The 230,686-nt window shown below is 41.8% G+C and carries 175 protein-coding genes, 2 tRNA genes and 1 other annotated feature (1 of these 178 cut by a window edge); of the genes, 67 read left to right on the plus strand and 110 right to left on the minus strand.

All coding sequences use genetic code 11. From position 1 onward, the window contains the following. Positions 1-403: 403 nt before the first annotated feature. Positions 404-1,072, minus strand: a complete 669-nt coding sequence (locus IYN84_RS16865; protein ID WP_196140439.1) for a hypothetical protein — start codon at positions 1,070-1,072, stop codon at positions 404-406. Between the two features lie 196 nt (positions 1,073-1,268). Between IYN84_RS16865 and IYN84_RS16870 the strand changes: the two genes are divergently transcribed. Beyond that, positions 1,269-2,057, plus strand: a complete 789-nt coding sequence (locus IYN84_RS16870; protein ID WP_196140440.1) for a TIGR00266 family protein — start codon at positions 1,269-1,271, stop codon at positions 2,055-2,057. A 59-nt stretch (positions 2,058-2,116) separates the two neighbouring features. On the opposite strand, the gene IYN84_RS16875 is transcribed toward IYN84_RS16870, so the two are convergent. Together IYN84_RS16875 and msrP are read right to left on the minus strand one after the other, a co-directional pair. Next, a complete protein-coding gene (locus tag IYN84_RS16875; protein WP_196140441.1) occupies positions 2,117-2,731 on the minus strand; it encodes a sulfite oxidase heme-binding subunit YedZ in 615 nt (204 codons plus the stop codon). Next, positions 2,731-3,708, minus strand: a complete 978-nt coding sequence (gene msrP / locus IYN84_RS16880; RefSeq protein ID WP_196140442.1) for a protein-methionine-sulfoxide reductase catalytic subunit MsrP — start codon at positions 3,706-3,708, stop codon at positions 2,731-2,733. Before msrP ends, IYN84_RS16875 begins: the two co-directional genes overlap by 1 nt. A 264-nt stretch (positions 3,709-3,972) precedes the next feature. Here msrP and IYN84_RS16885 point away from each other — a divergent pair, with 264 nt between their 5' ends. Beyond that, on the plus strand, positions 3,973-4,248 hold the full coding sequence (locus IYN84_RS16885; RefSeq protein ID WP_196140443.1) for a DUF3579 domain-containing protein: 276 nt from the start codon (positions 3,973-3,975) through the stop codon (positions 4,246-4,248). Positions 4,249-4,344: 96 nt separating this feature from the next. Continuing rightward, the gene (locus tag IYN84_RS16890) at positions 4,345-4,788 is read left to right on the plus strand and encodes a DUF4124 domain-containing protein (RefSeq protein ID WP_196140444.1); all 444 of its coding nucleotides are present in this window, start codon (positions 4,345-4,347) and stop codon (positions 4,786-4,788) included. 55 nt (positions 4,789-4,843) lie between these two features. On the opposite strand, the gene IYN84_RS16895 is transcribed toward IYN84_RS16890, so the two are convergent. Then, positions 4,844-5,095, minus strand: a complete 252-nt coding sequence (locus IYN84_RS16895; RefSeq protein WP_196140445.1) for a glutaredoxin family protein — start codon at positions 5,093-5,095, stop codon at positions 4,844-4,846. Positions 5,096-5,212: 117 nt separating this feature from the next. Next, positions 5,213-7,402: a bifunctional 23S rRNA (guanine(2069)-N(7))-methyltransferase RlmK/23S rRNA (guanine(2445)-N(2))-methyltransferase RlmL gene (gene rlmKL, locus IYN84_RS16900; RefSeq protein ID WP_196140446.1), complete on the minus strand. Its 2,190-nt coding sequence runs from the start codon at positions 7,400-7,402 to the stop codon at positions 5,213-5,215. Positions 7,403-7,676: 274 nt separating this feature from the next. Here rlmKL and IYN84_RS16905 point away from each other — a divergent pair, with 274 nt between their 5' ends. Further along, the gene (locus tag IYN84_RS16905) at positions 7,677-10,898 is read left to right on the plus strand and encodes a YfiR/HmsC family protein (RefSeq protein ID WP_196140447.1); all 3,222 of its coding nucleotides are present in this window, start codon (positions 7,677-7,679) and stop codon (positions 10,896-10,898) included. Between the two features lie 43 nt (positions 10,899-10,941). Here IYN84_RS16905 and IYN84_RS16910 read toward each other — a convergent pair whose 3' ends face one another. The 4 genes from IYN84_RS16910 to IYN84_RS16925 form a co-directional block, all read right to left on the minus strand. After that, positions 10,942-11,976: a quinone-dependent dihydroorotate dehydrogenase gene (locus tag IYN84_RS16910; protein WP_210330651.1), complete on the minus strand. Its 1,035-nt coding sequence runs from the start codon at positions 11,974-11,976 to the stop codon at positions 10,942-10,944. A 149-nt stretch (positions 11,977-12,125) separates the two neighbouring features. Beyond that, positions 12,126-14,780, minus strand: a complete 2,655-nt coding sequence (topA, locus tag IYN84_RS16915) for a type I DNA topoisomerase (protein ID WP_196140448.1) — start codon at positions 14,778-14,780, stop codon at positions 12,126-12,128. A 218-nt stretch (positions 14,781-14,998) separates the two neighbouring features. Next, on the minus strand, positions 14,999-17,500 hold the full coding sequence (locus IYN84_RS16920) for an ABC transporter permease (protein ID WP_196140449.1): 2,502 nt from the start codon (positions 17,498-17,500) through the stop codon (positions 14,999-15,001). After that, positions 17,501-18,190 carry an ABC transporter ATP-binding protein gene (locus IYN84_RS16925; RefSeq protein ID WP_196140450.1) on the minus strand — a complete coding sequence of 230 codons (690 nt, stop codon included), beginning with the start codon at positions 18,188-18,190 and terminating at the stop codon, positions 17,501-17,503. A gap of 125 nt (positions 18,191-18,315) precedes the next feature. On the opposite strand from IYN84_RS16925, the gene IYN84_RS16930 reads away from it, so the two are divergent. Both IYN84_RS16930 and megL read left to right on the plus strand, forming a co-directional pair. Beyond that, the gene (locus IYN84_RS16930) at positions 18,316-18,969 is read left to right on the plus strand and encodes an arylesterase (protein WP_196140451.1); all 654 of its coding nucleotides are present in this window, start codon (positions 18,316-18,318) and stop codon (positions 18,967-18,969) included. Positions 18,970-19,218: 249 nt separating this feature from the next. After that, positions 19,219-20,424 (plus strand): methionine gamma-lyase, encoded by a 1,206-nt coding sequence (gene megL / locus IYN84_RS16935; RefSeq protein ID WP_196140452.1) that lies wholly within the window; start codon positions 19,219-19,221, stop codon positions 20,422-20,424. 105 nt (positions 20,425-20,529) lie between these two features. Here the strand turns inward: megL and IYN84_RS16940 are convergent, their stop codons facing one another. The 8 genes from IYN84_RS16940 to IYN84_RS16975 form a co-directional block, all read right to left on the minus strand. Continuing rightward, a complete protein-coding gene (locus IYN84_RS16940) occupies positions 20,530-22,269 on the minus strand; it encodes a thiamine pyrophosphate-binding protein (protein WP_196140453.1) in 1,740 nt (579 codons plus the stop codon). Between the two features lie 374 nt (positions 22,270-22,643). Beyond that, positions 22,644-23,300 carry a DUF4386 family protein gene (locus IYN84_RS16945; RefSeq protein WP_196140454.1) on the minus strand — a complete coding sequence of 219 codons (657 nt, stop codon included), beginning with the start codon at positions 23,298-23,300 and terminating at the stop codon, positions 22,644-22,646. Between the two features lie 101 nt (positions 23,301-23,401). After that, positions 23,402-23,827 (minus strand): hypothetical protein, encoded by a 426-nt coding sequence (locus IYN84_RS16950; RefSeq protein ID WP_196140455.1) that lies wholly within the window; start codon positions 23,825-23,827, stop codon positions 23,402-23,404. 350 nt (positions 23,828-24,177) lie between these two features. Continuing rightward, complete coding sequence (locus IYN84_RS16955) at positions 24,178-24,594, minus strand: hypothetical protein (protein ID WP_196140456.1); 417 nt, start codon at positions 24,592-24,594, stop codon at positions 24,178-24,180. A gap of 29 nt (positions 24,595-24,623) precedes the next feature. Further along, positions 24,624-25,907 (minus strand): ankyrin repeat domain-containing protein, encoded by a 1,284-nt coding sequence (locus IYN84_RS16960; protein WP_196140457.1) that lies wholly within the window; start codon positions 25,905-25,907, stop codon positions 24,624-24,626. A gap of 83 nt (positions 25,908-25,990) precedes the next feature. Then, positions 25,991-26,566: a hypothetical protein gene (locus IYN84_RS16965; protein WP_196140458.1), complete on the minus strand. Its 576-nt coding sequence runs from the start codon at positions 26,564-26,566 to the stop codon at positions 25,991-25,993. A gap of 317 nt (positions 26,567-26,883) precedes the next feature. Further along, positions 26,884-28,557 carry an FAD-binding protein gene (locus tag IYN84_RS16970; protein ID WP_196140459.1) on the minus strand — a complete coding sequence of 558 codons (1,674 nt, stop codon included), beginning with the start codon at positions 28,555-28,557 and terminating at the stop codon, positions 26,884-26,886. 191 nt (positions 28,558-28,748) lie between these two features. Beyond that, positions 28,749-29,957, minus strand: a complete 1,209-nt coding sequence (locus tag IYN84_RS16975) for an aspartate aminotransferase family protein (protein ID WP_196140460.1) — start codon at positions 29,955-29,957, stop codon at positions 28,749-28,751. Between the two features lie 397 nt (positions 29,958-30,354). On the opposite strand from IYN84_RS16975, the gene astA reads away from it, so the two are divergent. After that, on the plus strand, positions 30,355-31,374 hold the full coding sequence (gene astA, locus IYN84_RS16980) for an arginine N-succinyltransferase (RefSeq protein ID WP_196140461.1): 1,020 nt from the start codon (positions 30,355-30,357) through the stop codon (positions 31,372-31,374). 88 nt (positions 31,375-31,462) lie between these two features. Here the strand turns inward: astA and IYN84_RS16985 are convergent, their stop codons facing one another. After that, positions 31,463-32,557 carry an arginase family protein gene (locus IYN84_RS16985; RefSeq protein ID WP_196140462.1) on the minus strand — a complete coding sequence of 365 codons (1,095 nt, stop codon included), beginning with the start codon at positions 32,555-32,557 and terminating at the stop codon, positions 31,463-31,465. A 313-nt stretch (positions 32,558-32,870) separates the two neighbouring features. On the opposite strand from IYN84_RS16985, the gene IYN84_RS16990 reads away from it, so the two are divergent. Next, positions 32,871-34,229: a dicarboxylate/amino acid:cation symporter gene (locus IYN84_RS16990; RefSeq protein WP_196140463.1), complete on the plus strand. Its 1,359-nt coding sequence runs from the start codon at positions 32,871-32,873 to the stop codon at positions 34,227-34,229. A 112-nt stretch (positions 34,230-34,341) separates the two neighbouring features. Here the strand turns inward: IYN84_RS16990 and IYN84_RS16995 are convergent, their stop codons facing one another. The 4 genes from IYN84_RS16995 to IYN84_RS17010 all read right to left on the minus strand — a co-directional run bounded on the left by IYN84_RS16995 (position 34,342) and on the right by IYN84_RS17010 (position 40,683). Continuing rightward, positions 34,342-36,270 (minus strand): S9 family peptidase, encoded by a 1,929-nt coding sequence (locus IYN84_RS16995; protein WP_246723024.1) that lies wholly within the window; start codon positions 36,268-36,270, stop codon positions 34,342-34,344. Between the two features lie 137 nt (positions 36,271-36,407). Then, on the minus strand, positions 36,408-37,073 hold the full coding sequence (tmpT, locus tag IYN84_RS17000; RefSeq protein WP_196140465.1) for a thiopurine S-methyltransferase: 666 nt from the start codon (positions 37,071-37,073) through the stop codon (positions 36,408-36,410). Between the two features lie 25 nt (positions 37,074-37,098). After that, on the minus strand, positions 37,099-38,289 hold the full coding sequence (sohB, locus tag IYN84_RS17005; RefSeq protein ID WP_196140466.1) for a protease SohB: 1,191 nt from the start codon (positions 38,287-38,289) through the stop codon (positions 37,099-37,101). Positions 38,290-38,535: 246 nt separating this feature from the next. Then, positions 38,536-40,683, minus strand: coding sequence for a hypothetical protein (locus tag IYN84_RS17010; protein WP_196140467.1), 2,148 nt, complete (start codon positions 40,681-40,683; stop codon positions 38,536-38,538). A gap of 820 nt (positions 40,684-41,503) precedes the next feature. On the opposite strand from IYN84_RS17010, the gene IYN84_RS17015 reads away from it, so the two are divergent. The 3 genes from IYN84_RS17015 to IYN84_RS17025 are packed head-to-tail and all read left to right on the plus strand — an operon-like array spanning position 41,504 to position 46,242. Beyond that, complete coding sequence (locus IYN84_RS17015; protein ID WP_196140468.1) at positions 41,504-43,426, plus strand: PrkA family serine protein kinase; 1,923 nt, start codon at positions 41,504-41,506, stop codon at positions 43,424-43,426. Between the two features lie 26 nt (positions 43,427-43,452). Continuing rightward, the gene (locus IYN84_RS17020) at positions 43,453-44,703 is read left to right on the plus strand and encodes a YeaH/YhbH family protein (RefSeq protein ID WP_196140469.1); all 1,251 of its coding nucleotides are present in this window, start codon (positions 43,453-43,455) and stop codon (positions 44,701-44,703) included. Positions 44,704-44,712: 9 nt separating this feature from the next. After that, complete coding sequence (locus tag IYN84_RS17025) at positions 44,713-46,242, plus strand: SpoVR family protein (protein WP_196140470.1); 1,530 nt, start codon at positions 44,713-44,715, stop codon at positions 46,240-46,242. 53 nt (positions 46,243-46,295) lie between these two features. On the opposite strand, the gene fadR is transcribed toward IYN84_RS17025, so the two are convergent. Beyond that, on the minus strand, positions 46,296-47,018 hold the full coding sequence (gene fadR, locus IYN84_RS17030; RefSeq protein WP_196140471.1) for a fatty acid metabolism transcriptional regulator FadR: 723 nt from the start codon (positions 47,016-47,018) through the stop codon (positions 46,296-46,298). Between the two features lie 645 nt (positions 47,019-47,663). On the opposite strand from fadR, the gene nhaB reads away from it, so the two are divergent. Beyond that, positions 47,664-49,295 carry a sodium/proton antiporter NhaB gene (gene nhaB / locus IYN84_RS17035; RefSeq protein ID WP_196140472.1) on the plus strand — a complete coding sequence of 544 codons (1,632 nt, stop codon included), beginning with the start codon at positions 47,664-47,666 and terminating at the stop codon, positions 49,293-49,295. A 74-nt stretch (positions 49,296-49,369) separates the two neighbouring features. On the opposite strand, the gene IYN84_RS17040 is transcribed toward nhaB, so the two are convergent. The 5 genes from IYN84_RS17040 to IYN84_RS17060 form a co-directional block, all read right to left on the minus strand. Further along, complete coding sequence (locus IYN84_RS17040; RefSeq protein ID WP_196140473.1) at positions 49,370-49,861, minus strand: GNAT family N-acetyltransferase; 492 nt, start codon at positions 49,859-49,861, stop codon at positions 49,370-49,372. Between the two features lie 21 nt (positions 49,862-49,882). Further along, positions 49,883-51,412, minus strand: a complete 1,530-nt coding sequence (gene putP, locus IYN84_RS17045; protein WP_196140474.1) for a sodium/proline symporter PutP — start codon at positions 51,410-51,412, stop codon at positions 49,883-49,885. A gap of 127 nt (positions 51,413-51,539) precedes the next feature. After that, complete coding sequence (gene gshA / locus IYN84_RS17050; protein ID WP_196140475.1) at positions 51,540-53,096, minus strand: glutamate--cysteine ligase; 1,557 nt, start codon at positions 53,094-53,096, stop codon at positions 51,540-51,542. A 195-nt stretch (positions 53,097-53,291) separates the two neighbouring features. Further along, positions 53,292-53,753, minus strand: coding sequence for a DUF2802 domain-containing protein (locus IYN84_RS17055; protein ID WP_196140476.1), 462 nt, complete (start codon positions 53,751-53,753; stop codon positions 53,292-53,294). Between the two features lie 56 nt (positions 53,754-53,809). After that, positions 53,810-54,289: a chemotaxis protein CheW gene (locus IYN84_RS17060; RefSeq protein ID WP_196140678.1), complete on the minus strand. Its 480-nt coding sequence runs from the start codon at positions 54,287-54,289 to the stop codon at positions 53,810-53,812. 580 nt (positions 54,290-54,869) lie between these two features. Next, positions 54,870-54,965 (plus strand) — a sequence feature (Trp leader region). A 57-nt stretch (positions 54,966-55,022) separates the two neighbouring features. Here IYN84_RS17060 and aroF point away from each other — a divergent pair. The 10 genes from aroF to IYN84_RS17110 all read left to right on the plus strand — a co-directional run bounded on the left by aroF (position 55,023) and on the right by IYN84_RS17110 (position 69,666). After that, positions 55,023-56,039, plus strand: coding sequence for a 3-deoxy-7-phosphoheptulonate synthase (gene aroF, locus IYN84_RS17065; RefSeq protein ID WP_196140477.1), 1,017 nt, complete (start codon positions 55,023-55,025; stop codon positions 56,037-56,039). Positions 56,040-56,073: 34 nt separating this feature from the next. Beyond that, positions 56,074-57,714, plus strand: a complete 1,641-nt coding sequence (locus IYN84_RS17070) for an anthranilate synthase component 1 (RefSeq protein WP_196140478.1) — start codon at positions 56,074-56,076, stop codon at positions 57,712-57,714. Further along, positions 57,714-58,343, plus strand: coding sequence for an aminodeoxychorismate/anthranilate synthase component II (locus IYN84_RS17075; protein WP_196140479.1), 630 nt, complete (start codon positions 57,714-57,716; stop codon positions 58,341-58,343). Before IYN84_RS17070 ends, IYN84_RS17075 begins: the two co-directional genes overlap by 1 nt. 61 nt (positions 58,344-58,404) lie before the next feature. After that, the gene (gene trpD / locus IYN84_RS17080; RefSeq protein WP_196140480.1) at positions 58,405-59,427 is read left to right on the plus strand and encodes an anthranilate phosphoribosyltransferase; all 1,023 of its coding nucleotides are present in this window, start codon (positions 58,405-58,407) and stop codon (positions 59,425-59,427) included. Next, complete coding sequence (gene trpCF, locus IYN84_RS17085) at positions 59,424-60,950, plus strand: bifunctional indole-3-glycerol-phosphate synthase TrpC/phosphoribosylanthranilate isomerase TrpF (RefSeq protein WP_210330662.1); 1,527 nt, start codon at positions 59,424-59,426, stop codon at positions 60,948-60,950. Before trpD ends, trpCF begins: the two co-directional genes overlap by 4 nt. Before the next feature lie 24 nt (positions 60,951-60,974). Further along, complete coding sequence (gene trpB, locus IYN84_RS17090; RefSeq protein WP_196140481.1) at positions 60,975-62,150, plus strand: tryptophan synthase subunit beta; 1,176 nt, start codon at positions 60,975-60,977, stop codon at positions 62,148-62,150. A 9-nt stretch (positions 62,151-62,159) separates the two neighbouring features. Beyond that, a complete protein-coding gene (gene trpA, locus IYN84_RS17095) occupies positions 62,160-62,981 on the plus strand; it encodes a tryptophan synthase subunit alpha (RefSeq protein ID WP_196140482.1) in 822 nt (273 codons plus the stop codon). 350 nt (positions 62,982-63,331) lie between these two features. Then, positions 63,332-67,342 carry a response regulator gene (locus IYN84_RS17100; RefSeq protein ID WP_196140483.1) on the plus strand — a complete coding sequence of 1,337 codons (4,011 nt, stop codon included), beginning with the start codon at positions 63,332-63,334 and terminating at the stop codon, positions 67,340-67,342. Positions 67,343-67,358: 16 nt separating this feature from the next. Next, entirely contained in the window at positions 67,359-68,273 is a 915-nt protein-coding gene (locus IYN84_RS17105; protein ID WP_196140484.1) for a diguanylate cyclase, read from the plus strand. A 64-nt stretch (positions 68,274-68,337) separates the two neighbouring features. Next, complete coding sequence (locus IYN84_RS17110; RefSeq protein WP_210330664.1) at positions 68,338-69,666, plus strand: ABC transporter substrate-binding protein; 1,329 nt, start codon at positions 68,338-68,340, stop codon at positions 69,664-69,666. 9 nt (positions 69,667-69,675) lie between these two features. Here IYN84_RS17110 and IYN84_RS17115 read toward each other — a convergent pair whose 3' ends face one another. Next, positions 69,676-70,146, minus strand: a complete 471-nt coding sequence (locus IYN84_RS17115) for a nuclear transport factor 2 family protein (protein ID WP_210330666.1) — start codon at positions 70,144-70,146, stop codon at positions 69,676-69,678. Between the two features lie 292 nt (positions 70,147-70,438). On the opposite strand from IYN84_RS17115, the gene IYN84_RS17120 reads away from it, so the two are divergent. After that, a complete protein-coding gene (locus tag IYN84_RS17120; RefSeq protein ID WP_196140486.1) occupies positions 70,439-71,113 on the plus strand; it encodes a nitroreductase family protein in 675 nt (224 codons plus the stop codon). A gap of 31 nt (positions 71,114-71,144) precedes the next feature. Here IYN84_RS17120 and IYN84_RS17125 read toward each other — a convergent pair whose 3' ends face one another. From IYN84_RS17125 to purL, 4 genes are all read right to left on the minus strand, one after another. Continuing rightward, entirely contained in the window at positions 71,145-71,738 is a 594-nt protein-coding gene (locus IYN84_RS17125; RefSeq protein WP_196140487.1) for a MarR family winged helix-turn-helix transcriptional regulator, read from the minus strand. 211 nt (positions 71,739-71,949) lie between these two features. Further along, positions 71,950-73,581 carry a YdiU family protein gene (locus IYN84_RS17130; RefSeq protein WP_196140488.1) on the minus strand — a complete coding sequence of 544 codons (1,632 nt, stop codon included), beginning with the start codon at positions 73,579-73,581 and terminating at the stop codon, positions 71,950-71,952. Between the two features lie 34 nt (positions 73,582-73,615). Beyond that, a complete protein-coding gene (locus IYN84_RS17135) occupies positions 73,616-74,494 on the minus strand; it encodes a RimK family alpha-L-glutamate ligase (protein WP_196140489.1) in 879 nt (292 codons plus the stop codon). 142 nt (positions 74,495-74,636) lie between these two features. After that, positions 74,637-78,530 carry a phosphoribosylformylglycinamidine synthase gene (purL, locus tag IYN84_RS17140; protein ID WP_196140490.1) on the minus strand — a complete coding sequence of 1,298 codons (3,894 nt, stop codon included), beginning with the start codon at positions 78,528-78,530 and terminating at the stop codon, positions 74,637-74,639. A gap of 622 nt (positions 78,531-79,152) precedes the next feature. Here purL and mltF point away from each other — a divergent pair. The 4 genes from mltF (at position 79,153) to IYN84_RS17160 (ending at position 86,353) form a co-directional block, all read left to right on the plus strand. Continuing rightward, positions 79,153-80,607 carry a membrane-bound lytic murein transglycosylase MltF gene (gene mltF, locus IYN84_RS17145; RefSeq protein ID WP_196140491.1) on the plus strand — a complete coding sequence of 485 codons (1,455 nt, stop codon included), beginning with the start codon at positions 79,153-79,155 and terminating at the stop codon, positions 80,605-80,607. Between the two features lie 263 nt (positions 80,608-80,870). Beyond that, positions 80,871-82,898 (plus strand): methyl-accepting chemotaxis protein, encoded by a 2,028-nt coding sequence (locus tag IYN84_RS17150; RefSeq protein WP_196140492.1) that lies wholly within the window; start codon positions 80,871-80,873, stop codon positions 82,896-82,898. Between the two features lie 114 nt (positions 82,899-83,012). Further along, positions 83,013-83,687: a hemolysin III family protein gene (locus tag IYN84_RS17155; protein WP_210330668.1), complete on the plus strand. Its 675-nt coding sequence runs from the start codon at positions 83,013-83,015 to the stop codon at positions 83,685-83,687. Positions 83,688-83,959: 272 nt separating this feature from the next. Beyond that, entirely contained in the window at positions 83,960-86,353 is a 2,394-nt protein-coding gene (locus tag IYN84_RS17160; RefSeq protein WP_196140493.1) for an aminotransferase class III-fold pyridoxal phosphate-dependent enzyme, read from the plus strand. An 839-nt stretch (positions 86,354-87,192) separates the two neighbouring features. Here IYN84_RS17160 and IYN84_RS17165 read toward each other — a convergent pair. From IYN84_RS17165 to guaB, 4 genes are all read right to left on the minus strand, one after another. After that, positions 87,193-87,495 carry a hypothetical protein gene (locus tag IYN84_RS17165; RefSeq protein ID WP_196140494.1) on the minus strand — a complete coding sequence of 101 codons (303 nt, stop codon included), beginning with the start codon at positions 87,493-87,495 and terminating at the stop codon, positions 87,193-87,195. Between the two features lie 17 nt (positions 87,496-87,512). Then, positions 87,513-88,028 carry a tRNA adenosine(34) deaminase TadA gene (tadA, locus tag IYN84_RS17170; RefSeq protein WP_196140495.1) on the minus strand — a complete coding sequence of 172 codons (516 nt, stop codon included), beginning with the start codon at positions 88,026-88,028 and terminating at the stop codon, positions 87,513-87,515. A gap of 89 nt (positions 88,029-88,117) precedes the next feature. After that, entirely contained in the window at positions 88,118-89,698 is a 1,581-nt protein-coding gene (gene guaA, locus IYN84_RS17175) for a glutamine-hydrolyzing GMP synthase (protein ID WP_196140496.1), read from the minus strand. 117 nt (positions 89,699-89,815) lie between these two features. Beyond that, positions 89,816-91,282, minus strand: coding sequence for an IMP dehydrogenase (guaB, locus tag IYN84_RS17180; RefSeq protein ID WP_196140497.1), 1,467 nt, complete (start codon positions 91,280-91,282; stop codon positions 89,816-89,818). Between the two features lie 218 nt (positions 91,283-91,500). On the opposite strand from guaB, the gene xseA reads away from it, so the two are divergent. Next, positions 91,501-92,865 carry an exodeoxyribonuclease VII large subunit gene (gene xseA / locus IYN84_RS17185; protein WP_196140498.1) on the plus strand — a complete coding sequence of 455 codons (1,365 nt, stop codon included), beginning with the start codon at positions 91,501-91,503 and terminating at the stop codon, positions 92,863-92,865. A gap of 35 nt (positions 92,866-92,900) precedes the next feature. Here xseA and IYN84_RS17190 read toward each other — a convergent pair whose 3' ends face one another. The 7 genes from IYN84_RS17190 to pdhA form a co-directional block, all read right to left on the minus strand. Next, positions 92,901-93,311: a globin family protein gene (locus tag IYN84_RS17190; RefSeq protein WP_196140499.1), complete on the minus strand. Its 411-nt coding sequence runs from the start codon at positions 93,309-93,311 to the stop codon at positions 92,901-92,903. 103 nt (positions 93,312-93,414) lie between these two features. Further along, positions 93,415-95,784, minus strand: a complete 2,370-nt coding sequence (pbpC, locus tag IYN84_RS17195; protein WP_196140500.1) for a penicillin-binding protein 1C — start codon at positions 95,782-95,784, stop codon at positions 93,415-93,417. Between the two features lie 100 nt (positions 95,785-95,884). After that, complete coding sequence (locus IYN84_RS17200; protein WP_196140501.1) at positions 95,885-100,894, minus strand: alpha-2-macroglobulin; 5,010 nt, start codon at positions 100,892-100,894, stop codon at positions 95,885-95,887. A 202-nt stretch (positions 100,895-101,096) separates the two neighbouring features. Further along, positions 101,097-102,023: a hypothetical protein gene (locus IYN84_RS17205; RefSeq protein ID WP_196140502.1), complete on the minus strand. Its 927-nt coding sequence runs from the start codon at positions 102,021-102,023 to the stop codon at positions 101,097-101,099. Between the two features lie 192 nt (positions 102,024-102,215). Further along, the gene (locus tag IYN84_RS17210; protein WP_196140503.1) at positions 102,216-103,922 is read right to left on the minus strand and encodes a 2-oxo acid dehydrogenase subunit E2; all 1,707 of its coding nucleotides are present in this window, start codon (positions 103,920-103,922) and stop codon (positions 102,216-102,218) included. Next, positions 103,919-104,899, minus strand: a complete 981-nt coding sequence (locus IYN84_RS17215) for an alpha-ketoacid dehydrogenase subunit beta (protein ID WP_196140504.1) — start codon at positions 104,897-104,899, stop codon at positions 103,919-103,921. Before IYN84_RS17215 ends, IYN84_RS17210 begins: the two co-directional genes overlap by 4 nt. Then, positions 104,899-105,978, minus strand: coding sequence for a pyruvate dehydrogenase (acetyl-transferring) E1 component subunit alpha (gene pdhA, locus IYN84_RS17220; protein WP_196140505.1), 1,080 nt, complete (start codon positions 105,976-105,978; stop codon positions 104,899-104,901). The genes IYN84_RS17215 and pdhA overlap by 1 nt, the downstream gene beginning before the upstream one ends. Positions 105,979-106,583: 605 nt before the next feature. Between pdhA and pepN the strand changes: the two genes are divergently transcribed. From pepN to IYN84_RS17240, 4 genes are all read left to right on the plus strand, one after another. Beyond that, the gene (pepN, locus tag IYN84_RS17225; protein WP_196140506.1) at positions 106,584-109,199 is read left to right on the plus strand and encodes an aminopeptidase N; all 2,616 of its coding nucleotides are present in this window, start codon (positions 106,584-106,586) and stop codon (positions 109,197-109,199) included. 958 nt (positions 109,200-110,157) lie between these two features. Then, entirely contained in the window at positions 110,158-110,985 is an 828-nt protein-coding gene (locus IYN84_RS17230) for a hypothetical protein (RefSeq protein WP_196140507.1), read from the plus strand. Positions 110,986-110,987: 2 nt separating this feature from the next. Then, entirely contained in the window at positions 110,988-111,878 is an 891-nt protein-coding gene (locus IYN84_RS17235; protein ID WP_196140508.1) for an RNA polymerase sigma factor, read from the plus strand. Positions 111,879-111,893: 15 nt separating this feature from the next. Then, complete coding sequence (locus IYN84_RS17240) at positions 111,894-112,589, plus strand: CPBP family intramembrane glutamic endopeptidase (RefSeq protein WP_196140509.1); 696 nt, start codon at positions 111,894-111,896, stop codon at positions 112,587-112,589. Between the two features lie 310 nt (positions 112,590-112,899). On the opposite strand, the gene IYN84_RS17245 is transcribed toward IYN84_RS17240, so the two are convergent. The 7 genes from IYN84_RS17245 to IYN84_RS17275 form a co-directional block, all read right to left on the minus strand. After that, complete coding sequence (locus tag IYN84_RS17245) at positions 112,900-113,697, minus strand: hypothetical protein (RefSeq protein WP_196140510.1); 798 nt, start codon at positions 113,695-113,697, stop codon at positions 112,900-112,902. A gap of 323 nt (positions 113,698-114,020) precedes the next feature. After that, complete coding sequence (locus tag IYN84_RS17250; RefSeq protein WP_196140511.1) at positions 114,021-116,534, minus strand: exo 1,3/1,4-beta-D-glucan glucohydrolase; 2,514 nt, start codon at positions 116,532-116,534, stop codon at positions 114,021-114,023. A 20-nt stretch (positions 116,535-116,554) separates the two neighbouring features. Beyond that, positions 116,555-117,808, minus strand: a complete 1,254-nt coding sequence (locus tag IYN84_RS17255; RefSeq protein ID WP_196140512.1) for a sugar MFS transporter — start codon at positions 117,806-117,808, stop codon at positions 116,555-116,557. A 90-nt stretch (positions 117,809-117,898) separates the two neighbouring features. Beyond that, the gene (locus IYN84_RS17260) at positions 117,899-120,574 is read right to left on the minus strand and encodes a TonB-dependent receptor (RefSeq protein ID WP_196140513.1); all 2,676 of its coding nucleotides are present in this window, start codon (positions 120,572-120,574) and stop codon (positions 117,899-117,901) included. A 309-nt stretch (positions 120,575-120,883) separates the two neighbouring features. After that, entirely contained in the window at positions 120,884-121,726 is an 843-nt protein-coding gene (locus IYN84_RS17265) for a LytTR family DNA-binding domain-containing protein (RefSeq protein ID WP_210330670.1), read from the minus strand. Further along, positions 121,716-122,855, minus strand: coding sequence for a sensor histidine kinase (locus tag IYN84_RS17270; RefSeq protein WP_196140514.1), 1,140 nt, complete (start codon positions 122,853-122,855; stop codon positions 121,716-121,718). Before IYN84_RS17270 ends, IYN84_RS17265 begins: the two co-directional genes overlap by 11 nt. A gap of 89 nt (positions 122,856-122,944) precedes the next feature. Next, positions 122,945-123,982, minus strand: coding sequence for a GGDEF domain-containing protein (locus IYN84_RS17275; RefSeq protein ID WP_196140515.1), 1,038 nt, complete (start codon positions 123,980-123,982; stop codon positions 122,945-122,947). A gap of 325 nt (positions 123,983-124,307) precedes the next feature. Between IYN84_RS17275 and IYN84_RS17280 the strand changes: the two genes are divergently transcribed. After that, positions 124,308-125,480 carry an ATP-grasp domain-containing protein gene (locus IYN84_RS17280; RefSeq protein ID WP_196140516.1) on the plus strand — a complete coding sequence of 391 codons (1,173 nt, stop codon included), beginning with the start codon at positions 124,308-124,310 and terminating at the stop codon, positions 125,478-125,480. A 159-nt stretch (positions 125,481-125,639) separates the two neighbouring features. On the opposite strand, the gene IYN84_RS21595 is transcribed toward IYN84_RS17280, so the two are convergent. After that, positions 125,640-127,910, minus strand: a complete 2,271-nt coding sequence (locus tag IYN84_RS21595) for a pre-peptidase C-terminal domain-containing protein (RefSeq protein ID WP_305852102.1) — start codon at positions 127,908-127,910, stop codon at positions 125,640-125,642. Between the two features lie 504 nt (positions 127,911-128,414). Between IYN84_RS21595 and IYN84_RS17290 the strand changes: the two genes are divergently transcribed. Continuing rightward, positions 128,415-128,765 carry a hypothetical protein gene (locus tag IYN84_RS17290; protein WP_196140517.1) on the plus strand — a complete coding sequence of 117 codons (351 nt, stop codon included), beginning with the start codon at positions 128,415-128,417 and terminating at the stop codon, positions 128,763-128,765. A 23-nt stretch (positions 128,766-128,788) separates the two neighbouring features. Here IYN84_RS17290 and IYN84_RS17295 read toward each other — a convergent pair whose 3' ends face one another. After that, the gene (locus IYN84_RS17295; RefSeq protein WP_196140518.1) at positions 128,789-128,956 is read right to left on the minus strand and encodes a hypothetical protein; all 168 of its coding nucleotides are present in this window, start codon (positions 128,954-128,956) and stop codon (positions 128,789-128,791) included. 272 nt (positions 128,957-129,228) lie between these two features. On the opposite strand from IYN84_RS17295, the gene IYN84_RS17300 reads away from it, so the two are divergent. After that, on the plus strand, positions 129,229-129,705 hold the full coding sequence (locus IYN84_RS17300) for a DUF4124 domain-containing protein (RefSeq protein WP_196140519.1): 477 nt from the start codon (positions 129,229-129,231) through the stop codon (positions 129,703-129,705). A 368-nt stretch (positions 129,706-130,073) separates the two neighbouring features. Here the strand turns inward: IYN84_RS17300 and IYN84_RS17305 are convergent, their stop codons facing one another. The 20 genes from IYN84_RS17305 to IYN84_RS17400 all read right to left on the minus strand — a co-directional run bounded on the left by IYN84_RS17305 (position 130,074) and on the right by IYN84_RS17400 (position 154,905). Next, positions 130,074-130,532 carry a DUF2314 domain-containing protein gene (locus IYN84_RS17305; RefSeq protein ID WP_196140520.1) on the minus strand — a complete coding sequence of 153 codons (459 nt, stop codon included), beginning with the start codon at positions 130,530-130,532 and terminating at the stop codon, positions 130,074-130,076. A gap of 58 nt (positions 130,533-130,590) precedes the next feature. Then, positions 130,591-131,307, minus strand: a complete 717-nt coding sequence (locus tag IYN84_RS17310; RefSeq protein WP_371734990.1) for a murein L,D-transpeptidase family protein — start codon at positions 131,305-131,307, stop codon at positions 130,591-130,593. 72 nt (positions 131,308-131,379) lie between these two features. Further along, the gene (locus IYN84_RS17315) at positions 131,380-131,886 is read right to left on the minus strand and encodes a DUF3806 domain-containing protein (protein WP_196140522.1); all 507 of its coding nucleotides are present in this window, start codon (positions 131,884-131,886) and stop codon (positions 131,380-131,382) included. Between the two features lie 117 nt (positions 131,887-132,003). Further along, complete coding sequence (locus IYN84_RS17320; RefSeq protein ID WP_196140523.1) at positions 132,004-132,330, minus strand: hypothetical protein; 327 nt, start codon at positions 132,328-132,330, stop codon at positions 132,004-132,006. A gap of 127 nt (positions 132,331-132,457) precedes the next feature. Beyond that, on the minus strand, positions 132,458-133,075 hold the full coding sequence (locus IYN84_RS17325) for a hypothetical protein (RefSeq protein WP_196140524.1): 618 nt from the start codon (positions 133,073-133,075) through the stop codon (positions 132,458-132,460). A 573-nt stretch (positions 133,076-133,648) separates the two neighbouring features. Further along, positions 133,649-138,517: an NAD-glutamate dehydrogenase gene (locus tag IYN84_RS17330; protein ID WP_196140525.1), complete on the minus strand. Its 4,869-nt coding sequence runs from the start codon at positions 138,515-138,517 to the stop codon at positions 133,649-133,651. Positions 138,518-139,042: 525 nt separating this feature from the next. Continuing rightward, positions 139,043-141,358 (minus strand): RND family transporter, encoded by a 2,316-nt coding sequence (locus IYN84_RS17335; protein WP_196140526.1) that lies wholly within the window; start codon positions 141,356-141,358, stop codon positions 139,043-139,045. Positions 141,359-141,384: 26 nt separating this feature from the next. Continuing rightward, entirely contained in the window at positions 141,385-142,392 is a 1,008-nt protein-coding gene (locus IYN84_RS17340) for a YCF48-related protein (RefSeq protein ID WP_196140527.1), read from the minus strand. A 132-nt stretch (positions 142,393-142,524) separates the two neighbouring features. Next, the gene (locus IYN84_RS17345) at positions 142,525-143,898 is read right to left on the minus strand and encodes a DUF1329 domain-containing protein (RefSeq protein WP_196140528.1); all 1,374 of its coding nucleotides are present in this window, start codon (positions 143,896-143,898) and stop codon (positions 142,525-142,527) included. 15 nt (positions 143,899-143,913) lie between these two features. Next, positions 143,914-145,644, minus strand: a complete 1,731-nt coding sequence (locus IYN84_RS17350) for a DUF1302 domain-containing protein (RefSeq protein ID WP_246723025.1) — start codon at positions 145,642-145,644, stop codon at positions 143,914-143,916. A 281-nt stretch (positions 145,645-145,925) separates the two neighbouring features. Beyond that, the gene (locus IYN84_RS17355; protein ID WP_196140530.1) at positions 145,926-146,174 is read right to left on the minus strand and encodes a DUF2835 domain-containing protein; all 249 of its coding nucleotides are present in this window, start codon (positions 146,172-146,174) and stop codon (positions 145,926-145,928) included. Continuing rightward, positions 146,155-146,775 carry a DUF2799 domain-containing protein gene (locus tag IYN84_RS17360; RefSeq protein WP_196140531.1) on the minus strand — a complete coding sequence of 207 codons (621 nt, stop codon included), beginning with the start codon at positions 146,773-146,775 and terminating at the stop codon, positions 146,155-146,157. The genes IYN84_RS17355 and IYN84_RS17360 overlap by 20 nt, the downstream gene beginning before the upstream one ends. A 223-nt stretch (positions 146,776-146,998) precedes the next feature. Further along, positions 146,999-147,075 (minus strand) — tRNA-Arg (locus IYN84_RS17365). Between the two features lie 143 nt (positions 147,076-147,218). Then, positions 147,219-147,310 (minus strand) — tRNA-Ser (locus IYN84_RS17370). Between the two features lie 119 nt (positions 147,311-147,429). Beyond that, on the minus strand, positions 147,430-147,615 hold the full coding sequence (gene csrA / locus IYN84_RS17375) for a carbon storage regulator CsrA (protein WP_196140532.1): 186 nt from the start codon (positions 147,613-147,615) through the stop codon (positions 147,430-147,432). 165 nt (positions 147,616-147,780) lie between these two features. Beyond that, positions 147,781-150,372, minus strand: a complete 2,592-nt coding sequence (gene alaS, locus IYN84_RS17380; protein WP_196140533.1) for an alanine--tRNA ligase — start codon at positions 150,370-150,372, stop codon at positions 147,781-147,783. Beyond that, positions 150,359-150,871: a regulatory protein RecX gene (locus IYN84_RS17385; protein ID WP_196140534.1), complete on the minus strand. Its 513-nt coding sequence runs from the start codon at positions 150,869-150,871 to the stop codon at positions 150,359-150,361. The genes alaS and IYN84_RS17385 overlap by 14 nt, the downstream gene beginning before the upstream one ends. Positions 150,872-150,999: 128 nt before the next feature. Further along, complete coding sequence (locus IYN84_RS17390; protein WP_196140535.1) at positions 151,000-151,581, minus strand: DUF4136 domain-containing protein; 582 nt, start codon at positions 151,579-151,581, stop codon at positions 151,000-151,002. A gap of 460 nt (positions 151,582-152,041) precedes the next feature. Then, the gene (recA, locus tag IYN84_RS17395; RefSeq protein WP_196140536.1) at positions 152,042-153,076 is read right to left on the minus strand and encodes a recombinase RecA; all 1,035 of its coding nucleotides are present in this window, start codon (positions 153,074-153,076) and stop codon (positions 152,042-152,044) included. Between the two features lie 542 nt (positions 153,077-153,618). After that, entirely contained in the window at positions 153,619-154,905 is a 1,287-nt protein-coding gene (locus IYN84_RS17400; RefSeq protein WP_196140537.1) for an FAD-binding oxidoreductase, read from the minus strand. Positions 154,906-155,083: 178 nt separating this feature from the next. Between IYN84_RS17400 and map the strand changes: the two genes are divergently transcribed. From map to IYN84_RS17435, 7 genes are all read left to right on the plus strand, one after another. Further along, entirely contained in the window at positions 155,084-155,860 is a 777-nt protein-coding gene (gene map / locus IYN84_RS17405; protein WP_196140538.1) for a type I methionyl aminopeptidase, read from the plus strand. A 137-nt stretch (positions 155,861-155,997) separates the two neighbouring features. Next, positions 155,998-158,664 (plus strand): [protein-PII] uridylyltransferase, encoded by a 2,667-nt coding sequence (glnD, locus tag IYN84_RS17410; protein ID WP_196140539.1) that lies wholly within the window; start codon positions 155,998-156,000, stop codon positions 158,662-158,664. 63 nt (positions 158,665-158,727) lie between these two features. Then, complete coding sequence (dapD, locus tag IYN84_RS17415; RefSeq protein WP_196140540.1) at positions 158,728-159,552, plus strand: 2,3,4,5-tetrahydropyridine-2,6-dicarboxylate N-succinyltransferase; 825 nt, start codon at positions 158,728-158,730, stop codon at positions 159,550-159,552. Positions 159,553-159,583: 31 nt separating this feature from the next. After that, a complete protein-coding gene (locus IYN84_RS17420; protein ID WP_196140541.1) occupies positions 159,584-159,937 on the plus strand; it encodes a Spx/MgsR family RNA polymerase-binding regulatory protein in 354 nt (117 codons plus the stop codon). A gap of 40 nt (positions 159,938-159,977) precedes the next feature. Continuing rightward, complete coding sequence (gene dapE / locus IYN84_RS17425) at positions 159,978-161,123, plus strand: succinyl-diaminopimelate desuccinylase (protein ID WP_196140542.1); 1,146 nt, start codon at positions 159,978-159,980, stop codon at positions 161,121-161,123. Further along, positions 161,123-161,815, plus strand: a complete 693-nt coding sequence (locus tag IYN84_RS17430) for a M15 family metallopeptidase (RefSeq protein ID WP_196140543.1) — start codon at positions 161,123-161,125, stop codon at positions 161,813-161,815. The genes dapE and IYN84_RS17430 overlap by 1 nt, the downstream gene beginning before the upstream one ends. A gap of 98 nt (positions 161,816-161,913) precedes the next feature. Next, positions 161,914-162,126, plus strand: coding sequence for a hypothetical protein (locus IYN84_RS17435; protein ID WP_196140544.1), 213 nt, complete (start codon positions 161,914-161,916; stop codon positions 162,124-162,126). 21 nt (positions 162,127-162,147) lie between these two features. Here the strand turns inward: IYN84_RS17435 and IYN84_RS17440 are convergent, their stop codons facing one another. After that, positions 162,148-162,519 (minus strand): response regulator, encoded by a 372-nt coding sequence (locus IYN84_RS17440; protein WP_196140545.1) that lies wholly within the window; start codon positions 162,517-162,519, stop codon positions 162,148-162,150. Positions 162,520-162,713: 194 nt separating this feature from the next. Between IYN84_RS17440 and IYN84_RS17445 the strand changes: the two genes are divergently transcribed. The 5 genes from IYN84_RS17445 to IYN84_RS17465 all read left to right on the plus strand — a co-directional run bounded on the left by IYN84_RS17445 (position 162,714) and on the right by IYN84_RS17465 (position 167,470). Further along, positions 162,714-163,883 carry a methyltransferase gene (locus IYN84_RS17445; protein WP_196140546.1) on the plus strand — a complete coding sequence of 390 codons (1,170 nt, stop codon included), beginning with the start codon at positions 162,714-162,716 and terminating at the stop codon, positions 163,881-163,883. Between the two features lie 144 nt (positions 163,884-164,027). Further along, positions 164,028-164,636 (plus strand): YajG family lipoprotein, encoded by a 609-nt coding sequence (locus IYN84_RS17450; protein ID WP_196140547.1) that lies wholly within the window; start codon positions 164,028-164,030, stop codon positions 164,634-164,636. 78 nt (positions 164,637-164,714) lie between these two features. Next, positions 164,715-165,470: a TIGR04219 family outer membrane beta-barrel protein gene (locus tag IYN84_RS17455; protein ID WP_196140548.1), complete on the plus strand. Its 756-nt coding sequence runs from the start codon at positions 164,715-164,717 to the stop codon at positions 165,468-165,470. Between the two features lie 65 nt (positions 165,471-165,535). Beyond that, positions 165,536-166,417 carry an ABC transporter ATP-binding protein gene (locus tag IYN84_RS17460; protein WP_196140549.1) on the plus strand — a complete coding sequence of 294 codons (882 nt, stop codon included), beginning with the start codon at positions 165,536-165,538 and terminating at the stop codon, positions 166,415-166,417. A gap of 21 nt (positions 166,418-166,438) precedes the next feature. Then, entirely contained in the window at positions 166,439-167,470 is a 1,032-nt protein-coding gene (locus IYN84_RS17465; RefSeq protein WP_196140550.1) for an ABC transporter permease, read from the plus strand. Between the two features lies 1 nt (position 167,471). Here IYN84_RS17465 and IYN84_RS17470 read toward each other — a convergent pair whose 3' ends face one another. Then, positions 167,472-169,031 carry an MFS transporter gene (locus IYN84_RS17470; protein ID WP_196140551.1) on the minus strand — a complete coding sequence of 520 codons (1,560 nt, stop codon included), beginning with the start codon at positions 169,029-169,031 and terminating at the stop codon, positions 167,472-167,474. A 120-nt stretch (positions 169,032-169,151) separates the two neighbouring features. Between IYN84_RS17470 and IYN84_RS17475 the strand changes: the two genes are divergently transcribed. Together IYN84_RS17475 and IYN84_RS17480 are read left to right on the plus strand one after the other, a co-directional pair. Then, entirely contained in the window at positions 169,152-170,060 is a 909-nt protein-coding gene (locus IYN84_RS17475; protein WP_196140552.1) for a ketopantoate reductase family protein, read from the plus strand. Positions 170,061-170,301: 241 nt separating this feature from the next. Continuing rightward, positions 170,302-172,047: a HAMP domain-containing sensor histidine kinase gene (locus IYN84_RS17480; protein WP_196140553.1), complete on the plus strand. Its 1,746-nt coding sequence runs from the start codon at positions 170,302-170,304 to the stop codon at positions 172,045-172,047. A 122-nt stretch (positions 172,048-172,169) separates the two neighbouring features. Here the strand turns inward: IYN84_RS17480 and IYN84_RS17485 are convergent, their stop codons facing one another. Further along, positions 172,170-172,547: a response regulator gene (locus IYN84_RS17485; RefSeq protein ID WP_196140554.1), complete on the minus strand. Its 378-nt coding sequence runs from the start codon at positions 172,545-172,547 to the stop codon at positions 172,170-172,172. A 314-nt stretch (positions 172,548-172,861) separates the two neighbouring features. Here IYN84_RS17485 and msrB point away from each other — a divergent pair, with 314 nt between their 5' ends. Both msrB and IYN84_RS17495 read left to right on the plus strand, forming a co-directional pair. Continuing rightward, a complete protein-coding gene (gene msrB / locus IYN84_RS17490; RefSeq protein ID WP_196140555.1) occupies positions 172,862-173,281 on the plus strand; it encodes a peptide-methionine (R)-S-oxide reductase MsrB in 420 nt (139 codons plus the stop codon). A 20-nt stretch (positions 173,282-173,301) separates the two neighbouring features. Further along, on the plus strand, positions 173,302-173,976 hold the full coding sequence (locus IYN84_RS17495) for a TIGR01621 family pseudouridine synthase (RefSeq protein WP_196140556.1): 675 nt from the start codon (positions 173,302-173,304) through the stop codon (positions 173,974-173,976). Positions 173,977-173,983: 7 nt separating this feature from the next. Here the strand turns inward: IYN84_RS17495 and IYN84_RS17500 are convergent, their stop codons facing one another. Genes IYN84_RS17500 through mpl form a run of 4 tightly spaced genes read right to left on the minus strand, consistent with a single transcriptional unit; the run spans position 173,984 to position 177,761 of the window. Then, positions 173,984-174,757, minus strand: coding sequence for an ABC transporter permease (locus tag IYN84_RS17500; protein ID WP_196140557.1), 774 nt, complete (start codon positions 174,755-174,757; stop codon positions 173,984-173,986). A 42-nt stretch (positions 174,758-174,799) separates the two neighbouring features. Beyond that, entirely contained in the window at positions 174,800-175,717 is a 918-nt protein-coding gene (locus IYN84_RS17505) for an ABC transporter ATP-binding protein (protein ID WP_196140558.1), read from the minus strand. Between the two features lie 47 nt (positions 175,718-175,764). Beyond that, a complete protein-coding gene (locus IYN84_RS17510; protein WP_196140559.1) occupies positions 175,765-176,379 on the minus strand; it encodes a flavin prenyltransferase UbiX in 615 nt (204 codons plus the stop codon). Next, complete coding sequence (gene mpl, locus IYN84_RS17515) at positions 176,376-177,761, minus strand: UDP-N-acetylmuramate:L-alanyl-gamma-D-glutamyl-meso-diaminopimelate ligase (RefSeq protein WP_196140560.1); 1,386 nt, start codon at positions 177,759-177,761, stop codon at positions 176,376-176,378. The genes IYN84_RS17510 and mpl overlap by 4 nt, the downstream gene beginning before the upstream one ends. A 255-nt stretch (positions 177,762-178,016) precedes the next feature. Between mpl and IYN84_RS17520 the strand changes: the two genes are divergently transcribed. The 4 genes from IYN84_RS17520 (at position 178,017) to IYN84_RS17535 (ending at position 185,923) form a co-directional block, all read left to right on the plus strand. Beyond that, positions 178,017-179,285, plus strand: a complete 1,269-nt coding sequence (locus tag IYN84_RS17520; protein ID WP_196140561.1) for a 6-phosphofructokinase — start codon at positions 178,017-178,019, stop codon at positions 179,283-179,285. A 436-nt stretch (positions 179,286-179,721) separates the two neighbouring features. After that, positions 179,722-183,321, plus strand: coding sequence for a Dyp-type peroxidase (locus IYN84_RS17525; protein WP_196140562.1), 3,600 nt, complete (start codon positions 179,722-179,724; stop codon positions 183,319-183,321). Positions 183,322-183,468: 147 nt separating this feature from the next. Continuing rightward, the gene (locus IYN84_RS17530; RefSeq protein ID WP_196140563.1) at positions 183,469-184,416 is read left to right on the plus strand and encodes a DUF2608 domain-containing protein; all 948 of its coding nucleotides are present in this window, start codon (positions 183,469-183,471) and stop codon (positions 184,414-184,416) included. 64 nt (positions 184,417-184,480) lie between these two features. After that, positions 184,481-185,923: an alkaline phosphatase family protein gene (locus IYN84_RS17535; protein WP_196140564.1), complete on the plus strand. Its 1,443-nt coding sequence runs from the start codon at positions 184,481-184,483 to the stop codon at positions 185,921-185,923. A 76-nt stretch (positions 185,924-185,999) separates the two neighbouring features. On the opposite strand, the gene IYN84_RS17540 is transcribed toward IYN84_RS17535, so the two are convergent. The 3 genes from IYN84_RS17540 to IYN84_RS21015 form a co-directional block, all read right to left on the minus strand. After that, complete coding sequence (locus IYN84_RS17540; RefSeq protein ID WP_196140565.1) at positions 186,000-187,091, minus strand: Hpt domain-containing protein; 1,092 nt, start codon at positions 187,089-187,091, stop codon at positions 186,000-186,002. Positions 187,092-187,267: 176 nt separating this feature from the next. Then, complete coding sequence (locus IYN84_RS17545) at positions 187,268-189,295, minus strand: sodium-translocating pyrophosphatase (RefSeq protein ID WP_196140566.1); 2,028 nt, start codon at positions 189,293-189,295, stop codon at positions 187,268-187,270. Positions 189,296-189,373: 78 nt separating this feature from the next. Further along, the gene (locus tag IYN84_RS21015) at positions 189,374-189,532 is read right to left on the minus strand and encodes a hypothetical protein (protein WP_210330673.1); all 159 of its coding nucleotides are present in this window, start codon (positions 189,530-189,532) and stop codon (positions 189,374-189,376) included. Positions 189,533-189,708: 176 nt separating this feature from the next. On the opposite strand from IYN84_RS21015, the gene ppa reads away from it, so the two are divergent. Further along, entirely contained in the window at positions 189,709-190,257 is a 549-nt protein-coding gene (gene ppa, locus IYN84_RS17550; RefSeq protein WP_196140567.1) for an inorganic diphosphatase, read from the plus strand. 189 nt (positions 190,258-190,446) lie between these two features. On the opposite strand, the gene IYN84_RS17555 is transcribed toward ppa, so the two are convergent. The 9 genes from IYN84_RS17555 to dusA all read right to left on the minus strand — a co-directional run bounded on the left by IYN84_RS17555 (position 190,447) and on the right by dusA (position 199,221). Further along, complete coding sequence (locus IYN84_RS17555; RefSeq protein ID WP_196140568.1) at positions 190,447-192,678, minus strand: tetratricopeptide repeat protein; 2,232 nt, start codon at positions 192,676-192,678, stop codon at positions 190,447-190,449. A 240-nt stretch (positions 192,679-192,918) separates the two neighbouring features. After that, positions 192,919-193,800, minus strand: a complete 882-nt coding sequence (locus IYN84_RS17560; protein ID WP_196140569.1) for a DUF4097 family beta strand repeat-containing protein — start codon at positions 193,798-193,800, stop codon at positions 192,919-192,921. Beyond that, positions 193,797-194,423 (minus strand): hypothetical protein, encoded by a 627-nt coding sequence (locus IYN84_RS17565; RefSeq protein WP_196140570.1) that lies wholly within the window; start codon positions 194,421-194,423, stop codon positions 193,797-193,799. Before IYN84_RS17565 ends, IYN84_RS17560 begins: the two co-directional genes overlap by 4 nt. A 73-nt stretch (positions 194,424-194,496) precedes the next feature. Beyond that, a complete protein-coding gene (locus IYN84_RS17570) occupies positions 194,497-195,072 on the minus strand; it encodes an RNA polymerase sigma factor (RefSeq protein ID WP_196140571.1) in 576 nt (191 codons plus the stop codon). 189 nt (positions 195,073-195,261) lie between these two features. After that, complete coding sequence (locus IYN84_RS17575; protein WP_196140572.1) at positions 195,262-196,320, minus strand: DUF2333 family protein; 1,059 nt, start codon at positions 196,318-196,320, stop codon at positions 195,262-195,264. Between the two features lie 55 nt (positions 196,321-196,375). Continuing rightward, entirely contained in the window at positions 196,376-196,807 is a 432-nt protein-coding gene (locus IYN84_RS17580; RefSeq protein ID WP_196140573.1) for a copper chaperone PCu(A)C, read from the minus strand. Between the two features lie 189 nt (positions 196,808-196,996). Then, complete coding sequence (locus IYN84_RS17585; protein ID WP_196140574.1) at positions 196,997-197,221, minus strand: PspC domain-containing protein; 225 nt, start codon at positions 197,219-197,221, stop codon at positions 196,997-196,999. 62 nt (positions 197,222-197,283) lie between these two features. Then, the gene (gene pspA, locus IYN84_RS17590) at positions 197,284-197,952 is read right to left on the minus strand and encodes a phage shock protein PspA (RefSeq protein ID WP_196140575.1); all 669 of its coding nucleotides are present in this window, start codon (positions 197,950-197,952) and stop codon (positions 197,284-197,286) included. 288 nt (positions 197,953-198,240) lie between these two features. Further along, the gene (gene dusA, locus IYN84_RS17595) at positions 198,241-199,221 is read right to left on the minus strand and encodes a tRNA dihydrouridine(20/20a) synthase DusA (RefSeq protein WP_256435645.1); all 981 of its coding nucleotides are present in this window, start codon (positions 199,219-199,221) and stop codon (positions 198,241-198,243) included. Positions 199,222-199,607: 386 nt separating this feature from the next. On the opposite strand from dusA, the gene IYN84_RS17600 reads away from it, so the two are divergent. Continuing rightward, positions 199,608-200,036, plus strand: a complete 429-nt coding sequence (locus IYN84_RS17600; RefSeq protein WP_196140576.1) for a DUF3718 domain-containing protein — start codon at positions 199,608-199,610, stop codon at positions 200,034-200,036. Positions 200,037-200,338: 302 nt separating this feature from the next. After that, positions 200,339-200,749, plus strand: coding sequence for a DUF3718 domain-containing protein (locus tag IYN84_RS17605; protein WP_196140577.1), 411 nt, complete (start codon positions 200,339-200,341; stop codon positions 200,747-200,749). Between the two features lie 107 nt (positions 200,750-200,856). On the opposite strand, the gene IYN84_RS17610 is transcribed toward IYN84_RS17605, so the two are convergent. The 8 genes from IYN84_RS17610 to bioA form a co-directional block, all read right to left on the minus strand. Then, positions 200,857-202,860 carry a methyl-accepting chemotaxis protein gene (locus IYN84_RS17610; RefSeq protein ID WP_196140578.1) on the minus strand — a complete coding sequence of 668 codons (2,004 nt, stop codon included), beginning with the start codon at positions 202,858-202,860 and terminating at the stop codon, positions 200,857-200,859. Between the two features lie 312 nt (positions 202,861-203,172). Then, positions 203,173-203,565 carry a secondary thiamine-phosphate synthase enzyme YjbQ gene (locus tag IYN84_RS17615; RefSeq protein WP_246723026.1) on the minus strand — a complete coding sequence of 131 codons (393 nt, stop codon included), beginning with the start codon at positions 203,563-203,565 and terminating at the stop codon, positions 203,173-203,175. Between the two features lie 4 nt (positions 203,566-203,569). Beyond that, positions 203,570-204,655 (minus strand): alanine racemase, encoded by a 1,086-nt coding sequence (gene alr / locus IYN84_RS17620; protein ID WP_196140580.1) that lies wholly within the window; start codon positions 204,653-204,655, stop codon positions 203,570-203,572. Between the two features lie 108 nt (positions 204,656-204,763). Next, positions 204,764-206,131, minus strand: coding sequence for a replicative DNA helicase (gene dnaB, locus IYN84_RS17625; RefSeq protein ID WP_196140581.1), 1,368 nt, complete (start codon positions 206,129-206,131; stop codon positions 204,764-204,766). 145 nt (positions 206,132-206,276) lie between these two features. Next, on the minus strand, positions 206,277-206,732 hold the full coding sequence (gene rplI, locus IYN84_RS17630) for a 50S ribosomal protein L9 (protein WP_196140582.1): 456 nt from the start codon (positions 206,730-206,732) through the stop codon (positions 206,277-206,279). A 29-nt stretch (positions 206,733-206,761) separates the two neighbouring features. Next, positions 206,762-206,989, minus strand: a complete 228-nt coding sequence (gene rpsR, locus IYN84_RS17635; RefSeq protein WP_196140583.1) for a 30S ribosomal protein S18 — start codon at positions 206,987-206,989, stop codon at positions 206,762-206,764. 12 nt (positions 206,990-207,001) lie between these two features. Beyond that, a complete protein-coding gene (gene rpsF, locus IYN84_RS17640; RefSeq protein ID WP_196140584.1) occupies positions 207,002-207,409 on the minus strand; it encodes a 30S ribosomal protein S6 in 408 nt (135 codons plus the stop codon). Positions 207,410-207,691: 282 nt separating this feature from the next. Beyond that, complete coding sequence (bioA, locus tag IYN84_RS17645; protein WP_196140585.1) at positions 207,692-208,975, minus strand: adenosylmethionine--8-amino-7-oxononanoate transaminase; 1,284 nt, start codon at positions 208,973-208,975, stop codon at positions 207,692-207,694. 130 nt (positions 208,976-209,105) lie between these two features. On the opposite strand from bioA, the gene IYN84_RS17650 reads away from it, so the two are divergent. After that, positions 209,106-209,891, plus strand: coding sequence for a glycosyltransferase family 25 protein (locus IYN84_RS17650; RefSeq protein WP_196140586.1), 786 nt, complete (start codon positions 209,106-209,108; stop codon positions 209,889-209,891). Between the two features lie 39 nt (positions 209,892-209,930). Then, complete coding sequence (locus tag IYN84_RS17655; RefSeq protein ID WP_196140587.1) at positions 209,931-211,406, plus strand: capsule assembly Wzi family protein; 1,476 nt, start codon at positions 209,931-209,933, stop codon at positions 211,404-211,406. Between the two features lie 69 nt (positions 211,407-211,475). Here IYN84_RS17655 and IYN84_RS17660 read toward each other — a convergent pair whose 3' ends face one another. Next, positions 211,476-211,970 carry an HPP family protein gene (locus IYN84_RS17660; protein WP_196140588.1) on the minus strand — a complete coding sequence of 165 codons (495 nt, stop codon included), beginning with the start codon at positions 211,968-211,970 and terminating at the stop codon, positions 211,476-211,478. Between the two features lie 227 nt (positions 211,971-212,197). On the opposite strand from IYN84_RS17660, the gene IYN84_RS17665 reads away from it, so the two are divergent. Next, positions 212,198-213,877 (plus strand): amidohydrolase, encoded by a 1,680-nt coding sequence (locus IYN84_RS17665; protein WP_196140589.1) that lies wholly within the window; start codon positions 212,198-212,200, stop codon positions 213,875-213,877. Between the two features lie 155 nt (positions 213,878-214,032). Here IYN84_RS17665 and IYN84_RS17670 read toward each other — a convergent pair whose 3' ends face one another. The 5 genes from IYN84_RS17670 to IYN84_RS17690 all read right to left on the minus strand — a co-directional run bounded on the left by IYN84_RS17670 (position 214,033) and on the right by IYN84_RS17690 (position 217,768). Continuing rightward, on the minus strand, positions 214,033-214,998 hold the full coding sequence (locus IYN84_RS17670; protein ID WP_196140590.1) for a threo-3-hydroxy-L-aspartate ammonia-lyase: 966 nt from the start codon (positions 214,996-214,998) through the stop codon (positions 214,033-214,035). A 77-nt stretch (positions 214,999-215,075) separates the two neighbouring features. After that, positions 215,076-215,471, minus strand: coding sequence for an NUDIX domain-containing protein (locus tag IYN84_RS17675; protein WP_196140591.1), 396 nt, complete (start codon positions 215,469-215,471; stop codon positions 215,076-215,078). A 1-nt stretch (position 215,472) separates the two neighbouring features. After that, a complete protein-coding gene (locus IYN84_RS17680; RefSeq protein WP_196140592.1) occupies positions 215,473-216,156 on the minus strand; it encodes a hypothetical protein in 684 nt (227 codons plus the stop codon). Positions 216,157-216,277: 121 nt separating this feature from the next. Then, positions 216,278-216,604 carry a DUF2956 family protein gene (locus tag IYN84_RS17685; RefSeq protein ID WP_196140593.1) on the minus strand — a complete coding sequence of 109 codons (327 nt, stop codon included), beginning with the start codon at positions 216,602-216,604 and terminating at the stop codon, positions 216,278-216,280. Positions 216,605-216,667: 63 nt separating this feature from the next. After that, entirely contained in the window at positions 216,668-217,768 is a 1,101-nt protein-coding gene (locus IYN84_RS17690) for a glycosyltransferase family 9 protein (RefSeq protein ID WP_196140594.1), read from the minus strand. A 127-nt stretch (positions 217,769-217,895) separates the two neighbouring features. Here IYN84_RS17690 and IYN84_RS17695 point away from each other — a divergent pair, with 127 nt between their 5' ends. Continuing rightward, a complete protein-coding gene (locus IYN84_RS17695; RefSeq protein ID WP_210330675.1) occupies positions 217,896-218,627 on the plus strand; it encodes a 3-deoxy-D-manno-octulosonic acid kinase in 732 nt (243 codons plus the stop codon). Positions 218,628-218,658: 31 nt separating this feature from the next. On the opposite strand, the gene waaA is transcribed toward IYN84_RS17695, so the two are convergent. Then, positions 218,659-219,930, minus strand: coding sequence for a lipid IV(A) 3-deoxy-D-manno-octulosonic acid transferase (gene waaA, locus IYN84_RS17700; RefSeq protein WP_256435646.1), 1,272 nt, complete (start codon positions 219,928-219,930; stop codon positions 218,659-218,661). Positions 219,931-220,218: 288 nt separating this feature from the next. Further along, entirely contained in the window at positions 220,219-220,437 is a 219-nt protein-coding gene (locus IYN84_RS17705; RefSeq protein ID WP_196140596.1) for an FmdB family zinc ribbon protein, read from the minus strand. Between the two features lie 248 nt (positions 220,438-220,685). Here IYN84_RS17705 and IYN84_RS17710 point away from each other — a divergent pair, with 248 nt between their 5' ends. From IYN84_RS17710 to IYN84_RS17725, 4 genes are all read left to right on the plus strand, one after another. Beyond that, entirely contained in the window at positions 220,686-222,398 is a 1,713-nt protein-coding gene (locus IYN84_RS17710; RefSeq protein WP_196140597.1) for a proline--tRNA ligase, read from the plus strand. A 53-nt stretch (positions 222,399-222,451) separates the two neighbouring features. Continuing rightward, the gene (locus IYN84_RS17715; protein WP_196140598.1) at positions 222,452-223,042 is read left to right on the plus strand and encodes a transglycosylase SLT domain-containing protein; all 591 of its coding nucleotides are present in this window, start codon (positions 222,452-222,454) and stop codon (positions 223,040-223,042) included. A gap of 199 nt (positions 223,043-223,241) precedes the next feature. Further along, complete coding sequence (locus tag IYN84_RS17720; protein ID WP_196140599.1) at positions 223,242-224,399, plus strand: patatin-like phospholipase family protein; 1,158 nt, start codon at positions 223,242-223,244, stop codon at positions 224,397-224,399. Positions 224,400-224,647: 248 nt separating this feature from the next. Next, the gene (locus tag IYN84_RS17725; RefSeq protein WP_196140600.1) at positions 224,648-225,946 is read left to right on the plus strand and encodes a PstS family phosphate ABC transporter substrate-binding protein; all 1,299 of its coding nucleotides are present in this window, start codon (positions 224,648-224,650) and stop codon (positions 225,944-225,946) included. A 69-nt stretch (positions 225,947-226,015) separates the two neighbouring features. On the opposite strand, the gene tilS is transcribed toward IYN84_RS17725, so the two are convergent. Beyond that, a complete protein-coding gene (gene tilS / locus IYN84_RS17730; RefSeq protein WP_210330676.1) occupies positions 226,016-227,443 on the minus strand; it encodes a tRNA lysidine(34) synthetase TilS in 1,428 nt (475 codons plus the stop codon). Between the two features lie 50 nt (positions 227,444-227,493). Further along, positions 227,494-228,459: an acetyl-CoA carboxylase carboxyl transferase subunit alpha gene (gene accA / locus IYN84_RS17735; protein WP_196140602.1), complete on the minus strand. Its 966-nt coding sequence runs from the start codon at positions 228,457-228,459 to the stop codon at positions 227,494-227,496. 415 nt (positions 228,460-228,874) lie between these two features. On the opposite strand from accA, the gene IYN84_RS17740 reads away from it, so the two are divergent. Continuing rightward, positions 228,875-230,686, plus strand: partial view of a DUF1631 family protein gene (locus IYN84_RS17740; RefSeq protein ID WP_196140603.1) — the 5' portion only. Its footprint extends 48 nt past the window's final position; the window shows 1,812 of its 1,860 coding nt (coding positions 1-1,812); its start codon is at positions 228,875-228,877; its stop codon lies beyond the right edge, outside the window.

Below are 230,686 nucleotides of genomic sequence, written 5' to 3' on the forward strand. Positions count from 1 at the left end.
GTTTATTTTCAAAAGCTTAAATAACTTTTTAAACCGTTAACGTTCGCTTCAATTTCCAATCAACTTTTCCTTCGAAGCGGGCGCGCATTATACAGTGCGCAAAACCTGTGTCAACACTTTATTTTAAGTTTATCTTAACTTCATAAAGCACTGAACCACTTGAAGTTTTCGGCAGATGCCTCCGTTCCAAGTGAGGCGCGAATTATAGAGTCAAAATATTTATCCGCAAGCCTTTTTTTAAAAAATATTCGAAATAATACAAAACTGGTTATTTAACAATCAAAACAGGCAGTTTCGGAGGTCTACCGCCAAGCAAATAGGACAATTATTGTACAAGGCGGATAGAAAGTATAGACGATTATTCTAGCGTGACCAGGTAAAAATAAACACAGGACAGGAAAAGCTATTTCCTCGCATAATGATACATAATTTCGCCTACCTTGGCCGTTTCCGCAATTTCCAACTTAACGGGCTTATATAAATGAATCTTGCCAGTAACTGACGATGATTCATCGATCTTTATTATCAGTTCGTCTTCGTTCCAACCTGAGAACCAGCCTTCAGATCTTTCTACAATAATGTCTCCATTGACTACACTCCCCTCCAAAAGACGAATATCGCCATTAATGGTCTTGACGTTCTGCAAGACAACTACCCGATTTAGATTAATATCACCATTAACTGTAATGACGTTCTTACCCACTTTACTGCCTTCTCGGAGGTCAATTCCACCGTTTACAGTTTCTATCGAGTACTCGACCTGTAGGCCTTTACCAGCACTGATCCCGCCGTTAACCGTTTCAAGATTACGCAAAGAAACATCATCAGCTATATCGACTCCACCATTAACAACATCAACATTGCGAGCAATGGCTTTACTTCCCAGAGAAACCCCTCCGTTTACACTAGAAATGTCTCTAACTTTTGCATTGTGCTCAACAGTCACGCCACCTAATACAGTATCCAGGTCTTGGTAACCATTTTGGCTATTCGCACTAACATGAACGGCACAACTTGTAACCAGTAAAGTTGAAGATAGTACCGCGGAATAAAGAACAGACTTGCTTTTCATTTTTTTATTACTCCAGAAACAATTAAACAAAATAAGTCGAGACTTATTAAGCAATAAATTTGCCAGTTATACGTTCCTTATAAATCAGTAGATTAGGCTTGCTAAAGAAATCTAACAAATAGTTGTTGGTCACTTTTGCCAGTTTTTGGTTAAATCGGCAAACAGTTATGAATTAACAATGGAAAAGGAACTTAATATGAGATGCCATGAAGTAGATTATGAAATTATCGGCCATGATATTCAATTGGTTGAAGTTGAGCTCGACCCAGGTGAAACAGTTATTGCAGAGGCCGGCGCTATGAATTATATGGAACAAGGTATCAACTTTGAAACAAAAATGGGTGATGGTTCAGATCCTGATGAAGGAATGATGTCCAAAATTTTTTCAGCTGCCAAGCGAACTCTTACAGGTGAATCCATTTTTACAACTCACTTTTCCAATCAAGCACATCAAAAACAAAAAGTAGCTTTCTCTGCGCCTTATCCAGGAACAATAATTCCACTCAACATGGCTGAATTAGGAGAAAAAGTCATTTGTCAAAAAGACGCATTTGTCGCTGCAGCCCTTGGAACAAAAGTATCAATTACCTTTAATAAGAGGATCGGTGCCGGCTTTTTTGGTGGAGAAGGATTTATCCTGCAAAAACTTGAAGGTGATGGTATGGCGTTTATTCATGCAGGAGGAACACTAATTAAAAAAGAGCTCAAAGGTGAAACATTGCGGGTGGATACAGGCTGCCTGGTCGGGTTCACTCAGGGAATTGACTATGATATACAGCGAGCGGGTAACCTGAAATCAATGGTATTCGGAGGCGAAGGTTTGTTTTTAGCAACTTTGTCAGGCCATGGTACTGTTTGGCTACAGAGTCTGCCTTTTTCTCGACTAGCAGATCGGGTTATCAGAAGTGCGCCAAGCATGGGTGGGTCAGATAAAGGAGAAGGCTCAGTACTTGGAGGCTTAGGCCGACTCATCGACGGAGACTAACCAATAGTAAGAAGCACTATATTCCTGATAACCGGCAGTATAAGCGCCTTAATATAAGACTAGGCGCTTTGTTTACTTCGACTGCTTTCCATTTTTACCAGGCCGACAACTTTTTCAACCCGTAGCAACATAAGTACAACCCACCAACAGATATAGATCATTGGCTCATTGATATCAGACTTACTTTGCCAAATCTGGTGAACTAATCCCGCGAAGGCTATGAAATAAACCATTTTGTGCAATTTTTTCCAGCTTTTGCCCAACCTTTTCTGCGCATATCTAGTTGAAGTTATTGCCAGGGGCGTCATCAAAAGAATACCCACTGCTCCTATCATAATATAAGGGCGTTTCACTATTTCATCTGCTAGGTCATGTACACTAAAATCCAGATAAAGCCAAAAATAAGTTAAAACATGAAGTATTAAATAAAAGTAGCTATATAAACCCAGTAATCGCCGATACCTTATCCATCCAGAATAACCCGATACGTTTTTTAGTGGCGTCATGGAGAGGCTAGCTAACAAAAAGATAAGCCCCCACAACCCCAACTCATGCATGAGTTTGGTCTGGGGATCTCCACCGAGCAATTGATTTAAAGCAGCATATACTAGCCAGACTAAAGGAAGCCAACTTGTACAATGAACAAAAATCTTTAGGCCTAATTGTTTATTCATTAGAAAAATTTTCTCAAATCCAGCCCTTTGTATAGATGAGCCACCTCACCAGCATAACCATTGAATGGCTTCGTAGGAATTCGTTTTACACCGAAAAATGACTCATCAGTAATACGACGCTCTGTCGCCTGGCTCCAACGAGGGTGATCAACTTTTGGATTAACATTAGCGTAGAAACCATATTCGTTGGGTAACCTTTCATTCCAGGTAGAAACGGGCTGCTCCTGAGTGAAGCGAATTGATACTATCGACTTGATACTCTTAAAACCATATTTCCAAGGAACGACCAGTCTCAGGGGTGCTCCATTTTGACCTGGCAGCGGCTTTCCATAGACCCCCGTAGCCAATATTGTCAGAGGATGATTCGCTTCCTGAATAGTAAGCCCCTCAGAATATGGCCAGGGTAAAGTATAAGAACCAAAGGCTCCTCTTTTTTGTCCGGGAAACACCTCTGGGTCATGCAATGTCTTGAACTCAACAAATTTTGCCTTCGAGGTTGGCTTAACTAGAGATATCAACTGATTAAGTTCAAAACCTGTCCATGGTACAACCATTGACCAAGCTTCGACACAGCGCAAACGATATATTCGTTCTTCTTCATTAACCCTGGACAATATTCGTTCCAGAGTATAGTCACCAGGTTTATCGACTTCGCCAGAAATATTGATTTTCCAGTTACTGTCAGGCTTAAAGTTTCTTGCTTTTCTCGAAGGCTCTTGCTTATCGGTAGAAAACTCATAAAAATTATTATGGTGAGTAACGACAAACTCACTACTTAACTCGCCTCTAAGTTCCTCTCCAATCATCTTAGATGACTTCTGAGCAACAGTATTATCAGACAACACGATACCTGGAGCCAGCGCGGATACACTCAGCGCCCCGGTAAAGCTTTTAATAAACTCTCTTCTCTTCCAGAAAATAGCTTCTGGAGTCACCGAGGTTTCACCTAAACTATCAGACTTTCTAACAATGGCCATTTTTTAAAATCCAGTAATAATGTCAATGGGCTATTCCCTGTTGACTATATAACCTCCAATTTGTTACACAAACCGACATCAAATGGCGATGTTGCTAGATTTTGCTACACTTACATTCGTCATCAGACATAAAACAACGTTAAGTAGACCAATTGGTGTTTGTATTATTGGTGATGCTTCCAGACTTGATCCAAGTCTATTGACAATAAAATAGATTCTGGCATTATGCCGCGCAATTTAGCAAAAACGAGATGTTTATCCAGTATGAGCCAAGTCGATTTTAGCCGCCTTATTCTTAAAGGTATTACACCCGAAGGTAGTAAATTTCGTCCAAGCGACTGGGCAGAGCGACTTTGCGGAAATTTGTGTACATTTCGCAACCGAAGAATGTACTACTCACCTCTACTGCGTCCAGCGGTTATCGACGGAATAAAATGTGTGATCGTTGATGCAAAACTGCAGGAAGAACACGCCAATTTATTAGATGACGTAATTCATTTTGCCAGGAAAAACAATCTTCAAACCGAAAAAGAGCAATAAACACCTCAAAATTAACAATTTTTTATACAAAGCACTTAACTTTTACCCCGATTTAAGACTATATTAGCCATATTAATTAGTCGTTTAGGATAAATCATGAAACTAAGTGCTCTTATTTCGTTTATCGGCCTTTTTTTCCTTGCCAGTGTTTCTCAAGATCTGGCTGCAGCCAAGTATATGTATAAGTGGAAAGGCGCAGATGGCCAAATACACTACAGCGAACGCCCCCCTCAGGGTGTGGAATATACCCGAATCAAAGTAGCTGATGATGGTGGAAAAACAACCAGTAAAGTGCCGCAAGCACCAGCGCCAAAAGAAGAAAAGAAAGAAGAAAAGAAAAGTAACTATGCCGAATGGCGAGATGAGAACTGCCGAATTGCAAAAGAGAATCTGGATATACTCCATAATTCAGGAAGAATATCACAGGATGACGGTCAAGGCGGAACTCGTCTTATGACTGATGAGGAAAGAAAAGAAAACATTAAAAGCTTTACTGAAAAACGTGATAAATACTGCTCTTCAGAGGCAGAAAAGAAGTAAAACCAGCCCTCAAACAGAATATACCGTTTTAAAAAAAGAGGCTAATGCCTCTTTTTTATTTAAGTAGCCAATCTTTAAGTTCTTCCAATTCGAATGGCCAGCCTAATTCTTGATCAGACTTGGCCAATACAGGAATTCTTACTCCATACCGTTCAACAAGAGCTTCGTCACCGGCAATTTCCACCGGCAACATGGTTAAACGAGAACTCACATCTTTATCATTCTTTACCAGATATTCAAACATTGCTTCTGCCTGTTCGCAAAGATGACAACCTGCAGTGGTGAAAAGTTGAATAGTTTCTGTCATAGAACAAAGCCTTTTGTTAACTTGGATCCAGTTCGGATATTAAACTCATCCTTCAATTAAATTGTAGAATTGGTTTCCAAAGAATACCAAACTTATTTTACGCTTTAACTATTTTTCCTACTTAAACTTGATCAGCCAACAACGATGCAAATTATTGCGGGTAAAATCAGGTGATTGAGTTGATCGAGTTATTTCCTTAACTTCAATTCTTTCATTTGATTCGACCATCATTTCAAATTTTTGAAAATTGTTGGAAAAAATCAACTCTCCTTTTGGCTGAAGTACCTGTAAACACTGCTCGATTAATTTTGGATGATCACTCTGCACATCGAAGTGGCCTTCCATTTTTTTGGAGTTCGAAAAAGTAGGAGGATCAAGAAATATGGTATCAAACTTCTCTCCTTCCTGAGGAGCTTGTTCTAACCAATGCATACAGTCTTCTCTGATGAATTCGTGCTCGGCGAGTTGAATTCTGTTTAATTTAAAGTTCCGTTTTGCCCACTCCAGATAAGTGTTAGACATATCAACATTGACGGTTTTTGCCCCCAGTGTTGCGGCATAAACAGAAACCGTTCCGGTATAGCAAAACAAGTTAAGTAACTTCTTACCACTAACTTTATTCGCCACAAGCTCTCGTGTTTTTCGATGATCCAGAAATATTCCCGTATCAAGATAATCTTTTAAATTAACCCAGAACTTTCTTCCGCCTTCCTCAATTGTGAAAAAATTATCCTGCGTTTCTTCAACTTTTCCTTGCCTGGAATATTGCCAGCTTCCTTTTTGTTGTTGCCGTTGCTTTACAAAAACTTGACTAGGGGGTAACTCAAAAACTCCCGCAGCGACTCTCTGGATCTCTTTTAGCCTTCTCGTTGCGACTTTATCATCAATGGACTTAGGCGCTCGATATTCTTGAATATGAATCTTATCTCCGTAAATATCAATTGCAGCATTGAACTCAGGAATATCTGCATCATAAACCCTAAAGCAGCTTATTTTTTCACTCGCAAGATATTTTTTCAACTTCTGTCGATTTTTTTCAACTCTGTTACAAAGTTGAACACCTTGTGGCGAAAGCTTTTCCTTAAATGCCTTATCAACTTCATCGTCATTAAGTCTGTCAATAAAATGCTTTTCCTGTAAATCAAGATTCAAAAGCTCACAAGGGATACTACCATTATTAAATTTGTATATTTTTTGAGCTCGAATTCCGAGCGAGTGTCCAAAATCTTTATCTGGAGACAATACCGAGGCTTTCCACCCTTTCATATCCGTCTTGAGCCACTTCCCAAGCTCATTATACAGCTGCTTGACAGACTCTCTTTCACCTAATCGCTCACTATATGGCGGGTTGACGATTACCAGCCCCTCGCTTCCAAAACTGAACTGACTCAATTGATCAACTCCAGCTATTCTAGTTTCAATAACATTCTCCAATCCTGCCAAAGCAATATTGGCCTGAGCATTTCTTACAGCCTTAGGATTAATATCACTTCCGCAAAACTTGAGCTTATTGTCTGCGAGTCCTTTTATCTTTCTTTCTTCAGCATGTTTTACGATCGACTCCCATAAGCTCGCATCAAATTGATTCCAGCCAAATAATCCAAGAGATTCTCTGAGGAGCCCTGGAGCAATATCCATTGCCATCATCGCCCCTTCGATTAAGAAAGTCCCTGAACCACACATAGGATCAACGAGCGTTTTGAATTCACCTGGCCATTTTGCGCGTTTCAGCAGTGCTGCAGCTAAATTCTCCTTGATGGGAGCTCCTCCGCCTTTAACTCGATATCCTCTCTGGTGTAATCCTCTTCCCGCCAGATCAATAGATAATATGACCTGATTTTTACGTATCTGACAGTGGAGTGTGACTTCAGGATCATCAAAATCGACTTGCGGCAACACTTCGTCATTGTCTCGATAATAATCAACCACAGCATCCTTCACCCGTTGAGAAATAAACTGAGTATGACTCAGTTTTGACTTGTAGGACTGTGAATTAACGACAAAAGTCGCCCCAGGAGCAATATGCTGCTGCCACTCGATAATCGAGATTTGATTGTAAAGAGTTGACTCATCATTTGCTTCAAAACTTGCAATTGGAAATAAAATTCGGCTTGCCAGCCTGCTCCACATAAGCACTTCATAAACGCCCTTCCAATCGGTTTCAAAAGAAGCTCTGGATAATCCCTCGGATATATTTTCCGCGCCTAGAGAAACCAGCTCATCAACGAGCAGATACTCTAAACCTTTGGCACAAGTAGCAATAAAATTTGGCATATTCGAAATAATAGCAGTTTGCAAATGTGGCAATTATACTGACTTGCTCCGGCATTGGACATCAATAACTCCGATATTTCCTGAGTGTCTGTGAAGACCTGTACAAAACAAGCAATCTGCGCAAATTCTTAAATTATATCTGGAGTTATTAACTCTATGATTTATTGGCAAAATTTAACAAAAGAGACTAGTATCAACGTTAGACTGAGTAGTTATCTATGGGCTTTAAGACAGCTCCTGCTCGTAAAAATGATTAGCCCGAATTAGCAAGGACTTAGACGCGACCCTACAAGGTTGATAAAGTAGCATGACTGGACCAAATATCAGCACAATTCAAGCGCGCCAACAGCCTCTTCTAAAATTCTGTAGCAGAAGTCTGATAAGTGTAATTGTTACTCTACTAGCCTTCCTCTATTCCTCGAGCAGTTTCTCTCAACAAAATATTTCTGCAGAGCAATTTAAGACGGCTTTCATCTTCCAACTCCTGGATAAAGTTGAGTGGCCAAATGAATCTCAGATTAAGTCATTTAAAATTGGACTGGTTGGAAAGCAGGAATTGCTTTTGCAACAAATTAAACAGGCAATTCCGAATCGGCAAATAAAAGGAAAGTTCATTCATGTAGAGCTTGTTAGTCAATTAGACAAGTTTCCTGAATATCACCTCCTCTTTATTCCTGAAACACCACCTATCAGCCTGGCACAAATAGCTCAGAAAACTTCAAGAACCAATACACTAATCGTGACCGTTAATACTCTGGATAAGAAAAATACAATGGTCAACTTGCTTCAACAAGCCGATGGAAGATTCACATTTGAGATAAATAAACCGAATATTACCTTTGAGTATTTAAAAATTGATAAAGATATTTTACTTCTCGGCGGAACTGAGCTGGATGTTGCTGAATTATATAAAGAGTCATTTCAGGAACTAACAACACTAAAACAAGAGCTAAAAGATCAACAAGATGCGCTCAAACGCTCAAAAAATCAGCTTGCTCAATCACAGAAGCAATACAAAGAGGCTCTGGAAGAATCAAAAAAAATTAAGACTGAAATGAAAATACTCGCAGATGAGCTTGACAAAAAAACCAAACTCATTGAAGCGAAAAACATTTCGATTCGAGAAAAAGAAGGTGAGCTCCTGGCGATTCAAAATGAACTACAGGAAATCAGTAATCGATTAAGAGCAAATACAGCCCTGTTAGGAGAAAGGCTCAGTACGATAAAATCTAAAGAAGAAGCCATATCTCAACTAACGGATGATATTAATCAGAACCTGCAAATTCTAAAAAGCCAGAAAGCAGAGATTGAAAACCAGCAAAAATTATTAACTAAACAAAAAGAAAATCTTGCAAAGCAGGGCTCACAAATTGAAAAACAACAGTGGTGGCTCGTTATTAGTGCTGCGGTCCTGTCGGCCTTCATACTACTGTTAACAATGATAGTTTACTTCAACAAGGAACGTCGTAAAGCCAATCTGCAACTCATTGAAAAGAATGCAGCACTAAGTGAAATTCAGAAAGAACTATTGGTCGCTCGCGATCAGGCTCAAGCCGCCAATGAAGCAAAATCTTCCTTCCTGGCTAATATGAGTCATGAAATCAGAACTCCCATGAATGCAATTATTGGTATGTTACATCTGACACAACAAACCAAACTTTCAGAAAAGCAGCTCAACTATGTTAATAAAATCGACAATGCCGCGAATGCATTACTAGAAATCATTAATGATATTTTAGATTTTTCCAAGGTTGAAGCGGGTGAATTGAAAATTGAAAAAATTGATTTCAGTCTATCCAAAGTACTCAATGATATATCAAATCTAACAGGCTTAAAAATTCAGCAAAAGGGACTAGAGTTTGTCTATGATATTTCCCCCGAAATACCTGAAACCATTATCGGAGATCCACTAAGACTTACCCAGGTGCTAATCAATCTTACCAACAATGCTATGAAATTTACTGAAAAGGGCGAAGTAAAAGTGAAGATTGATTTAGTTTCTGTTTCAAAAACAGATATTCACCTAAGCTTTCAAGTCACCGATACAGGAATAGGAATGACAGAAGAGGTATCCAAAAGACTTTTCAAGCCGTTTAGTCAAGCAGACTCATCTACTACTCGAAAGTTTGGTGGTACAGGTTTAGGACTGGCGATATGCAAAAAGCTTATTGAAGAGATGGGCGGCAGTATCTCGGTAAAAAGCCAACCGAGTCAAGGCAGCAGCTTTATTTTTGATGCTCACTTTGGCAGGAAAGAAAGTAAGAATGTACTCGATCGCGTCGATGATTTGCTTCAGTTTAAAGATAAGCAAATACTCTTAATAGTCCAAAATTATTCTACTCAAAAAGCGCTAGAGTCTATTTTGGAAAACTTCAAATGTCATTTTGCTACTGCGAATTCATTTGAAAGTGCTTTAGGCATTATTCACTCAGCGGGCAAAATTCAAAAATCATTTGACTGCATTATTACGGACCTGCATTTCGTTACATTACATAAGAGCGAATTATTGAAAGCATGCGATTCACAATCAGCTAAACTCGCAGTACTTACTCCAAGCACATCCCCAGATGAAGAAGAAATAATAAACTCTCTGGGTCAGGTTATAACGATAGACAAGCCTGCAACACCTTCTTCAATATTGGATGCGTTAATTCAAATTTTTGATTCAAATTATAATGAGGCGATTGGCAATAGAATTTCTCGCATGGATGAAAATGCACGAATTAAGAAGCTGGGGACACAATTGCAATCACTGAAAATTCTCGTCGCTGAAGACAACGAAATAAACCAGGAAGTTGCCAAAGAAATTCTTACCCAGGCTTCAATCTCAGCCCATGTAGCATCCAATGGGGCTGAGGCAGTAGAAATGGTAATGAATAACGAATATGATTGTGTTCTTATGGACATCCAGATGCCAATTATGGATGGCTATGAAGCAGCCAGCAAAATCAGAAAAAGCAAATCCAAAGAAGAACTTCCGATAATTGCTATGACTGCAAATGCAATGGGCGGAGATAAAGAAAAATGTCTTGCTGCAGGGATGAATGACTATATATCAAAGCCTATTCGTATAAAAGAATTCTTTGAAACATTAAATCTATGGCTATCGGGCAAGATTTCCGCGGCACAGGTTAAAAAGTCAAATAGTCTTCAAGCGAATTCAAACTTATCAGAGGTCAGTTCAAAACTAATTGATATCAATGGTGGGATCGAACTCATGGGAGACGAATCTCTATTTATTGATCTGCTTAACCAATTTAAAGAGCAACAGGAAAACTTTCTAGTAGAAGCAGCTTCCCTTTTAAAGAGTAAGAATTATGCCGAGCTTGCCAAATTTTCGCATGACTTAAAAGGCGTTTCTGCAAACCTGTTTATTCAGCCACTTTCAGATAAAGCAGCAGCTTTGGATCATGCATGTCGCGAAGAAAATGATATTGAAGCGAAAAAGCTGTTAGATAGTTTGTCAGAAATTTTCGACGCAACATTTTCAGAAATAAGTTCTCTTTCCAAACAAACTTCAACATCATAAGCTTTTTAGCCAGTAATACTTTGTTCGATGTTAGGTCAGAAAATTAATCTGCTTCTGTCACCAAAGCTTTAGCTACTTCACTTACCAATGCAGGTCCTTTATAAATAAAACCTGAGTATAGCTGAACAAGTGAAGCACCCGCATCCAGCTTATCGCGAGCCGTCTCAGCAGAATCAACTCCACCAACTCCGATAACCGGAAAGGCGCCATCAACTTGCTGACAAAACTTTCTCAGAACCTCTGTACTCTTTTTATGAAGAGGAGCTCCACTTAATCCGCCCTGCTCATCGGCATGCATCAATCCTTCAACCTCTTCTCTATCGAATGTAGTATTAGTCGCGATAACACCATCTATCCGGTGGTGCTTAAAAGTCTCGGCGAGTTGCTTTACTTCTTCATCATCAAGGTCTGGAGCAATTTTAACTAAAACAGGAACTTGCTTATTATGTAGCTTAAGCAGCTCTGCCTGCTTTTTCTTAATCGCTGACAACAACTCATCCAGCGCCTCTCCAAATTGAAGTTGCCTTAGGTTAGCGGTATTGGGAGAAGAAATATTGACGGTAATATAGCTTGCATAAGGATAGACCTTTTCCATGCATATCATGTAGTCTTCCACAGCTCTTTCTACGGGCGTATCAAAGTTCTTACCAATGTTAATTCCGAGTATTCCTCGATAGTTTGACTGCTTAACATTTTCAATCAAGTGATCAACACCATGGTTATTAAAGCCGAATCGGTTAATGATGGCCCCTTTCTCGGGAATCCTGAAAAGGCGAGGTTGAGGATTTCCAGGTTGAGGTCTTGGTGTTACTGTGCCAATTTCAATATGGCCAAAACCGAGCGCAGCAAAAGCATCGATGCAACTGCCATTTTTGTCTAACCCGGCAGCCAGCCCTACTTTGTTAGGAAAGCGGATTCCGAATACTTCCACGCCATCCTCAACTCTTTGCTGAGAGATTAAAAACCGAAAAGGAGAGTTTTCTATCTTTTTCAACCACTTAAGAGTTAGGTCATGAGATTTTTCCGCATCCATTCTAAACATGAACGAGCGAATCAGAGGATAAAAAATCTTCAACATAGTGCCACCTAAATACAATATTGGCGCGATTATACGGATTGCCCTGTATAGTTACAACTTAGCTGGCGCAAGGAGTTTACTTTGGAGAAGCTCAAGAAAGAAAAAAGCCCCCAGTCGGAGGCTTTACAATGGATTTATTAGAGGCTCGATTATTTCTTGGCAGCCTTCTTTTTGGTAGCTTTTTCTTCCCAAACACCATCCTTATAGTGTGCACTCCAGCCGGTCGCCTTACCGTCTTTTTCACTGGTTACATATTGCTCTTTCGACTTTCGACTAAATCGAAACATCGCTTTATTACCATCAGGGTCTTCTACGGGCGCTCTGGTTAAATACTCAAATTTGGGATCAAGTTGATCTTTAACGGTAAGCAATTCTTCAACCAACGGAGCTCTGGTCTCTCGATTTTTTGGAAACTGACTGGCGGCAAGGAAAATGCCAGAGGCGCCATCTCTTAGAATATAATGGTCGTCAACCTTCTGACATTTCAAATGCGGCATTGGAATTGGATCGGCCTTTGGTGGAGCGGGCTCTCCATTTCTCAACAGCTTGCGCGTGTTCTTACATTCTTCATTTGTACAACCGAAATATTTACCGAATCGGCCAACTTTCAATTGCATATCATTGCCACACTTATCACATTCAATAAGAGGACCATCGTACCCTTTGATTTTAAAGCTACCTTCCTCAATCAGGTAGCCTTTACACGTGGGGTTGTTACCACATACATGCAGCTTTTGATTTTCATCAATGAGGTAGCTATCCATTGCCGACTCACATTTAGGGCAACGTTTCTTCAAAAGAAGATTTCGACTTTCAGCTTCTTCATCTTTGTCCACGGCCTCTATTTCATCGCCAGGGATCAAATTCATTGTATGCTTACACCTTTCTTTTGGTGGTAGCGAAAACCCACTACATCCTAGAAAAGTGCCAGAAGATGAATTTCGAATCATCATTTTGTTAGTGTTACAATTGGGGCATATCATATCCATTTCGACGGATTTGATATTGTCCATTCCCCCATCTTCAACCGGAAGCTCTGCTTTTTCGAGACGCTTTTTGAGATCTTTATAAAAATCGGTGAGGGTCTCTTTCCAAACTTGGTCCCCCGATGCAATCGTATCGAGCGTTTCTTCCATTTTTGCAGTAAAAGAGTAATCCATTAAGTTGTTGAAACTCTCACCCAGACGATCTGAAACTATTTCCCCAATTTTGGTTGCGTAGAACCGGCGATTTTTAATCACCACATAACCGCGATCCTGAATTGTTGAAATAATGGAAGCATAGGTTGATGGGCGTCCTATTCCTCGCTTTTCAAGCTCTTTTACCAATGCAGCTTCGCTGTATCGCGGAGAAGGCTTGGTAAAGTGTTGCTTCGGTTCCAATGACTCCAGAGCAAGAGTCTCTCCAACACTCACTGCTGGCAGAATGACATCTTCATCATTCTTGGATTTAGGTGGCTGAACCTTAGTCCAACCATCAAACTTCACTACTCGTCCCTTGGCAGCCAACGCAAAATCTCCTGCCTTAACACTGAGCTGAGTCACGTCGTAGACCGCATCAGTCATCTGACAAGCGACAAACTGGCGCCAAATCAAGTTGTAGAGTTTGATGGCATCGTCATCTACATTCTTCAGATGCTTTTCAACCGTTCTTACGTTAGTCGGACGAATAGCCTCATGAGCTTCCTGTGCTCCTTCCTTATTGGAATAAAGTCTGGCACTTTCAGTAAGGTATTTATCGCCGTAATTTTCACTAATATAAGTACGACACATATCCAGCGCATCGGCACTCAACATAGTAGAGTCAGTACGCATATAGGTGATATATCCTGCTTCATACAGTCGTTGAGCTAACATCATTGTTTTCTTTACGTTATAGCCCAGGCGAGTACTCGCAGCTTGTTGCAAGGTTGAAGTAATATAGGGTGCACTTGGACGACTTTTTGAAGGTTTAGAATCGCAGCTTTCAACAATCAACGGGCTCTGGCGCAACTTGGACTGCATCTCATCGCTTTGTGCTTTGTTGACAGGTCTGTACTTTTCGCCCAGATAACGCCTGACTTCAAGCTTAAGATCATCTTTACCCCGAGTTTTGGTGTCAGCCCATAAGGTCCAGTATTCATCCGGAATAAACGCGCGAATTTCTCTTTCTCGCTCAACAATCAGTCGAACAGCAACCGACTGGACCCTTCCAGCCGAAAGTCCTCGAGCGACTTTCTTCCAAAGTATAGGAGAAACCATAAAGCCAACTACGCGATCCAGAAAACGCCTTGTTTGCTGCGCATTGACATAGTTCATATCTAGATGGGATGGTTTTGAAAAAGCTTCCTGAATCGCCTTCTTGGTAATCTCATTGAATACAACTCGTTGGTACTTATCATCATCACCGCCAATAACTTCTTTTAAATGCCAAGCTATGGCCTCTCCTTCGCGGTCCAAATCCGTTGCAAGGAAAACCTGGTCAGCATCTTTGGCAAGCTTTTTAAGCTCTTTGATAACTTTTTCTTTTCCCGGCAAAATTTCGTAAGACGCTTTCCAGTCTGCTTCCGGGTTGATACCCATTCGCTTGAACAAAGCTTCTTTGGCCTGTTTTGCTTTATGCTTGGCTTTTGCTTCAGGTGATAGTTTTCTCGTTTCAGCCGCTTTTCTGGCCCTCTCTTTAGGGTCGACAGGGGTAGTGGCAACTTTGGTAGGAAGATCTCTAACATGCCCTACACTGGACTTAACGACAAAATCTTTGCCGAGGTATTTGTTAATCGTCTTCGCTTTGGCTGGCGATTCGACAATGACTAATGATTTACCCATGGATATTTTTTAATATTCCTAACTTTATAAAAGTGTAATCTTTAGCGCTACACAGGGATCTTATTATTTTTCGCTCTATTTTTTCAAAAAGGGCTCACCGCCCCTTTTTTATTTTATGGTCAATTACCCTTTAAGAGTCAACCTAAAACTTGGAATTTTTATTGATAATAGCAATTGTCTCTCAGTTTTCCAGTGAATTTTACTATCAGTTCAATAACTTAACCTTGACGAATTAAGTTTAGCGGAGGGGGCTCGGTAACCCGTTTGACGCCCTGCCATGATGCCAACAGCATTAAAAATAAGGTAGCGGCGGGTAAAATTCCCCAGAGTTGCCAGTGAAACTGAAACTCAATTTCAAAGGCGTAACGGTAAATAAGGTAAGTCACAAGCTCTACCGCAGCAATAGCCATCGTAGAAGAAAGTAGAGCCAACCAGATATATTCGAATCGAAAACTGGCTGCAATAAATGACTTGCTCGCACCAAGCGTTCTTAAAATTGCAGATTGTTTGTATTTGTTGTCGAATGTTTGTTCCATGGCAGCCCAAAGCAAGGCAAGTCCTGCAATCACAACAAAGATCATTATGATTTCTACCGCTGTCGAAACCTTTTCAATAATTGACTGAACTTCTTCGAAAATTCTATCCAGTTCAATTATTGTAATGCTTGGATATTGTTTAACCAATTTAGCTAGTAGCCCTTTATTTTCTTGTTCCATCCTGAAGCTACTGATATAGGTTGCATTAAATCCGTCCATACTTCCCGGATTGGCAATAACATAAAAATTGGGAGTAAAAGTCTGCCAGTCAATCGAGCGTACATTGATAATTTTTGCCGTCCATTTTTCCGCTCCTATAGAAAAATTTATTCTATCTCCGACCTTCAACCCTATTGCCTGAGCGGTGCGCTCCTCAATAGATATTAATGGTTCATCACTTGATTCCGGCCATCCCCATTTTCCAGTTACTAACTGATTTCCTACCGGTAGTTGTTGTGACCAGGTAATATTCAACTCACGTCGTAGCGAATTATGCTTTTGTCCCTCCTCAGACACAGCTTCTTTTATATCCTGATCATTGATTCCGGTAATTCTTCCGCGAACCATTGGATATAGTTCCGCAATTTGAAGATGATTTTGTTCAAAAAACATCCGTATCTGTTCCACTTCTCCTGGTTTAACATTGACCATAAAGTGGTTCGGAATATTTTCCCCTAAACTTTGCTGCCACTTGCCCAATAATTCAGTTCTCACCAATACCATTAAAGCAATAACAAAAATTGTGATACTGAATGCCAGCAAGTGAAGTAAAGTTATTCCCTTATTGGCATCCAGCTGTCGTAAGCTGAAATTGACCGCAGCACTACGACTATTGGAAAACTGCTTCATAACCAACAATAGTAAACTGGCGAGCGATGCAAATAAAACTGCGACACCCACCAGGCCTAGTAAAACAGACATCAACAACTTCACGTCCTGCATCTGGATCCACATGATAATAACTAAAGTGATAGCCGACAGTAGATAAACAGACAAACTGCCCACACTCATAGGTTCGAGCTGTTTTCGTAGCACTCTCATAGGAGGCACATTTTTTACCTGAATGAGTGAAGGTACAGAAAAGCCGAGCAATAAAATAACTGTTGCCATTAGAGGAATAAACAAAACAGAATAATCTGCCTGAGGTAGGTCTACCGTAATCCACTGTTTTAAAATGGAAACCAGGAACTCCTGAAATACAATACCAAATGCGCTCCCTAAAGCGACACCGCATGCGCATACAATAGTCAAAATACCCAGAAATACTTTTAATACGTCATTATTTGTTAAACCAAAACAACGCATTAGCGCACTCATATCAAATTGTCTGCGGGCGTATCGACTGGCAGACATAGCGATAGCAACTCCAAGTAAAATCAATGTCAGCAGGCTCGAGAGTGCAATATATTTTTTGCTCCGTGTGATTGCCGAACCGGCAACAGGAGATTCATCAAAAACGGTCAATAACCTTTGGCTAGTCTCCAATTCAGGCTTGATCTGTTCAGTAAAAGCTTTTAGCGCTTCATCATCGCCTGAAAAAAAGTAGCGATAACTCACTCGGCTACCTGGCTGAATAATTTTAGTTGCAGCCAAATCATCGATATTGATAATCGCGGTCGGTGCTATATTGAACAAAGTGCTTCCCTGGCCAGGCTGTAACATGATGGCACCATCAACCTCTAACTCGGTATAACCGACCTCAACCTGATCTGCTTTTTGGACCGAAAGAATTGAAAAAAGTCGCGGTTCCAACCAAAGTTTTCCACGTGCAGGACTTGTATTCAAAATTCTGCTTTCGGCATAGGGCTTTTCAGCAATTTCTATTCGCCCCTTTAACGGATAGCCATCAGACACAGCTTTTATGGAAGCCAACTGTAATTTTTCTTTGGCAAATAAAACACTCGAAAATTCGACACTCTGTGCACTTTTTAAGCCTAAATTATCGGCTCGTTCCAACCACTTAACCGGGACTTCTCGCGGAGACGCAATAACGACGTCCGCACCCAACACATCAGCGACTTCTCTTTCAGTTGCACTCTCGATTCGATCAATTACCAGGTATATAACGCTGATTGAAGCCATGGCTACAGCCATAGATAAAAGTAATACGAGAAGATCTTTTCTCTTCCAGTCTCGCTTAAAAATTCGCCAGGCAATAGAGATTAGCAATCCATTAGAATTCATCTATGCGACCTCGCTTTCCTCAGCTGAAGATTTACTCATCATTTTACCGGCGCTCAAAGTCAGGGACTCATCGCAGCGTCCTGCCAGATGTATGTCATGGGTGACCAATACAAGAGTCGTGCCCAACTCAGAGTTCAATGAAAACATTAGCTCAATAATCTTTTCACCGGTAGCAGTATCCAGGTTTCCGGTCGGTTCATCAGCCAACAGCAACGCAGGTTGTGTAACAAATGCTCGAGCAATCGCCACTCTCTGTTGCTCGCCACCCGATAACTGATTGGCGGTATGTTGAAATCTTTTTCCCAGACCAACTTTTTCCAACATTTCTTTTGCTTTTTGTTTGGCGTCTTTATCGCCTTTGAGCTCTAGCGGCATCATTACATTTTCAAGTGCCGTCAGGCCTTCAATTAGCTGAAAGCTCTGGAATACAAAACCGAGATTATTCTTTCTTAATTCTGCGCGCTCTTCTTCCGACAGCTTAAAAATGGACTTTCCATCAATTAACACTTCTCCACTAGTCGGAGTATCAAGTCCAGCCAAGAGTCCGAGCATCGTTGTCTTTCCAGAGCCAGACTCTCCCAGGATGGCCAGACTACACCCCTTTTTTAATTCAAAAGAAACATTATCCAGAATAGTTAGACTGGAGTCTCCGGTTTTAACTTTTTTGCCAAGATTAATAGCTGTTAACATTTAATTGCTCTTTAGGGATAGTAAAACAAATCGAGTATGGTAAATTCAAATATACGTAAAATCAGTAAATTTGGATTCCAGGTCTTCTTTACCTCAATCAAAATTCTAAAATTTTAAGATCGATGATGCGAAACTACATATACGGACTATTAATTCTAATTTCAACCTATATTACTTTTAACCTGAGCGCTGCATCAGAAAATTCAACGATTACTGCAGGAAAAGCAAATAGTGACAAAACAATTCTGGTATTTGGTGATTCTCTTAGTGCAGCATACAATATTCCGATCGAGCAAGGCTGGGTTAGTTTGTTACAAAACTTTCTAAAGACTAATGATCTCAATGTTAAACTAGTCAATGCCAGTATTAGTGGTGAGACGACCAGTGGAGGACTCGAACGACTCGAAAAGCAACTAAAGCTTTACAATCCTGATATTGTTATTCTTGAACTTGGAGGCAACGATGGGCTAAGAGGCTTATCACTAACCGCAACTAAAGAAAATCTATCAGAGATGATAAAACTGAGTACAAAATATAACTCAGAGGTTCTTCTGGTGGGCATAAAGATTCCACCTAACTATGGTAGAACCTACACGAGTCGATTTGAAAAAATCTATACTGATTTAGCACAAAGTGATGATGTGACGCTGCTCCCGTTTTTATTGGAACCTATCACCAACAAATTACACCTGCTACAAGCTGATGGCATTCATCCCAAAGCGGAAGCCCAACCTCTATTAATGAAACACGTATTTAAAACACTCGAAAGCATGCTATAAGGCAGCTAAGAGGCTTCCAATCAAAATAGCATTGTCTGACTCCGTAAGCACGGAGTTAGAACCCTCTCAAAAAAAACATACTTATATTAGTAAATTCCATCATATATCGTAATATTATTCCGCATTGTTGAGATTTTACAAAATCAACTTGATCTAAATGCTCTTTTAGAATAAATTTAGTTATATTAGTCATATATAAGCAAAAACCTAATATTATTCTAATTCCTGATAATAAGGCGGTAGGAAATTATGTTTAAATCCAAACACATTGAAACAAACACCATTCATGCAGGTAAAGTAAAAGACAAACAATTTGGCGCTTTGAGCACCCCGATTTACCAAACTTCTACTTTTATCTTTGACAATGTACAGCAAGGATCTGCACGCTTCATGGGTGAAGAAGAAGGGTTTATATATGGACGCCTGGGTAATCCTACGGTAAGAGAATTAGAACAGCGTATGGCGGCTCTGGAATCGACTGAAGAAGCGGCGGCGTTTGGTTCAGGAATGGGCGCAGTTTCAGCAACCTTGCTTGCCAACCTGAAAAAAGGAGACCATGTAGTCGCCTCTTCTGCATTATATGGTTGTACTTTTGCTCTGATGAATCATAAGTTTCCAGAAATGGGCATAGAAGTAAGTTTTGTTGACATGACGAACGAAGCCGAAATTCGTTCTCAGATCAGAGAGAATACTAAGGTTATATACCTGGAAACACCTATCAATCCAAATCTTGTTGTTATCGATCTCGAAATGGTTGCTAAAATTGCCAAAGAACATGATTTGGTCAGCATCGTCGATAATACTTTTATGTCTCCAGTACTGCAAAATCCTGCCCGTCTCGGAATTGATCTGATCATCCATAGCGCAACTAAATATCTTAATGGTCATGGTGATGTCATTGCAGGAATCACCTGTGGAAGCAAAGAACAGATAGAAAATATCAAGCTGACTACCTTAAAAGATATGGGGGCGATTATTAGTCCAAATGACGCCTGGTTAATTATTCGCGGTCTCAAAACATTATCGGTTCGAGTGGAAAGACATTGCGAAAATGCTCAGCGTGTAGCGGAATTTCTTGAAGCTCATCCGAGCGTCAAACTGGTCAACTACCCCGGACTACCTTCACACCAGGGCTACAGTCTGATAGGAAAGCAAATGAAAGCTGCTGGCGGTACTTTAGCTTTTGAGATCGATGGAACCTTTGATGATGCTGTAACCTTTATGAACAGCCTTCAGCTTTGCTCTATCGCAGTAAGTCTGGGCGATGCAGAAAGCTTAATCCAGCACCCTGCGTCAATGACCCACTCCCCTTATGAGGAAGAAGAAAGGGCTGCTGCCGGAATCAGCGAAACGCTAATCCGTCTGTCAGTCGGATTGGAAAACGTACACGATATTATTAGCGACCTTACTCAGGCGCTGGATCATATGAATAATCGTCTACGTCAGGTAGGCTAACTTTCAGACAAACCGTCAGAAAATATCAAAGGGCGCTTTGGCGCCCTTTTAGTTTGATTTTGTCTGTTAGTTGACTGTATTCGATTGTTTAAAGACTTTTAGACACTATTCCGACTTCAAAGTGATCTTCCGATAAAGTGCCCTTCCAATCATTCTCACTTTCGTATCAAACGGCAAACGCTTAATATTGGTTTTAACCGCCCCCAAGGTAAAACAGGTGGGTTTGGAATAATCGATATTGACATCAGCAATGACCGAACGACCAGTTTCTGCTTTTTCCAGCGCGCTCGCGATACTTGCCGCGATTTCTTCGTTGTTTCCAATTCTCACATAATCACAGCCCGTAGCCATCGCCACCCCTTCCAACTTAACCGAAGCGACTTTGGCACAAGTTGTTCTGTTGTAGGGTCTGGTTTGCGCTTGTGCAATCTGTGACAGTTCTCCATCGTTAAATACAAACTGCACAGTTCCTACCCGGTTATCACTGGCAGTTGCCAGCTCCATCGCGGTCATTAAAAAAGCGCCGTCACCGACGATACTGACCACCGGCAGCTTTGGATTTGACAACTTGGCACCTATAGACGCAGGAACAGCATAACCCATGCAGTTAAAATCAGTAGGAGAGATCATTCCGCCCACTCGATGGACAGGCATCAGTTCAGCGGTCAAAAAAGTATGATTTCCGTCATCAACAACGACTATGGCTTCATCATCCAGTTGCATTCTTAGCTCATCAAAAAACCGGACGGGGTTAACCACTGCGCTTTTGTCTGCTTTGCGCCACTCTTCGCGAAAGGCCTGTTTATCGCCAAGAATTTTCTTCTGTAATTCACTCGAATCTCTTTTGGCTACGGAAAACTGAAGCTTTTTAAACAGCTTTGTGCAAATTTCTGCCGAATCTCCATGCAGCTTCACTTTGGCCGGAAAATTACGGTCGAAAACTTGAGGATTAATATCAATATGTATCAGATTTTCAGGTACATTCACCCCATAGCTTCCGGTAGCAATTTCACCGAAACGAGTTCCGACCGCAAGCAGGCAGTCACATTGAGAAAAAGCATTTTGCGCAGAAGGAACGGCTGAATTTCCAAAGCCAAATCCGGCGTGAAGCGGATGGTTTGCAGGAAAGGCACTCACGCCTTGCAGGGTTGTTGCTACTGGACAACCAAGATGCTCTGCGATGGCTTTGATCGAATCAAATGCACCCAATGCTCCCCAGCCGACAAAAATGCCCGGATTTTTCGCCCCATCGAGTAAAGTCACCGCCTGTTCCAGAGAGACTTCATCCAGCTTATATGGATGCCTTGCAGCCAGAAATTCTGGCAAGTTAGGGACGTCTCCTCGGTCTAGTTGGATATTCACCGGAATTTCGACAAATACCGGACCAGGTTCACCATCCACCGCTAATGCATAAGCTTCAAATATAGTCGGGACGACAAGATCGTGGGATTCTACTTTAAAGGTCTTTTTGGTAATCGGCTCCAACAATTTATGTTGGTCCATCTCATGCAGTTGATAGCCAAATTTTGAGTCAGAACGAATACCACCAGAAATAATCAGCATGGGTATACCATCCAGAAAAGCCTCGCCGATGCCGCTAGCCGCGTGAGTTACCCCGGCAGCAGGAACAATCAGCATACAACCAATACCGTCACTGACTCGACTGACTGCATCGGCCATAAAAGCACCGCAGCCTTCATGGGTGACTAATACCGGCTGTATTTTCTCTGAAGAGTTGAGTTCATCATAAAGTTCAGTATTGTGAACCCCCGGAATGCCAAAGGTAAATTGAATAGGTAATTGCTCAAGCGCGTATCGGGCAAGCCAGGCACCTGTCTTTTTCATGGGTCACTCCGCTTTATTCTTATTCAAGTGGTCTGAGTAGTTGCTTTAATGTACCTTTTGTCTTGTATAGAGACAAGAATAGTCGAATTTAAATATGGCAGAATAATATTAGTCTGAGATGAAGTTTGCCGGTCGGCTGCGTAGGTAACGGATAGCAACGCAGGATCGAGGATAACCCAGAGAAATAATTGGAATTAAATGTGACCTACTGAGTAGGATCGAGAGTAAATGGTTGAGAGCCTGCCTGACAAAATCAGGAATATGCCTCGATTCGTTAATTAGGGCTAATCCTCTAAAGAGGACGCTTATTGTATTCTTGAGCTTAGTAGCGATCCGGTCATATCGTCTCAATTAGCGGATGGCATAGCATTAAGCTAGATTGACTTGTTAGCATTACTTTGGCCTAACATGGATATACCTAGCCAGACAAACCAGATAATTTGAGTGACACCAAAAATTTCAGTGAGGACTTCATCGGGATATATTGTTGCAATACCAGAAGCGCCAACAATTAGACCCAGGTAATTCATTCCTCGCGAGAACTCTTTCGCTTTAAGGGCCGCTAGACTAATCAACAGAACCCAAAGCCCGCCAACAAGTTCGTTTCCTCCCCCAAAACTTTCAATTAGCACTGAAATCACTCTCCACATATCAAAAGCTTTCTCGGCAGATAAATCCATTAGGTTAATTGAATGTGAAAGCCCAATATTTGCCAGCATGCCACTTGCAATGACCAGAACAACCCAAACAACGCCAAAGACAGATCCCACTTTAACAATTGGATTATTTGTTGATTTTAATTTTTCATATAAACCAACAACTATAACCGCTAGAAAAACCCCAAACATTACATACATCAGAAAATAAATCATTGAAAATGCAAGCTGATTTTCTGCTAAATATGCCATTTTGTCTGATGCCGTACCTGCGGAGGGATATGCCCAAAAAGCGCCAAAAAACACAAAGGCAGCTATATAAATCAAGGCTTCAAAAATAGCTGAAACGCCTACAACTTTTTGTAGATTTTTCATTGGAATTATCCTGTGTTTGTCGTAAAGCGAAAGTCTTTAAGCACTAAAAAACATATGCCATAAGCGGTTATTAATTATGCTGATTTTGTTTATTACAAATACTATTGATATGGTCGGTAATATACACCTGTATCACCGTCTTGCCATAGTGCAGTAATGGTTATTTCACCTGAGAAGTCATAACTAACCCAAAGTTGACTTCTGTAATTGCCAAGGCCGTTCAAAAACCAAATATCTGCCAGCGAACGTTCGGCATGCGGCTTACCCATAATACTCCTAACTTCTTCACGGGTCATACTCTTCACTAGTGAACTGAATTTTTCTGTTAAGTCAGATTTGTATTTTTTCGGTATATCTGAGTAAGAGTTATACTCTGTCTTATTATATTCAACAGTAATTAATTGTTTTTTACCTTTCGGATTAGTAAATGTCCAAGTTGATTTGTGCTGGAATTTACTTTCCTCTTTTGTGGAAGAGGAGCACCCAAAAAGGATGATAATAAATAGCAATACAATAAATTTATTCACGATGTGTACGCCTTATTGACGCGCCCCACCAAGGGGCGTATTGATTAATTTTTTAAGCTTTTGTGGCATAAATTATCTCTAGAAACACTAAAGAAGTCCGCATATTTTCAGACATATATGGTCAAACTCGATCGAATGATAAGAAATATCGAGACTTCTTCATTCCCAATCAAAAAGAACTCTATACTCAAGTCAAATTGACCCCGCTATCAATAAAACTCAACAAAAAGCAGCATTTCTTCAATAACAGAGTGTCTGATTTAGTTCTGATTTAGTTTTTTCTTGGTTTGTCCCATGTCGCTACTCCAGTGGTTTTCAGTAAATATACTGTCCACTAAAGTGGTGCTAGTTCACGCGCTGTCCTTCGCGTTGCTCTTCAATGAATGGCTATGTTTGCATTTCACGATTTTTCGAACTTTAACATAATGCTCTAACAGTTCTTTCATTGCTTTTTTAGGTTCTTCGATTCTAAATATTTCGCAATGCGAATCGTCAGAGTCTTCACGTGGGTACTGACCATGACCTACCATATGATGGCAACCGCCCCCTATATTCTTACCTTTTCCTTCTTTGACACATGCGGCGACAGCCTTCCAGTAAACAGCTTCAAGGACAGAACTCTCACATTTAAGGAACGGACTCTCAGAACCTTGTATCCACATAAACGCTTCGGTTCTCGCTGCCTTGTACTCTTCAGTGAGCTCGCAATTTTCTGAAGCTATTAGAATGCTCGAAAAAAGTAATATAGGTACAGCTAAAAGCTTCAAGTGCTAATCTCCACAAACATAACGCCTTACTAACTTGCGCCGCCAGGCGTCAAGTTGAGTAATTTGTTAGGTTCATTCATGTCACAAGACTTCCAAGCTCCTTTTGAAACCAGGAATTCAAACAGTTCACTGTCTTCCTCACCCTCCAGCAAATCTAAAGGTGTATTGAACCATTTATGTTCAGACCCAATAAAGTACTCCAACGCATTTACATTTGCACCATGTTCAATTAAGACTCTTGCGGAACCCAATTGGTGTGCCTTTACCGCATAGTGAAGTGGAAAATCGCCTTGTGATCTAGGATTTTCATTAATAAATCCTTTGTGTTGATTTACTTCTAGGCCAGATGTAATTAGATAATCTAGTAATTTGTGATTACCGGATTCAGCGGCCTTATGAAGAAGGGTCTCACCGTTTAGGTCCTGTTCTTTAATGTCCGCACCATAATCTACTAAAAGTTTTATCAACTCAGGCGTTCCCTTACGTGAAGCAGACAAAATTCCAACGCAAACGTGCCTTTCTTCTACAAGATCGCCATTCTCATTGTATCTTGGGTAACTCTCAAAAAGGCTAGCACCGCTATCAAGCAATACCTTGGTTGCCGCAATATTCCCGTGAGCACATGCTAAAGGGAGAGCTTTATAACCATATCTAGATCGAGCGTTAACATCAGCACCTTTTTCGATAAGCATACTAATTATTTCAGATACACCTGCTTTTGCTGCTAAATTTAATGGCAAATCATAATCCGTAACAGATTCCTGTAGATTTGGGTCCTCAACTTTTGAAAGTTTCTCTATGATTTTCTTCTCAATCTTTGAGTCTTTACTCTTGATATATAGATCAATTAATTTACCTATAGATCTGGGAAGACGTTGTTTTTTCGCAACCCTTTGGGGAGCATCTTCTTCCAGAACATTTTCAATGGTTTCTCTGAGAGTGTCTGTAACTTTGATCCAGCTCGTTAGCGCTCCAGATTCATCCCATAAATCCTTTAGTTCTGAATCTGTTAAAACTTTATTAAGAGACGTAACAGCAAGTATTTTTATCTCTTGGTCAGGTGAAAAGGCAGTTCTTTCAATCCATTGCTTGGCACCTTGATATATACCCATTACTTTTTCTTTTGAAGCAGCAGCAACAATTGCGACAGCTGCCACAACTTCTTCGGCCATTGGTGCATCAATATCACTCGCATCCACAGCAGCTTTAAGAGTGTTAATGATATGCTCTACGCCAGCATTGCTATCTTCTAATTCTGCAAGCCAATCTAGCGCAGTATCATTTCCAAAGGGCTTATTGCTCCAAGCTCCCATATTTACTCCCTAATCCGAAAACCTAACGCCAACGACAGTGGCAAATTGGAGCGTAGCGGAAAATTGTCCTCTGCTCGTTCTTGTTAAGCATTTTGCCTAAACCTTTTGCTATTTAGCAACTGTTTAGCAACATTCCTAAGTTTTTTGTTGCTGCCCCTTTCAGCCAGCCACTTCACGTGTTCAACCTTCAGATCACTACGTTGAGCAATATACTCTTGGATATGGCTATCACCACATGACTTTATTTCTTCAAAACAATCGCTAACAGAGCTACGTTCGATTTTTCTAGCTAGCTTTTCCCTTAAGTACCTTTTATGAATCGGCATCTCCGAAACCTCCGGATACCTAACTATCCAATTGAGCTGGCTATCAGATAGGATATTAGAATGAATCAACTCGATAATGCGATTTTCATGGAGGTCGCATTTATCTGGACCATTATCTGTTAATTCAAAAATAGCAGCTACCTCATTGTCACTTAGCGAATCTTTAGATCTTAAGAAATCGCAAAAGCCTCCGTTTCGATAGTGCTCGGCATTTTTATCATCAGATGTTTGTATTTCTTCATATTGGGCAAGAAGATACTCTTCCGTGATAATCCCGTGAGATAACCACTCTTTCGTATATCCAAGTCTGCTTAGTGCCTTTTCATTGCTCATAGCTTATGTGCTTAACAGATTATTATCTTCACTAAATCACGATAATACGAAAATCTCTAAGATACCTAAAGTGCTTTTTGTATTATAAACAGCCAGTTAAACGACAAAGATAAAGTAAAGTCTTGCTATTATCGTGATTTACTGACGATAAATACACATCTCAAGAATAGAATAACTAATAAAATCAAATAGATAATTGAGTTTTGAAGCGTGGTAAGAACATTATCACCAGAAAAATCCTCACGTCTTCCAAAGAGATAACCTTTAATTTTTGTTTTAGTTGAATTCCCCGTTAAAAAGAATCTCAAAAATACCAATTAACTCGTCAAATACCTGACCGCCTGCCTCGCAGTCAAAATACATCCCGCAATAAAAGTTCCTTCCAGTGATCGCTTACCACTGGCTCCACCGCCGCCAAAACCGGCTGCCTCACCGACAGCAAATAGTCCTTCAATTGGATTGCCATCAACTCCCATTACCTGACTATTGAGGTTAGTCTGGATACCGCCCAAACTTTTACGAGTAATCAATTTGAGTTTTATCGCGATAAGCTCAGACCCGTCAATAATCGGTTTGGGGTAACAGGTTCTTATCTTCTCACTGGACCACCGGCGCAACTGTGTAATTCGCCTTAACTGTTCATCGTTCCAGAATTTCTTTCCCGACAAAACCATTTGATCATAAGTTTCAATTGAATTTCTTACTTTATCAAACTCAACTCTGACCCCCTCATTAATCTGGTTCATTCGTTCGACCAGCGTTTTAAGATTGTTGGCGCTGACAAAACATTCGTTTTCCGCAAGCATTTGATTAACCAGCCGTGAATTACCCAAAAGAGTTTCTTTCAGTAAACCGAACAGCTTTCGATCACGGATCATCGGATTATGCTCGGCACCTGAAATGGCCAGTTCCTTTTCTGCGATGCGACGATTTAATACCTGCCATGAGTGCTCGAAAGGCAGCTGTGACAGTCGCTGACAAAGTTCATAAGTATCAAACCCGGTCACCAGTGGCTCGGGTCCAATTCGCGCTCCGCTAGCATCAAGCCAGAGGGCCGACTTGCAAGGGATCAGGCTAAGTCCTTCTCCTTCAAATTCGGGATTAGCTTTTGCAACACCCGCGGCGTAGTTCCACATTTTATTCAGATGAGTAACCTGCCCGCCGTGCCCAATAACCTGATCGTGTAACCTGCCATCATTGGTTGGATGTGATCCGTTAAGCAACTGTTGCGGCGGATGCCCCCAACTTTCAGGCCAGTTCTTTTTAACCCGCTCCAGGTCACCGGAAAAGCCACCAGCGGCAATGATGACATTATCGGCACTGACCTCTATCTCTTTTTTTTCGATTGAATTTCGAACAATTAAATTTCGAACAATTAAATTTTGAACATCCGGCTCAGAAACTGAGTCAAATGATTCAAGTAAACAGCCGTTTACTCTGCCGTTACTTTTCAAAAGTTTGGTGGCTTTGGTATTAAAGAGAAACCGGATTTTTTCTTTTGGAAATGAGTAAAGCTGCTGCTTTATTTTTTCTACCAGAAAAGCGCTTCCTCCCCACAAAATATGATATCGCGGCAAACTATTACCCAGTACATGCCAGCCTCTTTCGATCCAGTTGACCGCCGGTAAAAATCGAACGCCCAACTTTCGTATATAGTCGTAAATATCAAGCCTTGAACGTTCGCAATAAAGTTCGGCCCACTGCTTTGGCCAAATATCCAGTTCGCCGAGCTCGGCAAATGACATCCAGTCTCTAAGCGCTCTTTCCGGGGAATCGGGAATGGAGAGTCTTTTTTGTTCAGGTGTTCCAATTAGAGCCATACCGCCAAATGCAATTCTGGCCAGTCCGCCGAGTCTATCTTCTCCCTGAGCATCGACAATGAGCACCTGCTCTCCACGTTTAAGCAGTTCCAGCGCCGTTACCAGTCCGGCAATTCCTGCGCCGATAACAAGGTGGTTTGTTTTTATTTGATGCCAGCCTGACTTTTCCATCGGGTTTCTCCGAAAAACTATATTCCGTTTAAATTTCCCCCATGCTTACTTATACCCTTTTACACCGTCACCGTATTGATATTAATCAAATGAACATTTTTGTAATGACCTGAAAGCTTTCTCCACAAACAAAAAAAGGTAGCCATTTGGCTACCTTTATCATTCGTTGTTGTTTGTTAATATTGGATGAATTATCCGGCAACAACCTTGGCAACTGCCTTTTCAAATGCACGCATACCCTGTTCAATTTCTGCCTCAGAAACAAGTAAAGATGGCGCCAGACGAATAACATTTGGACCAGCCATAAGAATCATCAGATTTTGCTCCAATGCCGCCACCATAAATTCTCTTGCTCTACCCAGATATTCCTCTTTAAGCGCTGCACCAATAAGCAGTCCTTCACCACGGACTTCTTCGAATACGTTGTACTGCTCATTGATCATTTGCAACTTGGTATTAAACAAGTTGTGTTTTTCTTTAACGCCTTCAAGAGTGGCAGGATCATTAATGATATCAAATGCCGCACTTGCCACTGCACAACCGAGTGCATTACCACCATAGGTGCTGCCGTGAGTACCAACTTTAAGTGCTGCTGCAAATTTCTCTTTGGCTAACATTGCGCCAATCGGAAATCCTCCTCCCAAAGCTTTTGCACTGGTCAAAACGTCAGGCTCGATGCCATGAAGCATATAGGCAAAAAGCTCACCGGTGCGTCCCATACCAGTTTGAATCTCGTCAAAAATCATGACTGCGTTGTATTTGTCACAAAGCTCTCTGACTTTTTCAACAAACGCTTTGCTCGCAGGGATAATACCGCCTTCTCCTTGAACCGGCTCAAGTACGATGGCACAGGTCTTATCAGAAACTGAGGCTTCAAGCATTTCGATGTTGTTATATTCAAGGTGAGTAATCCCTCCAGGAAGCGGCTCGAAACCTTGAGTATACTTGGGTTGACCACCCACACTTACCGTGAAAAGAGTTCGACCATGGAAAGACTGTTTAAAAGAGATAATTTCATGTTTCTCAGGACCAAAGTTTTCAGAAGCGTATTTACGCGCTAGCTTAAAAGCTGCTTCATTCGCTTCGCCACCGGAATTTGCAAAGAAAACTTTGTCAGCAAAAGTGTTATCTACCAGCTTTTTAGCCAGTTCAAGCGCAGGCTCATTAGTAAAGACATTACTCAAGTGCCATAGTTTCTCACCCTGCTCCTTCAAAGCACCAACAAGCGCTGGATGACAATGGCCCAATGCATTTACCGCGATTCCACCGGCAAAATCAATGTACTCATTACCTTCTTTATCCCAAAGCTTACAACCTTCACCTTTAATCGGTATTACCGACAAAGGCGAATAATTGGGTACCATTACATCGTCAAAGGTTTCTCTCGTAACTGAGGTCATTCGTTTTTTCCTATTCGTACTAAATTGTGCTTCTGTCTTTCGGAGATCCTGTTCAGTGCAAATATTACACATTTTCAACAAGGACTTAATAAACAGCATCTATTCGTTTTTATTTGTGGAACGTATCATCGCTAATTTTACATCGGGATACCAGCTTTGAAAGCTAAAAAATTTATTCAATATTACCGGTCACAATCGCTTATTCTTATCCTTCGGTGCTAGAAATTACTGATTTTAGTCGCAGGCTTTTGAATTATAATGCATTTGCACTATAATGCTTTCAAATATCTCACCCTCATAACGGCTTGATATTAAGGGGCTTTTACCTTGATACGAAAACCTGAGTATAATACAGCCCCTTAAATCTTTAACCCTCTATGTAAGGAGTGCTCTAAGTATGATGGTTATTCGCCCGGTCAAAATGGCTGATCTTGATGATATAGTCGATTTGGCTAGCAAAACTGGCTCGGGATTAACAACACTTCCCCATAGCCGTGAGCACTTGCAGAGAAAAATTGAAAACTCCCTGGCCGCTTTCGACAAAACCGAAAATAACCCGTGTGACGAGTGTTACCTATTTGTTCTGGAAGACACCAAAACAGGCCAGGTTGTCGGCACAAGTGGCGTGGTAGCGGCAGTCGGCACCAGCAAACCTTTTTATACTTATAAGCTCAACACCGAAGTTCATTACTCCATTTCCATGGATATCTATCGCAAGCTGAATTTCCTGACTTTGACCAACGACTTCACCGGTGCTTCAGAGATATGCACACTATTCCTGTCTCCTGACTTCCGCGGAGGAGGAAACGGCATTCTTCTATCGAGAAGCCGCTTCTTATTTATGGCTGAACACCCCGAGCGTTTTGGTGATCGCGTTTGTGCAGAAATGCGTGGTGTCTCAGATGACACTGGCCGCTCTCCATTCTGGGAAAGTGTTGGCAGGCACTTTTTTGGGGTAGATTTCGAAACCGCTGACAAAGAAAATGGCGAAGGTAACAACCAGTTTATTGCCGAACTAATGCCGCATCACCCAGTTTATGTTCCCATGCTTTCCGAGGAAGCTCAGGCTGTTCTGGGTGAAGTTCATGAACAAACTCGTCCCGCGGTTCAAATGTTGAAAGCTGAGGGATTCAGATATACTGGTTACGTCGATATTTTTGATGGTGGCCCTACCATTGAAGCGCCAGTCAAAGAAGTCTTGACCGTTCGTGACAGTATTTTGCTTGAAGTTGAAATTGGCAGTTCAGATCCTCACTCAGCATCCAATGCAATGCTAAGTAATACCGGCCTCAAGGACTTTCGGGCGTGTTTGGCGAAACTGGCACCGCCAAAAGACAATCATGTGGTCATCACCCAGGAATGTGCAGACGCTTTAGGAGTAAAAGCAGGCGATACAGTAAGAGTAAGATATTATTAATCTGCTCTTCGCTTATTGTTAAGCTCTTAAGAATTATCATAAAAAGCCGCTTAGTTGTTTAATTTAGCGGCTTTTTTGTTGAAGTACCTTATAGGTTTTTATTCATTAATTTAATCAGTTGAGCTGAAATCGCAGCACCAGCCTCCAAAGTAGCTCTAGGCTCATCATCCGCGTTTTCGGTAACTACAAATGGAGCAATTTCAACCATATCGGCACCAGTAATCGGAAAGTGCTGACCAATGGTATCGATAATTGTATGTGCATCAGTTGGCGACAGGCCGTCAACTTCAGGTGTACCGGTAGCAGATGCATACCTGGCATCGAGACCATCAATATCAAAACTGACGTAGATCTCATCAACCCCTTTTTGCTTGAGAATTTCAACCGTTTCATCTGCGACCACTTGTGCACCACGGCTCAATACATCCTGAGCCCAGTACTGCTTAACACCAAAAGTTTCTTCCCAATGAGCCTTAGGTTTACCGCTGGAACGGATACCGTATTGCATTAATAACGATGGCTCATCCAGTCCTTCCAGAATATGGGTACACCAGCTACCAAAACAAAGATCAATGCCCAGACGCTCAATCAAAAGATCGGTATGCGCATCAAAATGAATAATTGCCGCTTTTTTACCTTGCTTCTTCTTGGCCGCGAGATATGACTTTACCAGCGGATAGCTCACCGAGTGATCTCCCCCCATGGCAAAAATTCCTTTGTTCGGATGACTTTCATAGAAAGCATCGCAAATCTTTTCCGTAATAGATAAGGGGCTTACAGCTAAATCCTCACCCTCTCCCTGGTACAGCGCTTTACGGCAATTATCGATGGTCGGCTCATTGAGATATTTATCATGGAGAAGATGAGGAATAACCCTGACATCGCCCATATCCAAAGGATAGGAATCACCATGCTGGGCAAGGATCGCATTTCTTAAAAATAGAGGTCCCCAGTTTGCTCCACGTAAAATACCACCGCCCGTATCAGAACAGACTCCCAGCATAACAGTAAAGTCATCCGACTCACTGACCGTACTAAGACTTTTCTGCCACGCAGTTTCAACTTCATCGACATTTCCATATAAAGCAGAGTGCAGAGACTCTTTGCGCTCCTTGGCTGTATTGACCGTAAAAACACCGTTACCGGGTGGACATAAGTACTGATTTGCTAATTTTTCGAACATTAATCACCTAGTTTTAAGCTGAACACAATTTTAAGCTGAACACAATTGTACGCTGAACATCGTTTAAAGCTGAACATCTCTACCGCTTATCTTACACCTTTCGCGGCCTCGAATCATGGGCACAAAATAGCAAAGTTCCTCCAATAAAAAAAGCGAGAAAAAGCAAGGGGTCAGTATCTTTACCTGAAGTTTTTGCTACTTATGTAACCATGACCACAGAGTTCGGCCTTCGGTCAACTTCAGTTTGGCGATAGAAACTGTTAACCTTGTTCGCCATAACAGCCCTTCAATAAAGGAAGAATAATAAAAAGCTATGAATCTGACTAATAAAGTACTTATAGGAATGGGAGCCGGGCTATTGGTCGGCCTGGGATTAAACTTTAGCCACACTTACCTTTTTGACAATGCCTTACTGGTACCCGGTACCTTTGTAAATGACCAGGTTATTAACGGCTTTTTCCACGTTGCAGGAAAACTTTTTGTCAATGCCTTAAAAATGTTAGTTGTCCCACTGGTACTATTTTCATTAATCTGTGGAGTTTGTGGAATTGGCGATGTCAGATTACTTGGTAGAATAGGTGGAAAATCTTTCGTTTTGTACCTGTTAACAACAGCGATAGCTATCGCAACTGCAATCGCTTTGGCTGCAGGTTTTGGAATAGGTAGCGGTATCGAAAAAAGCGCGGAATCGACTTTTACCGGAAAAGAAGCCCCCCCACTTTCTGAAGTCCTAATCAAAATTATCCCTTCTAATCCTATCGATGCCATGGCCAATGGCGATATGTTACCGGTTATATTTTTTGCCATTTTATTCGGAGTCAGTATCCTGCTAGTTGGTAAAAAAGCCAAACCAATAGTAACCAACTTTGAATTGCTTAATGAAGTTATGATGAAGATGGTTGGCCTTATTATGTCAACAGCCCCCTATGCAGTATTTTGTTTACTCGCAAAATCGATGGCTCAACTAGGGGTTCCTTTGCTTCTAGAGCTTATAAGCTATGTTGCAGTATTGGTATTCGCTTTGCTTTTGCACCTGTTTGTAACGCTACAAGGAGTCCTGTTTTTATTTTCAGGCCTTAGCCCGTTAAAGCTCTTGTCAAAAATTCGCAATGTACAGGTCTTTGCTTTCAGTACTTCCAGCTCCAATGCAACAATACCGGTTACTTTACGAACAACGACAGAAAGGATTGGCGTTAACAATTCTGTCGCTTCTTTTACTGTACCCTTTGGCGCAACAATCAATATGGATGGCACCGCCATCATGCAAGGTGTCGCTACTGTATTTATCGCCAATATCTATGGAGTGGAATTAGGCTTAGTAGGCTATCTGACTGTTATTTTAATGTCAGTCCTGGCCTCAATTGGTACAGCGGGCGTTCCTGGCGTTGGCTTGATAATGTTATCCATGGTTTTTGCTCAGGTAGGACTTCCTGTTGAAGGCATTGGTCTGATTCTTGGCGTCGACAGGCTTCTCGATATGATTCGTACAGCGGTAAATGTCTCTGGAGATATTGTCGTTTCAACAGTGGTTGCCAAAAGTGAAGGAAAGCTGGATCTCAAAGTTTTCAATGATCCAAATGCAGGAATATTTGATGAAGGCCAGACTCACTTTGATGAATCCATGGAGCAGGAACTTGCTCAGGCAGTAACACAAACTCACGACACTAATTAATCAATCATTCATTCAATCAATCAATCAATCAATCAGGCCGACAGCCTGCCTGCGGAAAACGGTGGAGAGCAAACCTTTCCACCGTTTCTAACCAAAGCTTGAGAAAACGATATTAGTTCAAATGCTTAATTTCAATAGCGTCTATATTCTCATCCGATTCAACCCCAAGGATTTTTCGATAAAAATATAGTTCCGCATTAAGTGCTTTTACTACGGTTTCAGCATTTCGAAAACCATGGCCTTCACCTTCGAACAACAGGTAAGCGTAAGGTATTTTCTTCTCTTCCAGAGCACAAACCATTTTCTCAGCCTGGTTTGGTGGTACAACCTTGTCATCTGCTCCCTGAAGGATAAGAATTGGGCAGGCCAGCTGCTCTGTATGATAAATAGGCGAACGTGCTTTATAAATATCAATGGCATCAGGAAGCGGACCAACCAGCTTATCACTATAGCTGCCTTCAAATTTGTGGCACTCATTAGCCAGGGCTTCAAGATCAGAGACACCATAGCGGCTCATTCCAGCTGTAAATACATCAAAGAAAGTCAATGCGCACAGCGTGGTGTAGCCTCCAGCGCTTCCTCCGCGAATAAAAAGTCCATCAGGGTTTGCCCGCTTTTCTGCTACCAGAAAATTGGCTGCAGCAATACAGTCTTCTACGTCGATAACTCCCCACTGACCATTCAATTGATCTCGATACGCCTTTCCGAACCCTGTACTTCCCCCATAGTTAACATCTACTACAGCAAAGCCCCTGTTGGTCCAAAACTGGATACCAGGATCGAGCGCGCAATTAGTGGCCGCTGTAGGTCCACCATGACTCATCACTATTAATGGAGGCAAATCATTTTCACTGGCTTCAAACTCACTACTTTTAGGTGGGTAGTAAAAAGCATAGGCAGTACGCTCATTGGCCGATGGAAAAGAGATTGGTTGAGCGATACTGACGTCACCAGCAGGTAATACAAAGGGGGATATTTCTGAAAGTGCATGGTACCGGCCGCTAGCCAAGTCCAGTCGGTACATCGCTAGCTCAATCGCTGGTCCAGATGCACAAAAATACAGATTGTCCTCATCAGAAAGTAACCGGCCTTCAAAATGTTTAAATGGCAAAGCAACCGGCTCGACATGCCCGCTGTCTTCCTCAATCAAACACAATTGCTGTTGCCCCTCGACAAAATAGAGTGCATAAATTTTATCGTCATGCGTTATTGTGTAGGTGCCTTGGCCAAACACCCATTGAGGCACGCCAAAATCATTATTCGTTGGAGCCAGGGCATTCAGCATACCGCCCTGATGACTGTAGATATTCGACCAGCCACTCGCATCACTAATGTAATGTAAAACCCCTCCATGACTCCACTCTGGTTGGAATACAGATACATTATCCCCCCCGGTTACCTTGTGAACAGCGTCAATCTGACCACTATCATGAATATCTGCCAGCCAAAGCTCTGCAGAATCCCAAGGCATATCTGGTTGGTTCCAGCAGGTCCAGCAAAGGCGATGACCCAGAGGACTGATTCTCGGATAGCTGTAGAAATCAAAACCTTCATGCAGTACTTCGACCCTCTTCAACTTAAGATCAATCCTCACCAGCTGATTCAACACCGTCTCACCCTGATGTCTTTCTCGAACACATATAAGCGATTGAGAAGCTTCATGCAGGTCAAAATCGGCGTAACGGTCTTCAACGTTGGTCTCAACCGGAGTAAGCGCAGTTAGCTCTCCATTTTCAAAGACATAAACCCGGTTATCGTCGGCATTAGAAAAGTAAACACTCCCCTGCTTTACGAGAAAATCTCCTCCACCATATTCATGTACTTTTGTCCTGACACTTACTGAGTCGGGTAAAACTTCTTCACATAGTGACTTGTTACTACTTCGAACAATAACGCCGCGCCCCTGCTCTGAGGCCCTTGATTCCAACCAATACAACCAGCCATCATCCAGATGCATTTGACCAAAGCGTTTTCCTTTCTGCGCCAGGAGATTTGAGGTCAATTTTGATTGCCAACTGCCATAAGGTTTTATTGATTTCATTGTCTTATTCATTTGTTTTATCTAGTTTTTTAATGAGAATAACCAAACAGTTCGTCAGAGAGCGTGGCCACCAGATAGAGTCGCACTTTCGGATCAGTTTGGCATGGAGAGCTTCATGTGGTGACTAAAGCTTTGTACTACCAGTCGATCTGATAAACACACTCTGTTAGTTCGGTTAGCCCCCGTTGCATAAACTTTGGCTCACCTTTTAGAATATCCATCTTTGCTAATACTTTAATTTGAGCAAAATTGAAAAGCTTTTCTACTTCAGATCGTTCAACTGAAAAAGGAGGCCCTTTCATTTCCTGCTGAGGATACTCGAGGGTAATTAACATAAGCTTAGCCGATGGGAAAAGCCGATGCATATGATTAACGTAGTTTTTTCTCATGTTCTCGGGTAAGGCAATTAGAGCGGCTCTGTCATATATTGCCTGAACCTGATCGAAATCGTGTTCTCGCAAAGAAAAGTAGTCTCCCTGCCAGATTTTGATATCACCGCCGTCGTAAAGAGCTAGTGGTGACTCCGCGCTTCGGGAAATCACAGGCTTTTGAACTCCCTCATACCCTGCACTAACATCGAAAAATCTTGATACCGCTTTTTCGCTGAGCTCACATCCTACGACCCGAATACCCAAAGATAACAGATATACCATATCAACAGACATGCCGCACAAGGGAACAAATATCTGTTCGCTTTGCTGAAAAACTTTACCTGCATACTGACTAAGAAACGGGTGCGGATCGGGGTTATGAAAACCAACTTCCTGTCTATTCCACTTTTCCAGCCAGAACTCTCTCTCCATCAAGCATTCCTTATTCAGAATTTAACTAGCTTCGAAAAAGTCTCGACTGAATATGCTTTTGCCACAAAGACATTAGAACCCGTTCCATTGCTGACTGTACTGAAAAAGAAAATCTTTCGGCCAGTGGACGTTTAACTCGGTAGGTAATTTCAAACACGTCCATGTCGTCAGATGTGCTGATAATGTAATCGTCACTCGTTTTAACTTCGTCAATAAGTCCAAGTTCTAGCGCTTGAGTTCCATACCAATGCTCACCAGTCGCCACCTTCTCAATATTCAGATCCGGTCTGTTAGCAGTAATAAACTGCTTGAAAAGAACATGGGTTTCTTCCAGCTCTTGTTTAAATTTTTCTCGTGCAGCATCAGTATTTTCAGCAAACATCGTCAATGTGCGCTTATATTCTCCTGCAGTATGCTGCTCATAATCTACTTTGTTATGCTTTAATAATCGATGAAAATTAGGAATTTCTGCAACGACACCAATTGAACCAACCACAGCAAAAGGGGCCGCAATGATTTTATCTGCTACACAGGCCATCATATATCCACCCGAGGCAGCAACCTGATCGACAGCAACGATAAGCTCTAGACCAGCCTCTTTAATCCTGCTCAATTGTGAAGCCGCTAGCCCATAGGCATGAACCAAACCTCCAGGACTTTCCAGACGTACCAAAACTTTGTCCTGCTTATTCGCTGAGGTGATTATCGCTGTAATTTCTTCTCTCAGGTTTTCAACATCGGAGGCTTCGACATCTCCTTCAAAGTTAAGAACAAACATTTTTGCGCCATCTTTATCTGGAGTATCAATATCGGTTTCCTGATCATCTGGGCTTTCAGCAACGTCAGACTCACTTTCCGGTTTTTCTTTTGTTTCTTGAGCTTGCTCATCAGCTAACTCTTCTACCGAAGACTTGGATTTCTTGGCGGATTTTGCCAGAGCCTTAGCCTTTTCCTTATTCTTTTTTTGTTCAGCTTTTTCTTCTTTTCTTTTCTGTTTGGCAAGCTCTTTAAACTCTTCGTCACTCAAAAGCTCTTTTAACATACCCTCTTTAACTTCCTGAATTTCTTCAGATAAGTTATTCACCTCAATATGTCCTTCAAAATGCTTCTTGTTCTTTTGGCCAGCACTGGCAATTGCCGCGACGATCACAATTAGCGCGATAACAATAGTAACGACTTTGGCGAGAAACATGCCGTATTCAGATAAAAATTCCAAAGAGAGTCTCCATTTAAAGTATGAGTAATTATTTTTCCAAATAACCTGGACTCAGGATGCTAAAACAGGATGAGTATCATGATACTTCAAGATGCGCAGATATATAAATAAAGATAATTAATGCTAGCAATATAAAAAAATACCCCCGCCTTGAAGCGGGGGCATTTTACACCTTTTGACCAAGTTTTACACTGCTTGAATGCTTAAGCCGAGAAATTGGTCGGAACCTTGCGACTCGCGTCAAGATTATTCAAGTAGTGAAGGATCCGTGACAGTTACACCCAAGCCACCGCTTCCAATGAAAGTGGCGATTTGAGTTTGCATTTCAACGGTATAATCCAGATACTGTGTTGCGCTGTCAGGACCAGCCGGCGTTAATACCGTTCCGTGAATACCACTGTTCATACGCGAAAACAGACGGCTTCCAGCGACAAAATCACCGGCATTTTCAGCTGAAACAACTGTAGTTCCTAACATAGCCGCCATTGGTACAGTGCCGGCAGTAGGAGAAGTTGCAACAGCATTAGGAACAGCTGTATCGCCCGCCACCTGGAACATCAACAGTGGAATACCATTTGCCAGGTTGACAGCGTTAGAGTTGATTGAATCGCCATCATCAATCACCGTTTGTGTTGCAAACAGAAATGACTGGTAATCAGCACTTCCGGTTTCAATTCCTTGAGCTGCGAGAGCCGCTTTGACCGGATCTCCAAATTGTGGCGAACCATCAATCATTCCCGCAAGGTTTCCTCCAGAATTGGCCAATACCGCAAGTTTTACAAAATCCGAGTGAGCCAGGAAGATATTACCAACAATACCGCCCCATGAGTGTCCCATGAAACTAACATTGCTATAGTCCAGATCTGGCGCTAAAGGATTCCCGTCAAAATCCATCGCCGGGATCGCTTTTTCCAGAGTCAGTAAGTCCAGAACCGCTTGGCGATTGTTGTCTCTGGCCACCAGTAGATTACGCAGATTAATTGTGTATGAACCCGAAGTTTCAGGAATTCCGTCCGGGCCGGCAGCACCTGTCGTATTGTTCATCAAATCCAAACCGAAAGTACGCTCTCTTAATCCGCCAGCAGTATAACCTTCGAATAACATCGCAGCTAAATCATGATTTGCATCGATACCATGCAACGGCATATCCATAGCAACAACCGCAGTACAAAGTGGTGGCGCAGCCATTGTATCTGCAATACCAAGCATATTGGTTCTATTTGAAGTGATACCATGTTGGAAAATCATTACAGGATAGCCTGCAGCCGGCTTGGTACAGCCCAGTCCTGCTTTTGGCATAGACACAAGAAGAGGCACCGACTCCTGACCATTGATTTTAACCAGAGGATTGGCATAGGTTGTAGTGCCGCCAGCAAAAGGGTTCGGAATTAAAGTCATTGGATCCGCAGGATTAGGGATCTGGTCCGCGCCAACAAAGAATGTTGAAATAGCGCTGACATCATATTGATCCGCAGCAGGCTGCAGATAATAGTTCAGGGTCAACTGTCCTTTATACAAATCAGCTGCGCCGATACCCGTAATAGGCGCAGTATCGATAGGAAGCTGAGTAAAGCTGGTAGCAGGATAGGAGCCCATCGAGAATGGCAAATCGATGTTGAGTAACTTATTGGCTGCTACAACTTCGCCCATAGACTGGACTGTAAACTGGAAGCTAAGCACGATATCTTCTTTTGCCTGACCATCTGCATCTACCGCATTCTCGATCGCGTTGACTAACTGCCTTACAGGCTCCAGTCCCGCTGTAGGAGAGTTTGGATCTAATGCATCCTCGCCTTTAACGATTTCATATTGACCGTCAGCGACTATTGCATTGCCGTTACTGTCGGTTACACCATTTGTAACCACAACAGCATAACTGGCTTGTGGGGTTAAAGGTAAAAGAGGAATGACCGCAACAGTTAAGTCAGTTGCATAAGTTGCGACAAAATCAACACCTGGAGTCAACTCTCTGACTACACTGGTAACAGGGCCGCTCGGTACAGGAATACCTGTGCCGGGTAAAGCTTCAGGTCTTAGCACATTCACTTCATACATCTTGATAGTGCTTCCAGGTACGATAGATGCTGGAGCTAAATCAACACCTGCCTCAGGGCCAGCGAAAGAAATGAAAAATGGAGCAACTGCACTCCAGCCATCCAGACCACTAACCGCTACGATGGGATCACTATAGTCGCTAGCATCATCTACCGGTGGATTTAAAGTCAGATCTTCCGTGCCATTAAAAATCAGGTCATTCGGCAATGGAACGAGGCCATTACTAGGCTGATAAATTGCCTTTGTCTTTCCCGGAATCACTGGTTCCTTCGGTGAATCAGAACACCCCGCCAGGCCCAATGCACTTGTAACGGCTAGTCCCAAAATGAGCTTTTTCATGTATATCTCCCAATAAGGCAAATGTAAGGAAAGCAGTCGTATATCAATAGACTATTCATCAGTTATCAGCAATCAAAAATACTGGTTCCTGATCAGGTCCTCTTGAGCAGCATTCCCGCTTATCATTATGTTTTTTACCCAAATTTTCTTTATTCAAAGGCGCCCAACACATCGGAGCACCAATTATCCCGACCAATCCTACTCACATTCTATAGTCCATGGCAAGTGTTCAGACCAGTTTAATCAAATAATTATTCAGAATTCCTGAAAAATGCCTGATTCTGCGTAGGCCCTATCTCGCCTTTGCTGCTGCGCACAAAATTATATCTAAAAAGAAAGGCAAGCACCTTTTATATGACACTATATTGGGAAAAATTCAGCTCAACTCTAGCTTAATCTGTCGACCTTGAATACTTGCCTGTCACAGTAATATTTTTATAACACGCTCTTGTATAAAAGCTTATTGCTCAATCGAAGAAATTAGTCATAAAAATTCTAATGAAATATTGCTAAACAAACAGCGAATAACAGTAGAAAGCTCAAAGTAGCATTCGCCCATTTTTTCCTTGGGGTAGCTTGATTCTGAAAAAGCCTTTCTTTAAGTGTAAATATTTTTAAAAAATATCGATCTAATTAAGCAAATTTTTAATAACAAGACTAAGCTTAATTTAGGTGAAACAAAAAACAAGTTCGGCGACTGAAATTCGACTCGAAAAGCAGGAATCTCTCGGGCACTTTTCGGTTAAAAAACGGACTAAACTAGTGATATTAGTCACAGGCTTATTTGACTTGGTAACGTAAATTTATTTCGGAGAACACGATGAGTATATTTAATAAGTACCAAGAACGCTACGAAAGCCAACAAGAAGAAGAATATTCTCTTTCGGAGTATCTGGAACTTTGTAAAAGTGATCGAGCGGCTTATGCCAATGCCGCAGAACGCATGCTGATGGCTATTGGCGACCCAGAGAAGGTCGACACTTCGAAAGACCCTCGTTTGAGTCGCATATTTTCTAACAAGATTATTTCTCGCTATCCAGCTTTTGAAGACTTTTATGGCATGGAAGACTCAATTGAGCAGATCGTCTCCTACTTTAAACATGCAGCGCAGGGTCTGGAAGAAACCAAGCAAATTTTATACCTACTAGGGCCAGTTGGCGGTGGTAAGTCATCACTTGCTGAAAAACTGAAAAGCCTGATGCAAAGGGTTCCAATTTATGCAATCAAAGGCTCTCCTGTTTTTGAATCTCCACTAGGGCTTTTTAACCCGGATGAAGATGCACAAATATTAGAAGAAGAATATGGAATCCCCAAGCGTTATCTTAACTGCATAATGTCACCCTGGGCAGTTAAACGATTACACGAATACGGCGGGGATATTTCTCAATTCAGAGTTGTCAAAATCCTGCCATCAGTTCTTGACCGAATAGCAATTTGTAAAACGGAACCTGGAGACGAGAATAACCAGGATATTTCATCTTTAGTCGGCAAGGTAGATATTCGTAAGCTGGAAAACTTTGCCCAGAATGATCCTGATGCTTATAGCTACGACGGAGCGCTTTGTCGAGCCAATCAAGGCATTATGGAATTTGTTGAGATGTTTAAAGCACCAATAAAAGTGCTTCACCCTCTATTAACAGCAACCCAGGAAGGCAACTTTAACGGTACCGAAGGAATGTCTGCGATGCCTTTCCAGGGAATTGTTCTTGCCCACTCGAATGAATCCGAGTGGCAAAGTTTTAGAAACAATAAAAATAATGAAGCGTTTTTAGACCGAGTCTATATTGTCAAAGTACCATACTGCCTCAGAGTTAGTGAGGAAGTCAGGATATATCAAAAGCTGCTCGACAACTCATCGTTAAGCCAGGCGCCTTGTGCACCGAACACCCTGAAAATGTTAGGTCAGTTCAGCGTTTTATCACGAATAGTTAAACCAGAAAATTCCAGTATCTATTCAAAAATGAAAGTTTATGATGGTGATAGTCTTAAAGATACGGATCCTAAAGCAAAATCTTATCAAGAGTATCGCGATTATGCTGGCGTAGATGAGGGTATGAACGGTCTATCAACCCGATTTGCTTTTAAAATCTTGTCTCGCGTATTTAACTATGATCAGACTGAAATTGCGGCGAATCCTGTTCATCTTCTTTATGTGCTTGAGCAACAAATTGAACGAGAACAATTTCCTCAGGAAGTTTATGAGCGTTATCTGGCCTTTATAAAGGAGTTTCTTGTTCCAAATTATGTTGAGTTCATCGGCAAAGAAATTCAAACCGCTTATCTGGAGTCCTATTCTGAGTACGGTCAAAATATATTTGATCGCTACGTAACCTATGCAGATTTCTGGATACAGGATCAGGAATACCGAGATCCTGAAACGGGAGAAAACTTTGACCGCGCCTCACTAAATGAAGAACTGGAAAAAATTGAAAAACCAGCAGGCATATCCAATCCCAAAGACTTCCGTAATGAGGTGGTTAATTTTGTACTTAGAGCTCGTGCAAATAATCAAGGAAAAAATCCTAAATGGACTAGCTACGAAAAATTGCGCGGGGTAATCGAGAAAAAAATGTTCTCTAACACTGAAGAGCTTTTACCGGTTATTTCATTCAATGCAAAATCATCTGCTGAAGACTCTCAAAAACATGACGACTTTGTGAATCGAATGGTCAAGAAAGGATATACGCAAAAGCAGGTCAGACTGCTATGCGAATGGTATTTACGTGTAAGGAAATCTGCGTAATATAAAACTACCGAGAGGAATGTTGAATGCAGATTATCGATCGGCGACTTAACCAAAAAAATAAGAGCACCGTAAATCGCCAGCGCTTTTTGAGACGCTATAGGAAACAGATCAAGCAGGCTATCACCAAGCAAATTAGTCAGCGCGGTGTGACTGACATCGATCAAAATGAAAGTATTTCAATACCTTCGAAAGACATTACCGAGCCGACATTTAGAAGTGGTCAAGGTGGCGTAAAGGAAAGAGTCTATCCTGGGAACAAAGAGTTTACCAAGGGAGACAGAATTCGTCGCCCTCCTCCTGGCGGTCAAGGAGCAGGCAGAAGAGCCAGTGACAAAGGCGAAGGCGAAGACGATTTTTCATTTGAGATTTCAAGTGACGAATACATGGAAATCTTGTTTGAAGGTCTCGAGTTACCGAATCTTAAAAAGAATCAACTCAAAAAATTGGTAAATTACAAACCGATTCGTTCAGGCTTTAACACAGACGGTACCCCTTCCAATATAGATATTGTTCGTTCTCTCAAAGGATCGTTAGCCAGAAGAATAGCTAGTCAGTCCCCATTAAAAGCAGAACTAAAACAAAAAGAGGAAGAACTTGAAAATCTGAGCGAAGAAGATGAAAAACGAATAACTTTATTGGAAGACATCGAGAGCTTAAAAAAACGGATTAAAAGCATTCCCTACCTGGATACCTATGATCTTCGATATAAGAACTTTGACAAACTACCTCAGCCCACTAGTAGCGCCGTAATGTTTTGTCTTATGGATGTATCAGGCTCCATGGATCAACAAACCAAAGATATGGCGAAACGTTTTTTCATTCTTTTGTATATGTTTTTGAAACGAACCTATAAAGATGTGGAAGTAGTTTACATTCGTCATCATACCCAGGCAAAAGAAGTTGATGAGCAGGAGTTTTTCTATTCACAGGAGACGGGCGGAACAATTGTTTCCAGCGCATTAAAACTTATGCTCGAAATTCAACAGGATCGATATCCGGCAGCCGACTGGAACATATATGCAGCCCAAGCTTCAGATGGCGACAACTGGAATGATGACTCCCGAATATGCCATAAACTCCTTTCCGAGAAAATACTAAAGCTGGTTCGTTACTATACCTATGTGGAAATTACACAAAGAGAACCACAGAATTTATGGTATGAGTATTTGCGCTTGCAAGATGCAAACTCTAATTTTGCTATGCAAAAAATTGCTGAACAAAAAGACATATACCCGGTTTTTCGTGAGTTCTTTCAGAAACAATCAGTGAAGTAGGAGAACACTTTGGCCAAAACAAAAAAAGCAGCCAAACCTATATCCGAAACTGCGGATTGGACTTTTGACTTGATTCAAGAGTATTACGATACTATCGCAGGAATTGCTGATGACTTTCAACTTGATACTTACCCAAACCAGATAGAAGTTATCAGTGCTGAACAAATGCTTGATGCCTATGCAAGTGTGGGTATGCCTATCGGATATCACCACTGGTCTTTTGGCAAACACTTTATTCAAAATGAACAATCTTATCGACGTGGTCGTATGGGATTGGCATACGAAATTGTGATCAACTCAGATCCTTGTATCGCTTACCTGATGGAAGAAAATTCCATGATGATGCAAGCTTTGGTTATGGCTCATGCGAGCTTTGGACATAACTCTTTCTTTAAAGGAAACTACCTTTTTAAAACCTGGACAGATGCTGAAGCAATAATTGACTATCTGGTTTTCGCTAAAAATTATGTTGCACAATGTGAAGAAAAATATGGACTCGATGCGGTAGAAAATATCCTGGATTCTTGCCATGCCCTAATGAATTATGGTGTTGATCGCTACAAGCGTCCCTACCCTATATCGATGCGCGAAGAAAAACGTCGACAAAAAGAACGAGAGGCCTTTTTACAATCTCAAGTCAACGAGTTATGGCGAACAATTCCAACTCATCAAAGAAATCAAAAAGGCAGAAATCAAATAAGATTTCCCAATGAGCCTCAGGAGAACATTTTATATTTTATCGAGAAAAATGCGCCGCTGATTGAGCCCTGGCAACGAGAAATTGTTCGTATCGTAAGAAAAATAGGTCAATATTTTTATCCACAAAGACAAACCCAGGTGATGAATGAAGGATGGGCTTGCTTCTGGCACTATACAATACTAAATGAGATGTATCGAAGAGGTCATGTAACCGACGGCTTCATTCTAGAATTCCTTCAAAGCCACACTAATGTTGTTGCCCAACCAGATTTTGACAGTCCTTATTTTAATGGAATCAACCCTTATGCTCTAGGCTATGCAATGATGACCGACATTCGAAAAATCTGTGAAGATCCTGATGAAGAAGATAAACGTTGGTTCCCTGATTTTGCAGGAAGTGATTGGCGTGAAACACTAGAATTCGCGATGAAAAACTTTAAAGACGAAAGCTTTATTGCCCAATTTCTCTCCCCCAGATTAATCAGGCAGTTCAAGTTTTTTGCTATTCTGGATGATAGCGATGAATCAGAGCTTGAAGTCTCAGCCATCCACAATGAGTCAGGCTATCAAGAGTTAAGACAGAAACTCTCTGAACAATACAATCTGAGCCTGAATGAGCCAAATATTGAAGTTTACGATGTTGATATCAAAGGTGATCGCTCTCTTACTCTTCGCCATACACCACACAGAAATGTTCCGCTAGCGGATAGTGTAGATGAAGTTCTTAAGCACCTGTATCGACTTTGGGGTTTTACTGTAAAATTAGAATCGATTGACGAAGAGGAGAATGTTTTTGAAATGTCTCGCTGCCCTGAAAGCCCACCAAAGGTGGAGCAATGACATTTTTTTGACTTCTTAGCGAGCTAACGTCCGACAGCGAGTGATTTAAGATTTCACTTATCAATATCTTTTAGCGAAGTTAGTTCTGAACGCATTTCAGCCCATAAAGCGCCACTTTCTCTACCATATGACCAGATAGCATCACTCAATCTATTGATATCGCCACTTTCAACAATTTCTTTCAAATTACGGTAGTGTTTTTTGGCAAGAGCACGTGTATCAGGAGAGGAAAAATAAAACCGTCCGATTCTATAGTAGATATTTTTAAAACCGTTGAGCATCAATATATAAACGGGATTGCCGGACAAACCCGCACACTCATGCTGCACTTTCCAGTCATAGGCAATGTAATCTTCAGCCTGTTCATCAACATTTTCTACTTCGGCAAAAATAGAAGCCATTTTTTCTGGATTTTCTTTCATTGCAAAACGGTAATAGATCCCACCAAATTGAGTTCTTACATCAAGCAATTGATCTGCCAACTGCAACGATCCTGCGTCGTCTAAACGAGTAATCGTTTCCAGAATATGCAAACCTGCAGTTTCCCAAATATCATTAACTCTTGTTGGCTTGCCATGCTGAATAGTCAACCAGCCATCTCTAGCCAATCTTTGCAATACTTCCCTTAATGTAGTTCTGGTAACTCCAATGAGTTCGGAAAGCTCTCGCTCAGCAGGTAAAATGGTACCAGGAGCAAATTTACCATTCCAAATAGAGTTAACGATATATTCTTCAGCAAAAGCCGCAGGGCTTCGCGCAGTAATGAGATTGGCCATCTATATTTCCTAAATTTAATCTAGAATTTGGGCTCTTTATTATTCTTTACCGTGATAGCATAACGCACCCGGCTCGATGATCAAACAATGAAAAACTGTCGTCTATGGTTATCTTTTATTTAACGATACGTTACGGCGCAACTAGTTAGACACTGGTCTGATAAGTCACTAGGATACGCGTTTTAGCCAATGAAGGCAAAGAGCTTAGAATAATAAAACAACAAAAGGTTGTTCTTTGAACAAGAAATAGCCAAAAGTTCAGATATTTGCACCCAACCCTCTTAGTTTTATGGCAACCAGTTAATTTTTAAATAGTTTTTACTCGAATTTGGGCCAATAGTGCTGGGCAAAAGCAGTGATTAAGTCTAGAATTTGGGTTAATTCGTCCGACTTGTTCAGAATTCAAGCTGGTAACAATCTCTGGTAGTACCTTGACCTGTGGTGGTACTTTGCTCATTGGTAGTACTATAACCTGCGGTGGTACTATGATCTGTGATGGTACTATGATCTGTGCTATTACTATCAGAAATCGCTACAGAAACAGGTAATTCAAAATCAGGTATATTTACCCTGTTAGTTCTGTTGGTTGTTATTTTAGCTGCTTTCTAATAAAAAAATTAAAGCTACGATAAAAAAGGAAAAGAAATGACCCGTTCTCTACCTCATGCTTTTGTACAAAACTTTCTGGGCAATGCCCCTGACTGGTACAAAATTACCATTATTGCTTTTCTGATAATTAACCCGCTACTCGCCTTCTCTGCAGGGCCATATATTGCTGGTTGGGTTCTGATTATCGAGTTTATTTTTACTCTTGCGATGGCATTAAAATGCTACCCTTTACTTCCTGGAGGCTTGCTTGCCGTAGAAGCAGTATTCATAGGGTTAACCTCCCCCGATACGGTATACCATGAAGTCAAATCCGCGCTTGGAGTGATTTTGCTTTTGATGTTTATGGTTGCCGGCATCTACTTCATGAAGAACCTGTTGCTCTACATTTTTACCAAGCTACTGCTTGGTGTTCGCTCAAAAGTAATTTTATCTCTTCTGTTTTCTTTTGTTGCAGCATTTTTGTCGGCCTTTCTCGATGCGCTGACTGTTACCGCCGTAGTTATCGCAGTCGCAGTAGGCTTCTATGGAATCTACCACCGTGTTGCTTCCGGCAAAAAATTTACGTCAGAACACGATCACGGTACTGATGATGAAGTCCATGAGCTTCACCGAGAAGACCTCGACGCATTTAGAGCGTTTTTACGTAGCTTGATTATGCATGCTGCGGTCGGAACGGCTTTAGGTGGCGTCTGTACACTAGTTGGAGAGCCACAAAACCTGCTTATTGCCGATAAAGCTAACTGGGAGTTTGTAGAGTTTTTCCTACGAATGTCACCAGTAACTATTCCAGTCCTCATTGCAGGCCTGATAACCTGTGCTTTGCTGGAAATTACCGGATGGTTTGGCTATGGACAGAAAATCCCTGAAAAAGTCCGTAGCGTTATGGAAGATTATGCCGAATACGAGGATGAACAACGAACAACTCGAGACAATGCGGCATTAATTGCTCAGGCTATTACCGGTATCTGGTTAATTATAGCCTTAGGCTGGCACTTTGCTGAAGTTGGTTTAATCGGGCTCAGCGTAATCGTACTTGCAACTTCACTATGTGGTATCAATGAAGAGCACCAGATTGGGCACGCTTTCGAAGAAGCACTTCCATTTACCGCATTGCTCACCGTATTTTTTGCTATCGTGGGCGTCATCGCAGATCAACACTTGTTCCAGCCAATTACTGACGCAGTATTGGCGATGGAAGGGAATACTCAGGTTGCAATGTTCTACATTGCTAATGGTGTCCTTTCGATGATCAGTGATAATGTTTTCGTGGCCACAGTCTATATAAACGAAGTCGCCAATGCCGTCCTCAATGGGACTATTTCTCGAGATACTTTCGATATGCTGGCGGTAGCGATAAATACAGGTACCAATATTCCTAGCGTTGCGACTCCTAATGGACAAGCGGCCTTCTTATTCTTACTGACTTCGGCTGTTGCCCCGCTCGTTAGACTGTCCTATGTAAAAATGGTCATAATGGCTTTTCCTTATACCATTGTTATGTCGACAGTAGGTCTCATAATGGTACTAACCAGTTTGGAAAGCACAACTGACACAATGCTGGAAAAGAAAATGATTAAGCATCATTCAACCGCCCAGCTATGCAAAAATATGGGAGGCGAATGGAAACTGGATGCATGTATTCTTGAACAAAAAAGTGGCGGCCATTAATGCCGACTAACTAGACTCGATAAAAAGCGCTATTTAGCGCTTTTTTACTTTTTAGAGAATGAAAAAGGTATTTTCTACAGCCTGGTTTCGGCCAACTTTTTCAATGCAGCTCCGTCGACTCGCTGTACTGTCCACTCCTCCATTCCTATAGCCCCGATGCTGCGATAAAAATCGATGGCTGACTGGTTCCAGTCCAATACCCACCACTCAAAACGACCGCAACCATTTTCCAGCGCGATTTGGGCTAGCCTCACCAACAGTTGCTTGCCAATTTTCAATCCTCGAGCTTCCGGCACTACGTAAAGGTCTTCCAGATAAAGTCCAGGCCTGGCCAGAAATGTAGAATAGTTGTAAAAGTAGAGAGCAAATCCAACAGGTTTTCCTCCCATCTCTGCGATAATCACTTTGGCGAACGCTTTTTTACCAAACAAGGTTTGCTCTAGCTTGTCCGGGGTAGCAACGACTTCATGGGCCAGCTTTTCATATTCAGCCAAAGCTACAATAAATTCATAAATCAGTGAACAGTCTGCTCTTGTTGCCTCTCTTATTTTGCACTCAAGCGTCATTCGAAAGTCTCCTGAATTCAGCTAAAGATGTCCACGGTAAGTCAGGTTCACATGATCAAAACTATCGCCGACTCTGGTATCATTCTTGGGTCCAAAGCGACTTACCAGATAAATAAACAATGAAGCGACAATAACTCCTGGAATCATTTCATAAAGCTGTGCCCAGGGTTCCGGCAAACTCACTTTTATATTAATCCATAAAATAACGGTAAGAGCACCCCCAATCATTCCTGCTAGAGCCCCCCACCTAGTCATATTTCGCCAAACCAAAGAAATCAAAACGACAGGACCAAATGCAGCTCCAAATCCGGCCCATGCATTGGATACCAGATCTAATACTTTGGAATCTTTATCTGTAGCAATCATTAAAGCTACAGCGGCTACAACAAGTACGGCTATACGACCGACAGTCACTAACTCTTTGTCACTAGCAGAAGGTTTAATTAAGCCTCGATAAAAATCTTCAGTGACAGCACTTGAAGAAACTAGCAACTGAGAATCAATAGTACTCATTACTGCTGCTAAAATAGCAGCAAGTAAAAAGCCGGCAATCCATGGGTTAAAAATAACCTTACTGGCAATAATAAAAACCTGTTCAGCGTCTTCAGCGAGTAACGCACCATTTTCAGTTTGGTAAAAATAGGCGATAGCAAAAAGACCTACACAAATTGAACCACACATGCTAATACCCATCCAGCTCATTGCAATTCTTCTGGCACCATGTACTGCTTTGACTGAATCGGCGGCCATAAATCGTGCCAGTAAATGTGGCTGCCCGTAGTAACCAAGTCCCCAGGCCATTAAAGAAATGAAAGAAACGGAGAACAGGTAATCCGTCGCTGATTTTCCCGCGAAAATATCCGACTTAACACTGGATGAAGCTTGATCAATTGCATGAGTGACATTTAATACTTCACCAAAACTGCCAATCTCAAATATCATTACCAAGGGCACTACAACCAAAGCCGTCGCCATCAATAATCCTTGTACCAGATCGGTCCAGGATACAGCCAAAAAACCACCAATAAAGGTATAGCTGATAATGACCGCCCCGCCAACAAACAATGCCAGGTGATAATCCATTTGAAAAGATGCTTCAAACAACTTGGCGCCCGCGGTTAATCCCGAAGCAACATAAACAGTAAAAAAGATAAGAATAATCGAAGCAGAAACAACTCTCAGAATTTTTGTTTCATCGAGAAAACGGTTGGAAAAATAATCAGGCAGTGTCAGCGCATTCCCTGCATGTTCAGTATAAATTCTTAGCCGAGGTGCTGTAATTTTCCAGTTCCAATAAGCCCCGAGCATAAGACCAAGTCCAATCCAGGCCTCGCTAAATCCGCCAGCGTAGATTGCCCCCGGAAGCCCCATTAGAAGCCAACCGCTCATATCAGACGCACCTGCACTCAAAGCAGTTACCCAGCGTCCAAGCTTTCTCCCACCAAGAATGTAATCTGATAAATCATTAGTTTGCTTGTAGGCATAAACGCCAATACCAAGCATCATTACTAAATAAAACAAAAATGTAATTAAGGTCGCGATATTTTGCATCTGTCTATCCTTTTATTATTATTATGTTTAATTTATATTTATATTTAATCGGAATTTATGCGTGCCTTTAAGAGCTGGCGTGTTGATACATTGTTTTCGCCATCAAAAAGTATCTGTCCACATAAACTCAGTCATAGTAATTCGATAAGAAAGTTTCGAAACTAACATTATCACTGTTTTCTATTTCTAACTTATCCTTGATCGACTTTGCGGCTTCCTTTTGATACCAGACTAACTTTTCTTCAGACATTTGATTATCAGCAAAGTATTCCTTGTGCCCCCTGGTTAATTCCATTGCATAAGGGAAAAAGCCATCCTGCCTGGCCTCGATATCAGCAACAATACGACCAGAAAGGGTGTGTTCCAGATTGTCCAGCTGCCCTTCCAGCTTATCGAGGACGTCAGTATGATCACTTGTTCTGTAAACATTATCAAGTTGAATAGAAAATGGTCTGATTTGTTTTAACAAGTCCGATGCAATTTCCTTCATGGCTACGCATCGATTGTTAAGGCTCAAACGACACTCTGGATGTCTGCCTTTGTAGACGACTGTTTTAAAGTTTGCTTGATACTCTCCTTTCTCTCTGGGGTTGATTGCCGGTGACTCCGCAAACAAGCAAGCAAGAAGAAGAGCGTCAATAAATGCAATTTGTTGATTTTCTATTCCGACTGGAGAAAAAGGGTTCAGGTCCAAAGCGCGAACTTCAATATACTCAATGCCTCTGTTTCGCAATGCTTTGCTGGGCCTTTCACCTGAGAATGTTACACGTTTAGGACGTATACTGCTGTAAAACTCGTTCTCTATCTGGAGAACGTTGGCGTTTAATTGTCGATATTCTCCATGAACCTGAACACCGATCTCTTCATAATAGGGATCAGGCGTTGAAATCGCGCTCTCCAGTCCTGCAATATAATCATCAAGATTGTTATAACTTACCGAAAGTCCACTTTGAGCATTATTCTGATAACCCAGGTCACTCATGCGTAAAGAGGTGGCGTAAGGTCCATATCGGGTCCCGGGAACTAACTCCTCAAGATCAATATTTTCGCTCTGAATAAAACTTTGACAAAGCGCTGGCGAAGCGCCGAAGAACAATGGTATTAACCATGAATATCTCAGATAGTTGCGAATAAGCCCCATATATTTTTCATTAATAAAAGCCTGAAGTTCTAACTCAGATTTTTCTTCTTTATGTAACGCTTTCCAAAAGTCTTCTGGCAATGAAAAATTGTAGTGCACTCCAGCAATCGTTTGCATAAACCTACCATATCGATAGCCTAGCCCTAAACGATAAACCTCCTTCATTTTACCTGAGTTGGAACTCCCATAACGAGCAATCGGTATATCCTCTTCTTTTCCCATAACACAAGGCATGCTCATTGCCCATAACAGCTCATCCCCCAGGTATTTGTAAGTAAACTGGTGAATCTCTGTGAGTTCAACCAGTGGTCCCATTCTATCTGTAGTTGCACCAGTGATGAACTCCGGCAAAGCCTCCGAATAATCAGTCGTAATATGTGGATTCGTTAAGGTTGCACCCAGCGCTTCTGGATGAGGTGTTTGCGCAATATACCCCTGAGAGTTAATCCTTAAACTTTCTTTTTCTAGTCCTCGCTTAATGGATGGAAGGTGATCCGAAAGTTTTCTCAGTGTGTCTAATTTGTCGGTGTGCAGTAAGTGCATGGCTTCTCACATTGTTGCAGTGATAAGCGTAGACTGGAGTGGTTAAATCTTGTCTACTTAAATCATTGAAAAATATGGAGTAAGTTTGCGTCCTAGAGTCTTTGGGGTCAAGAATAATCCCATCATATCAACAATTATTTACACTCTCGATAGCAAAAAGCTATATAACTAACGCCAGGAAAATTGATTTACTTGTTATGCCGCCTTGTGATTCACCGAATTTCGTGCAGGTCGTGGAGATTGACTTTGCTTGTCCATTTGTCCATATGATGGGGCGGAATGTCGCATTATAGCCAATAGCTCAGCCTCGGCAGGCGTTATACCACAGGCATCTACCACCTCTTCTATTGTTGCACCTCTGGTTAATAGCAGTCCTGCCTGTTCGTATGCTCTGTCATTGGCTTGTTCTGAAGGCTCGCATCGGACAGCTTCTACTTGCTCAATCTCCCTGACGAGCGCGCGAATTTTTCTACCCATTCCCAAATTGCCACTATTCATGGCCAAAAACTCGTTCTTCAAGCGAGCCACTTCGGCACTAAGCAATCGGTTTTTCACACTCAATTGTCGGCACACTAACAATGCTAACAAAGTGGCAAATGAAGAAATAAGACTTAACCAAAAGACATTGTCAGAAACCTGGATTGGCCAATCGCCCATAATTCACCTCTTCGAGTAAATTAACGACTGGCATGAGTAATGCTGGCAGCCGTCGACTAATAATCAAGAAAATCGAGTTCTTCCCACTCTTCTTCGCCAAGGAGCTTGTTCAAATCAACTAATATGAGAAGCTCATTATCACGATGAGTCACTCCCTGTATAAACTTGGCCGACTCTTCGTTACCGACATTAGGAGTCGTCTCAATTTCCGACTCCTTCAGATAAACGACTTCTGCTACTGAATCAACCAAAATACCGATTACCTGCTGATTCGTTTCAATAATAACTATTCGTGTGTTATCAGTGATCTCTATTGGAGACAATCCAAACCTTTGACACGTATCAATTACAGTGACGACATTTCCCCGCAGATTAATAATCCCTAAAACATAGGGCGGCGCGCCAGGTACAGGAGCGATATCGGTATACCGCAAAACCTCCTGAACTTGCATTACGTTTATACCGTAGGTTTCATTTGCGAGACGAAAAGTTACCCACTGTAATACTGCATCATCATCAGTTTCTTGTTTGCCGATGAAGTTATCTTCTGTAGCCACGATTTCTGATCCTATGTCGTCAAAAATTTGTCAGAACACCTCAAATTCAGCGCTTACTGGATTAGAGGCAAAATCTGTACCAAAAATGGTAAAAGTGATTTTTTTTAAAGGTGAAGAGGCATAGAGTAAAGGCTCCAGCCCAGAATACCTCCTCTAAATATAGTCAATTTTCAAGATGTTGCGTTTTTTTATGCCTTAATCATCTGAAATAACCGTTAGCTATTTAGTTAACTTGCCGCTTGACAGGGTATCTGGAGATAAGTTACTTTGCATGGCAGAAGATATTCCGATAAATAAAACTGATTAATTAAACTCGATGATTAACAATACTTTTAGCAAACAAAATTTACGTTGGTGGCGCTGGCACTCAGGTGCGGGCTGCGTTATGTCTTGATTGTTGTCATTGACTGGAATACGAATTATCAAAAGCCCGCGAGAGAAATCAAGCGGGCTTTTTTTTTGGCTATCAAATTAAACTTAAGAATGATTTAACAAAGATATAGACAACATGAGTAGAAAGTTAAAACAGAACATAAACCTCGAGAATAACCAATTAGTACATTGGTGGTGGCACTCGCATAAATCGAGTGGGTAGCTACATGTACAAAAAAAGAAATCAAAAAAAGCCCGCTCAAGTTTAAGCGGGCTTTTTTTTGCTCTGATAATTAAAGCTTTTAACCGTATTACAACCATTTTAACTAAGGAAAAAATCATGATCATAGTTCTAAAACCACAAGCCACAGAAGCAGATGCTAAAGAAATCTTGAACAAGATAGAATCGGTTAATTTAACGCCTCTTTATATGCCAGGTACAGAAAGAATTGTACTCGGCGCTCTTGGCGATGAGCGTGTATTGAATGGATTGAATATCCAGGCTCATCCAATGGTAGAAAACGTCAAACCTATCTTAAGTAGTTACAAACAGGTAAGTCGCGAAATGCAGAGCCATGACTCTCAAGTCTCCTTCGGCAATACAGTTATCGGTGGTGGTAACTTTACAGTGATTGCCGGACCATGCGCAGTAGAAAATAGAGAGCAGATATTTCAATCAGCTGCGATAGTAAAAAAATATGGTGCTCAAGGCTTAAGGGGAGGCGCATTTAAACCTCGCACGTCTCCATATAGTTTTCAAGGGCTAGAGGAAGAAGGTTTAAAGCTCCTGCAAGAAGCATCAAAGGAGTACGGGTTACCGTGTGTTACCGAGATTGTCGACCCTAATCACGTCGATATGATGGAAGACTATGTTGACGCATTCCAGGTTGGCGCGCGAAATATGCAAAACTTTAAACTACTTAAAGCGGTTGGACAAAGTCAAAAACCAACTATCTTAAAGCGAGGAATGTCTGCAACAATTGAAGAGCTCCTATTAGCAGCGGAATACATCTACGCAGAAGGCAATAAAAATGTCGTGATCTGCGAACGAGGTATTCGAACTTATGAGAAAGCAACCCGCAACACTCTCGACTTAAATGCAGTCGCTTATATTAAAACCAAGAGCCACTTGCCAGTTATTGTTGACCCATCTCATGGTACCGGTATTCGCGAACTGGTTGCTCCAATGGCAAAAGCCGCAGTTGCCTGCGGTGCCGATGGCGTAATAGTTGAAGCTCACTACAACCCTCAAATAGCGTTATCCGATGGACAGCAATCTCTCGATGAAAATGATTTTTCCAAGTTAATGAGTGAGCTCAAACCTTTTATCGAGGCTGCAGGCAAGCGTATTGCTTAACTTCAGGTTGGGATTAATCGGTAAGGATAAATAAATGAAAACATCCATCGAAAATAGACTCGGTTCAGTAAAGACCCTGTCCAAACTAATCGAGACTAACCTGGAACCACTCTCGCTTTATGAAGGAATCACAAGACAGTTGAAACTGGTCGACTCCATGCTTCTAGAGTCGAGTGAAATCGACTCCAAGGAAGAGCTAAAAAGCATAATTATGCTACAAGCAGCCCTGCGTATTGAGTGTAACGGTCGACTGGTGGTCATAGAAGCTTCAAGCAGTAATGGAGTCAATGCTTTAAACCAGCTGGCGACGAACCTTTCATTGGAAGAAGGAATTGATACTCTCTCATCTGAGAAAAATAAACTAGTCGTATCAATCTCCTCAAACAATGGTGTTATTGACGAAGATGAGCGTCTTAAAACAACAACGCCAATAGAGGTCTTGAGAAAGATTCAAAATGCATTTCACAGTCAGACAAAAGATGAGTTCTCCACTTTTTTGTGTGGTGTTTTCGCCTTTGACTTTATTGCAACATTTGAAAATCTCCCCGAAGTCAGTCAGGGCACTAATAGTTGTCCCGATTATGTTTTTTATCTGGCAGAAACCCTTCTGGTTATCGACCATAAGCGGAATATTAGACGTTTGTATAGTAATCACTTTTCTGGCGAAAATGAAGAATCAACATACTTTGAAGTGGCTCGTAGATTCGAACTGTTTGAATCAACCATAAATGCTTTAGCAATGAATGGAAATATCTCTGCGAAATCCAATGAGCGAGGAGGCCAGATAAACAAACTCGGCCTTGAAATAAACCTCGATGATTCTGCTTACGCTAGTGTGGTTGAAAACCTCAAACGCAATATTATTGCGGGCGATATATTTCAAGTAGTGCCCTCAAGAACATTTTCTCTACCTTGCCCTACTCCGATTGATAGCTACCGGCAACTTAAAAAGGCAAACCCGAGCCCCTATATGTTTTACATGAAGGACCGCGACTTTATTCTATTTGGCGCATCCCCGGAGAGTGCCTTGAAATACTCGCATGAAGATCGTGGTGTTTTACTCTATCCCATTGCAGGAACACGGCCTCGCGGAAAGAAAACTGATGGCGAGATAGATTTAGATCTGGATGCAAGACTCGAGATAGAACTAAAACTGGATCAAAAAGAAGTTGCCGAACATATGATGCTGGTGGATCTGGCAAGAAATGATATTTCAAGGATATCAGAGCCAGGTACAACCCACCTGCCCAAACTACTATCCGTTGATCGCTATTCTCAAGTCATGCACCTGGTGTCCTGTGTTAAAGGAAAACTTCGCAGCGATCTCGATGCACTACATGCTTATCAAGCTTGCATGAATATGGGAACCCTGACCGGCGCCCCAAAAATCAAAGCAACCGAATTAATCCGAGTAACCGAAAAAAACCGTCGAGGTAGCTACGGCGGCGCGGTTGGCTATCTTAATGGCAATGGCGATATGGATACCTGTATTGTGATCCGCTCAGCCTTTGTCAAAGAAGGAAAAGCCTATATCCAGGCCGGTGCAGGGGTAGTTTATGACTCAGTGCCGCTTTCGGAAGCTAAAGAAACCACGAACAAAGCAATGGCTGTAATCAACGCAATTTGTGCCGCAAACGAAAAATCAGGCTCAGAAATAGACAGAGGTACGAACTAATGACTCAGCCATTGCAAATTATCATGATAGATAATTACGACTCTTTTACCTATAACCTGGTTAACCAACTGAAAACGCTAAACCTTGATCAAACTGTAATGCTCAAAGTTTATCGCAATGATTCACCGATAGAAATGGTATTTTCTGAAGAAAATCTGGCTGGAAAAAAGAACCTGATTGTTATTTCTCCGGGACCAGGCAACCCGCAGTCTGCCGGTAACACTTTGCAAATCATTAATAACTTTGCCGGTCGCATGCCGATTCTGGGAATATGCCTTGGACATCAATCAATCGTTGAACATTTTGGCGGAGAAGTTTCTGGAGCATCCGAAATTATTCATGGCAAAGCGGACAATGTTTTTACATTCTCAGAGCATCCTGTTTTCGAAGGATTACCGAATCCATTTGTTGCAGCTCGCTATCACTCACTTTCGGCGTCACTAGTACCACCAACACTTGAGGTATTGGCATCAACATCAGGAAAGCATGGCGAACAAGAAAGCTCTGAAGTTATGGCAGTTGTGCATAAAGAATACAAGATTATTGGCTTTCAATTTCATCCAGAATCCATTCTTACTACACAAGGAAAAACACTGTTGGAGAACTCGGTTCGCTGGCTTACCAGGTAAGCATCTTATTTATTCAAAATTTTTAAAATTAGAACACTTGAGAGAACAATCGGATTAAACAATGAATAATTTACTAAACAAAGTCTTTCAAAAAGAAAGTTTGTCTGAAAACGAATCCTTTGAACTGTTCAAACAGTTTGTTAAAGGAGAGCAAGACAATATCAATATAACAGCCTTTCTGGTGGCACTAAAAATGAAGGGAGAGACCCCAGAAGAAGTGTGTGGTGCAGCCAGAGCTCTGGCTAGCGAGGCAGGTGATTTCGAAAAACCAGATTATGCGATTGCCGATAGTTGTGGTACCGGAGGAAGCGGAAAGCATACTTTGAATATATCGACATTGGTCTCATTCATCGCCGCAGCAGGAGGCTTGAGTGTTGCAAAACATGGTAACCGTTCTGTATCCAGTAAGTGCGGTTCAGCCGACGTGCTTTCCCAGCTCGGCGTCAAAATTGATATGACGCCTCATACAGCGAGACAATGTCTCGACCAGACAGGAGTTAGTTTCCTATTTGCCCCGCTTTACCATTCGGGTGTTAAACATGTAATGCCAGTAAGAAATGCATTAAAAACGCGAACCATATTTAATCTGCTTGGACCGCTGATTAATCCGGCAAAACCAGAGTTCCAGTTAATGGGCGTTTATTCACCCGAATATTGTTATGCTGCAGCTGAATCTCTTCGACTCTCAGGTTGTAAAGCTGCAATGGTTGTTAACAGCGCTGGATGCGATGAAATCACTCTGGCAGCGCCAACCCGTGCAGCAATTCTTAAAGATGGAAAAATCTCAGAAGTTACCTTTACACACGCTGACTTTGGCTTGCCACAGGTTCCTCTTGGTGCTTTACTTGGTGGCTCTCCGCAAGAAAATGCCAGCCAGTTTGTTAGCTTGCTGCAAGGCAAAAGTGAAATGCCAATAATTGATACAGTCGCGGCCAACGCAGGCGCGCTCTTCTATATATGCGGGAAGGCGTCTTCATTGGCCGAAGGTGTCGAACAAGCCAAATCGATTATTTCTCAAGGACTCGGCTTTGAAAAATTGTTGGCATTAAAAGAGTTATCACAAAGCGCAGAGGAGATCGCATGATGACTTCAGCGTCTAACATAGCCTCAGAAGATGCTGCAGTTTCTAGTGTGCACCTGACTCTATCCGCTCAATTCGATAACGTACTGGCCAAAATAGTTGAAGATAAAAAAGTTGAAGTTGCCACGCGCATGCAACATATGCCAATCGATGAATTAAAAAAAGACTTGGCAAAATCTACTCGTAGCCTTGAAAAAGCAATGGGTAATTCCGGTGCAGACTTTATTCTCGAATGTAAAAAAGCTTCGCCATCGAAGGGACTTATTCGAGAAGACTTCAATCTCGATGAAATTCTGGCCGATTACCGAGACTTTGCCAGCGCCATTTCTGTATTGACAGACAATAAGTACTTTCAAGGACAGTTTACTTATTTAAAAAAAGCGAGCGAACAAACTGAACTTCCGATTCTTTGCAAAGACTTTTTTATTGATCCTTATCAGGTGTACGAAGCGAGATATCATGGGGCCGATGCAATACTGCTAATGCTTTCAGTGTTAGATAACGAACAATACCAGTTGCTTGCTTCCATAGCTCAATCCTTATCGCTTGATGTATTGACCGAAGTTCACTCTGAGCAAGAGCTTGAACGAGCTCTCGCCTTAGGCGCAAAAATTATTGGTATAAACAACCGAAATCTAAAAGACTTATCGATAGATTTGGCGACAACTGAAAGTCTGGTATCGATGATTCCTGAAGATCGAATTGTAATTTCCGAGTCAGGCATTTCTACTCATAATGACATAAAGCGTCTGGCTCCAGTGGTAGATGGCTTTTTGGTGGGCTCGAGTATTATGCAGCAACGGAATATTCGCCACCACTTAAAATCGTTGATTTTTGGCAACATAAAAATCTGCGGTCTGACTAAGCCAGAGGACGCAGTGAATGTGGATCTGGCAGGCGGCAATTATGGAGGACTGGTATTCTTTCCTCCGTCTAAACGACACTTAACCATTGAACAGGCACAGACGATTACCGCCGCCGCGCCACTAAGATACGTCGGCGTTTTTGTTGATGAGGAAGCAGATTCCCTCGTAACAATCGCCAAAGCTCTCAATCTTTACGCGGTTCAACTACATGGAAATGAAGATGCGGCCTATGTTAAGACGATAAGAGACAAGCTGGATCATCTGGGCCTCGAAGGTATTCAGATCTGGAAAGCAATAAGAGTTGAGCAATCCATCGCTTTTACTCCTGATGACAATATTAATCAATATTTGTTAGATGCGTTTCATCCGACAGAGCGAGGTGGATCTGGAGAAGCCTTCGACTGGTCTTTGTTAGCGTCGCTTGATTCCATGTTGGAGAAGCAATTTATGGAAAAACAGAAATTTATTCTAGCGGGCGGTATTGATGAGCAAAACCTGGCTCAGGCACTAGACCTCGATCTGTATGCGCTAGATCTTAGCTCCGGCGTTGAATCTTCTCCCGGAGAAAAGTCGCCACACAAAATAGATGCATTTTTTAAAAAATTAAGTCAGGAAATCAGTAAGGCTCGCGATCAGCTTACTGCCAATTCGAATAGTTAATAGAGAACATCAGGAATTTACATTATGACAAAATTAAACCGATACTTTGGCCAGTTTGGCGGAATGTATGTACCGGAACTCCTGGTACCCGCCCTCTTACAGCTGGAAGAAGCTTTTATAAGTGCAATGGATGATGAAAGCTTTCACCAGGAATTTTCCGGTCTTTTGAAAAACTATGCCGGACGTCCTACTCCGCTGACATTGACTCGAAACCTGTCTCCCAATGATAAAGTCAAAATTTATCTGAAACGAGAAGATCTTCTGCACGGCGGTGCCCACAAAACCAATCAGGTTTTAGGGCAGGCCTTGCTTGCTAAAAGAATGGGTAAAACCGAGATTATCGCCGAAACCGGTGCAGGTCAGCATGGTGTTGCTACTGCAATTGCCTGCTCACTACTTGGTCTTAAATGCCGAATTTATATGGGCGAAGTCGATGTTAAGAGACAACAGCCTAATGTCTTTCGAATGGAGCTTATGGGCGCAGAAGTTATTCCCGTATCAGCTGGAAGCGGTACTTTAAAGGATGCAGTCAATGAAGCCCTTAGGGATTGGTCAGCCTCCTACAAAACCAGCCATTACCTTTTGGGAACTGCTGCGGGTCCACACCCCTTCCCTACCGTCGTGCGCGAGTTTCAACGAATGATCGGTCAAGAGGTCCATTCACAAATCATTGAAGCTGAAGGCAGGTTACCGGATTACGCAATTGCCTGCGTTGGCGGAGGCTCAAATGCCATTGGTTTGTTTGCCGACCTGATAGAGCACGAGTCGATCCAACTGGTTGGCGTTGAACCTGCTGGTAAAGGACTGGATACTAATCAGCATGGCGCTACTCTTTGCAAGGGAACCCTTGGAATACTCCATGGTTCACACACTTATGTTATGCAAAATGAAGAAGGACAAATTGAAGAGTCCTACTCAGTTTCCGCCGGTTTGGACTATCCCGCAGTTGGTCCTCAGCACTCCTATCTAAAGGATACGGGTCGAGTACAATATGAGGCCGTAACTGATGAAGAGGCACTTGCCGCTTTCCAGCAACTATCCAGAAGCGAAGGAATTATACCGGCCCTCGAATCATCTCATGCGCTAGCTTATGCACTAAAACTAGCGGCACAACTTAATAGAGAAGCCATTATTGTCGTTAATTTATCAGGGCGTGGCGATAAAGATCTCGCCCATGTCAGAAACATACTGGACGCCTGAGGAACTGTTATGAGTCAAAAATATACCGAAAGATATGCGAAAAGTTTTGATCAACTGAGACGAAATAGCCAGGGAGCGTTTGTCCCTTTTGTAATGCTGGGCGACCCGGACCTGGAAAGTTGTTATGAAATTATAGTAACTCTTATCGAAAACGGGGCTGATGCGCTTGAACTGGGTATTCCGTTTTCGGATCCGATTGCCGATGGCCCAGTGATTCAAAAGGCTGCTATTAGAGCACTAAAAAATGGCGCAACCGTCGCTCGCTGTTTTGATTTGATAGCAAAAGTCAGACAATCTTATCCTCAAGTCCCTATTGGCTTACTCGTATACTCAAATCTGGTGGTAGGTAACTCAATCGATGGCTTCTATCAGCAGGCTGCTATTGCAGGTGTCGACTCAGTATTGGTTGCAGATGTACCCACTATTGAAGCGGAAGTTTTTGTAGAAACAGCAGAAAAATACGGAATTGCACCGATATTTATCGCAACACCAAATGCAAATGAAGAAACCATTAAACGGATCGCACAGCTCTCCAAAGGCTATACCTATTTACTAAGTCGAGCGGGGGTAACAGGCACTGAAGTAAAAGCTGAAATGCCACTAGGACAGATTCTAAGTGCACTTGAAAAATATTCAGCACCACCAACACTGCTTGGTTTTGGGATATCCGAGCCGGCCCAGGTCAGCGCAGCTATTAATAATGGCGCATTCGGTGCAATCAGTGGCTCGGCTGTCGTAAAAATCATCGAGGACCAGCTGAATAACCGCTCGCATATGACCGAAAAACTTGCAGAGTTTGTAAGGGGCATGAAACTGGCAACGCAAAAATAGTTGCCTGAAGCGCTTGCTACGAGTCGACATCAACTCGTAGCAAGCGTTGTTTGCCATTCTATCTACTCCAGAGTTTCACAGAGCGCCTGACTCCGTCCAAATTTCATTTACCAGGCTATTCTGACAACGAATTTAGCAACATCAGATTAATCACTAGCGATCCCTCACATTCGCTCGCACTTTATCCGAACCCTTACTACACTTACTAAGATGCTGATTTTCAAAGGCTAGACAAGGTGTTAAGGACGAAGAAACATCCTAATTATCGCATTTTTAGCATATTTACAGCGATATTTACTCTGTTCATCTGCTCACAAATTTACATCTTCTCGTTTAAGTACGATGAGGCGTTGAATACTCTGAAAGAACGCGCATCATCACTTATTGACAAGGGCGATGAAACTGTTTCCAATCGTATTAAAGGATTACTCAATGATCTGGACTTTGTTAGTAAGACCCCTCCAATTCAAGGAATTATCCGGGCCTCAAATTCAAGTGAATCGGATCCCGTTGATGGCAGTACGCTCAAACTATGGAAAAAAAGATTATCTTCCATTTTTGTTGCCTACCTGACAACTTATCCACACATCGATCAAATTCGATATATTGGTTTCGAAAATAATGGCAAAGAACTGGTTCGAGTTAATCGTCAGGACACTGAAGTCATTGTTGTTGAGGAAGAAAACCTGCAGTTTAAAGAAACACACGACTATGTTGTCAGAAGTAGAACATTAGCCCAGGGAGAATACTACCTCTCACCTATTTCTCTTAACAAAGAGTTTGGTGAAGTAGAAGTCCCTTATAAACCGATGCTGAGAATTGCGAAACCCATTTTTGATCATAAGGACCGAATTTTTGGTATTGTGATTATCAATTACAGGTTTCAGGCAATACTGGATAGCTTGAAGGAAATTGAAAACAATCATTTCCAATTTTTCCTACTTAATCAATTCGGCGACTTCCTCTATCACCATGATGAAAATAGGCGATTTGGTTTTGATAAGAAAAAACTGTACCGTTGGACTGACGAGTTCAACGCCTCTTCTCAACCCAACTTTATCGCTCCCTCTTTTAATGAAGTTAACCGAGACGGACTCGCATATTACGCTCTAAGTAAACCGGTGTCCTATGCCAAAGAGTCACCTGAGAACCTGACATTAACCTATGCCGTAAGCTTTCCAATGTCACAGGTCAGAAAGCAGGCATTTATCCAAATGCTAGTTACCGCGATCAGTGTTTTATTCGGTCTTTTAATCGCCTCATCATTTGTTTATATCACATGGCGCATGACGCAAAAGGATCGCCTGATTGCGGCACAGGAGTCCCAACTCGCAGCTATAGTCGACAATGCTCATGAGGCAATTATCAGCGAGGACACGAAAGGCAAAGTTTCAGGCTGGAACAAAGGTGCTGAAAAAATGTTCGGGATAGAAAGAAAGCTGGCGATAGGGAGAACGCTCGAAGAGCTGGAGTTGATCGATTCTAAGACCAGCGAAGCTCTTCAACAAAGTCTGACCAAACAGGAATGCATCGAAGTAGAATTGAACACTGCCGATAACTGGAAAATAAGTGCCATAGTATCTAAATCACCAGTTTCGGATACATCCGGGAAGTTCTTTGGATTTGCCTATCTGTTCCACGATATATCAAAGCGAAAAGCGATAGAGCAGGAACTTGTATCACTTAATCTGTCTCTTGAACAAAAAGTCGAACATAGGACTAACGCTTTAGCGGCTCAAAAAGCTGAGGTTGAGCTAGTAAAAGAGAGGCTTTCAAAGGCTGCGGAAGTCGCCGGGATGGGTGTATGGGTATTGGATTTAAAAACAGACAAATTGAACTGGAATGATATCATGTTCGATATATATCGCTTACCGGGGAAAAACCTCTCCAGCGAAATATATTACAATGATTGGTACCAGGCGGTTCACCCGGAAGATATCGAGGATACGGTCGAAGCGGTACAAAATGCAATTGCAGGGAAAGGGATTTTTAACAAAATATTTCGCGTGGTTTGGTCAAATAGCGAGGTTCGGTATGTTAAGGCTGGAGCAATAATTGAAAAAGATGAAGACGGTACACCGTTGAGAGTTGTTGGCTTCAATCTTGATATCACAGAACAAAAAGAGCATTCACAACAACTAGAACTTGCTTTGCTTAAACTTGAAAAAGCAAACGCGGCAAAATCGGAGTTTCTTGCCAATATGAGCCATGAAATCCGAACACCTATGAATGCGGTTTTAGGCATGATTCAGTTACTACTTCACACACCGTTAGAAGCACAACAACTTGAATATGCCAGCAAAACAGAAGTCGCAGCCAAAACACTTTTGACCATTATTAACGATATACTCGATTTGAGTAAAATTGAAGCAGGCAAACTCGAGCTGGACATCCATGAAACAGAGCTGAACAGCGTTTTTTCAGATATCGGATCAATAATATCTTCAAATGTCGGCAAAAAAGATGTTGATGTTCTTTTTAAACTTGACTCTTATTTGCCGCCAGTAGTAATGATAGATTCCCTAAGATTACAGCAAATACTGATAAACCTTGCCAGCAATGCAATCAAGTTCACAAAACAGGGAGAAGTAATTCTAAGCGCGAAAAAAACAGTAATTGGTAATGTTGAGCGTATAACTTTTTCTGTATCAGATACCGGGATCGGAATCACAAAAGAGCAGAAAGCAAGAATATTTGATGCTTTTTCACAGGCAGAGTCTTCTATTTCGAGAAATTACGGTGGAACAGGATTAGGGCTCGCGATATCAAACCGCTTGGTCCAAATGATGGGCAGCGAATTAAAATGTGAAAGTAATCCTGGAGAAGGTAGTACATTCTCATTTACAGTTGATTTAGTTCCCGCAGCAGATACAAATGGTAGAGAGCTGAATGTACCAAATGCACTAAGTTCACTTCATCTGCTGATAGTGGATGACAATCCAAATGAGCTTAACATTTTAAGCAACATTGCCCTGTCATTTGGCTGGACTGTGCATACCGAGTCGGGCGGCCTTGCAGCTATAAGCTATTTAAAAAATATCTACGACAAAGGAGAAAAGGAACTTGATGTCATTCTAGTCGACTGGAATATGCCTGATAAGAATGGCTGGGATACTGCATTGGAAATAGCGAGAGCATTGGGACCTTCTCCAGTCCCCATAATACTTTTAGTCTCTTCGCACGAGCGACTATTGCTTGCTAACAAAACAAAGTTTTCCAAAGGAAAAATTAACGGTTTTATTCAGAAACCGATTACACCTTCTTTGTTTTTAAACTCCATTGCCGATACGGTTTATGCTAAAAGCGAACAAGCTAGTCGTATAATGAAATACACCAAAGGTAGTGAGCTTTCCGGAGTTCGCATACTCTTAGTGGAAGATAATCCCGTCAATCAACAAGTCGCTCAATCATTACTAAGTACTCAGGGTGCTCTTGTCGAAAGTGCAAACGATGGAGAGGAAGCTGTAGAAATATTACGACAGAATCCGGACGGTTTTCAACTGGTTCTGATGGATATCCAAATGCCCGGTAAAGATGGATATCAGGCTATAAAGGAAATTCGTACAAATTTGGGTTTGAAGAAACTTCCCATAATTGCCATGACAGCGAATGTTCTACCGGCTGATGTCGAGAAAGCAAAAAAATGCGGCGCCAACGATCATATTGGGAAGCCATTTGAACTGGAAGATCTGGTTGCGCTTATCAAAAGACATATAGCTCTCAATGGAGAAGTAAAAGCAGATAAAAGCAATCCAAAACCTAAGGTTGTTGAAAGTGGAAAATCAGGCGTTGATGAAATCGCAATTTTTAACTTTTCCGCAGCACTAGCAAGAATGCAAAACTCTACCAAAATTTTTGAAAGAGCTCTTGGTGCCTTTGTTCAGGACGTACAAAAACATGTGGTTAAGCTTCCAACATCATGGCCAGAAGATCCTCTTTCAAATAAGATAACAGCTCATACGATAAAAGGCATGTCCGCAACAGTGGGAGCTGAAAGGTTATCCAAAATAGCGTTCGAAATTGAGGAAGCTTTTCGGGATGGGAGCGAAGATGACTATGCTTATAAGTTGCAACGACTAAAAGAAATATGCAGAGAGACACTAGAGGAAATCAATGCCTATTTAGCCAAAACAGATGATAATTTACGCCAGTCTACACCGAAAAGGTTGCGAGGAAGTTTAGATCTGGAGTTAAGCAAACTTAAAGACCTGATTAAAAACTCTGATATGCAAGCCCTGGATCTGGTAACAACATTAAATGGTAGCATTTCAGCAAAAGAGAATGAGAAATTAAAAACCCTTTTTCATCTTGTTCAAGATCTGAAATTTGAAGAAGCACTGGAAGAGATGTCACGAATTTAACGATAAAGTCGGACTGATGGATTTTTTTAATATTAAACAAGCAGAGCTTTTACTTGTGGATGACCAACCATTGCAGTTGAAGATCCTGCATGACATTTTGGGAAGCTGTTATCATACTTATATGGCCAAAAGTGGGATCGAGGCCATACGCTTCTGCGAACATAAGCTGCCAGATCTCATTTTAATGGATATAGATATGCCTGACATGAATGGCCTTGAAGCTGGAAAAATATTAAAGGAAGATGAGCTGACCTGTGAAATTCCAGTTATATTCATTAGTGCGAATAACAATCCTGAAGATGAAAACCTATGTTGGCAAGTTGGCGGTGTCGACTTTATAACCAAACCTTTTAATCATTTGACACTATTAAATCGAGTTAGAGCCCATTTAACTTTAAAGTTTCAAAGCGATATATTGCGTAAAAACATGTATCAGGATGGACTCACCGGATTGTCGAATCGACAATACATGAGCCAGGAACTGGACAAAGTTGTCAAACGCTCTCAACGAGAAAACGCGAGCCTGTCGATAGCATTTCTCGATGTAGATTTTTTTAAATTATACAATGATCACTATGGTCATCTACAAGGCGACGAATGCCTTCGCAAAGTTGCCTGGTTGCTTAGACTAACATTTGACAGACCGTCGGATATTGTTGCGCGGTATGGTGGCGAAGAATTTGTTATCATTCTTCCTAAAACGGAAGAAAAGGACGCAATCAGATTGCTTAACAAAGCGATGAAGGCTTTAAATGAGGAAAATCTGGAGCATGAAAAGTCTTTAATTTCTGATCGAATTACCATGAGTATTGGTCTCTACTCCACCATACCTTACCAAAGCGACAATCCAGATGAACTTCTTGCGAGGGCCGATAAACGACTTTACAAAGCGAAACAAGCCGGAAGAAATCAAATTCAATCGGAAGACTAACGGTCCGGCTATCATGCTAACGTCTCTATATAATATTGTAAAAAGAAAAGTAGCTCGCCTATTGATGAACATCAGAATTAAGCTTTTTTTCATGATAATCGCTCTGCTTTTTACAATGAGTTCATTAACTTCCTCAGCCAAGGGCGACTTACTCTCACTGAGTTTAAAAGAATTAATGAATGTCAATATCGGTTCACCCTATAGTGGTAAAATTTTTCAGTCAGAAGTTACTCCGATCACTGCCGACTCATATAATTTTGCACTGATGATACCTGTCGGTACAGTCCCGCAGTATTCCGCAGAAATAATAGCTGCCGCCGATCTGGCTGCAAGTAAGGTTAATGAAATGGGAGGAATCAACGGTAAAAAACTTGCTATTGTCGGTGCTGATGACGGTGCTCTGTCAGACATATCGGTAACGCTAGCTAATCGTCTGATTCAAGAGTATCGGATTTCAGCCATTATCGGAGCAGGAAATTCAGACGTTGCCGAGGAATTATTGAAACAGGTATCTATTCCAAATAAAGTGCCGTTACTGACACATTCAGCATCGTCTAATCGACTGGCAGAGATTAGTGGTGGAAAATATTTTTGGCGTATGCTGACCAGTAATCAGGGACAAGTTAAAATCATTGCTGACGAGTTAGAACAACTCAATCGATTGGACCGGGTATACCTGATAAAAGACCGAACTTTATATAGCAAAGAAATGACTAAAGGAATAAAGGAGGAGCTAACTTATCGAGGTAACTCTATTGTCGGAGAGTTAACAATTAGCGAGTTAGTAGATATTGCCACTATGAACCTAAGAAGTGAAGTCAATTCTATGATTAAAGCTAAACCTCACGCTGTATTTGTCACGCTGAAGTCAGAAAAGCTTCCTCAATTTATGCAAGCAATTGATAAACTATGGCACGGTTCGAAACCGCTTTTTATAATGGGTGATACGGTTAAACCAGTCTCGTTCAAAGGGTTTGATATTGAACATCTATCTCCCTGTATCAAGTTTTTGATCTCACAGGAATCATCATCAACCAGCGCTCCACTTCAGGAACATATCAATGCTTTACTAAAGATCAACAATTCTGGTTTCGATAGTGCTTACATTTACGATTCTATTTTTCTGATGGCGATGGCGAAGTCACTGGAAAAATCCAAGAACATACCTATAAATGAAGCTCTCAAGAGACTAACCAATGGCAGTAAACTTATCACAGAAAATCACTATCCCGATATCGAAAGCATGTTTAATAAGAACGCCTCATTTCGATATCGGGGAATGAGTGGGCAAATTCAATTTGATCATCAAGGGCAAAACATTCATGCAAAAATGCTGATCCGTAAATTGAAACAAACGACGAGTAGCCAGAATAAATGTTTACAAGCACTATAAAAAATTACACTAGGATCCACTAACAGCGGAAGAGTGCTTAAGCGTATTGTGGAATTGCCAAAGTACGTTGATAATTTTCCACTCACCGGCTTTATTTTTATACAAATGCATGTAGTCTACCCAATCATCCACTGTCAACTTTACTGAAGCGACATTTTGCTCCGTATCCAGAATATCAATCTGAATTTTTGGGTTTTCAGGAAATCTATCTCCGTCTTTATTATATGAGTCAGCGACTTTAATCATAATTTCGTAGTCAGACTCTAAAATAATTTCTTCTCCAGCTTTATTTGTCCAATAAGTACGTTTCGCCAAACGGCGGTCTAGTGCACTTTCCATCAATTTTGAATTTACCTGTATCTGCGACTCGATATACAGACGCGCAGTTTTCTTGATCTTTGCCCTATCACTATCATCACTGGCAATTGCATTGAAGCTGATGAAGACCATCAAAGTAAGCCAGTACAAATGTTTTTTCATGTTTTCTCTCCCTATCTTTTTCTATGCCAATTGGCTAATTATCAGAGCTGCTTTCAGGTTTTCTAACAAATAGAACGCCAAAAGCTACTATTTTTATCAGTTGGATATAGAAAAGACCGCTCGTATTCCAAAAATATTTCAGTCTTAATGCATTGGTTTATAAATTCTGCTCGATTTCGTTCAAAGAGATTAAATAGTCCGCCCAACATTACAATCAACAACACCTATTATTATTGTATATGCAACATTTTATATATATAATAGGTGACCTGAATAGAATGAGATTAATGTTATGAAAGCGCATGCCAACAAACCTCTTCCTGACTACCGGGAATACGATGAAACAGAAATGCTTCAACGCTCAACTGATTTTTATGAAGAAATTAGACGGCGTCACACAGTGAGAATGTTTTCTGATAAGCCGGTCCCCGGAACAATCATTGAAAACTGCATTAAAGCAGCAGGCACAGCGCCCAGTGGTGCCAACCACCAGCCCTGGCACTTTACCGCAATCAAGGCTCAGTCAGTTAAGAAAAGGATTAGAATTGCAGCCGAACAGGAAGAAAAGGCTTTTTATCAAGGCAGAGCGGGCAGTGAATGGCTGGACGCTTTAACTCCCTTGGGGACAGATGATTCCAAGCCATACCTCGAGATCGCACCCTGGTTAATTGCTATTTTTGCACAATCCAGAGGCGGCGTGACAGCTAGCGAGGAAAGAAAAAACTACTACGTTAGAGAATCAGTTGGTATTGCTACGGGCTTTCTTATTAATGCGCTCCACCATTCAGGACTGGCCACTCTAACTCATACACCTAAGCCTATGACATTCTTAAATGATATTTGTAATCGTCCAAAGACGGAGAAGCCCTATATATTACTGGTGACAGGCTTTCCCGCGTCAGAGGCCACAGTTCCGGAGCATGCGTTAATGAAGAAGCCATTGAATGATATCGCTACATTTATTTAGCCTGCTCAAATTGTACTCGTTTAGTTATAAATCAGGCTTTATTGCTCTTCTTCCACCAGCGAATAACTTCTTTCTGATCTGCCGGGATATCACCTCCGGCATCCAGCTTTTCTTTAGCATTTTCGGCGAGCATTTGTTCAGCTTTATCTTCAAGCTTGGATAATATGTTCATTAAACTCAACTTCTCATCTTCGCTCAGTACAGATTCAAGCTTTTCAGTGCGCTTTTCGATTGCACAAACAAGCCGTTGATAAACATCAGCCCCTTTCTCGGTTAACGTCAGGTATTTAACCTTTTTATTATCTTCAGTTTGCTCAACGTTTACCATTTCTAACTTTTTCAGCACTTTCACTGCTCGGCTAACCGTATAGGAATCCATCCGTGACTGATAAGCTATATCTGCTGCCTTGATCGGCATGTAGGAACCAATATTCAGAATAACCCTTAACTCTCTAGGTTCAAGTTCAATAATATCGCGAATTTGCAAGTCTCTATTGAGTTGAAGCAGATTACTGACGACTGCTAGTTGGAATGGCAGATGCTCGTAAAGATCTAGAGGAGCATCAAGTTCGTTCGTTAACTGGAAACTCTGCTTTCTTTTACGGTTCAATCGGTAATTCAACATATGGCCTTCTTATTTCTTATCGTTTTACTTGTTATTGATACACGAAATGAGCCTTCCAACAACCTTCAACAGGCTTTTACCCCGGCTCAAAAATGGCGACAGGCATTGAGCAACCATTTAACGCCAATTATAGTCTAAATTTCAACACTTTAGGTTGAGAATTACGAACTGTTTTGCAGTTTAACAACCAGAAAGCAAATCAATGGAGAGATTAGGAACTACAAGATAGCATTGAACAGCCAGCTTTTTGTCTTGCCCACTCTGGCCGCTTTGCAAAATATTTTTCAAATTCAGGCTGCTCGTCATATGGCTTTTCAATAAGTTTCATTAAAATCTCAACTTCACTAGTGTCTCCCTCTGATGCCTTATCAATAGCCACTTGAGCCATATAATTTCTCAAAACATATTTGGGATTAGTGAGATTCATTTTTTTTGTTCTGTCGGCATCAGAAACAGACTGTTGCTCTAGTCGCGCTTGATATTTTTTCAGCCAGCTGACCGTCTGATTGAAGATACTTTCATTTATCGGCGAGTTCCTGTAGGAATCAGGTGGATACTTGTCTGTATCTATGTCGTAAAAAGCATCCGCAACTAAAGCAAAGAATTGTTCAGAAGTATAGTCACTTTGAGAAGAAATTTTACTCAGTAAGCGAAAGAAAATTGTCATATCTATCTCGCTTGCGACCAAAAGTTCAAACAACGACTCAAATAAAAGCTCATCATTTTCAGCTTGATATCTATCCAGCCCTAACTTGCGAGCAAACATCTCTTTGGACTCTTTATTATAGTTTTCACTATACTGACTCAAAGCAGCTTCCAGCCCCTCTGTTCTGCCAATAACCGGGGCAATTGCATTTGCTAACTGATATAAGTTCCATTGCGCAATCTGAGGCTGATTACCGAATGCATAGCGACGCCCTTCTGTATCCGTCGTATTGGGCGTCCAATATGGATCATACCCCTCCAGCCAACCGTAGGGGCCATAATCAATGGTTAAGCCAAGGATTGACATATTATCGGTATTCATAACACCATGAACAAATCCTACCCTAGTCCATTCAATCATAAGACGCATTGTCCTATCACAAATTTCGATAAACCACTTTTCATAGATTTCGCGACTAATCTCTTTTTCGTTGCTAATCAGATGAGGAAAATCATAACGAATACAAAAGTCGATTAATCGTTTTAAATTATCGAAATCTTTTCTGGCAGCAAAAATTTGAAAGTTGCCGAAACGGATGAAAGACGGAGCAACACGACATACAATAGCCCCGGGTTCATACTCAGGGTGACCGTCGTAGAACATATCTCTAAGTACTTTTTCCCCTGTAGTGACCAAACTAAGCGCTCTGGTTGTTGGAACTCCCAAATGGTACATAGCTTCGCTACATAAAAATTCTCTCACTGATGAGCGCAATACCGCAAGTCCATCGGCTGTACGTGAATATGGTGTAAGCCCGGCTCCTTTCAACTGCAGTGTTTGGTTGTTACCATAGATATCTACCACCTCACCCAGATTAATGGCTCGTCCGTCTCCCAGTTGTCCAGCCCAGTGCCCAAACTGGTGGCCACCATAACACATGGCATAAGGCGTCATTCCTTGAAGCAGTTTATTGCCAGCAAAAACCTGTGCAAATTCAGAAGATTCTATTACGGTTGAATCTAACCCCAGACTCGTGGCTATCGATGATGAAAAGCTTATTAAACAAGGAGAGCGAACCTGAGTAGGATTGACTTTTGAATAACAAGAATTGTATACCTGTCGCGGAACGGTTCGCTCGTCCGGATCTGCTGGTAACTCATCAAAAAATCGATTTCTAAACTGAAAAATATTTTCCATAAAATTGAATTTCTATACTGTCATCACATGCGAGCTAGTTAACAATACCCAACCGCTTTGTTCTGCGCTCGACTGCCTCAACAAACCGCTCGGGAGACCCTTCATCCAGATTAAAATACAAAGAAGGTTCTATCAACTCTGCTTCCATTAGAGCAAACCCTTTACTAGTTCGGACAAAATCAAGACGAACATATAGTAAAGACTGACCAATATTTCTCAATACCGTTTCAGCCGCACTGATTAATTCAGTTTCCGGCTCCACAAGCTGGAGATGCCCACCCCACTCCTCCTGAACGCGAAAATCTCCCTGCTTGGGTGTTTTTAAAATGGTATGGCTATACAGGTCATCAAAATAAAAAATAGAGAACTCTCCCTCCGATAAAATGTTGCTAGCGAAAGGCTGAACCATTGCTTGTCGATCATCAAATTTGTTCTCTATTTCTAAAGATAAAGTTTCGGCTTTTTCACGAGTCAGACGATAGGTATCAAATGCACCTGCGCCGATACATGGTTTAATTACTATTTCATCAGTTTCCAATTTATCAAAGAAGCTTTGAACCTCTCGCCCGACAATATTTTCCTTCCACAATGTTGGCAAAATTACCACGCCTTTTTGCTCCAGATCCCGCAAATAAGTCTTTTTAATATTCCAACGAACAACTTCTAAAGGGTTATCCAGATGGGCGCTAGAATTATCGATGCGGTTCAAAACTTGTAGGAAATGGTTACTATCTAATTGGTAGTCCCATGGGGAGCGAATCATGACCAGATGGTAGTGATTCCAGTCGACATCAGCCTTCCAACTCAGGGTCTCGACTTGCCACCCTGCTTTTTCCAGGTAGGGAAGAAGCAAGTGATCATACACAGCAAAACTTGAAGTATCATCCATCGATAAAATTACACATTTCTTCATTTTTCTACCCTTAACATCAGAATTTGTAAATTGTGACATTTTTAGTTTTACGTATCTAAAAAAAATGCCACTTACCTTTTCGATAAGTGGCATTGGTTTCATCAATCAAGTTACTAAAAATGGAAACAAAATACTGAGCTAGTTAACCAACCCAGACTCTTGCGTTTCTAAACATACGAGTCCATGGTCCGTCTTCTCCCCACTCAGCAGGCGCGTAAGAATTCTGTACAGTTCGAGATACCCGCTCAGGGTGAGGCATCATGATAGTTACCCGACCATCGGTAGTTGTCAATCCAGTAATACCATGTAATGAACCATTAGGGTTACTCGGATACTGGGTCGCTACCTGACCATAGTTATCGATAAACCTTGCAGCAACCATACCCGATTTGTTGGCAGCATCTGCCGCGTCATCAGATACGTACTCAGCTCGACCTTCGCCATGAGAAACAGCAATAGGAATACGTGAACCTTCCATACCTTCAAGAAATATTGAAGGAGATTTAACAACTTCAACCATTGCAAAGCGAGCTTCAAACTGCTCGGAGGCATTACGAACAAAGTGAGGCCAATGCTCGCTTCCAGGAATTATCTCTCGCAAATTAGAGAGCATCTGACAACCATTACAAATGCCTAGCGAAAACGTATTTTCTCTTTCGAAGAATGCTTTAAACTGTTCTTTTAACTTGGTATTAAACAGGATAGATTTAGCCCACCCTTCTCCGGCGCCCAGAACATCACCATAAGAGAAACCGCCACAAGCAACCAGACCAACAAAGTCATCAAGTTTAACTCTCTCGGCATGCAAATCACTCATATGAACATCGATAGCGTTAAAACCGACCTTGATAAAACTCGCCGCCATTTCCAAATGACTATTAACACCTTGCTCTCTGAGTATGGCAACCTTTGGTTTATCTTCTAGAGACAAATATTGTTCACAAATGTCTTGTGCAGGATCAAAAGTTAAGTGAGGAACAATCCCCGGATTGCCAGCATCCAGTCTTAAGTGCTTTTCTTCTAGAGCGCATTGAGGATTGTCACGCATGGCTTGCATTTGATAAGTTGTTTCAGACCAGACAGCTCTAAGATCCATCAGGTCTCGTTTAATCCACTCTGCGTCTCCATGACTAATTCGAATAATTAAATCTTTATCAGTCGAACCAATAGAGTGAGAAATATCTTCAAGACCGAACTGCTGCAAAGTTTGCATCACTTTCTCAAAGTGTTTTTCTGATACTTGAATCACGCAGCCTAATTCTTCATTAAACAGAACGTTAAAAGCTTCGCTGGATAAGCTTTCCAGATTGATATCCAAACCACAATGGCCAGCGAACGCCATTTCAGTCAACGTTGTAAACAAACCACCGTCCGAACGATCGTGATAAGCTAATAGATGCCCTTCCGCATTGAGGTGCTGAATAGCTTTAAAGAATGATTTTAACAACTCAGCATCATTGACATCGGCACACTCATCACCAACCTGATTGAATACCTGAGCTAAAGCAGTTGCACCAAGACGGTTCTTACCCTGTCCGAGGTCGATCAATATAAGGCGACTGTCGATATCGCGGTTAAGCTGTGGTGTTAAGGAATGACGAATATCCGTTACCGGAGCAAAAGCAGAAACAATCAACGATAAAGGCGCAGTAACACTTTTTTCCTCACCGTCTTCTTGCCATACAGTTCTCATCGACATCGAGTCTTTTCCAACCGGAATAGCGATACCCAATTTCGGACACAAATCCATGCCAACAGCTTCCACAGCTTCATATAAACCGGCATCTTCACCAGGAGAACCACAGGCAGCCATCCAGTTTGCGGACAGTCGAATCTTCTCAATCTCTTCAATTTTCGCACTGGCGATATTTGTAATCGCTTCAGCTACAGCCATTCTTGCTGAGGCCCCATAATTAAGGTTGGCTGCTGGAGTTCTCTCCCCCATAGCCATTGCTTCACCGGTATTAGCATTCAAACTTGAAGCGGTAACCGCGCAATCAGCAACAGGAACCTGCCAGGGTCCAACCATTTGATCTCTGTGGGTCAAACCGCCGACAGTTCGATCGCCTATCGTTATCAGGAAAGTTTTATCTGCAACTGCAGGTAAACTCAGAACTCGATTTATCGCTTCATCAAGCGTTGAGTCTATCTGCAACTTCTTATGCACCACTTCAGCCGATTTAACATCTCGATGCATTTTCGGTGGCTTACCAAAAAGAACATCCATTGGTAAGTCTACAGGTTGATTATCAAAATGCTCATCATTGAGGGTCAAGTGCTCAGCTTCAGTCGCCTCCCCCAGAACTGCAAACGGACATCTTTCACGTGCACATATGGCTTCAAATTTTTCCAGGTTTTCTGGCGCTACAGCCAAAACATATCTTTCTTGCGACTCATTACACCAAATCTCAACTGGACTCATTCCAGGCTCATCGTTAGGCACTCGACGTAGCTCAAAAGAACCACCACGCTCACCATCATGAACGAGTTCTGGCACCGCATTCGAAAGCCCACCAGCTCCAATGTCATGAATAAATTCGATCGGGTTTTTCTCCCCCATAGACCAACAGGTATCGATGACTTCCTGACAGCGACGCTCCATTTCAGGGTTTTCCCTTTGCACGGATGCGAAATCCAGACTCTCTTCACTGGTACCTGATGCCATCGATGATGCCGCACCGCCACCGAGACCAATCAACATTGCTGGTCCACCAAGAACGATAACATGATATCCAGGCTTAATTTCAGCTTTCTCAACGTGTTGCTCACGAATGTTGCCCAAGCCACCGGCAATCATTATTGGCTTGTGATAGCCTCGAACTTGTTCGCCAAAATCAAACTCAACTGTCTGTTCGTAAGTTCGGAAATAACCGCACAGGTTGGGTCGTCCAAACTCATTATTAAATGCGGCTCCACCTAGCGGTCCTTCGAGCATAATATCCAGAGCAGATACTATGCGCCCGGGCTTGCCATAATGCTTTTCCCAAGGTTGCTCAAAACCAGGTATTTCCAGATTTGAAACACTAAATCCGGTCAATCCGGCCTTAGGCTTTCCTCCTCGTCCCGTCGCTCCTTCATCACGAATTTCTCCACCGGAACCCGTTGAAGCTCCCGGGAAGGGAGAGATCGCTGTCGGGTGATTGTGAGTTTCCACTTTCATCAAAATATGAATTGGTTCAAGGTGATAACGGTATTCGCCCGAATCCTCTTCAGACCATAGTCGAGGCTGCTCAAATCCTTCGATAACTGCAGCATTATCCTTATAAGCTGACAAAACGCCTTGAGGCGAAACCTTATGCGTATTTCTGATCATTCCAAACAGTGAAATGGGTTTATCTTCACCATCAACTGTCCAGCTAGCATTAAAAATTTTATGGCGACAATGCTCTGAGTTTGCCTGAGCAAACATCATTAACTCAACATCAGTAGGATTTCTATTAAGCTCAGTAAATCGTTCAACCAGATAGTCAATTTCATCATCGGCAAGAGCCAACCCAAGATTCACATTCGCCTCTACCAGAGCCTGACGACCGCCTTCTATAATTTCCACCCGGGTAAGGGCTTTAGGTTGTTCGTGTTGAAATAGTATTTCTGCATCTTGCAGTTCGGCAAAAACGCTTTCCATCATACGATCATGAAGCAACGGTATAATTTGAGCCATCTGCTCTTCGTTGAGATCGCGACCTTCATGATCCAGACAATACCAACTGATACCTCTTTCAAGACGATTAATCTCTTTAAGACCACAATTATGTGCGATGTCAGTTGCTTTTGATGACCACGGAGAAATGGTACCCTGCCTGGGTGTAATTAAAGCAAATGCCCCTTTGGTTTCTTTAACCAGTTTCCTGGAACCATAGGTCAACAACTTCTTTAACGTAGCCAAACCTTCATCTGAGAGCTCACTATTCAAGTCAGCAAAATGAACATATTCGGCATAAAGTCCGCCCAATTCAGGCACTCTTTTCTTGCCTTCGTCAAGTAACTTCTGGATTCTAAATGGAGAAAATGCAGGTGCACCGCGCAGAATAAGCATAGGGATTTAACTCAAAAATGTGGGTTATAAATCAAGGCGCAATAATACGCTAAAATGAACCAAGAATGTACCTTAAATGATACTTTGTTTAGCAAAAGTTTAGTCAATAAATGGCAGCTTCTCTATCTGAAAATCCATTTTTCCGGACAGGAGCTTTGAATAGCAGGCTGGTTATTTTTACCCAGCCCAAGAGTAGCTTGATCTGGATGCCTTCACTCAAATTAAGCCATTTGAATAACGCTAAAAACATTCTCAATATGCGATATTAATCTTAAATATATCTCTATTTAATACCGTGTAGCCCAATCGCTTACAGGATAAGGGCTCAAGCTGATGTCTCTCCAGTCTGGAAAGATGAATTTACAAAAATGGTAATAAAGTCACCTTGCTAAAAATTGAACAAACTACGATAATTCAGATAAAAGGGAGCAAAATCAATCACTTGCTGACCACCACACAAGAATAAATCCTTGAAATTTAAAGGAATAGCTGAAATTAATGCGACATTTAGTTGTCTTGAGACTGGAGTAATTGTTGGAAATTTCATAGTAACTGGTGGCTGACATAGACTCTTCACCCACCAGTTCGATATAAAACGGAAACCACAAGTAATCATATGTTGATGCGCAGTAAACTGACACAATTTGCTAAATTGCTAACAAGACAGTCAAGTCTTGTGGGCAGCATTGTGCTTGCTACTTTAGTAATTACAGGGTGTGAGCAGAAAAAGTCTGCCAAGCTAGATGAAATCCTTAGCAAGGGAAAGATTACTGTTGTTACCCGCAATAGCCCTACGACATACTATGAAAGCGCTAATGGGCTGGCAGGGATAGAATATGAACTCGTCAATGAGTTTGCCAACTTTCTTGGAGTCGAAGCAGAATTTGTGGTTAATGACAATTTAAAAGAAATTAGCAATATGGTTACTCATGGAGAGGTTGACTTTGCTGCAGCAGGTTTAACAGTTACCCCTGAAAGAGAAATGGAACTCCAGTTTGCTCCCGCATACCAAAGAATTACGTCAAAACTGGTATTTAAGCAAGGTAAGCGATGGCCACGTAATCTTTCGCAGCTAGACGGAGAACTAAGAGTAGTAGCTCACTCCTCTTATTCTCAGGAGCTGTTAGCATTAAAAAAGGATTATCCAGAACTCCACTGGTCTGAAACGACTGAACAGACAGCAGAAGAATTGTTAATGATGGTGCTTGACGAAACTATCGACTATACCATCGTAGATTCTACTGAACTGGATTTAAACCGACGCTTTCACCCGGAGCTGGCGGTGGCCTTCACGATAGGAAAACCGCAAACGCTAGCCTGGGCTTTTCCGCAGAGTGACGACTATTCACTTTTCTCTAAAGTCATTGAGTTTTTTGGTAGTCAACACTCCCTGGGTAACATCGCCCAACTTCAGGAAAAGTACTATGGTCATGTCGAACAATTCGATTATGTTGGCGCGAGAAAATTTCACCGCGCGGCGCAGACTAATCTGGACAAATACAAACCCTACTTTGTAGAGTCCAGTAAAAAAGACATTGATTGGCGGTTACTGGCTGCACAAAGTTATCAGGAGTCGCATTGGAACCCAAAAGCAAAGTCTCCGACGGGTGTTCGTGGCATGATGATGCTGACCCAACCTACGGCTAAACAACTTGGGGTCACCAACCGGCTTGACGCACAACAAAGTATCCAGGGAGGCGCTGAATATCTGAGAAAACTCAAATCCAGAGTACCAGAGAGAATTCAGGAGCCAGATAGAACCTGGTTTGCTCTGGCAGGATATAATGTTGGCTGGGGCCATGTTGAAGATGCCCGAAGAATCACACAAATTCAAGGCGCGGACCCCGATAAATGGGCTGATGTCAAAGAAAGGCTACCTTTACTTCAAAAAAAGAAATGGTACAAACAAACCAAACATGGTTATGCACGAGGAGCCGAGCCTGTTCGCTACGTTACCAATATTAGACGCTATTATGATGTTCTGGTATGGCTGGATGAAGAGCAACTAGAACAAACTCCTGAAACGGGTGAGTCACAGGAAGAAGAAGCTCTGGTAGCAGCTCAACCCAATAACTAAATCACTTTTTTTGCGTCAATAATCAGACTTACAATTGAAATCTAAAAACCAATCCAACGACCTCTCTGCAATTGTTTAAACTCGCCTTGATTCTTGCCGATAAATAAATAACGAGTCCTAATTAAATAATCAAACCAGCGATAAATATTTAGCTATACTTTTTAATAAGGTTTATGGCAATGACAATAATTTTGGTTGAAATAAATCCCGTTGATTAAGTGACTTCTACAACCAGAAAAGAAATAAAGAAATGGAATGTATCTATGATTCAACATTTACTTGCTCCAGGTACAAGAGTAATCGGACACCTTTCTCTCACGCGCAAATTCTTGCTCATCTTTCTGCTTTATCTATTTCCCGTCACCTATATTACCTACTATGCATTAACCAAGCATAAAATCGCGATAGACAATACTCAGGATGAAATCACGAGTCTTGCTTTAATTCACGAATTTAGGCCAGTTTTTGTCAATATGGCAAAATCCAGAGGGTTAACCAACGCTTATTTAAACGGGAATCAGCAAACAAAATCAAAAGCAGAAAGTGCTCGCCAAATTGTCGACCAAAGCCTGGCTTCTATTGCAAGCAGCAAGAGTATGCTCAACCTTCGCCAAAGCTTGAAAACTAGAATTTCTGATATATCCAATGAATGGGAAACTTTAAAGCTTGCTGCGTTTGGCATGAAGCCGGAAGAATCATTCCAAAGACATTCCATGTTAATTAACGAAGTTTTGTCGGTGACCAATGCCATTAGCGAACAAAGCCGATTAATGACCGATCCTGAACCCCATACCGCTTTTTTAATCAGTAGTTTTGTCAAAGAGATTCCCAGTATGGCGGAAATAACCGGGCAAACACGAGGTATGGGGGCTGGAATTGCAGCTAAAGGTAGCTTTAATAGCGAAACCTATATAGCGCTATCCAACTACTTCCAGCAGTTGTCAAATCTACATCGAGCGATAAACCATAGCTTTAACAGTGCCACCAATATTTCTAGTGAGTTAGCTGAACTCACTTCCGTAAAATCTGAATTCGATAGCGGAGTAAATGAGTTCTTAAATACAACTAAAAATAAAATGCTTGATCCCGATAAAATCCAAATTTCTTCTGACGAGTATTTCAATTTAGGAACAAGCGCGATTGAACAAGCACTGGCTCTGTATGAAAAGACTTTCGACCAGCTCAATAACTCTTTCTCTAAAAGATTGGATGCAATCTATGCAGAGATATGGCTTAACCTGTTGTCCAGCGCCGGGCTGATTCTAACAGCGCTCTATTTGTTTGCCAGCTTTTCTCAAAGTATGCGTAGCTCGATAGGCGAAATAAAAAGCTGCGTAAACAAGGTTGCCCAGGGAGATCTGACAGCAAGAACAAAAATTACCACAACCGATGAAATGCGGGATATTGGCCGAGATGTCAACCGCATGGTAGACGCTACTCAGGCACTCGTATCAAAAGTACTATCAGCGACAGAAGACCTTGTATCGACGGCGGAACAGAATAATGAATCTGCGGCAATCACCAGCAGTAAAATACGCCAGCAGAATGTAGAAGTCGAACAGGTAGCCACTGCAATGAATGAAATGCAGGCAACTGTTCAAGAAGTGGCTTCCAATGCCGAACAAGCAGCCGCTTCCACCGCAAATGCCGATAAAGACTCAAAAGCCGGCTTTGAAATTGTTCAGTCCACCATTTCAGCGATTTCCGAACTAGCAAACGAACTGGAAGTTGCATCAGGCTCTATCAATGAATTACGAGGTAATGTTCAGGGAATTGGCTCAGTACTCGATGTAATCCAGGGAATCGCAGATCAGACCAACCTCCTAGCTCTAAACGCAGCAATAGAAGCAGCCAGAGCCGGAGAGAGTGGTCGTGGTTTTGCTGTGGTGGCCGATGAAGTCAGAACGCTTGCCAGTAAAACTCAGGAGTCAACCGAAGAAATCCGCCAGATGATCGACAAACTCCAGACTTCGGCTGACTTGTCAGTTCGTTCGATGTCTTCTGGAACAGAAAAGAGCAAGCAAACTGTTGAAGAAGCTGAAAAAGCTGGCGCAGCACTCCAGCAGATCTCTGACTCCGTTAGCCATATTAGCGCGATGGGAGAGCAAATTGCTGCCGCGGCTTCTCAACAGTCAAGTGTAGCGGATGAAATCAACCGCAGTATAATGAGTGTTAAGGATATTTCAGAAGACACCAGCAAGTCGGCCATTAATGCAACCGAAAGGGGACGATTTCTGAGTGACGTGGCCAGCAATTTAAAAAGCCTGGTCGCACAGTTTAAAGTTTCCTAGACAAAAAGTTTCCTAGACACTCTTCCATATTTACATCCAGCCTGTATACATCCAGCCTGTATACATCCAGCCTGATGCCAATTTGAGTGTACAATTGTTCGCTGAAAAGCTAGAATGGTCCAACCACTAGCTAATTTTGTATTCACCATGAAAGCGAACCATTTAAAATCAACAGGTTACTCTAAAACTGAAGAGTTTCTTAATACCCTAACTCATGGACTCGGGTTGGTTGTTGCTATCGTTGGCCTCGTGTTTCTTATTCTGAAAGCTAAAGGAGCTACAGCTATCACCAGCGTTAGTATTTACGGCGGAACACTGGTGTTGATGTTTCTGGCTTCAAGTATCTACCATGGTATCTCGCACCCCAGAGCCAAAGCGGCACTCAAGTTGTTTGATCATTCAGCGATCTACCTCTTGATCGCAGGTACTTATACACCTTTGTTGCTTGTTTCTCTGGAGGGAACCGTCTCACTAGTCAGCATGATCTTTATCTGGACTCTGGCACTTGTCGGAATCAGCTTCAAGCTCATAACGCGCTCACGATTTCCGAAAGTAGCAGTTGGCACTTACCTTGCCATGGGATGGTTTGCAGTACTCCTGGCCTACCCTTTAATTCAAGCGGTTCCAGCCGGAGGTTTATGGCTTTTGCTTGCTGGCGGAATGCTATTCAGTATAGGCGTTTTATTTTATGTCGCCAAACATAGACGATTTACCCACGCAATCTGGCACTTATTTGTTGTCGGCGGTTGTGGTTGTCATTTTGCGACCGTCTATGGCTTCGTGATCTAGACAATCCTTCCAATAAAAATGTGATCGCAGTGGCTGTCTCGTTACTTTAAAGAGTGAAACAGCCCCTTTCTTTTCCTTACTTCTGCTCCACCTTGTTTTGTTTTGTTTTATCTTAACTGACAGGTTTAAACTCAGCCTTCCTTTACTTCTCAATAACCGATGCAGAATACAGGAATAATTCTTATCTATGCCTGTCTTAAGAAAAAGGCTACAATCTTTCGCACACAATATAAACTCTTACAATTAACCTCTTTCCCAAAAGAGCATGCAGCATGACACAAACGACCAAAATCGATAGTCTCAATCAAGATCAATCTCCGAATAACAGCAATCCGCTTTCAAACTCCCCGGCTTTATCTATTCAAGATATTCGCGCGCTAATTGCCGAGCATTTCAACTTGGAAGGCGAGTTGTCGGAGTTACCAAGTTATTGCGACCTGAACCGTTTGCTAATTACCGATTCCGGTGACAAGTTTGTGATAAAGATTGCCAACCCTTTACAAGATAAGTCTTCGCTGGACTTTGAAAACCAGGCAATGACACTTCTTAGTCAAAAGCTGAAAGAAATTTCCGTTCCCGAGTTACTGGTTAGCAAGAAAACCGGCGCGGCACTGGTCGCGGTTCAGGATCAGCTGGGGCGTAACTGCTTTATGCGAGTCATCAGTTTTCTTGAAGGCGATCTCTGGGCAAAACAAACTATCGACTCGCCGCAATACTTTTCTAGTCTGGGCAAAGCTTTGGCAAATACTGACAAGGTACTGAAAAGCTTTAAGCATCCACAAAGTCACCGTTTTTTGATCTGGGATCTGCGTAACGCGTCATCAGTTATTCGGTCACATGTTGAGGCAATTAAAGGTGAAGATAACAACAAAACGATTCAGCAAATTCTGAATGAGTTTGAGACCTTGGTTGTCCCACTGATGGCTGAACTACCTGAGCAAATTATTCATAACGATGCCAATGACTATAACCTGCTGGTAAACCCGGAGCAAAAAATGGTCAGCGGGCTATTTGACTTTGGCGATATGGTCCATACTTTCAGGATCGCAGAACTTGCCATCGCTGCCGCATACGCGCTGATGAGTCAGGATGAAATTGAGCAGCCGCTAACGAACTTGGTTGTAAGCTATCATCAAAACAACCCGCTTACTGCTCAAGAAATAGAAGTATTACTTTCCTTCATAAAGGCCCGGCTTGCGGTCAGCTTATGTATGTCTAGTTATGAATATCAACAAAATCCGGAAAATGACTACCTTCTGGTTTCGCAAAATGGAGCCTGGGAAACACTAAAGAAACTGAATACTATCGACCCTGTTTCACTAAAGTTAAAATTGAAATTTCAATGCGGACTTTCAGAAAATGCTGATAACCAGGAGGAAATAATTCGTTATCGAAAAACGCACCTGAGTGAAAATTTATCCCTGGCTTACAAACAGCCGTTGAAAATTGTTGAAGGCAAAGGCGCCTATCTCTACCGGGAAGACGGTAGCCGTTATTTGGATATGGTGAATAACGTCTGTCACGTGGGACACTGTCATCCTGACGTGGTCCTTGCCGGTCAAAAACAGATGGCGAAACTCAACACTAATACCCGTTATCTTCACGACAACATTGTTACCTTTTCTAAAAAGTTATTGGCGACCATGCCGGAAGAACTCAGTGTCTGCATGTTTGTTAACTCTGGCAGCGAAGCCAATGAACTGGCGCTACGACTGGCAAGACAATATACCCAGCGCAAATCCATGGTTGTTGTCGAAGGCGCCTATCATGGCAATACCAATGGCTGTATTGAGATTAGCCCATATAAATTTGACGGTCCGGGCGGTAATGGCTCGCCCGAATGGGTTAAACAGACTATTGTTCCCGATCCCTTTCGTGGAAAGTACCGCGGAAGAAACGAAGAAGTTGGCTATCAATATGCTTTGGACGTTAAGCGGGCAGTTAAAGAATTTGAAGAGTCAGGTCATCCGGTCTGTGCGTTTATCTGCGAGTCTATCCAGGGTGTCGGGGGACAAGTTATTCACCCGCCGGGCTATTTAAAAAATGCCTATCAATTTGTTCGAGAAGCGGGAGGTATTTGTATTGCCGACGAAGTTCAGGTGGGGATGGGCAGAGTTGGCAGCCACTGGTGGGCATTTCAAACACAGGATGCAATTCCAGATATTGTCACTATCGGAAAACCCCTCGGCAATGGTCACCCGCTGGCAGCGGTTGTTACAACCAAGGAAATTGCCGACGCCTTTGTAACCGGAATGGAATATTTCAATACTTTCGGTGGCAATCCAGTGTCTTGCGCAATCGGAAGCGCAGTACTCGATGTTGTGGAAAAGGAAAACCTGATGGAACATGCTTTATCGATGGGTAACGCGCTGGTTGACGGACTTATAGCGTTGCAGAAAAAGTTCCCGGTTATTGGTGATGTTCGAGGATTGGGAATGTTTGTCGGAGCCGAATTCGTTAAAGATCTGGATACGCTGGAGCCTGCGATTGAACAGATTGATTATGTTATTGAGCGTTTAAAAAGCGAAGGCATCCTGCTAACTACTGAAGGACCTTTTCATAATGTTTTTAAAATCAAACCACCTTTGGCTTTTTCGAAAGAGGATCTGGAATTTTTCCTTGGTAAGCTGGAACTAATTCTGGCTGAGGATGGAGCTCGGGTTTAACGTTAGAAAAATAGAATATTACTACTTTACACTCTAATTTTGAGAGGTAAAATTAAGAGAAAAATAAAATGACTGGTTTCATAGCTATTAGTTTAATACTTGATATTATCCAATATCAATGACAGTAGTCTCACTAAAGGGGAACTTTTTATTTTATTGTTAAAAAGCATTATTAAAAATAACTAAAAACAGTTTCGCACCGCTGCGCTTGCGTGCGAGTAACTTTTTGTCAAGAGCAATAAAAAGTCACCAAAAAATGCCCTAAAGCTGAGTTAACTAGTTCCTGCTGGCTTTCAATTTAATCTAAGCCTTTGCCAATTTTCAACTGGCAAGAGCTCCTTCAGGCAGGGTAAAAACTCGCTGCGCTCAAACATTCACCCTGCTTGTCTGAAGAACCATTCATTCCACAAGGCCGTTAAGACAGCTAAAGAAAAAAATGACAAACCCAAAAGAAACTTTTCAACCAGAACCGATCGAAATAGGTTAAAGGTTTGGATTGGTATTACAGCTAGAGTTTAACTTAATTAATAACCTCAGCACTAAAGCAACTATGCCTAGCTTTTGGCTGCGATTACGCCGAGAGTGCGATAGCAATTATCAGTTTTATCTATGTTAAAGATTTAGGAGATATTAACGCGCTCAAGTAAGAATGCCAGCGCAGCGAAAAAGGGCGTTTTTGGGTACTTTTTTCGCTCTTGAAAAAAGTATCTCGCAGGAAAGCGCAGCGCTGCGAAATTAAGGTTTAAAGAACTTTTATCAAAAGTTCAAAACGTCCCCTTTAGAAACCAGTCATTATATTTTCGAAATTCACTTGCTTTATATACTCATATTAAAACTAGTCACTCCCCTCTAATACTTTGTACGGTAAGCACAATAGCCATCAATACTCCCAGATAGTATGAATTAGATAATCTAAAGGTATCATCTCTTAGTCTAAGTAGTATTCCAACAATCAGAAATACTCCTGGCAATAAAACCAGATTCTTCGTTACCAGAAATATAAATGAAGTAATATTAGAAAGATTAAAGTCACTAAACAAAACAGGCAAATTAATCGCAACGGCGACAAAGATAAGCGCTCCTCTGATAAATAAAGGAACCTCGATGTCGCTTTTATTTTCTTGCGTTTTTTCAGTATTCATTAGTTAAAATATCGCTTTTATTCTCTATTTCCAGGCTGGTTATTTGTTTTAGCTTGCTTAGAAACTTCCCTTTTTTGTTTAAAAAATCGCTTCAACATTTCTGAACTTTCTTCCTGCAAAACACCTTCAATAATATCAATTTGATGATTATGACCACTATGTTGAAGCAACTGATATAAACTACCACCCGCCCCTGTTCTTGGCTCTCGAGTGGCAAAAACCACTCTTTGCACTCTGGCGTGCACCATTGCCATTGCACACATTGCGCAGGGCTCCAGGGTAATGTACATAGTGGTTTCAATTTGGCGATAGTTCTGTAGATGTTGACCCGCTTCCCTTAATGCCATGATCTCGGCATGAGCAGAGGGGTCATGTAAAGCAATGGGGTGATTATATCCCTGACCAATGATTTGCCCGTCCTTAACCAGAACTGCGCCAACAGGTACTTCACCTAATAACTCAGCTTTTTTGGCGAGCGCCAGCGCTTTTCGCATCCAGTGTTCGTGGCTTGCTATATCTTCAATTTCGGACATTGTTTGGCTCTAAATAATAAAATGGCGGACCACAAAAAGTTAATCCGCCATTTTAATCGTTTTTTTCTTAGTACTTGACTCTTCGTCTACTATTCCCACTCAATAGTAGCCGGCGGCTTACCGGAAATATCGTAAGTCACACGACTAATACCGTCAACTTCATTGATAATTCGATTAGAAACCGTGCCCAGTAAATCATAGGGTAAGTGTGCCCAATGCGCGGTCATAAAATCGATAGTTTCCACTGCGCGAATCGCAACTACGTAATCATATTTACGACCATCGCCCATTACGCCGACAGAACGTACTGGTAAAAAGACCGTAAATGCCTGACTGACCTTGTGGTATAAATCAGCTTTATGCAACTCTTCTATGAAGATAGCATCAGCTCGACGAAGCAAGTCACAGTATTCTTTTTTCACTTCACCCAACACGCGAACCCCTAAACCTGGGCCGGGGAATGGGTGACGATATAGCATATCGTAAGGAAGACCTAACTCTAGACCAATCTTACGAACTTCATCTTTGAACAATTCTCTTAATGGCTCGACTAATCCAAGCTCCATATCTTCCGGTAGACCACCAACATTGTGATGCGATTTAATGACATGCGCTTTACCAGTTTTAGAACCCGCCGACTCGATTACATCAGGGTAAATTGTTCCCTGAGCTAGCCATTTTGCGTCTTTCAACTTACTCGCTTCTTCATCAAAAATTTCGACAAATACGCGACCAATCACTTTACGTTTCTGCTCAGGGTCATTAACACCTTTTAGTTCATTTAAGAAACGATCTTCAGCGTCAATGTGGATAATGTTCAAACCGAAATGATCACCGAACATTTCCATAACTTGATGCGCTTCATTTAATCGTAGTAAGCCATTGTCGACAAATACGCAGGTTAGTTTATCGCCGATAGCACGATGTAATAACATCGCCGTTACTGATGAATCTACACCGCCAGAAAGACCTAATACAACCTCATCATTGCCGACTTTTTCTTTAATTTGTTCTATCGCATCTTCAATAATAGATGCTGATGTCCAAAGCTTTTCACAGCCACAGATATCCATTACGAAACGCTCTAGAATTCGACTGCCCTGTTTGGTGTGAGTAACTTCTGGATGGAACTGAATCCCATAAAACCTTTTTTCTTCATTCGCCATGGCTGCATGAGGGCAGCTTGGCGTGGTGGCAACAGTTTGAAATGAATCCGGAATGTCAGTTACCTTGTCACCATGACTCATCCATACATCCAGTAACCCGTTACCGTCTTCAGCAACAGAGTCTTCAATGGCTTCAAACAGTTTACAAGTTGCAATCTTTTCGACCTGAGCATATCCAAATTCACGCTCATCTGTAGCCGCTTGAACTTGACCTCCCATTTGATGCGACATGGTTTGCATGCCATAACAAATTCCTAATACCGGAACGCCTGCATTAAAGACATATTCAGGCGCTCGAGGAGAACCTTCTTCGGTTACACTTTCCGGACCACCAGATAAGATGATACCGGTTGGGTTGAACTCCTTGATGGATTCATCATCAACATCCCATGCCCAAAGCTCGCAATAAACGCCTATTTCACGCACACGGCGAGCAATTAACTGAGTATATTGCGATCCAAAATCGAGAATCAGTATTTTTTGAGAGTGAATATCAGTTGACATTAGTGACTTACCTTTCGGTCATTTGCTGAAAATCAAAAGCCGCAGTTAAAATAAACTGCGGCTTATCAATAGTAGGAAAATTTCGTTATTTTCGCTAACTAATCAGTAGGTTATAAACTATTTCGATACCTGATAGTTAGGCGCTTCTTTAGTAATCTGAACATCATGTACGTGGCTTTCACGCATACCAGCAGCGGTTACCTTCACAAACTCTGTTTTGGTGCGATATTCGGCGATATCTTTACAACCCGTCAACCCCATTGATGAACGTAAACCACCAAGCATCTGATGAACGATCGCATTGATTGGACCTTTATAAGGAACACGTCCCTCAATGCCTTCCGGAACAAACTTATCCGCAGCATTGGAAGATTGGAAATAACGGTCGCCAGAGCCATGCTTTTGCTGCATCGCGCCCAGAGACCCCATACCACGATAAGATTTATATGAACGCCCCTGGAAAAGCTCAACTTCACCTGGCGCTTCTTCAGTTCCGGCTAGCATAGAGCCAACCATTACCGAATATGCACCGGCAGCCAGAGCTTTACACATATCACCAGAATACCGAATGCCTCCATCTGCAATTAGCGGAACGCCTGTTCCTTCCAGCGCTTGCGCAACATTATTTACCGCACTAATTTGTGGTACCCCTACCCCGGTTACGATACGAGTTGTACAGATTGAGCCTGGTCCAATTCCAACTTTAACGCCATCCGCTCCGGCAGCAACCAGATCTTTAGCCCCTTGTGCCGTTGCAATGTTACCGCCGATCACCTGTACTTGCGGGTAAGTTTCTTTAACCCACTTAACCTTATCCAGTACACCTTGAGAATGACCATGGGAGGTGTCAACCAGGATAATATCAGCACCAGCAGCTACTAACGCAGCTACCCTTTCATTGGTATCCGGGCCTGTTCCAACTGCTGCGCCAACCCGCAAGTGACCAAGAGAGTCTTTACAGGCATTGGGCTTGTCTTCAGCTTTTTGGATATCTTTTACGGTATACAAACCGGTTAGATGGAAATCATTATCGACCATCAGCACCTTTTCGATACGGTGCTTGTGCATGAGTTTAAGAACTTCTTCCTGTGTTGCTTCTTCAGTAACTGTGACCAGTTTGTCTTTAGCCGTCATAACAGTGGAAACGGGACGATCAAGATGGGTTTCGAAGCGAATATCTCGGCTGGTAACAATACCAACCAATTCTTCACCGTCTACTACAGGAAGTCCTGAAATCCCGTTTCTTGAAGTAATTGCTTTGAGCTCAGCAATACTGGTGCCGGGAGCAACTGTAATTGGGTCAGTCACTACACCGCTTTCAAATTTCTTTACTTTGAGTACTTCTGCTGCCTGACTCTCGATATCCATATTTTTATGGATGAAGCCTATTCCACCTTCTTGTGCAAGAGCAATCGCCAGATTCGCCTCGGTCACTGTATCCATTGCAGCAGACACCAGAGGGATATTTAACTGGATTTCTCTAGTTAGCTGAGTCTTCAGACAGACTTCATTAGGCAGAACTTGAGAGTGGGCAGGAATGAGTAATACGTCGTCAAATGTAAGAGCTTCTTGAGTGATTCGCATATTAAAAGTCACCATTTTTAGAAGGGCCTTGCAGCCAAAGCGGGATTATACAGAGATTGGTGCAGAGTAACAATTTTTTCTATAGAAAATTTATATGGCAATCTATTGTTTTTATTGAAGTTAGCGAACAAATAACAAAATCAGGCCTGGGCACTGAATATTGCCGGTGCCTGGGTTACAATCTGTCATACAATTTTCGAGTTGACCCTATAAAACATATGATTCAACCGGTATTACAACCTCAAGAGCCGCCTAAGCGTGTAGTGCTCACCGTTACCCAGCTAAACAGGCAGGCCAAAACTTGTCTCGAAATAGAGCTCGGTAGTATCTGGCTAACCGGAGAAATATCAAACTTAACCCGAGCAGCATCCGGTCATTGGTATTTTAGCTTAAAGGATGACAGTGCCCAAATCCGCTGCGCGATGTTCCGCTTCAAGGCTCAAACTCTGAGATTTTCGCCCAGTGAAGGCGATCAGGTCATTGTCAAAGGTAAGGTCAGTCTTTACGAAGCCAGAGGTGATTATCAGCTTATCGCTGATTATATGGAGCCTGCCGGTGAAGGAGTGTTGCAGCAAAAACTCAAACAGCTTATCACTGATCTTCAGGCACAAGGGCTGTTTAGTCAGGAAAATAAACTGGCTTTACCCAGATTTCCGAAGCGTATCGGAGTCATTACGTCGCCAACCGGCGCTGCGATTCATGATGTGTTGACGGTTCTGTCAAGGCGCTGTCCTATGATTCCTGTTATCATCTACCCGACTCAGGTTCAAGGAGCTTCCGCGACAAATGCCATCATCAATGCGATAGATATTGCTGAAAAAAGAAACGAATGTGATGTACTCCTGATTACTCGAGGAGGAGGCTCTCTGGAAGATTTATGGTGCTTTAATGACGAAAAGCTGGCATATCGACTTGCAGAACTAAAAATACCTACTGTTGCCGCGATTGGACATGAAGTCGATCTAACCATTGCAGAATTAGTCGCCGACCTGAGAGCAGCAACGCCATCAGCTGCGGCAGAGCTATTGTCTCCGGAACAGGACTCATTGATTCAACGGGTCGATCAATTATCACTGCGTTTATTTCAATTAGTACGACTGAAACTGGAAACTCTGGTTAACCGGTTAAATCTAGCCAAACTCAAACTTGCCGATCCTTCAACAACTATCGAAAGTAGTCAGCTCAAACTTAACAATCTTACCCAACAGCTTAAATTTAGTCTGAGTGAAACCCATCACTCAAAACAGAAAGCACTTGACTCGCTATCAGTAAAACTAAATCGCAATAACCCATCGCTTAAATTAGGCGAGCATCAAAATCGACTCGAGAACCTGAAGTTAAAGCTTAACCAGTCAATGAGCAATTCTATTAACAAGCAACTACACAGGTTTCAGTTAAAAGCATCCGCGCTGGAAACTTTAAGTCCGCTAAAAACACTAAGCCGCGGTTTTTCGATTGTCAGGGACGAAAAAAATAAGAGTGTAGTCTCAAGTATTTCTCAGCTTAGCCAACAACAGGAGCTGGAAATAATTCTTGTCGATGGCAAAGCAACTGCCAGGGTAACAGGAATCAAAAATAGTTAAAGCCTCGGGTTACTAATTTAGTACGCGTGAGATTTTCAGTATGCGTGAGATTTCATTGTTGCCGCAATTAACCGATAAGTAGCAATCCAGGCGTCTCTTGTTTCCTGATCAAAATCATCCCCCAGACCGGCTTTCAATGTTAACAACAAAGCATTTCCAACGGGGGTATAATCTTCTTCGCGCACACCATATTGTATATGCCGCTCAGCCAGCTTCTGTAATACGGGCACAAGACCGGGTAAGTTATCCAGCCCCTTTACCGCTAAAGACAGCGTTTGCATTAACATTTTGCCCTGCTTTTTTAAATCTCCCTTAAATAGTCTCCTAACCTCGGGAGAAATTTCAAATAGTTTTCCGTAGAATATTTCAGCGGCAGCTTCCGATATAGGTGTAACTTTAGCAAAGCTTTCTCGAACCAGTTGCTTTTGTCTTTCTGTTATAGACATGCAAAACTCTCCTAAACTGGATATTCAGCATTAACTATAGTCAATGTTGTTTAAAAAACAAAAGTAGTTTGCTCGAAATGCTATAAAAGTGAAAATTGATCGGTTAATGAAGATAAAAACTCAGCTCCCCCATTTGTCCGTTCTGGCTTAAAACAACAATTCTATTTTCACCCTGTTTGAAATTTCCCAGCTGGATTTTTTGATCGCCAGAACTTTTTTCAACTAGCTCACCATTGAGTAACCAGGTTATTTCTCCGTATCCACCTAAAACCGACAAGCTTAACTCAAGCGACTTGTCATGACTAGGTGGAAGAGAAATTCGGCTATCATGCTTAACCCCGACTATAACCAGATTTTCAGATAGCCTTTCCTTATGTCGACATAAGGAAGACAATGGTGGAAGAAGTGAGCTCGCTCGAAAATTTTTGGGTAACCAGTGCTCTACTCTCGGTGGCCATAGTGCAACTTTGACGGTAGTTGTCACGCCTTGCACACAATCCTGAAAAACTCTTTCTCCTTGTTGATTAATCTGAATAGTAATCGGATTTTTCCGATTAAAGTTTGCTGTGGTTAATGTCGACGGGGTTACATGATCAATTGTCCATGCAGTCTTTTTTTCATGACAATGCTTTTTCTCAGTGAGTTGCTCAGCTTTCCCCATAGGCCAACAAATGCTTTTTGCTACTACATTTTCCGGTTTTTCGGGTTGCTCGGTAAACTGGTTTGGCAAAACATTGAGAATTCGATTCACCAGAGGTCCTGCAGTGCGACGACCGAACTCTCCGGGCGACGGTGTTCCATCAGGTTTACCCACCCAGACAATCAATGTGTAATCTCTACTCACTGCAGCCATCCACGCATCACGATATCCATAACTGGTGCCTGTTTTATGCGCTAGCCAACGCTTGTGCCTTTTAAAAAACGGGCTTGTCTGACTTGCCTCTAATGGTACTTTAGAAAGCATGTTGGCGGTAATCCACGCTGCTTCCTTTGAAAGCAAGTGCTTTTCTATCAAAGGAGTGCTTTTTAGAAAGCGAGGTTGACCAGCAATACCGTCTCTAGCCAGAGCTCGATATGCCCCGGCAAGATCGACTAACCGAATTCCGGCACCACCAAGCGCAATCGAGAGAGACGGTTTGTGGTCCCCGGGCAAAAAAAGTTTTAGGCCTGCACCTTCTAGCTTCTCCGCAAAGTTTACTGGCTCAATTTCTTTTAATAGTTGCACCGCAGGCAAGTTAAGACTTTGTTGCAAAGCATGTTCTGCAGAGACAGCCCCTGAGTAATTTTTTGTAAAGTTTTCAGGAGCGTAATCATCAAACGTTAATGGTACATCTTGAAGCAGTGATTGCGAATGAATGAGTCCTTCATCCAATGCCATTCCAAATATAAACGGCTTTAGAGTGGAGCCAGGCGAACGTATGGCTCGATTCATATCCACGTGTCCATGACGCAGAGGGTTGCCAAAATCGGCAGCTCCAACATATGCCAACACATTCATAGACTGGTTTTCTAATAGCAACGCAGATGCAGATGTATTTTCTGAAAATCGATAAAGGTATTCCTTTATTTCATCAGCCACCAAAATCTGGATATCCTTGTCAATGGTTGAATTAATGAGAGGTTTATCTTTATTTTGTCCCACTAGCATTCGAGATAGCAATGGTGCATCTAACGGTCTGGAATGGAACATAGCGACTACTGGCTCATCGAAAGCCTGCTCTACAGCCTTTGTCGACCAAACAGAAAAATCTGACAGACGTTTTAATACTTTATTCCTCGCCAGCTCAGCACGCTGTGGAAAGCGATCTGGCCTAAGAGCACTCGGTCTTTGCGGCAAAACTGCCATTAAAGCAGCCTCCGCGTGAGTTAAGTATTTTGCCGATTTTCCAAGATATGTAAATGTTGCCGCTTCTATTCCTTCAACTGGTCCTCCGTAAGGCGCATAATTCAAATAAAGGGTTAGAATTTCTTCTTTATTCAAATGCCACTCTAGTTGAGTCGTTCGTAGTATTTGCCAGAGTTTACCGCGAATACTTCGTTGATGCGGCTCCAGAATTCGAGCAACCTGCATACTAATCGTTGAGCCACCACTTACCGGCTTACCATAGTAGAGCCATTGAAAAATTGCTCTTAACATAGACAAAGTATTGACGCCTTTATGCTGCCAAAAGCGTCGATCTTCATAGTTAATCAAAGCATCTATATAAAGCGGCGAAACCTTTGCCAGAGTAGTCGGATATCGCCAAACCCCGTTGCTATCGGCAAAAGCACGCAAAGGTTTTCCATTGCGGTCTACGACCAGTTGTGAGAAAGCCTTGTTCAGCTGTTGCGGAGGAAAAGGATTTATCCAGTCAAATATGAAAAACGCAGTCATACCAATTGCCAAACCAACAAGAGGTAATAACAACAGCGTTTTTATCCAGGCAAATCGTGTTTCAAACCGGGCGAACATGTATATCCTTTCATTGCTCATTTTTTTAATCGATCACAACTTTAATTGATCACAACTTTGATTGATCATCACTTTAATTGCTCACTACTCAAATCATTCATTACTCTAGTTGATCATAGTGCTAGCGTGGCAAAACTTTCACCGGAGAAATGCTTTCTCCTACAGCTCTCAGGTGAGGCCGATACATATCCTCTACCTGAGTCGGCGGAACTCTGTATTCTCCGGGAGTAACCGCTCGCATCAGGTAGAAAAGACTGCTCCATTGGTTTTCTCTCAACTCAATCGCAGCGACATAGCGATCATCTCTGAACTCCTCATGGGCTATTTCATTTTCATTTAACCAACGACTAACAGGAAAACCCTCAATTTTAACTTCAGAATAATCATAGGTGTATTCCAGTCCGGGATTATCCAGCTCGAACCCTGCCGGTAACATATCAACCATTAATGCTTCAGGCATTCTTTCTTCAGCTAACAAATCCACTCTGACTAATACATATTCTCCGGACTTAACTGATTTGAGCTCTCTTTTTTTGCCATCCAAATGATAATAGCGACGTTTAACAGTTACTCCATTTGACTCCTGTTCCGGCATTTTTTGTGGATATCCTGTCAATTGCAAATCAATAAACAAACTTTCTCCCCGGGTTAAGCTAACGGATTGTTCAGCTAAAAAGTTTTTGACATCAAGCGCGCGCGTATACCCTTTTTCAGAAGTAATTTTTCTGATAGATTCCGCAGCCTGCTTAATTTCAACTTCCCAGGAATCTCCTGTTGCCATATCAAGTTCATGGGACAAACGATAAAGTGCGTATCGCTCCTGGGTACTAAACCACTCCTTCTCAAGCAAAGCGTCATTGACCTGAAGAATTAGATCCTGATACTGCAGCTTTAATCGACTTTGAGATGCTAAAGTCATTATCCATGCCAGATCTCTCACTCGAGAACCATAGTCACCCAAATACCAATGCCGATAATCTCTGAAAGCAAAAGCTTTTTGCCACAATAAAGTTGCCGACTGTGCATCCCCAAGCAATTCAAGTGCCGCTGCCAGATGCGCTAATGGTAAACCTGATTTACTCTTACCTTCATAATGATTTTTAATCTGCCTGACATCGCTCAGATTAATTTGATTATTTTTCGCTAGAAGATATGCAGCATAAGCTCTAAAAGCTAAGCCATAATGTTCTGGATAGTAAGAATAATAACGACGCTCAGAATAAATCGGGCTAATGGATTTCACATACTCCTGTAATCGGCTATAGCCTTTCTTTAAAACAGAGTCGGAGACCGCGTACCCCTTTTCTTTTGCAGTCGTTAAAAACTCCAATGCGTAAGCGCTTAGCCAATGTTTTTCGGGACTCTGATTACTCCATAAGCCGAAACTGCCATCACTTCGTTGCATACCGCTAATCCGCTGAATTGCTGCATCAAGGTGCTTCTCTTTTTCTGATAAAACTTTTTGTGAATACTCGTTAAGTTGAGACCAGTCGGTCTCTGACTGGTAATTAACCAGAGGCCAGGCGCGACTAGAAGTTTGCTCCAGACAGCCGTAAGGATATTGAAAAAGGTGCTCAATATGATTCCCCCTATTTAATGGCGGGAGAGAAGAATAGGTTACTTTAGCTGTGACAGTTTGGGCGATCAAATTATCCACCCAGCTTTTATCCAGGGTATATGCATCACCCTTTTGTATAACTTTTCTGTCACGCTTAAATATTGCCGGATATGCAGAACGAATTCCAAGCTTCCATTGTCGAGATACTAAAATATTACCCTGCTCATCAGCTAATTTTAAACTAATTTTTCCGAGGCCAATCATCGCAGCATTGACCTGCATTTTTACTAACGTTTTTTCACCATCAGCCAGACTTATATTTCTTTTTTCTGTCAACTCTTTCAACGCGCCGGAAACATTTATTTCGAGCTTTAGTTTTTGTTCAATACCAGACATATTCTGTAAGTCAAAAGCAAGCAGAGTCTCGTCACTAAGAGCCAGGAATCGGGGTTTCGATATTTCGGCAATGAATGGAGATCTGACCGTCATTGTTTTTTCCTGGTGACCAAATCGATTTTCACTAAAAGCCACGGCCATCAAGCGTAGCTCTCCATTGAAATTTGGAAGATCAAAACTAATCTGAGCGGTGCCGGTCTGATCAAACTCAATCAGGCCAGAATACAGACTGACAATCTGCACATCACTGGCAGGTTGTTCTCCACCGCGAGCAAGTTCAGCATCACCTCCAAATTTCAGAATTCCCTGTGAGCCCTGTTCATTCTTGATCAGATAGCTGAAACTATCTCGAATATTTCCCTGGTAGCGTCTTTGTCCATAAAACCACTGGTGAGGATCGGGCGTTTGATAATTTGAGAGACTTAAAACACCAGTATCTACTGCAGCCAAAGTAACGTATGTTTTTGCGGAAGTTGTCTTACCTTTATCCAACTTGTGAATATTGGATAAGTTTCTGACTTTAATAGTAACCGTCTGCTCTGGAGCAATAACTTTGGGAGAATCGATTTCCAATGACAGTTTGCGCGCGTCGCGACTTATCCTGAATGGTTCTATCCCTAGTGCTCTTTTGGGCAATTCAAATTCTTCTTTAAACTTTTTCGGGGGAGCAATCACCATCGCACTGATATAGATATCATGGCGTTTCCACTCTTGTGAGACAGGAATGGAAATTTCAGTTTCAAGAGATGTTAGCTCAAGCTGTTTTTCATAAAGCACTTTATCAGCCTCAATCCTGATGAGTGCCTGACCTTTAAAAGGAGCAAGTAGTTTAATTTTTGCTATATCTCCGGCAGAGTAATTGTCCTGGTTAAATTCAAGACGCACACGATCCGGCCTGGCTCCTGAAATAGCCCCGCTGCCATCATCATCCCAGGACCAACCAGCAAAAAAGCGATAGCTATTTCTCAAACGACCTGTTTTATCTCTTAGCTCAAGACGATATGTTCCATATTCCAACGGCAGTTCAAAGTCGAGTCGTTTCTCTTTTGAACGAACAACGCGAGTATAAACCTTTTTGTCATTTCTACTGCTAGAGTATCCCCAATGATTTCGGTTTGCTCTCCAGTAGTAATCTGAATTTTCGCGAACAAGTCCAACTTCAACCTCGCCTATTTCGCTAAGCTGTCCCTGCTTGTCCGCCAATAGCATTTCAAACCTGGCATTTTGAAATGGCTTTTGATAATCAGCCTGAGTTAATGGTCGAATGCCGAAATGAAAATCTCCGGGCCAAATAACCTGTTTTAACCTTCGAGTTACCGGTCGTCCCCCAGACTCATAAAGGCTGGCTTCAAAAACATATTGTGTTGGAAATGTTTCCTTACTCCACAAATTGGGAAGGTGCCACTCTACTCCTCCCGCCTCGGATAATTTCTTATCTTCAAGAGTGACTTTTCTTGCTGACTCTCCTTCTTCCGCTTTGCCAAAATAGAAATTTTTAAAATCTTCCAAAGGTTGATAAACGGGCTTAACTTCGATGCTTGCAGAAATTCTATTTCCTGCGGCCGGAGCACCATAAAGATAGTCACCCTGTCCGAATATAGAAATATTGTCTTTAGCTGTGGCAATTTTTTCTATCGAAGACTGCAGAGAAAGCCGCATTCTTTCTGGTAAAAATTCTTCGAGAGAAAAACTATATTCGAACTCATTTCCTCCAGGATGCTTAACTTTAAGACGCCACTCTCCAGTTTGAAAACTTCTATCGGTCTCAAACCGGTATGCGTAGAAGCCCTCTTTTTCCGGATGCCACGAAAACGACTTAACCTCTTTTCCGTCGGGTCGAATCAACCTTGTTTTTAACGGAACAGACGCGAGAATTTCACCATCAACTCCTCGCAGCAAACCACTAATTCTGATGGTTTCACCAGGACGATACAAATCTCTGGGACCGTATAAAAATAGCTCTGTATTTTGCTGTTTACGGGTATAGCTCAGCTGTTCAGATAAATCCAGAGCAGGAGCAGAAAAAGGAATAACCGCAAAGTGCTCGTCCTTTTTAGCTAAGATCGAGGCTTCATTTTTCCAACTTGCTAACCGGTAATTCCCCTTTTGATCAGTCTTACCTTTTGCCAAAAGATTTCCATTGTGAGCAATAACACTCAGCTCTACATCTTTAACTGGCCTGCCATCAGAGATTGACAAAGCATGAACCTCAGAAACTTTGTTAAAGTTTCGTATATGTAGTCCAAGATCAGAAATATAGAATGTGGCTATTTCTTTACGATATGGATATTCGCCTGCGGGCTCCATTACCGCAACATATAAACCTGGCTGCTTGAGCGCTTCAAGGTTTTGCACCGGAATATTCGTTGTCATTCGCCGGTTTGTTTTAAAGTCAAGCTTATAGCGACCACTGTATACGAGCTTTGACAGGTCAGGAAGATTTCCTGCATAGACTCCGTAACCTTTAAAAACATTTTGTAGAATCTGAGTAACTTTATTCTCATTAATCCGGTGAAAATTAATATCGACTTCACGCACATTGATCGACTCAACAGCAAGTCCATTGGTAATGTCTCCAGGCAAGATCAAGCCTTTATTAATAAATCGTACAGAATCTTCAAGACGCGCTGTATCGACTGTAACTGATTTGGAAGACGCTAATTGAGAACCTGTAATCGATGAAATATTTTTGTCCACCATTACGCGATATCGAGTAGACGGATTTATGTTTTTAAAATAAGCTCGCGTCTGACTTTTATTGAGTATCCACATACCGGATACAGCACTGCCCTTACTATCACTAACCTTGATGTACTGATTAAAATCGACGCTCGCTTCAATCGGTACAGAGAACGAAATCGCAAGTACCGGCGTCTTGTCAAATTCGCTTTCACTAATGTCCAGTACTTCGAATCGTGTATAGGCAAAAGCCTCCCTTTGTTCATTTACATCAAATTGTTCTGAAAGAGAACTTTTATCTGGAGAGCTTAGCTGCTCTTTGTCTTCAGCATCACTTCCAGCAGGCTCAATTTTATTCTTTGCAACATTATTGTTTTTTGAGCTCGTGCTTTGACTCGAACTAGTGGTGTTATCATCTTCCTGCTGACTTTCTGTATCTGGCTGGCAAGCAGATAATAGAAATATGAAGACAAATGTGAGTAGATTCCCTTTTTTCATTCTGCTGGTCTCGGCTTAGTGTTGAGAATTTTCATCAGGATAACGTGAGTTAACCAAGTCTTTAAGGTTAGCGACATATTCATAACCTGAATAAAATAACCTTTATAGATTTTTTCTAGTTTAACGTAAGGAAGTGCCTGGATGATGGCAAAATGTGGCCGAAATATGGCATTTAGCGAATGTGGTTACAGATAACGGGTAGTTAACCACCTTCGACAGAGTCGTCTGCCTTAGAATCATCTGAAGATTCGGTTAAACTTTCCAGCTTTTCAAATTCCAGTGCATACTCGTGTTCCGCAGTGCGAGAACGGTATACGCTAATCGCCGGGTTCATTTTGTGTAAATGCTTTTGCAGCTGAGAAACTGTTTTTTCTGGAACCAGAGCACCGATATAAACACTCTGAATTACATCTGGTTCAAAAGTTAACCACTGTTCACTTTCCTGGGTTGAATCCAGTATCAAGCGCCATTCTTTCAATTTTCGATAAGCACTATTCTGATTCAATACGATTAATTCAGGCCTAAGACTAACAGGTCCCCTGTTTCCTACCATGTATTCAGTGAACTCGCTAATTGATACTGTTTTGGCTGGCTGACTGCTATAAACAACCGGTTTTGCATCTTTAAATACTGAACTGGCTTCGCAACGAAATCTTATAGCCACACCTTTATGGGAGTGAGCCAGTAACTGCCACAAGTTTAGTGACTGATAGTTTTCAAATAGCGGGATAATGCGCTTGCTATTGGCATAATCAAGCCATTGATTATGCATTTCCATGGCTTCGGAATAAACTTTTTCAACCATGGTAGGCAAAAGCCCCTTTAGCGCCTCTTTAATTTCAGCATCGCTATTGAAACGATTCTCGGCTCGCCACCGATTAACTGCCTTTTGCAAAGGATGGTTTGGTTGCCCCCGTGGAGGCGACTTTCCAAGAATAGCCTGTACGATATACTTGGTGGCGCTTTCAACCAGACCTTCTGAGCTAAAGGGCATGGCGGAATGTTCATGGGGAAGAAATGGATCGAAAAGATTCTGCGCCGACACAGCCGGAAGCGCGCAGCGATTGAGCACTTGCCCAATTTTCTGCATATTACCAAAATACGTCAATGTTGCAGGAAGCTCGCTCATGTTGCTCCTAGTTTGTTCGCTTTTTGTTTTTTACTTTATTCTCCTATTTAGTTTAGACAGAAATCCTCCATTATTGATAATAATCTTGGGTAAACTCCATGTTTTGACATGATTTTCTGCTCTCAAAAGCGACATTATTAAAAAAAGCGCCATTTCGGCGCTTTTTTATATTTAACTACTTCGCGGTCTGCCTTAAACCGGCTTCTGCAAATCTTCAATGACTGCAGCCAGGAAGCGTGCCGCTTCTCCACCGGTACAAGCTCTATGATCAAACGTCAAAGAAAGCGGAAGCATCTTGTGCTTGGCGATCCCTTTATCGGTTAACTTAAGCTCTTCTCTGAAGCGTCCGGTTCCCAAAATAGCAACTTGTGGCGGTGAAACCACTGGAGTGCCGTATCGGCCAGCGATAGAGCCAAAGTTTGACAAGGTGATTGTCGCGCCCTGCTGGTCTTCCTGCTTCAAAGACCTGGTTTCAATCTTTTCACGCAGCTCCTGAACTCGTTGGCGAATTTGATTTGCATCTTTTTTATCAGCATCATGAACCACAGGTACATACAAACCATCAGGTGAATCAACCGCTATCCCGACATGGACATTAGGATGGACTAATCGCTCAAAACGCTCGCCGTCAAACCAGCAATTCAGTGCAGGCTCTACCTTTGATGCAAAAACCAAGGCTCGAACATAGCGTGCCAGGAAGTCCTGTTTTGGCCAGTTAGTGATATCAGCATCTTCCATCAAAGTTGTCGGAACAACCGTTGCGTGAGACTTGGCCATTCCCATAGCCATCGCTCGACGAACACCACGAACCGACTGAGGCTCGATGCTCACCTGAATGGTAGGTAATCTGTCACCTGCAGGCGCAGCAGCTGGCTTCGCTTGAGCCGGAGCAGCAGCTGGTACTGACTTTCCTACAGCGGCATCCACATCAGCTTTAGTAATAGTACCTTTCTTACCTGTCGCGTTACACGCAGATAGCATCACACCAAGACGACGAGCATGAGCTCTAACCGCAGGAGAAGCTCTGAAGTCCAGTGGATTCTCTTCACCGGCTGGCGCAGCCACTGGAGCGGGTTGCGGAGCGGCAGCCTGTGTGCCCATCAACTTTCCGTCAGCTTTTGCTTTTTTAATGTCAGCCTGAGTAATGGCTCCGTCAGGGCCTGTTCCGGTTACCTGAGCCAGATCAACTTTCAGTTTTCTGGCCAAAGCTTTAACAACGGCATTAGCTGACTCGGCGACGATAGTATTGCCCACCTGTACCGCACCAACAACAGTTCCTGCATCGCCGGATGGCTTTGACTCTTCTTCGGCTGCAACGGGTGCTGCGCTTGTAGCCCCTGCATCGCCGAAAGAAATTAAAGGAGCGCCGACTTCAATCACATCGCCAGCCTGTCCATATAACTTAGCAACCTTTGCCGCAAATGGAGAGGGAACTTCAACCACTGCTTTAGCAGTTTCCATTTCCACCATTGGCTGATCAAGAGCGAGTTCGTCGCCTTCGCTAACTAACCAGCGAACGATTTCTGCGTCTGGTAACCCTTCTCCCAGATCCGGCAGGTTGAAAACCTGACCACCAGCTACTGCAGCAGGCGCAGCTTTTGGTGCTTCAGTGGCAGCTGCTTGTGGTGCGGCTTGTGCAGGCACTGCTGCCGCAGCAGAACTGCCGTCACCATCAAACTCTACTAACGCTGCGCCGACTTCGATTACGTCGCCAGCCTGGCCATTGAGCCTGGTAATTGTGCCTTCATATGGTGAAGGAACTTCAACCACGGCTTTGGCGGTTTCCATTTCGACCATTGGTTGATCCAAAGCGACCTTGTCGCCTTCTTTAACTAACCACCGAACGATTTCCGCATCCGGTAAACCTTCACCTAGATCGGGTAAGTTAAATATCTTCATCGGTACTCCACTATTCTTTTCGCTTCTTCGACGATATGCTCAACTTTCGGCATATATTGTTTTTCTAGACGGTAGTAAGGCATCATGGTGTCATAACCAGATACACGACCGATTGGCGCCAACAGATGCATGATCGCTTTTTCTGCGATTTCTGCAGCGATATCAGAACCAACAGCACCGGCTTTTGGCGCTTCCTGAACGATACAGGCGCGTCCGGTTTTCTGTACAGACTCTAGTATAGTATCAATATCTAACGGGCTTACAGTTGCCACGTCAATAACTTCAGCACTGATTCCTTCTTGCGCCAGTTTTTCTGCCGCTTGTTTGGTTTCGTGCATCATAGCACCCCAGCTGATCAGGGTAATGTCGGTTCCTTCACGATCAACAAAGCACATGCCAAGTGGATACTCTTCACCGTTATCTTCAATTTCGTGCTTTTCGATACGATAAACACGCTTTGGCTCGAGGAAAATTACCGGATCAGGATCGCGCATCGCAGCCAACATCAGGCCGTAAGCACGTGAAGGATTTGATGGGATAACCACCTTCAATCCAGGAATATGAGCAAATATGGCTTCGGTACTTTCCGAATGATTTTCAGGAGCATGGATCCCGCCACCGTATGGCGCACGAATAACCATGGGTAAAGTAAGACGACCACGAGTACGGTTGCGCATACGAGCACAATGAGAAATGATGTGGTCCGCTGCCGGGAAAATAAAGCCCATAAACTGGATTTCAGCGATAGGCTTCATACCTTGGGCAGCCATACCAATGGCTACACCTGCAATCATCGCTTCAGCCAGCGGCGTGTCGATTACGCGCTCGGCGCCAAACTTGGCTTGCAAACCGTCGGTTGCACGGAAAACCCCACCATTAACACCCACGTCTTCACCGAAAACGACGATGTCTTTGTCTTTTTCCATTTCATGAGCCATCGCCAGGTTGACGGCTTCAATTAAAGTGATAGCTGCCATTATTTTGCTCCTCTTGCAATTGCCAACTCACGTTGTGCAAGTGTTCTTTCTGGTAGTTCGGCGTAGAGATAGTCAAACATAGACTCAGGTGTATCAACCGGTGTATTCAAGTAGTTATCAACACTTTGTTGTACTTCGGCAACAATCTCTGCCTGCATGGCATCTTCTTCTTCCTGAGACCATTGCTTATTGGCTTCAAGATACTTTCTTAAACGAACCATAGGCTCTTTTTTCCAGCCTTCTTCCAGTTCACCGTCAGGACGATATCGGCTGGCATCATCAGCTGTAGTATGATCACATAAACGTAAGCTGATACATTCAATTACAGTCGGACCACCGCCGTTACGGGCTTTCTCTGCCGCATCCAGAGAGGCCTGGTAAACCGCCAACATATCGTTTCCATCAACCTGCACGCAGTCGATTCCAGCAGCAATCGCTTTTTGCGCGTAAGTTTCACAGGCTGTCTGGATTTCACTCGGTACAGAGATTGCCCACTGGTTGTTATTGATAATGAATACCACCGGTAAATTCCAGATACCCGCCACATTCAGCGCTTCGTAGAAGTCACCTTGCGATGTACCACCTTCACCAATTTCGGTAAAAACGACACGCTTTTCGCCACGCATTTGCATCGCTTTGGCAACACCCGCAGCGTGCAAAGACTGAGTTGCAATTGGAACTGCAATAGGAAAATCCTGACGAGCTTTTTCATTTTGGAAGTCAGAGCCACGCTCATCACCACCCCAGTATAAAAGCACTTCTTCCATTCTAACACCGTGCATGACCATCGATGCTTGTCCGCGGTAATAAGGAACCAGAACATCTTCGTCTTTCATCGCAGCGCCAAACCCGACACCTATCGCTTCCTGTCCAGTGGCTGCCGGATAAGTTCCCATTTTTCCGGTACGCTGCAGCGCGTAGGCCTTGGTGTCCAATTGACGAATTAACGCCATTCCACGGTAGAGTTCTTTGAGTTTATCGAAATCTTTAGCGATGGCCGGTGCTTTTTTGTTTTTTAGTTTGCCATCTGCATCGAGATATTGCTGATACTTGACTTCAAACTTGGCAATTGTTGTCAAAACGGCTTCTCCTTCATTGGTGAAACGCTTGCAAACAACGAGCAAAGTAAGCTCACATTGTTTATGCAGACTCAAGCGTTTAGACTGGAGCGAAATTACCTGGAACTCATATCGCAGGACTAACTTAATATATGTCTGTGATATGAAGCCATATCAATTAATACACAATTTGTACAAATTGATATAAGCTAACTTTACCCACACATTTTGCAGGGATAAACAGGTGTTTTTCGCTGTTTTTAGCTGGGGGTGGATAATAAAGATTCTGGGCTCACTTGTATAGCAAAATTAGCGAATTTAACCATATTTTCACGATATTTGACCGCATATATCGGCATTTTTCGAAAAACCAACCTACTCTGGTCTAACCACTTAAAGCCTAACTTTTGTACTAACTCGCATTAGTTTTTTTTATTTCAAATCGCGACTCCTGGGTAAAGCTTTCTATTCCGTAACGTCACTGATAAACTCCTTCACCAGCGTATTTTTTCATTCTGCAAATAGCATGGACTCAAAACTGGTAAAATGGCAATTATTGCCACAAGACAGAGTTATTCCGCGCTATCAATGTCAAACATAAAATTTTGTGTAAGGATTAAACCTCAATGAAAGATTCTACCCAGTCACCACAGGTTAAGTACCGTAAAGACTATCGACCCAGTCAATATTTGATCAAACATACTCGACTCAACTTTGAACTCCATGAGCAGGACACTCTGGTAACATGCGAACTACAAGTCTACCGCAACCCTTTGGATAGCAATGACCAGCTGGAGCCGCTAGTACTAGATGGTGTTGAATTGGAACTGATGGAAATCTCCATTGATGGTACAAACCTCTCTCAAGAAGACTATGAACTGGAAAAAGAAATTCTAACGGTCAAAAAGGTCAGTGAAGCCTTTACTCTGAAAACTCGTGTCAAAATACAGCCGCAAAATAATAAGTCGCTGGAAGGCCTGTATACTTCGGGAGGAAAATTCTGCACTCAGTGTGAGGCAGAAGGATTTAGAAAGATCACCTTTTATCTTGACAGGCCGGAAATCATGTCGGAGTTCAATGTTCGTGTTGAGGGAGAGAAATCCCGATACCCTCTATTGCTTTCCAATGGTAATCCGGTCAATCGAGGCGACCTGGATGACGGCCGCCACTTTGTCGAGTGGCACGACCCTTTCCCCAAACCCTGTTACCTGTTTGCATTAGTTGCCGGTGATCTGGACTGTCTGGAAGATACCTTCACCACAATGAGTGGGCGGAAAGTAAAACTGGAACTTTATGTTGATAAAGGAAAACTCGATCAGTGTCAGTTTGCGATGGATTCTTTGATCGCTTCAATGAAGTGGGATGAGGAAAAGTTTGGTCGAGAATATGATCTCGACCTATATATGATAGTCGCGGTCAGTGACTTTAATATGGGCGCCATGGAAAACAAAGGGCTGAATGTTTTTAACACCAAATATGTTCTTGCTAATGAAAAAACCGCCACCGATGCTGACTTTGAAGGGGTCGAACGTGTCATAGCCCACGAATACTTCCATAACTGGACCGGTAACCGGGTCACCTGCCGTGACTGGTTCCAGCTGAGTCTGAAAGAAGGCCTGACCGTATTTAGAGATCAGAAGTTCAGCGAAGATATGCAATCAGAGGCAGTGCAACGAATTGACCAGGTTAAAATCATTCGCGCGGCGCAGTTTGCAGAAGACTCAGGTCCAATGGCCCACCCTATTCGCCCCGACTCCTATATAGAAATGAATAACTTCTATACGGTAACCGTGTACAACAAAGGTGCTGAAGTCATTCGCATGATGCATACTTTACTCGGTGAAGCCGGCTTTAGAAGAGGTATGGACTTATATTTCGAGCGCCACGACGGGCAAGCGGTTACCTGTGAAGATTTTGTCAAAGCAATGGAAGATGCCAACGACAAAGACTGGAGCCAGTTTAGAAACTGGTATCGTCAGGCGGGAACTCCCCAGGTTAAAGCGAGTTTACAAAAGCTGGATAACAGCCTGTTTGAGCTCACCTTTGAACAATCATGTCCGGCGACTCCCGGACAGTCGGAAAAAGCACCTTTCATGCTGCCGGTAAAACTGGGCTTCTTGAATGAATCCGGTCAGGCGGTTAACTTTACTCTTGATGGCAGCTCAGACTCTCAGGAAGAAGCGCTGATAGTTGTTACTGATTCAAAACAGTCTTTTAAATTCCAGGCAGATTCTGACAATCTTGTTCCATCATTATTACGCGACTTCTCTGCCCCGGTAAAACTCGATTACAACTATAGCCAACAGGAACTGGCTACTCTGTTTGCCTCCGACCCCAACGCTTTTAATCGCTGGGATGCAGGACAAAATCTGATGGCTAAGATATTGTTAAGTGAAGCTGAGGAAATTAGCGAACAGGACTTAACAATTGTCGGCGATGCTATCGATAAAGTTTTACACGATGAGTCCCTGGATAATTCGCTCAAAGCTTTAGCCGTTCAGGTACCAGAACTTAGTAGCTTAATCGGTTTGTCTGACAGTATTAATGCCAATCAGCTCTTTGCCAAACATAAGCAGTTGAAAAAACATTTAGGCAGTGTGCTGGAATCTAAATGGTTTAATATCTATAACACAACTAGCGGTAAAGATGCCGGCGAACGCTGGCTGAAAAATGTCGCCCTTCGTTATATGATGATTGCTGATAGTGACAAGCATTTTGAACTTGCGGCCAATCAGTTAACCCATGCCAGAAATATGACGGAAGAATTAGCGGCATTACAAGTTATAGCAGCCTCAAAAGAAGGATATAAGTCGGAGTTTGTTCAGCACTTCTATAATAAATGGAATGAAGAAGAACTGGTTATGGATAAATGGTTTAGTGCTCAGGTTGTCAACGACGATGAGAACATTTTAGATCATGTTAATGAGCTGTTGAACCATGAAAAATTCTCAATCGAAAACCCTAACAAAGTGAGAGCTGTAGTCAGTATGTTTGTAGCAGGAAACTTGCCGCAGTTCCATAGCGCAACAGGACGAGGCTATGAGTTCCTGGCGAATATCATTATTCGCTTAAACTCAATTAACCCACAAATTGCCGCCGGACTTTCCAAGCAGTTTAACCAATGGAAAAAGTTTGACGACAAGCGACAGGCGTTAATTAAAGAGCAGTTGGAAAAAATCAAAATGACTGAAAACTTATCTAACGATGTTTTTGAAATTGTCGATAAGTCTTTAAAAATGTAATCACTCTAATTTGCCTAAAACCACCGAAGTCCTGGACTTCGGTGGTGAATAGGTGAGATTAACGCGCTCATGTAAGTGTGCCAGCGCAGAACGTTGTTCTCACCTAAATGACCAACATCAGTGGCGTTCATTCTCAAACAAAAGAAAACATCAGTTCAAGTTTCGAAGCTATATCAGTTCTGGAAATTGAGGGAAGAAAAGTGTCAGTGATCATAAAGTATTCAGAGTAAGTCGGCCCTGTTTATTTCTTGATCGAGTTGTCGCCAAGCAGCGAATCACCTGATCTGTGATCATCTATAAAATGTTTTTTGACAGGTTTATCCACAGATATTGTGAGTAACCACAAAAACATCAATAAAACCAAATAAGCCGATCCAATATTCACAAACATAATCGACAAAAACCTGCGAGAGCGCTCTGCGCACAACGCGGTTGTTATTACTAATATGAACAATAACAACGGAATTCATTCTAAAACGAAACAATCTTTTAGATAAGGTTTCAAAACTATGGAAGTTTTGGAAATCGAGAAGAGAAAAGTGACAGTGATCAGAAAGTATTCAGAATAAACCTGCACTGATCATTTCTTGATCGAGCGGGTGGCAAGCAGCGGAATACCTGATCTGCGATCATCTATTAAATGTTTTTTGACAGTTTTATCCACAGGAATTGTGGGTAACTGGGGATACGGGCACAGTAGCGCTGAACAAGAAACGACCAGCCTCCCTCTTTCTGCTTTCGGCATAATCATTACTAAACGCTACTCAAAAAGAGCCGGTAAGTAACAATAATATAAGAAACTCTGATATTAAATATCTCAATTGTTCGCTCTCTTTTTGCTTAAAACAGCCAACCACAAAAAATATTTTTCACACACCGAATCTTTTTGGGTACAGGGTACGTCATTCCATTTATAAGCATGAAATTAATAGTAGTCCGAATACAATTAGGAGCCCTTATGTGCCAATCAACTCACTCTTCTCAACTATTTCCACATGGAGAACTTGAGCAAGTATTCCCCAATATCTGGTTTGTACAAGGTGGCTGGGATATGCCTGTACCTTTAAAACCAAGAATTTCTCGCTCCATGGTAATTATCAGACACAGCCAGGACTCGATCACTCTGGTTAACAGCATGAGGCTCAACGACGAAGGGTTAAAGCAACTGGAGGCCCTGGGCCGAGTTGAAAATGTGATTCGTCTTGCTTCTATGCACGGCGCCGATGATAACTTCTATCGTGAGCGTTATGGGGCAAAGGTTTACGCGTTGAAAGGCACACAATATACACGAGGATTAACCGTTGATATCGAAAATACCAAAAGCTATCTGCAGCCAGATTTCTGGTTTGACGAAAAAACTCGCCTGCCTATACCCGAAGCCAAGGTCTGGGTAATGCGAAGCCCCAAGCTAAAAGAAGCCTGTCTTCTATTGCCTCAACATAATGGAATTCTTCTATCAGGTGACATGCTGCACAATACTCCCAGGCCAAACTCATTTACCAACATCACTGCCAAATTATTTATGCGCCTTTTTGGCCTGGCCCGCTCGTACAATATCGGTGTGGGCTGGTGGCACATGACCAAACCCAGTGGAGATGAATTAAGGCAACTGCTAACATTGCCATTTGAGCATGTATTGCCGATTCACGGTGAACCGGTTATTGGTAACGCCAAAAACAAGTATCGGAAGGCTATTGAACGATTTGCATCTCGCTCCGATGCAAAGCAGTGGCATTCGAACACAGACTCAAATACAGGACATCCAGAAAGAGAAATGAGGGGTTAACAATGGTGGAAGCAAGCAAGCAAACTCAGACACAGGCGGTCCAATCTAAAACAGACTTTCTGGAGCTGTTACCACAAGTTCGACCCGCTTTACATCGATACTGCACGCGCCTGGCCGGTTCCGTATTTGATGGTGAAGATCTTACTCAATTGGTGCTCGAAAAAGCACTGTTTAAATTATCAGAAAACTTGCCCATTGATAACCTGCAAGGCTGGTTGTTTCGAATCGCCCACAATGCACTAATTGACAACTATAGAGCAGCGAAATCTCGTCCGGAAGGACACCTGCTTGACAAAGAACAAGAGGAAATATCCTCTCGTCCTGCAGCATTAGATGATCTGGACTGGCTAATGTCTCTTCCACCATTACAACGAAGTGTTCTGGTACTAAGTAATGGTTTTGGCTATAGCGCAAAACAAAGTGCAGAAATACTCCACACAACCGAGGCTTCGATAAAGTCAGCACTAAACAGAGCAAGAGAGCATCTGAAACAATATCAGCCTACCAAAACTGTTGGCGACTTAAATGAAGATGACTGCAAACGTTTACGCTTGTATAGCGAGCTGTTCAATGATCGAAAATTCGATGCCCTGCTCGAATTAACCATTGATGAAATAAAGCTTGATATGGTAGCCAAGGCACAGCTAGCAGGCCGTAAAGATATAGAGTTCTATTTTGGAAATTACGATTCACTGACTACCTGGCATGTAGAGCCTGGTATTGTTGATGGCAAGCCCGCTGTACTGGTATTTGAACCAGCGATCAGTGTGAAGAAACCTCAGTATATTATCCTCCTTGAATTCGAAGCCGATGCGTTAAAACGTATTCAGGATTTTCGCTATGCCCGTTATGTAATGGACTCAGCCAAATGGCAGTCTGTAGCAACAAACTAGATAGAGGAGAAATTTATGAGCCACATACATATTAAACATCATCAACTCTTGAAACATCATCAACTCTTGCTTGAAATCTTAGCAGTATTCACTCTATTTTTCCTGGTTAGATTCATTGCAAAGTATTTAGCTGTTCCACTAAGCGGGCCATTGGCTACAGTAATTTCTGTAGCTGGAATTTATGTTTTGTACTTGCGTTACGGTAAAAATTTCACTCCTCTGGGATTACGTCGCCCTGAAAATTTATGGAAAAGTTTAGGTGTCATTTTGATAACTCTAATACTGACCATCTTCCTGGCGGTTATCCTTCTTCCCTATTTAAAATCAATGACAGGTTACACGCCTACAGGCGAAAGCAGTCGCTTTGACTATATTCAAGGTAATCTATTAGCCCTGGTGTTTAGTGTCGTTGGTATTGCCTGGATTGCAGCGGCGTTTGGCGAAGAAGTTTTGTTTCGCGGCTTTCTGCAAACCCGTTTGGTTCAGATCTTTGGGGAGACGAAAAAATCCATAGCGATAACGATAGGATTACAGTCTTTGCTTTTTGGCCTTCTTCACGGTTCGATTTTAGCCAATCAGATTTTTGCAGGATTGATCGCAATCTTATATGGAACAATTTATTTTACACTGGCAAAACGTTCATTATTACCACTTATTATTGCTCATGCGATTCCTGATACCATCTCATTTATTCAAATATATAATACCTGATAGCTACCTTAATTATGTAGTCTGGGTGTCTGCAAATTTCTAGCCCAGGAGACTTGTTTTCCCCATACAACTTAAAGCGATAGCAGGTAAATCAACAAGTGTTCTTCCTCCTTTAGTTAGGGGAATCACTCTCGGTGATATTCGACTGAAATTGTACATGAACACTAAGCTCCTACCTTATAGTTTAAGCACTATGATTTAAGCAAAGAGCTTCTAGTAGTTAATTTAGAAACAACACGAACACAGGAGGGTATTAAAATACTCACCAACACCAATTACAGCACAGGGATATTCAAAATTAGTGAGAAGCTCATTTTTCACCCTGTTTCCAGCCAAAGTAGGTGACGAGCCAACCAAATATCATTGCGACTGTAACAATAACACCTAATTGAAAGGTCGACATAAATATCAACCAGTCGCTCCACCATTGCATCTTTCCGATCCAGGTGTATGCGATACATTGCACCAGAAACATAATTGCCGTGAACAAAAAAGGCATGCCAAACCTTCGGTTTCGCATATACAACCAGAGGGTCAATAATATTGCTAACGAAATAGATAAATAATATGCGTAACTTGCATTATCTAAGTTATCCAGATTTTCACCGGAAAACTGAAAACCTGGCAAATATAAATTAAATAAGCGAGAAGTGACAGGTTCAATCAGCAAGACGGGAATCGATAACATATAGCCCGCGTGTAATTTAAAATTATTACGTGTCTTAAGTGCGAAAAAATAATGATAACTGACTGTAATAATAACAATGGCACTAACCGCTGAGAACGCTGGTCCGAGGACGATTCGAGCGGGGTCGGGATTATTCGCCAAACCCACACCGTTATTGTACATAACCAGAAAAAGTCCAGCTAAAAAGCATGGAAAAACGACAAAACTCGCTAATCCAATTTTCTTGTGCAGTTTTCTATTTCCATTGTGAACTAACCAGGATTGAACAACGACCAATAGCAACCAGAGAGTTGAGGTCGCACCATGTATATGAAGAGCAATTGAAAGTCGATTAAAAACGGAGAAGTAAGATGGCCAAAAAGCAACATACAAGAGCATTATTAAACCAAAAATCCAGAAATGCGCTCTTGAATACGGCATATACACCTCAAATGAAACACCAGAATTCTGTTTAACCAACTTTAAAGAAAGATGATATTTTGTGGCGTTTATTAAAACATATACTGTTTATCTATTAATTAACATAGATAAAAATAGTCATTTCCTCAAGTAGGAATCAAACATAGATCAATGAATATTTCTCTGCAATAGAAAGACTAAAATATATTAGCTGCTTTTAACAGAAGTCCTTTGACTTGAACAGTCGAATGACAATGATGTTTTACAATTTCGACAGGCAGCAGAGAAATAAAGTTTAGCCTTGATGATTAGTTAAATACGAAGGTTTGGCGCGACAGAAACCTTTAACAGCCACTGTCACTCTCACTACTATCAGGAATGATCCTTAGGTCATAAAACTCAGCCTGAAACTCACCTTCGGATTCAATCACAAACGGTGATACTACCTTGCTCTTTTTGAATCCATCAATATCAAAGCAACTAAGCGGTATGCTAATACTCGTCCACTTTCCGGTAGGATTAGCGGCTAGCTGTTTATTGATATTCACCCTTGAGTGACAATCAGGCTCACAATACATTGCTAGGTCGACTTTTGCTTGTGGCGCCTGATTTATTTTCATTTCAACTTTAAGAACGGCATTGGTTTCAAAAATACCACGAAAATCATTCGGAAAATCTTCGCTAAAGCCATAGAGGCCTTTACCCCGCCCTTTAAAATATATCTGGGTTACATCTTCCTGTACAAAGCGATCGATTTTTCTTAGCTCAACATTGTCAGTGATTTCAACACTTGAAGTAACATTCTTTCGACCTTCACTGCTTCCTATAAAGGCGCGCCATGGTTTACTCTTTTTTTTCCCAAGAATAACCAGCTCAGGACGACTGGCTTTTGACATTTCCTTTTGTTCAGACAAATGATTCGAAAGTAGCGAACTGTCTCCATACTTGAGCCCAAAGCCATAAGGCAGCAACGGCTGATACTCCCTATCATTTCGATTAACCGCAGTCTGCTCTGCTTTCGCAGGCCAGGAAAACGAAAGCTTTCCTTTGAAGTCATGTTGAATATTTCCTTTAGCGTCAGTAAATAAAACTTCGGCAACGGCATTTCCTTCGGAACCGGGCAACCAGAGTGCCACAAATGCGTCAGATTGATTTAGTTCTGCATTAACCCACAGAGGACGGCCACTGATAAATAAAGATACTACCGGTATTCCCTGTGATTTGAGCTTTTTAAGTAATGCTAAATCCTTCTTGTTTCCCCGTTGGTACTCGAGATCATCAATATCGCCGTGTCCTTCCGCGTAAGGTTCTTCCCCGAATACAACAATGGCAACATCAGGTTTATCTTGAAAGTCACCATTTTCACTTAGAATAACCTTTCCACCAGCCGCATGAACCTGTTCTGCAATACCATCATAGATTGAACTTCCTCCAGGAAAATCATCATTGCTATTACCTGTACCTTGCCAGGAAACTGTCCAACCACCGGACTGCTTGCCAATATTGTCAGCGCCATCTCCTGCAACCAGAATTTTTTGCTTTGGATTTAACGGCAATAGCTGTTCATGATTCTTAAGTAAAACCATTGACTCCCTAACCGCTTGCTTTGCTATTTCTCTGTGTTCTTTCGCACCTATCAGCTCTAACCTTCCAGAGAACTTTCGATTAGCCGGACTCGGCTTTTCAAACAGACCAGCTCTAACCTTCACCCTAAGTATCCGGCTAACTGCGTCATCGATTCGACTCATTGAAATAACACCATCTTTAACCTGTTGCACGGTATTATGAAATAACGGCTTCCATGAAGAAGTAGGCGCCATAAATATATCCAGGCCAGCATTGATCGATTGCGGACAACTCTCGTTGGTACATCCTTCGATTTGTCCGTGCCCGTTCCAGTCACCAACCACAAGGCCATCAAACCCCATTCTATCTTTTAAAACTCTTGTCAAAAGATAAGAATTACCGTGGTTCTTTTTCCCATGCCAGCTATTGAAAGAGGCCATTACAGTTTGTGCACCAGCAGTTAAACCACTGACGTATCCCTGAGCGTGAACTTTATACAGTTCAGTTTCAGAATCAATATTATTACCCTGGTCATTTCCACCAATAGTCCCGCCATCTCCCAGAAAGTGTTTAACCGTACTAATCACACGATTATCATTCATAAAATCTTTACCAGGCCTTCCCTGTAAACCATAAACAATCGCTCTTGCGTACTCCCTGACGATTTCAGGATCCTCAGAATAACCTTCATAAGTGCGTCCCCAGCGATCATCTCTGACTGTAGCCACTGTGGGCGCAAATACCCAGTCAATCCCCGTTGCCATTACTTCAGTTGCGGTGGCTTGAGCAATCTTTTCAATTAGTGCAGCATTGTTGGCTGCACCTAGTCCAATATTGTGAGGAAATAAGGTTGCACCAATAACATTATTATGACCGTGGACAGCGTCAGTTCCCCACATCGTTGGAATCTTACTACCATCTAAAGAATCATCGATTGAAGCCTGATATAACTTCTCGGCTAGTGCTATCCAGTCTTTTGGAGTTGAATGCTTATTATTGTTAGGAAAAGCACCACCTCCATTTAAGTAGGATCCAAATCCGTATTTACGCATATCCTCAACCGTAATATCCCTGATTTCCGGTTGTATCATTTGCGCAACTTTCTGTTCAATAGTCATATTCTTTAGCAATTCTGATACTAGCTTCTCGACTCGACTATCTTTTTGTACTTCAATATTGAGCTTTGGCCAAACATCAATATTACGACTCTGGTAATCAATTGAATTGGAAGCACACGCGGACAAAAAAGTTACCAAGGATATGACTAATAATTTTACCGTCTTATTTTTCATTGTCTTATTCGCCTTCCCTGTTAGTTACGTTCGATACGACTGCCGAAGAGTCCGTAATAGGCAATATAGGCATAACAAATTGCGGGCAGGAAGAATGCCATTTGTATTCCAAGATTATCTGCAAGCACCCCTTGTAGTAGCGGCACAAACGCTCCGCCTACAATGGCAAGGCATAATATTCCGGAGCCATGACTGGTACTTTTTCCCAAACCTTTGACTGCAAGACTAAAAATGGTTGGAAACATAATTGAGTTAAATAACCCAACCGCCAGAATACTCCACATGGCAAGGGAGCCGGTTGTATTCATACTAAGCACGACAAGAAACATTGCGCCCAGAGCATGAATAAAGAGGATGATACCTGCATTGAATTTTTGCATTATTACTGCACCAATAAAGCGTCCAACCATGGCGCCGCCCCAATAATAGGCGATTAGCTTGGAAGCAACGGCTTCATCCAGATTGCCAATATCTGGCTGGCTAAAATAGTTAACCAGAAAAGAACCTATTGATACTTCAGCCCCGACATAAACAAATATTCCAATCGCGCCTAAAACGAGATGAGGATAACTCCATGCTGAACGAATCTGGTTGTGACTTTCGTGCTTTTCGATCTCAATCGAAAGCTTTGGCAGCTTGACTTGAAGAAATATAATGGCCAAAACAACAAGAGCACCACATAAAATGAGATAGGGAACTTTTGTTGCTGAACCGTCAATAACTGCCGGTCCACTTTCATTTGAAGAAAAGATTAGAAATGCCCCAAAAAAAGGAGCCACAGTTGTACCTAATGAATTGAAGGCCTGAGTTAGAGTAAGACGAGACGATGCGGTTTCCTCACTACCCAGAGCGGTAACATAAGGGTTGGCAGATACCTGAAGTATGGTAATTCCAGAAGCAAGAATAAATAAAGCAAACAGAAATAAGGCATAAACTTTTGAAATTGCAGCAGGCAAGAAAAGTAAACAGCCAAAAGCAGCAATAGCTAATCCTGTAACAATACCGCGTTGAAATCCAATTTTGCCTACAAGCTTGCCAGCAGGTAAAGAGACAACAAAGTAGGCGCCAAAAAAACAAAACTGAATTAACATCGCCTGCGTATAATTTAGCTCAAACGAAGCTTTTAGATAAGGTATTAAAATATCATTCAGACAAGTAATAAATCCCCACATAAAAAATAATGATGTGAGTGTAACAAGCGCAAACCGATTACTATTGCGACTAGACTTCTGCTCTAGTACAGAAGCAGAAATTGAAGAGCTTTGACTGGCCATTGCAAATATTCCTGAATTAGTTTGAGCCGAAATTCATCAAAAAAACTTCTCGGCTCAGGAAAAGCTATGAGCCGAGAAGTAAGGCGACGACTAAAAGTTATATCCAAAACGAAGGCCGTAATTTCTTTGAGCCTTTACCGCTATTGGCGTAGTACCTGCGTACCCTTGCCACCAATTAACGTCTTCGTCAGTCAGATTGTAAACATAGGCTTCACCAAACCAGCTTTTATCTGCTGAGGTGTAGTTTAAATTGAAGGTTGCCATCGACCATGAATCTCTTTTATCAGAATAGATTGCCAGATCGATATTTTCATTCAGGTCAGTAGAAGCAATGTTCCATTTGTCGGTGTTATCTAATCCGACATAAGACTCATCTTCCCAGTGGAAATTAAGAAATGGCGTTAACGTTGCTCCACTATCGAAGTTAAAAGTGTGGCTCACGTTGATGGTCAAAGCCATTTTGGGAGAGTATGGTAGCTCATTTCCTTTCAGATTTCGCTGCCATGGACGAGGATTTTCCGGATCAAAATCTTGCGTATCAACGTTGGCAAAAACTTGATTGATCTCTGTTCCCCAGTTCTTCCAGTAGTCGGAGGTAATTTCAGTATCAAGGAAAGTTACCCAGCCACTGATTTTTCCATTTTCCCAGGCTTCCCAATTGGCTTCCAGCTCTAATCCCTGAATCATAGAGTTAGCAGCATTTCGGGTAAGAAACGTACCAAGGTCCTGTACAGAATCAACAATCTGACCTGAATCGGGATCAAATTCCTGAACCGTAATATGGTCGAAAATAGTCCATTGAGTAAACTGTTGTCCCTTGTAGTCACTGTAGAAATAGTTAGCCATCAAATCCAATGAACCGTCCAGTACGGATGTTTTAACGCCCAGTTCATAGGTTGTAACGGTTTCTTCATCGTAGGAGGTGTCGAAGCGAGTTCCATCACTTTGTTTGAAGAGGACGTCGCCATTACCTCCACCTTTGTAACCATCAGCCACATAGAAATAAAGCAATGTATCGACATCATATTGCCAATCAAAACCGATTCGATAAGTTGTTGCAGACCACTCATTTTTAACATCGTTTTCGGTGTCAATATTCCAGTCGGCAAGAGACATATCCGGGTAGTCATAAAAATCAGCAGGTAGTGCATTAAGTTCATCTCTCTGCCACGAGGGATCATACCCTGAATCAGGATCAAACAAAGCTCCCCAATCTACAGTTCCCCAGGCATCGGCAACATAACATGCTCCCCAGCAACCATAGTTACGACCTCCAATATCCTGTTTGGTATCTTTGGTATGTCGTACACCAAAGGTAAAGAACATATCTTCCTGAAATTCATAAGTTGCCTGACCAAATACCGCTTCAGACTCAACAGTTCTTTTCGGTTGCAACCACAAAGCCACACCGCCCATAGCGCCATGGTACTGTCCATTCATATAGTTGCTTTCTTTAAATTTGAAATAGCCAGTTATCCACTGAAAAGGACCACCATCGGTTGATTTCAAATTGATTTCATGTGAATAAGAATCGTAGTCCGTATCGACCCATTTCAACATTTGATCCCAAAAGTAATAACCCTGGTCAAGATCAATCTGTCCTGTTCTTTCCTGGCTTTGATAACCAGCCAGATAAACCATTTGCATATCAGGAGTAATATCGTATTCAAATCGAGAACGGTAACTATCAAGCACCATATCGTTCTTGCCAGGAATATTGACATATGCCGTAAAATTATCTTCGTCGCCCCATATATCTGTACAGCTACCACCATTTACATCGCTCGGACGATTGGCAATTCTTTCGCAGTCTCTTCCAAAAATTCCACCGGCACTGTTATCTCTATAGCGTTCGAAAGAGAATTGCCAGGACATATCGTCTCGCGGGATCCAGAGCGAGGAAATACGGAAAGAATAGTTATTTTTGTTGTTATAGAAGTCCTCCGGGTCAGCCAGAACTTCTTCATAATAGGTATCGGCAAAAGGTACCAGAGCAGCCCAGTCGCGTGTTGCTGGCGCCGTTGTTTGCTCGACCGGTGTCAGCTGACTATAGTCAAGATCCAGATATCTTTGATCCCATTGGTTAGGATCATAGTAACCGGTAAAGTTTGAGTCCTGCTTTTCAGTAGCGAAAGCCGCACGAATAGCAAAGTTATCGGTAACGGGCAGGTTTAGCATTCCTTTAAAAGCTTTCTGATTCCAACGCCCAGCTTCAACTTGTGCAGACCCTAGAAATTTGTCAGTTCTTGGTTTGGATGAAATGATATTCATGCTACCGACAGTAGAGTTTCGGCCGAATAAGGTGCCTTGAGGTCCCCGCATCACTTCCACTCGCTCAGTGTCGAACATTAATGATAGAGCGCCTTGAGGACGAGGAGAATAGATCCCGTCATAATGAATTCCAACAGCAGGATCACCCCATTCTGTTGTATTGGTCGAGCGCACTCCACGCAGTGTAATGATTGGAGCAGAAGATTCGTTGTCCACCATAATACTCATATTCGGGACAAGATTATTCATGTCTTTAACGTTCTTTATGCCGAGCTTGTCCAACTCCTCTTCTGAAAAAACAGAAATAGCAATTGGCGTTTCCATTAGATCGGTGTCACGTTTAGTTGCCGTAACAATGACAACATGTTCGTCTTCGTGTTTAGCTTCTTCTTTGACTTCCTCATTAACGTTTGCCTCTTCCGCATAAACCATTTGCGGAAGACTGAACATCATATTAGTTGCAGCTAAGGCTACAACAATAGGCTTTAATCGCATCTTCATCATTTCCACCCTTGAAATTTTTATTATCCGAGAGAACGGTATAGCGATTGCAAATTGTTATAGCTAAAGTCCACTTTGTATCTGGTATCCAAGCTATCAACCTAGTTGTTTATGATTGCTATCATTTAACTCAACCGTCTCACTAATAGCCGCATCAGGTGCAGCTACAGCCAGAACAGTTTGCGGAATAAGTTCACCAGCAACAACGCAATTTCGGTATCTCGAAAACAAAATGCGGCCAGATCATCTTATCGAGCTGTTTTGCGATAAGCCGATACATTATTACGACAAAACGCATCGGTCTTACAGAATGATTTTTTGTAGTTTTTGCTTTACCTCTGCGGCATAGTGACGACTAGCTTTAAGCTTGACGTCATTGTCTAGAATCAGTTCGCACTCAGCATTTTTTAACTGCTTTACCCCTTTTACCTGCGAAATATTGACCAGAGTTGATTTGTGGATCCTGATAAAAAGCTCTGGATTCAGTTTTTCGACGAGCTTTTTCATTGTAATTCTTAAAATATAGGTTTCTGCAGATGAATGAATACACATATAATCCCCCGCAGCATCAACCCACCGGATATCTTCGACAGAAACCAGAACTTTACTATTATCTGACTTTCTTATTGACAATTTATCGCAAAAATCAGCTCTTTCACTTTGCTCCAAAGGGAGCTCCAGATCAGAGTCCAACCACTGGTTAAGCGCTTCATAGGAAATTCCAGATGTCTTATGCAGGGCTCTGAGAAGCTTTTCATGCTTATCATCTTTACCTTCAGCAAGAACGAAAAGTTTCTCAATCGCTTTCTTTAATCGACCGAGATTAACGGGTTTAAGAATATAGTCGACAACATTAAGCTCAAATGCATCCACCGCATATTGGCGATATGCAGTAACGAAAATAATCAAGGGATTACTTTCATAAGAAATCGCCTGCGCAACTTCAAGTCCGCCTATTCCTGGCATTTCCAGATCAAGAAATACAACATCAGGCTTTTTCTCCTCATAGCAACTCATGGCTTCTTCACCATTTCGGCATTCTGCTATAACTTTTATTTCCGGAAACTGCTCCAGGCGCAATTTTAACCCTTCTATGGCCAGGGGCTCATCATCAACAATCATTGCCGTTAGGTTCTTACAAGTCATTCCCAGCCCCGATACTGTTTAAAGGAATCTTAATTTCGATTATCGTTCCGCTATTGTTATTGAGCTTGATCGATAAATCAAATTCAGTTCCAAACATTGTCTGAAGTCGCTGTCTGGTGTTTGTCAGTCCAATCCCTTGAGACTCTCTTCCTTCGGATTCGATATCATCATGCATAACGGAATATCCGGGTCCGTCGTCAACAACCTGAACAACAAGCTTGTCTTCAAGTTTTTTTGCGCGAATCCAGATAGTCCCCCCCTCTTTTCTCCCGGCAATACCATACTTAACAGCATTTTCCGCAAGAGGCTGCAACAACATGCTGGGGAGCATGACATCTAACACATCGCTATCAATTTCAAAATGGACTTTCAGACGATCAATAAATCTTGCTTCTTCTATTTTTAAGTAGAGTTTCAACGACTCAAGCTCCTGAGAAAGAGTAGACACAGACTCGGGAGTTTGTTCCAGTGAAAAGCGAAAAAAAGAACACAATTGCTCAAGCATTTCATTCGCTCGCTGATTATCATTCTTTAAAATGAGAGTAGAAATTGCATTTAGCGTATTAAACATAAAATGAGGGTTCAATTGATATCTTAGCATTTGTAACTGGGCTTCTTTAGCCTGGTTTTCAGCTTCCAATGAACGTTGATGCTCTGCTTCGAGCTGATTGTTATACAAAATAATAAAAGAAACGGCTGTCCAGATTAACATGGTTGCAAGAGAAAAAAGATACCAGCCACCAAATTCCGTCCAGTTCCATTGAGTCCAATCAGTTTGGTAAACAATAATTCGATGAGTAATCAGTTTAATTAAATTAAAAACCCCGGCTAAAGTCGCCGCAGCAATAACGCTCGCCAGTACGGTGAAGCGGATAGGCAAGTAAACAATTCTTCTAACTAGTTGCCAAATAAGAATTGAAAAAATAAAGCCTGTTAAGGTTTCGACAACCAGATGTAGTAATTGTGATGATTTATCGAAATCGGTGTCTTGCGGTGCAATCACCGCAATATAGACAATAACAGCGTAACCTAGCCAACCTGATATTTGTAACCACCAAAACTGTCTTCTTTGATTTCGTCGGCGATTTGTCGAGTATTCTGACTCATGATCTAAAATAGGGATTGGCATATTGAGAACTATTTTCTTGAAAACTATGTTTTATACAACAATTGAGAGGAACACATCAAATGCTTTCACGATAAAACATAGAGGGTTGGCTAAAATAGGTCAACTTCACTTTGTTCGAGCTCAGTCGTAAGATGCCCTTCATCAATTAACTCTTCATAAGAAGCGAGTTTATTTCGACCCGTATTTTTAGCGAAGTAGAGTGCTTTGTCTGCCTGCTCAAAAACATTCATCGGATAGTCATGAGGAGACATTTTTGAAAGTCCGATACTAATGGTTATCCGCCCGACAAGAGGAAACCTCTGAGCTTCAACTTTCCGACGAAAAAAATCTAACTTGCTCTTTGCCATCTCCAGAGTTGTTGGCTCAAGAACAATGACAAACTCCTCCCCACCAAAACGAAAAAGTAGATCACTTCTTCGAAAAAAGCTCTGCATGCTTTGAGATAATATGAGCAACACCTCATCGCCACAAACATGACCAAATTTGTCGTTCACTCTTTTAAAATGATCAACATCGACGACAGCCAGCCATGAAAATGAATCGATATGATGCCCCCTTTGATCATTTTTGCAAATTGCACTATCCGCAGGATTATACTGATTCCTTACCTGTTTTCTTAGCAGACCACTCAGCTTTTGTTCAAATGTTTGCCGGTTTAATAATCCCGTCAACTTATCTCTTTCACTCAGGTTTAAAACAATAAGATAGTTCTCGTAAATTCGACAAAATGCATTAACTAACACCTGTTGTCCCGGATCGAGTTTCGGAAGTTCCATATAGATGACACCAATCGTTTCATCATTGAGAGAGATAGGAAACCATCGCTTATCAAAGCCTCTCGGGTCTTCAACTGTAATAGGACAGTTAGAGCTCATACATGACACAAGCTCGTTATCCAGAGATTGATTCACTTCTCGCTCTCGCCAGTGATACTTGTTGTCGCTGTCAATTGAAAGATGTAAGGATTCTTCAATGCCGTTTGAATTAAAGAATTTCAAATCTTTATAAATAGAGACTCGACTACAGTTAAGAAACTCAACAAGTGTTTTTACTAAACTCAGCTCGAGAGAATCTACATCAGAGTTCTTTGTGATTTTTATTACTGAGTTTAGAATTTCTTCATTCACACAATCACCTCTCGAGTATAGAGCGTCTCTGGCTTTCCGTTTGCGCTCGGAATTTACTGCGCTAATAATTGCTCTGTGTGGTTTATTACCGGGGAAAGCTTCACGCAAGAATACTTCTATTGACGGTATCTATTTGAATATAGCAGTAAATCTTAGGTTCTTCTATTAATGGCCAGCGTCGGATGCCTGTTATGCCCGGGACATTTCCCGCTCTCGGGAAACGAAAAAACTTCATATTCAGGACTTAAACGCGTGGATAAGCTATTAATTTTAATAGATTTAAAGTTATAATCCGGCACAGAATTCGGATGTTTGGTAGTAGGAAATGCCTAAAATACTAGTTCTTGATTGTTATAGACATACATTGGCCGTTATCCGTGCTCTGGAAAAAGCCGGACACACTATCATACTCGGCTGTACCCAGGAGGACTTGAGCTACGGTAATGTTCATTACTCGAAAGCCTGTAGCCAAACCTGGCTTCATAGCGATATTGTTGATTCAGCGGATAAATTCTGTCATGAACTTGTCGAATTCCTCTCACAAAACACGGACATAGAAGCCATTTTCCCGGTCGGCGAAGATTCTCTTCGCGTGATTCTTTCTATTCACTCAAAATTACCTGAAAGCGTCACTTTAATATCTCCAGAAAAGATGATTGTTGATGAGTGCCTGGATAAACCGACATCGGTCAGAATCTTAGAGTCGCTCGGAATAACTGTCCCAAAATCAGAAACAATAACATCGCAGCAAGATCTGGAAGCCTTTAAGAGCCATACAGGATTACCTATCATTTTAAAGCCTCTCGATTCAAGACATTTGCTCTTAGGAGAAAAGTGCCTGAGAATCACTTGTGAAGAAGAATACCAAATACTAATGCAGGACAAATCGGCTCTTAGTTCTCCAGCTTTGGCACAAAGTCTGATTGAAGGCAAAAGGCACAACTGCATGTTCGTTGCGCAAGATGGTCAGTTGCTAGCCTATTTTGAATCTAAAGTTATCAGGACTACTAAGCCAAATGACACAGGTTATAGTGTGCTTGATCAGTCAATTGAACCGACAGCTCAGCACCTCTCCTGGTGTAAGTCTCTGGTTGAGCATTATCATTATACGGGAATTGGCTGCATACAATTTCTCAAAGATGAAAACACTGGAAAAAGCGCATTTCTTGAAGTTAACCCAAGAACCGATGCTACGATAGCCATTGCTACAGGATGCGGGATCAACCTCCCCGACTTTGCAGTAAGAGCCTGCCTTGGAGAGAAGGTTACTGCGCAAACAGATTACAGGATCGGCTTAAAGCGCCATTGGTTAATGGGGGACATTACCTTAACCAAAGCCTTGCTTTTATCAGCTCCAGGGAAGTTGATATTGCAATTGCCGTCACTGCTTTTTCACTGGCTCTTTGCTGATATTCGCACTATTTGGCAACCATCAGATCCGGGTCCAACGATAGCTTTTTACCTGGATAAAATAAAACGAAAGCTATTTCGAAAATAAACCTTAAGGTAGTTTCAGCCTTAACTGGGGCAATGACATAACCAATAATTGAGCCATTGTTCTTAACGATATTCCGCAATTAATTATCCAGTTAAATTTGCTAACAAAAAAGCCCCTCAACAGAGGGGCTTTCGTTCAACCGTTTGCTGAACTATTTTGCTATTGCCAGTTACCAGACAAGGTTACACCGGAATAGCTGTTATAGGCCCTCACTCCAATGTACCAGGTACCTGCTGCAGGATTGGTAAAGCTACAACTCTCTTCGTTGCCCCACTTATATGGACGACAGTCGTAGTTTGAAGTAGTCACCTGTGACCCTTGCTTAACATACAGATCGGCATCACCACTACCGCCGGTGATATTAAGATCCAGTGTAGCCATACCCGCAGGAACTTCGATGGTGAAATAGTTCCAGTTTCCGGAACTCGCAGAGAGATTACCCTCATTGATGCTTCCGGCACCTCCACCGCCACCGTTTTCATCATATGATGCTGTCAGCGACATACCAGAAAATGCAGAGTATCCGCGGATCATCACATAGTAACGGCCTTCACCAGGCGACGCAAAGTCACAATTTTCGTTATTGCCGCTCTTATATGGACGACAATCATACGTACTTGTCGTTGGTGCAGCACCGAAACGAACGTAAAGGTCAGCGTCGCCACTGCCGCCTGCAGTAACAAAACTCAAGTTACTTGCGCCAGCAGGAACATCAATATAATACGCAAGCTCTTCACCTTGTGCTCCCGACAGATTGGTTTCAGCAACGCCATTTGAAAGCTGGCCGTCGCCGCCTCCACCGCCGCCATTATCTTCGGTAAAGCTAGCGGTCAGACTTACTCCAGAGAATGAAGAATAACCACGAATCATCACATGGTAACGACCGGTACTTGGCGTTGCAAAGCTACAGGTTTCGCTATTGCCGCTCTTATATGGTCGACAATCGTAGCTACTGGTTGTTGGCGCAGCATCAAACTTCACATAAAGATCAGCATCGCCAGAGCCTCCGCTCATCGCAAATGACAAGTCAGTTGCACCAGCAGGCACATCGATAAAGAACTCAAGCTCGTCGCCCTGGGCGCCACTTAGACTGCTTACCGCCTGCCCATTGGTCAGCTCTACAGGATCGGTGCCACCACCGCCTCCGCCGCCATCAGGGTTGCCTTCACAACCATATTGTGCCAAATAATCCACCGCAGCCTTAGCTTGAACAAGACCATAGCCATAAGACTGATCTCGACCGCTAGACCCCAGATCTTCCGCAGAATCGTTCAATGCTTTTCGAATTTGGGTCGCTGTACAGTCGGTATAGTGACTCCAAACCAATGCCGCGACACCAGAAACATGCGGTGTTGCCATCGAAGTACCATCCCATGAAGCGTATTGATTATTTGGAATGGTTGATCTTACGCTAACGCCGGGAGCAGATAATTCAACCTGACTATTTTTTTGCGAGAAGTTTGCAATCTGTTTGCTGCTATTTAACGCGCCAACTGATACCACCGCATCATAAGATGCAGGATAAGAGAAAGCGTCGTTGCCACTTGAACTACCACTGTTTCCAGAAGCCGCAATTGAAAGTACACCATTGGATAATGCATTTTCAAAAGCGTTAGATTCAGCAGTACTGGACTGGCCACCGCCAAGGCTCATACTGATAACATTTGCACCGGCAGATACACATTGATTCACCGCTGCAACCAGATCCGAGCCATATGCCCAGCTACCTGAATCGTTAAATACTTTAACAATATGCAAATTCAATAAGTTGCTGGGGTTTACTCCTACCACTCCAACACCATTACCACCTATACCGGCGATAGTTCCAGCAACATGAGTACCATGACCATGGCCATCGTTGTACCAGTTACCTGTGTCATTACCATTACCATCATTGTCATCACCGTCAATGTTGCTTGCGGTGTATGGCCTCAAGTCTTCATGATTTGGCGTGTACCCGGTATCGGTAATACAAACTTTGCGGTTCGCAGTATTTGCATCACTTACCTGATCTGCCTGAACCAGACCGATGCCATAGGGCGCACTTTCAGCCATTGGCACCGGATCGCTTGATTCCATTGTAGGAATAAGAAATCTTTTAGGATCCTGTTCGATAAATAGAACTTTCCCGGATGCTTCCAGATCTGATAGTTGTTTTAAGCTGAGTTCAGCAGCAACCGCATTGCTCAACATTAAGTTGCGCTTAACTTTGGCGCCAAAACTCTTTACATGCTGTGCATTGTTTTGTGCTCTAGCTTGAATTTGCTCATTGGTCATGAGCGACATTGGTGTAGTGTTGCCGTCCCACGCATCTTTGAACTGAATAATGTAGCGCTGTTCAGCAGAAGCTGCCCCAACAGTACATGCGCTCAATATCAGTGATGCAGCAATAGACTTTTTGAAAAGCTTAGTTGTCATTTTAACTTTCAAAGGTCTTCTCCTTGATTGTAATTATTTAAGAATAAGCCCTGGTTGGAAAAGAAATGACTACAGGCAAGATCATCTGGTCCTAACGATAAAGATGCCTATTTCTTGTATAGTTTTTGTCCAAGGCAAATTTAGCTTAGTTGCTGAAGAAGTGACCATCAATACGAGATTATTAAAAATATTGAATTTTTATCGGTAATATTCACACTTATCTCAAAGGGATAATTTAATGGAGTGTTACATAAATTATATTGGCCAATTCAGAAGTTTTGATAATAATTCTGGTGTGTATTTTTACTCCGCTTTGCTTATTTACTCGAGCGCGTTATTCTTTTCGAAATCCATGCTCAATTTCAGAAATTAATCTGGAGTAAACTGAGTTCTATTTAGGCTGACGATAATTTGTCCCTGTGCGCAAGGTGACTTATAATCCAGCTAGAACCATAAAAATTATTTGGCTTGGCTTCTTGCCCTGCTTTTGGGAAAACCTATAAAAAGAGATTATACATGGCGATCATTTCATGCCCATCTTGTAAAGAACGAGTTTCCAACAAATCAAAGAGTTGTCCCCACTGTGATTTTGACTTCGAATCTGGCAAATCCACTGATGGACTTAATGAAGAACAACTCGCCAATCAAGAAAAGCTGGCCAACTTAAAAAAGCGCTATTCCCTACAAATGCAAGCGATGGCAGGTATTATCCTTTTTCTGTTCGGCTTTATCATGTGGTACTTTGTTGGAAAACAAGGACTCAGCAAATTAACTCACTTTATTGAAATAGGACTCGCAGTACTGGGTGGCGTCTGGTACATAATCACTCGAATACGACTGATGGCCTATAAGCGCTCACAAAAGTAAGATTACAGATGTTCAAGCCGCCTCTAGCCCAGCTTGAACATCTGTTTAAATGACTCCTGACTCAACTTTTCGCTACTCCTGGTCTCAACAAGCACTGAAGAATCAAATTCTTCACACTGTTTCCAGTACTTGTCCATATTTTCCGGATCCCAGTCAAATATGCGTTCATCTTTCGGCAAATAAGTTTTCATCTCTGCTTTCTCCTTAGAAGCACAAAGCTCCTCTTTACTAATCTGGTGTTTCAACTAGCCAACTTCGACTAACCTTGAAATCAGCATATACAGTTCATGTGTTCGTCCTCGGCAGCATTAGGGCTTTTAACAGAAGAATTGTGGCAAAATAGTGGCAATATCAATTGCTTGAAAAACGTCTTGTGCGTCGGTAATTAAGAACAATTCAATTTCCATATAAATGGCCTTTTCGTGATAAAATGACGACAATTAGCGATTAAAAGGAGCTTTACATGCGCCCCCTCTTCGATAACCTTATTGTTTTAGCATTCTGCCTTTTGGCATCCCTTATTTTTGTAGGATCCGCCCATTCGAAAGTCTATAAGTGGGTCGACAAGGATGGAAAAGTCCATTACTCCGATAAACCTCAAGGAAAAAATGCAACAGAACTTGATATAAAAAAGGACATCAACAAAAACAGTCAACGGGAAGCTCAAAATAGAAACCAGGAATTGATAGACTGGCAGAAGAAGCGACTCCAGGTCCAGATGGAGACAGAAAAAGAACAAAAAGCAAAAGCCGAAAAAGAAGCCCGGGAAAAAAAAGCACATGAGACAAAATGTCGTTTGGCGAATTCTCAGCTTGGTACGCTAAAAGCACAAATCAGAATTCTGACGGCAAACGAAAAAGGAGAACAATACTTTATGTCGGATGAGGAAAGGAAAAAGGAAATTAATATGTTAGAAACATTTATCAAACAAAACTGTTAAAGGTAAATATTGAGAAAATCGAGACTTGGGCTTGCAAATTTTGAATCAAGTCTCGAATTAACCGGACACGGAAAGCGGTAACTAGTCTCGAAAATAATTTTCAGTATATCTTGGCGGCTACAGCAATAAAGCGGAAGTTTACTTAAAAACTGTATCTGGTCTCAAAACGGTCATTTGCGGACATCGATTTTAATTAACACTGACACCAGTTTTCCTAACAATAAAGTCAGCCCACTACATAGAAAACTTGACTTCATTTTTACCTCTTCTGAAATTAGGCATAACGCCATCCGCAAAAGCCGACCGGAGGGAGGTCTTGCACCTTTAGGTGCGAATTGACAGATTTTGTTAGGTGTAAACTCTCTAACTTAAAGTGATTCATAAAAAGTAATTCCTGAGTACTCGTCAAATTCTTTACGCTCTTGCTCGGTAGCCAATCTACTACGTGTAACACGAATAGTATAACCACCCTTGACTCGTCCATTATCATTTACCATCCAATCGAACACATCATCATATTCAAATCCGAGCCTCTGTCCAACTTGGTGCCACTCTTGTAGCTCTTTTGGAACTTCAAAGAAAACTCCCGATAATAGTTTCTCATCTTCATGATAGTAAACGCCGCTAAGCCATAGATACAAAAACTGATCCACACCAGTCTCTTCAGAAAAGTCTGGATCTCGAAACCTCAGTTTTGCCATGTACGCGACATCATTTTGCTCCTTGACCATTGCTATAAATTCATGAATCGTATCAGCAGCTCGCGCATGAGCATTTTCGATTTCCGCATCTTTCGAATTTACATTTCTAAACCTTGGTTCACTCATATTTCTTCCCGATTATCGGCCACCTAACGCTTCAATTTGTAGCTTTGCAGTTGGTTTGTTATGTCTTACGTATCTCATTGATTTTAACCGTAATATTTTGATAAAGCTCATCTACCCAGTCGCCGTAGCCAATAGGTTTTACTAACTCATTTTCTGAGGGGTCTACTGGCGTAATAATTACTTCAACGTTGGCCTTACCGACACGGTGCACCAAAGTGAACAACTCTTCAATAGCGGGATCACCCATAGCTAGGCACCCAATTGAAACAGCTTTTCCGTGAATAAATATATTTGTGCCTGGCTCATTACGACCTTCCTTCTTTGCGTGTTTTAAATCGAATGAGTTTGGATAATCCAACTTCATTGAAAGGTGATACGAACTATTTGGGTTAAAATGGAGTATTTTATAGATCCCTTCAGGGACCTGCCTATCACCCTCTATCAACTTTGGACCTAAAACACCACTGGCGGCTTTGATAGGATAGGTTTTTATTAATTTCGATTTCTCTCCAATATGAGCCCAAACTTCAAGAGCATTTGTGTCTTTAATGGCTATAAAACTCACTGACTCAGGCGGGTATGCCATTCCTGCAGTGTCAAACTCTTTTGCTAGGCTTGTTTCCGCTCGTACACCATACTTTTCGATTACATCTAAAACTGATCTTTGACCCACTACATTCACATAGTACGGATACCAAATAGAACGACCGAAAATAAATAATAATCCCGCTATAGCAATTAAAACCATAAATGAGATTACGGATATTTTCTTCACTAATGGACTCATAGTTTTTTGACATAACTCCTCAAACAGTATTTCATCTACCGCTTTGTCTTTTTAGCAATTTTAATGTGTTTTAATTTCAGGATCATCGAGATGTTCGTTGATTTGTTCTAACAAAGCGTTAGATACATCTTTAATCGCATATTCTCGACCTTCAATAGCGGCTTTATAAACTGTCGAATGCGGAAAAGTATGTACTACAATTTTTTTGTGAGTTATGCAATAATCGTTACCTCGGGCATCTTCATACATACACCAAGCCAAATCGTGGTTCGCTATCAACAGTTCGCCTAAATATGCTCCTAGATTCCCAATAAGCTCATCAGGACTTTCCTTGTTTGTTTTTTCAGACTGTCGCCATTTAATTACAACCTGATCAATATCATCTTCGGTATACGAAACTTTCTCTCCCAAATACTTAACCATTATTTCCTTTCCCTGCTTGGACATCACTTTGATTTCATGCGTTTGAACTTCACTGAGCGCAGATATCAAAGGTTCACTATGCGTACTTGAGGGAAATAAGCCTGAAATAAAACTAAAAAATCCCATTAAAACTATCCTTTTCATTCGACATCTCTTTGTATTTCTAACGCCCAGCTTTTGGGCCGAAGAGAAGCGTAGCGGAACGAAGGTCCAAGCCACGCAGTGGCGCAAACAGCTGCTTGTTATGTTTGCTTATTATAATCATTTGCTACTTTCTTGATTTGGCCGAAGATGGAGTGGTACTGTGAACTTTATTCTACTCACAGTTTGAGAACCTGTAGCTAAATCTCCGCCGAGAGAACCAATACCAGCAATTGATAATTTTGCGCCACCATCTTTATTGCTGGACTCTGTTACTGCTACGTCGAACTCTACGTTAGTAATAAATCCACCGCTGACTGTGACCACGTTTTTTACTTTGTTATTTTCGTGAACAGCTAACTTATCAGGATTCAGACTTGAGGAGTTATTCTCGACAGAGTCTGTAATTTGGTTGAGTGTCTCAACTATAAACTCTTTAATATCCATTTTAAATTCTCCTTAAACATAACGCCTTTGTGTGGGGCGACTTTGTAGTTGATTTATATTTGTGCTATTCAAGCACAAATATGAAGCGACGTAAAAGACGTCCCTCACGACAAACTTGTTAGGAGCCCTACCACAATTTCCACCAAGGTTTTTTATTCTCTTTTTGTAAACTAGGAGTGATTGTTTTTACGCGAATATTTACCCAGTCTGGTTTGGGTTCGTTGTACATTGGAATAGCTATACCTATGGACTCGTTATAAAAATCAATTTCCTCCAAATCGAACACATAGTAAGGATCGCTTTCCTCACCAATATTATGACCAATGGGATTATTCTCAAAGGATAGCCTATCACCATGTATTTCTTCTGGAGAACCCTCCATAAATAAAATATGGCGTATTTTTTCACCGCTACTAAAATATAACCAACAACCAGATTCTGCTGTACTTTGGTAGATTGAAACGGTTGTGATTGTTTTTAGTTCTTGCGATAAATGCTTGGCTAAATCTTCATTCTCAGAAAATGAATTAAAATATATCTCAACAAGACTTCCTTCTCGTTTATATGAGTATATTGTAGGTGTTTCATCTCCGGAATTAAAAGAATCAAATTCGGTAGCCAACGGCCACTCCGTTTCGATACTCTCAGTATCACACGAATATTCTTTTTGTAGATACTCTTCAAGATATGAATTTATTTTTTCTACGTCATCAGAAGCTACATAAATCTTGCATACAGTAGACATAATTTGATTTGGCTCCTAACAGATTATTATCTTCACTAAATCACGATAATACGAAAATCTCTAAGATACCTAAAGTGCTTTTTATATTAAAAACAGCCGGTTAAACGATAAAGATAAAGTAAAGTCTTGTTATTATCGTGATTTACTGACGATAAATGCGCATCTCAAAAATGATATCTCTTTTAAAATCAAATAGATAGTTTGGTTTTGAAGCGTAGTAAGAACATTATCACTAGGAAAGTTCTGGTTACTTTTAAAGAGGAAATCTTTGATATTACTGTTTACATGAATTTCCGCTTTAAGATACTTCGAGGCCTTTTCAATGCCACGCTCTCGATTTCCGCTTAGACAAAGAGCAGAAATATTATTTCTTGTAAGATTTCATAATAGCTAGAACTAGAGTGCGTCAGCTTGAGTATGAAACAATACAGGTAAATACCCAATTTGCTTCGACAATTGATTTGCTTGCCAGTAACTTTCTCGTTAGCTATTTTTTCTGCTACTTACTTTGTCCATCAAAAATAAAAAGCGGCTAATTAGCCGCCTTTATTTATTTGAAGAATGATTAGCAAATTAATGATGATCTTCTCGAGCAATAGCTGCTGCTCGTACACTACTCTGAACTAGGATTAATAATTCACGTAGCGCAACAGAGAATTTGGCAAACTCATGTCGTTTACTTGCTCTGAAATCTGCCAGCATTTGCTGCCAGCGAGAAAGTAAAGCAGAGTTCTCGACAATCCATCCAATAATTCTTTCTTCAGCAGATTCTGACTTTTTGGACATATGTAATACAGCAACAGTCAAACTACGTTGCTGCCAATCGAGATCTTCCCTGAAGGAAGCTCTTGCAAATGCTTGCCAATGGTTGTCAACCGGCTGCAGGTTAATCTGTTCAAGGAACCAGTGAAGTTCTAATTTCGCGCCAAGTTTAAAATAAACTTCCGCAACCAAAGAGATATCCAATCCGGTTAACTTCGCCATTTCAACGATATCAAGCGCAGAGAACATAGTACTCATGTAGCCTATTTTTTCAGCTAGTTTCTTGGGAACACCATGATCAACCCAGTGGTTTACACCCTGCTGAATACTTTCATTTTCCTTTTGCTCAAGAACTTTATTGATACACTTTTGTAAGGCTTCAACGCCATCCTTGAAATAATCGATTCCATCCTGAATCGCCAGGTTCTTACGACGATGACGCAAGAACCAACGTGTACACCTTCTTACCATTCTCTGTGTTTGATAAATCATGTTGTGTTTTATCGAAGCAGGTACTGAATGATCGAGTGCCTCAATTTGCTTCCACATGGATGGCATATCATATATTTCTTTTGCTAGAGTGAAACAGGTCGCGACATCAGCAGGTGTTGCACCAGTCTCGTCCATCGCTCTAAAAGCAAAATTACTTCCCAGATAATCTACCATTTCATTTGCCAGTCGCATGGAGATGATCTCATCTTTCAGCGGATGACTTCGCATTTGAGTCGCGTACTTCTTTCGCATCGGCTTAGGGAAGTAATTAATCAAAAGCTCCTCATAATATGGTTCGTTAGCAACTTCAGGAATACAGAGTTCTTCTTTAAGTACCATCTTTCCATAGGCAGTTAATACTGCCAGCTCAGCGCGGGTCAATCCTTTACCTTGTGCTAAGCGCTCAAGTAGCTCTTCATCATTCGGTAAGAACTCTAGTTCTCGATCAAGTCGCTCTTCCTTTTCCAGCCAATGAATAAATCGCATGAGCTCTTTAACCATTTTTTCCGAACGTTCTTCGCTAACACTGATGGACTGAGCCTGTAAGAAATTCTCTCGAAGTACTATTTCAGAAACTTCATCAGTCATACTTTCAAGCAATTTATTTCGTTGCTTTACGGTCATATCACCGTCAGTCACAACCTGATTTAGTAATATTTTAATATTAACTTCATTATCAGAACAGTTAACCCCGCCAGCATTGTCAATAAAGTCAGAATTACCACGCCCGCCTCGACGCATATACTCGATCCGACCTAATTGAGTGAGCCCCAGATTTCCACCTTCACCGACAATACTGCAGCGCAGTTCCTCACCGTTAATCCGTAAAGCGTCATTCGCTCTATCACCAACTTCTGCATGAGATTCCGACTTAGCTTTTACATAAGTTCCTATTCCACCATTCCATAGCAAATCAACTTCGGCTCTTAAAATACAGCTGATTAATTCGTTAGGTGGTAACGCGTCGTCTTTAACTTTAAGCAGCTTTTTTATCTCTTTAGATAAAGGAATAGACTTGGCATTCCGAGAGAAAACTCCGCCACCTTTGGAAATAAGTTTGGAATCATAATCTTCCCAAGAAGAACGAGGCAAATTAAAAAGCCTTTCTCGCTCAAGATAACTCGCTTCAGGCTCGGGATCGGGATCAATAAATATATGCATATGATTGAATGCAGCGACAAGTTTGGTGTGACGCGAACACAGCATACCATTGCCGAATACATCCCCTGCCATATCGCCAATACCGACCGCAGTAAAGTTTGTTGTCTGGCAGTCAATGCCCATTTCCATAAAGTGACGCTTAACGGATTCCCACGCACCTTTTGCTGTAATGCCCATTTTTTTATGGTCGTAGCCAACGCTTCCACCTGATGCGAAAGCATCTCCTAACCAGAATCCATATTTTTCAGAAATACTATTGGCAATGTCAGAGAATGTAGCAGTTCCCTTATCGGCTGCAACAACCAGGTAAGGATCATCTTCATCATGACGAACGACTCGTTGAGGAGCTACCAGATTACCATCGACTAAATTATCAGTAATATCGAGCAATGCACTAATAAAAATCTTGTAACAGGCAATACCTTCTTCCATAAACTCTTCGCGCGACAATCCGGCTAGACTTCGTTTGCATACAAAGCCACCTTTTGCACCGACAGGTACAATCACAGAGTTTTTAACTTGCTGGGCTTTTACCAGACCAAGTATTTCAGTTCTAAAATCTTCTCGACGGTCTGACCATCGCAGTCCCCCTCGAGCAACTTTACCTCCTCTTAGATGAACACCCTCAATCCGGGGGGAGTACACAAAGATTTCAAACATTGGCGCAGGTTTTGGAATGTCAGTAATCTTCTGAGGAGTAAATTTAAAGCTGATATAGTTTTTACTTTCATTATTTGAATCAAGCTGGAAAAAGTTGGTTCTAATTGTCGCTTCAAACATTTCCAGATAACGACGCAGGATTCGATCCTGATCAAGATTCGCAACCCCGTCAAGCGCCTGAATAATTTCCTTACGGAGCGATTTTTCTTTCTTTTCATCCCTCTTTAAATCAGGATCAAATTTTTGCGTGAAAAAATTAACCAGTAAGTGAGTAATTTCAGGATAACTTGCTAATGTGTCTTCGACAGAATTTTGCGAAAATGCAGAGCCAATTTGCCACATGTATTTTGCGTAAGCCCTAAGCATTGCTGTCTGACGCCAGGTTAAACCTGCAGCCAGTACTAATCGGTTGAAACCATCATTTTCAGCCTGTTCGAACCAGATTTTCGCAAATGCTTCCTGGAAAGTTTCCTTAATTTTCTCGAGATCGAGCTTAGTACCTTCGGGATGTTGCATAGTGAAGTCGCTAATCCAGCGTACCGCTCCACCTGCGGGTTTTATTCTATACGGAGACTCACCAATGATATTCAACCCCATGTTCTCGAGCATTGGTAATACATCGGAAAGTGGTTTAGGCTGGTCTCTGTAAAATAATTTAAATCGAATATAATCATTCGACTCTTCCTGTGAACGATATAGCAGCATACTAAGAGCACAGTCATCGGTTAAAGACTCCATGTGCTTGATATCCAGAACCGCAGTTTGAGTAATGGCATACTCCTGATAGCTGACAGGAAACCTGTCGGAATAACGTTGGCTTAAACGTTTTCCTTCTGCCTCACCAAATTCACTTAATAAGGCTTCATTTAAGTTATCTTCCCAACTGCGTGTCGCCTGAAAAAGATCTTTTTCTATCTCTTTAACATCGTATTCAATCGTTTCCGCATCTTCCACGGGAATAATGAAATGCATTCTTGCCAAAATCGATTCGGAAAAAGTCGTTGTAAATTGAGGCTCAGAAACTGCTCCAAAAGCACTGGATAGAATCTTGGTTATCGCAATCCGAATCTTAGTGGTATAAATCTCTCTTGGCACATAGACCAAGCAGGAAAAGAAGCGACCATAAGGGTCTCTTCTGGCAAACAACCGAATAATCGGTCGTTCCTGTATTTGCAAAATACCAATGGTTGTTTCATAAAGCTTATCCACACTGGTTTGAAATAGCTCATCTCGAGGATAGGTTTCGAGTACATTTCTTAATACTTTATGATCATGTTCTAAAGGAGTTAATCCCGATCTTTTCTGAACCGCATTAATTTTTTGGCGTAGAACAGGAATACTCATCGGATTTAAATTGTACGCTGCAGAAGTATACAAACCGATAAAACGATCTTCACCGATAATCTCTCCTTTCTCATTAATCCTTTTAACGCCGATATAATCCAGGTGGGCGGGACGATGAACCCTGCTAACAGCACTTAACTTGGTTAATACCAATAAATTTTCATTATTGAGAATTAAATTTCTCGCTCCTGCAGGTAAATCACTTAACCGGTAGGGCTTAGGCGCCCAGTTAGCTTTGGTTTTAAGCCCAAGTGAAGTTTCTTGTTGAGGAACCAGTTTGGTATCATTCTTTTCATTGGTTAACTGATAATATGTATATCCCAGCAAGGTGAAATGATTACCACTTATCCAGTCTAGAAAATCTTTGCACTCTTTGTTCTTCTCGTTTTGTAAGTTTTTAGGGAGATTTTCTACTCTGGCGATAACTTCCGCCAACCTTTCTTTCATCGGCTCCCAGTCAGAAACGGATACGCGGACATCAGAAAGGACTTCTTCAAGGTTACATTTGATTAGCTCCAGCTCTGTATCATCAAGCTGACGGTCTATTTCCAGATACATCGGGGTAATGCTGGCTTCCCGATGACCAACTTCGGGTCGAGCAATAGAACTAATTTTCTGACTCTTATCACGCGTTATATCGAGAGGAATATGAATGTGCAGATGAATGTTGATCCCCATGCGATTCAATTCCATACGAACAGAGTCGACCAGGAAAGGCATATCCTGGTGAACCAACTCAATAACCGTATGTTTGGAATGCCAACCATGACTCTCAAAATCGGGTGTATACACGCGAATATCACACTCACTCACGCTGTCCTGCATGTAATTCCATAAACTTACAATTGGTGCGTAAAGCTCATTGGCATTTTTGTACTCAAAGTCGATGCTGGAGATCCCTGCGCAAAAATAATGGGCAAACTGAGAAACCAGCGCTGCCTGAGTCTTATTGAACTTCGATTCGATTAGCTCAATTACGTTTTTGAACAAGATGGTGTCGTGCGTTTTTTGTTCGATTGACATTTTTTTAACCTTACCTGGGACTTTAGCTAACTCCCTCAAACCCGGCTATTTTGAATAAATTAATAACCGCGGCCTCTTCGAGTTGTTCCTAACCAAAGTGTGTCAGCTTTTTTCTATGACAAATTTATATAATGATAGTCTATGATTAAGTGGATAGATAACCTAATTAACTATTCCTTTCGCCTTCAAGCCCTCGTAAAATGGGCAAAATACTAAGTTTTCAAGCAGCTTTTCAGAACATTCATGAATCAGAATAAATCTCAGGCTATTTTGGCCACAAAATCGACGCCATTGTAGGCGAAAGTTTATTAAATCGCATCAATAAAATCGCGAAAATGACAAGTTTTTGAAACAGGTCTGGTTCACGCCTTTCTAAAGACCTGACTCACTAATTAACCAAGTTTAAATCATATTGCTTCAATCTTGCCAGAGTGATGATTTGAGGGGGGGTATCAACTAAAAAGCCGAAGATATAACTTCGGCTTTTTAGTTTGTCGACAAGAAGTCGTTACCTTGGCAAAGTAACTACCTTCTATATAAGAATGCCGCCAGAGCAGGCAATAATATTACTGCCCCTAGCATGTTAAACAAAAACATGAATGTCAGTAAGATCCCCATGTCAGCCTGAAATTGCAGTGCAGACATTAACCAGGTGCTTACCCCAATAGCTAAAGTCAATCCGGTAAAAAATACCGCGTTTCCGGTCAGGTTCAGTGTTTTCAGAAAGGCTTCAGAAATACTTTCTCCAGCACGAATGAATATCAGCATTCGGGAGAAAATGTAAATACCATAATCAACACCTATACCAACACCAAGTGCAACTACCGGCAAAGTAGCCACAGTCAGGCCTATATCAAGAATCGTCATCAAAGCTTGTGCCATCACAGAAACAATGGCAAGAGGAATAACAATACATAAAGTCGACCTAATAGAGCGGAAACTAATCAGACAAAGAAGGATCACAGCCAAATAGACCCATACCAGCATGGGCAGTTGAGCTTCAGATACGGCTTCATTTGTTGCAGCCATAACACCTACCGGGCCAGTAGCCAGTCTGAAAGTCACTTTTTCGTTAGGATGTTGCTGTCTGTATTCCTTAGCGGCATTAACAACCTGTTCAATAGTTTCTGCTTTATGATCTTTGGTAAATACCAGAATAGGAATAACACTACAATCGGTATTAAATAAGCCACTACTAGTCTCAAGATAGCGAATTGATTGTGTTAGAACACTTTGCTCTCGAGGTAAAATTCGCCATTGTAAAGCACCTTCAAAAAATCCAGCGTTTAGCATTTTAGAAACCGTAGGTAAACTAATTGCCGACTGAACTCCCGGCAGGTTCTCCAGATTCCATTGGAACTTGTCGATCTCATTCATGATCTCAAACTGGGTACATCCTTCCTCAACAGTTTCAGCAATAATCGAAATCATGTCTGTACCAATAGAAAAATTATCGGTTACAAACTTGGTATCAAGGTTATAGACTGAATCAGACCTTAAAGCAGGGGCTCCAGCATGAAGATCGCCGACTTTCATGTTGCGAGCAAACATAAAGGACACTACAACAACAACCAGCGCACACATAAGGGTCATTGCAGCAGTTCGTCTTTGAGCAAAGCCAGAGAAAAACTTCCATAAAGCCCCCTGCTTTCTTGCAGAACGCTCAACTTTCTCTCCAAAATTGGCAGGAAATTTGGCAAAGGAAAGCAAAACAGGTAACAAAATAAGGTTGGTCAGAATAATAACCGCGACCCCTAAACTGGCGGTTATCGCAAGCTCTTGAATAATTTCAATTTTTATCAACAATAAAGTCAAGAACCCGATAGTATCACTAAGCAGAGCCACCATTCCCGGGATAAAAAGGCGACAACAGGCTCCATAAGCAGCTTCGAGTGAACTTGTTCCTGTTGCGACATTCTTTCCAACCGCGTTAATCATTTGAACACCATGACTAACGCCTATCGCGAAAACAAGAAACGGGACTAATATTGACATGGGATCGAGCCCAAATCCAAAGGCTGTTAGTAGCCCTAACTGCCATATAACAGCTACAACAGAACAGAGTAGCGGCAAAACCGTAAGGCTGACGGAGTGAGAATAAAGGTAAACTAGAAGTGCTGTGATAACAAATGCTATAGCGAAAAACATAACTACTTGTTGGGCACCATTACTTACATCACCGATCATTTTGGAAAAACCAATGATATGGACCTCAATATTAGGATAAGCAACTTCCATTTCTTCGCGGATTTCTTCTAGTCGATTTGCGACCCCAACCAGATCCGTTTTATCTTTGGTAGCAGGATCGATTGACAAGAGTTGCGCACTAACCATGGCAGAACCAAAATTATTAGCGACCAGACGACCTACCAATCCAGCCTTCAAAATATTGCTTCTTACAAGCTGAAGTTGTTGGTCTGAACCATCAAAACTAGGAGGTATTACCGGACCACCAACCATACCGTCTTCAACGGCCTCAACAAATCGAGTATTGGGCGTAAATAGAGAGCTCATTAAAGGCTCTGAAACGCTTGAGATACTGGCTACTTTATGGGTTGCGTCCGACAAGGCATCGAAAAATTTCTGGTTGAAAATATCACCAGACTTATCCTCGAGAACAAAAAGTACACGATTTGCTCCACCAAAATGTTCCTGGTGCTCAATATAGGTCTTCATATACTCGTGTTCTAGCGGGATATTCTTTTCAAAGCTAGCATCGACTCTTAACTGAGAAGCGAAATACAGCATTATCACTGTCGCTATTGCAAAAATAGCCAGAATACCTTTCCGTTTGGAGAATATTAAGCTTTGAATAACTGCGTCTAATTTATTACCACTCATTCTTGTTTCCATCTTATTCTGCATAATTAATGACTAAAATCCGCTTTCATTACGCCATTAACACCCACTAACAAAATTTCGTCACTTTCTAACTTGACCGCACTAGCCAAGTGTACCCGATCGCTACGTTTATAGAGCTTAACCGTTTCGGCATTATCTTTACTGATAAGCTGGGTTCCATCAGATCCAACAATTAGCAGGCTCTTGGAGTTTAGCATTAAAGCTCTTTGCAAACCTGACGTTGTCCCAGTTTCTGATTGCTCCCACGTCTGTCCTAAATCATCTGACCAGAATAGATGCCCACGTAAACCAAATGCAATAATTCTTCCATTAGGTAAACCTTCAATTCCAAAAAAGGAACCATGATATGGACTTTCGATACGCTCCCAGCTTTCTCCATAATCTCCCGATATAGCGAGAAAACCAAGTTCACCAGCCATGAACAGCTTTTCGCTAGATTGATCAAAGGTAATTCCATAAAAATGGGTAAAGCCGATCTCTACATCTTCCAAGCTTTCCTGATAAATATCTTCCCAGGTTTCTCCCCCATCATCGGTTCTAAGGTATAAGCCATAAGCTCCCACTGCAATGCCAAAGTTCTCATCTTTAAACCAGATGTCAAAAAGTGCCGGTTGATCAACGCTCGCATTTTCATATTTTAATGTCCACGATTCACCGCCATCTTCAGTCTTCAATATATTTTGTTGATGACCAATAGCCCAACCAATTTTTTCATTCACAAAAAGTAGTTTTGTTAAAAGGACTTGAGTTGGTACTATGACCTGACGCCAGGAATTGGCCTCATCTTCCGAGATCAATATATGACCTCTCTCGCCAACAGCTATTAGCTTGCTTTCACCTACGCGCTGTATATCCATTAGCAATCGTTTTGAAGCTTTTGCAGCTTTTGTGCTGACAACAGCTTGTGCATTTGTATTACTTTTACCTGCTTCATCAGCTTCTTCATCTTGTCCTGCTAAGCAGTAACTGGAAAACTGAATGACTATAAGCAGACTACAAAAAAACTTATTCATACTAAACCCACTAGATTGTCTTGAAAGTCACAAAAAAATTTATGACTGTCCCTCTCTGAGAATAAAAAAGGCCGGTAAAAAAACCGGCCCCTGGTTAAAATAGAGTTCCAGAATGCAACCTGAAAACAGACTTTATCTTCTACCCGCTCTTCTTAGTGCGGCAGGTGTAAAGTCTCTTTTGTCTCTCTTTGCGAAAAAGTCCGGCATGGAATCTTCATTATCAAGACCTAACGCTAAATAGCGACCTGACTTGAGATCATGAAATACTTCAAGCGTAGACCAAAGTAGCGGAACTTCAAAGTAGTTAACTGCATGAGACATAGCGACTCGCCATAACTGGTCTTGAGTATCATAGATGTCTGATATCGCAATTTGCCAGCTATCTTCATCAATATAGAAAACTCGCTTCTTATACTGATGACGCGTATCTTCTTTTAGATTGGCTTCAACAACCCACACTCTGTGCAGCTCGTATCTGACTAAGTCTTGATTAATGTGTCCCGCCTGAATGATTTCGTCATACTTAACCGTGTTCGAGTGTAATTTATAAGTATTATATGGAATGTAGATTTCCTTCTTACCAATAAGCTTCCAGTCGTAACGATTTGGCGCGCCATTGTACATATCGAAGTCATCGGTTGTTCTTAAGCCGTCAGCCGCTGTTCCCGGGGCATCATACGCCACATTTGGAGCACGACGGACACGACGCTGACCTGTATTATAAGTCCAGGCTTGACGTGGTTTTTTAACCTGATCAAGCGTTTCATGAACAAGTAGAGCGGTACCTGCAAGGCGAGCCGGCGCTGTAACCCATTGCTTGAAATAGAACAGCATGTTTTCTTTTTCCAGATCCTCAGGCTTTGTCCCTTTTTTGGTGTAAACCTGATCGATTTCATCACGGAATTTAACCAGAGTATAGCTACCATCGCGTTGAGGAGTTGCTTGCCCTACGTATCTGGTTGCTGTTTCACCGCGATATCGAACAATGTGATTCCAGATAACCTCTAACCCGCTTTGAGGAATAGGAAATGGAAAACCAACCGCAGCCTGTTTTAACCCATTACCACCTTCAACCAACGTAGTACGCCCAGCGTTAGCTTTTGTCTCTTCGTAAACATGCGTCGGATAAGCTGCGCTACGATGAGTTGGATAAACATTCATCTTGAAAGTTTCTGGATATGCCTTGAACAAAGCCATCTGACCTGCAGTCAGCTTATCTTTGTACTGCTCAGCATTAGCAGCTGTGATAGTGAATAAAACCTTGTCTGATGAATAAGGATCTGGATGAAAGTCCCCTTGTTTGTATCCAGCTGGCGGCTTTGATATTCCACCAGTCCAGGCAGGAATAGTGCCATCGGCATTTCCAGCCATCTCAGCCCCAACAGGGGTCAACTCTGTACCTAGCTTTGCTACCTGCTCAGGCGATACTTTCGCCATCGCTGCACTTGATGCAAGTCCAAAGCAAACCGCACCGGCAAGTAATGTTTTTGTAAGTTTTATGCTCATGTTTGCTGGTCCTTATTAAAATGAATAACTAACGTTGGCGGCGAAGAAGTCTTTATCTTCCATCAGGTTTGCTGCGCCTCCGTCAAAAAACGCTGAATAGCCAGCATCAATTTTCCACTTAGACTGATATCCAAAGGCGACTCCAAGAGTGACTGCCTTTCTATCTTCAACAAAGTTTGAAATCGGCCCTGGCGTGATACCTTTTACGTCGTGCTGAAGAACAAGACGTGGTGACAAGTTCCAGCCTCCCAACACGTCTGTATAATCCAGACGAGTTACGAAGCGATAGCCCCACGAAAAATCTGTTGCAAATGAAGCTGTTTCAACGCCTTCAAATGCCGCTCTAGCTTCATTTCCACTTCGGTTTGTTCCAGGAGCGTTAAACCTCAACTCATCTTCGGACGGCATATCCAAAACCTTGTTTGCGCCCACTTCTACAAGAACAACCCATTGGTCTGCACCAAGCTTTGGACCAACAAAATAGGTAAACGTTGTCTGAGCCTGTACCGTATCAAACAACCTGTAGCCTGAAATTTCCTCACCTAAGCCAGCCCCACCAGGAATTTGCGAAGTTCCGCTCGGGATAGTGCCTACTGGCTCTAAAGTAGCAAAAAGTATTTCTACATCATCTATTTGCAGTGGTTCATCTTTACGATAGGTCATTTCACCGGCAATAGATAAGCCGCCATCAGTTGAAGTATTAAAGCTCAGGCCATACATTTGAATATCTTCCAGATATTCAAAAAAGCCTCGTGTAGCCGTGCCATCATGTGCATAAGCAGAGATTAAAGGACGCTTATTGTGGTAGTTGACATAATAGAAACCAAATTCTGTGTAGTTCCAGTCCTCAGCAAGCCAGGCTAACTTGACACCAAACTGGCCATCGTCTCTGGCGTCTCTATCTGCAATACGAAACGCAACTGTACCGGGTGTATTTTCTGGTACTGTTCCAAAGCCTAAATGTATGGAAGTTCCAGTTTCGCCGCCAAAATCCTGAGTTGCAAAGTAGGTTCCTGGTTCGTCTGTTCTAAAATGCTCCCACTCAAACTGTGCATAAGCTTCCAGACTTAGTGTTTCAGATAAATCCATTGACGACCAAAGTGTATTTACTGGTATCAATCCTTCTTTGATTTCCGAACCTGGAACTCTAAGCTTAGTAGCATCAACTGCATTGATTTCAGAGAGACCATGTTGAATAAAGGTAGACTCTCCCCAACTAACGACTTGTCGTCCCAGTCGCCACTGCATGTTAGACTCACCAAACTCGTGATTGTTATAGACATAAGCATCTAATAGACGGTAGTCATCGCCATGGTTTTCAGCGGCTTTTTCAGATATTGGCTTTCTTCTATTTTCAGGATTATCCATCAATTCAAAGTCGCGCACTCCAGTACCGCGAATAAAAAATCCAAATCCGCTTTCATGTTGCAGCCCCAGTTCAGTAGTAAACTTGAGCGCTGTCGAAAACGGGTCATTCTTATCAAAGTTTAAGTTTGCGTCATCACCGTTATTTGACCAGGCACCACGACTCAAATCAATCGGTACACCTTCCAACTCTGCCAGATTGGCATGACCAATACGATCAATGTCTCTATCTTCCATTCTCCAACTGGAACCAAGGGAAACCGTAGTATCCCAACTACCACTCCAACTATCACCCTTAATTTCAACGGCTTGAGCGGGTTGCCCCATACTGAGTGCGAATGCCACTGCTGCAGTGACAGCTGCAATTTTTGGTTTTTGCATGGTATATAGCCCTTTTTTTATCATTGTATTATCTACCCAACTATGAGCGGATCAAATTTGAACTGATAACCGGAATATCTGATAACCCGAATATTTAGCTCACAAGTTATAAAAAAGTATACTCATGAGAATGCAGTTCTTGTTATATCCTAGACTAGAGTTGAACTCACCGAAACCTATTATGAAAAATCATCCGACCAGTTTAAAGCTTTTTTTAAACTTTTTTTACTTCTTAAAATTCAATAACTTAAGAAAAAATTCTTTTTGTGCGACGCACAATATCAGCTATTTTTGACAAGTGATATGCACTTTCCTTCTGCTGTATATCTCAAAGTAAAAGCTCCATTGATTCCATTATGCGTGACAAAGGGAGAAAGTAAGTTGGCAGGAAACTTTATTTTCTTTCCTGAGCGCGCCGTTACGACCACCCATTTTACTTCTCCCTTGTAGTACCTCAGATATTCATTCGAGCTAATATTTAACGAGAAGCTCTCTTCAAGCTCCTTATCGCTACCTTCTGAGCCTTGCATATTGCTCTTCCAGTCTAAATAGCTCCGACTCGAGGACAGGAAGCTCTCTCTCAATATCCTCTTTCTCTTCCCTTAAAACTCTAATTTCTACCAATAAAGCTCTTCGTGTCTCTACGCTTGTACCCTGCGCAATCAATTGTGCTTCTTTCTTCTGAATATCAGTTTCAATTTGTTGTAGCTTGCGATGGAGACTATCGAGCTCTGATTTTGTTGATGCGATTTTTGAACGGACCAGATACTCTCGATGACCCTTATTGAACCCTCTTTTGAATCCTTTGGACAGATTGGCAGGACATACACCATTGTAGCCTCCACCACTTCGTCCGAGGCTCAAGCCGCGATCATAAGTACAATACTGTTTAAGCCCTTCGTTATGTCCCACTAGATATTGTTGCAAATTAGGGGCAATACCATGCTCTGCACAGGCGCTCCTATGATTCCCGATATATGAAGAAGGCCTGCCCGCAGCCCCATCTTCCATACCAATTATCTGCCAGTTTGCTACCTGACATTCAGAGCGATCCATCGTGGCACAACCAGTCTGCGTTAAGAAGCATAGGATGATAAAGCTCAGAGAGAACCCCAACTCAAGTTTTTTCATATTCTGGTCCCGAATAAAATAAAGGTCATACTTAGAAAAGAATAGCACCGTCTGTTCTAATCTAATCGAATGAAATATAAGATAAAAAATTAATCTAGCAGATATGATTATCAAAGCCTAGCAGGATATGGGAAGAAAGAAGGAATTTTGTGAGCCGAGTTCAACTACAAAAGTTTGCCAGGATTAATAACAAAAAACCCGGGCATAGCCCGGGTTTTTAATATGGCGCGCATGGAAGGAGTCGAACCTCCGACCGCCTGGTTCGTAGCCAGGTACTCTATCCAGCTGAGCTACATGCGCGTTTCGGTTTTGACGCTCTGCGTCAAAGGGAGCGGTATTATGCTTATCGAGTATTACCTTGTCAACGAATATTTTGAAAATATTTAGCTAAATCAAAGTTTACTCAAATCACTTCGCTTCCTTCATAAAGTAGCTCTAAGCAATGGCGGAGAGAGGGGGATTCGAACCCCCGATGGGCGATAAAACCCATACTCCCTTAGCAGGGGAGCGCCTTCAGCCGCTCGGCCATCTCTCCTAATGAAATTTGCTTTCGCTACTTTTTGCGGGGGAGAATACTACCTGATTAAAACTAAAAATCAATCTCTTTTTTAGTAATTAATGCAATTCTTTTTCCAGGTGATTAAATAGTGATCACTATTCACCAGATGACATTTCTTTTTCGCGTTGAATACGCATGTAAATCTCTTCTCGATGAACAGAAACTTCTTTTGGCGCATTCACACCAATTCGCACTTGATTACCTTTAACACCAAGTACAGTTACAGTTACATCATCACCGATCATGAGAGTTTCGCCAACACGACGAGTTAAAATCAACATTGCCAATCTCCTTAGATTATTTGGCTTTCAACAGTTAACGCGTCCTACAACTACATAGTTCCCTATAAAAAGGTGCGCAATTATAACAATAGTCTATTTCAGCGTCACTGTATTAATTTTTTATTTATCAATTATTTTTAACAATCTACAAAAAATAGAGGACTACTATTGTGAAGCAACCCAGTCTTTTACCCAGTTTAAGGCCTCATCCAGAGCCGCCAGATTGACGCCTCCACCCTGAGCCATATCCGGGCGACCACCTCCTCTGCCATCCAGTTTAGCGGCTAATTCCTTCATTAAATTACCGGCATGATATTTCGGCGTCAGGTCTTTGGTTACTCCGGTTATTAAACTTATTTTGCCATCAACTTCTGCAGCCAAAGCGATCACCCCGCTACCTATTTTACTTTTTAGCTGGTCGCTGAGTGCTCTCAACTCTTTCGCACCTATACCATCAATTTTGGCAGCTAACAAACAGACATCACCGACCATTACTTTTTGATTAAGTAAATCAGAGCCCTGATTAGAAGACAAGCGTCCCTTGAGCTTTTCAATCTCACGATCTTGCTGTTTAGACTTAATAATAAGCTGTTCAACTTTGTCGCTTAACGACATTCGATCAGTTTTTAAGCTCGCGGCTAACTGATTAATTAGCCATCCCTGCTTTTGCGTATATTCGATAGCACTATCCCCGGTGATAGCCTCAATTCGACGAACGCCTGAGGCAATTCCCTGTTCTCCGATAATTTTAAAAGCGCCTATGTCTCCAGTTCGCTCAACGTGAGTTCCGCCACACAGTTCTATAGAAAACTCTGACATTTTTAGAACTCTAACCGTGTCTCCATATTTTTCGCCAAAGAGCATCATAGCCCCCATTTCCTTGGCTGAATCGATCGTAGTTTCAACAGTTTCTACCGGATGATTTTCACGGATGTGTTTATTTACCAGCTTTTCGATTTTAAAAATTTCTTCTTCTGTGACAGCAACAGGATGTGAAAAGTCAAACCTCAATCTCTGACTATCAACCAAGGAGCCTTTTTGTTGAACATGCTCACCCAAAATATTGCGAAGAGCGGCATGCATCAAGTGCGTCGCAGAGTGATTAAGCGCGGTGTCCGCCCTTTCCTGTCTGTCTATGGATGCTTTGAGACTTTCATCAGTTTGAATTGTTCCCTCTCGCACAATACCTTTATGCAAAAATGCATCTTGTGCTTTGATGGTATCTTTCACCTCGAATTGAAAGCCTTCCCCAACCAGTACGCCTCTATCCCCAACTTGTCCGCCAGACTCAGCATAAAAAGGCGTTTTATTAAGAACGATCGCAGCTTCGGTTCCTACAGTGATCGCGTCTACCTGTCCTCCATCGACAAGAATAGAAATTACTCTGGCGTCACTTTCCAACTTTGTATAGCCGACAAACTCTGTCTTATCGTCCACATTTAAACTGTCATTGTAATCAACTTCAAACTGTCCGGCTTTGCTACTCGCAGCTTGCTGTTCAGCTAATAATTTGTCAAAACCAGCCTTATCGATTGTTAACCCTCTCTCTCGAGCATAGTCAGCCGTTAGATCGTCTGGAAAGCCATAAGTGTCTTTCAACTTAAACACTATGTCGCCCTCAATTTCAGTCCCGGACATACCTTCTATATACTGCTCAAGAATTCGCATTCCATTTTTGAGTGTTTTAGCGAATTGCTGTTCTTCAGTGAGCAATGTTTTAGTAATAAAGTCTTTTTTGTTTGTCAACTCTGGATAAGCATCCCCCATCTGTTCGACAAGGACATCAACAATTTTATGGAAAAATGTCTGCTCAGCACCAAGCTTGTTACCATGCCTGATTGCACGACGAATGATTCTTCTAAGTACGTAACCACGCCCCTCATTACCCGGTAAAACACCATCAACAATCATAAAGGAACAGGAACGAATATGGTCGGCAATAACACGCAAAGACTGATTGGAATGATCATCAACCTGAAGCAAATGGGCGACTGACTGAATTATTTTTGCAAAAAGGTCGATCTCATAATTGTTGTGAACATTTTGCATAACTGCAGCAATTCTCTCCAGCCCCATTCCAGTATCGACGGAAGGCTTTGGCAGAGGTGACATTTGTCCATCTTTGCTTCGATTGTATTGCATAAACACCAGGTTCCAGATCTCAATATATCTATCACCATCTTCTTCCGGACTTCCCGGAGGCCCGCCGGCAACTGATTCCCCATGATCGTAAAAAATTTCACTGCATGGTCCACAAGGACCTGTATCACCCATTGCCCAAAAATTATCCTTATTACCAAGACGAGAAAACCGCTCTTGATTTATACCGATTTGATTAAACCAGATTTCTTCAGACTCTTTATCGTCTTTGTGAACAGTTACCCAGAGTTTTTCTTCTGGTAGCTTTAACTCCTTGGTTAAAAAGTCCCAGGCATATCGAATAGCTTCCTTTTTGAAATAGTCACCAAAGCTGAAATTCCCAAGCATTTCAAAGAAAGTATGATGGCGAGCGGTATATCCAACATTTTCCAGATCGTTGTGTTTACCACCGGCTCTTACACAACGCTGGCTTGTTGTTGCGCGCTGATAACTTCGTTTATCAGTACCCAGAAAGCATTCTTTAAACTGTACCATTCCCGCATTGGTAAATAATAAAGTGGGATCATTACCTGGAACCAATGGACTGGAATCCACTCTTTGATGCCCATTCTTCTCAAAATATGACAGGAAAGCTTCCCGAATTTCATTGCTGGTCATTGTCACCAGAACTTTCTCCTACTTCACGAAGACGGTTTATTGACCGCCGTATTTGCTCTCTTTCAAATCCTCGGTACAAAAGAAAACGTTCCAACTTACTGCTTCTTTTGAAAGAATCTGATTCTTTTATTTGGTTATTTTTCTTCCTGGCTAACCTGTCACAGATGGTCTGCCAGTCAACTTCAACTTCATTGAGGGCCTTTTCCAATAATTCTTCCGTTATTCCATGCTGTGCAAGCTCAAACCTTATCCTTTGTATGCCCTGACCATTATTTGCTTTACTGCGAATGAATGATTCACAAAACCTTATATCACTTTGCCACCCCTCTAAAATCAGATATTTCAAGGTGCTTTGTACTTGTTCATCATCCAATCCACGAGCTTTGAGCTTCTGGTTGAGTTGTTTGACAGAATACTCTCTACTCGACAAAAGCCTTGTAGCGTAACCAATCGCTTTGGCTAATACTGAAGAAGATTGGTCGGCTAAAGGGCTATTCATGGTGGCTATTCTAATCGATGCGTACCGGATCATCTAGTCCTGATGCTGCGGTGTATTCTGATTACAGAAAAGCCCGAGTCGAAGTTGATGGTTATTAGAGCTAACTTTTTGAAGTTATTGTACTTTATCTAATCGAGTTTGGGCATTCTCTGGGGAGGGAAAGTTGCCAACAAATGCTCAGCAGTGCTCATCGCGATTGTAGCCCTTTCTTCTGGCGAACGATTTCGGTAAATTCCAAGACTTTTCGATATACTACCTCGCCAGATAACCTGCTTTTTAACAGGATCCACAATATCCAGTACCAGTGTTCCTACCTGGTACTCTCTAACACTAGTGGTTCCCATGTGAGGCCAGGGATACCCTCTTCTTGGATCTGGATAAAAAAATGGGTGATACCCCCAGGTACTATAAAAATGGTCTACATCTACCTTTTTATCGGTAATTGTGTGGACCTTTAACAAAAAGCTCGCTTTCCCGTTCTGTTCAACTTTTTTAAACCCTTTACGATTAAGAACCGTTTCAATAGCATTTCTCTGTCTTTTGTCATCAAGAGTAGAGACATGATCTTCACTATCAGGGAGCCAGGCGTAAGTTTTTAGCTGTCCAAAATTATAACTCGTATCATAGTCATAAGTAGTGGGAGGCTTCATAACACAAGCACTCAATAGAGCGTACAGACAAACTAACAATACTTTTTGCATATATCCCATATACTTTCTCTCTAAGTCGATTCCTCAAAAAGTTACTGAATCGAAAAACTTTTTATCAATGACTTAACTTTATGACCTGCGATTAATCATTAAGTGCTATTGTTTCTAAGAAACAGATGTGAGCAATCATTTGACTATGCTTAACTATATCAGTCTATGCTTTCATGCAAAAGCGATAGCTAAAAAAAAGGCTGCTATAAAAGCAGCCAAATCATGGTCCAGGCAACCAATGAAGAATCAAGACTAGAGTTCAGATAAATTCAGACCAAACCAGAATTTGTTTACGGAGAACCCTCTTCCTATAAAATATTAACAACTGAGATAAAGGATACCCCAGCAGCTTATGGAATGCAATATATTTTTTATTGAATACAATAATAACTTTATTCAAGAGATAAAAAAAAGCTCATACGATATAGGTATGAGCTCGACTATCTGCCTGAATTAGACTTAGAGCTTATTAAGCTTTATCTTCCTCTTTTTCTTCTTTTTCTTCTTTTTTATTAACCTGAGGCAATAAAGCTTCCCGAATTTGCCTTTCTATGTCTTGGGCAATCTCTTGATTCTCATCTAGAAACTCCATGACTTTTGCTTTACCCTGGCCAATACGATCACCATTATAGCTATACCATGCACCAGCCTTATCAACGATTCCCTGCTTTACACCCAAATCAATAATTTCACCATTTCGAGCAGTTCCCTGCCCATAAAGTATTTGAAACTCAGTCTGCTTAAAAGGTGGCGCTACTTTATTTTTAACCACTTTAACTCGAGTTTCATTACCAATAACTTCATCGCCCTGCTTTACTGCGCCAATTCGACGAATATCAAGTCGCACTGATGAGTAGAACTTAAGCGCATTACCACCAGTAGTTGTTTCAGGGTTTCCAAACATGACTCCAATTTTCATTCTTATCTGATTGATAAAAATTACAGTACAGTTTGTTTTCTTAATATTAGCTGTTAGCTTTCGTAACGCTTGTGACATAAGGCGAGCCTGAAGTCCAACATGAGAATCACCCATATCTCCTTCAATTTCGGCTTTGGGAGTCAAAGCTGCGACAGAGTCAATAACAACCAAATCGACAGCAGCAGATCGAACTAACATATCACAGATTTCTAGTGCTTGTTCTCCGGTATCTGGCTGCGACACAAGCAAACTATCCAGATCAACCCCAAGCGCTTCGGCATAAATGGGGTCCAGTGCATGCTCCGCATCGACAAAAGCAGCAGTTCCGCCAGTTTTCTGACATTCAGCAATAGCTTGTAGAGTCAGTGTTGTTTTACCTGACGACTCTGGACCATAAATCTCAATGACACGTCCCTTGGGTAAGCCGCCAACTCCGAGAGCGATATCCAATCCCAGAGACCCCGTAGAAATAGCATCAATTCTCTGCGTCTGATTTTCACCCAGGCGCATAACTGAGCCTTTGCCGAATTGTCTTTCAATTTGGCTTAATGCGGCGTTGAGTGCCTGTTTTCGATTATCGTCCATTTGTTTCTCCAGTTATTATCGTATTCAAGGGTGTAAACGCCTTCTACTCCAGCACTGTTTATCGCTTTCAATCATTCCATAATCTAAAAGCTTTCTAACTCACGCTCTATGAAGCCATACAACCTTAACAGTTTGCTCAAATTCTAGATATTGGAAAAGACTGCCAATTGATTAAGACAAAAACACATTCTTAACTAACTCTAGTTTCTATCTTATCTTGTTCTAGTCTTGCTCTTGTCTTGTTTCTGTTATCTAGGTCAATACCGTTTCTGTTATCCAAGTCAACACCAAGAGCTTACTATTGTCTTACTATTGTTTTGTTATTGTTCCTATTGTGACCTAACACTTTAATATTACCAGTCGTCCAATAGCTACTTATGCTACACCTACTTATACCAGTAGGCAAGAACTTTCTGAGAGAGTTTCCAAACCCCACCGAAGTGATTATTTTGCAGCCTCTCTCGAAGTTGTTGCTATTTTATCTACACATGTAAAGCTGGTCGATACTAGCTAGATAGATGTGTCGCTTTTTCATGCAGGAGCTAAGAATCAAGCTTTTCTTTAAGCCAGTCTCTCAGTTGATACCACCAATAACTAACCTGTGCTGCAGGCGGCCCAAAAACACCTCCATTCCATGGTAGTCCCCAAGTTTCAAATGCTTTTACCTTTTCTGACGCGCCGGTGATCGCTTCAGCAAGAACTTCTCCTGCCAGCGTTGTCGGTGCCACACCATGACCTCCAAAGCCAATACCATACCAGACATTAGGATAAAGCTGCCCTATCTGCGCCATCTGGTGGCGCGCATAAGACATAAACCCCTGCCAATGAAAATCGATCTTCACATTAGTCATCTCTGGAAAAACCTTTAGCATATCCTGATAAAGGAGATTACGTAAATCGCCAGGAGAATTTGTATTGGCGCTTACTCTCCCTCCCCATAGAATTCGACTATCGTTTAAAGGACGGTAATAGTCGAAGGCAAAACGTGTATCGTAGATAGCAGCCTTAGTATTGATGCTCTGTTCAAGTTTATCACCTAGTGGCTCAGTCGCCATGACATAGGTCGCTATTGGTAACACTGAACGTCTGAGGGGGCTAGCAATATGGCTCAAATAACCGCCGCCGGCTATCACCAGGTTTTTACAACGAATTTCGCCATTACTACAGCTAACAGTTTTAACACTTCCCTCCATTTCAATATTGATCGCCGGGGAACCTTCATAAATCTCCCCCCCCTTATTTTTGATGGCCGATGCAATCCCTCTGGCATAATTTAGTGGATGAAAGTGCATCGCATTGGGTTCGAATAAACCACCGGTATAACGCTCTGTATTTACCAGCTGCCGCAAGGCCGAAGGTGACAAATATTCCCACTCAACTCCCATAGAGTCACGCATAAATGCTTGTAGCTGAAGAAGCGGCGCTTGCTTTTTAAACCAGTTTGCCAGTATCACGCCCTGATCAACCAGATCACACTGAATTTCATATGTTTTAACCCTGTTTCGAATCAAGTCGACCGCATCAAGAGTAAGCCCATACAATAACCTTGCTCTTTCCAGACCAACTTGAGCTACTAACTGCTCAGGCCCAAGTGAATAACCGCCAAAAACAAATCCGCCATTCCTTCCGGATGCACCCCAGCCAACCTTATTCTGCTCGACTATCGCAACACTGGTATGTCCCCTTTCAATCAACCCTAGTGCGGTCATCAAGCCGGCATATCCACCTCCAACGACGCAGGTTTCAAAGTCTTTTGCCCCCTGCAATAACGGGTAGGAATTTTGCTCATTTAAAGTCGCTGCATAGTAACTGTTTGGATAATTCAACATTGCGTTAACGCCATAGTTATTCAATAGAGAGATTAAGGTATTTCTTCAGAAAGTTAGTCGCCCGCCAAAGTACGCTAATAGATATTATGAATCAAGCTAATCAGTGCTAAAGTCCAGCTATTCCAATTCCTCTTAATTCAAGTAAAATGTGGCGCAGACACAATGAACGGATAAATGAATGTCAATTATTATTAAAAATGCTGAACAAATAGAGAAAATGCGTGTTGCCGGGAGGTTGGCGGCAGAAGTGCTTGATATGATCGCTCCACATGTAGTCAAAGGGGTAACAACCAACGAACTTAATCAAATTTGTCATGACTATATTATCGACGTGCAAAAAGCGATCCCTGCGCCCTTAAACTACCACGGCTTTCCAAAGTCTATCTGTACTTCGGTTAACCATGTTATATGCCATGGCATTCCAGCTGATAAAAAGCTCAAAGACGGTGATATTATCAACATCGATATTACCGTTATTAAAGATGGCTTTCATGGAGATACCTCCAAAATGTTTACGGTCGGAAAACCTACCATACTCGCTGAAAAGCTTTGTAAAGTGGCCCAAGACTGCCTCTATCTAGGGATCGAAATGGTTAAACCAGGCGTAAGGCTGGGCGATATTGGGCATGCTATAGAATCCTATGCTAACAAACATCGCTTTTCGATTGTCCGAGAATACTGCGGCCATGGAATAGGAGAAGGGTTTCACGAGGAGCCACAAGTGCTACATTACGGCAAAAAAGGAACCGGAGAGATTCTTGAAGAAGGCATGACGTTTACTATTGAACCAATGGTAAATGCGGGCAAACGTCATTCAAAACTTCTCAAAGATAACTGGACAGTAGTGACCAAAGATAAAAGCCTGTCTGCACAATGGGAACACACCCTGTTAGTGACCAACGATGGCGTTGAGATCCTGACTTTAAGAGATGAAGAGTCACTTAATCTTAGTTAGACAGTTCGGAGCCTGATTATCCAAGTCAGGCTTTTTCTATAATACTGGATGCCAGGTCGAGACGGCTGAAGTTTTGATAACCTCGAAAACACTTCCCTGTACAATAAAAAGTTATTAAAAAGAGACAAGGTATACAAATGAGTCCCAGACGCCCATCAAGTTCACTCAGCTCACAGCTTACGGCCTTGCTTGATTTTAAAGAAGGAGAGAAGTCTCCTATAGTTCTATTGGACTATTTAAAACAATACCTGCAAACTTTAGACTCCGAACTTGCCAGTGAATTTACCGAAGGTACTAACGTTCGTACTTTGGTGAGAGATCGCGCCCGCTATCTCGATAAAATGCTCACCGCGATATGGCACCAGCTCGAAATGGGTAGAGCCCTTTCGCTAATAGCGGTTGGCGGTTATGGACGCGGCGAACTCCATCCTTTCTCGGATATTGACCTGCTTATTCTTATCGACAAATCTATTTCACAGGCAGAAAAAGAGTCCATTGAAATATTTATTACTCTCTTGTGGGATTGCCGGTTAAAAGTTGGGCATGCAGTCAGAACCGCCAAAGAATGCATCAGTCTGGCTAAAGACGACCTCACTATAGCAACCAACTTGATGGAATCGCGATTACTCGTCGGGAACCCATTACTTTTTGACCAAATGAGAAGAGGAACTGCTCCGGATAAAATATGGAATGCGAAAAGCTTTTTCGAAGCAAAGACCGTTGAACAGAAGCATCGTTATAAACGATTCGATGGTACTTCATTTGATCTTGAGCCTAATGTTAAGTCAAGTCCGGGCGGACTTCGAGATATTCACTTATTGGGCTGGATTGCCCAGAGAACCTATTACCCGAAAACACTTCAAGAATTAATCAATGAAAATCTGATCACACAGAAGGAATACTATAGCCTTTCAAAATGTCAGCTCTACCTATGGCGAGTAAGATATGCTCTTCATTTGGTAAGCAACAAAGCTGAAGATCGGTTATTGTTCGATTATCAGAAGAAAGCAGCAAAACTGTTGGGCTTTAAAGACAGCAGTAATGCGCTCGCGGTTGAAAAAATGATGAAACAGTATTACCGAAGTGCGCTGTTAATTAGAAATCTCTGCGATATATTACTTCAGGTAATGGAAGAAAGTATTACCAACGCAAGTGGAAATACTGACATTACTGAAATAAATGAGCACTTTCAAATCGTGAATCAGCGCGTAGAAGCCAAAAGTAGCAAACTGTTTGTCAAGCAACCTAGCCAACTTCTAAAAATATTTCAATATGTCGCCAAAGATCCAACTTTAAAAGGCATTGGAGCAAAGACTCTAAGAGCGATAAGAGCGGCTCGCTACAAAATTACTTCTTCGTTTCGCAATAACTCGAATAACAAAGAGTTATTTGTGGAGTTTTGGCATATTCTGCATACTTCGTCCCGCGCCATGTTTTTGATGAAAAGAAGTGGTATTTTGGCCGACTACCTGGTTCCTTTTAAGCAGATATCGGGTCAAATGCAATACGATATGTTTCACTCCTATACGGTTGACGAGCATACTTTATTTCTATTGCAGAATCTGACTAATTTTGCTGATCCATCACTTAGTGAAGACTTCCCGCTGTGCAGTGAAATAATGCAACGGCAAAAGCACCCTGAATTGATATTTCTGGCAGGACTTTTTCACGATATTGCGAAGGGCCGAGGTGGTGACCATAGTGAGCTAGGCGCTATTGAAGTAAAAGAGTTTTGTCGCGCTCATAAAATCGACCCTGAACACTCCGCGATTATTGAGTGGTTAGTGGCAAATCACTTGATTATGTCAATGACTGCGCAAAAAAGGGATATTACCGATCCCAGAGTGATTCAGAACTTTGCAAAAATAGTCGGTAATGTTAAGCAGCTAGAGCTGCTTTATATTCTCACAGTTGCAGATATTCGAGCCACAAGTCATAGCCTTTGGAATAGCTGGAAAGACTCATTATTAAAAGAGCTTTATCAGGCCACTAAGGAATATCTGGCGAACGAAAATGTCGACTTGAGCAGTCGCTGGAAGACTCATAGAGATTCGGCATACGAATTACTCGAGAAAAAAGGTGTCGATGAACAGGCAATAATGCAGCTATGGCAGAACCTTCACAGTAGCTATTTTGCCAAGCGCTCTCCAAAAGCGATCGCATGGCATACAGAAAAAGTTTTAAAGAGTGAAAATGCCCAGGTTACAGTGGGTATCAAATCTATGCCGCATAGAAGTGGTACAGAGATTTTCGTATACACCTTTGATAAAGAGAATCTGTTTGCGCTTTTGACTGCTACTATTAGTCAGTTGAACCTAAGGATTCAAGCTGCCAACATTTATACTGATAAAAGTGGTCGTTGTTTTGATTCTTTTTTTGTTCTAGATGATACAGGAAAAGCGATAAAAGGTAAGGAGTTTAAAAGCCATATCAGACAACAGATTGAAAGTACGATTTTAAGCAATCTGATACCTGATAAAGAAGTTGATTTAACCGTTAGGAGAAGAACTCCGAGACAGTTCAAATACTTTACGATCAAGCCAGAAGTTTACTTTTATCCTGACGAATACACAAAATTCACCAGGCTCGAAATGACGGCAAGAGATTTTCCGGGATTGTTAGCAACGGTAGGAAAAACTTTTAAAAAATGTGGAGTTCGCTTGCACGATGCAAGAATCACTACATTAGGTGAAAAAGTGGAAGATACCTTTATCGTAAGTAACAAAGATAACTCTCCGATCCAAGACTCAGAAAGGCAAGCTGAGATTGCAAAGGAGCTTATACAGGCGCTCGATGAATCCTGATGTTAACTAGAAAAAATATTTAACTTTAACTTATTTAATGACTTGAATAGATTGGAAATTAAAATGAATCATTTGATTGATATTATTGAAAACGCTTTTGAATCTCGCGCAGAAATTACACCAACAAGTGTATCAGACGAGATAAAAAACGCCGTTAACGAGACCCTTCAACTATTGGATAGTGGAAAGCTTCGTGTAGCCGAACCAAGTGATGATGGCTGGAAAGTCAATGAGTGGGCCAAAAAAGCGGTGCTTCTCTCTTTTCGTATAGCAGACAATGAAGTCATTGACGCCGGTCACACCCAATTTTACGATAAAGTACCTTTGAAGTTTCGAGGCAAAAGCGAACAGGACTTTAAAGATATGGGCGTACGCGTAGTTCCTCAAGCAGTGGTTAGAAATGGCTGCTTTGTTGCTCCCAATGTTGTCCTCATGCCAAGCTACACTAACATTGGAGCATACATTGACGAAGGGACAATGGTAGACACTTGGGCAACCGTCGGCTCATGTGCTCAAATTGGCAAAAATGTGCACCTGTCCGGAGGAGTAGGAATTGGCGGAGTACTTGAACCACTTCAAGCAAGCCCTACTATTATTGAGGATGACTGTTTTATTGGTGCACGAAGTGAAATCGTTGAAGGTGTAATCGTTGAAAAAGGCAGTGTTATTTCAATGGGCGTATTCATTGGACAAAGCACGCGCATCTACAATCGCATGACTGGTGAAATTAGCTATGGCCGCGTACCCGCAGGATCTGTTGTGGTACCAGGTTCGCTACCTTCAGATGATGGTAAATATAGCCTCGCGTGTGCAGTCATCGTAAAACAGGTTGATGAAAAGACTCGTTCCAAAACATCGGTTAATGACTTACTCCGTACAATTGATTAAAAAAAGATAATTGAAACAGGCAGCTATCATTATGTCAGATAAACTAAAAATCTATGGTATTAGAAACTGCGATACCGTCAAAAAAGCGCTACGCTGGCTTAACGAGCGAGACGTTGATGGCGAATTCATCGACTTTAAAAAAGAAGCACCTAGTGCAGAGCTTGTCACTCTCTGGTTCAAAGAAATTGGTGATAGTAAAGTAGTGAATAAACGAGGCCTTACCTGGCGAAAGTTGTCTGATGAACAAAAAGCATCTTCTGGTTCTCAGCTTGTGCAGTTATTGGTTGAGAATCCTAGCATCATAAAGCGCCCAGTGGTTTGTCATCATGGAGTCTGGAGTGTAGGTTTTGATGAAGACGACTGGGAAAGTCGACTATTAAACTAAGCTTATTATTCCTCTATCCGTTGATCCTAAAGGAAATATCATGTCTCACCCATCACTTGACGCTTCTACTCTGGATATTGCGAAAAACCTCATAGCCAGACAGTCAGTTACGCCTCTGGATGCCGGATGTCAGTCCTTTATGGCAGAGTACCTCGGCTTTTTGGGGTTTGATACCGAGCACCTGGATTACGAAGACACACAAAATATCTGGTCTATGCGCGGCAAGGGATCACCCGTTTTTGTGTTTGCCGGGCATACAGACGTTGTTCCTCCAGGACCACTTGAAAAGTGGGAGTGTCCTCCTTTTGAACCGACCCTGATCGATGGCATGCTTTATGGGCGAGGAGCCGCAGATATGAAAGGCTCTTTGGCGGCGATGCTGACTGCATCGAAGCGATTTATAACTGAATATCCCGAGCACAATGGCTCAATCGCTTTTTTAATTACCAGCGACGAGGAAGGTCCATTCATTAATGGGACTGTAAGAGTGATTGAAGAATTGAAGTCACGAAATCAGTCGATAGACTACGCAATAGTTGGGGAGCCCTCTTCCACTGCCGAATTGGGAGATGTTATAAAGATTGGACGAAGAGGATCGTTAACCGGATGGCTCAAGATTTTTGGTAAACAAGGTCATGTCGCCTACCCTCACCTTGCCGATAATGCGATTCACCGGGCAGGACATTTCATCGATGAGCTGGTTAAAATTCAGTGGGATCAAGGTAATGAGCATTTCCCTCCTACCAGTTTACAGGTCACACAGATCAGCGCTGGCGAAGCAGTAAATATAGTCCCCGGCGAGGTCGCAGTGGAATTCAACTTAAGATATTCAACTGAGCAACATCATGAAAAGATTCAAAATGCTGTAAAGGCTCTCGCTGAAAAACATTGTGTCCACTTTGAACTGAACTGGAAACTCAATGGAGAACCCTTCCTCACTCAATCGCATGATCTAATTGATGCAGTGGCCGACTCCATCAAAAAAGTAAAAGGTATTACTACCAGTCAGGAGACCAGCGGAGGTACCTCTGACGGCAGGTTCATTGCCAAGACCGGTGCACAGGTTGTTGAGCTAGGGCCAATAAATAAAACCATACATCAGATCAACGAGTGTGTTAGTGTAAAAGCTCTGGACGAACTAAGTGAAATCTACTATCTCACTCTCAAGAAGGTACTTTTGGATTAATGCTCAACTGGCAACAAAGCTGCGGACTGGATCAGAGCCATCTTGTACCCGTTACCGATGCTCTGGGTAAACAGTTTCTAGTTCACCAAAACATTGTTGGAGATTTAACCCGCTTATTCTCAAAAGCCGAGAAAGATGGCATCTTAATTTCAATAGTCAGTGCTTATCGAAGCTTTGAGCATCAACTCTCGATATGGAACGATAAGTGGCAAGGTCATCGACCAGTATTTTCTCGCCATGGCCGGCCATTGGCAGTGAGCAAAATGTCAGATATCGAAAAATATAAAGCAATTTGTCTGTGGTCTGCGCTTCCGGGAATGAGTCGTCACCACTGGGGAACCGATCTGGATATTTTTAATGCCAGCGCGATAAATGACGGGTATAAGGTAGAATTACAGCCAGAGGAGTTTTATCGTGGCGGTCCTTGTGAGTCGCTCAATACATGGTTGCATGATAACCTGGAAGAGTTTGGCTTCTTTCGGCCATACCAGCAATATCAACAGGGAGTTGCAGAAGAACCTTGGCATATATCCCACAAAATCACTGCTCAACAAATTCTGGATTCATTCGATTATGACGCCTGCCGCCAACATCTGGAAAAATCAGATATTAAGTCAGCTGGTTTCATCGGCAACCAAATTGAACACTACAAAGATAAATACTTTAGAAACATATACAAATCAACAAGTTAAAAGAATAAATAAGACCTGAATTTTCTGCACTAAGGTTTAGCTTTTAGGAAAGTAAAGCGGTAACATAAAGTGATATTGTTCACTGGGAGGCCACGAGCATGAAAACGGCAATCATTGTGATAATTCTTGTCTTTGCTTTTCTAATAGGCGGGATGATTACCCTTCTTAATACTGCTAATAAATATAAATTTCCAGATACCTACGATAAATCCAAAGTCGGGTTTGACGACGAAGAAAGCTGGCCAGATTCCGCTAGCGGTGAGCAACCCAAAAATAACTCCAACGAGAAGAAAGAAGGCAAAAGCTGTTAATCGGGGATAAAAGTTATCGCACTAACATACCTGAGCAAGTTTAAGTGCATCCATAAATGCAGACTTATTGACAGGCTTATGCAGGACCATTTTCATGCCTGCCGCGCGATACTCTCTCTCAGCTTCCTCTGAAGTATTAGCGGTCAAGGCGACAATTGTAGGCTTTGGTTTACCATTTTCAGAAAGAATCTCTTTGGCAGCCTGAATTCCATCTACCTCGGGCATTTGAATATCCATGAAAACCAGATCAAATTGAAGACGTTGGCACATTTCGGCCGCTTCTCTGCCATTCGAAGCTGTGTGTATCGCCTCAGGAGAAATACCCAGAGCCTTGAGGTAAGCGCAAGCAACTCTCAGGTTGATTTCGTTATCGTCAGCGACTAATAAATGCATGATAATACTGTAATTCCTTATATAAAGAATATTGCTGAGTTGCAACTGATAATGAGTATACTTTTAAATCACAGAAAAATCCCAGCCCTGCAACTTGATCTTAGTAAAAATGTCGAACTTTTGCCGACAAATTTTCATGGTACACATTAAAACACAGGTATAATTGCAATAAATTTGTTGAATTAATATTGATTATGAGTCCAACACTGAAAGAGCTTCAAAACTTACGATTACAAAGATACCCTCAAACTAAAGATCCCAACTTAAGAGCATGGAATGCTGCAGATGAATATATTATCCAATATTTAGCAGAAAATATTGAGAATTTTCATGAGCAAAGGTTTCTAGTTGTTAATGACCAGTTTGGTGCTATATCTGTCGCTTTAAATGAGTTTTCTTCTGAATATATGACCGACTCCTATCTTTCGGGGTTAGCGATCGAAAAAAACCTTAAAATCAATTGGCCTGATAACGTCAAAGCTACCGCTTTTTCAGATGGATGTTTTGATAGTAGAGTCCTAAAAGAAGCTGCTGCAGAAAAATACTTTTCAGTAGTCATAATAAGAGTCCCCAAGCACCTGAGCTTACTCGAATATCAATTGAGAATAATCAGTCATCATATCGACAAGAATACCATGGTAATCGGCGCAGGAATGACCAAAGAAATTCATAAAAGTACTTTGTCTCTATTCGAGCGTCTGATTGGCCCTACACGGACTTCATTAGCGCATAAAAAGGCCAGACTGATATTATCTAATCCAGAAATAGCGCCAGCTCCAATGAGCAGCTTTTCCAGCTACATGGTCGCGAACCCCGTTTTACCTGATAAAAAGCTAACCATTTTCGGCTATCCGGGCGTCTTCTCGAGAGAAAAACTGGACCTGGGTACACGCGTTCTTTTCGACCACATACCGCCTTTAACTGATGAAAAAGTCATTGCTGATCTCGGATGTGGGGCTGGCGTGATTGGCGCAGTGATTGCTCAAGCTTATCCGACGATGCGTGTCATTCTGAGTGACGAATCAGCAATGGCAATCGCTTCAGCACGAAAAACTTTCATCGAGAATAATCTGACAAATGGTAGCTTTTATCAAACTGATTGTCTGGAAAATACGGGGACAGAAACAATTGACCTGGTTTTATGCAATCCCCCGTTTCACCAGCAAAATGTACAAACGCTATCCATTGCAAAGAAAATGATGCATCAATCATCAAACCGATTAAGTTCAAACGGTAGTCTATACCTTGTTGCGAACCGCCATTTGAAGTATTCGGGAGTTTTGAAAACATGCTTTAAAGATGTATCGATAGTATCAGATGATCCTAAATTTATCGTTTGGAGAGGGAGGAGCCCTCGAAAATAGACTTTCAAAGAATATTTTCAAAAAAATCGTTTTACCTGGCACATTATGAATTTCATCTATGTTATATTTTGCACCACAGGATCTCGCAAAAGTTGAGGTTCATTTCAGTACTAGTTCATTCTCCTGCAATATTGGTTATTAATCATGATGAAAAAGACCTATCGATTATTTTTTGTACTTACAGCAGCAATTTCGCTCTTATCCTGCACCACCGGCCAACTCGCTTATCGAATTGATCCTGAAATAAAAAGCATGTCAAAACTCTCGGAGCATACACCAATTGTCGCGGTTCAAGTGAGGGACAAGCGTGAATCTACGTATTACACTGGTGAAGAATATGCAAAAGGACCAGGAAATGAGAGTGAGCAACTTAAACAAAATATTATTAGCCAGCTTCAGAAGCAAGGCTTCAAACTAATAACCGATCCTTTACTCGCAGACCTGTCTCTCACTTTTGAGATTGAACAACTAAGTGCAAAGGTATCAAAAGATCTTTTTAAAGCCAGAATCGATGTCGATAGCCATATAAGATTAAAGGCAAAACGCAAAGGCACACCTTTAGAAAAGCTTTTTAAATCTAATCGTTTTCAGGAAGTTGCGATTCCAGTCAATAGTAATGATGTAACCGGTCTGATTAATCAAGTTCTAAGCACTCAGTTGACAGCAATATTTGATGATCGGGAACTGCAGGCTCTCGCCCAAAAATCTCAAGAAGAGAATACACAAACTTTTACTATTGAACCTGTTCGTTAGATTTGTGATATTTTTCCACCAATTTAGCTATAAATAGTCCATAATTACCAGCGTATGCCTAACAAAAGAGAAATGACTATGAAAAAACAAGTTACAACACTAGTCTTAATCAGCGCTCTTTCTTCGTCTGCTGCATTTGCCGATGTCGCCGGATTTGAAGTTGGAGGTTACCAGTGGAAACCCGACTACAAAGGTACTGTTAACTCCGAAAGCGGTACTAATGTAGATATGAAAAGTGACTTGGGTTTCAGTGACGACTCCCACAATGTTCTTTGGGCTTCCCTGGAGCATCCTGTTCCTTTTCTTCCGAATGTAAAACTAGTCTCATCAGATCTGGAATCTTCAGCCAGCAACGTTATGACTCGCGACATTACTTTTGGTGGCACCACATATAGCGCAAGTGAGCAGGTCAGTACTGTATATGACATGAGCAACACCGAATTTACTTTCTATTATGAAGCACTGGATAATTGGATTAACCTCGATCTAGGTTTAACCTTAAGAAAATATGATGGCGAAGTTCGTCTACAAACTCCTGCCTCAGGAAGTAATTTAAATGAGTTTGAAGAGCTCGACTTCACAATACCACTACTCTACGTAAAAGGAAGAATCGACCTGCCTCTTACCGGATTTTTTGTCGATGGCGAAATCAACATGATCAGCTATGACGATGACGAAGTATCTGATACTGCGTTTTCGGTAGGTTATGAAAGCGATTTCGGGCTGGGTGCAAAGCTGGGCTACAGAACATTTTCGTTGGAAGTTCTTGACGACAGCTTTAGCGGTGACTTGGAGTTCGATGGCTCATATATTAGTGTGTTCTATCACTTCTAATAGCTATTGAACTGAAATATAAATAACTACTTTTCTTTTCCTGGTTCAGCCATTAGAATCCACTGATGGCTGAACTCCTCCAAATAAAAAATCTCTCGAAACGCTACGCTGATACTCTAGCAGTAAACAATATTAGCTTTTCTGTTCCTGAAAATACTTGCTTCGGCCTGTTAGGTCCTAACGGCGCTGGTAAAACGACTACTATCGAAATGATGGAAGGTATATTGAAGCCTACTAGCGGTGAGATTCTATTTCAGGGAAAGCCTCTTAACAAAGATTATTATCAGAGAGTAGGTATTCAATTTCAGCATACAGCTATTCAGGACTTTTTGACTGTAGGTGAAACATTAACTCTGTTTTCCAAATTTTATCAAAAGACTCTATCCAGAGATGAGCTGATAGAGATGTGTGCTTTGGAAGAAATCATCGATCGCGACACTCGTAAACTATCTGGCGGCCAGAGACAGCGTCTCCTTTTAGCACTCGCGATGCTAAATGATCCAAAGATTATTTTCCTTGATGAACCAACGACAGGACTGGATCCTCAGTCACGGCGAAATTTCTGGCAACTGATTAATAACATTAAGAAGCAAAATAAAACTATTTTGCTTACAACCCACTATATGGATGAAGCAGAATCACTTTGTGATGAAATCGTTATTGTCGATCAGGGAAAAATTATTCATCAGGGAACCCCTCAAGCCATGTTAGCCGAACACTTTGACGGCTCGATAATAAGTTTGCCTGCAAGCCTGGCTAAAGAACTTAATGATAAAAATATTATTTTTCAGGCAAATAATCAACGGGTCGAAATTTTAACTGTCGATGTTGATGCAAGCATTCGTCAGTTGCTCGATCATAACCTTTCTCTCGATGGACTCCAAATCAGGACTCCAAACCTCGAAGACCTCTTCATAAAACTAACAGGCCATCACTTAAGAAACTAGAGCATTAGGAAGGATAGATAGATGAAGAAATTTTTTGCCATTCTTAGTGCTAGAAATAAAGAGTTTTTCAGAGATAAATCGGCACTATCCTGGAACTTTGCATTTCCGGTATTACTTATTTTTGGTTTTGCGTTTATGTTTTCTGATGAAGGCAGCAAGCTCTACAAAATAGGAATTTACCAACAAAGTATCAATGAAATAAAACAAGCAACCAGGCCCCCATCTGAATTAGCATTTAAAAATCTGAAGCATATCAGTTTCGTAGACTATGAGAACCTGGAAAAAGCAATTCTGAAAGTGGATCAGCACAAAATTGATTTATTGGTGGATTTTGAGCATAAAAAGTATTGGGTCAATCAGACCTCATCAAAAGGCTACATCGTAGAACAGTTATTACTGGCTCAACTTCCTGATATGACACGACAGGAAACTGATGGACGTGCAGTGAGATATGTCGACTGGGTAATGCCTGGAATTTTAGGTATGAACATGATGTTTAGCTGTCTCTTCGGCGTCGGTTATGTAATTGTTCGCTATCGCAAAAATGGCGTTTTGAAAAGATTTCAGGCCACACCGTTGACTGCATTCGAGTTTCTAACAGCTCAGGTTATTTCAAGGCTACTCATTGTACTCTTGGTGACAACCTTATTGTTTGTCGGTTGTAATTTATTCATTAACTTTTATGTACTTGGCTCCTATTTCAACCTACTGATAATCGCTATGTTAGGGTCAACCAGCATGATAGCTATGAGTTTACTTATCGCCTCTCGCTCAAGTAGTGAAGAGCTTACCGGAGGATTACTGAACTTTGCATCCTGGCCAATGATGCTACTTTCTGGTGTTTGGTTTTCTTTAGAGGGAGCTCACCCCGTTGTTCAAAAGATAGCCCAGATATTCCCTCTTACCCATATTCTTGAAGCCGCCAGAGCGGTAATGACAGATGGAGCAGGTTTAATGGAAATTAAGGATAACCTGCTTGTTCTCCTGGTAATGACAATCATATTTTTATTTTTGGGTAGCAAACTTTTTAACTGGGGTTCGGAACGAACTTAATTCACACCTTTTCTAAAACTAGCAATCTTTTAAGCATTAGTATCAGATATAAAACAGGCAACCCCATGATGCTGGCTAGCAAGAAGAAATTCGAATACCCCAAATTTTCTACCATGCTTCCCGAGTATCCGCCAATTAATTTTGGTATAAGAGTCATTAAAGAACTGAAAATTGCGTATTGCACCGCTGTAAATGATACGTTTGTAATACTCGCCAAAAATGATAAAAATGCAGCCGTCGCGATTCCTGCGGCAAGATTGTCTGCAGAAATAACAAAATACAATAGTTCAATATGATAACCAACTTCGGCTAGCAGCATGAATAAAAGGTTAGTAGCAACAATTAAAAAACCTCCAAGCATTAATATCCTTATCACACCAAATCGAATAGACATTACTCCGCCGATAAAACTTCCTACGATCATCATAATGACGCCAAAAGTTTTGGATACTGTAGCTATTTCAGTTTTGCTAAACCCTATATCTTGATAGAAAACATTGGCAATTACCCCCAGCACAATATCTGATATTCGATAGAAACCAATAAACAACAAGAGCAATAGTGACAATTTTGCACCATACCGACTAAAAAAATCTTTTACCGGGAACCAATAGTTTTCTATAACAAGCTTTCGCTCTAGAAGTCCGATTTTATCGAATATAAATGCAAATAATGTAACACTAACAAGAGCAGTAACCAGTTGTAAAAACTCGCCGATAAAGTTTGATACAGGTGAATTACCAGATAATAGCTTTAACTCTGCTTTGATCTGGATAAAGATGTCGGAAGTAGAAATATAAGCTGTGACCAGCACAGTCGCACAAAATACAAAAAATAGAAGAAACTTGAGGTATTGCACGTTTGAGTACTTGGAGTCAATGTTCTGTTTAACTCTCGGCTCTCGTATCAGCAAAGTTGTAACCACACCTATAAGCATTACAAGAGCCATAACATAATAGGTTGTTTGCCAGGCAGAATATAGATAGGACTCTTTATTCGAACCTAAAAAATCCGCTAGATACAATGCACCAGCTCCCGATACGATCATTGCTGTGCGATACCCAGTAAAATATGTTGAAGAAAGAATTCCCTGAATCGAAACATCAGCGACCTCAATTCTATATGCATCGATTACAATATCTTGTGTAGCAGCAGAAAACCCCAGAGCGATTGCTCCAAAAGCCATTAAGGTTAGCGACATTTCATTTTCTAAAGGGTTGACGGTTCCCATGAAAACTATAGACAAAATAACCATCACCTGAGCCGTTAATAACCAGCCTCGACGGCGCCCTAAAACGCTTGATAGGTATGGAACGGGTAAACGGTCAATTAATGGCGCCCAGAGAAATTTAAATGAAAAGGCTAAACCTGCCCAGCTAAAATAGGTCACTGTTGATTTAGTAATTCCAGCTTCATTAAGCCATAAAGATAACGAAGAGAAAATCAGAGAGAAAGGAATTCCTGCTGAGAAACCCAAAAACAACATGGTTAAAACTTCTGGCTTTTTTGCCAGCTGCATCGTAGCTTTCCAGTCCCTTTGAATTGTATTGTCTTTGAGCATGCAGAGTTTATTCCCTAGTTAGAATACATTGGAAAGTATCAACCAACTTTCCAGGATCATAATTTATTATTGTTGATAATAAAGTTATACTAACCTTTTATCGATTGAATCGCTAACTCAATGCCGAAATTTAACTACAACATCATCGGTGCCGGTTCGGTCGGTCATTTATGGGCTGCGTTCTTACTAAAAAACGGAAACTCTGTGAGCTTGTATTCACAGCGTGCCTTAAATACACAAAAATTGCGACTCGTCTCACCTCTTCTAGACTCATCTCAACCTTTCGAGTTCGAAATTAGTTACCAAACTTTCGATTCATGGCAAGCTTGTGATCTCTGCCTCGTTTGTCAAAAAACTCACCAGCTTGGCAAAGTAGCTCAAACATTAGCCAGCTTAAAGACTCCGCCACGGACAATAATTCTGATGATGAACGGAATGGGGCTGGTGGAAGTTTTACAAAGAAGTTTGCCGCAAAGTCGGATTTTTCATGCATATTTGACCCATGGAGTTTATAGGTCAAATAACCAGATAATCCACGCAGGGGTTGGCGATACCTTAATCGGTAATATGAATAGTCATTACTCACCGTCAGAGTTTAAGCACTTCATTGATGAACTAAACAGTTCACTTCCAAAAGTAGCCTGGTCTAATGAACATAAGTTACAAATGAACCTCAAATTAATTATCAATGCGGTGATTAACCCATTAACTGCCCTTTCGGGGCAACCGAATGGTTGCCTACTAGATTCTGCTAGCATTCAAAGCCAGGCCAGATCACTTTTGAAGGAATTCGAGCCGGTGACCAAATTCCTCTTACCCGAGCTACCTCTTCAGGATGTAAGTGAGGCTGTTTTCGCTGTAGCAGAGTCGACCCGCAACAATAAGTCCTCAATGTTGCAAGATGTAGAGCGAAAGAACCAAACCGAGATCGACTCAATCAATGGCTACCTTAGCAGTGTTGCCGAATCAATCGGCGTTACACTCCCTCAAAATAATGATTTAGTCAACAAAATCAAATCGTTATACTAGTCTATTAAAGAAATTAACCTGAACATGATCACACTTTTGTTGAGATTCACAGGTTCATAGGTCAAACATTTGGTAAGATTTCCATCTCGATACTTCTTTCTTTATATAAGAGATCGGAGCGGCAATAAACGTCCCTATCAACTATAATTTCGAATTGAGCATTATCTTTATCGCTTGCTAGCCTAGAGATAAACGAAATAACAAAAACACAATAAAAAGACGACGAGCGAGTTTACTCATCATGAATCCAGCGAGAATTTCATTACTTAGCACTTTTCTTATCGGGGCTTTTTTTACTCTGTTACTCATAATTGGTGACATAAACCAAGTAAAACTACCTGAAAAAGATAGCAGTGCGGCTCAGGAAAGCGCAAAACTATTATCCAACCAACTAGATAAGAAACTTAGCGCTTTGCAGAAGTCGATGGAAGCCCTCACCTACAATGCTTTTTGGCAATCGTCTCCCGTTGCCGAATGGTCATACTGGTTACAATCGCAAAGTACTCTCTATAAAACGGCGGGATTGACGAAACTTGGCGTTCACTCTAGTACAAATAACGTACTGTATATGGATTCACCGTCCAGGCCAGGTTTACTCGGCGAATTAAAGCAGCCCATAGAACGTGTTTATCAAGACAACAACACTATCAGTTTATTACAGATTTATAATGACCAACCAGCGATTGTCATTCTATCACCGATAAAAAATATAGATGGCGAAATAATCGGAAGTCTAATTGGTATTAAATATCTGGACACTGAACTACTTAAAAGCTTTCATTACATGACACGGGTAGCGGTCGCAGTAACCAAAAATGGTGTTCTTCAATCGACAAGTATTGAGTCCTCTCCGAATCTTGCTAGCTACGAACTTGTTGAAGTTCCCTGGCCAAAATCAATTAACTCGACTATTTGGAAAATGATCCTATTGGTTGAACCTGCTGCTCCAATTTCGATGATGCATGTTTATCTCATAGTTGGCGCAATTTTAACGCTTATTTTAATGTTTATTATTTTCAAGCAAGTTAATGCAGCCAGTAAGAATATAACTCTGCTGGACGATACACTTGATATTAAGTTACCTCTTGTCGAACAAATGAATCGTCTGAATACATTGCACAACCTGGCAAAAGATCATGTATTTGCAAGTCTGATTCAATCGGTAAAGCAACGACTAGAACAGCTGGTACAGCAAAAAAAGGCACTTGCCGTTGAACTAAGGAAGTCTCAGGAAAGCGAAAACAAGCTTAAAGCGCATGCTTCCAGCTTGAGCAATGAAAGGGATATAGCCGTCGCTGCTCCAAAAGTAAAGTCTGAATTTCTTTCACGTATGGGTGATGAAATTACAACGCCAATGAAGTCAGTTGTCAGCATGTTAAAATTACTTAGTGAATATGATTTTGACAGTGAACCTAAGCAACTACTCAATATCGCGAAGCGCTCAACTCGCACTTTGGTCGACAACCTGAATAATATTCTCGATTTTTCGAAGTTGGATGCCAATATGCTCAAGTTGGCCCCGAGAAAATTCAGTGTTCGAGAATTGGTTGATGATCTCTCATCTGAACTGTCTCACTATGCGAATGAAAAGGGTCTTTCACTTCAGGCAAGCAGCGATCCGGAAATACCATCACAAGTCAAAGCTGATCTGACTCGTATTCGCCAAATTCTCAGAAACTTGTTAGGAAATGCAATTCGCTTTACCAAAAGTGGAGAGGTCACTTTATATGCAGACATGGTTGAAAAGGATGGAGAAAACCTGCTCCGCTTTACCGTCAAGGACTCCGGAGTAGGAATTCCTGTGGACGCTCAAAAAGGATTATTCGATTCGCTTGAACAACAAACCAAACTAACCAATAGCAGCTTTGCTGGAAGACTAAGGTTAATTGTCTCCAAATATCTGGCAGAACTCATGGGCGGCGAAATAGGAGTGATAAGTGAACAGGGCAAAGGTTCGCAGTTCTGGTTTACTGTGAAAATAAGTTGAGAAAAGATGACTGGAGCAGATGCCGCTGTTTGAGTGACTAATAATAGTCCTCGATGGTGGCTAAATCCTGAAGATCGCAACGGCAGGTTACTTATCGAAATAACCCATTCAGAAAAAATTTGTTAGCTAACGGTTTGGGTCAAAAGTGATCGAATCTCTTCTCGAAGTTCCCCCAAAGGCATTGGTTTACTGAAAACTTTGTCAGCCCCCATACCACTGGCAAACTCAAGATAACTCTCCGGGTCAGACGAACCTCCGCCCGAATAGGCAATAATTTTAATCGCCGGAAACTTTTCGCGTACTTCTGATATGAGTTCTAGCCCTTCCTTATTAGGCATTAAAATATCAGTTATGATCAGATCGGGAACCTGGTGCTCAAAATACTCCATAGCCAATGCACCATCCTGCGCCAAAAGCACATCATGCTTGTCCATTTCTACTACGTCCGTCAACAATCGCAACATTTGCGGATCATCGTCAACGATTAACACCAATGCCATAAACTACGACTCCCTTAAAATCCTTTTATGCTCGAAGCGAGCAATCCAAGGCATCCTTCCTACTTATAATTATCGTTTAAAAAGTGGAGAATTCAAGTATCCACAGGTCCGGCGATTATAGCGGATTACCTCAATAACATGAAAGTGGTTACGTCATATTTACAGTATAATTGGCGCATTTGTACTAAAAATGTGCTTATTATCATCAAAATCAACGAGTTAATCACCGAAAATTACTTATGCCAATTATTCCCTGTGAACGATAATTTGATAGAATTAGCCTATATCAGAGTTATAAGAGAGTCATCGAACAAATGTCCAATACGGAAGATAATACAAAAAGTTCTCAAAAAGAGAACACTATTAGCCGAGCGAAGCTAAAGAAACAACTCTCTCCTCTGGCCTGGAAAGTGACTCAAGAGCACGGCACTGAGCCTCCTTATAGTGGAGAGTTTAATGACTTTGACCAACCGGGACAATATGAATGTATCTGTTGCGGCAGTCACCTGTTTACCTCTGAGCACAAGTTTAACTCTCAATGTGGCTGGCCAGCTTTTTATAAAGGGCTGGAAGACAACATTAAAGAGTCGATGGATTATTCACACGGAATGACTCGAATAGAAGTTACTTGTTCCAACTGTGGCTCTCACTTAGGACATAAGTTTGCTGACGGCCCCTATGGTACTCGCTATTGTATTAATTCTGTAGCACTAGAATTTAAATCATTCGATTAGGTAGCGAGCACTCCTGAACAATGACAATCGATCGTAGTCTGATTATTTTTGAAAACAATGAACTAATTATCGTTCACAAACCTGACAATACTAGCTTTCATATTGACAATGATGATGCTGGTTTTTTTAATCTGGTCAGTGAATTTACCGGCATAAAGCTTTGGCCCGTTCACAGGTTAGATAAGCTAACTTCAGGTTTGATTATTTTTGCAAAATCTGCCTCGATAGCTGCAGAACTTGGAAAGCTATTTGAACAGCACAAAATTAAGAAAACCTACCTGGCAATTAGTGATAAGAAACCCAAGAAAAAGCAGGGAAAAATTATTGGTGATATGAAAAAGGTAAGAAGCGGTAGCTGGAAGCTTTCCAACTCAAAAGAAAACCCTGCAATTACTCATTTTTTTAGTCACTCAATAGAAGCGGGAAAAAGACTTTTCTGGCTAGAGCCGAAAACGGGCAAAACTCATCAATTACGTGTTGCCTTAAAATCAATAGGCTCACCTATCTTAGGTGACAAACGATACTCTGGTTCAGACGCTGACCGAGGCTATCTTCATGCTTATAAGATCGAATTTTCTTTACTGAATAAGCATTATTCATTTTCTGCTCTCCCCTTGTCAGGAGAGAGCTTTGTGTCTACTAATTTTCAAGATGCATTGAAACATCTGAGAGTCAAAGCAGAAAAGAGTTCGTAGATATGAACTAGGAACGGATTCCAATTCCTTTCGTCAACAAATAATAGGCTAAAGAAAAAAGTGACAATATAAACACCGAAAGTAAAATCAGTGCATGAACGATATCTATATCAGAAAACCCCAAAAATCCATATCTAAACGCGTTAACCATATAAAGAATAGGATTGGCAAGCGAAACAGTTTGCCAAAATTCAGGAAGCAATTGGATCGAATAGAAAACGCCTCCGAGATAAGTTAAAGGAGTCAGAATAAATGTTGGCACAATAGAAATGTCATCGAATTTCTTAGCAAAAATAGCATTAACCAGACCACCTGTTGCAAATAGCATGGAGGTTAAAATAACCACAAAAAAGAGAATCCCCCAATGATGTACTTCCAGGTCGACAAACTGTGAAGCAACCAGAGTAACTATAATACCGGTAAGTAAACCACGGCTCACTCCACCAAAAATATAACCGAGTAATATATAGAGTGTAGGCACTGGAGAAACCAGCATTTCTTCAATTGATCGTTGAAACTTTGCGCTAAAAAAAGAAGATACAACGTTCGAGTAAGAGTTGGTGATTACCGACATCATTATGATCCCGGGCGTAATGTACTCCATATAGCTAACACCTCCCATCTGACCAACTCTGCTGCCGATCAGTTGACCAAAAATGACAAAATACAGCGACATCGTAATAGCTGGAGGCAACAAAGTTTGAACCCAGATTCGAAAGTAACGTGTTACTTCTTTGATAAAAATACTTTGAAGAGCAATCAGTGATTCTTTACTAAACATTGATTTAATTTCTCAATTTAAACGTTTACCAGTTAATTATTATCAAGCTTTTTCTGTTAAGCGAACGAACAACTCTTCTAGTCGATTCGACTTATTTCTCATACTTAGCACGTTAATATTTTTGTCAGATAATTTATGAAAGACTTGATTAAGTGCAAACTCTTTTGGCACATCAATTTCAATCGTTGCCTCATCTCGTTTACGAAAGGAAACTTCTTTCATATCAGGAAGAGAGTCGGGTACCCTGTCTACATCCAGCACAAAAGTCTCCATATCCAATCTTGAAATCAGATCTTTCATACTGGTGTTTTCCACAATTTCACCATGATTGATGATGGTAATATTTCTACATAGCTGCTCAGCTTCTTCCAGATAGTGAGTAGTCAAGACGACGGTAGTGCCAGCTTCATTGAGCTCAGTCAAAAACTCCCACATGGATCGACGAATTTCAATATCAACACCGGCTGTTGGTTCATCAAGAATAAGCATCTTTGGCTCATGCATTAATGCCCGAGCGATCATTAAACGTCGCTTCATACCACCTGAAAGCATTCTTGCAGGAGTATCACGCTTATCCCATAACGAGAGCTTTTTAAGCCATATTTCAGCTCTTTCATTAGCGATGACTCTAGGTACTCCATAATAGCCAGCTTGAGTCACCACTATCTGTTTACAGGTTTCAAACTGAGAAAAGTTAAACTCCTGAGGAACAAGGCCAATACATCGTTTAGCGGCTTCCAGCTCTTTATCAATAGAATGCCCAAAAACTCTAACCTCTCCCGAGGTTTTATTTACCAGGGAGCAAATGATGCCGATAGTGGTCGACTTTCCAGCCCCGTTGGGGCCTAAAAGCGCGATAAAGTCCCCCTTCTCTACATCAAAGGAAATGCCTTTTAATGCTTCTACTCCTCCGCTATAGGTTTTCTTCAAATTCGAAATTTCGATAGCTTTTTCAGTCATTAAACTTTCCTGATCAACATAGGTTTTACGATAGCACTTTCAGGTAACTAATTCTGGTAACCCCAGGGTCTGTTTACCGGGTTTTCTATTCCTAAATGATTGAGCACTCGCGCAGTAACAAAATCGGCCAGCTCATCGATAGATTCAGGATTATTATAAAATCCTGGAGCTGCCGGCATAATTGTGACTCCTGCCTGGCTCAACGTAAGCATATTCTGCAAATGAATAGTGGAAAAAGGCATTTCTCGGGGAAGTACAATTAGCTGCCCTTTTTCTTTAATCACTACGTCGGCCGCCCTTTCAAGGAGGTTATTACTTGCGCCAGTGGCTATTGCAGAAATACATCCCATGCTTGCAGGGCAAATAACCATCTGTTTTGGTGCAGCTGAGCCACTTGCAACCGGCGAATACCAGTTTTCCTTTGAATAAACGAGAATAATACCATCATCAACCTGACAATATTCGCTAAGTATTTCGGCTATTTTTGTCGGCGACTGAGGAAGCTTTAGCGACATTTCAGTAGCCAAAACAATACGCGCCGCGTCAGTTATCATTACATGAACTTCTTGATAATAACGCGCCAGATACTTTAACAAATTTAACGCATAGATCGCACCTGAGGCGCCGGTAATTCCAAGAGTAACTCGGCTTTTACCTTTCATGACTTACTCCCGCATGCTTTTGCAGCGCTTAATGTATCAAGTAGCCGCTGATGAATACCATCGAAGCCACCATTGCTCATAATCAAAACATGGTCATCTTCCCGAGCCAAAGCGACAATTTTGTCAATAATTGCCTGAGTGTCTGAAAGCACAAAGCAGCTTTCAGGTTCATCAGATTCAAGCTGCCACTCAAGCTTTTCAGGCAAATGATAAATAACAATATCAGCTTTTGATGTGGCATCTTTAAGCGCGTTTTTATGGATTCCCATTTTCATGGTGTTTGATCGCATATCAACAACAGCAATAACACGGCGGCTTCCCACCTTATCTCTTAGACCTGAAGTAGTTGTCGCAATTGCTGTTGGGTGGTGCGCAAAGTCATCATATATAGTAATGCCTGCGACTTCTCCTTTAACTTCCATTCGACGCTTCACATTTTTGAATCGAGTTAAGGCCTTTATGGCATTAGCAACTTCAACTCCTACATGGTGGGCCGCCGCTATAGCCGCTAGCGCATTATTTACATTGTGGTCTCCAATCAAATTCCAATCGAGTCGCCCCACCAGTTCTCCAAGATGGTAGATATCAAAACTTGAACCATCATTTTTGCGTTTATCCGCATACCATTTAATATTCTCTCTATTTTCAGGAGCGAGAGAAAAGTCCTGAACAGGAGTCCAACACCCTCTTTCAAATACGCGATCAAGAGCATCTGAATTCTGAGGTCGAATAAGAAGACCTTCTCCCGGAACGGTCCTTACCAGATGATGGAACTGGGTTTCAATCGCTCGCAGATCATCAAAAATATCTGCATGATCAAATTCCAGATTATTTAGAATGCAGGTTCTCGCACGATAGTGAACAAACTTCGAACGTTTGTCGAAAAAAGCGGTATCGTACTCATCTGCTTCGACAACAAAAAACGGTGAATCTGTTAATCTGGCAGAGACACCAAAATTTTCCATAACTCCACCAATTAAGAACCCCGGATTAAATCCACAGTCTTCGAGGATCCAGGCAACCATACTGGCAGTCGATGTTTTACCATGAGTACCAGCGACCGCTATAACCCACTTGTCGGCAAGAATATTTTCGTTAAGCCACTGCGGCCCAGAGCGAAACGACTGGTTCGAATTAAGCAAGGCTTCAATAACAGGCTTTCCTCGACTAAGCGCATTGCCGACAATAACACAGTCTGGCTCAGGTTTTAGCTGCTCAGCATCATAGCCCTCATGTAACTCGATTCCCAGAGACTCTAATTGATCGCTCATCGGCGGATAGCAATTTAAATCAGAACCGGTAACTTTGCAGCCTTTCTCTACAGCCAGACGTGCTACGCCTCCCATAAATGTGCCACAAATACCCAGGATATGAACATGCATAGTCACTTCAACTTATTATCAATTAATAGATTAAATTTGATGCATTGTAGCACGAATTAACCGGTGCTCCAGAAAGCCGCAAATAGATTCAATATATAGGACATGGAAATATCCACGCTATCCCGTTGTGCCTTTCCCTCGGCCCTGCGGCTACAATCATTTTTTCTTGGCTTTTTTGTGGACGATAGAGTAATTCCTGTTCATTTTGGTTTATAATGGCGCCCGAAAATTTGAACAGAATTCAGGAGCCTGAACATGACTCAAAAAAAGCGAAATGCTTTTTACGCCCAGTCTGGTGGCGTGACTTCAGTTATAAACGCCTCAGCATGCGGTGTAATTGAAACAGCCCGTCAACATAAGAAATTTATTAACAAAGTCTATGCCGGACGAAATGGTATTATTGGAGCTTTGACTGAAGACCTGATAGATACCAGCAAAGAGTCTAAAAAAGATATTGCTGCACTTAAATATACACCATCGGGTGCTTTTGGCTCCTGCCGTTACAAGCTGAAAAGCATTGAAGAAAACAGAGCTGAATATGAAAGACTGATCGAAGTCTTTAAAGCGCATGATATTGGTTATTTTTTCTACAATGGCGGTGGCGACTCAATGGACACAGCTCACAAGGTGTCACAATTGAGTGAGACTATGGGCTACCCGATTACCTGCATTGGAATACCTAAAACGGTAGACAATGATTTGCCAATCACTGATAACTGCCCTGGTTTTGGTAGCGTGGCCAAATACGTAGCTGTATCCATTCGCGAAGCAGGATTTGACGTTGCCTCCATGGCCAAGACATCAACCAAAGTCTTCGTTATGGAAGTAATGGGGCGTCATGCAGGCTGGATAGCCGCCGCAGGAGGTCTGGCCGCGGAAAGTGAAGGTGATGCACCTCATATTATTCTTTTTCCGGAAATAGCCTTCAACAAAGAAAAATTCCTTAAGAAAGTTGATCGTTGTGTTAAAAAGTTTGGCTATTGTGCAATCGTCGTATCTGAAGGCGCCGCATATAAAGATGGTACTTTTCTGGCGGATGCAGGAACCACGGATGCCTTCGGTCACAAACAACTTGGTGGAGTTGCACCTGTCGTTGCTCAAATGGTGAAAGACGAGCTTGGATACAAATATCACTGGGCTGTTGCTGACTACCTACAAAGAGCAGCTCGTCATATTGCTTCCGAAACCGATGTAGAGCAAGCCTATGCTATGGGCAAAGCTGCTGTAGAACTTGCAGTTTCTGGAAAAAATGCGGTAATGCCGACGATTGTCAGAAAGAATACGAAAACCTACAAATGGACTATTGGCGAGGCCTCTCTATCGAAAGTCGCGAACGTAGAAAAGATGATGCCTCGCAACTATATCAGCCGGGACGGTATGCATATTACTCAGGCCTGTCGCGACTATATGCAACCATTGATTAAAGGAGAGTCTTATCCTCCATATAAGAATGGCTTACCACAATATGTTACTTTGAAAAACGAAGCGGTTAAAAAGAAGTTAAAAAAGAAGTTTGATATTTAATCAGTTAATTTTTTACTACTTGTATTAAGAAAAAGGGTTGGTACTGGAATTACCAACCCTTTTTTTCTACCTGCAGACTAAGGCATTCAGTACTTGCCTGCACAACTTCAAAATGAACGGCGCAATACCTCAAACTCTAAATTAAAGTTGCATATACTTTAGATAAACGTTGACGAATTATTTTGGGGTTAATCTCAGATAATAATAAACGGCAAAATCCAATTCATATAGAAAAATAGCCTATCTCGAAAGCTCCGATATAACAAAAGCTAACGATAAAAAAATGTCCCATTCGTTTTTACTAAATTAAGTTCAAAATCAAATCCATTGCAGAGATAAAAAAGAAGTTATTCCACGCATAAAAAAATTAGCTGCTATGTTTATTTTCAACCCTTTCGTTGTTCTCTCATAGATAACATTCACACGGAGATGTGCCATGACACTCAATAGAAAAGTTAAGCATCGTAGCGAAAACATCAACATCAATTTCAGTCAAAAAGGTATCCCCTATTTTCCTGTTTATGGTCATTTTGCGACATTCTTCCTTAAAGGAAGCAAAGATGATCACTACAAGCTTTGGATAAAACTGGCCAAGCTTACCGATCGAATTTGCGCAGAACAAAACTATAAGACCGTATGTATTAGAGGAGTAGACTACGATCGATGGGAGGAATGGTGTAAAAAATATAACATGCCTGTACCCAAAGAGATAACCAGGCATAACTTACTAAATAATAAGCCATTTACTTACTCTGGAGGCGACCTTTGGTTTCATATAAAGGGAGAGAATGAAAAAAGCTGTAAGAAATTGCTTGATGAAATAGTTGCAGAGTTAAAACCTGTGACTGAAAAGTATATCAATACCCCCGCTCACAAGATGCATGGAGGCAAGGTATTTGGAGGACGGTTTAGAGACGCCATGATCAATCCTGTCGATCAGGTTAATTTATCTGAAAGAGCTATCGTTGGCGAAGAAGATCAGTTCTATCGCGGCTCAGCTTACGTTATTCAGCAAAAGTTTAAGCATAACTGGGCACAACTTGATGATATGAATATGGTGGAAAAAGAAAACATGATTGGACGAAACGGCAACAATGCCATTATTCCAACCGAAGACGATAGGAGCCATATCAAATGTGTTCGTCAATTAAATGGCCAGCGAGTCACTCAGTCGATACTACGACAAGCTCTTCCCTATGGTCACACCAGTGATGGAAAAGGCAAAGAGGAAGGGGTTTACTTCGTTGCCTATGCTAACAATGGTAAAGTTTATGAAGAACTGATACAGAATATAGTCGGTCCGGACAAAGGTTTTATCAAGGATAAAATGCTTAGCAATAGCCATGCTGAGTCAGGTAACTTCTGGTTCGTTCCTTGCGCAGAAATCTTGAAACTTTCTGGTCCACAAGGTCATGTAGATGTTCCATTAAATGAGTATTATGACCTCCGCAGTCGTAATGGTTTTATGTACTACAACAACAGAGACTTTCTGCACCAGGCACAATTAAGAGAAGACGGTGCAGAGTTTAGTGACAGAATAATGATTCTACTAGGTGAAACCTTTTCTCGCTGGAATGATACCTGGGAAAAAATACAAACAATGCCTTCTTTGGGACACCTTAAGGATCACCTGAAATCGGCTCGTTGGAAAAAATATCAGAAAATTGGCAGCTCAAAATCCGCAGCCCTCCGTAAAGGTCTGGCAATTAAAATTAGCCTATCGGATGTTTTACAGCGAGAAATCTACCGAGAAAAGGCAGGTCTTCATACAATAAAACCCCATGAATTAATCGTTGGAAACATGCCACCACTAACCCTGGGTAGTGGCTCACAAGTCATGGAGTACCTCAATGAGGACGAAAAAATTGAAGCCTTTTTTGGTATGCTGAACGAATATTCTGCAACCGGACATAACATACCAAACTATCACAAAGTATTACGCCTAGGCGTTGATGGACTTATTAATGAAGCAGAAAAAAAACTGAAAGGTGCCAGGGGCGAAAAGAAAGAGTTTTATCAATCCGTACTTTGGTCACTAGAAGGACTACAGGACTTCATCTTAAGCTACGCAGATCTTGCAAATCAACTCTTTGAATCAACGCCAGATAGCGCAAAGTTAGAAAAGCAAAACTATCTGGAGATCGCCAGGCGAATGAAAAAGATTGCCGGTAAAAAACCCCGCGGTTTACTGGAAAGCATCCAACTAATCTTTATCATCAATTGCGCACTTCATCAAACCGGTGAGCCAATGTCTATTGGGCGTCTCGATCAGTATCTGATTGATGCCTACCGTGCTGATATAAAGTCTGGAAAGCTAGATGACAATGGAGCCCAGGAGATAATTGACGCATTTTGGCTTAAAATGGATGAGACAGTCCTATATAACCGCCAACATATGCAGGACTATTTGACTTATGGTACTGGCGCCGTTTTTTATTCCGCAGGAAACTTCCCTCAAGGGTCAGCGCTAAATCAATGGGTTCAGCAGGTCACTATTGGAGGCTACTTGCCCACCAACTCAAAGACCCCCAAAGATGGTTGCAATCAAATAACTCTATTGTGTCTACGCGCCGCTCGCCGCCTCCCCTTGAATGCGCCCTGTTTGTCTCTCAGACTTCATAAAAAAATGGACTCCCCTCTTCATAAAGAGATTATTGAAGAGTCGGCTAAAGCCATTCTATCGGGTGGCGCACATCCCATTTTAATGAACGATGACAAACTATGTAAGGGACTGGCTAAAAGTGGTCCAATGCAAATCGCCGATTCCAGAGACTATGTATGTGATGGTTGCTTCGAACCAATCATTGGCGGAAAAAGCGAATGGGCATTTAGTTATGTTCCTATTCTTCCCGTAGTTGGAATGGCTATGAATCAAGGAGCAACAATTGAGGGAGCAGGCTGGGTTCATTTACGCGGTTTGAAAACCGGCTGGAACTCGCCACCTCCAGAAGAAATAAAATCCTTCAAACAATTTATGGATATCTTTTATACCCAATACAAGTGGCTGATAAACCAATTTTACAACACACTGATGAATAGTTATGGCGCACTATGGAATGTATGTCCGAGTCCACTATTCTCCTCAATGACCGAGGGCTGCATGGAGTCAGGCAAAGATATGACCAATGGTGGTGCCAAATACCATATTGTCGCACCAATGATGTGTGGAATTACAAATGCAATAAATTCTTTGTATGCTATCAAAAAGCTGGTATTCGACGAAAAGACCGCTCTGACCAATCTTCCGGAATTACTACAGGCACTCTGGAATGATTGGGGAGAAAACATGATCGAACCATTCCAGAATGAATTCGCAGGAAAAGCCAGAGCAGAAGCTAATGCCCTTAGATATAAAGAGCTAAGAAAAGCAGCCTTATCACTACCGAAATTTGGCGAAGGAAGCTGTCCGGAACTCAAAGTATTTGCCGACGAAGTGGTCGGTCAGTGCGTGAAAATAATCCGTGATGGAATAGATAACCCCTTACCGTCGATAAAGAAAGCCTACGACAAACTAAAAAAACAATACAAGCTCGAAGGAAGAGAATTTGCCTTTACGGTAACGCCAGGAGTCGGTACTTTCGAAGACAACCTCGGGTTAGGATTAGGAATGGGAGCATCTGCGGACGGTCGACTCTCGGGAGATCCTATAGCTGATGATTTTAGTGCAGCTCCAAGTCCTTCAGACATGCCTCCACAAACAGAGCCTTACAATATTTATAAAAGCCTCGACGACTGGAATCTACCTTCAATCAACGTTGGATTGTCTAATGCAGCACCGGTAGATATCAATATTGACGAAAGCTTTTCCTGCAAGGAAATGATGGATGTTATCCATAAATTTGCCGATGGTCAAACGGGCTCTAATTTACTCACTGTAACTACAGCAGATCCGGAAACCTACGCACAATCTATGCTGTTTCCCGAGAAATATGACTTAGTCAGGGTAAGGCAAGGTGGCTGGAGTGAATTCTATATTGCAATGTTTCCTGAACATCAAGCTTATATTGCCAGACGTCCCTACTACTCTACAAAGTAAGTCTTTGCGTTTATCGCTCTAGACCAGGTAGCTCTATGTTTTGCTACCTGTTTACCTGGCTACCTGGCTACCAGCGACTAACTTTGCAAAAGGAAATTAATCCGGAACGAATCCAGAATTGAAACAGAATCGATTAGGAGAATACTAATGACTCGTCTTACTCTTATTTCAATTTTTATTCTTGTAGCTAATTTCGCACTGAATAATCAAGTAGACGCGCAAGCGAAAATGTCGGAGGTAAAAACATTCAACCAACTTGAAAAGATTGTTCAGCGACTTGATAAAAAAAATCATTCGAAAACTCTTGTAGTTATGGATGACGATGACACCCTGACCATGATGCGCTGCGAATATCAAGGAAAGCCAAAAGATTGTCAGTACCTTGGCGGACCCGCATGGTACAGTTGGCAAGAGAATCTACTGTCCACTCAATCCAAATATAAAGTTGCAAACAGCTCTACAGAATTACTCGATATCGCAGCACTATTGCTTGCAATGAACGATATGGACTATACGGAAAAGGCAATTCCTGAAGTATTGCACAAACTAACTCTATCTGGAGTCAAACTACTTGTCCTAACAGCTCGCGGAAGTAGCAACTTATCGGCAACTTCAAGCCAGTTTTCAAAACTTTTTGTTGGAGACTCTGACAAAAAACAGACCTTTCTTGACTTAATCAATCGCAATGCTTTAACGGGTGATAAAAGTGGCATAGCCAGTATTGCAAGCCCGTTTCAACCCAGCGACTGTAATGCACAGCGTCCAGTGAGTTACCAACAGGGAATCATGTACGTTGCGGGACAGAACAAAGGGGAGATGTTACTTTGCTTGTTGAATAGAGCCAGCTCTACTGAAATTAGGAATATAATTTTTATCGATGATACTTTGAAGAATGTGAAAGATGTTTACCATTCATTTAAAGATAAGTCCGAATACGACGTTGACGCGCTTCACTACACTGCTCTCCAACACCATAAAGAAGCTTTAACCAATGGTTCAAAAGCTGAAACCTACCAGAAAAATGCGCAAGCACGCTGGCAGGCTATTCGCACGACGCTGAAGAATGAACTGAAAAAACCTGCTGTTAATTATTAATATTAAAGTCTGACATTCATGCTTTATCACTGAACAAACTATTTACTAGTTAAGGAAAATTATCATGTCTCGATCCAAACTATCAAAAGTTGAACACTTTGTTGTACTGATGCTGGAAAACCGTTCTTTCGACCAGATGCTTGGTTATCTATATTCCGATGAAGGAAATAAATCTCCGCTAGGTCATTCGTACGAAGGATTAACGGGAGAGGAATTTAACTTTGATTCTAAAGGCAATCCTATCAATGTATATAAAATATCTCCGCAAGATGATTACGCCTATTTCATGCCAGGCGCGGATCCAGGTGAAGGTTATTTCAATACAAACTCTCAATTGTTTTCCGACCATATTGCGCCATCGCCCATCACAAAAGCGACAAACGAAGGCTTTGTTAAGAATTTTGAATATACCTTGGGATGGGAAAAAAAATCGAAGTGGTCAATTCTTCCGGGAACAGAAGGGAAAAGTATTATGGGTATGTTTACTCCTGGCATGCTTCCAGTTCTATCAACATTAGCCAGAAGCTATGCCGTGTGTGACCATTGGTATTGTTCTGCACCCACAGAAACCCTTCCGAACCGGGCGTTCTTGGCGATGGGTACATCGCAAGGTCGGTTAACCGATAAAGAAAAAGTTTACACTGCACCAACCATTTTTAATTTGCTGAGTAAAAATGGTAAAACCTGGTCCATCTATGGGTACGACAAAGCACCACTTAGTCGAACATCGTATGCGGATATTACTCACGCCTCCAATGACCATTTTGGAATGTTTTCGGACTTTAAAGAATCAGCCGAAAAAGGCAAGCTCGCGAACTATGTCTTTCTCGAGCCTCAGTGGGGAAAAGGAGGAAACAGCCAGCACCCGAACTACGATGTCGCCAAAGGAGAAGAGCTTATTCTCGAGGTATACAATACATTGAGAGGTTCACCGCTTTGGGAGAAAACACTCCTGATTATAACCTATGATGAGCATGGCGGTTGTTACGATCATGTTGCTCCACCTGAAGATGCTACTCCACCAGATAACACCGTTGGTCAATATGATTTTGATTTCACTCGATTTGGTCCAAGAGTCCCTGCAGTTTTGGTATCTCCTTATATTGAAGCTGGGACGGTTTACCGAGTCTCAGCTCAAGAAACACCTATCGATCACACATCGATTCTGAAAACTATCGAAGAACGGTTTGGGTTACCATCATTAACGCAGAGAGATGCAGTAGCACCTAGTCTTGCCAATGTACTTACACTGGACAAAGTAAGAGATGATAATCCACTCAAAGATGTAAAAGCACCAACTAGTAGCCATAAAGTTGATTTTGATGATGAACCCGATCATTTACAGCAGCTGTATGTTGACTCGATGAATAGCCTACCGTATGAAGAAGTCGCAAAGAAAGATGAGTCCAACAAACAGGTCAGCTTTTCCAACAGCAGTGAAGCAATGGACTACGCACACAGACGCTACCACGATTATTTTAGCTGGTATGAAAAGCACAATAGATGATATTGATATTCTGAAAGTCGACTGGCGGATCAGCCTGACTGTATCCGCCAAAGCCAGAGAGAAACAGACTATCTCATTAAAACCAACGCTGTTCAGTCAAGTATTCTGACTTGATTAAATCATTGAACCGTTCAACTTGCCTTGCCTTGTAGCGGCTGTCTTTTTTAGCGTTAATTACCTTCACCGCTGAAAACAATGATTCTTTGTAGCCCGGAGACTCACTATTGAGAATGATATATCCAAACTCGAAAGCCAAACCTAAAACCTGTGCGGCCGGAGGAATTTCATCACCAGCGAGCCCATTTGGATGACCACTACCATCATGACTTTCCAGGGATTGCAAAATTAAGTCAGAAGCTATACTCCATCCAGGCATTCTCGCTAGTAACCCTGAAGCAAAAAAAACCTGATCCATTGTTAGGTCGGCAGGCGACTCTTCTATTCGGATTTTGTTAGACAGAGTAAGAAAAGTAATAGCCGCTTTAAGTTGATCTTCTTCAACTTTTCTATTTAGCATTTGATTTAGCGAAAGAGCCATATCATTAACGATATGCAAAAATTTTTCATGAGATGAGTCAGTTTGCGCTTGCTTGTCGCTAATAAACTCAAAAAACTCCAAATCGGTTGCATCCATAAAGCTGAAAGCGCGGCCGTGCTCATTATCTACTGCAACTAGATCAACGTTGTAATGACCATCTTTAACCGCAATCACGGCTCTTTCAGCTACTCCAAGGCGTTCGCTTGAATCGACGCTTTCAATCTGGCTTATCAAGTTCTCTATACTTGTTAGAGTCATACCGCTTACAGACTGTCTCTGAATTAATTTTTCCAGTTGCTTCTGAATCTCATTGATGACAACTACAGCAAATTCACCATAGGTGTCATGATACTCAATTTGACCGCTACGTATTTTCGAAAAGAGGTCTTCAAGTTTGTGGCTGGCTTCGACAAAACTATCGAGAAAAACCATTTTGCAATTGCCTTTAACAGTATGCAAAGAGCGGAACATACGGTCAATTACCTGCGCGTCAGCGCCCGCCTCCAATATAGAAGCGCACTCATTTACATCAGCAATAGCGGCTACGACGTCTTCAAAAAACTCCTGTTTGATTTCATCATCTAGCTCTTCAAATGCTTGAGTATCTATGCCTTCAGTGTTTGCTTGCATCTTTCCAGAAAAAAATTATTGACGGAATTAAGTTTATCTCGATAAGAGTCAACACCAATAAACGACAGGTTTGCTTTTCTAGTATGGCAAAAAATGAGAAAAAATGTGATTTATTAATAACATAGATGTAAAAAGGAGCCAATAAAGGCTCCTTTTTACAGACACCAGCAAAATGTTCAGCTTAAAAGCGGAGCAATTACCAGGCTGACGATCGCCATGACGTTAATCAGGATATTCATGGAAGGTCCCGAAGTGTCTTTAAAGGGATCACCTACAGTATCACCAACAACTGCTGCTTTATGCACATCTGAGCCTTTGCCGCCAAAGTTTCCTTTTTCAACAAACTTTTTAGCATTGTCCCAGGCGCCTCCGGCATTGGCCATAGTAAGGGCAAGCAAAACACAGGTGATTAACGCTCCCGCCAACATGCCACCTAAAGCCTCAGCGCCAAGACCAAAACCAACAACGGCTGGAGCAGCCACCGCCAATGCGCCGGGTATCAGCATTTTTCTAAGAGCGGCTTTAGTCGCTATATCAATACATTTTGCATTATCTGGCTCGGCTTTACCCTCAAGAAGTCCGGGGATCTCTTTGAATTGACGACGGATTTCTTTAATCATATCAAAAGCAGCACTTCCAACAGCACGCATTGTTATCGCGGAAACCAGAAAAGGAAAAATACCACCGATAAACATCCCCATTAATACCAGAGGATCGTTGATTTCCAGTTTGAAGCTTTCAATATTTCGAGAAACCGTTTCAATGTATGCGGCTATGATTGCTAGCGCAGCCAGTCCCGCGGCTCCAATGGCAAATCCCTTACCAATAGCAGCAGTGGTATTACCAACTTCATCAAGACCATCAGTAATTTCTCTGACTTCTTCTCCAAGTTCAGCCATTTCAGCAATACCACCAGCATTGTCAGCCACTGGACCATATGCATCGATAGCCATGGTAATACCGACAGTGGCCAACATTCCGACTGCCCCGATACCAACGCCATAAACACCAGCCCCTTCAACAAAATACGAACTGGCATAAATAATTGCGGCAATTGTAAGGACCGGAATCACAACAGACTCCATACCGACCGCCAAACCAGCAATCATCACAGTAGCAGGTCCTGTTTCACCTTCTCGAGCTAGATCCTGAACAGGCTTTCCACCGGTATAGTATTCAGTAACCAGACCAATAATAGAACCACCAACTGCACCAGATATGACGCAATACCAAATGTTTACCGATAATCCCATCCAGTCTATAAGTACATAGGCTGCAGCGATCAACAACAAAGTCGCACCAAGTGTACCCGTCCTCAAGGCTTTTGCCGGCTCAGCCCCAGAAGCTAGTTTAACGATAATGATGCCAATAATTGAGCAAATCAAGCCAACAGAAGCCAACGCCAAAGGTAGGAACATTAGAACCTCCCGGTGCCCTCCCCCGGTCAAAGTTGCTACAGCTGTTCCAGCCATGGTGGAGGCTATTGCAATAGAGGCGATCATTGAACCACAATAAGATTCAAAGATATCAGATCCCATACCGGCAACATCACCGACATTATCTCCGACATTGTCAGCAATTACTCCCGGATTTCTCGGATCATCTTCAGGTATGCCTGCTTCAATTTTACCCACCAGATCGGCACCAACATCGGCACTTTTGGTAAATATCCCTCCGCCCACACGGGAAAACAATGCAACCACTGAAGCTCCCATTCCAAAGCCATGTATTGCTTCTGCGTGGGTAGGATCTCCGCCGAATACATAGTACATTCCACCCAGCCCCAATAAGCCCATCGAGGCCACGGCCAGTCCCATAACTGAGCCACCATAGAACGCCACAGTCAATGCAGACGCCGGTCCACTCTCTGCCGCCGCCACAGTGGTTCTCACGTTCGCTTTTGTTGCTGTATACATACCTATATATCCTGCAATCGCTGAACTCAGAGCGCCAACAATAAATGCGGTAGGCGTATGCCAGGACTTAAAACCAACAAAGAGCAGAATAGTCAGGACGACAAGGAAGGCTGCGAGGATGGTATATTCGCGACGCATAAATACCATAGCTCCCTGATGAATTGCTTCGGCTATTTTTGCGGTCTTTCCCTCTCCGCCCGAATATTTTTTTATAAAGAGATAAATAATAAAGGCTGCTATTAGCCCTACAATACCAAGAATCGGCGGTACTATTACTAGATCGGTCATACTTCCCCCACAGTTAAATCATCTACAACACCAGCATTACCAAAGGTAAGACCGGTAGATAACAAAATTGACATACGTCTACTCTTGTTGCTTTCGATGAAATTGAAATTCAAAAAATTGATTTTCGGGCGAACCAACTGCATGGCAAGGATCGAAGTGATTAACATTAACTTTATTAGCTTCGGTTGCCCCAATGCCATAGGCCAGACTATTACCTCTTATTATAACCAGAACCAAAAGTCCGATGACTCCTGTATAACAATAAACTATCAGTAGGTAAACAAACGAAAACACCTTATTTTAACCAACTGATTTATAAGGACTTTATTTATTTTTTGGGAGGAGTTTATTTTGCGCTGCACTATCGTTATAATACGCGCCCTAATTGAATCTAGCACTTGAAGAACGGAAAAATGAGCCTGAACAAAGTACCAGCAGGTAAAAACCTGCCAGAAGAAATTAACGTGATTATCGAAATTCCAGCCCACGCTGATCCGGTAAAATACGAAGTCGACAAGGAATCCGGCGCAATCTTTGTTGATCGTTTCATGGCGACCTGTATGCACTATCCAACAAACTACGGTTACGTTCCTCACACTCTGAGTGAAGACGGTGATCCGGTAGACGTTTTAGTCCCTACTCCTTTCCCTCTATTGGCAGGCTCTGTGATTAAATGTCGCCCTGTTGGCGTTCTTAAAATGACTGACGAGTCAGGCACCGATGCCAAAATTATCGCGGTTCCTGTTCGTAAGTTAACACCAATATACCAGGATGTTAATGAACATTCAGATCTCCCTGAATTGCTTCTTAACCAAATTCAGCACTTCTTTGAGCATTACAAAGATCTAGAAGCGGGTAAATGGGTTAAAGTTGAAGGCTGGGGTAATGCTGCAGAAGCGCAACAGGAAATCATCGATAGCGTTAATCGCTATGAAGAAGCCCCTGAAAAACCGGCGTTCTAATCTCAATTTCCAAATAAAAAAGCCAGCTCTTTAGCTGGCTTTTTTATTTTTTATAGGAATATTTTATTATACCCTAGAGCTTTCAATTTTCTGAGTAACCCCCTCGGAATAACCAGGCCATAAATAGCTTGCAAGCAAACGAAGGGCCATGTTTTGACTCCGAGCCTTAAACCAAATTTACCACACAAACTAATGTGAGGTTGCAATTTCTCCATGCTGGCCAACAATATTTTGCTTCATTAAATTCATACGGATATTAAACTCATCTTTAACTAAAGTAAAAGATGGATGTTCACGCACTGCCGTCAATCCAGGATCAGCTTCTGCCCACCATAAATCAACAAACCCTTCCTGAATTGCCTGACGCAAAAAAGTAATCCCTTTTTCCGTCTCGCCTTTCAATGACGCAATAACTGACTGAGCATAACGCATTTCATTGTTGGCAACTCCTTCATTTCTCAAGCGGATAATTGATTCCTCAGCTAGAGAAATATACCCATCAGCTTTTAGAAGGTTACCAACATTTTGATACGCCCGAGCTAAAAGCAAATTTATTCGCACAGTTTCCTCATCTGACTTATGAGGCATCAATTGTTTTACTCTAGTTTGAGCCAAAGTAAGATCCTGTATGGCTTGCTGATTTTTACCTTGCCTCAAGGCAACATAGCCACGCATCAATAACTCGTTTGGCTTCTGGGTATTTTCATTAAACCCATCAGTGATTTCTTGCAGTCCATCAATGTCACCCGCTGCGATTAGAATAAATGCTTGTAGCCATCGATACTTATCGGCATATTTATCTTCTCGGCTGACCAAGGTATCTACATTAGTTTGCGCGGCATCCAACTCTCTCATAGAAATAAGGATTCGAGTAGATTGAGCAAGCCATTCACTATCCTCTCCACTAAGATCTGCTTGACGGCGATACATGCTATAGGCCTGATCTAACTGACCGACAGACCGACTAACATTGCCTGCAATACTATAAGCTTGCGGATAATTAGGGTTATTTCTTACGACCAGATTAAATACATCCATTGCGGCTTTATAGTCACCAAAGCGTATAAGATCTTGTGCGTGATTAAAACCAACAACAGCCGCTTGTGGATCTATTTTATATGCCTTCTTACGAAGAGCGGCACCATCTACAAAATTTCCTTCATTTTGCAAAATACTGCCATACCACATATATGCTTCGGCATTTGATGGATTTATATTGATTGCTTGAGTTAAAGCTTTTTTCGCCTGAGTCAAAGCCTCCAACGCAAGTGAGTCATTGGTATCTTTCAGAAGATGTCCGGACTTTTGCCAATAATATAAGCCTTTCACTGCAAACGCTTCTCCCAAATCGGAATTAATACTCTGAGCCTTATCAAGCATTGCAATAGCCTTAGGACTTACATCTTCAAATTTCTCAATTCCATAACTTACCTGTAGCAGATAGGTTTCCGCAATCATTGCCATGGCTTCTGCATATTCAGGATCATAACTTAGTGCCTGATTAAAATGGGTAAGTGCTCGCGAAAAATCTTCCTTTCCGCGATTTCTTAAGAATGCAAGGCCTTTTGAGTACTCTGCAAAAGCGTCAATATTTTTTGTTCCGATTTCAGACGCAGCAATTTCTGACTCACCCAGCAGACTTATTTTCAATTCTTTCATTACCGAGTTGGCGATCTCATCCTGAACTTTAAAAACATTTTTTGTATCCCTATCCCAGCTACGAGAAAACACATGGACGTCTTCATCCGCTTTAATCAATTGGGCGGTAACACGAATCAAATCCCCCGAACGTCTTACGCTACCTTCCAGAATATATTGCACGCCCAGCTCTTTAGCGATTTGGCGAACATTAATATTTGTATTCTTATACTGGAAAGAGGATGTACGAGCGGCAACTCGGAGTTTCTTATTCCTGGCAAGAACATTCAATAATTCTTCGGATAGACCATCGGCAAAAAACTCATCATTGCTTTCGTTAGAAAAACTCGCAAACGGGAGCACTGCAATTGTTTTTTGATCAGCGATGGGCTTCAGGATCGACTCGAGTTGCTCTCGATTGTCACTCGCCTGTACAGGTTCTCTTGCACTGTTATAATATAGAAATGTCGCACTGGCACCGAATAACAATATGACAACCAGTTCAAATAACTGAACAGTGATAGTTCGTTGCTTCGCAAGTTCACTTGAATCAGCCAGAAGCTTTTGGCGATCCAGTCGAATATCATACATCCAGCCAGAAATAAGAGCGACGGGAAAGCCAGCGAAGGCAAGTAACACCATCGAAGATAAAACCCAGTCATCCACCCCCAGCACGGGAAATAGAATATCGGAAATCTGAATAATTCCCCAGGTTATTGCAGCATAATAGGTAGCAGCCTTGAAGATCTTTCTGGTTTTGGCTTCTTCCCAGACCCTTGTCATGACGTTATTAGACCTTTCTCAGTTGCTGAACGAAATTTACTTACAATCCCAATAAATCTAAACTCAAATGCTTACCGAGGAACTCATTGATAAGACAGGCATAAAGACCGTTAAAATAACGGCCTCTTTATATGATATATTATAAGACGACAAGTTCAATGAAATGGTTGCTTTTGTAGTGATATTTTTTATAACTAAATATTACCAACTAGTAGATAATACTAAAAAGCATACCCTTTTCTATTTGCCACTCTTTAATCCGATATCACCGCTTACCGTCGACATTCGAATTACCCCGCTACCTTCCCCGCTAGTAAACGCCAGACTTTGGGAGTCAATAAAGCTGGTTTGAGGCTCAACGTCATTAAATTCATTCACAACTCTTCCGCCTGGAGCAGTCTCCAGAGAAACTTTCGCATCGAAGTTATCAGTAAAATAATAGTAGGCGTCGCCAGATACGCTACTCATTTTAATTTCCCCATTAGCCAGCATTTGCCCTTTCAACTTGATACTACCTGAAACAGTTGATGCTTTAACTCGTTCAAAACTCGCCGCATTGATATCAAGATCAGCAGACACTCCAGACACACTAATCTGACTTGCACTAATTTTTGCCTTCAAATCGCCACTTACAGTGCTGATTTCAAACTTTCCTTCAATTTCGTTAGCGTCAATATCTCCGCTAACGTTGTTTACATAAGTTCGCTTTTTTATCTGACTAATTTTTAAATCACCACTGACAGAGTTAATCTCCACACCACCTTCAACTTTTTCCACTTTCAGATCAGTAGCTACTCCGGTAAATGACATACTCGAGCTTTGTGGCAACCATACCTCTAATTTAGAACCATCATGACTACGATGACCCGTGTTTCTCGGAAGTTTCACTTTAATAGTAGTTTTATCGCCAGATGTTTCAAAAATAAACTTCTCGGTAAGATCATCTAAAGTACCTTTAACGCGAACTTGATTCTTATCCCACCCTTTAACAGTGATCTCTCCTCGAGTGTTATTTATTTCAACTTGACCATTCGCTTCTACATCAAGTGACTTATCAACCTTCTCTCCTGCAAACACAGAAAAAGACAGTGACAGTGCTAACAAAGGCGTCAAATATTTCATGTTCGTTCCTCATTATTTAAATTCTGATTGAGCCGGGCTAATTGCGAAAGAAGCGCCAACTCTTGCTGATAGGTTGCTTGCAATAGCTTTGGTAGTTGAGGGTTATCCGGCTCTGCAGCAATCGCATTTTTTAAATTAATCGTCGCTTTCTCTATTACAGCCAGGTTAGTCTCTATTTCGTCTAGAATGGAAGAATCATTGACATTAGAGTTATAACGAATCTGCGTAAGTAAAGCTGTTCGTGCGAGCCTGTACTCTCTATCCATAGACTCTACGTAATTCATTGATTCTACCATTGCCTGTCGAGCCTTATCATCAATCAATATTTGCTGTTGCGAGCTCATATCGGCCATTAATATCTTTGCCTGATTCAAATTTTGCCAGCTAAAAAATAACATACCAGCACTCAAGACTAAAGAAGCAGCCATTCCCCAGGAAAACCATTTGGATTGACGATAAATAATACTACTAGCACCATTGGTTCGCCCAGATTGCTGATCGGATAAGATAGTCGTTTCAATCCGCGACCACACTTCTGGGTCGGGCTTCATTTCCATCGGCAGCTTGGCGAGGGCATCGCTAAGCTGCTTTTGCTGATTAATATCAATTGGAGACTCTTTCATATCTGCTCTCTCAAAACCTTTCTTTTCATCAAGACGAAGTTTTATCTATGAATACTTAATACTCAACCTGTAGCTAACTCGCTAAATAGCTTTTCCGTAGAAGCATTCGCGCTCTGGCAAGCTGTGCTTTAGATGTTCCCTCTGCGATATTTAGCATTGTCGATATTTCCTTATGAGCAAGGCCCTCAATATCATGCATCACCAGAATATTTCTCGCTCCCTCAGGTAACATCATAATCAGCTTATTTAAATCCATTTGGTGCTCCTGATTTGAGGAAGAAACAGCGCCAGCATGACTTAACCAACCGGCATCCGCTTCATCATTTCCTAGCTCCACAGAATTTTGCCAAACCTTTTCACTTTTAAGTCGCATTCTATCAATGGCCAGATTGGAAGCTATCTTTCTGAGCCAGGTATAAAATTGGCTCTGCTGCCTGAAACTCGCTATTGACTGCCATGCTTTTATATAAGACTCTTGCAATACTTCTTCTGCCAACTGCCTGTCACCAATCATTCGAAATATAAACATCATCAAGCGGGCACTGGTACTACGATAAAGACGTTCAAAAGCAGCTACGTCACCATTGACCGCCTGTTCAACCCAAATTTCTACTTCACCCTGTGATTCTAATTCTTTGGTAGCCGGCAAGCGATAACTCCGATTTGTTCCTGGTTTTGACCTTGTTTATAAGCATAGACGAGAGAATTTTGGAAAAGGTTTAAATCGATCTAAGAAGATAGGGCAAGTTTTTGACTCTCACCCTGTTACTATAAGGAGGCCGGATAGTTAATTTATCTAATTGACAGCTTTAAACCACTGTTGGTGAAACCTTAAATATTAACCGTTATTTAGAAGCTCTCTAAGATCGATGAGTCCCGCATTAGCGCGACTAATATAGGAAGCCATTACCAGAGAGTGGTTCGCCACCAATCCAAACCCACTGCCATTAAGTATCACAGGACTCCAGATAGACTCCTGGGTAGCCTCAAGTTCTCTGATTATCTGAGCTAGACTCGCTTTGGCATTCTTCTTTTCGAGTACACTGGCGAAATCAACCTCAATAGCCTTGAGCAAGTGAACGAGCGCCCAACAAGCGCCGCGAGCTTCATAAAAGGTATCATCGATTTCCATCCATGGAGTTTTAACCATTACACTTTCAGGGCTCTGGGTAGATTGGGATGCGGCTTCATCGCCGGAAAGATCTGTATTCACTCTTTCTTGACCCACTGAAGCAGAAAGTCTTTGCGATAACCCTCCCAATCGCTTTTCAACTAGTGTTAACCAGGCTGTAAGGTTGTCTGCTCTGGCATAAAACTGATGTTCAGGGCTATCAGCCTGTCCTAGCTTTTGTCTATATAAAGCCAGCTTTTCAATCCCGGAGCGATATTTACTCTCCGCCTCAGGAAAAATCCACTGGGAATGGTCATTGTTAAAAAGTGGCTCAGCGTCTTTAAGAAACTCATTTTCAAGTGACTGCGATTGTGACCGACTCATATGATTTCGCAAAACCGATGCCATATCTCGAACCTGAACCAGAACACCAAACTCCCATGATGGAATATTGTCCAGAAATATCGAAGGTGGCAAAACGTCATTGCTTAGAAACCCACCGCTTTTTTCAAGTAGAGTCCCAGCAATTTTTTCGGTGGTTGCAACCGTTGTGTATCCAATGATAAGCCGTTTTCCATCAGAAGTTTCAACATAGGCATCATTAGTGGCGATCTCAAAAGCATCTGGCTCAGAGCTCCAGAATATACCCACGATATATAAAAATACGGTGAGAAGTAGAACGCTATATATTACAAGCCGTCGAATTGTGGCCGGTGAGTAACTATCAACTTTATCAATTACACTACCTTCGTTGTCTTTTTGTGATTTTTTCCAGAACTTCCACATAGAAGATTACCTTATCTTAACTGAGCACAGATTATCGTTAGCATAGAAGTATGCATCATGGCTTAACCATTACACGAGTAACGGGTAGAGATTCAAATTCAAGACCTATTTCAAAGTCTTGTTTAACTTTCTCTTTATCAACTCCCATCAACATAACATGGTAACTCCCGGGAGCAAAATCAACAGTATCTTTCGCTTTAATCGTTAAACTTTCAATATGCTCCATCTTGGCCACACCATCGACCAAATAAGAACGATGTATCATAGCGTGCCTGGCTGCAGGCGAGCTGACGCCAGTCAAAACTAGCTCTTTATCACTCAAATTTTTCAGGGAAAAATAAATTGCCCGCATAGGACTAACATCAGGGGATTTAGCTAGTTGCACTCTGACAACTTCAACCCCTGCTGAGCTCGAAGCGTCATTCTCTGCTGTTGCAAATGAGTTCCATTGAAAAGAGCCAAGCAACAATATTCCCATAAACTTCATTGTTTTAATCATATATTCAAGTATCACACTCTAAAACTTAACATTGATTTTTACCATGTAGCTGATTGTAGCAATTTACCATATAAAATATCATTCACTATTCGCAAAACCTAAATAAAAAAGCGAGAGCAACTCACACCCTCGCTTATGTTCTCTGGTTTCTGATTCGCTCTCTTTACTCTTCTAGTACTAATAAAACAGAGCTCCGGCAATCAAATAACCGACAAAAACGGGAAGTCCGAATGTTATCAGCAGCAAAACCGCAACGACTCTTACTAAAGTAACATCCCAGTCAAACTGCTGGGCGAGGCCAGCACATACTCCCATGATTTTTTTCCGGGCACGCGGCTTGCGAAATTGACTATGACGATACCCAAACTCTTCTCTATCACGATAGTGACTGTAACGACTCATTATTTAACTCCTTAACTGATACCCAAGAACTCACTGCGATTGACTTAACCAGGCTCGCTCCCTCACGATGCCTTCTTATTGATTCTGGCTTTCAATGCTTCCAGCTCTTCATCCAGTTTTTCGTCTTGATCTAAAGCGTCAATCTGCTCACTCAAACTGGGATTTCTTCCAAGATTCATCGCTTCAACTTCAGCCTCTAGTTCGTCCATTCGTTTCTCAAATCGCTCAAACCGATAAAGAGCTTCGTCGATCGCACGGTTATCGATTCTTTTTCTAGCTTGAATAGTGCTCTTGACTGTTTCATGTCTTGCAACAATCGCATCTCTTCTGGCAACAGCTTCGTTCAACTTTGATTGCAACTTGCTGACATCCTGATCCAGTCTTAATAGGGCTGCTTCCAGCTCCTCCAGCTCTTTTTGCTGGGCTTCTATGGCTTGTTGCAACCTTTGCTTTTCGTTAAGAGCTTGCTTGGCCAAATCTTCCCTGCCTTTTTCCAATGCTTTTTTAGCTCTTTGTTCCCAAAGAATAACTTCTGACTGCATATCCGTTAACTTGCGCTGCATATCCTTTTTATCAGCAATAGTCTTGGCTGACTGAGTCCTTACCTCAAAAAGCGTCGACTCCATTTCAGCAATGATCATACGAACCAGCTTTTCTGGATTCTCAGCTTTATCCAACATAGCTGATACATTACTGTTAACGATATCCGAAAATCTTTTAAAAACGCTCATTAGCTTCCTCTCTTTTTTGTGCAAACTGATCTCTGGCAATCATTAAAAGTCTGACTTTTAACTTTGCTTTGATAAACAGAATTCATTTATCGTGCCAATTAGCGAAAAAAGCTCTTATGCTGTTGAAATGATAGCGTTTTTTGTGACAGTTTCATGCTGACTAGCATTTTTAGAGAGAAGAGAAAGCCAAAACGAACTTAACCAGTGAGGCCAAAATTTAGCGAAATTGACTATTTGAAAAAATAGGCTATCCGCAAAATAAGAGACTGGAAAGCAATTAAGAGAGTTCTACTCCTTTAACTGCTCAAGAGCGGCGTCGATGACTTCAATTCCGGCGCCAGATTTATAGGCATTTTCACTTAAATAACGGCGCCATCGTTTACCTCTTGGTTGACCATGGAATAAACCGAGTAAATGTCGTGATATATGTTGCAAACGAGTACCGGAAGCCAGCTCTTGCTCTATATAGGGGCGAAGTTTCTCTACAACTTCATAACGAGTCTGCTTACTTGATTCAGATTGGTAAAATAGATGATCGACATCAGCCAGAATAAAAGGATTATGGTAAGCCTCTCGCCCAATCATCACACCATCGACATTACTAAGGTGAGATTTCGCCTGTTCAAGAGTAGTTATTCCGCCGTTGATAATAATTTCAAGATGTGGGAAATCTTTTTTGAGCTGATATACTCTCGGGTAATCCAGAGGAGGAATTTCTCTATTTTGCTTCGGGCTTAGCCCAGATAGAATAGCTTTTCTGGCATGGACAATAAAAGTATTACAGCCTGCCTCGGCATTGATTCCAACAAAGTCAGTGAGAAACTGATAACTATCCAGATCATCTATTCCGATTCGATGCTTTAGAGTAACAGGCAAGGAAACCGACTCCTTCATTGCCTTAACACACTCAGCGACTAGCCTGGGCTCAGCCATTAAACAAGCACCTATTTTGCCTGACTGCACCCTGTCGGAAGGACAGCCAACATTTAGATTGATTTCGTCATATCCATATTCACTGCAAATTCTTGCTGATTCGGCAAGCGCTATGGGGTCACTCCCCCCTAGTTGTGCTGCCAATGGATGCTCCTCGGGATGAAAACGGAGAAACCTTTCGGCATCACCGTGCAAAATGGCACCGGTCGTCACCATTTCAGTATAGAGTAGAGTGTGACGCGAAATTTGACGCAAAAAATAACGATCATGTCTGTCAGTCCATTCCATCATGGGAGCAACAGACACTTTTCTATCGATTTTATCGTCGGTATTCAAAACTTTATATTCCGTTTTAGGATTTTTTGACACAAATTTGAGTAAAAGTGGCCAAAACAACAAAATTTGGCCTGAAGAGGCGAATTTTAACAGACTACAATCACTTTGGGCCAATCAATTTAAACAAGTTAAGTTTATTTAAAACAATAACTTATGAACGAGAGTTTTTTTTTTGAAAAAAAAGTTAAGCTATTTGAGATATTGCCGATAAGTTATATATCAAGCCTGCAAGCTAACGAATATGTATCATTTTCAACAAGTTAGCAAAACAGGTACGCCAGGGAGGTAAAGTCTCGGTCAGCCTAATAATAATATCGACGATTTTGATCATGGAGGTTTTTTATTGGTTCGATTTTTGAACCTGTAATCATAAGAGGAGCCAAACCATGAACACAGCAAAGTCACTAGTACTAAAATTAGTAAAAGTTTCCACTACCTTTCTTTTTTCACTGAGCATACTATCTTTTTCCGCAGCAACTCAGGCCAATGATGTAGAGCGTCTGGTTATGAGTTTGTGTGAGGCCGCAAAAGCTGATGACCGCAGTGGTATGCGCAAAAAGCTGAAAACCGCTCGCCTGAGACTTAGAAACATCTATTCAGGAATTAATTGTGGACCCGAGGGCAGCTTACTGAGAGTAGCCACCAGCAGCGGCTCACTCGATGCAGCTACCTTTATCGCCACCAAAATAGGTAAAGAGAACTTAAGCGCGGCTGAGTCAGACGGTAAAAATATATTGCAATATGCCCAGGATCTTGTTTCTGCCGGTGACGCAAGTAAACAGGCATTCGTCGACTTATACACCTCCAAAATGTAAAGGGTATTTCAAAAAAGTATCCTACAAGTTTGTTGTCGAAGAGTTAGCTCCTCTCGAAACAAAAGGGGCGGCTACGGCCGCTCTATTTTTAGTTTCAAGGTAGGCTAACTTTTTGTTTTATAAGACACTTTAAATATAATCAAAATATTTGATAAAAATTTCTAAAGTTTTTTCAAACTCAGCCGAAAAATATCTCGGAATTTTTAATAACCCCTCAATATTGAAAATATTGGGTTTAGAATTGTTTTTTACATAAAGCCGAAACTTTCATACGTCGGCACTATCGTTGGAGAATCTAGTTAATGAAACTTATTGCTAAAACAATCATCTCTGGTGTTATCTTAACAGCAACTTCTTTCTCTTTCGTCAATGAAGCAAAAGCCAATGACGTTGAGCGTTTAGTTTCGTCTCTATGCGAGTCAGCTAAAGCTGATGACCGAAGCGGAATGCGTAAAAAGCTTAAGACAGCTCGTTTGAGACTGCGCAATATCTATGAAGGTATTAGTTGTGGTTCTGAAGGCAGCTTGCTACGTGTAGCAACAACTAGCGGTTCTCTCGAAGCTGCGACTTTTATTGCAACTAAACTTGGAAAAGAAAATCTGGGTGTTGCAGAGGCAGATGGAAAAACTATTCTACAATATGCGCAGGGGTTGGTTGATGCTGGCGATACAAGTAAAAAGGCATTTGTTGAGCTTTACCAGTCTAAAATCTAAGAGCTCAAAACTCCTTAAATAAAAAAAGGTAGTCTGATGACTACCTTTTTTTTCTTAGAATTATTTTTAAATAAAATTTATTTTACCAGAACTTCTACACCATACCGTTAGTACTTGAACTGCCCAACAAGCTTTTTCATATGTTCGGCAAGCCTGGCTAATTCTTGACTTGCGGCCATATTCTCACTGGCTCCTTGCGATGTTCTATCTGCCATTTCAGAGATAGAAGATACATTTTGATGCATTTCCTGAGACACAGAACTTTGCTCTTCTGCTGCACTGGCAATATGTGTACTCATATCATTAATCACACTCACAGCCTGAGTGATTTTCGCCAGAGACTCTCCCGCCTTTGCAGTTTGCTCTACACTTTTTTGAGCTTCCGTCCGGCTCGTCTCCATTACAGAAACAGCCTCTCGGGTACCAGTTTGCAAGCGCTCAATCATTTCCTGGATTTCAGATGTAGACTCCTGAGTTTTACTGGCCAAAGTCCTTACTTCGTCTGCAACTACAGCAAAGCCTCTTCCCTGCTCACCCGCTCTCGCAGCTTCAATTGCTGCGTTAAGAGCCAACAAGTTGGTTTGATCAGCAATTCCTCGAATGACATCAAGGACGGCGCCAATGTTGGTACTATATTGGTCAAGCTTATCAATTACTACAGCTGCGCTTTCAATTTCACGAGCCAGCTTGTTTATAGTGCTGATACTATCCTGTACAACCGATTGTCCCTCAACCGTTTCAGAATTGGCTTTTTGAACTTCCAACAACGTATTATTAGCACTATTGGCGACCTCATCAACTGTTGCCGTCATTTCTGTCATCGCGGTAGCAATCATGTCTGTTTGTTCTTTTTGATGATTAATATTTTCATTGCTTTGACCAGAAATCGCAGCGGTTTGCTCTGCCGAAGCAGACAGCTGCTCTGAGCTTGATCCAATTTCTTTTAGCATTTCTCTTAAAGCATCAATCAGATTGTTGAATCCCTTCGACAAAGTTCCTAGCTCATCTTCACTGTAAACTTCAGCCTTCTCTTTCAGATCCCCTCTGGATACTTGATTGATAACTCTCAGGACTTCATTTAATGGTCCTGTCACGCTGCGCAATACCCAGTAATTGACGCTTGCGGCGACTAGTATGGCAATCACGGCAAATACCAGTAGTAAAGTTCGGCTCGAACTCACTTTCTCGCCGGCATCATCTTTAATTGACTGGGTTAAGCTTTTGACCTTACTGAAAACATTATTTAAGTGCGACTGTGCTAATGTAGCCGCTGCATCTGATTGATCTAACAGAGCTTCGCCTTCCGCCCGAGCGACAAGACGTTCGCGATGACTGGCTAGAAGGTTTCCTTGACCGGCAGTTAACTTTTTAAAGGTCGCTATAGCATTTACCGTATCACCATAAAACTCACTACTTTGCGCGGTAGAATCGTTTTGTACACTGGTAAACTTATTACCGAAGTCTTCGAGCAGAGCATTTATATCCCTAATTGCTGAATCGACCCCGTCAATGTTTCTTAAGACCAGAGCATCTGTAACAGTGACCGTCGCTTCTCTCACCATATTGGACATACTTTGCAAATTGCTGGCAGTATCCCCGCTTCCCAGTTCATCGGCAAAGTCATAAAGAAAAGAATCCAGTTCATCGGCGACATCTTCAAATGCGCTTCGCATACTTTCGATACTTTTTCCTAAGGATAAATCTTTACGGTGCTTTTCAAAAACCTGCGGCGCCAGACCAGAAAACGTTTGAATCGCTTCATTACTTTCATTTAAGGATGCGAGTACTTCAGGGTAATTCTTTGCAACAGCGGCCAACGCTGACGCTGTTTGCTGATTTTTCTTCATTAATTCCTGGTATCGGCTCTCGTACTCAGCTAGCTTGTCAGTATTATCTGACTGATGAAACCTGTTGACGGCAACAGTAGCCTTTAACAAAGTTGAAACATTTTCACTCCCCGAAATCAGCATGGGTGTTGAGCGATCGGTTACCGCAGTCAGACCTTCATCAATACTGCTAACACCGCTAAGACCGGTAAAGCTCAAGGCAATCAGCAGCAATACCACCAGACCTGAACCACCCGCGATTCTAGCTGTTACTGTTAAATTCATTGTCACCCTCTGAAATGGCTGTTCTACTTGTTAAAGGCATCTGGAGCGAGCAATCGATACAAGACGCCTTATTATTCTTCATAAGCATAGTAAAGAACCCTGAAAAATGCCTAAATTAATCGCGCTAATCGATTGAAAATCAAATGGTTATTTGTTGATTCAACGAAAAACTCTTTTCAGGGCTATGTTTAGGTTATCGTAATAAAAAATCACGACTTTAGAATTGAGGAGAAAAAATATCGCAAAAAGTTAACTTTCAGTAAGGAACGGCCAGTCTTGGTAAAGCCAAACGGGCACCGCTAGTGGTAACCATTACGCCAGATGAACGACAACTTCTCTGGAATGAGCACCATGACGGTGTTCCCAAAGATAGATTCCTTGCCAGGTGCCCAGCATAAGTCCTCTTTCAACGAAAGGAATAGATAATTGTGTGGCAGTGAGAACAGACTTAATATGAGCCGGCATATCATCCGCTCCCTCGTAAATATGTGTATACAGGCTATCTTCTTCAGGCACCAGGCGACTCATCCAGTTTTCCAGATCACGCTTTGCGCTAGGGTCAGCATTTTCCTGAATAATCAGACTACAGGAGGTGTGGCGCACAAACAAAGTACACAGTCCCTCTTTCAATCCTGACTGTGCAACTAGAGATTCTACTTCACGAGTAAACTCATAAAGCCCCTGACCATCTGTTTTTACAAGCATTCGACTAATCATAATACTCGTACTCTACTCTTGAAGTTATTCCACAAAAAAGCGTATAGCTGATGGTCTCAGCCCAATCGGCAACTTCCTCAACCGCAAGCCCTTCGCCCCACAAAATAGCCTTGTCACCTACTTTTACTTCGCTGTCCGCTCCAAGATCAATAGTGATCATATCCATTGATACCCTGCCAACCAGAGGATAACGCTTGCCACCCACAAGAACCGGAGTACCAACTTTGGCATGCCGTGGATAGCCATCGCCATAGCCGATTGCAACAACGCCTATAACTGTGTCGGCTGGCGCTTTCCAGATAGCTCCGTAACCTACACTGTCTCCCGCTTTTAGGTGTTTTATCGCGAACACTTCAGACTCAAGCGTCATAACCGGTTTTAATCCATGTTCAACACCTTTTAAGCCAAGCATCGGAGAGCTGCCATATAGCATAATCCCCGGCCTGACCCATTCAAAATGACTTTCAGGCCACGCGATAATACCTGCAGAGTTAGCCATGCTTTTTTGCGTATTAATTTCTTTAACGACTTTTTTAAACTGTTCCACCTGTCGAGAAGACATCGAGTTAGTAATATCGTCGGCACAAGCAAGGTGGGACATAAGATGAATACTTTTTACAAGAGAAGAGCTTTTCAGCCTGTGATACGCATCGATGAATTCTTCGGGATTTAACCCCAGTCGATTCATTCCTGTATCAAGCTTAAGCCATACGGTCAGAAACTCGCTGTATTCCCGACGGTTTTCATATGACTCTATAAGCTGGAGCTGTTCTTCCTGATGAATAACAGTTTCAAATCCATTGTTCAGTGTTTGAGTAAACTCCTTTTCACCGAAAAAGCCTTCCAATAGTATGACAGGGTTAGAAATGCCGGCATTTTTAAGCGCAATGGCCTCCTTCAAACAGGCAACAGCAATAGCATCGGCTTGCTCAAGCCCCAGACTTATCTGCTGAATTCCATGCCCGTATGCGTCCGCTTTAACAACCGCCATTATCTTACTAGCTGGCGCGAGCTGTTTAACAGTGGCCAGGTTATGCCTTAATGCACTTAAATCAATTTTTGCCTTGGGTGCGCGCATTCTGCTCTCTTATTGTTCTCTCTTATTACAATGGAAAAGTGTCTGACAGGGTTGGGCAAGAGCGTCTAGATTCCGCGATAAATGCTCTACTAATAAAGTCATGAGTGACTAATATTCTTCATATTCTCTGGCCAAATTGGCAAATCGGTTAAAGTGCCCCTGGAATGCAAGCCTCACCGAACCTATTGGTCCGTTACGTTGCTTACCGATAATAACTTCGCCAATCCCTTTATCTTCTGACTCTTTATTGTAAACCTCATCTCGATAAACAAACATGATGATATCCGCATCTTGCTCGATTGCCCCTGATTCACGAAGATCTGACATTACCGGGCGTCGGTCCGCTCTCTGCTCCAGAGATCTATTCAGCTGGGAAAGAGCAATAACCGGAATATTCATTTCCTTGGCCAGAGCTTTGAGAGAGCGCGAAATTTCAGATATTTCCAGAGTCCGGTTATCTCCCAGGCCAGGGACAGACATAAGCTGTAAATAATCGATAACTACAAGACCAACATCGCCATGTTCCCGTTGAATACGACGTGCTCTTGAGCGCACTTCCGAAGGCGAAAGCCCCGCAGAATCATCAATGTACATCTTACAATTGTTTTTCAATATGTTAGTAGCTACCGACAAATTATCCCAATCCCTGTCGTCCAGAGCCCCTGTTCTCAATTTTGTCGCGTCAATTCCACCGATCGACGCAAAAGAACGCATTAGAAGCTGATTTGCCGGCATCTCCATACTGAAAACCAATACTGACTTTCCGCTATGGATTGATATATGTTCAGCAACATTCATGGCAAATGTTGTTTTACCCATTGCGGGGCGTCCAGCAACGATAATCAAATCAGAGTTCTGCAATCCATTGGTTTTGTCGTTCAGGTCTTTAAAACCAGTATCCAGACCTGTAATACCACCTTTGGAGTCAACCGCATACTGTACGCGATCCAGAGTCTCTTCGAGGAAAGTCGAGGCAATTTTCAAGCCGCCATCGTTACTTTCCCTTTGCTCTGCGATTTTGAATACTTTACTTTCAGCAAGATCGAGCAAAGCGTTTGAATCTCTGCCTTTTGGCGCGTAAGCAGCATCGGCGATTTCATTTGAGACAGATATTAGTTCTCTTAAAACAGCTCGTTCCCGGACGATAGCTGCATAAGCGCTAATATTCGATGCACTCGGGGTATTCTTAGCCAGATCTCCTATGTAGGCTAGACCGCCTATCTCTTCGGCTTCCCCTTCCTGCTCAAGAAATTCATACAGGGTCACCACGTCCATAGGACGATTATTTTCCGCCAGGTATTTCTGGGCCCTGAATATCAATCGATGCTCTTTTCTGTAAAAATCTTCCGGAACCAGTTTATCGGATACTTTTTCCCAGGCATCATTATCCAAAAGTAAACCGCCCAGCACCGCCTGCTCTGCTTCCAGGGAATGAGGCGGCATTTTTATGTTACTTACTTGCTGGTCTTCAAACATCAACGACTTCCTGATTACTTGCTATTTCAAAAGAAATAATTCTATACAAACCTATAAACAAAAAAACACCCCGGACTACTTGAGCACGGGGTGTTTTATTCTGTCATTAGCACTGCCTTAAAGCAACGCCTGACCACATTAAAGCTTAATTGTTTTCTTGACCAACAATAACCAGCTTCAAGGTGGCGTCGACATCAGTGTGTAAGTGTACACTTACTTCGAACTCACCAGTAGTACGGAAAGCACCTTCTGGAAGACGAACTTCACTCTTTTCTAGCGCAACACCAGCAGCAGAAGCTGCATCAGCAATGTCTTTTGTTCCAACAGAACCGAACAACTTACCTTCGTCGCCAGCGTAAGCTTCGATAGTAACAGTTAATTCAGCAAACTGCGCTGCGCGTTGCTCAGCAGAAGCAAGTGCATCAGCAGCTTTCTTCTCTAACTCTGCACGGCGAGCTTCAAATTTTTCCAGGTTATCCTTAGTTGCAGGAACCGCTTTACCTTGAGGTAGAAGGTAGTTACGACCGTAACCGTTAGCTACAGTAACGTTATCACCAAGCTCACCAAGATTGCGGATTTTTTCAAGTAGAATGACTTGCATTAGTCTTTCCCCTATTTGTTAATCGTTACTTACTTGTGCGCGTCTGAGTAAGGCAACAAAGCCAAGAAGCGAGCACGTTTTACCGCTGTAGAAAGCTGGCGTTGGTACTTAGAGCGCGTACCGGTGATACGGCTAGGTACAATTTTCCCAGTTTCAGTGATGTAGCTTTTTAAAGTAGCTAAATCTTTGTAATCGATCTCAGAAATACCTTCTGCAGTGAATCGACAGTACTTACGACGTCTGAAGTGTCTAGACATAATCTACTCCCCTTACTCTGCAGCTTCGTCAGCTGATTCAATTTCTTCTGCAGCAGGCTTGTCTTCTGCAGCAGGCTTGTCAAAACGCTTGGCAGCTTCTTCTTTCGCTTTCACCAATGGTGAAGCTTCAGTCACTGCTTTTTTCATTTTGATAATCATGTTACGAAGTACCGCATCGTTGAAACGGAAAAGATTTTCCAACTCTTCGATTGCAGAGTACTCACACTCAACATTCATTAACACATAATGAGCTTTATGAACATTGTTAATAGCGTAAGCCATTTGACGGCGACCCCAGTCTTCAAGACGGTGGATTTTGCCTTCTGCGTCGGTAATAACAGCGCTATATCTTTCGATCATAGCTGGCACTTGATCACTTTGATCAGGGTGCACTAGAAATACGATTTCATAGTGTCGCATTAAGATCTCCTCACGGTTTCCAGTCACTAACAGTAATAAATACTTTAGTAACAAGGAGTTAGGTCAGATTGTTAAAAGTTGAATCCATCTCAACTCTAAAGAAGAGAAAGACTCGGAATACAAGAGCGCGGGATTATACGGCCAGTCCCTTTTAAAATCAAATGATTATTCGCCTGAGGTCCAATATCCACAGCTTTATATTGTGGATAAACACCTGTTAGCTACACCTGTTTATAAACAGTATTAATCAGTTGTGGACAAACTTGTTCGAAAACGGTCAAATTACTTGCACGCTTCCCTGGCAATAACCGCCATGGCCCTTGTTATTTTGTGCAGTTGCTTCTCACTAATGATATAGGGTGGCATAGTGTAAAGCAGCTTGCCAAATGGGCGTAACCAAACGCCCAGTTCTACCAGCCTGGGTTGGACCTCATGCATATCAACAGGGTCCTTTAACTCGACAACGCCAATAGCCCCTTTTATCCTGACTTCAAAAACCGACTCCAATTCAGTTAAGGGCGTCAACTCCTCTATTAGCTGTTTCTCTATTTGCAACACTTTACTTTGCCAGTCAGATTGAAGAAGCAGTTCGATACTCTTGTTAGCCACCGCACAGGCCAGCGGGTTGCCCATGAAAGTGGGTCCATGCATCAAGTTGCCCCCAGCATAGCTACCTATTTTATCCGCTACTTTTCGTGTGCATATAGTTGCTGCGAGGCTCATGTAGCCTCCGGTCAGAGCTTTTCCCAGACAGAGAATATCTGGTGCTATCTGCGCTTGCTCATAGGCAAACAGGGTACCCGTACGGCCGAAACCTGTGGCGATTTCGTCCAATATCAGCAAAATTCCATACTGGTCACATATCTGGCGCACCTGCCTCAAGTATTCAGGACAGTAAACTCGCATTCCACCGGCTCCTTGCACCAGGGGCTCCAAAATTACAGCGGCAATAGTTTGATGATTTTGTTGCAAACAATGTTTAAATGGTTCTATTTCACTGTCCTGCCAATCATCGTCATCAGCAATAGTGGGGGCTTCCACGAAAAGGTGCTGTGGTAGAACACCGGCAAACATTGAGTGCATACCATTTTCAGGATCACACACCGACATGGCGCCCAGCGTATCTCCATGGTAGCCATTTTTAATGGTTAGAAACTGCGTCTTTTCCTGCTTTCCTTGCGAAAACCAGTATTGCAATGCCATTTTAAGCGCAACTTCCACGGAGACTGAGCCCGAGTCAGCCAAGAAAACGCACTCAAGTGAATCGTCCGTCAGTTCCACAAGCTTCTGACATAAAGTAATCGCAGGTTCATGAGTTAGGCCTCCAAACATAACGTGGGCCATTTTATCGCACTGAACTTTCAATGCACCATTGAGCTGTGGATGATTATAACCATGAATAGTGGACCACCAGGAAGCCATTCCATCGATTAACGAACCACCATCAGAAAGGTGCAACTCCGCGCCTTCAGCTGACTCTACTTCGAACACCGGGACAGGATGAGTCAGACTGGTATAAGGGTGCCAGATATGCTTTTTATCAAATTCGAGCGCTTCTGAGTTCATAATTAGGTAATGCTTCGCTTCACTTTTTGTCTTAAAACGAATAGTATCACCCTCAATTCTCGACTGCCATTTCCAGTCATAAACATCACATAACTAATTTTACCATTTTCAAACGGACCGCTTCTTTACAATGAACTTTAAAGTCTTTCTTATTAATCTGGATCGTTCAACTGAAAGACTTGAAATAAGCCAAAAGTTACTCCGCGAGCAAGGAATTCCATATGAACGCATTTCTGCTGTCGACGGTCAGACTCTTGGAGCAGGACAGATAAAAGATATTTATCAATTCGATGATTTTCAAACCTACTACAAAAAGCTCAATGCTGGAGAAGTGGGCTGCTATTTAAGTCACCGAAAGGTTTGGCAACGAATAATTGATGATAACCTCGACTTTGCGGTAATTCTGGAAGATGACTTTGCTCAGTGTAGCTCGCTAAAATCTGCAATTGCTCTAATAGCAAAGCTCCCCAGAGCTTGGGACTACATAAAGCTCGCGGAACACAGTAGAAAAAGAAGGTTTATATCCCAGAGAAATTTCGAACAAATATGTATTGGTATTTATGATAAAATTCCGGCAAGAACACTGGCCCAGGCAGTCTCAATGCGTGGAGCACAAAAATTACTAGCGCAAAGTAAACAAATTAAACGTCCGGTTGATATAGATATCCAGTACTGGTGGGAAAAAGATATTTTAGCTCTTGGCATTTCACCTGCTGTTGTTACACCAAGAGAAAACGAAGTAAGCCAAATTGACCTGTCTGCAGATCGAAACTCGGCAGATAAAAGCCGACTGAAACAAATTAGTCACGCGATAAGATTTAAAATTGACAATAAACGGTTTCAGAATCGGCAAAAAGAAGAATTTGAAAATTTTTTAGAGCTAGTTGAAGCTCACAAAAACGACTTGAAAAAATAAAACCTGAAAACCGAATTAAGAGTGAATTTTGAGGGAACAATGAAATTTAAATTTTTATCAATTTTGCTGGGTTCGATGATTCTGTTCTCGAACAGTTCGCTCCAAGCCAGTCCATGGATTGGCACGAATAATCCGTCGCTGCATAATGACCTGAAAACGCTCCTTGATCATGGTTATCTGAGTGGAGTGTCAATGAGTTATCCCCTTCCCTGGCAGGACATTGCAGGTCAATTGAAATCAATCAATGTCAAACAAGAGCATCAAGCTGCGCAAGTAGCCCTTTATCGATTGCAAAAAGCACTTAAGCTTCGCGAAAGATATCATAACCAGCTTTCTATCAGAGGAGCGACCAATGCTCCACGTTTTACCAACTTCGAATCAAATCAGCGCAGCGAAAAAGAAATTAACTTCAGAACTCGATTTGAAACTAATGACCTTGCAGGACAGTTATCTGTTACCAAAGAATCCGGTGAAGGAAGTAATGAGAGCGAAGATACTCATTTCACCGGGAGTTATCTTGCTTACCGAATTGGCCCTTGGCACCTTTCAGTCAATGCTCTTGAACAGTGGTGGGGACCGGCTGAATCGACCAGTTTCATAATGACCAACAATGCTAGAGCAGTGCCTTCTCTTGCTATAACTACAAGCAGGCCATTTGTCGACGAAGAATCCTGGTTTGGATTTCTGGGTCCCTGGTATCTTTCCGCACAATTAGGTCAGCTCGAGACAGAGCGATATGTTCCAGATGCAAAACTTTGGAAAACCCGTTTTAATTTTAAGCCTTTTGAGCAGCTCGAAGTAGGTTTATCCTGGGCTGCCATGTGGGGCGGCGAAGGATATGGCAATAGCTTTTCTGATTTTATCGACGTCATTACTTTTCGCGCTGTTTGCGTCGATGGTTCCGATAACTGTGATGAAGAACTTCATACAAAACCTGGTAATCACTTAGCTGGTGTTGATTTGAAATACACTTTTAATCTGTTTGATCGTCCTACCAACTTTTATGTGCATACAATTGGAGAAGATGCAAAAGATTTTTATATGATCACTGATCGTGTCTATCTTTTTGGGCTCTCAACTTATATTGGCGAAAGTAAATTCTATATTGAGACGAGCGATACAACGGTTTCTTGCGGCAGCGCTACTACTACTACAAATAACTGTTTCTATGAACATGCAGATTATCGTTCCGGTTATCGATATTTCAACCGTTCACTGGGTAGTACTTTCGATAGTGATGCTTTTGTAACATCAATTGGAATGAAAAAACCATTTATCAATGGGGATGAATTATTCTTACAGTTAGACATAGCAGAGCTTAATAAAGATGAAGAAGAGCCATCTCCAGTCATCAGGGGCAATAGTGAAGATCTCATTCGATTAAGCGGTTCATATCTGACAAATTTCAATCAATGGCAGCTAAAAGTGGGAGGCGTGATCGAGTCAAGTGAAAACGAACTTGGTGAAGATGTTGCCGAAAACTACCTGTTTTTAGATCTTACCTATAAATTCTAGCGATTTTACCAACTGTACTGTTCTACCAGCAGTACGGTTCCAAAAACTTACTAGCGGCTGGTTTTACTTCTAGCCGCCAGTAAATGGATTTTTCTTTCTGAATGTTCCTACCGCAATTGCAAAAGATAGCAAGATAATCGAATTGAACAACACTGGAACAATAATGAACGAGTAACCTAATTCATGCACCGCATTTCCTCCGATTACGGCGGTTACTGCAGTAGCCCCTCCGGGCGGATGCATACAGGCGGTCACATGCATGAGTAACATCGCAGCCCCGATTGCAACTGAAGAAGCAAGAATAGGGTTGGGAATCCAGTAGTAACAGGTGACACCGACAAATGCTGATACAAGATGGCCTCCAACCAGGGGCCAGGGTTGAGATACTGGGCTGTGTGGAATACCGAAGACTAGCATTGCTGATGCTCCGGTAGAGGCTAATACCATTGGTAAGTTTTCCGCAAGCAAAATGCTATTACTAAAAAATGTCGCACATAGGGTCGCGATAAACGCGCCAACAATTGAGACGAACACTTCTGAGTTTGACATGGTTCTCATGGCCATAAATAGAACTTTATCCTTTTCAATTCACTGCTTATCACTCAACTTCAATATTTTCCGGTAAGGCTAATCATCATATATCAATTCAACCGATAAAACGCAACAGAGAATGACCAGGGTCTTTGAATAACTTGGCGATCTTTAGGAATTCTTTTACACTGGACTGCAAAATCTTTCTAGTTTATGAATATAAGCAATCTCAATTAAAAATCAAACCGACAGGATCAACCATGAAGCTCTATCAATATAAAAGCAAAACCTTCAAGTTTTTGATACCTATAATTTTTATTGTTACTCCATTTCATGCCAGCAGCCAGTGTTTACTTGTAGAAAACATTGTAGGCTATACGCCTACAGCGAAAGACAGAAGTATGCTCGAGTTTTCATGGTTGAAAATCATCGACGGAAAAGTAGTTTCTACCGGACAAAAAATCCGTCCCGAGGTACCACCCAATTGCTCAACACTTGACGGAAAAGGACAATTTGTTTTACCCGGCTTAATCGATGCACATGGACATGTATCTGGGCTTGGTAACGAATTAATGCGAGTTATTTTACGTGGAACTAAATCCGAAAATGAAGCTGTAGAGCGAGTGATCGAATTTGAAAAACAAAACCCTCAAGCGAAATGGATCCTGGGGAGAGGCTGGAACCAGGTTCTATGGCCCGACAAAAGCTTTCCAAGCAAGAGCTCTCTGGACAAGACTAATATCGATAAACCGATTCTACTTCGAAGAATAGACGGACACGCAGCATGGGCTAATTCAAAAGCGCTGGAATTAGCAGGCATCAACCTTCAAACGCCCGATCCGGAAGGAGGCAAGATTCTGCGGGATGAAAAAGGCGAAGCGACCGGAGTTCTTATCGACAACGCGATGAACTTAGTCGAATCGAAAATTCCTGCCTTGTCAAGAATCGAACAAAACTATGCTTTTGATAAAGCATTTACTCACCTGCTTTCTCAAGGAATAACCAGTGCACATGACGCCGGTGTTAGCGCCATGGATTATGAGATATACAAGGCAAGAAGCCAGTCAAAAGAAATGCCTATGAGAGTTTACGGAATGCTATCGGGCGCCAGCCCTGATCTTTATCAGTGGCTTAAGCAAGGCGTTTTTCAGGATTCCGACGATAAAGTTTGTGTTCGTAGCGTAAAGCTCTACTCAGATGGTGCTTTAGGAAGTCGCGGAGCAGCAATGCTTTCTCCTTATTCAGACGACCCTGACAACAAAGGCTTATTGGTTACAACACCAGAAATGCTGGACTCGCAAGTGGAAGCCGTATTAAAAGCAGGCTTTCAAGTCAACGTTCATGCAATCGGTGACAAAGGAAATCGCAATGTCCTTAGCGCATTTGAAAAAGCCTATAAGAAAGTTGGAGGAAAACAACTGCGAAATAGAATTGAACATGCCCAAGTTGTCGCGCTTGAAGATATTCCGAAATTTAAGTCGCTTGATTTAATCGCCTCTATGCAGCCGGTACATGCAACCAGTGATATGAATATGGCTGAAGATCGAATAGGGCAAGAAAGATTAAAAGGCGCTTACGCGTGGCAAAAATTTATTCAACAAGGGACCATTATAGCTTCCGGCTCAGACTTTCCGGTCGAACTCGCAAACCCCTTTCATGGTTTACATGCAGCAGTTACTCGCCAGAACCACAAAAATGAACCAACTGAAGGCTGGCTGCCTCATGAAAAAATGACTCCTCAACAAGCGCTAAGGAGCTTCACATTAGATGCAGCTTTTGCTGCTCATCAGGAGAATAAACTTGGCTCGCTGGAACCAGGTAAATGGGCTGATTTTATATTAGTCGATCGTGACATAATTAAGGGAAATCCCCAGGAAATCTGGAAAACAAAAGTACTCGCTACCTGGGTTGCTGGCGAAAAAGTTTATGAGTTGAAATAGTTGAAAAAAGGTAAGATTATCAAGCCGCACTCTGGTTCGGCTTGATAATTTTCATTCTCTAAAACAAGTGGCTATCTATTGATTTATCCCTGGACTGTGCTCACACTGTTGCAAATAGATGGTATAAACACAAAGATGGAACCTATAGGTCATTCCTAATCTAAATCAGTAAAATTTTCTTTTAGCAAAATTTCACTCATGCCACTGCCATCGATGTTGCCCCCACTAACAATAACACCTATTTTTCCACGAGGTTTTATCCGGCCGGATAACAATGAAGCAAGACCTAGAGCACCAGAAGGCTCTACTACCATTTTCATCCGATAGAAAAAGAACCTAACCGCTTCTTCTATAGCCTCTTCCGAAACCGTTCTCATATCATCAACGTATTCTCGTATCAAAGGGAAAGTCAAGTTTCCAAGACTGGCAGTACGAGTACCATCTGCGATAGTTGGGGGGTTGGGCTTAGAATGAATAATACCGGTTTTAAATGATAAAGTTGCATCATCCGCCAATTCAGGCTCTATTCCATACACTTTACAGTCAGGAATAAGATTCTTAGAGGCAATAGCGGTACCACTTAGTAAGCCGCCACCGCCGCAAGGCGCTAACAAATAGTCCATATCACCCACTTCTTTAATAAATTCATATGCGACGGTTCCTTGACCGGCAATAACATCATCATGATCAAAAGGAGGAATTAAAGTGAGGGAACGTCCCTTGAGATACTCAGCTGCAACATCTTCTCTTACCTGAGTTTGAGGATCATACTCAATAACATTTGCCCCATAGTGTCTAGTCGCGGTCAATTTAATCTTTGGTGCATCAGTCGGCATTACTATAGTGGTGTCAACACCAAGTAATTTTCCAACACAAGCTATTGCTTGAGCATGGTTTCCAGAAGAATAAGCTAGCACTCCTTGTCTTCTTTGCTCATCGGATAAACTACTAATACTGTTGTAAGCACCTCTAAATTTAAAAGCTCCGACTCGTTGAAAGTTTTCACATTTAAAATAAATTTGTGCACTTAGTTTTTCGTTCAAACTTTGTGAAGAAAATACAGGAGTGCGATGAGCTACACCTTCAAGCCGCTGGGCTGCTTGCTTAATCTTATTAAACATCAAATTCCCTCGAATAAAGACAAGTATTGTTTATCGTTTTTCAATTAAAAGTTAAAGCTGCGACGACTTCTACTAAATTAATCTTGCTCGTAGTCAATACCAGACAAAATGGTTTGTGTAGGTGGAGTTAATGGCGTTGGTAGCTCGTTGAAACTGAACCATCCTATTTTTTGACACAAATGAGGTTCTCTGTTTTTTATTTGACCACGCCAATCAGAAACGCGATAAACAGAATGTTCGATTTCATTTTCATTATCGTAAAGGGTAGTCAGTTTTACCGAATCGATAACCTGAATTGCCAACTCTTCAAATAGCTCGCGCCTTAATGCATCTTGCTCATTTTCATGACTTTCAATATGACCAACTGGCAAGGACCAGTGCAACGGAAAGTGCTTTGTATTAATTCGAAAGCACAAGAGAACTTTTTGATCTTCAACAATCAGTCCCGAAACTATTCTTGTTTGCTGGGCCACTCTAACAACCTATCCGCTGCTTATATAGATTCCGCTTATTTTGCGCTCTTTTGCTAAGTCTTGTCCAACGAAAGAGGTACATAATGATAAGCTTGGTAATACCTGAAATACTGGCCAAAACTACCATGGGCCAACTATTTTCGAAACCCATAGTGAAAGCTAAGAAAATAGTCGAAAAATCCATTGCCAAAATAAATTGACTCATTCGAATATCAATCGCTCCGGTATTCCCACTTTGATAGACTAACCAGATTTGATGAATGTAACCTTGCGCCAGTAACCCGCTGACTACCAGTATCAATACAGTAGAAAAGAAGTTCGATTCGTCCTTTAAGCTTGTTCCAACCAAAAGTCCGCTCATCCCCAGAAGCAAACTAAGCAAAGCTACACAAAAAACAAACCTGCTCCTTCTACTGCTTCTATCCTTATATATCTCTAATAAAATGGTCAATACAAGTATGCAAGCAATCAAGCGCGGCCAAACCATAAAATGATTGAATGGTTCTACACTATAACCGAATACAAAAAATGAGAAATAAGCAAAATAGCTAACTGTAAATTGATTTAAGGAAAGCAGCTCGGTCTTATTTGACTGTCGTTCCCAGATAAGCTTTAGTTGGAGTAATATACCGTACAAACTCAAAATCACAAAAAGGCTATTAATCACTCCCGCAAATTGGTACATCAAGATACTCTAAACCTCTGCTATTTTACCAACCAGCAAGATTACTCAGTGGTCGAGGCAATATTAAACCAAGCTGTCCGAGATAACTCTTATCTAACAAGAGAGCGTTCTAGTAACTAGTTCAGGAAACCAAAAGAAAATATGCAATAAAGCCACTCCAGGAGACAAACAAAAGTCCCCAGGGCAAATAAGTTGAATACTTGTGAAGTTCATCTGTAACTGGCTGTTCAGCAATGCTTTCTTTTTCTTTACGCTTTTTTTTCTTTAACTTATCAAGCTCTCTGGACTTTGCTTTTTGTTCCTTTTTATATTGCGCAATTCCTTTTTGAATACCAAGCGCAATCAGCTTTGTCTGCTCTTTGCTTTGCCCTTTTTTTTGGGTAGCTTTCGCGACTTTAAGCGCTTCAACTGCAATTTCTTTTGAAACTTTACTACTTTTGCTTTGCATAGGTTTGACTTTAAAAGGTTACAAATTAAAAGGGATTATTTGAGTCAACATTTTATCGACAAATTAGCTAATATTTTCATCTTGTTCAGAGTCAGAGTCTCGCTTCTTTCTCTCAGCCAAATCAGATATAACTTTATCAAACATTGCTAACACCTGCTCTACAGAAATCAGCTTCATTAAACCACTACCTTTAACTCTTTTTCCCCAAGGTAGCTCGCTGACCGATTTACCAGTTTGAGTCTCTAACATGCTCTCATAGTGCGACACAACGTATTCTCTATTTCTATAAGGGCCTGTTCTTTTCGGATTACTATGCAAATATAATCCCAGTACAGGGGTGTCGACTGTAACGGCCATGTGTACCGGGCCAGTATCAGGTGCAACCAGCAGCTGAGCATTCTTGAGGACGAGCAGTAGTTGTCGCAAATTGGTTTTCCCAATCAGATTAAGCGGTTTTTGCTGCGCAAGATTGACTATTTTTTCGCCAAGTTCAGATTCCAGCTCTGAAGGGCCTCCGCAAAGTACGACTTCAAATCCTTTGGAAACAGCATGTCGAGCAACTGCGGCATACCTTTCCACAGGCCAGTTTCTTTCAGGTTCGCTCGCGGCTGGGCAAATTACTATATATCGATTTAAACTACTGAAGCGCTTATCAAACCAGGTCAATTCCTTCATATCGAGTGGCATTGTCCATTGCAGAGAATGAGATTCACTCACCCCAATCGCTTTCGCAAATGCCAAAAATCCATCTGCGACATGTGGTTCTTTCTGAGAAACAATTTTCCTATTAGTAAAAAGCCACTGCAATTCACGTGCTCTTGCGCGGTCAAACCCCCAACGCTCTCTTGCTTTAACACACAAAGATGCCAGGCTGGCACGAATTGAAACCTGCATATGCAGAAGAATATCGAACTCTCTATTGAGTAGTTGCTGCTTTAGACTGCGATAAGCTTCCAGGCCTGCACGCTTGTCAAAAACAATAAATTCTATATCAGCTAACCCTTTTACAAGTTCATACTCAGACTTTCCAATAATCCAGGTTATTCTGGCCTGTGGCCAACGAGACTGTATTGCTTGCACACTTGCAACTGCATGACAGACATCACCTATTGAGGAAAATCGAATAATGCAGATTTTTTTAGGCGGTGAGTGATGATAGTCCATTAAAATCAATTGAGCTTTTATTTACCTGCGCCCATTCTAATGTAAAATAAGGGCTGCCTCTACGACAATTACACATTTTTTCAGTTGATCGTTATTTTTATGTCTATCTTTCAAGGGAAGCAGCAACTTGTCGATATCTATCATTGCTAAGGGAACCTCCACTCTTTTGTTGCCGGAAATGAACCAGCAACTTACCGGACTTGTCAGGAGTAACTGGTTTGATATCGCGTTTTGGCAGTCTCAGGACGCAATCATGGGCTCTTCTCAAGGTCGTAATATCACCTGGTTTGTTGGCCACAAGAATGATGAGTGGGTGCTTCGTCACTACTACCGCGGAGGTCTGGTAGAAAATATTCTGGGAGACAAGTATCTATTTACCGGTCTTCCAAGAACCCGCTGTTTTCAAGAGTTACAATTACTTGAGCATATGTACCAAAGTGGCCTTCCCGTGCCTAAGCCGATAGCCGGGCGGGTGAAAAAATCAGGTCTATTCTATAGAGCAGATATTTTAATAGAGAAAATTCACCATGCTCAGGATCTGGTTGCGACGCTCGGTACAACACCACTCCCGGAAAGCGAATGGCATGCCATAGGTGCAACGATAGCCAAATTCCACCAGGCGGGTATTTTCCATTCAGACTTGAATGCACATAACATTCTCATCGATAAAAACAATAAAGTTTTCCTGATCGACTTTGATAAGTGCCAAAAAAGACATGATAGCGAAACCTGGCAACAGAAAAATCTTGAGAGACTTAAGCGTTCATTCAACAAGGAAAAAGTCAAAAATAACAGCCTTAATTTTAATCTACAATGCTGGAAGTGGTTGCTTGAAGGCTATGCAACATTCCATCACTAGCCTCCGGTTTACTTGATATCAACCAACTAAATCATAGCGCTAACAAGGTTTTCACTAACTTGATTTGCTTTGCTGCACTTCCACTATTCTCTCGCATAAATTGTTGTGCTAAAACAGACATTTTTGCGCGAGCATCTTTGTCAGACATCAAGTTCTGAATATTGAGAGTTAAGGAAGCTAAATCAGAGCAGTACTTTAAACATTTTTTATGGTAAAGCGCATCGCATATATCCTGAAAACTTTCAATTGATGGTCCAACTAATACAGGTTTACCACAGGCGATAGCCTCCAACGGATTGTGTCCTCCTTTGGCAACCAGGCTACCACCAACAAAAACCAGATCCGCAGCCCCGCAAAACAGCATGACTTCGCCCATAGTATCCCCGACGATAACCTGAGTATTATTATCAACCTGCTCGCCTTTCGACCTCATGCAGTAGTTCAGTCCAGACTGTCTTACTTTCTGCGCGAACTCTTCAAACCTTTCTGGATGCCGTGGAATTCCTACCAGAAGAGCTTCCGGCTCTTTATCTAATAAGGCTCTGTGCGCGCTTAATACAGCATCAAATTCACCAGGATGAATACTAGCAGCAACCCACACTGGGCGCTCGTCAATTCCCGCCTGTATCTGGCTTAGCAGGTGCTTCTGCTGCGCTTTCAACTGTTCACTGACGGAAAGATCAAACTTAATATTGCCAACCACTTCCAGCGCGTCAGTTTTGGCTCCTATTGCTTTAAAATTTGCTCGATCAGATTCGTACTGGGCTGCAATCAAGCTTACTTTTTGGATGATAACTTTAGAAAAAGCTGCACGCTTCAGATATTTGTTCTTGGACTTTTCTGAAAGCCTTGCATTAGCTAACATCACAGGAATTCCTCGCTTTTCCAGAATACCAAGTAAGTTGGGCCAAAGTTCGGTTTCCATAATGATCACGCCTTTCGGCTTAAGCTTTGAAACAAAGCGACGACAGCTTCCATACCAGTCGATTGGCAAATAGCAGTGTTCAACACTGGTTCCCAGTTCCGCTTGTACAACAGCTTTTCCAGTAGGCGTAGTTGTTGATACCACCAGAGGAACTTTCTCTTTCAGTAGCGACTTGATCAGTGGAATTGCAGCTTTTGTTTCACCGACAGAAGCGCAATGAATCAATAGTGGCGCTTGAGGATAAACCTTTTTATGAATGCCCAGGCGCTCCCAGCCTCCTTCTCGATAGTCAGATGAGCGCAGAGCTCTAAGTCCGAGATAACACCATATCATCGGAGACAAAATATACATTAAGAGGTTATAGGTGAAATAGTTCAAATGAATCTAGCTCGAATGAGTTTGGTTTGCTTTTTATCACTTTGTTCTTTAAATCAAGGCCATCATACCTGAAGCTGGAAAATTAGCAAAAATCAGCCTTTTCATATCTCCAGGCTCTGTTGTGCTCGGTCTCTCTTATTTGAAGACAATTTATACGAGGTAAAAACTGAAGGAGCGTTTACGCACCAGCGACGAATATCTGCACTGGTGCGTACTATCATGGTCGATAAGAAAAGCTGTCCATTTTTCTCAGAAATTGTTATCGGACGTTACTATCAGGAGAACAGGCTACTCCGAAGACGAGTCTCCACCGGCTCCCTTGGACTTATTTTTAAAGTCGGTTTCATACCAGCCAGTACCAGTTAAACGAAAACCAGCAGCAGAAACCAGCTTGCTTAATGCAGGCTCTTTACACTCAGGACAATCTTTCAACGGATCATCACTCATCCTTTGCAGCTTTTCCAGGCGATGATCGCAGGCAGTGCATTTGTATTCATAAATCGGCATATCACTTCATCCGGTTACTTTTTGAACAAAATCTGAGCGACAATATAGGGGCAAGTTCAGCAAATTTAAAGTCTAAAGTACAAATTTTTATAAATTTTAATGATTTTGACCTCCAGCTATTATGAGTAACTCTCTTTCACTGGTAAAATAGCCGGCAAATTCGCGATAGTCGGGCACGCTCACTGATCGAGCATCTGCTATCCGTGACACCGTTTGATTGAATAAATTAGAAAATAAGAGAACAGGCAATGCGAACCACTCAGTACCTTTTAGCAACACTTCGAGAAGAACCAAGTGATGCCGAGCTAATTAGCCACAAACTAATGTTACGAGCCGGACTCATCCGCAAGCAAGCATCCGGGCTATACTCCTGGCTGCCAACAGGGTTAAAAGTACTCAGAAAGGTTGAGCAGATTGTCCGAGAAGAAATGGACAAAACCGGTGCAAGTGAGCTGTTAATGCCGATGGTGCAATCAGCTGATTTATGGGAAGAGTCGGGTCGCTGGGGAGATTTTGGCCCAGAATTACTGCGTATCAAAGACCGTCATCAACGAGATTTTTGTTTGGGACCCACTCATGAAGAGGTTATTACCGATATTATCCGTGATGAAATTCGCAGCTATAAACAATGTCCAGCTGTCTTTTACCAAATCCAGACCAAATTCAGGGATGAAGTCCGACCCAGATTTGGTGTCATGCGCGCGCGCGAATTCTTGATGAAAGATGCTTATTCTTTTCACACCAGTGATGAGTCTCTAAAAGAAACCTATCAGGTAATGTATCAGGCTTACAGCAACATATTTAGCCGTCTTGGTCTAGAGTTTCGTGCGGTAATTGCAGACACAGGCGCAATTGGCGGCAGTGAGTCGCATGAATTCCATGTACTTGCAGACTCTGGAGAAGACGCAATCGCTTTTTCAACTGAAAGCGATTATGCCGCTAATGTTGAAAAAGCTGAGGCTCTCGCCCCTCAGGGGGAAGCAGCACAGCCAACTTCTGAAATGTCGAAAGTAGCAACACCGGGCACCAGATCTATCGAGTCTGTTAGCGAGTTTTTGAAAGTAGGAACAAATCAAACCCTTAAGACTCTGTTGGTGAAAGGTAAAACCGATGAAGCGCCGGTTGTTGCTATCTGCCTTCGTGGTGACCATCAGGTGAATGAGCTTAAAGTTGAAAAACATCCTCTAATTGCATCACCATTCTCGCTGGCTGATGATGACGAAGTCAAAGCTGTTGCCAAATGCGGAGCAGGATATGTCGGACCTGTCGGCCTCGAGATTCCGGTCATTGCTGATCGCGACGCAGCATTGTTATCTGATTTTATTTGTGGCGCTAACGAAGATGATGCTCACCTTGTAGGTGTTAACTGGGGACGTGATACAACTTTTAAAGAAGTTTTCGATTGCCGAAATATTGAAGAAGGAGACATCAGCCCTGATGGAAAAGGAAAACTCGAAATAAAAAGAGGTATCGAAGTTGGCCATATTTTTCAACTCGGTACCAAGTATTCTCAAGCGATGAAAGCCAACGTACTTAGTGAGTCAGGCAAGTCAGTTACACTCTCTATGGGATGCTATGGTATTGGCGTTTCTCGCGTGGTTGCGGCTGCCATCGAACAGAATCACGACGAATTTGGAATAGTCTGGCCAGACAACATAGCCCCGTTTCAGGTGGCCATAGTACCAATGAATATGAAACGCTCTCATCGCGTTAAAGAATTAGCAGAAAGCCTGTATGAACAACTGAAAGCTGCAGGTGTTGAAGTCTTACTGGATGATCGAAAAGAGCGGCCCGGAGTAATGTTTGCCGATATAGAACTTATTGGCGTGCCTCATCGGCTCGTTATTAGTGAACGCGGGATCGATGCCGGCACTATTGAGTATAAGCATCGCCGCGCTAACGAAAAAGTGGATGTTGAAACTGACAAAGTATTTGATTTTATCCAGAAAAAATTGGCCTAGTGTTGTTGTATTCTATAATAGAGAATGAAATACAAAAGTCATACCCCTTCAAAATGAACAGATATCGTACCGCACTAAATGTTCTTGCCAGCTGCCTGCTACTTTTTGTAGCCGGCAGCTCTCTTGCCGCCAAACAAGAAAGGCCAAGTGAAGAGTTTCGCAAGAAATTGCAATACACTATTGCCAAAGCAGAGTCTTCTTTTAAAGATCGTTTTGATGCGGAAGTCTGGTTAGTGGAACAGTCACAACGACTGGCTCGAGTTGCGGCCCACATTCCCGAAGATGAACGGTTGACGATTCTTCGTCTGGTGCATCAGGAAGCAACTAACTTTGAGCTGGACCCAATGCTTGTTCTGGCGCTTATACAAGTTGAAAGCGCATTTGACCATTACGCAGTTTCCAACGCCGGCGCTCGCGGACTTATGCAGGTTATGCCCTTCTGGAAGGATGAGCTGGGAAAACCCGGTGACAGTTTATTCGATATTGAAACCAACCTTCGCTATGGTTGTGCAATTTTGAGTCTTTATCTTGAAAAAGAAAAAAAGAATACTACTCGTGCACTCGCTCGCTACAATGGCAGTCTTGGTCAAAGCTGGTACCCCATGCGGGTTTATAAAAAAATGAGAAAAGTCTGGCGTCCCTGAGCATAAAAATATTGTTCTTTTCTTATATCGCATTAGATTATAATTAGTAAGAGGCGATAATTAGCACAAACTGGGAGTATTGCTTTTATGAACATTTGTTGCCGCCCTGAATAAACAACCGGCTTTCCTGGCATATCCCAATCCTGATCCAGACAAAGAAACCAGCACCAACAAAGGATAAGAGATCCAATAACCAGTTATGAATAAGGTTTGTTACAACGATCCCAGTCGGCCAAAAACAGGTCTGGTCCTTACCGGAGGAGGCGCTAGAGCAGCCTATCAGGTTGGTGCCTTAAGAGCGGTATCAGACATAATTTACCGGACAGAATGCGGGAATCCTTTTCCAATCATCACTGGCACCTCAGCAGGCGCGATCAATGCGACTGTACTTGCAGCTTATGCTCGAACTCCTCGCCTCGGAATCAGAAGCCTGCAGAAAGTATGGGAGAACTTTAGTGTAGATCAAGTTTTCCGTTCCGATGTATGGGGCGTAATTAGAAATACCGGGCGCTGGGCTCGTAGCATATTTTCGAATGATTACCACCGCAAACACAAATTGGCTTTGCTCAATAATCAACCGCTTAATGACTTACTGGGACGAGTAATTCATTATCAAAATATTCAGGAGTCTATAAATTGTGGTCAGTTACATGCCATTTCAGTGACTGCATCCGGCTACTTATCTGGCGAATCGATTTCTTTTTTTCAGGGTAACGAATCAATTAAAAACTGGCGAAGATATCGACGAACAGGAATAAGAGCGGAAATAACTCGCGATCACTTACTAGCTTCTGCAGCTATACCGCTGGTATTCCCCGCGGTAAAACTGAACCGCGAGTACTTCGGTGACGGCTCTGTTCGCTTTTTATCTCCTATCAGTCCTGCGATTCACCTGGGTGCTGACAGAGTCATGATTATTGGAGTTGATCCGGTAAGAGCAGAAGGTGCAGAAAGACCAACAGCAGTTCAATATCCTTCAACAGCTGATATCGCAGGACATGTACTCGATAGTGTTTTTATCGATAGTCTGGATAGTGACATTGAGCGAATAAAGAGAGTTAACCAAACCATTAAACTCATCCCGCAAGCGGTAAGAGAGCTGCAAAGCAATCTTCGCCCAATTGAAACTTTTACAATCTGCCCCAGCCAGGATTTAAGTCAGCTGGCAAGTAAGCATTTTCACGAACTTCCTGGCATTATACGCTTTTTCTTCCGACGTTTAGGTATTGGGTCAAATGAAGGCTCTACTGTTTTAAGCTATCTTTTGTTTGAATCCAGTTACACTCAGGAATTGATCAGGCTCGGTTATCAGGATGCAATGGTTCAAAAGGAAGACATCAAAGCATTTTTTCAATAAATCCTGTAGAAAAAAGTTCACCAACAAACATAATTTCCAAATCCAGTCGACAAGCAATAGAAGTAATCAAATTTTTATTTCTTGTCATACCAAAGTCATTTTTATCGTCGATAATGAGTAAAGTATCTAAGGGAGTAGAAGCTATGATTATGACAAATAATTAAAAAGACTGAACTTTGTAATAAATACGTCATATGAGCAATCCACAATCGCGCCCACTTAATATTGCGTAGAGGAAGGCTACTCCAATGAATAAAAATCTCGGCCTGATAATATTGGCATTCATTATTTTGATGACGGCTGGCTTTTGGCTTTTTAAAAACAACGACAGGCTTCCAATTAAGGAGCCAGAAAAAAAATCTCAAGAAAAAATCGAAGTATTAACTTTAAAGGGTTCAAATACTGTTGGGGAAAGCTTGGCTCCACGACTGGCGGAAGCCTATTTAAAAAGTATTGGCGCCCGACTGGTGAAAACTCACCAATTGGATAACCCTGTCGAAAAATATGTCGAGGGCAACCTTTTTAAGGAAAATAAAAAAATACGTATCGATATTCGCGCTCACGGTTCCAGCACGGGTTTTCAAGCACTTGATAATCAATCTACCGACATCGCAATGAGCTCCAGAGCTATCAAAAATGAAGAACAGGTTAATCTTTCCAGTAAGTATGGTCTTATTCAAGAACATCCGATTGCGCTAGACGCGTTAGCAATTGTTACCTATCCAACCAACCCGATAGATACACTTACCATTGAAAATCTCTCAAGAATATTTGCTGGAGAAATTACCAACTGGAAAGACATTGGTGGCGAAGATAAAGCCATTCACCTTTATAGTCGCGATAATAATTCTGGAACCTGGGATACATTCAAAAGCCTGGTATTAAAGCCAGCCGGTAGAAAGCTATCTGAGACCTCAGCTCGTTTTGAATCTAGTGCAGAGCTTGTTTCTAGCGTAACCGCCACCGAAGGTAGTATAGGATTTGTCGGTGTTGCTTACGTCGATGAAGCCAAATTGCTAAATGTTGCAACCAATGAGAACACCGCTGGATTTAAGCCATCAGGATACACCATTGGCACCCAACGTTACCCGCTTTCCAGAAAGCTTTATTTTTACTCTCAACAGAAAAACACTTCGGAGCTTGCAAAATCTTTTATCGACTTTGTCAGAAAAAACTCCGGACAAAAACAGGCTGAAGCAGTTGGCTTGATTTCCTATTACCCTACTCACTATCGACCAGAAAAACTGGATAAAACGACTGCACCAAGATATAGAGAGCTTGCAGCTATTGGTAGAAGGATTACGGTTAACTTTGCCAATAATCAGGCGGAAGCCGATATGGTAAAAGAAGAAAGAGATATTGAACGACTTAAAAATTATGTGATTCAGAATAGTCACCGCAAGCTGGTACTAGTTGACTTTTCCGAGTCCAGCCGCATGGCAGAAATTGAACAGCGATTAAAAGCTCAAGAAATTGAAGTTCTGGACACAATTTATATCGAAGATATTGTTCGCAATGAAGACAACATTGAAGTCTGGGCCCTTTAGATTGATTCAAATAACATTCCCGGTTACTCACGCGAAACCTTAGCAGCCAACGTATAGTCACATCGCTGATTATACGTTGGAAGCGATGCCAAGATGCAGAGCAATACCCTCCTCTCCCGGCTTGGCCAAAAATTTCTGACTAACAAAAATACCGGGTACCGCTGCCAACTCATCATCAACATAAATAAGCGGATAGTATTCTCTTTCCCATGGTGGAACAGCTAGCTCCTGATAAATTTTCTTAAGAGAGTTACTATGCTTTCGATAATGGGGCACGACTTTCTCTCCACCTTTACGAGCAGTCAACCAGACTTTTCTTTCCATTACATCAAGCTTTAGAAGTACATCTGATGAATCCCGAGCTTTTTTCTGATTCGCAGATAAAGTCACTCCATTATCCAGTTCGACGGTCTCTTTCAGGTTATTCCATAAGACATCTTTGAAAGATTGGTTCGGCAATTCTTTGGGCGTCCAATACAACCTGGAGTCAAAACTACGCGCTTTTCCACCGGCAAAAGAGACGCAAATTGAAGATGTCGTCGCTGCAGAAAGTTGAACCATTAACTCCTGAATTTCATTACTGGTCGGGGGCGTAGCAGAAACCTCACTACCCCAGTAATGAAGTAAATTTTTGACTCGATTTTGTTTAAGTTCAAGCATCGGGCCGATAGCAATTACTCCGCTAGTCAGAGCTTTTGCTGACAAACTGTAAGCTTGTGGCTCCCTATTCTTTGGCGGGATAACAAGCTTCTCTATATCCGATTTTGCCAACTCGGCTAATAGTTCAGCTTGCTCTCGAGCAAGCTGAGTGAAGCGGGAGAAAGAACGAGCATAAGATGGCCACCTTTCTTCCAATCGAGGCATCACCTGATGTCTTAAATAATTTCTCGAATAGCAAGTGGAAAAATTGGAAGGGTCACTAATGAAACAAAGCTTGCGTTCACTAGCGTACTCTTCAATTGCAGCTCGACTCTCATTCAACCAGGGTCTGAAAAGCCGCCCTAATCCTAACCTACGCTTTATCGGCATTGCACCAGCCCCTGACAAGCCGCAACCTCGGAGCAGTCGAAACATTAAGGTCTCGGCTTGATCATTCTGGTGGTGGGCAAATAGCAGGCACTCATTTTCTTCCAGCTCGGTCTCAAAAAACTGATAACGTTTCTCGCGCGCAACCGCTTCGATATTGCTGCTAATATCACGGCCGAGATTTAAGCAAATCGTTTTGATTTCGACATCAAGCTCATTACAGTCCTGAACACATTTTTCCAGCCAGCTTATTGAGTCTTTCTGTAAACCATGATCAACATGAAGAGCCTGGATCTTCTGAATATATCCGCGGTCTCTCAATTGAGCACAGGCAAATAGAAGGGCTTTTGAATCGACACCACCGCTTAGTGCGACCTTGACCACACCGTCAGGGCAATGATTGAAAAATTCGACAACCAGAAAGTCGGCAAGAACCTGTTCGAGATGATTTAATGATTGATAATCAGACATAAAAGTTCGGCTGACGACTACATCAGCCGAATGAAGAAAATTGACAGGAACTAATCGAGTTCTGACCACTCATCCTGAACACCAAAAGACATAAGGCGCTCATAGCGCTTATCGAGTAACTCATCAACTGAGAGCTGCTGCAGGGCTGTTAAATCTTGTTCAATTTGTTTTTTCAGATTAGCGGCCATAGTGGGATGATCTCGATGAGCGCCGCCCTCAGGTTCAGGCACAATCGAATTAATCAAATCCAGCTCTTTAAGTCTCGGCGCAGTAATACCCATGGCATGGGCAGCATCCGACGCTTTTTCTGCACTCTTCCACAAAATTGAAGCACATCCCTCGGGAGAAATTACAGAATAGGTACTGTGCTGCAACATATTTACCCGGTCACCGACTCCAATAGCCAACGCGCCGCCGGAACCTCCTTCCCCTATGACGGTACAAATTGTAGGCACTTTCAAACGGGACATCACTTTCAAGTTTCTGGCAATTGCTTCAGATTGTCCGCGCTCCTCTGCACCAACCCCCGGGTAGGCTCCCGGCGTATCAATAAATGTGATTATCGGCCAATTAAAGCGCTCGGCCATTTCCATCAGTCGCAATGCTTTGCGATAACCTTCTGGCCTTGGCATACCAAAATTGCGAGCTACTTTCTCTTTCGTATCACGCCCCTTTTGATGCCCAATAACCATTACCGGTTGTCCGTTTAAGCGAGCAGGCCCGCCAATAATAGCCTGGTCATTGGCATAAGCTCTGTCTCCAGCCAGCTCATCATAATCTGTAAAAATCAGATTGATATAGTCTTGAGTGTAAGGCCTTAAAGGGTGACGAGCAATTTGTGCAATTTGCCAGGCATCAAGATTAGAGAAAATCTGTTGAGTCAACTCTTTACTCTTTTTCTTTAATCTCTCGATTTCTTCGTTAATGTTGATTTCACTGTCATTACCTACCAAACGCAGTTCTTCAATCTGAGCTTCCATTTCTGCGATAGGTCTTTCAAATTCTAGGAAATTCATGTCTTCTCGACTTCTCTTTTTAAATATCAACCAGTTAATCCGCCGGACAAGGTGTTTAATAGCGTCCGCCGAGGTTAAAAACAGTGCATTCTAACGATTTTTTAGCACAAGATAAAATCTATTCTGAACTGTTTAGACCATTTTCAGCTCACAGCATGTGCATTGAGTCCCAAATCTGCACTTATTTATCCTGCAAACGGGGTCCCCTCAGGATCGAAACTGGATAGTAACTTCACGAGTTAAGTGCTAACTCTAAATTGCACAAGCAATAAAAATCACGGTGCGACAAAAAATAGCGGATGGGTCACAAACTCAAGCCTCAATAGAGAGTAGAATAAAAAAATAGACAGATTTATCCCCCAATTTTCAACGGGATGAACTATATTTTAATTAGGGATGGCCAAGAATTTTGTTAATGTCTAGACAGCTTCGATCGTTACTTAAAAAGAACCGCGCCTTGGAAGAAAAGATGTTCTATGAACCCAGGGGCGACGGTTGGCGTGACCAATTAATAACCACCAAAGAGCTTTCCGAAGCACTTTCTGCTCTTTCCAGTAAAATAATCGAGAACAGAGATAACGAACTCTGTGTTTTGCGCATGTTGAATGACGTGGACTCAATTAAAGGCCGACCTCTTCCTTCTTACGAAAAAAATGCTCTTCAGTCAGTTGAAATATTGTTCAATTATATTCGAGAGTACTCTAACTTTGATCAAAGTTACTATCACATTCTAAACAGCCTTCAGTTAGCCTTTACTCGGCTTTCACTGAATGACTTGTCATTTTTGGATAACCCGAAACATATTGCGGTTAAATTTCTTGAACAGCTAATGACGCTGGGTCACCACTTTAACCAGAATGCCGGTAAATTAACCCAGTTCTTTATCCATGCAATTGAGCTACTAATTGACCGACTCGCTAACCGAGAGACGGTCACAAGTCAGACATTTATGATGGCCAGCAAGAAGCTTGATGAATACTTTGATGGTTTCGATGAAAAGGTGAATACCAATGTAGCTAAAATCCTTTCAGATGTTGAAGCTCGTTCTCGTGAAGCCCAGGCAGACCGATTTACTGATGAGTTGATTAAAAGCAAAACTCAAGGCGAGGAGATGCCAATATTTTTGCTCGATTTTTTCGAGAACCAGTTAACCGGAGTTTTGCATCAAATCATTTCTCAACATGGCGTTCGCAGCAAGCAAACCCAACAGTTGTTGACTGACATGGATACCATTACATGGAGTATCACCTGTCCATTTGGAGACCCGGACTACAACGGTCGTTATCAAGCTGACGTTGGGCAGGCGATGAAGAGAGTTTTTCAGGAGTTTCAATCTCGAAATGCTGTCGACCAATATGTGAACGACTTTTTTATGGAGTTAGAAAAAATTCACGAGAAAAAGCTTCAAGGACAAAGAGTCGATTACGACGTGATGATTTCTGCCGATATTTTTTCAGATGAAGAGTATGAAAACGACGAACTAGATCCCTGGCTCGAACCACAGTCAAGAAGTAAATTTGACTTGTCTCGTCTGGAAGAAGATAACTGGTACCATCTCGAAATTGACGAACAACAGGTAAGAAGTAAATTATTATTAGTCAGCCAACTTACCAAGGAGTTGCTATTTATTAACATGTCTGGTGAATTAGTGCTTAAAGCCAGCTTCGATGACGTGGAATTCCTTTCAAACAGTGTAAAACCTACTCCTATTGATGAAGACATAAAATATAAGCATGCAACCAAGTCTCTAATTAGAGAGTTAACATCCAGACTGGAAATTCTTAAAAGTGAATACCAGACTTTTAATGAAAAACAGGCTGAAGACCGCAAAGCCAGAGAGAAAGCAGAAGAAGCCAGTCGAATTGCAGTTCAAAAGCGGTTCGAAGAAGAAAGAGCCCTTCAGCTCAAGCAGGAACAAGAACGACACAGGAAACAGGCGGAAAGACAAGCTGAAGAAAGGCTACTGGAAGAGCTGGATGCCAAGCAACGTTTCTTTATTAAAAGCGTATTGCGAAAACTGAAACCTGGCGCTACGGTAGCCTATCAGGATGATAGCGGTAAGTGGAGAGAGTTGAAGCTCAACCTGGTTTCGCAGACAACCCAGAGACACATATTTTGTGATGCAAAAGGTGCCAAGCAACTTGAATCTACTCGCGACGAAGTCGAGGAGCTCATCGTAGGCAAACGCCTGAAAATTGTTAAAGAAGCAGATAACACGCTGGATCCA

The organism is Aliikangiella sp. G2MR2-5, from assembly GCF_015687155.1.
Lineage (GTDB): Bacteria > Pseudomonadota > Gammaproteobacteria > Enterobacterales > Kangiellaceae > Aliikangiella.

Excerpts from the sequence above, each read along its gene's own strand:
- IYN84_RS16865 (WP_196140439.1), bottom strand. The coding sequence starts at position 1,072 with ATGAAAAGCAAGTCTGTTCTTTATTCCGCGGTACTATCTTCAACTTTA.
- IYN84_RS16870 (WP_196140440.1), top strand. The coding sequence starts at position 1,269 with ATGAGATGCCATGAAGTAGATTATGAAATTATCGGCCATGATATTCAA.
- IYN84_RS16875 (WP_196140441.1), bottom strand. The coding sequence starts at position 2,731 with ATGAATAAACAATTAGGCCTAAAGATTTTTGTTCATTGTACAAGTTGG.
- msrP (WP_196140442.1), bottom strand. The coding sequence starts at position 3,708 with ATGGCCATTGTTAGAAAGTCTGATAGTTTAGGTGAAACCTCGGTGACT.
- IYN84_RS16885 (WP_196140443.1), top strand. The coding sequence starts at position 3,973 with ATGAGCCAAGTCGATTTTAGCCGCCTTATTCTTAAAGGTATTACACCC.
- IYN84_RS16890 (WP_196140444.1), top strand. The coding sequence starts at position 4,345 with ATGAAACTAAGTGCTCTTATTTCGTTTATCGGCCTTTTTTTCCTTGCC.
- IYN84_RS16895 (WP_196140445.1), bottom strand. The coding sequence starts at position 5,095 with ATGACAGAAACTATTCAACTTTTCACCACTGCAGGTTGTCATCTTTGC.
- IYN84_RS16905 (WP_196140447.1), top strand. The coding sequence starts at position 7,677 with ATGACTGGACCAAATATCAGCACAATTCAAGCGCGCCAACAGCCTCTT.
- IYN84_RS16910 (WP_210330651.1), bottom strand. The coding sequence starts at position 11,976 with ATGTTGAAGATTTTTTATCCTCTGATTCGCTCGTTCATGTTTAGAATG.
- topA (WP_196140448.1), bottom strand. The coding sequence starts at position 14,780 with ATGGGTAAATCATTAGTCATTGTCGAATCGCCAGCCAAAGCGAAGACG.
- IYN84_RS16920 (WP_196140449.1), bottom strand. The coding sequence starts at position 17,500 with ATGAATTCTAATGGATTGCTAATCTCTATTGCCTGGCGAATTTTTAAG.
- IYN84_RS16925 (WP_196140450.1), bottom strand. The coding sequence starts at position 18,190 with ATGTTAACAGCTATTAATCTTGGCAAAAAAGTTAAAACCGGAGACTCC.
- IYN84_RS16930 (WP_196140451.1), top strand. The coding sequence starts at position 18,316 with ATGCGAAACTACATATACGGACTATTAATTCTAATTTCAACCTATATT.
- megL (WP_196140452.1), top strand. The coding sequence starts at position 19,219 with ATGTTTAAATCCAAACACATTGAAACAAACACCATTCATGCAGGTAAA.
- IYN84_RS16940 (WP_196140453.1), bottom strand. The coding sequence starts at position 22,269 with ATGAAAAAGACAGGTGCCTGGCTTGCCCGATACGCGCTTGAGCAATTA.
- IYN84_RS16945 (WP_196140454.1), bottom strand. The coding sequence starts at position 23,300 with ATGAAAAATCTACAAAAAGTTGTAGGCGTTTCAGCTATTTTTGAAGCC.
- IYN84_RS16960 (WP_196140457.1), bottom strand. The coding sequence starts at position 25,907 with ATGGGAGCTTGGAGCAATAAGCCCTTTGGAAATGATACTGCGCTAGAT.
- IYN84_RS16965 (WP_196140458.1), bottom strand. The coding sequence starts at position 26,566 with ATGAGCAATGAAAAGGCACTAAGCAGACTTGGATATACGAAAGAGTGG.
- IYN84_RS16970 (WP_196140459.1), bottom strand. The coding sequence starts at position 28,557 with ATGGAAAAGTCAGGCTGGCATCAAATAAAAACAAACCACCTTGTTATC.
- IYN84_RS16975 (WP_196140460.1), bottom strand. The coding sequence starts at position 29,957 with ATGACCTCAGTTACGAGAGAAACCTTTGACGATGTAATGGTACCCAAT.
- astA (WP_196140461.1), top strand. The coding sequence starts at position 30,355 with ATGATGGTTATTCGCCCGGTCAAAATGGCTGATCTTGATGATATAGTC.
- IYN84_RS16985 (WP_196140462.1), bottom strand. The coding sequence starts at position 32,557 with ATGTTCGAAAAATTAGCAAATCAGTACTTATGTCCACCCGGTAACGGT.
- IYN84_RS16990 (WP_196140463.1), top strand. The coding sequence starts at position 32,871 with ATGAATCTGACTAATAAAGTACTTATAGGAATGGGAGCCGGGCTATTG.
- IYN84_RS16995 (WP_246723024.1), bottom strand. The coding sequence starts at position 36,270 with ATGAAATCAATAAAACCTTATGGCAGTTGGCAATCAAAATTGACCTCA.
- tmpT (WP_196140465.1), bottom strand. The coding sequence starts at position 37,073 with ATGGAGAGAGAGTTCTGGCTGGAAAAGTGGAATAGACAGGAAGTTGGT.
- IYN84_RS17010 (WP_196140467.1), bottom strand. The coding sequence starts at position 40,683 with ATGAAAAAGCTCATTTTGGGACTAGCCGTTACAAGTGCATTGGGCCTG.
- IYN84_RS17015 (WP_196140468.1), top strand. The coding sequence starts at position 41,504 with ATGAGTATATTTAATAAGTACCAAGAACGCTACGAAAGCCAACAAGAA.
- IYN84_RS17020 (WP_196140469.1), top strand. The coding sequence starts at position 43,453 with ATGCAGATTATCGATCGGCGACTTAACCAAAAAAATAAGAGCACCGTA.
- fadR (WP_196140471.1), bottom strand. The coding sequence starts at position 47,018 with ATGGCCAATCTCATTACTGCGCGAAGCCCTGCGGCTTTTGCTGAAGAA.
- nhaB (WP_196140472.1), top strand. The coding sequence starts at position 47,664 with ATGACCCGTTCTCTACCTCATGCTTTTGTACAAAACTTTCTGGGCAAT.
- IYN84_RS17040 (WP_196140473.1), bottom strand. The coding sequence starts at position 49,861 with ATGACGCTTGAGTGCAAAATAAGAGAGGCAACAAGAGCAGACTGTTCA.
- putP (WP_196140474.1), bottom strand. The coding sequence starts at position 51,412 with ATGCAAAATATCGCGACCTTAATTACATTTTTGTTTTATTTAGTAATG.
- gshA (WP_196140475.1), bottom strand. The coding sequence starts at position 53,096 with ATGCACTTACTGCACACCGACAAATTAGACACACTGAGAAAACTTTCG.
- IYN84_RS17055 (WP_196140476.1), bottom strand. The coding sequence starts at position 53,753 with ATGGGCGATTGGCCAATCCAGGTTTCTGACAATGTCTTTTGGTTAAGT.
- aroF (WP_196140477.1), top strand. The coding sequence starts at position 55,023 with ATGATCATAGTTCTAAAACCACAAGCCACAGAAGCAGATGCTAAAGAA.
- IYN84_RS17070 (WP_196140478.1), top strand. The coding sequence starts at position 56,074 with ATGAAAACATCCATCGAAAATAGACTCGGTTCAGTAAAGACCCTGTCC.
- IYN84_RS17075 (WP_196140479.1), top strand. The coding sequence starts at position 57,714 with ATGACTCAGCCATTGCAAATTATCATGATAGATAATTACGACTCTTTT.
- trpD (WP_196140480.1), top strand. The coding sequence starts at position 58,405 with ATGAATAATTTACTAAACAAAGTCTTTCAAAAAGAAAGTTTGTCTGAA.
- trpCF (WP_210330662.1), top strand. The coding sequence starts at position 59,424 with ATGATGACTTCAGCGTCTAACATAGCCTCAGAAGATGCTGCAGTTTCT.
- trpB (WP_196140481.1), top strand. The coding sequence starts at position 60,975 with ATGACAAAATTAAACCGATACTTTGGCCAGTTTGGCGGAATGTATGTA.
- trpA (WP_196140482.1), top strand. The coding sequence starts at position 62,160 with ATGAGTCAAAAATATACCGAAAGATATGCGAAAAGTTTTGATCAACTG.
- IYN84_RS17105 (WP_196140484.1), top strand. The coding sequence starts at position 67,359 with ATGGATTTTTTTAATATTAAACAAGCAGAGCTTTTACTTGTGGATGAC.
- IYN84_RS17110 (WP_210330664.1), top strand. The coding sequence starts at position 68,338 with ATGAACATCAGAATTAAGCTTTTTTTCATGATAATCGCTCTGCTTTTT.
- IYN84_RS17115 (WP_210330666.1), bottom strand. The coding sequence starts at position 70,146 with ATGAAAAAACATTTGTACTGGCTTACTTTGATGGTCTTCATCAGCTTC.
- IYN84_RS17120 (WP_196140486.1), top strand. The coding sequence starts at position 70,439 with ATGAAAGCGCATGCCAACAAACCTCTTCCTGACTACCGGGAATACGAT.
- IYN84_RS17125 (WP_196140487.1), bottom strand. The coding sequence starts at position 71,738 with ATGTTGAATTACCGATTGAACCGTAAAAGAAAGCAGAGTTTCCAGTTA.
- IYN84_RS17130 (WP_196140488.1), bottom strand. The coding sequence starts at position 73,581 with ATGGAAAATATTTTTCAGTTTAGAAATCGATTTTTTGATGAGTTACCA.
- IYN84_RS17135 (WP_196140489.1), bottom strand. The coding sequence starts at position 74,494 with ATGAAGAAATGTGTAATTTTATCGATGGATGATACTTCAAGTTTTGCT.
- purL (WP_196140490.1), bottom strand. The coding sequence starts at position 78,530 with ATGCTTATTCTGCGCGGTGCACCTGCATTTTCTCCATTTAGAATCCAG.
- mltF (WP_196140491.1), top strand. The coding sequence starts at position 79,153 with ATGCGCAGTAAACTGACACAATTTGCTAAATTGCTAACAAGACAGTCA.
- IYN84_RS17150 (WP_196140492.1), top strand. The coding sequence starts at position 80,871 with ATGATTCAACATTTACTTGCTCCAGGTACAAGAGTAATCGGACACCTT.
- IYN84_RS17155 (WP_210330668.1), top strand. The coding sequence starts at position 83,013 with ATGGTCCAACCACTAGCTAATTTTGTATTCACCATGAAAGCGAACCAT.
- IYN84_RS17160 (WP_196140493.1), top strand. The coding sequence starts at position 83,960 with ATGACACAAACGACCAAAATCGATAGTCTCAATCAAGATCAATCTCCG.
- IYN84_RS17165 (WP_196140494.1), bottom strand. The coding sequence starts at position 87,495 with ATGAATACTGAAAAAACGCAAGAAAATAAAAGCGACATCGAGGTTCCT.
- tadA (WP_196140495.1), bottom strand. The coding sequence starts at position 88,028 with ATGTCCGAAATTGAAGATATAGCAAGCCACGAACACTGGATGCGAAAA.
- guaA (WP_196140496.1), bottom strand. The coding sequence starts at position 89,698 with ATGTCAACTGATATTCACTCTCAAAAAATACTGATTCTCGATTTTGGA.
- guaB (WP_196140497.1), bottom strand. The coding sequence starts at position 91,282 with ATGCGAATCACTCAAGAAGCTCTTACATTTGACGACGTATTACTCATT.
- xseA (WP_196140498.1), top strand. The coding sequence starts at position 91,501 with ATGATTCAACCGGTATTACAACCTCAAGAGCCGCCTAAGCGTGTAGTG.
- IYN84_RS17190 (WP_196140499.1), bottom strand. The coding sequence starts at position 93,311 with ATGTCTATAACAGAAAGACAAAAGCAACTGGTTCGAGAAAGCTTTGCT.
- pbpC (WP_196140500.1), bottom strand. The coding sequence starts at position 95,784 with ATGAGCAATGAAAGGATATACATGTTCGCCCGGTTTGAAACACGATTT.
- IYN84_RS17200 (WP_196140501.1), bottom strand. The coding sequence starts at position 100,894 with ATGAAAAAAGGGAATCTACTCACATTTGTCTTCATATTTCTATTATCT.
- IYN84_RS17205 (WP_196140502.1), bottom strand. The coding sequence starts at position 102,023 with ATGAGCGAGCTTCCTGCAACATTGACGTATTTTGGTAATATGCAGAAA.
- IYN84_RS17210 (WP_196140503.1), bottom strand. The coding sequence starts at position 103,922 with ATGAAGATATTTAACTTACCCGATCTAGGTGAAGGTTTACCGGATGCG.
- IYN84_RS17215 (WP_196140504.1), bottom strand. The coding sequence starts at position 104,899 with ATGGCAGCTATCACTTTAATTGAAGCCGTCAACCTGGCGATGGCTCAT.
- pepN (WP_196140506.1), top strand. The coding sequence starts at position 106,584 with ATGAAAGATTCTACCCAGTCACCACAGGTTAAGTACCGTAAAGACTAT.
- IYN84_RS17230 (WP_196140507.1), top strand. The coding sequence starts at position 110,158 with ATGTGCCAATCAACTCACTCTTCTCAACTATTTCCACATGGAGAACTT.
- IYN84_RS17235 (WP_196140508.1), top strand. The coding sequence starts at position 110,988 with ATGGTGGAAGCAAGCAAGCAAACTCAGACACAGGCGGTCCAATCTAAA.
- IYN84_RS17240 (WP_196140509.1), top strand. The coding sequence starts at position 111,894 with ATGAGCCACATACATATTAAACATCATCAACTCTTGAAACATCATCAA.
- IYN84_RS17245 (WP_196140510.1), bottom strand. The coding sequence starts at position 113,697 with ATGCCGTATTCAAGAGCGCATTTCTGGATTTTTGGTTTAATAATGCTC.
- IYN84_RS17250 (WP_196140511.1), bottom strand. The coding sequence starts at position 116,534 with ATGAAAAATAAGACGGTAAAATTATTAGTCATATCCTTGGTAACTTTT.
- IYN84_RS17255 (WP_196140512.1), bottom strand. The coding sequence starts at position 117,808 with ATGGCCAGTCAAAGCTCTTCAATTTCTGCTTCTGTACTAGAGCAGAAG.
- IYN84_RS17260 (WP_196140513.1), bottom strand. The coding sequence starts at position 120,574 with ATGCGATTAAAGCCTATTGTTGTAGCCTTAGCTGCAACTAATATGATG.
- IYN84_RS17265 (WP_210330670.1), bottom strand. The coding sequence starts at position 121,726 with ATGACTTGTAAGAACCTAACGGCAATGATTGTTGATGATGAGCCCCTG.
- IYN84_RS17270 (WP_196140514.1), bottom strand. The coding sequence starts at position 122,855 with ATGCCAATCCCTATTTTAGATCATGAGTCAGAATACTCGACAAATCGC.
- IYN84_RS17280 (WP_196140516.1), top strand. The coding sequence starts at position 124,308 with ATGCCTAAAATACTAGTTCTTGATTGTTATAGACATACATTGGCCGTT.
- IYN84_RS17290 (WP_196140517.1), top strand. The coding sequence starts at position 128,415 with ATGGCGATCATTTCATGCCCATCTTGTAAAGAACGAGTTTCCAACAAA.
- IYN84_RS17295 (WP_196140518.1), bottom strand. The coding sequence starts at position 128,956 with ATGAAAACTTATTTGCCGAAAGATGAACGCATATTTGACTGGGATCCG.
- IYN84_RS17300 (WP_196140519.1), top strand. The coding sequence starts at position 129,229 with ATGCGCCCCCTCTTCGATAACCTTATTGTTTTAGCATTCTGCCTTTTG.
- IYN84_RS17305 (WP_196140520.1), bottom strand. The coding sequence starts at position 130,532 with ATGAGTGAACCAAGGTTTAGAAATGTAAATTCGAAAGATGCGGAAATC.
- IYN84_RS17315 (WP_196140522.1), bottom strand. The coding sequence starts at position 131,886 with ATGAAAAGGATAGTTTTAATGGGATTTTTTAGTTTTATTTCAGGCTTA.
- IYN84_RS17320 (WP_196140523.1), bottom strand. The coding sequence starts at position 132,330 with ATGGATATTAAAGAGTTTATAGTTGAGACACTCAACCAAATTACAGAC.
- IYN84_RS17325 (WP_196140524.1), bottom strand. The coding sequence starts at position 133,075 with ATGTCTACTGTATGCAAGATTTATGTAGCTTCTGATGACGTAGAAAAA.
- IYN84_RS17330 (WP_196140525.1), bottom strand. The coding sequence starts at position 138,517 with ATGTCAATCGAACAAAAAACGCACGACACCATCTTGTTCAAAAACGTA.
- IYN84_RS17335 (WP_196140526.1), bottom strand. The coding sequence starts at position 141,358 with ATGAGTGGTAATAAATTAGACGCAGTTATTCAAAGCTTAATATTCTCC.
- IYN84_RS17340 (WP_196140527.1), bottom strand. The coding sequence starts at position 142,392 with ATGAATAAGTTTTTTTGTAGTCTGCTTATAGTCATTCAGTTTTCCAGT.
- IYN84_RS17345 (WP_196140528.1), bottom strand. The coding sequence starts at position 143,898 with ATGAGCATAAAACTTACAAAAACATTACTTGCCGGTGCGGTTTGCTTT.
- IYN84_RS17350 (WP_246723025.1), bottom strand. The coding sequence starts at position 145,644 with ATGCAAAAACCAAAAATTGCAGCTGTCACTGCAGCAGTGGCATTCGCA.
- IYN84_RS17355 (WP_196140530.1), bottom strand. The coding sequence starts at position 146,174 with ATGCAAGGCTCAGAAGGTAGCGATAAGGAGCTTGAAGAGAGCTTCTCG.
- IYN84_RS17360 (WP_196140531.1), bottom strand. The coding sequence starts at position 146,775 with ATGAAAAAACTTGAGTTGGGGTTCTCTCTGAGCTTTATCATCCTATGC.
- csrA (WP_196140532.1), bottom strand. The coding sequence starts at position 147,615 with ATGTTGATTTTAACTCGTCGTGTTGGCGAAACTCTCATGATCGGTGAT.
- alaS (WP_196140533.1), bottom strand. The coding sequence starts at position 150,372 with ATGACCAGCAATGAAATTCGGGAAGCTTTCCTGTCATATTTTGAGAAG.
- IYN84_RS17385 (WP_196140534.1), bottom strand. The coding sequence starts at position 150,871 with ATGAATAGCCCTTTAGCCGACCAATCTTCTTCAGTATTAGCCAAAGCG.
- IYN84_RS17390 (WP_196140535.1), bottom strand. The coding sequence starts at position 151,581 with ATGGGATATATGCAAAAAGTATTGTTAGTTTGTCTGTACGCTCTATTG.
- recA (WP_196140536.1), bottom strand. The coding sequence starts at position 153,076 with ATGGACGATAATCGAAAACAGGCACTCAACGCCGCATTAAGCCAAATT.
- IYN84_RS17400 (WP_196140537.1), bottom strand. The coding sequence starts at position 154,905 with ATGTTGAATTATCCAAACAGTTACTATGCAGCGACTTTAAATGAGCAA.
- map (WP_196140538.1), top strand. The coding sequence starts at position 155,084 with ATGTCAATTATTATTAAAAATGCTGAACAAATAGAGAAAATGCGTGTT.
- glnD (WP_196140539.1), top strand. The coding sequence starts at position 155,998 with ATGAGTCCCAGACGCCCATCAAGTTCACTCAGCTCACAGCTTACGGCC.
- dapD (WP_196140540.1), top strand. The coding sequence starts at position 158,728 with ATGAATCATTTGATTGATATTATTGAAAACGCTTTTGAATCTCGCGCA.
- IYN84_RS17420 (WP_196140541.1), top strand. The coding sequence starts at position 159,584 with ATGTCAGATAAACTAAAAATCTATGGTATTAGAAACTGCGATACCGTC.
- dapE (WP_196140542.1), top strand. The coding sequence starts at position 159,978 with ATGTCTCACCCATCACTTGACGCTTCTACTCTGGATATTGCGAAAAAC.
- IYN84_RS17430 (WP_196140543.1), top strand. The coding sequence starts at position 161,123 with ATGCTCAACTGGCAACAAAGCTGCGGACTGGATCAGAGCCATCTTGTA.
- IYN84_RS17435 (WP_196140544.1), top strand. The coding sequence starts at position 161,914 with ATGAAAACGGCAATCATTGTGATAATTCTTGTCTTTGCTTTTCTAATA.
- IYN84_RS17440 (WP_196140545.1), bottom strand. The coding sequence starts at position 162,519 with ATGCATTTATTAGTCGCTGACGATAACGAAATCAACCTGAGAGTTGCT.
- IYN84_RS17445 (WP_196140546.1), top strand. The coding sequence starts at position 162,714 with ATGAGTCCAACACTGAAAGAGCTTCAAAACTTACGATTACAAAGATAC.
- IYN84_RS17450 (WP_196140547.1), top strand. The coding sequence starts at position 164,028 with ATGATGAAAAAGACCTATCGATTATTTTTTGTACTTACAGCAGCAATT.
- IYN84_RS17455 (WP_196140548.1), top strand. The coding sequence starts at position 164,715 with ATGAAAAAACAAGTTACAACACTAGTCTTAATCAGCGCTCTTTCTTCG.
- IYN84_RS17460 (WP_196140549.1), top strand. The coding sequence starts at position 165,536 with ATGGCTGAACTCCTCCAAATAAAAAATCTCTCGAAACGCTACGCTGAT.
- IYN84_RS17465 (WP_196140550.1), top strand. The coding sequence starts at position 166,439 with ATGAAGAAATTTTTTGCCATTCTTAGTGCTAGAAATAAAGAGTTTTTC.
- IYN84_RS17470 (WP_196140551.1), bottom strand. The coding sequence starts at position 169,031 with ATGCTCAAAGACAATACAATTCAAAGGGACTGGAAAGCTACGATGCAG.
- IYN84_RS17475 (WP_196140552.1), top strand. The coding sequence starts at position 169,152 with ATGCCGAAATTTAACTACAACATCATCGGTGCCGGTTCGGTCGGTCAT.
- IYN84_RS17480 (WP_196140553.1), top strand. The coding sequence starts at position 170,302 with ATGAATCCAGCGAGAATTTCATTACTTAGCACTTTTCTTATCGGGGCT.
- IYN84_RS17485 (WP_196140554.1), bottom strand. The coding sequence starts at position 172,547 with ATGGCATTGGTGTTAATCGTTGACGATGATCCGCAAATGTTGCGATTG.
- msrB (WP_196140555.1), top strand. The coding sequence starts at position 172,862 with ATGTCCAATACGGAAGATAATACAAAAAGTTCTCAAAAAGAGAACACT.
- IYN84_RS17495 (WP_196140556.1), top strand. The coding sequence starts at position 173,302 with ATGACAATCGATCGTAGTCTGATTATTTTTGAAAACAATGAACTAATT.
- IYN84_RS17500 (WP_196140557.1), bottom strand. The coding sequence starts at position 174,757 with ATGTTTAGTAAAGAATCACTGATTGCTCTTCAAAGTATTTTTATCAAA.
- IYN84_RS17505 (WP_196140558.1), bottom strand. The coding sequence starts at position 175,717 with ATGACTGAAAAAGCTATCGAAATTTCGAATTTGAAGAAAACCTATAGC.
- IYN84_RS17510 (WP_196140559.1), bottom strand. The coding sequence starts at position 176,379 with ATGAAAGGTAAAAGCCGAGTTACTCTTGGAATTACCGGCGCCTCAGGT.
- mpl (WP_196140560.1), bottom strand. The coding sequence starts at position 177,761 with ATGCATGTTCATATCCTGGGTATTTGTGGCACATTTATGGGAGGCGTA.
- IYN84_RS17520 (WP_196140561.1), top strand. The coding sequence starts at position 178,017 with ATGACTCAAAAAAAGCGAAATGCTTTTTACGCCCAGTCTGGTGGCGTG.
- IYN84_RS17525 (WP_196140562.1), top strand. The coding sequence starts at position 179,722 with ATGACACTCAATAGAAAAGTTAAGCATCGTAGCGAAAACATCAACATC.
- IYN84_RS17530 (WP_196140563.1), top strand. The coding sequence starts at position 183,469 with ATGACTCGTCTTACTCTTATTTCAATTTTTATTCTTGTAGCTAATTTC.
- IYN84_RS17535 (WP_196140564.1), top strand. The coding sequence starts at position 184,481 with ATGTCTCGATCCAAACTATCAAAAGTTGAACACTTTGTTGTACTGATG.
- IYN84_RS17540 (WP_196140565.1), bottom strand. The coding sequence starts at position 187,091 with ATGCAAGCAAACACTGAAGGCATAGATACTCAAGCATTTGAAGAGCTA.
- IYN84_RS17545 (WP_196140566.1), bottom strand. The coding sequence starts at position 189,295 with ATGACCGATCTAGTAATAGTACCGCCGATTCTTGGTATTGTAGGGCTA.
- ppa (WP_196140567.1), top strand. The coding sequence starts at position 189,709 with ATGAGCCTGAACAAAGTACCAGCAGGTAAAAACCTGCCAGAAGAAATT.
- IYN84_RS17555 (WP_196140568.1), bottom strand. The coding sequence starts at position 192,678 with ATGACAAGGGTCTGGGAAGAAGCCAAAACCAGAAAGATCTTCAAGGCT.
- IYN84_RS17560 (WP_196140569.1), bottom strand. The coding sequence starts at position 193,800 with ATGAAATATTTGACGCCTTTGTTAGCACTGTCACTGTCTTTTTCTGTG.
- IYN84_RS17565 (WP_196140570.1), bottom strand. The coding sequence starts at position 194,423 with ATGAAAGAGTCTCCAATTGATATTAATCAGCAAAAGCAGCTTAGCGAT.
- IYN84_RS17575 (WP_196140572.1), bottom strand. The coding sequence starts at position 196,320 with ATGTGGAAGTTCTGGAAAAAATCACAAAAAGACAACGAAGGTAGTGTA.
- IYN84_RS17580 (WP_196140573.1), bottom strand. The coding sequence starts at position 196,807 with ATGAAGTTTATGGGAATATTGTTGCTTGGCTCTTTTCAATGGAACTCA.
- IYN84_RS17585 (WP_196140574.1), bottom strand. The coding sequence starts at position 197,221 with ATGAGTCGTTACAGTCACTATCGTGATAGAGAAGAGTTTGGGTATCGT.
- pspA (WP_196140575.1), bottom strand. The coding sequence starts at position 197,952 with ATGAGCGTTTTTAAAAGATTTTCGGATATCGTTAACAGTAATGTATCA.
- IYN84_RS17600 (WP_196140576.1), top strand. The coding sequence starts at position 199,608 with ATGAACACAGCAAAGTCACTAGTACTAAAATTAGTAAAAGTTTCCACT.
- IYN84_RS17605 (WP_196140577.1), top strand. The coding sequence starts at position 200,339 with ATGAAACTTATTGCTAAAACAATCATCTCTGGTGTTATCTTAACAGCA.
- IYN84_RS17610 (WP_196140578.1), bottom strand. The coding sequence starts at position 202,860 with ATGAATTTAACAGTAACAGCTAGAATCGCGGGTGGTTCAGGTCTGGTG.
- IYN84_RS17615 (WP_246723026.1), bottom strand. The coding sequence starts at position 203,565 with ATGCTTGTAAAAACAGATGGTCAGGGGCTTTATGAGTTTACTCGTGAA.
- alr (WP_196140580.1), bottom strand. The coding sequence starts at position 204,655 with ATGCGCGCACCCAAGGCAAAAATTGATTTAAGTGCATTAAGGCATAAC.
- dnaB (WP_196140581.1), bottom strand. The coding sequence starts at position 206,131 with ATGTTTGAAGACCAGCAAGTAAGTAACATAAAAATGCCGCCTCATTCC.
- rplI (WP_196140582.1), bottom strand. The coding sequence starts at position 206,732 with ATGCAAGTCATTCTACTTGAAAAAATCCGCAATCTTGGTGAGCTTGGT.
- rpsR (WP_196140583.1), bottom strand. The coding sequence starts at position 206,989 with ATGTCTAGACACTTCAGACGTCGTAAGTACTGTCGATTCACTGCAGAA.
- rpsF (WP_196140584.1), bottom strand. The coding sequence starts at position 207,409 with ATGCGACACTATGAAATCGTATTTCTAGTGCACCCTGATCAAAGTGAT.
- bioA (WP_196140585.1), bottom strand. The coding sequence starts at position 208,975 with ATGAACTCAGAAGCGCTCGAATTTGATAAAAAGCATATCTGGCACCCT.
- IYN84_RS17650 (WP_196140586.1), top strand. The coding sequence starts at position 209,106 with ATGAACTTTAAAGTCTTTCTTATTAATCTGGATCGTTCAACTGAAAGA.
- IYN84_RS17655 (WP_196140587.1), top strand. The coding sequence starts at position 209,931 with ATGAAATTTAAATTTTTATCAATTTTGCTGGGTTCGATGATTCTGTTC.
- IYN84_RS17660 (WP_196140588.1), bottom strand. The coding sequence starts at position 211,970 with ATGGCCATGAGAACCATGTCAAACTCAGAAGTGTTCGTCTCAATTGTT.
- IYN84_RS17665 (WP_196140589.1), top strand. The coding sequence starts at position 212,198 with ATGAAGCTCTATCAATATAAAAGCAAAACCTTCAAGTTTTTGATACCT.
- IYN84_RS17670 (WP_196140590.1), bottom strand. The coding sequence starts at position 214,998 with ATGTTTAATAAGATTAAGCAAGCAGCCCAGCGGCTTGAAGGTGTAGCT.
- IYN84_RS17680 (WP_196140592.1), bottom strand. The coding sequence starts at position 216,156 with ATGTACCAATTTGCGGGAGTGATTAATAGCCTTTTTGTGATTTTGAGT.
- IYN84_RS17685 (WP_196140593.1), bottom strand. The coding sequence starts at position 216,604 with ATGCAAAGCAAAAGTAGTAAAGTTTCAAAAGAAATTGCAGTTGAAGCG.
- IYN84_RS17690 (WP_196140594.1), bottom strand. The coding sequence starts at position 217,768 with ATGGACTATCATCACTCACCGCCTAAAAAAATCTGCATTATTCGATTT.
- IYN84_RS17705 (WP_196140596.1), bottom strand. The coding sequence starts at position 220,437 with ATGCCGATTTATGAATACAAATGCACTGCCTGCGATCATCGCCTGGAA.
- IYN84_RS17710 (WP_196140597.1), top strand. The coding sequence starts at position 220,686 with ATGCGAACCACTCAGTACCTTTTAGCAACACTTCGAGAAGAACCAAGT.
- IYN84_RS17715 (WP_196140598.1), top strand. The coding sequence starts at position 222,452 with ATGAACAGATATCGTACCGCACTAAATGTTCTTGCCAGCTGCCTGCTA.
- IYN84_RS17720 (WP_196140599.1), top strand. The coding sequence starts at position 223,242 with ATGAATAAGGTTTGTTACAACGATCCCAGTCGGCCAAAAACAGGTCTG.
- IYN84_RS17725 (WP_196140600.1), top strand. The coding sequence starts at position 224,648 with ATGAATAAAAATCTCGGCCTGATAATATTGGCATTCATTATTTTGATG.
- tilS (WP_210330676.1), bottom strand. The coding sequence starts at position 227,443 with ATGTCTGATTATCAATCATTAAATCATCTCGAACAGGTTCTTGCCGAC.
- accA (WP_196140602.1), bottom strand. The coding sequence starts at position 228,459 with ATGAATTTCCTAGAATTTGAAAGACCTATCGCAGAAATGGAAGCTCAG.